The 196,911-nt window shown below is 70.9% G+C and carries 160 protein-coding genes and 3 pseudogenes; 60 read left to right on the top strand and 103 right to left on the bottom strand.

The features are described 5' to 3' along the window. The first annotated feature begins 168 nt into the window (after positions 1 to 168). A complete protein-coding gene (locus tag ACIA73_RS28795) occupies positions 169 to 1,533 on the top strand; it encodes an aminotransferase class I/II-fold pyridoxal phosphate-dependent enzyme (RefSeq protein WP_399441709.1) in 1,365 nt (454 codons plus the stop codon). Between the two features lie 69 nt (positions 1,534 to 1,602). Next, positions 1,603 to 2,661 carry an MBL fold metallo-hydrolase gene (locus ACIA73_RS28800; protein ID WP_399441710.1) on the top strand — a complete coding sequence of 353 codons (1,059 nt, stop codon included), beginning with the start codon at positions 1,603 to 1,605 and terminating at the stop codon, positions 2,659 to 2,661. A 110-nt stretch (positions 2,662 to 2,771) separates the two neighbouring features. On the opposite strand, the gene ACIA73_RS28805 is transcribed toward ACIA73_RS28800, so the two are convergent. Together ACIA73_RS28805 and ACIA73_RS28810 are read right to left on the bottom strand one after the other, a co-directional pair. Continuing rightward, positions 2,772 to 3,395 (bottom strand): DedA family protein, encoded by a 624-nt coding sequence (locus tag ACIA73_RS28805; protein WP_399441873.1) that lies wholly within the window; start codon positions 3,393 to 3,395, stop codon positions 2,772 to 2,774. Between the two features lie 62 nt (positions 3,396 to 3,457). Then, positions 3,458 to 4,276 (bottom strand): MBL fold metallo-hydrolase, encoded by an 819-nt coding sequence (locus ACIA73_RS28810; RefSeq protein ID WP_399441711.1) that lies wholly within the window; start codon positions 4,274 to 4,276, stop codon positions 3,458 to 3,460. Positions 4,277 to 4,422: 146 nt separating this feature from the next. On the opposite strand from ACIA73_RS28810, the gene ACIA73_RS28815 reads away from it, so the two are divergent. The 3 genes from ACIA73_RS28815 to ACIA73_RS28825 all read left to right on the top strand — a co-directional run bounded on the left by ACIA73_RS28815 (position 4,423) and on the right by ACIA73_RS28825 (position 8,655). Beyond that, positions 4,423 to 4,884: a hypothetical protein gene (locus ACIA73_RS28815; protein ID WP_399441712.1), complete on the top strand. Its 462-nt coding sequence runs from the start codon at positions 4,423 to 4,425 to the stop codon at positions 4,882 to 4,884. 147 nt (positions 4,885 to 5,031) lie between these two features. After that, positions 5,032 to 7,188 carry an alkaline phosphatase family protein gene (locus ACIA73_RS28820; RefSeq protein WP_399441713.1) on the top strand — a complete coding sequence of 719 codons (2,157 nt, stop codon included), beginning with the start codon at positions 5,032 to 5,034 and terminating at the stop codon, positions 7,186 to 7,188. 81 nt (positions 7,189 to 7,269) lie between these two features. Beyond that, the gene (locus ACIA73_RS28825) at positions 7,270 to 8,655 is read left to right on the top strand and encodes an amino acid permease (RefSeq protein WP_399441714.1); all 1,386 of its coding nucleotides are present in this window, start codon (positions 7,270 to 7,272) and stop codon (positions 8,653 to 8,655) included. A 55-nt stretch (positions 8,656 to 8,710) separates the two neighbouring features. Here the strand turns inward: ACIA73_RS28825 and ACIA73_RS28830 are convergent, their stop codons facing one another. The 3 genes from ACIA73_RS28830 to ACIA73_RS28840 form a co-directional block, all read right to left on the bottom strand. Then, entirely contained in the window at positions 8,711 to 9,502 is a 792-nt protein-coding gene (locus ACIA73_RS28830) for an RNA polymerase sigma factor SigF (protein ID WP_399441716.1), read from the bottom strand. Between the two features lie 317 nt (positions 9,503 to 9,819). Continuing rightward, a complete protein-coding gene (locus tag ACIA73_RS28835; RefSeq protein WP_399441717.1) occupies positions 9,820 to 10,080 on the bottom strand; it encodes a DUF4235 domain-containing protein in 261 nt (86 codons plus the stop codon). 5 nt (positions 10,081 to 10,085) lie between these two features. After that, on the bottom strand, positions 10,086 to 10,232 hold the full coding sequence (locus tag ACIA73_RS28840) for a hypothetical protein (RefSeq protein WP_399441718.1): 147 nt from the start codon (positions 10,230 to 10,232) through the stop codon (positions 10,086 to 10,088). A 431-nt stretch (positions 10,233 to 10,663) separates the two neighbouring features. On the opposite strand from ACIA73_RS28840, the gene ACIA73_RS28845 reads away from it, so the two are divergent. The 3 genes from ACIA73_RS28845 to ACIA73_RS28855 all read left to right on the top strand — a co-directional run bounded on the left by ACIA73_RS28845 (position 10,664) and on the right by ACIA73_RS28855 (position 13,304). After that, positions 10,664 to 11,047: a DUF2795 domain-containing protein gene (locus ACIA73_RS28845; protein ID WP_399441719.1), complete on the top strand. Its 384-nt coding sequence runs from the start codon at positions 10,664 to 10,666 to the stop codon at positions 11,045 to 11,047. An 82-nt stretch (positions 11,048 to 11,129) separates the two neighbouring features. Further along, positions 11,130 to 11,672 (top strand): type 1 glutamine amidotransferase domain-containing protein, encoded by a 543-nt coding sequence (locus tag ACIA73_RS28850; protein WP_399441720.1) that lies wholly within the window; start codon positions 11,130 to 11,132, stop codon positions 11,670 to 11,672. Positions 11,673 to 11,780: 108 nt separating this feature from the next. Continuing rightward, positions 11,781 to 13,304, top strand: coding sequence for a bifunctional phosphatase PAP2/diacylglycerol kinase family protein (locus ACIA73_RS28855; RefSeq protein WP_399441721.1), 1,524 nt, complete (start codon positions 11,781 to 11,783; stop codon positions 13,302 to 13,304). On the opposite strand, the gene ACIA73_RS28860 is transcribed toward ACIA73_RS28855, so the two are convergent. The 11 genes from ACIA73_RS28860 to ACIA73_RS28910 all read right to left on the bottom strand — a co-directional run bounded on the left by ACIA73_RS28860 (position 13,261) and on the right by ACIA73_RS28910 (position 20,179). After that, on the bottom strand, positions 13,261 to 14,316 hold the full coding sequence (locus ACIA73_RS28860) for a cation diffusion facilitator family transporter (RefSeq protein ID WP_399441722.1): 1,056 nt from the start codon (positions 14,314 to 14,316) through the stop codon (positions 13,261 to 13,263). The two genes, ACIA73_RS28855 and ACIA73_RS28860, sit on opposite strands and share 44 nt — an antisense overlap. A 6-nt stretch (positions 14,317 to 14,322) precedes the next feature. Further along, a complete protein-coding gene (locus tag ACIA73_RS28865; RefSeq protein ID WP_399441874.1) occupies positions 14,323 to 14,580 on the bottom strand; it encodes a gas vesicle protein K in 258 nt (85 codons plus the stop codon). 241 nt (positions 14,581 to 14,821) lie between these two features. Next, complete coding sequence (locus ACIA73_RS28870) at positions 14,822 to 15,037, bottom strand: gas vesicle protein (protein WP_399441723.1); 216 nt, start codon at positions 15,035 to 15,037, stop codon at positions 14,822 to 14,824. Next, entirely contained in the window at positions 15,034 to 15,912 is an 879-nt protein-coding gene (locus ACIA73_RS28875) for a GvpL/GvpF family gas vesicle protein (protein WP_399441724.1), read from the bottom strand. The genes ACIA73_RS28870 and ACIA73_RS28875 overlap by 4 nt, the downstream gene beginning before the upstream one ends. Further along, positions 15,909 to 16,295 (bottom strand): gas vesicle protein, encoded by a 387-nt coding sequence (locus ACIA73_RS28880; protein WP_399441725.1) that lies wholly within the window; start codon positions 16,293 to 16,295, stop codon positions 15,909 to 15,911. Before ACIA73_RS28880 ends, ACIA73_RS28875 begins: the two co-directional genes overlap by 4 nt. Further along, positions 16,292 to 17,518: an SRPBCC family protein gene (locus ACIA73_RS28885; protein ID WP_399441726.1), complete on the bottom strand. Its 1,227-nt coding sequence runs from the start codon at positions 17,516 to 17,518 to the stop codon at positions 16,292 to 16,294. The genes ACIA73_RS28880 and ACIA73_RS28885 overlap by 4 nt, the downstream gene beginning before the upstream one ends. Beyond that, on the bottom strand, positions 17,511 to 18,254 hold the full coding sequence (locus ACIA73_RS28890; protein WP_399441727.1) for a DNA primase: 744 nt from the start codon (positions 18,252 to 18,254) through the stop codon (positions 17,511 to 17,513). The genes ACIA73_RS28885 and ACIA73_RS28890 overlap by 8 nt, the downstream gene beginning before the upstream one ends. A gap of 70 nt (positions 18,255 to 18,324) precedes the next feature. Beyond that, positions 18,325 to 18,576: a gas vesicle protein GvpG gene (locus ACIA73_RS28895; RefSeq protein WP_399441728.1), complete on the bottom strand. Its 252-nt coding sequence runs from the start codon at positions 18,574 to 18,576 to the stop codon at positions 18,325 to 18,327. A gap of 6 nt (positions 18,577 to 18,582) precedes the next feature. Beyond that, the gene (locus ACIA73_RS28900; RefSeq protein ID WP_399441729.1) at positions 18,583 to 19,299 is read right to left on the bottom strand and encodes a GvpL/GvpF family gas vesicle protein; all 717 of its coding nucleotides are present in this window, start codon (positions 19,297 to 19,299) and stop codon (positions 18,583 to 18,585) included. After that, the gene (locus ACIA73_RS28905) at positions 19,296 to 19,724 is read right to left on the bottom strand and encodes a gas vesicle structural protein GvpA (RefSeq protein WP_399441730.1); all 429 of its coding nucleotides are present in this window, start codon (positions 19,722 to 19,724) and stop codon (positions 19,296 to 19,298) included. The genes ACIA73_RS28900 and ACIA73_RS28905 overlap by 4 nt, the downstream gene beginning before the upstream one ends. A gap of 89 nt (positions 19,725 to 19,813) precedes the next feature. Continuing rightward, positions 19,814 to 20,179, bottom strand: coding sequence for a gas vesicle protein (locus ACIA73_RS28910; RefSeq protein ID WP_399441731.1), 366 nt, complete (start codon positions 20,177 to 20,179; stop codon positions 19,814 to 19,816). 94 nt (positions 20,180 to 20,273) lie between these two features. On the opposite strand from ACIA73_RS28910, the gene ACIA73_RS28915 reads away from it, so the two are divergent. Continuing rightward, positions 20,274 to 21,752 (top strand): MFS transporter, encoded by a 1,479-nt coding sequence (locus ACIA73_RS28915; protein ID WP_399441732.1) that lies wholly within the window; start codon positions 20,274 to 20,276, stop codon positions 21,750 to 21,752. 54 nt (positions 21,753 to 21,806) lie between these two features. Here ACIA73_RS28915 and ligD read toward each other — a convergent pair whose 3' ends face one another. Both ligD and ACIA73_RS28925 read right to left on the bottom strand, forming a co-directional pair. After that, positions 21,807 to 22,748 (bottom strand): non-homologous end-joining DNA ligase, encoded by a 942-nt coding sequence (ligD, locus tag ACIA73_RS28920; protein WP_399441733.1) that lies wholly within the window; start codon positions 22,746 to 22,748, stop codon positions 21,807 to 21,809. After that, on the bottom strand, positions 22,745 to 24,616 hold the full coding sequence (locus ACIA73_RS28925; RefSeq protein WP_399441734.1) for a transketolase: 1,872 nt from the start codon (positions 24,614 to 24,616) through the stop codon (positions 22,745 to 22,747). Before ACIA73_RS28925 ends, ligD begins: the two co-directional genes overlap by 4 nt. Positions 24,617 to 24,836: 220 nt before the next feature. Here ACIA73_RS28925 and ACIA73_RS28930 point away from each other — a divergent pair, with 220 nt between their 5' ends. Together ACIA73_RS28930 and ACIA73_RS28935 are read left to right on the top strand one after the other, a co-directional pair. Then, a complete protein-coding gene (locus tag ACIA73_RS28930; RefSeq protein ID WP_399441735.1) occupies positions 24,837 to 25,796 on the top strand; it encodes a TIGR03557 family F420-dependent LLM class oxidoreductase in 960 nt (319 codons plus the stop codon). A gap of 134 nt (positions 25,797 to 25,930) precedes the next feature. Then, positions 25,931 to 27,073 (top strand): enolase C-terminal domain-like protein, encoded by a 1,143-nt coding sequence (locus ACIA73_RS28935; protein WP_399441737.1) that lies wholly within the window; start codon positions 25,931 to 25,933, stop codon positions 27,071 to 27,073. Between the two features lie 56 nt (positions 27,074 to 27,129). Here the strand turns inward: ACIA73_RS28935 and ACIA73_RS28940 are convergent, their stop codons facing one another. From ACIA73_RS28940 to ACIA73_RS28950, 3 genes are all read right to left on the bottom strand, one after another. Next, the gene (locus tag ACIA73_RS28940; RefSeq protein WP_399441738.1) at positions 27,130 to 27,483 is read right to left on the bottom strand and encodes a hypothetical protein; all 354 of its coding nucleotides are present in this window, start codon (positions 27,481 to 27,483) and stop codon (positions 27,130 to 27,132) included. 31 nt (positions 27,484 to 27,514) lie between these two features. After that, positions 27,515 to 28,612, bottom strand: coding sequence for a winged helix DNA-binding domain-containing protein (locus ACIA73_RS28945; protein ID WP_399441739.1), 1,098 nt, complete (start codon positions 28,610 to 28,612; stop codon positions 27,515 to 27,517). 177 nt (positions 28,613 to 28,789) lie between these two features. Then, positions 28,790 to 29,269: a phage holin family protein gene (locus tag ACIA73_RS28950; protein ID WP_399441740.1), complete on the bottom strand. Its 480-nt coding sequence runs from the start codon at positions 29,267 to 29,269 to the stop codon at positions 28,790 to 28,792. A gap of 174 nt (positions 29,270 to 29,443) precedes the next feature. Between ACIA73_RS28950 and ACIA73_RS28955 the strand changes: the two genes are divergently transcribed. Both ACIA73_RS28955 and ACIA73_RS28960 read left to right on the top strand, forming a co-directional pair. Beyond that, positions 29,444 to 30,256, top strand: coding sequence for a methyltransferase domain-containing protein (locus ACIA73_RS28955; protein ID WP_399441741.1), 813 nt, complete (start codon positions 29,444 to 29,446; stop codon positions 30,254 to 30,256). A 138-nt stretch (positions 30,257 to 30,394) separates the two neighbouring features. Next, on the top strand, positions 30,395 to 30,757 hold the full coding sequence (locus ACIA73_RS28960) for a VOC family protein (RefSeq protein ID WP_399441742.1): 363 nt from the start codon (positions 30,395 to 30,397) through the stop codon (positions 30,755 to 30,757). Between the two features lie 687 nt (positions 30,758 to 31,444). Here ACIA73_RS28960 and ACIA73_RS28965 read toward each other — a convergent pair. From ACIA73_RS28965 to ACIA73_RS29020, 12 genes are all read right to left on the bottom strand, one after another. Continuing rightward, positions 31,445 to 33,412, bottom strand: coding sequence for a DUF5107 domain-containing protein (locus ACIA73_RS28965; protein WP_399441743.1), 1,968 nt, complete (start codon positions 33,410 to 33,412; stop codon positions 31,445 to 31,447). A 169-nt stretch (positions 33,413 to 33,581) separates the two neighbouring features. Continuing rightward, entirely contained in the window at positions 33,582 to 33,992 is a 411-nt protein-coding gene (locus ACIA73_RS28970) for a RidA family protein (RefSeq protein ID WP_399441745.1), read from the bottom strand. A gap of 22 nt (positions 33,993 to 34,014) precedes the next feature. Then, positions 34,015 to 34,593, bottom strand: coding sequence for a GNAT family N-acetyltransferase (locus tag ACIA73_RS28975; RefSeq protein ID WP_399441746.1), 579 nt, complete (start codon positions 34,591 to 34,593; stop codon positions 34,015 to 34,017). Positions 34,594 to 34,709: 116 nt separating this feature from the next. After that, entirely contained in the window at positions 34,710 to 35,066 is a 357-nt protein-coding gene (locus ACIA73_RS28980; protein WP_399441747.1) for a hypothetical protein, read from the bottom strand. Between the two features lie 129 nt (positions 35,067 to 35,195). Continuing rightward, complete coding sequence (locus ACIA73_RS28985; protein WP_399441748.1) at positions 35,196 to 37,004, bottom strand: CocE/NonD family hydrolase; 1,809 nt, start codon at positions 37,002 to 37,004, stop codon at positions 35,196 to 35,198. A gap of 232 nt (positions 37,005 to 37,236) precedes the next feature. Beyond that, entirely contained in the window at positions 37,237 to 38,202 is a 966-nt protein-coding gene (locus ACIA73_RS28990) for an LD-carboxypeptidase (RefSeq protein WP_399441749.1), read from the bottom strand. Next, a complete protein-coding gene (locus ACIA73_RS28995) occupies positions 38,199 to 40,217 on the bottom strand; it encodes a prolyl oligopeptidase family serine peptidase (protein WP_399441750.1) in 2,019 nt (672 codons plus the stop codon). Before ACIA73_RS28995 ends, ACIA73_RS28990 begins: the two co-directional genes overlap by 4 nt. Before the next feature lie 85 nt (positions 40,218 to 40,302). Beyond that, positions 40,303 to 41,670 (bottom strand): M20/M25/M40 family metallo-hydrolase, encoded by a 1,368-nt coding sequence (locus ACIA73_RS29000; RefSeq protein WP_399441751.1) that lies wholly within the window; start codon positions 41,668 to 41,670, stop codon positions 40,303 to 40,305. Continuing rightward, positions 41,663 to 42,496: a M55 family metallopeptidase gene (locus ACIA73_RS29005; protein ID WP_399441753.1), complete on the bottom strand. Its 834-nt coding sequence runs from the start codon at positions 42,494 to 42,496 to the stop codon at positions 41,663 to 41,665. The genes ACIA73_RS29000 and ACIA73_RS29005 overlap by 8 nt, the downstream gene beginning before the upstream one ends. Positions 42,497 to 42,707: 211 nt before the next feature. Next, positions 42,708 to 43,439 (bottom strand): class I SAM-dependent methyltransferase, encoded by a 732-nt coding sequence (locus ACIA73_RS29010; RefSeq protein WP_399441754.1) that lies wholly within the window; start codon positions 43,437 to 43,439, stop codon positions 42,708 to 42,710. A 327-nt stretch (positions 43,440 to 43,766) separates the two neighbouring features. Beyond that, positions 43,767 to 46,226: an MFS transporter gene (locus ACIA73_RS29015; RefSeq protein ID WP_399441755.1), complete on the bottom strand. Its 2,460-nt coding sequence runs from the start codon at positions 46,224 to 46,226 to the stop codon at positions 43,767 to 43,769. Between the two features lie 219 nt (positions 46,227 to 46,445). Next, positions 46,446 to 46,889 (bottom strand): SRPBCC family protein, encoded by a 444-nt coding sequence (locus ACIA73_RS29020; protein WP_399441756.1) that lies wholly within the window; start codon positions 46,887 to 46,889, stop codon positions 46,446 to 46,448. 150 nt (positions 46,890 to 47,039) lie between these two features. Between ACIA73_RS29020 and ACIA73_RS29025 the strand changes: the two genes are divergently transcribed. Then, positions 47,040 to 47,642 (top strand): GNAT family N-acetyltransferase, encoded by a 603-nt coding sequence (locus tag ACIA73_RS29025; RefSeq protein ID WP_399441757.1) that lies wholly within the window; start codon positions 47,040 to 47,042, stop codon positions 47,640 to 47,642. Here ACIA73_RS29025 and ACIA73_RS29030 read toward each other — a convergent pair. Continuing rightward, positions 47,579 to 48,157: an adenylosuccinate lyase gene (locus ACIA73_RS29030; protein WP_399441758.1), complete on the bottom strand. Its 579-nt coding sequence runs from the start codon at positions 48,155 to 48,157 to the stop codon at positions 47,579 to 47,581. The two genes, ACIA73_RS29025 and ACIA73_RS29030, sit on opposite strands and share 64 nt — an antisense overlap. Positions 48,158 to 48,595: 438 nt before the next feature. Here ACIA73_RS29030 and ACIA73_RS29035 point away from each other — a divergent pair, with 438 nt between their 5' ends. The 9 genes from ACIA73_RS29035 (at position 48,596) to pssA (ending at position 59,957) form a co-directional block, all read left to right on the top strand. After that, positions 48,596 to 50,401: a 3-hydroxyacyl-CoA dehydrogenase family protein gene (locus ACIA73_RS29035; RefSeq protein ID WP_399441759.1), complete on the top strand. Its 1,806-nt coding sequence runs from the start codon at positions 48,596 to 48,598 to the stop codon at positions 50,399 to 50,401. Positions 50,402 to 50,886: 485 nt separating this feature from the next. Continuing rightward, on the top strand, positions 50,887 to 51,711 hold the full coding sequence (locus ACIA73_RS29040; RefSeq protein ID WP_399441760.1) for a TetR family transcriptional regulator: 825 nt from the start codon (positions 50,887 to 50,889) through the stop codon (positions 51,709 to 51,711). Positions 51,712 to 52,175: 464 nt separating this feature from the next. Beyond that, positions 52,176 to 53,513, top strand: coding sequence for a crotonyl-CoA carboxylase/reductase (gene ccrA, locus ACIA73_RS29045; RefSeq protein WP_399441761.1), 1,338 nt, complete (start codon positions 52,176 to 52,178; stop codon positions 53,511 to 53,513). 44 nt (positions 53,514 to 53,557) lie between these two features. After that, complete coding sequence (locus ACIA73_RS29050) at positions 53,558 to 55,576, top strand: protein meaA (RefSeq protein ID WP_399441762.1); 2,019 nt, start codon at positions 53,558 to 53,560, stop codon at positions 55,574 to 55,576. Further along, the gene (locus ACIA73_RS29055; protein ID WP_399441763.1) at positions 55,573 to 56,532 is read left to right on the top strand and encodes an HpcH/HpaI aldolase/citrate lyase family protein; all 960 of its coding nucleotides are present in this window, start codon (positions 55,573 to 55,575) and stop codon (positions 56,530 to 56,532) included. The genes ACIA73_RS29050 and ACIA73_RS29055 overlap by 4 nt, the downstream gene beginning before the upstream one ends. 5 nt (positions 56,533 to 56,537) lie before the next feature. Beyond that, complete coding sequence (locus tag ACIA73_RS29060) at positions 56,538 to 57,041, top strand: MaoC family dehydratase (RefSeq protein ID WP_399441764.1); 504 nt, start codon at positions 56,538 to 56,540, stop codon at positions 57,039 to 57,041. A gap of 27 nt (positions 57,042 to 57,068) precedes the next feature. Then, a complete protein-coding gene (locus ACIA73_RS29065) occupies positions 57,069 to 58,274 on the top strand; it encodes an acyl-CoA dehydrogenase family protein (protein WP_399441765.1) in 1,206 nt (401 codons plus the stop codon). 170 nt (positions 58,275 to 58,444) lie between these two features. Beyond that, entirely contained in the window at positions 58,445 to 59,116 is a 672-nt protein-coding gene (locus ACIA73_RS29070; RefSeq protein WP_399441766.1) for a phosphatidylserine decarboxylase, read from the top strand. Beyond that, entirely contained in the window at positions 59,103 to 59,957 is an 855-nt protein-coding gene (gene pssA, locus ACIA73_RS29075) for a CDP-diacylglycerol--serine O-phosphatidyltransferase (RefSeq protein WP_399441767.1), read from the top strand. The genes ACIA73_RS29070 and pssA overlap by 14 nt, the downstream gene beginning before the upstream one ends. An 823-nt stretch (positions 59,958 to 60,780) precedes the next feature. Here the strand turns inward: pssA and ACIA73_RS29080 are convergent. From ACIA73_RS29080 to ACIA73_RS29125, 10 genes are all read right to left on the bottom strand, one after another. Further along, positions 60,781 to 62,208: a PLP-dependent aminotransferase family protein gene (locus ACIA73_RS29080; RefSeq protein ID WP_399441769.1), complete on the bottom strand. Its 1,428-nt coding sequence runs from the start codon at positions 62,206 to 62,208 to the stop codon at positions 60,781 to 60,783. A 177-nt stretch (positions 62,209 to 62,385) separates the two neighbouring features. After that, on the bottom strand, positions 62,386 to 62,697 hold the full coding sequence (locus tag ACIA73_RS29085) for an SCO5918 family protein (protein WP_399441771.1): 312 nt from the start codon (positions 62,695 to 62,697) through the stop codon (positions 62,386 to 62,388). 59 nt (positions 62,698 to 62,756) lie between these two features. Continuing rightward, a complete protein-coding gene (locus ACIA73_RS29090) occupies positions 62,757 to 64,277 on the bottom strand; it encodes a DEAD/DEAH box helicase (protein ID WP_399441772.1) in 1,521 nt (506 codons plus the stop codon). A 300-nt stretch (positions 64,278 to 64,577) separates the two neighbouring features. Further along, positions 64,578 to 64,781 (bottom strand): cold-shock protein, encoded by a 204-nt coding sequence (locus ACIA73_RS29095; RefSeq protein ID WP_069572018.1) that lies wholly within the window; start codon positions 64,779 to 64,781, stop codon positions 64,578 to 64,580. A gap of 256 nt (positions 64,782 to 65,037) precedes the next feature. Beyond that, positions 65,038 to 67,356 carry an ATP-binding cassette domain-containing protein gene (locus ACIA73_RS29100; RefSeq protein ID WP_399441773.1) on the bottom strand — a complete coding sequence of 773 codons (2,319 nt, stop codon included), beginning with the start codon at positions 67,354 to 67,356 and terminating at the stop codon, positions 65,038 to 65,040. Positions 67,357 to 67,671: 315 nt separating this feature from the next. Then, a complete protein-coding gene (locus ACIA73_RS29105; RefSeq protein WP_399441774.1) occupies positions 67,672 to 68,952 on the bottom strand; it encodes an ABC transporter substrate-binding protein in 1,281 nt (426 codons plus the stop codon). Next, the gene (locus ACIA73_RS29110; RefSeq protein ID WP_399441775.1) at positions 68,949 to 70,100 is read right to left on the bottom strand and encodes a branched-chain amino acid ABC transporter permease; all 1,152 of its coding nucleotides are present in this window, start codon (positions 70,098 to 70,100) and stop codon (positions 68,949 to 68,951) included. Before ACIA73_RS29110 ends, ACIA73_RS29105 begins: the two co-directional genes overlap by 4 nt. Next, positions 70,093 to 70,983 carry a branched-chain amino acid ABC transporter permease gene (locus tag ACIA73_RS29115; protein WP_399441776.1) on the bottom strand — a complete coding sequence of 297 codons (891 nt, stop codon included), beginning with the start codon at positions 70,981 to 70,983 and terminating at the stop codon, positions 70,093 to 70,095. The genes ACIA73_RS29110 and ACIA73_RS29115 overlap by 8 nt, the downstream gene beginning before the upstream one ends. Next, positions 70,980 to 71,765 carry an ABC transporter ATP-binding protein gene (locus ACIA73_RS29120; protein ID WP_399441777.1) on the bottom strand — a complete coding sequence of 262 codons (786 nt, stop codon included), beginning with the start codon at positions 71,763 to 71,765 and terminating at the stop codon, positions 70,980 to 70,982. The genes ACIA73_RS29115 and ACIA73_RS29120 overlap by 4 nt, the downstream gene beginning before the upstream one ends. Continuing rightward, entirely contained in the window at positions 71,762 to 72,610 is an 849-nt protein-coding gene (locus ACIA73_RS29125) for an ABC transporter ATP-binding protein (protein WP_399441778.1), read from the bottom strand. The genes ACIA73_RS29120 and ACIA73_RS29125 overlap by 4 nt, the downstream gene beginning before the upstream one ends. Before the next feature lie 192 nt (positions 72,611 to 72,802). Between ACIA73_RS29125 and ACIA73_RS29130 the strand changes: the two genes are divergently transcribed. Both ACIA73_RS29130 and ACIA73_RS29135 read left to right on the top strand, forming a co-directional pair. After that, the gene (locus tag ACIA73_RS29130; protein ID WP_399441779.1) at positions 72,803 to 74,023 is read left to right on the top strand and encodes a PucR family transcriptional regulator; all 1,221 of its coding nucleotides are present in this window, start codon (positions 72,803 to 72,805) and stop codon (positions 74,021 to 74,023) included. A gap of 67 nt (positions 74,024 to 74,090) precedes the next feature. Next, the gene (locus tag ACIA73_RS29135) at positions 74,091 to 74,810 is read left to right on the top strand and encodes a nitroreductase family protein (protein WP_399441780.1); all 720 of its coding nucleotides are present in this window, start codon (positions 74,091 to 74,093) and stop codon (positions 74,808 to 74,810) included. A gap of 601 nt (positions 74,811 to 75,411) precedes the next feature. Here the strand turns inward: ACIA73_RS29135 and ACIA73_RS29140 are convergent. Next, entirely contained in the window at positions 75,412 to 76,536 is a 1,125-nt protein-coding gene (locus ACIA73_RS29140) for a glycerate kinase (protein ID WP_399441781.1), read from the bottom strand. Between the two features lie 246 nt (positions 76,537 to 76,782). On the opposite strand from ACIA73_RS29140, the gene ACIA73_RS29145 reads away from it, so the two are divergent. Further along, positions 76,783 to 78,471, top strand: a complete 1,689-nt coding sequence (locus ACIA73_RS29145; RefSeq protein ID WP_399441782.1) for a BCCT family transporter — start codon at positions 76,783 to 76,785, stop codon at positions 78,469 to 78,471. A gap of 95 nt (positions 78,472 to 78,566) precedes the next feature. Here ACIA73_RS29145 and ACIA73_RS29150 read toward each other — a convergent pair whose 3' ends face one another. Further along, a complete protein-coding gene (locus ACIA73_RS29150; RefSeq protein WP_399441783.1) occupies positions 78,567 to 80,981 on the bottom strand; it encodes an SUKH-4 family immunity protein in 2,415 nt (804 codons plus the stop codon). A 70-nt stretch (positions 80,982 to 81,051) separates the two neighbouring features. On the opposite strand from ACIA73_RS29150, the gene ACIA73_RS29155 reads away from it, so the two are divergent. After that, positions 81,052 to 81,558 carry an NUDIX domain-containing protein gene (locus ACIA73_RS29155; protein WP_399441784.1) on the top strand — a complete coding sequence of 169 codons (507 nt, stop codon included), beginning with the start codon at positions 81,052 to 81,054 and terminating at the stop codon, positions 81,556 to 81,558. 44 nt (positions 81,559 to 81,602) lie between these two features. Here the strand turns inward: ACIA73_RS29155 and ACIA73_RS29160 are convergent, their stop codons facing one another. Beyond that, complete coding sequence (locus tag ACIA73_RS29160; RefSeq protein WP_399441785.1) at positions 81,603 to 82,814, bottom strand: MFS transporter; 1,212 nt, start codon at positions 82,812 to 82,814, stop codon at positions 81,603 to 81,605. A 97-nt stretch (positions 82,815 to 82,911) separates the two neighbouring features. Between ACIA73_RS29160 and ACIA73_RS29165 the strand changes: the two genes are divergently transcribed. The 5 genes from ACIA73_RS29165 (at position 82,912) to ACIA73_RS29185 (ending at position 87,784) form a co-directional block, all read left to right on the top strand. Next, positions 82,912 to 83,898 carry an ArsR family transcriptional regulator gene (locus tag ACIA73_RS29165; RefSeq protein WP_399441786.1) on the top strand — a complete coding sequence of 329 codons (987 nt, stop codon included), beginning with the start codon at positions 82,912 to 82,914 and terminating at the stop codon, positions 83,896 to 83,898. A 60-nt stretch (positions 83,899 to 83,958) separates the two neighbouring features. After that, positions 83,959 to 84,687, top strand: a complete 729-nt coding sequence (locus ACIA73_RS29170) for an SIR2 family NAD-dependent protein deacylase (RefSeq protein WP_399441787.1) — start codon at positions 83,959 to 83,961, stop codon at positions 84,685 to 84,687. Positions 84,688 to 84,862: 175 nt separating this feature from the next. Further along, positions 84,863 to 86,332: an AlkA N-terminal domain-containing protein gene (locus tag ACIA73_RS29175; RefSeq protein WP_399441875.1), complete on the top strand. Its 1,470-nt coding sequence runs from the start codon at positions 84,863 to 84,865 to the stop codon at positions 86,330 to 86,332. 27 nt (positions 86,333 to 86,359) lie between these two features. Then, positions 86,360 to 86,863 (top strand): methylated-DNA--[protein]-cysteine S-methyltransferase, encoded by a 504-nt coding sequence (locus tag ACIA73_RS29180; protein WP_399441788.1) that lies wholly within the window; start codon positions 86,360 to 86,362, stop codon positions 86,861 to 86,863. 54 nt (positions 86,864 to 86,917) lie between these two features. Continuing rightward, complete coding sequence (locus tag ACIA73_RS29185; protein ID WP_399441790.1) at positions 86,918 to 87,784, top strand: aminoglycoside phosphotransferase family protein; 867 nt, start codon at positions 86,918 to 86,920, stop codon at positions 87,782 to 87,784. Between the two features lie 153 nt (positions 87,785 to 87,937). On the opposite strand, the gene ACIA73_RS29190 is transcribed toward ACIA73_RS29185, so the two are convergent. The 7 genes from ACIA73_RS29190 to ACIA73_RS29220 form a co-directional block, all read right to left on the bottom strand. Further along, on the bottom strand, positions 87,938 to 88,765 hold the full coding sequence (locus ACIA73_RS29190) for an inositol monophosphatase family protein (protein ID WP_399441791.1): 828 nt from the start codon (positions 88,763 to 88,765) through the stop codon (positions 87,938 to 87,940). A 173-nt stretch (positions 88,766 to 88,938) separates the two neighbouring features. Beyond that, complete coding sequence (locus ACIA73_RS29195) at positions 88,939 to 89,913, bottom strand: isochorismatase family protein (RefSeq protein ID WP_399441792.1); 975 nt, start codon at positions 89,911 to 89,913, stop codon at positions 88,939 to 88,941. A gap of 38 nt (positions 89,914 to 89,951) precedes the next feature. Further along, a complete protein-coding gene (locus ACIA73_RS29200; RefSeq protein WP_399441793.1) occupies positions 89,952 to 93,068 on the bottom strand; it encodes an AfsR/SARP family transcriptional regulator in 3,117 nt (1,038 codons plus the stop codon). Positions 93,069 to 93,443: 375 nt separating this feature from the next. Further along, entirely contained in the window at positions 93,444 to 94,145 is a 702-nt protein-coding gene (locus ACIA73_RS29205) for a glutamine amidotransferase (RefSeq protein ID WP_399441794.1), read from the bottom strand. A gap of 96 nt (positions 94,146 to 94,241) precedes the next feature. Next, on the bottom strand, positions 94,242 to 95,246 hold the full coding sequence (locus tag ACIA73_RS29210; protein WP_399441795.1) for a PDR/VanB family oxidoreductase: 1,005 nt from the start codon (positions 95,244 to 95,246) through the stop codon (positions 94,242 to 94,244). Between the two features lie 176 nt (positions 95,247 to 95,422). After that, complete coding sequence (locus tag ACIA73_RS29215) at positions 95,423 to 96,388, bottom strand: diiron oxygenase (RefSeq protein ID WP_399441876.1); 966 nt, start codon at positions 96,386 to 96,388, stop codon at positions 95,423 to 95,425. A 46-nt stretch (positions 96,389 to 96,434) separates the two neighbouring features. After that, positions 96,435 to 97,661 carry a hypothetical protein gene (locus ACIA73_RS29220; protein ID WP_399441796.1) on the bottom strand — a complete coding sequence of 409 codons (1,227 nt, stop codon included), beginning with the start codon at positions 97,659 to 97,661 and terminating at the stop codon, positions 96,435 to 96,437. Between the two features lie 237 nt (positions 97,662 to 97,898). Here ACIA73_RS29220 and ACIA73_RS29225 point away from each other — a divergent pair, with 237 nt between their 5' ends. Further along, positions 97,899 to 98,957: a lipoyl protein ligase domain-containing protein gene (locus ACIA73_RS29225; protein WP_399441797.1), complete on the top strand. Its 1,059-nt coding sequence runs from the start codon at positions 97,899 to 97,901 to the stop codon at positions 98,955 to 98,957. Between the two features lie 188 nt (positions 98,958 to 99,145). Here the strand turns inward: ACIA73_RS29225 and ACIA73_RS29230 are convergent, their stop codons facing one another. The 13 genes and pseudogenes from ACIA73_RS29230 to ACIA73_RS29290 form a co-directional block, all read right to left on the bottom strand. Beyond that, a complete protein-coding gene (locus tag ACIA73_RS29230; RefSeq protein WP_399441877.1) occupies positions 99,146 to 101,509 on the bottom strand; it encodes a LuxR C-terminal-related transcriptional regulator in 2,364 nt (787 codons plus the stop codon). Between the two features lie 3 nt (positions 101,510 to 101,512). Beyond that, a pseudogene (locus ACIA73_RS29235) lies at positions 101,513 to 102,208 on the bottom strand (AAA family ATPase); the annotation flags it as partial. Between the two features lie 7 nt (positions 102,209 to 102,215). After that, positions 102,216 to 105,395 carry a type I polyketide synthase gene (locus ACIA73_RS29240; protein WP_399441798.1) on the bottom strand — a complete coding sequence of 1,060 codons (3,180 nt, stop codon included), beginning with the start codon at positions 105,393 to 105,395 and terminating at the stop codon, positions 102,216 to 102,218. Positions 105,396 to 105,425: 30 nt separating this feature from the next. Beyond that, positions 105,426 to 121,253 carry an SDR family NAD(P)-dependent oxidoreductase gene (locus tag ACIA73_RS29245; protein ID WP_399441799.1) on the bottom strand — a complete coding sequence of 5,276 codons (15,828 nt, stop codon included), beginning with the start codon at positions 121,251 to 121,253 and terminating at the stop codon, positions 105,426 to 105,428. Next, on the bottom strand, positions 121,243 to 121,779 hold the full coding sequence (locus tag ACIA73_RS29250) for a flavin reductase family protein (protein ID WP_399441800.1): 537 nt from the start codon (positions 121,777 to 121,779) through the stop codon (positions 121,243 to 121,245). Before ACIA73_RS29250 ends, ACIA73_RS29245 begins: the two co-directional genes overlap by 11 nt. 119 nt (positions 121,780 to 121,898) lie before the next feature. Further along, entirely contained in the window at positions 121,899 to 122,702 is an 804-nt protein-coding gene (locus ACIA73_RS29255) for a thioesterase II family protein (RefSeq protein WP_399441801.1), read from the bottom strand. Next, a complete protein-coding gene (locus ACIA73_RS29260) occupies positions 122,699 to 123,850 on the bottom strand; it encodes an alpha/beta hydrolase (RefSeq protein WP_399441803.1) in 1,152 nt (383 codons plus the stop codon). The genes ACIA73_RS29255 and ACIA73_RS29260 overlap by 4 nt, the downstream gene beginning before the upstream one ends. Then, positions 123,847 to 124,689: a 2-oxo acid dehydrogenase subunit E2 gene (locus ACIA73_RS29265; RefSeq protein ID WP_399441804.1), complete on the bottom strand. Its 843-nt coding sequence runs from the start codon at positions 124,687 to 124,689 to the stop codon at positions 123,847 to 123,849. The genes ACIA73_RS29260 and ACIA73_RS29265 overlap by 4 nt, the downstream gene beginning before the upstream one ends. Then, entirely contained in the window at positions 124,686 to 124,913 is a 228-nt protein-coding gene (locus ACIA73_RS29270) for an acyl carrier protein (RefSeq protein ID WP_399441805.1), read from the bottom strand. Before ACIA73_RS29270 ends, ACIA73_RS29265 begins: the two co-directional genes overlap by 4 nt. Then, entirely contained in the window at positions 124,910 to 126,796 is a 1,887-nt protein-coding gene (locus ACIA73_RS29275; RefSeq protein ID WP_399441806.1) for an HAD-IIIC family phosphatase, read from the bottom strand. The genes ACIA73_RS29270 and ACIA73_RS29275 overlap by 4 nt, the downstream gene beginning before the upstream one ends. Before the next feature lie 3 nt (positions 126,797 to 126,799). Beyond that, positions 126,800 to 127,831 (bottom strand): 3-oxoacyl-ACP synthase III family protein, encoded by a 1,032-nt coding sequence (locus ACIA73_RS29280; RefSeq protein ID WP_399441807.1) that lies wholly within the window; start codon positions 127,829 to 127,831, stop codon positions 126,800 to 126,802. A 196-nt stretch (positions 127,832 to 128,027) separates the two neighbouring features. Continuing rightward, the gene (locus ACIA73_RS29285; RefSeq protein ID WP_399441808.1) at positions 128,028 to 129,476 is read right to left on the bottom strand and encodes a DHA2 family efflux MFS transporter permease subunit; all 1,449 of its coding nucleotides are present in this window, start codon (positions 129,474 to 129,476) and stop codon (positions 128,028 to 128,030) included. Between the two features lie 96 nt (positions 129,477 to 129,572). After that, complete coding sequence (locus ACIA73_RS29290; RefSeq protein ID WP_399441809.1) at positions 129,573 to 130,634, bottom strand: LLM class flavin-dependent oxidoreductase; 1,062 nt, start codon at positions 130,632 to 130,634, stop codon at positions 129,573 to 129,575. A gap of 107 nt (positions 130,635 to 130,741) precedes the next feature. Here ACIA73_RS29290 and ACIA73_RS29295 point away from each other — a divergent pair, with 107 nt between their 5' ends. From ACIA73_RS29295 to ACIA73_RS29360, 14 genes and pseudogenes are all read left to right on the top strand, one after another. Next, positions 130,742 to 131,503, top strand: a complete 762-nt coding sequence (locus tag ACIA73_RS29295) for a TetR/AcrR family transcriptional regulator (protein ID WP_399441810.1) — start codon at positions 130,742 to 130,744, stop codon at positions 131,501 to 131,503. Positions 131,504 to 131,599: 96 nt separating this feature from the next. Next, positions 131,600 to 132,817: a cytochrome P450 gene (locus ACIA73_RS29300; RefSeq protein WP_399441811.1), complete on the top strand. Its 1,218-nt coding sequence runs from the start codon at positions 131,600 to 131,602 to the stop codon at positions 132,815 to 132,817. Next, a complete protein-coding gene (locus ACIA73_RS29305; RefSeq protein WP_399441812.1) occupies positions 132,814 to 133,047 on the top strand; it encodes a ferredoxin in 234 nt (77 codons plus the stop codon). Before ACIA73_RS29300 ends, ACIA73_RS29305 begins: the two co-directional genes overlap by 4 nt. A 93-nt stretch (positions 133,048 to 133,140) precedes the next feature. Next, positions 133,141 to 134,136, top strand: coding sequence for an aldo/keto reductase (locus ACIA73_RS29310; protein ID WP_399441814.1), 996 nt, complete (start codon positions 133,141 to 133,143; stop codon positions 134,134 to 134,136). Continuing rightward, positions 134,133 to 135,776: an ABC transporter substrate-binding protein gene (locus ACIA73_RS29315; RefSeq protein WP_399441815.1), complete on the top strand. Its 1,644-nt coding sequence runs from the start codon at positions 134,133 to 134,135 to the stop codon at positions 135,774 to 135,776. The genes ACIA73_RS29310 and ACIA73_RS29315 overlap by 4 nt, the downstream gene beginning before the upstream one ends. Beyond that, the gene (locus ACIA73_RS29320) at positions 135,773 to 136,714 is read left to right on the top strand and encodes an ABC transporter permease (RefSeq protein WP_399441816.1); all 942 of its coding nucleotides are present in this window, start codon (positions 135,773 to 135,775) and stop codon (positions 136,712 to 136,714) included. The genes ACIA73_RS29315 and ACIA73_RS29320 overlap by 4 nt, the downstream gene beginning before the upstream one ends. Then, complete coding sequence (locus tag ACIA73_RS29325) at positions 136,711 to 137,952, top strand: amidohydrolase family protein (protein ID WP_399441817.1); 1,242 nt, start codon at positions 136,711 to 136,713, stop codon at positions 137,950 to 137,952. The genes ACIA73_RS29320 and ACIA73_RS29325 overlap by 4 nt, the downstream gene beginning before the upstream one ends. Beyond that, positions 137,949 to 138,845: an ABC transporter permease gene (locus ACIA73_RS29330; protein WP_399441818.1), complete on the top strand. Its 897-nt coding sequence runs from the start codon at positions 137,949 to 137,951 to the stop codon at positions 138,843 to 138,845. The genes ACIA73_RS29325 and ACIA73_RS29330 overlap by 4 nt, the downstream gene beginning before the upstream one ends. Further along, positions 138,832 to 140,562, top strand: coding sequence for a dipeptide ABC transporter ATP-binding protein (locus ACIA73_RS29335; protein ID WP_399441819.1), 1,731 nt, complete (start codon positions 138,832 to 138,834; stop codon positions 140,560 to 140,562). The genes ACIA73_RS29330 and ACIA73_RS29335 overlap by 14 nt, the downstream gene beginning before the upstream one ends. Next, positions 140,559 to 141,404, top strand: a complete 846-nt coding sequence (locus ACIA73_RS29340) for a metallophosphoesterase family protein (RefSeq protein ID WP_399441820.1) — start codon at positions 140,559 to 140,561, stop codon at positions 141,402 to 141,404. The genes ACIA73_RS29335 and ACIA73_RS29340 overlap by 4 nt, the downstream gene beginning before the upstream one ends. Beyond that, the gene (locus ACIA73_RS29345) at positions 141,401 to 142,135 is read left to right on the top strand and encodes a 4'-phosphopantetheinyl transferase (protein WP_399441821.1); all 735 of its coding nucleotides are present in this window, start codon (positions 141,401 to 141,403) and stop codon (positions 142,133 to 142,135) included. The genes ACIA73_RS29340 and ACIA73_RS29345 overlap by 4 nt, the downstream gene beginning before the upstream one ends. Positions 142,136 to 142,203: 68 nt before the next feature. Continuing rightward, entirely contained in the window at positions 142,204 to 142,863 is a 660-nt protein-coding gene (locus tag ACIA73_RS29350; RefSeq protein ID WP_399441822.1) for a hypothetical protein, read from the top strand. A 76-nt stretch (positions 142,864 to 142,939) separates the two neighbouring features. After that, a pseudogene (locus ACIA73_RS29355) lies at positions 142,940 to 144,046 on the top strand (acyltransferase family protein). Positions 144,047 to 144,059: 13 nt separating this feature from the next. Next, a complete protein-coding gene (locus ACIA73_RS29360; protein WP_399441824.1) occupies positions 144,060 to 145,229 on the top strand; it encodes a methylmalonyl-CoA mutase family protein in 1,170 nt (389 codons plus the stop codon). Positions 145,230 to 145,898: 669 nt separating this feature from the next. Here ACIA73_RS29360 and ACIA73_RS29365 read toward each other — a convergent pair. Then, positions 145,899 to 146,993, bottom strand: coding sequence for an LLM class flavin-dependent oxidoreductase (locus ACIA73_RS29365; protein ID WP_399441825.1), 1,095 nt, complete (start codon positions 146,991 to 146,993; stop codon positions 145,899 to 145,901). Between the two features lie 281 nt (positions 146,994 to 147,274). Between ACIA73_RS29365 and ACIA73_RS29370 the strand changes: the two genes are divergently transcribed. After that, entirely contained in the window at positions 147,275 to 148,045 is a 771-nt protein-coding gene (locus ACIA73_RS29370) for a BTAD domain-containing putative transcriptional regulator (protein ID WP_399441827.1), read from the top strand. Between the two features lie 144 nt (positions 148,046 to 148,189). Here the strand turns inward: ACIA73_RS29370 and ACIA73_RS29375 are convergent, their stop codons facing one another. Continuing rightward, on the bottom strand, positions 148,190 to 148,966 hold the full coding sequence (locus tag ACIA73_RS29375) for a nucleotidyltransferase domain-containing protein (RefSeq protein ID WP_399441878.1): 777 nt from the start codon (positions 148,964 to 148,966) through the stop codon (positions 148,190 to 148,192). Between the two features lie 169 nt (positions 148,967 to 149,135). Between ACIA73_RS29375 and ACIA73_RS29380 the strand changes: the two genes are divergently transcribed. Next, complete coding sequence (locus ACIA73_RS29380; protein ID WP_399441828.1) at positions 149,136 to 150,557, top strand: phytoene desaturase family protein; 1,422 nt, start codon at positions 149,136 to 149,138, stop codon at positions 150,555 to 150,557. 110 nt (positions 150,558 to 150,667) lie between these two features. After that, positions 150,668 to 151,162 (top strand): SRPBCC family protein, encoded by a 495-nt coding sequence (locus ACIA73_RS29385; RefSeq protein WP_399441829.1) that lies wholly within the window; start codon positions 150,668 to 150,670, stop codon positions 151,160 to 151,162. A gap of 63 nt (positions 151,163 to 151,225) precedes the next feature. Here the strand turns inward: ACIA73_RS29385 and ACIA73_RS29390 are convergent, their stop codons facing one another. Beyond that, complete coding sequence (locus ACIA73_RS29390; protein WP_399441830.1) at positions 151,226 to 151,909, bottom strand: response regulator; 684 nt, start codon at positions 151,907 to 151,909, stop codon at positions 151,226 to 151,228. After that, positions 151,906 to 153,060 (bottom strand): sensor histidine kinase, encoded by a 1,155-nt coding sequence (locus ACIA73_RS29395; RefSeq protein ID WP_399441831.1) that lies wholly within the window; start codon positions 153,058 to 153,060, stop codon positions 151,906 to 151,908. Before ACIA73_RS29395 ends, ACIA73_RS29390 begins: the two co-directional genes overlap by 4 nt. Positions 153,061 to 153,309: 249 nt before the next feature. Between ACIA73_RS29395 and ACIA73_RS29400 the strand changes: the two genes are divergently transcribed. Continuing rightward, positions 153,310 to 154,299 (top strand): carboxymuconolactone decarboxylase family protein, encoded by a 990-nt coding sequence (locus tag ACIA73_RS29400; protein ID WP_399441832.1) that lies wholly within the window; start codon positions 153,310 to 153,312, stop codon positions 154,297 to 154,299. On the opposite strand, the gene ACIA73_RS29405 is transcribed toward ACIA73_RS29400, so the two are convergent. The 8 genes from ACIA73_RS29405 to ACIA73_RS29440 all read right to left on the bottom strand — a co-directional run bounded on the left by ACIA73_RS29405 (position 154,244) and on the right by ACIA73_RS29440 (position 163,125). Then, entirely contained in the window at positions 154,244 to 155,794 is a 1,551-nt protein-coding gene (locus ACIA73_RS29405) for an NCS1 family nucleobase:cation symporter-1 (protein ID WP_399441833.1), read from the bottom strand. The genes ACIA73_RS29400 and ACIA73_RS29405 overlap by 56 nt on opposite strands. A gap of 69 nt (positions 155,795 to 155,863) precedes the next feature. Then, the gene (locus ACIA73_RS29410; RefSeq protein WP_399441879.1) at positions 155,864 to 156,868 is read right to left on the bottom strand and encodes a TIGR03842 family LLM class F420-dependent oxidoreductase; all 1,005 of its coding nucleotides are present in this window, start codon (positions 156,866 to 156,868) and stop codon (positions 155,864 to 155,866) included. Positions 156,869 to 157,783: 915 nt separating this feature from the next. After that, positions 157,784 to 158,173: a hypothetical protein gene (locus tag ACIA73_RS29415; RefSeq protein WP_399441834.1), complete on the bottom strand. Its 390-nt coding sequence runs from the start codon at positions 158,171 to 158,173 to the stop codon at positions 157,784 to 157,786. A gap of 319 nt (positions 158,174 to 158,492) precedes the next feature. Beyond that, positions 158,493 to 159,884: a dihydropyrimidinase gene (gene hydA, locus ACIA73_RS29420; RefSeq protein WP_399441835.1), complete on the bottom strand. Its 1,392-nt coding sequence runs from the start codon at positions 159,882 to 159,884 to the stop codon at positions 158,493 to 158,495. 187 nt (positions 159,885 to 160,071) lie between these two features. Further along, complete coding sequence (locus ACIA73_RS29425) at positions 160,072 to 161,355, bottom strand: aspartate aminotransferase family protein (RefSeq protein WP_399441836.1); 1,284 nt, start codon at positions 161,353 to 161,355, stop codon at positions 160,072 to 160,074. After that, complete coding sequence (locus ACIA73_RS29430) at positions 161,352 to 162,194, bottom strand: nitrilase-related carbon-nitrogen hydrolase (protein ID WP_399441837.1); 843 nt, start codon at positions 162,192 to 162,194, stop codon at positions 161,352 to 161,354. Before ACIA73_RS29430 ends, ACIA73_RS29425 begins: the two co-directional genes overlap by 4 nt. Positions 162,195 to 162,396: 202 nt before the next feature. Next, a complete protein-coding gene (locus ACIA73_RS29435) occupies positions 162,397 to 162,795 on the bottom strand; it encodes a PPOX class F420-dependent oxidoreductase (RefSeq protein ID WP_399441839.1) in 399 nt (132 codons plus the stop codon). 72 nt (positions 162,796 to 162,867) lie between these two features. Beyond that, entirely contained in the window at positions 162,868 to 163,125 is a 258-nt protein-coding gene (locus ACIA73_RS29440) for a helix-turn-helix domain-containing protein (protein WP_399441840.1), read from the bottom strand. Positions 163,126 to 163,166: 41 nt separating this feature from the next. On the opposite strand from ACIA73_RS29440, the gene map reads away from it, so the two are divergent. Then, a complete protein-coding gene (gene map / locus ACIA73_RS29445; protein ID WP_399441841.1) occupies positions 163,167 to 163,934 on the top strand; it encodes a type I methionyl aminopeptidase in 768 nt (255 codons plus the stop codon). 51 nt (positions 163,935 to 163,985) lie between these two features. On the opposite strand, the gene ggt is transcribed toward map, so the two are convergent. Then, positions 163,986 to 165,851, bottom strand: a complete 1,866-nt coding sequence (gene ggt, locus ACIA73_RS29450; protein WP_399441842.1) for a gamma-glutamyltransferase — start codon at positions 165,849 to 165,851, stop codon at positions 163,986 to 163,988. A 233-nt stretch (positions 165,852 to 166,084) separates the two neighbouring features. On the opposite strand from ggt, the gene ACIA73_RS29455 reads away from it, so the two are divergent. Then, entirely contained in the window at positions 166,085 to 166,831 is a 747-nt protein-coding gene (locus ACIA73_RS29455; protein WP_399441843.1) for a hypothetical protein, read from the top strand. A gap of 58 nt (positions 166,832 to 166,889) precedes the next feature. Here the strand turns inward: ACIA73_RS29455 and ACIA73_RS29460 are convergent, their stop codons facing one another. The 8 genes from ACIA73_RS29460 to ACIA73_RS29495 form a co-directional block, all read right to left on the bottom strand. Continuing rightward, on the bottom strand, positions 166,890 to 167,480 hold the full coding sequence (locus tag ACIA73_RS29460) for a hypothetical protein (RefSeq protein ID WP_399441844.1): 591 nt from the start codon (positions 167,478 to 167,480) through the stop codon (positions 166,890 to 166,892). A gap of 80 nt (positions 167,481 to 167,560) precedes the next feature. Next, positions 167,561 to 168,604, bottom strand: a complete 1,044-nt coding sequence (locus ACIA73_RS29465) for an ABC transporter permease (protein ID WP_399441845.1) — start codon at positions 168,602 to 168,604, stop codon at positions 167,561 to 167,563. Then, on the bottom strand, positions 168,601 to 170,271 hold the full coding sequence (locus ACIA73_RS29470) for a sugar ABC transporter ATP-binding protein (RefSeq protein WP_399441846.1): 1,671 nt from the start codon (positions 170,269 to 170,271) through the stop codon (positions 168,601 to 168,603). Before ACIA73_RS29470 ends, ACIA73_RS29465 begins: the two co-directional genes overlap by 4 nt. A gap of 43 nt (positions 170,272 to 170,314) precedes the next feature. Then, on the bottom strand, positions 170,315 to 171,292 hold the full coding sequence (locus tag ACIA73_RS29475) for a sugar ABC transporter substrate-binding protein (RefSeq protein WP_399441847.1): 978 nt from the start codon (positions 171,290 to 171,292) through the stop codon (positions 170,315 to 170,317). A 115-nt stretch (positions 171,293 to 171,407) separates the two neighbouring features. Further along, positions 171,408 to 171,797, bottom strand: a complete 390-nt coding sequence (gene rbsD, locus ACIA73_RS29480; protein ID WP_399441848.1) for a D-ribose pyranase — start codon at positions 171,795 to 171,797, stop codon at positions 171,408 to 171,410. Next, positions 171,790 to 172,854 carry a ribokinase gene (locus tag ACIA73_RS29485; protein ID WP_399441849.1) on the bottom strand — a complete coding sequence of 355 codons (1,065 nt, stop codon included), beginning with the start codon at positions 172,852 to 172,854 and terminating at the stop codon, positions 171,790 to 171,792. The genes rbsD and ACIA73_RS29485 overlap by 8 nt, the downstream gene beginning before the upstream one ends. Further along, on the bottom strand, positions 172,851 to 173,999 hold the full coding sequence (locus tag ACIA73_RS29490; RefSeq protein WP_399441850.1) for a LacI family DNA-binding transcriptional regulator: 1,149 nt from the start codon (positions 173,997 to 173,999) through the stop codon (positions 172,851 to 172,853). Before ACIA73_RS29490 ends, ACIA73_RS29485 begins: the two co-directional genes overlap by 4 nt. A 166-nt stretch (positions 174,000 to 174,165) precedes the next feature. After that, a complete protein-coding gene (locus ACIA73_RS29495) occupies positions 174,166 to 175,350 on the bottom strand; it encodes a nucleoside hydrolase (RefSeq protein ID WP_399441851.1) in 1,185 nt (394 codons plus the stop codon). Positions 175,351 to 175,692: 342 nt separating this feature from the next. Here ACIA73_RS29495 and ACIA73_RS29500 point away from each other — a divergent pair, with 342 nt between their 5' ends. The 3 genes and pseudogenes from ACIA73_RS29500 to ACIA73_RS29510 form a co-directional block, all read left to right on the top strand. After that, on the top strand, positions 175,693 to 176,889 hold the full coding sequence (locus ACIA73_RS29500; protein ID WP_399441852.1) for an Ig-like domain-containing protein: 1,197 nt from the start codon (positions 175,693 to 175,695) through the stop codon (positions 176,887 to 176,889). Between the two features lie 50 nt (positions 176,890 to 176,939). Continuing rightward, complete coding sequence (locus ACIA73_RS29505; RefSeq protein ID WP_399441853.1) at positions 176,940 to 177,317, top strand: nuclear transport factor 2 family protein; 378 nt, start codon at positions 176,940 to 176,942, stop codon at positions 177,315 to 177,317. 3 nt (positions 177,318 to 177,320) lie between these two features. Beyond that, positions 177,321 to 177,564 (top strand): annotated as a pseudogene (locus ACIA73_RS29510) (acyl esterase); the annotation flags it as partial. A gap of 43 nt (positions 177,565 to 177,607) precedes the next feature. Here ACIA73_RS29510 and ACIA73_RS29515 read toward each other — a convergent pair. From ACIA73_RS29515 to ACIA73_RS29560, 10 genes are all read right to left on the bottom strand, one after another. Continuing rightward, the gene (locus ACIA73_RS29515; RefSeq protein WP_399441854.1) at positions 177,608 to 178,480 is read right to left on the bottom strand and encodes an amino acid ABC transporter permease; all 873 of its coding nucleotides are present in this window, start codon (positions 178,478 to 178,480) and stop codon (positions 177,608 to 177,610) included. Next, on the bottom strand, positions 178,477 to 179,121 hold the full coding sequence (locus ACIA73_RS29520) for an amino acid ABC transporter permease (RefSeq protein WP_399441855.1): 645 nt from the start codon (positions 179,119 to 179,121) through the stop codon (positions 178,477 to 178,479). The genes ACIA73_RS29515 and ACIA73_RS29520 overlap by 4 nt, the downstream gene beginning before the upstream one ends. A gap of 16 nt (positions 179,122 to 179,137) precedes the next feature. After that, positions 179,138 to 180,043: a glutamate ABC transporter substrate-binding protein gene (locus ACIA73_RS29525; RefSeq protein ID WP_399441856.1), complete on the bottom strand. Its 906-nt coding sequence runs from the start codon at positions 180,041 to 180,043 to the stop codon at positions 179,138 to 179,140. 12 nt (positions 180,044 to 180,055) lie between these two features. After that, positions 180,056 to 180,799 (bottom strand): amino acid ABC transporter ATP-binding protein, encoded by a 744-nt coding sequence (locus ACIA73_RS29530; protein ID WP_399441857.1) that lies wholly within the window; start codon positions 180,797 to 180,799, stop codon positions 180,056 to 180,058. Positions 180,800 to 180,980: 181 nt separating this feature from the next. After that, complete coding sequence (locus ACIA73_RS29535; RefSeq protein ID WP_399441858.1) at positions 180,981 to 181,415, bottom strand: DUF6278 family protein; 435 nt, start codon at positions 181,413 to 181,415, stop codon at positions 180,981 to 180,983. 102 nt (positions 181,416 to 181,517) lie between these two features. Next, on the bottom strand, positions 181,518 to 182,297 hold the full coding sequence (locus ACIA73_RS29540; RefSeq protein ID WP_399441859.1) for an exodeoxyribonuclease III: 780 nt from the start codon (positions 182,295 to 182,297) through the stop codon (positions 181,518 to 181,520). A 57-nt stretch (positions 182,298 to 182,354) separates the two neighbouring features. Next, entirely contained in the window at positions 182,355 to 182,987 is a 633-nt protein-coding gene (locus ACIA73_RS29545) for an MBL fold metallo-hydrolase (protein ID WP_399441880.1), read from the bottom strand. Between the two features lie 31 nt (positions 182,988 to 183,018). Beyond that, complete coding sequence (locus ACIA73_RS29550; protein ID WP_399441860.1) at positions 183,019 to 184,308, bottom strand: alpha/beta fold hydrolase; 1,290 nt, start codon at positions 184,306 to 184,308, stop codon at positions 183,019 to 183,021. Positions 184,309 to 184,464: 156 nt separating this feature from the next. After that, complete coding sequence (locus ACIA73_RS29555) at positions 184,465 to 185,265, bottom strand: hypothetical protein (protein ID WP_399441861.1); 801 nt, start codon at positions 185,263 to 185,265, stop codon at positions 184,465 to 184,467. A gap of 172 nt (positions 185,266 to 185,437) precedes the next feature. Then, a complete protein-coding gene (locus ACIA73_RS29560) occupies positions 185,438 to 185,752 on the bottom strand; it encodes a glycosyltransferase (RefSeq protein WP_399441862.1) in 315 nt (104 codons plus the stop codon). Positions 185,753 to 185,865: 113 nt separating this feature from the next. Here ACIA73_RS29560 and ACIA73_RS29565 point away from each other — a divergent pair, with 113 nt between their 5' ends. Continuing rightward, positions 185,866 to 186,474, top strand: coding sequence for a TetR/AcrR family transcriptional regulator (locus ACIA73_RS29565; RefSeq protein WP_399441863.1), 609 nt, complete (start codon positions 185,866 to 185,868; stop codon positions 186,472 to 186,474). A gap of 78 nt (positions 186,475 to 186,552) precedes the next feature. After that, entirely contained in the window at positions 186,553 to 188,217 is a 1,665-nt protein-coding gene (locus ACIA73_RS29570) for an acyl-CoA dehydrogenase family protein (RefSeq protein WP_399441864.1), read from the top strand. A 98-nt stretch (positions 188,218 to 188,315) separates the two neighbouring features. Here the strand turns inward: ACIA73_RS29570 and ACIA73_RS29575 are convergent, their stop codons facing one another. Then, positions 188,316 to 188,555 carry a hypothetical protein gene (locus ACIA73_RS29575; protein WP_399441865.1) on the bottom strand — a complete coding sequence of 80 codons (240 nt, stop codon included), beginning with the start codon at positions 188,553 to 188,555 and terminating at the stop codon, positions 188,316 to 188,318. A 193-nt stretch (positions 188,556 to 188,748) separates the two neighbouring features. Here ACIA73_RS29575 and ACIA73_RS29580 point away from each other — a divergent pair, with 193 nt between their 5' ends. Both ACIA73_RS29580 and ACIA73_RS29585 read left to right on the top strand, forming a co-directional pair. After that, positions 188,749 to 190,188, top strand: coding sequence for a threonine/serine exporter ThrE family protein (locus tag ACIA73_RS29580; RefSeq protein WP_399441867.1), 1,440 nt, complete (start codon positions 188,749 to 188,751; stop codon positions 190,186 to 190,188). Positions 190,189 to 190,530: 342 nt separating this feature from the next. Then, entirely contained in the window at positions 190,531 to 192,207 is a 1,677-nt protein-coding gene (locus ACIA73_RS29585) for a SulP family inorganic anion transporter (RefSeq protein ID WP_399441868.1), read from the top strand. A gap of 51 nt (positions 192,208 to 192,258) precedes the next feature. Here the strand turns inward: ACIA73_RS29585 and ACIA73_RS29590 are convergent, their stop codons facing one another. From ACIA73_RS29590 to ACIA73_RS29605, 4 genes are all read right to left on the bottom strand, one after another. Then, a complete protein-coding gene (locus ACIA73_RS29590) occupies positions 192,259 to 192,717 on the bottom strand; it encodes a hypothetical protein (protein ID WP_399441869.1) in 459 nt (152 codons plus the stop codon). Positions 192,718 to 192,789: 72 nt separating this feature from the next. After that, entirely contained in the window at positions 192,790 to 193,026 is a 237-nt protein-coding gene (locus tag ACIA73_RS29595) for a hypothetical protein (RefSeq protein WP_399441870.1), read from the bottom strand. 60 nt (positions 193,027 to 193,086) lie between these two features. Then, complete coding sequence (locus ACIA73_RS29600) at positions 193,087 to 194,910, bottom strand: alkyl/aryl-sulfatase (protein WP_399441871.1); 1,824 nt, start codon at positions 194,908 to 194,910, stop codon at positions 193,087 to 193,089. Positions 194,911 to 195,031: 121 nt separating this feature from the next. Further along, positions 195,032 to 196,393, bottom strand: a complete 1,362-nt coding sequence (locus ACIA73_RS29605) for a hypothetical protein (RefSeq protein WP_399441872.1) — start codon at positions 196,391 to 196,393, stop codon at positions 195,032 to 195,034. Positions 196,394 to 196,911 lie beyond the last annotated feature (518 nt).

Here is a 196,911-nt window from a genome sequence, read left to right on the forward strand (position 1 = left end):
GGGGGCGGCCCCCGACGGAGTCGCACCCTCCCGGCCCCGGCCCACCCCGGTACCGCCGCCCCGCCCCGGACCACCGCCCCGCCCCCCATGCGCCCCCGCCCAACCACACATATAAAGGGCCAGGGGGCGCAACCCCCGGAAAAACGACCTCACCCCCGAGAGGCCCCCATGCAGCGGACCCTCCCCGAGGACCAGGGCCGGGTCCAGCACGGCCCCCCACCCCCGCCGCCCGGACTCCCCGTACTGCCCGAACTGGCCGAAGCTCTGGCCGACGCGGCAGACCTGACCCGCGTCGATCCCCCGGGCGGCGGCACGGAAATACGCGACGCCGCCGCCGCCCACTGGCACCGGCGCTCCCTCCCGGTCGAAGCGCACGAAGTGGTCGCCGCCCCCGGCGCCCCACCCCTGCTGTTCGCTCTGATGGCCGCCATCGGCGGAGATGTCCTGCTGCCGCGCCCCTGCCCGGCCTGGTGGGCCCCGCAGGTACGGCTGCTGGGCGGTGCGCGAGCCGCCTATCACGTGCCCACGCCCGCCGAGTGCGGCGGCGTCCCCGACCCGTACGCCCTGCTGGAGACGGTCCGGCGGGTACGGGCGGAGGGCGGCGCCCCACGTCTGCTGGTGCTGTCCGTGCCGGACGACCCGACGGCGACGGTCGCCCCGCCGGAAGTGGTGCACCAGGTGTGCGAGGCCGCACTCGCCGAGGGGCTGTTCGTGGTGAGCGACGAGACATGGCGGGACACCCTGCACCGGCCGACCCGCACCCCGGTGCACCGCCCCGCACCCCGCCCGTCGCACCGCCCCCCACACCACGGGACGACCGGCCGCACGGTCCTTTCCCCACGGCCAGGTCCCGGCACGCCCACCGGCCCGACCGGCCCCGGAACCCCGCCGCTCCCCGGGCCCGTCTTCCTCAGCGCAGCCGAAATGTTCCCCGACCACGTGGTCGTCCTCTCCGATCTGGCCGGGGCCCTGGTGCCGACCACCTGGCGCGTCGCCGTCGCCCGGCTCCCGGACACCGCGTACGGGTCCGCGCTCCGCGCCCGGGTCCTCGACGCCCTGGCCGCGCTCGGGGCCACCGTCCCGGCGCCCCTCGCCGCGGCCGCGACGTACGCGCTGGGTGATCCGGAGCCCGTGGTGACCCGGGCGAGGGCCGCCGCCGCACTGCACGCGCGAGTGCAGCACGCCGTGCTCCACGAGGTGCTGGCCGCGGGCGCGCTGGCCCGGCCGCCGACCGCCGGGCGGCATCTCTATGCCGATCTGGACCCGCTGCGCGACGGCCTCGCCGCGCGGGGGGTCAGCGACTCGATGGAGCTGGAGGAGTACCTCAGCGGCCGCCTGGGCACCCCTGTCCCCGGCGGCCACCGCTTCGGCGATCCGCTGTCCGCCCTGCGTGTACGGATCTCCACGGCACCGCTGCTCGGAGCAACCCCGGAAGAACGAATGGAGTCCCTGTCGGCGGAGGAACCGCTTGAACTGCCGCATCTGGAGCAGGCGTTGAACCACCTGGGCACGGCACTCGCCGAACTGGGCTGATCCGACCGAACTGGGCTGATCCGACGCCGCACCCCTCCCCTGCCGTACGCCTCCGAACGGAGCCTTTCGATGACGGAACAGACCGAACTGACCGAACCCCCGGAACACTCCGCGGGCCGGGCCTCGGATCTGGTGGAACGATCCCGTCCCGCCGAGCGTTCCTCCGGCACCCGCCCCCTCGGCGAGGTCCGCACCACCCCCTGGCCCCGGACCTTCGCCGACCGTCTCACCGCCCCGCTCCCCGGCGTGCGCGCGCTCGCCAGGCTGGCCCGTGAGGGTGCGATGAGGCCGGGCAGGGAGGGGCTGCGGGACATCGCACGGCTGCCGTTCGAGCCGGGCCCGCTGCCGGTGGTGGATGCCGCGACGGTGGCCGTCACCTGGGCGGGGCACGCCAGTTGGGTGGTGCGGATCGGCGGGCTCACGGTGCTCACCGACCCGGTCTGGTCGCGGAAGATCCTCGGTACGCCGGCCCGGATCACCCCGGTGGGGGTGCGCTGGGAGGACCTGCCACCGGTCGACGCCGTGGTCATCAGCCACAACCACTACGACCACCTGGACGCCCCCACCCTCAAGAGACTCCCGCGCGACACCGCACTCTTCGTCCCGGCGGGCCTCGCCCGCTGGTGCCGCCGCCGGGGGTTCACCCGGGTCACCGAGCTGGACTGGTGGGAGGGCGCCGAATTCGGCGGCGTACGGCTGGACTTCGTCCCCGCACACCACTGGAGCAAGCGGTCCCTCGTCGACACCTGCCGCACGCTGTGGGGCGGATGGGTTCTGAGTGATCAGCGGGGCCAGAGTGTGTACTTCGCCGGGGACACCGGATACGGCCACTGGTTCCGGGAGATCGGCGACCGCCACCCCGGCCTCGATCTGGCGCTGCTGCCCATCGGGGCGTACGAGCCGCGCTGGTGGCTGCGGGACGTCCACATGGACCCGGAGGAAGCGGTGCGGGCGTGCGCGGAGGTGGGCGCGCGGCAGATGGCACCCATGCACTGGGGCACCTTCGTGCTCTCCGCCGAACCCGTCCTGGAACCCCTCACCCGGGTCCGCGCCGCCTGGGAGCGGGCGGGCCGCGCACGCGAGGAGCTGTGGGATCTGGCGGTCGGGGCGTCCCGGGTCATGACGTGACGGTGTCCGGGCGGCGGGACGTACCCACGCGGTCGGAGCGCCCGGCGCGGTTCAAAGGCCCGAGCGGTTGGAGCGCCCGAAGCGGTTCGGGCACCCGAAGCGGTTCGCTCTCAGGCCGTCGCCCGTCGCGCCCGCCGCCACAGTGAGGGCACCGCGCTGATCAGCAGCGTGACCGCGATCGCCGCCGCCACCCCTTCCCAGGGGCGGGAGAAGAGGCTGCCGCCGAGCACTCCGATGAGCTGGTAGGCCGCCGCCCACGCCAGGCAGGCCGGTATGTCACCCCGGGCGAACCGGCCGATCGGCATCTTCGCGAGCAGGCAGGCGAGCATCACCGGGATCCGCCCGGCCGGTACCAGCCGGGACAGGGTCAGCACCTGTGAACGGTGCTCCTCCAGCTTCTGCTGGGCCTGCTGGAGGCGTTGTTCGGGCGCCCGCCTGCGCAGCGCGTCCAGCCACTTCGAGCCGTGCTCGGAGCGCACCCCGCGCACCCCCAGCCAGTACAGCGCCAGGTCCCCCACGAAGGCCGCGGCGGCCGCCACCACGAAGACGATCAGCAGCGACAGGACCGGCAGACTCTGGTGCAGGGCGACCACCGCCGCCGTACTCACCAGCGCCCCCGTGGGCACCACCGGCACCAGCGCGCCCAGTGCCACCAGCGCGAACAGCGCCGGGTAGCCGAACGCCTGCTGGGTCGCCTCCGGCGGCACGGGGACGTTCACCGCCTGCGTCTGCACCGCCTCAAGGGCGTCGGCCAGCCACTGTCCGGCATCGCCCTGCGCGGCTCTCCACTGCCCGCTCACGCAGGTCCCTCCGTCGTTACGCTCTCGCCGTGCTCCAGCCGGTGCACCGCCACCTCGGGCGCCAGCGCGGCCGCCTTCCGTACGAACTCGTGCCCCGGTGCGTGGAACTCGTGGGGTCGCACCCCGTCCAGCCCTATCGGCCAGTACGTCCCGTAGTGCACCGGTACGGCGTGTCGCGGATCCAGTATGGCAAGCGCCTGGGCCGCCCGGCCCGCGTCCAGGTGTCCGGGGCCCAGGTTGGGGCCCCAGCCGCCGACCGGCAGCAGTGCGGTGCCGATCGGGCCGACCGCCTCGGCCATCCCGTCGTAGAGGCCGGTGTCCCCGGCGAAGTAGGTGGCGGACGCGCCCTCGACGACGTAACCCAGCGCGGGACAGCGGTGCGGGCCGACGGGCAGCCGGCGGCCGTCGTGCTCGGCGTGGACCGCCCGGACGGTCAGGGCACCGACGCGCACGCGGTCGCCGGGCCCGACCTCGGCCGTGCGGAACCTGCGCAGTCCGGAGACCTGGCGCACGGCGCCGCGCGGCACGACCACCAGGGTGCCGGGGGCGAGCCGGGCGAGGGAGGGCAGATGGAGGTGGTCGGAGTGCAGGTGGGAGATGAGGACGGCGTCCGCGCGCAGCGCCTCGGCCGTGGGGAGGGCGCCCCGGCGGCGGCGCAGGTGGGCGAAGCGGCGCACGAAGAGGGGGTCAGTCAGCACCCGCACCCCAGAGTCCTCGATCGTGCAGGTGGCGTGCCCCCACCAGGTGACGGCGGTACCTGCCTGGGCGGTGCCTGGTGCACGGAGGCCCGGTTCGCGGGGGCCTTCGCTGTTCACAGCTGTCCGGGCTTCACAGTGTTCCGGGCTCCTTCCGCGCGACGCCGTCCACCCTACGGCGCACCCCGCGCCCACGGTGCACGCCTCCTCGCGCGGGGCCGGTCCGGAGTAGGGTCTGGCGGTGACAGCGGCGAAGGGGACGGGTCATGGACGACGCGCGTGCGGACACCGACGGCGCCCGGGGTGACGTTCCGGGCGATGTCCGGGGTGATCTGCGGGTGGCGGCGATCGCCGGCCTGACCCCGCTGGAGGAGCTGGACCACGACCCCTTCCTGGTGGACACCCGCAGTCAGCACGCGATGTGCGCGCGATGGGCGGCCGACAAGGGGTATGTGGTCACCCGTCGGCTGGTGCTGCACGGGCTGCGCCCCGACCACCGCGCACTGTGGGCCGATGTCGAGGCCGGTCATGTCGACATCTTCGTGGTGCCCAACAGACGTGTTCTGGACCGGGCGCTGGCCTCGGCCCACGAGTTCTCCGCGGAGTGCGAGCGGCGCGGTGTGCGGCTGGAGGAGGCGGGGCTCGACGAGCCGGTCTACAGCGCGCCGATGAAGGCGGATGTGCACCGTCGGCTGTCCATGCCGACGGCGGGTTACGACGGCTGCTGACCGCCACCACTCCCGGCTCGGGACCGCAGCTTGTCCGCCTATGTCCCCTCTCGGCGCGAAGTGTCAGTGCGCTGTGTCACCCTTGCCGGACGAGCGGAGCCCCGGACGGCCGGGGCCGGCAGGGACCGAAGAGGCAGGTAGGGCGTGGTGGCCGAAGGGCGCGGGCGCAGAGCGAGCTGGCGGCGGGCGGGCGGCACCCTGCTGCGGGTGATCACCGTCTGGGCGGTCTCCACCCTCACCATGCTGGCGCTGGCCGGGATCCTTCCCGACTTCCAGTTGCAGAGCGACGACAAGGAGTCGCTGACCAGCGTCGCCGTCACCGCCGTCTGGGGTGCGGGCGCCTTCGGTCTGCTCTCGGCGCTGGTCTGGCCGCTCGCCGTGCGGGCCCTGCTGCTGGTGCCCGCGCTGGTCCTCGGTCTGCTGGTGTTCTTCCTCAACGGCTCGCTGCTGCTGGTCGCGCTGAGCCTCATTCCGGACGGACGCGGCGAGTCGGATCCGCAGACCGCGGTGGTGGTCGCCGCCGTGATGTCGGCCGTGGCGTCGACGACGTCCACCGCGTTCGCGGTGCGTGACGACGAGGCGTACCGGCGCAGGCTCTCGCGTCTCGCGCAACGGCGTCGCGGCGGGCGGCGCGACGAGGGCCGGCACGGGATGCCCGGCACCCTCTTCCTCCAGCTCGACGGGCTCGGCCACGACACCCTGCGCCGCGCCCTCGACGACGGACTGATGCCGACGGTGGCGAATCTGGTGGAGCCGGAGGGCTCCTTCGTCCCCTCCCACCGGCTCACCCCGTGGCGCACCGACTGGTCCAGCCAGACCGGCGCCAGCCAGCTCGGCATCCTGCACGGCTCCAACCACGACGTCCCGGCCTTCCGCTGGTACGAGAAGGAGACCGGCCGGACCATGGTGTGCTCCAGCCCGGCCAGCACGGCCGAGCTCCAGCAGCGCGCCATCGAGCGGACCGGGGACGGCGGACTGCTCACCTACGACGGCGCCAGCCGGGGCAATCTCTTCTCCGGCGGCGCCGACCAGCTCGCCCTGGTGCTCTCCATCGCCGCCCGCCGGGGGCCCAACAACCGCTCCCGTGCCGGGTACTTCGCCTACTTCTCCGACCCCGCCAACGCGGTCCGCACCGCGATGTCCTTCGTCGCGGAGGTGGTTCGCGAGATCCGCTCGTCCGTCCGTTCACGGCTCCGCAAGGAGACCCCGCGCATCGGCCGCGGCGGCTTCTACCCCTTCATCCGTGCCTTCGCGACGGTCATCGAACGCGACGTGGTGGTCGCCGCGGTCATCGGCGACCTGCTGGCCGGACGTACCGCGATCTACGCGGATCTGGTCGCCTACGACGAGGTCGCCCACCACTCGGGGCCGCGCAGCCAGGACGCCGAGAAGATCCTGCGCCGCCTCGACCGCTCGCTCGCCCTGCTGGTCAAGGTCGCCGAGCACGCCCCGCGCGCGTACCGGGTGGTGCTGCTCTCCGACCACGGGCAGAGCCCCGGCGAGACCTTCCAGGGCCGCTTCGGGCTGACGTTGCGGGATTACGTCCGGGCGAGCTGCGGGCTGCCCATTCCGCGCCGCGCCGAGCACACCAAGAGCGGCTCCGAGGCCCGGGACGCGGTCCGGATCGCCCTGCACCGCCCGCCCGCCGGCACCGAGGAGGAGCAGCCCCCGTCGGCCGTCTCCGGTTCCGACCCGATCGTGCTCGCCTCCGGCAATCTGGGCCTGGTCAGCTTCCCGGACCTGCCGGGTCGCGCCTCCCGCGAGGAGATCGACCGCCGCCACCCCGCCCTGCTGCGGATGCTGGCCGGTCACCCGGGGATCGGTTTCGTACTGGTGCGGAGCGAGGCGTACGGCGCGGTGGTGCTCGGCCCCGGCGGCTCGGAGATTCCGCTGCCCGAGCTGCGGGACGGCGAGGGCCCGTTGCAGCACTTCGGCAAGGGCGCGGCCGACGCGATCCGGCGTACCGACACCTTTCCGCACACCGCCGACCTCATGATCAACTCGGTGTACGACCCGGAGACCGGGCAGGTGCACGCCTTCGAGGAGCAGATCGGTTCGCACGGAGGTCTGGGCGGCGAACAGACCCGCCCCTTCCTGCTGTGGCCGCTCGCACTGTCCGAGCCGGTGCCCGAGGGGGCGGAGCTCGTCGGTGCGCAAGCCGTTCACCAGGTACTTCGTCGCTGGTTGCGCGAATGCCAGGGGCCACAGGTGCCGTTGGGGGCCGCGCAGGATTCCTTGTCGAAGGTGCCGGACGAAGGAGGTTTTCCCGCCACGGACCGCGCCGTACAGAATGAAAAAGCTTGATTTGGTGCAGCCTTGCCCGTACCCGACCATGGCTGTCGCCCGGCGACCCTGGGCACTTCGTACGGCGAGAGGCACCACCCCATGCACGACACCGGAACCGTTCCGCAGCCGGATCCGGCAGCCCCCACAGACAGCTCGGACGGTGGCGGCAAGCACTCCCGCCGGTTCGGTCTCGGGGTCGCCACCACGTTGGTGATGGGGAACATCATCGGCGGCGGAATCTTCCTGCTGCCCGCCTCCGTCGCACCGTTCGGCACCATCAGCCTGGTCGCCTTCGGCGTGCTGACGCTCGGTGCGATCTGTCTGGCCCTGGTCTTCGGCAAGCTGGCCAATCAGCATCCGAGGACGGGCGGCCCGTACGTCTACGCCCGTGAGGCGTTCGGCGACTTCGCCGGGTTCCTGGCCGCCTGGAGCTACTGGATCACCGCCTGGGTGTCGAACGCGGCGCTCGCCGTGGCGGCCGTCGGCTATCTCGACGTACTGATCCCGCTGGGTGACTCCAAGATGGCGATGATGCTGGCGGCGCTGGTCATCCAGTGGCTGCCGGCCGCCGCCAACCTCGCGGGCACCCGCTATGTCGGAGCGGTGCAGGTCGTCGCCACCGTACTGAAGTTCGCGCCGCTGCTGCTGGTCGCGATCGGCGGTCTCTTCACCTTCGAGGCGGACAATCTGGGCCCGTTCCAGGCCAGTGGCTCCGGTCCGGTCGGGGCGATCTCCGCGTCCGCGGCGATCCTGCTCTTCAGCTATCTGGGCGTGGAGTCGGCCGCGGTCAGCGCGGGCGAGGTGCGCAACCCGCGCCGCAACGTGGGCCGGGCGACCATCTTCGGCACGCTGGGCGCCGCGTTCGTCTACCTGCTGGGCACGCTCTCGGTGTTCGGCAATGTTCCGCACGACAGGCTGGTGGACTCCGGGGCGCCCTTCTCCGACGCGGTGAACCACATGTTCGGCGGCAGCTGGGGCGGCACGGTGGTCGCCTGCGCGGCACTTATCTCGATCCTCGGTGCGCTGAACGGCTGGACCCTGCTGAGTGCCCAGACCCCGTACGCGGCGGCCAAGGACGGGCTCTTCCCGTCCGTCTTCGCGACGAAGCGCCGCGGTGTCCCGACGGTCGGTGTGATCGTGACCGTGGTACTCGCCTCGCTGCTGACCATCTACAACTACACGGCGGGCTCGGACGGTGTCTTCGAGGTGCTGGTGCTGGTCACCACGTTCACCGCGACCGTTCCCTATCTGCTGGCCACGGCCGCGCAGTTGTACTTCCTGCTGTCGGGGCAGTCGGAGCGGGTGAACCGGGGGCGGCTGGTCCGCGACGGCGTGCTGGCGGCGCTGGCCGCGGGCTTCTCGATGTGGCTGGTCGCCGGATCCGGGTACGCCGCCGTCTACCAGGGCGTGCTGTTCCTGTTCGCGGGCGTGATCGTGTACGCGTGCATGTCGGCCCGCAAGAAGCGGGCCGGGGCCGCGGCCTAGGTACGGGGGCGGGCACCCGGCCGGGGCCCCGGCACAGGCTCGTGGAAGCGGGCCCTCATGCCGCTTCCTTGAGCGCCTGGGCGCGCAGCTGGGTGCAGCACCTGTTGATCAGCCGGGAGACGTGCATCTGGGAGAGGCCGAGGTCCTCGGCGATGCTGCTCTGCGTCATGTCGCGGAAGAACCGCATGTAAAGGATCTGCCGCTCCCGCTCCGGGAGTTGGCGCAGCCCCGGCTTCACGGCCTCGCGGTCGACCACCACTTCCAAAGCCGGATCGGGTCCGCCGATGGCGTCGATGAGGGAGTAGCCGTCCCCGCTGCCGGGAAGTTCCGCGTCCAGCGACAGGGCGGTGAAGGAGTCCAGGGCTTCGAGGCCGGAGAGCGCCTCCGCCTCGCTCATGCCCGCCTGGGCGGCGATCTCGGCGACCGTCGGGGAGCGGCCCACCATCGTCTGGGCCAGCTCCTGGTGCGCGGCGCGCACCCGGTTGCGCAGGTCCTGGACGCGGCGCGGCACATGGAGGGTCCACATGTGGTCGCGGAAGTGCCGCTTGATCTCACCCGTAATGGTCGGTACGGCGAAGCTCTCGAAGGCGGACCCGTGCTCGGGGTCGTAACGGTCGACCGCCTTGACCAGGCCCAGCGCTGCCACCTGTCGCAGATCCTCCAGCGCCTCGCCGCGGTTGCGGAACCTGCCCGCGAGCCGCTCGGCCATCGGCAGCCACGCGTTGACGATCTCCTGCCGGATCACCTCGCGCTCGTACCCCTCGGGAAGCCCGGCCAGCCGGTGGAAGGCGGCGGCGGTGTCGGGGGCGTCGTCATGCGGGTGCTTGCCTGGAATCTGAGTACGCATGGTGCAACTCCCTGTGACGGAACGGTGCAGACGAATGGATGTCACCGCTGGAAGGGAGAAACCGGAGCTCGGGTGCCCGCCGTTTGGAACAGCACACGCCCGGAGCACAGAGACCGCTCCCACGGGCGTGCCTCCGGTCCGAAGCACGGGGTTCGCCTGCCCTGAGCTGCCCGGGGCAAACGGGGAGCGAGTCGATCTGTGACCGGCGGCACAGTCGGAGCCCGGTGGGTGAACTCCGGGGCCTGGCCGGGCCGTACGGGTCAGGGCGTCGGATGCGGAGCCGGTGGCTGATCCGGCCGGGGGTCGGACACCGGCGCTCAGCTGGGCCAGTACCCCGTGAAACGGCGCACGACGGTGGCGCCACTGCGCTCGACCGTCGTGCGTACGACGGCGAATATCGCGCCTTCGAGGGCGACGGCGGGCAGGATCTCGCGCCAGCGGCGGTCACGGTCCAGTCCGTCCGGGGCGTCGTCCTCGCCGGTGACCACCTTCCAGGTCTTGCGGAACGCGGCGCCGGCGAGCATGCCGCCCGCCAAGCCGAAGATCATGCCGAGCGGCTTGTAGAGCACTTTGCCCATGGGTTTCAGACCTTTCCCTTCGCGTAGCGGCCGAGACGGACCGCCGGTTCGCCGTCCTTCGCCGGTGGGGCGAGCAGGACTTCCTCGTAACGGCCGAGCGCGAGTATCGCGCCGAGCATGAACACGGGTAGCAGCACGGCCAGCAGAGCCATGGCCCCGTCCTTCCCTGGAGGTGGCACGGGCCCCGGTTTCGTCCGGGCCTGGTGTCATGCGGGTGACCGCCCTCACAGCCGGTAAACCCGCGAGGGCACGGGCCCGGCACTCCGTCCGAAAACCCCTCCCGGGCTCACCCGGAACCCACTCCGGGCGCGGACTGAGCACCGCCGTCCCTGACAGTGCGTCGTCCGCGCCCGGAGCCCATCCCTATCCCAGTGGCCGTGCGGCCGCGATCCGGGTCCCCCGCTTCGGCGAGCCCAAACCCCTTGCCCAAGAAGGAAGTTGGAACGGGATCGCGGGAGCGGGTTTCCGCACATGGCCGCACATGGCCGCGAGCCGGTTTACGGCCCATGTGCGGAAGCGGGTTTACGGCCCATGTGTCGGGTACCCGCCCAAAACCCCCGACAGATCATGGAGTGATGCATTCATGCAGCGTGGCAGCGACCGGGTCAGCCGGCGCCAGGACGACGAGATGAAGCAGGAGCTGCAGGGGCAGCTGCGGTCCGGCCACCCGACCAGGACCGAGGAGTGGCACGACCCGGAGCCGGTGGCCGACGACGACCCGGCGCTCGCCTCGGACCCGGCGCCGCGGCCCGGCCCCGCGGGCGAGTTCGAGAAGGTGCGCTTCGAGCTGGCCCGGCATCTGGGCCGCACCCAGTTCCCGGCGGACCGGGACGCGGTGGTGGCCATGCTGCGGCACGGCCACGCCCCGGAGAAGCTCTGCGAGGTGGTCTCGGCGCTCCCCGAGGGGTCGGTGTTCGACAATGTCCAGGCGGTGGCGGTGGCCGCGGTGCCGGGCGCCCCGGTCTGAACGGATCGCTCCGAACCGCTCTGAACAGACGCTCCGAACCCCTATGAACTCCGAACCCCTCTGAACAGAGAGGAAGCACAGCATGCGGATCGCATTTCTCGCCGCGCCCGAGGGCGTCGAACAGGTCGAGCTGACCGAGCCCTGGCGGGCGGTGACCGCCACCGGTGACACCCCCCGGCTGGTTTCCACCACCCCCGGCAGCATCCGGGCCTTCCACCACCTCGACAAGGGCGACAGCTTCCCCGTCGACCAGGTGGTGGCGGACGCCTCCGTGGAGGAGTACGGCGCCCTGGTGCTGCCCGGCGGGCTCGCCAACCCGGACGCGCTGCGGATGGACGCCGAGGCGGTCGCCTTCGTCAAGGGCTTCTTCGCGGCGGGCAAGCCGGTCGCGGCGATCTGCCACGCCCCGTGGACGCTGATCGAGGCGGATGTGCTGTCCGGCCGGACGCTCACCTCCTGGCCCAGTCTGCGCACCGACATCAGCAACGCGGGCGGCACCTGGGTCGACGAGCAGGTGAAGGTCTGCACCGGCGGACCCAACACCCTGATCACCAGCCGCAAGCCGGACGACCTCAAGGCGTTCTGCGAGGCGTTCACCGCGGAGTTCGCGAAGAGCGGGCACTGAAGAGCGCGCACCGACGCCACCGGACAACCCTGCGGCCCCCACCCACAGCTCCACGGGTGGGGGCCCGCGCCTTTGGTTCGGAGCGGCCCGGGCGGGTAACCGGTTGCCATGTCTGAGCCCCTTTCCCCAACACCCGCGGCCCGTCACACCACCCACCGGATCGGCGACTGGCTGACCGCCCGCGACCATGCCGTGTTCCATGCCGTCGCCGCCCGGCACTGGCCGGGCGCCGACCGGGTGCTGCCCCGGCTCAGTCAGAGCGCCAACCACGGGCTGCTGTGGTTCGGCGCGGCGGCCGGCATCGCCGCGTTCGGCGGCAGCACCCGCTCCCGGCGGGCGGCGATCCGCGGGGTCGCCTCGCTGGCGCTGGCGTCGGCGACGGTCAATACGGTCGGCAAGCGTTCGGTGCGGCGGATAAGGCCGGTCCTGGACACGGTGCCGCTGATTCGTCAGCTGAAGCGCCAGCCCGTCACCACGTCCTTCCCGTCCGGCCACTCCGCGTCCGCCGCCGCCTTCGCGACCGGGGTCGCCCTGGAGTCCAGGGGCTGGGGCGCCGCCGTCGCCCCGGTGGCGGGCGCCGTCGCACTGTCCCGGATCTACACCGGCGCACACTTTCCCAGTGATGTGCTGGTCGGTGCCGCGCTCGGCGTGGGCGCCGCCTTCGCCGTACGGGGGCTGGTGCCGACGCGTGACCAGCTGCCCTCCCCCGGCCGCCCGCACACCGACGCCCCCCGGCTGCCCGACGGCCAGGACCTGATCGTGGTGGTGAACAAGGCGTCCGGCAGCGCTGCCGCCAAGGCCGCTCTGGTACGGGAGTCGCTGCCCGCCGCCGAGGTGCGCGAGGTGGACCCCGAGGACCTCTGTGCCGAGCTGGACAAGGCGGTGCGCAGCGGACGCGCCCTGGGCGTGTGCGGCGGCGACGGTACGGTCAACAGGGCGGCGGTGGCGGCCTCGCAGGCCGGGGTTCCGCTGGCCGTCTTCCCGGGCGGGACGCTCAACCACTTCGCGTACGACCTCGGCATCGAGACCGTCCAGGACACCTGCCGGGCACTGGCCGAGGGCGACGCGGTCAAGGTCGACCTGGGCCGCTTCACCCCTGGCCCGAACGAGGACGGCTCCCCCGGCTACTTCCTCAACACTTTCAGCCTGGGCGCCTACCCGGAGCTGGTCCGCATCAGGGAGCACTGGTCGCCGCGGATCGGTGGCTGGCCGGCGGGCGTCCTGGCCGCCTATCAGGTACTGCGCGGGGAGCGGCCGTTGGAGGCCGAGGTGCGCGGCAAGAAGCGCGGGATGTGGATGCTGTTCGCCGGAAACGGCCTGTACCAGCGGATGGGGCCGACCCCGGGCCGCCGCTTCGACCTCGCGGACGGGCTGCTGGACGTCCGGGTGGTGCACGGCGGGCGGCTGCCGGGGCTGCGGCTGATGCTGGCGGCCGTGGCGGGTCCGCTGAGCAAGTCCCCGTTCCACGCGGCGGGCCGGATGCGGCGGATGCGGGTGGCGGGGATCGAGCCCGGGACGCCGCTCGCCTTCGACGGTGAAGTGGCGGCGGCGCCCGGAGCGTTCGTGGTGGACAAGGCGGACGAGGCGCTTACGGTGTACCGTCCGCTGCCGACCGCACAGAGCGCCCTGTAGGACTTGCCGGACGCTCCAACGGCGGCAGCTCCGCTTCCTCCGGGAGGAGTTCGCCGTCGGCGTGCTCGTCGGTGGGCGCCTCCGTCACATCGAGAAAGACCTGGTCGGCCTCCGGCCAGGTCTTTCTGATGTCCCGCTTGATGCGCTCGGAGACCAGCTCGACGCGCTCGCTGTCCAGGCCGGGCATCAGGTCGATGCGGGCGGCCACCAGGGTCGATTCCATGCCGAGCCGCATGGTGAGCAGCGAGACCAGCCGGTCGATCTCCGGCTGGGCGGCAAGGAACTCGCGGATGCCGTCGTCCAGTTCCACGTCGACGGCCTCACCGATGAGCTGGGCGCGGGCGTCCGAGCCGAGCCGGTAGGCGACGTACACCAGGAGCAGTCCGATGGTGAGCGAGGCCGCGGCCTCGTAGGCGACCTGGTGGGTCACCATGTGCAGGACCATGCCGGTCATGGCGACCAGCACGCCGACCACCGCGGTGCTGTCCTCGGCGACCACGGTGCGCAGGGCCGGGTCCTTGCCGAGGCCCTTGCCGGGCTGTTTGCGGACCTGCCACAGGGCGCGGACCAGGGAGGTTCCCTCGGCGAGCAGGGCCACGAAGAGGACGATGAGCCCGGCGACGTAACCGCTGGTGGACTCACCGGCCGACGGCGCGGTCAGGGCCTCGATGCCCTGGTAGAAGGAGAATCCGGCGCCGAGCACGAAGATGCCGACGGCGGCGAGGAGCGACCAGAAGTAGCGCTCCTTGCCGTAGCCGAAGGGGTGCTGGCGGTCGGCGGGACGCCGGCTGCGGCGCAGGGCGGCCAGCAGGAAGACCTCGTTGATGCTGTCCGCGACGGAGTGCGCGGCCTCGGAGAGCAGCGCGGGCGAGGACGCGATGAGGCCGCCGACAGCTTTGGCGGCGGCGATCAGGAGATTGGCTCCGAGGGCGACCAGGATGGTGACCCTGGTCTTGTGGTCGGACGAACCGCCACCCTCGGAGCCTTCACTGGATGTGGAGTTTTCGGTCACCGTGGGTCAATTCCGTGGGAGCAGGGGGCCCAGTGGGCCCAGGTCGATGTTGAGGTCCTCGGGCTCCAGGCCGAACTTGTCGCGCAGGATGCCCATCCGGTCCTCCAGGAGCATCAGCGTCATGCCGATGCGCTCCTCCTGTTCCTCGGTGAGCTCGCCGGTGTCGACACGGCGCAGCGCCTGGCGCTCCATGAGCTGGCGGAGCAGTTCGACCACGGTCAGGACGAGTTTCACCAGGTCGCGTTCGACGGTGTCCGCGTCCAGCTCGACCCGGCGTCGGGTCTCGTCGTCGGCCTTGTCCGCCGGACTCTCCTTGCGGCTGCTGCCGAGGCCGACGGCGCCGTTGCTCCGCCCGGAGACGGCTTCCGCGCCCAGGACGTTGCCGAGTGCGGTGTCGAGGTCCACGGCGCTGAGGTCGACATCGGCGGTCGGGGTGAGGCGGTCGGCGTCGAGCCGCCGCACCTCGGCGGGGGTCAGGTCTTCGGTGGTCATCGCGGCTCCTCTCTCATCGCCTGTCTTCGAACGGGGACGGCACGTTCTCGCTGACCGAGCTGATGAGCGCGTTGAGGTCGATGCGTACGAGATCGACGTCCGCGATCCGCAGGGTCAGGTCACCGGCGAGCACCACGCCGCCCGCGAGCAGCCGGTCGAGCAGGTCGACCAGGGCGATCTCGCGCTGGGCGAGTGCGTCGATGTCGTGGTCGTCGGTGTAGTGGCTCATGCCGGGTCCCCCTTCGGCCGCTCGGCTGCGTCCTCCTTACCGGACGCCCCGATGTCCGCGAAGGAGTACGGCGCCCACGGGCCGGTCAGCTCGACCTGTACGCCCTCGCCCTCGGCGTCCTCGGGGGTCAGCGCGCGTACCTTCTCGACGAAGGCCTCGCTGTCCGCACGGGGCACCAGGTAGGCGGCGTTGAGCACGTTCTGCCCGCTGCGGCCGGAGAGCCGACCGTCCTGGAGGCGGTGCAGCAGGGCGTGCTCGGCGGCCTCCGAGAGCTCGGCGTGGATCCTGCGGCAGAGTGCGTCCGCGCGGTTCGAGGCGGTCTCCCGGGTACGTCGCTGGGCGAGCCGCTGCTGGAGGTAACTGCGCCCCGCGCCGGGCGTGTCCGCACTCGGCGCCGGCGCCTGCGTCTTCGGGGCGGCGGGGGCGGGCGCCGGATTCGAGGCGTACACCTTGACCCCCCACTCGATCCGGCCGTCCAGCCGGTCCAGGGTCGTGACGAAACGGCTGTGCCCGGATTCCAGGAGCCGCCGCACCCCGCTGTCGTCCCGGCAGATGGTGGCGAGCCGGAGCGGCACCGGGCTGGTGACCGTGGTCAGTGCGGTGATGACGTTCTGGTGGGTGCGGGCGGTGTCGGCCAGCCAGTCCAGGTCTTCGAGGTGGGCCTTGAGCGGCGCCTCGTCGAAGTCGGCGGCCGGCACCGGGCTGACCACGGCGACCAGGTCGCCGTGGTGCAGCAGCCGGGGCGGTTCCCCGTCCAGTCCGCGCCCGCCCTCGTCGGGGAGGACCCCGTCGAAGGGGCGGGTCACGGCGTAGACGTAACGGAGTTCCTCCTGGGGAATCGCTCCCGTGCCGGTGGTGTCTGTCGTAGCTGTCATGCCTTTTCGGTGTTCCCGTCCCGGGCGGATTCAAGCTTCCGCTCGCTCTCGCGTTCGCCCGCTGTGACGGCTTCCGCGGAGCTCGACTCCAGGTCGGCGATGCGGCGCTTGAGCCGCTCGTTCTCCTCGGCGATCTCGCGGCGCCTGGCGCCGGAGGACAGCGAAGGATCGTCCTCCCACCAGTCGATGCCCATCTCCTTGGCCTTGTCGACCGAGGCGACGATCAGGCGCAGTTTGATCGTGAGGAGCTCGATATCCAGGAGATTGATCTTGATGTCTCCCGCGATCACGACGCCCTTGTCCAGGACCCGTTCCAGGATGTCGGCGAGGTTGGCCCCGCCTCCCGACCCGTACGGGTCGGGCATTCTGGCAGCAGTGCTCATCGGTGACCCTTGTCTCCGGAGTCCGCGTACTCACGCTGCTTGCGGGAGTCCGCGTCCTCCTCGTCGTCGTCCTCGACGAGCTCGGCGTCCTCGTACTCGGCCTCGGGGTCCTCCTCCTCGGCCTCTTCCTCGTACTCGGCCTCCGGCTCGCCCTCTTCCTCGTCGTACTCGGCATCGGGCTCACCCTCTTCCTCGTACTCGGCCTCGGGTTCCCCGTCGTCCTCCTCGTACTCGGCGTCGGGGTCGTGTTCCTCGTCCCCCTCGTCCTCGTACTCGGCCTCCTGCTCGCCGTCGTCGGGGCCGTGCTCGTCGTCGCCCTCGTGCTCCTCGGAGTCCTGGCCCTCCTCCTCGGCGCGGGCCTCTTCCTCCTCGGCGATGGCGTCCTCGTGGGTCTTGACGACCTCGCCGTCCTCGATGGTGCCGCGCCACCCGTCGTCGATTTCGCCCTTCATCGAGATGTGCCGGGCGTAGTTCTTGAGGTCGAGCCGGGCCCGGCGGCCCTGGGCGCGCCAGATGTTGCCGGTCTTCTCGAACAGGCCCTTGGGGTAGTACTCCATGACCAGGCACACCCGGGTGAGGTTGTCGCCCAGCGGGTGGAAGGTGACGACGCCCTTGGTGGTGCCCTTGGCACCCTCGGTGGTCCAGGAGAGCCGGTGGTCCGGCAGCTGCTGGGTGGTGTGGGCCTTCCAGCTCCGGTTGGACCAGAAAACCTTCAGCTTCCAGTCGGAGGTGGTGTCGTCGGCGGTGGTGGCGCTCTTGACGCCCTTGGCGAAGGTGGAGAAGTCCTCGTAGCGGGTCCACTGGTCGTAGGCGACCCGTACCGGCACGCCGACGTCGATGGTCTCCAGGATGACGATCGGCTTGCCTCCGCCGCCGCCCTTCTTGCGCTTGCCCTTGCCGCCGAACAGGCCGGACACCGCGTCCTTGGCCTTGTCCTTGAGGTGGCCGGCGCCGAGTTCCACGGCGCTGCGCACCGGGCCCTTGCCCTCGGCGAGCTTGCGGCCGCCGTCCAGGGCGAGCTTGGCGAAGCCGGGGCTGTTGCCCTCGGCGATGTCGGTGAGCTTGGAGGTGGACTCGCCGAGCTTGCGGCCCACGCCGACCAGTACGCGCTCGGCCTGGGCGGCCAGATACGCCTGGAACTCCTGCTTCAGCCGGTCGGTGATCTCACTGTCCGGCTTGAGTGCGCCGGTGAGGCTCTCGGCGGGATTCTTGGTGTCAGCCACGGCCACGGCCTCCCCTCGATGCGGTCTTCTTCGCTGCCCCGGCGGTCTTCTTGGCGGTGCCGGAGGTGGTCTTCTTCGCCGCCGTACCGGAAGCGGTTCGCGAGGCGGTCTTCTTGGCCGCGCCGGCGCCGGATGCGGTCTTCTTGGCGGTCCCGGAACCGGTCTTCCCGGCCGTACGGGAGCCGGACGCGGACCCGGACGAGCCCGAGCGGGAGGAACCGGAACGGGAGGAACCGGAGCGGGACGACCCGGATTCCGAGGAACGGGAATCGGACGGACCGGACTCGGAGGACGCCGCCCTCTTGCGGGTCTGCCGCCGGGGCTGCTCGCGCTCCTCGGTCTCCTCCTCGGGCTCCTCGTCCTGCTCCTCGTCCCGGCCCTTGTCCTGGTCCTTGAGACTGGTGATGTCCGGCACGATGCCGGCCGCCTTGTCCTGGACGTTGAGAGTGCTGCTGTGCAGCCGGTCGGCGAGCCCGCCGAGCTGGCGGTTGATGATCGCACCGGTGGCGGCCTTGCCGACGCCGCGCATGTCCTCGCGCAGCTGGTCGCCTATCTCCTTGAACTGCGGGTTGTTCTGCAACTGAGAGGAGGCGAAGTCCATCAGCGCCTTCGGGCTCAGCTGCAGCTTCTTGCCCGCGACGAAAGTGCCGACGGCGAAGGCGAACTTGAGCTTCTTCGTCCGCCCCAGCAGATAGCCCGCTCCTACAGCGAGCCCCAGGCCGAGCCTGTTGTTCATGACGAATCCTGCTTTCCGGTCGTTTTCGGGTCGAGCCCCACTGTCGGGCCCCGCTCAGGACGGGCCCCGCTCAGGGCGGGGGAGCCTGTTGCTGCCTCTGCTGGTGTTCCAGCCGGTCGAGGAGCTCGTCCTCACGGCGGTCGAACTCCGCGTCGTCGATCTCGCCGGACTCCAACTGCCCTTCCAGGCGCCGGAGTTCGGCCTGAATCGCCGCGGGGTCGTAGTACTGCTTCTCCGCCTCCGAGACCACCTGCCGCAGCACCCAGCCGGTGCCGCGGACAGGGGCCAGCGGAAGCAGCAGCAGCTCACCCAGGAGACCCATGGGTTCTCATTCCACGAAGCTGTAGGGGGGCAGCGGGCCGTTGACCTGAAGCACCAGGTGCGGGGCCTCGCGCTGGAGCGCGTCCACCGCGTCACTGAACGAGGCGGCGTCCTCGCGCCCCACCAGGAAGGACACGTTGGCCAGCCAGCCGGTGGACTCGGGCCCCGGGCTGACGTCCACCGAGGCACCCTCAAGTGCCTCGCGCACCAGCTGCGCGTCCTGCTGCTCGCGCTGCTGCACGGCGGCCACGACACGCTCGCCGAGCTGGAGCTTCTGCTCGTAACTGCCGCCACCCGCAGCCCTGTTGGCCTCGTTGAGGGTGCGCAGCTCGGCGTTCTCGGCCAGTACGTGGTGCAGTACGGCCTCTTCGTCGTGGGTGGCCTTGACGTTGTACTCGACCTTGCCCTCAAGGGCGTCGAGCCGCTCCAGATAGTGCTTCTCGCGTTCGGCGAGGACGGTGCTCACCGCCTCGTCGTCGGTCGAGACGCTGCCGAAGCGCATCGGCAGTACGGCGCCGCTCGCGCCGGCCTCGGAGAGCACGCTCTGGTGGGCGAGCAGATCGCGGCGCTTGGGCCGCAGATTCTCCGGGCTCTCGCTGACCAGGGCGGTCAGTTCGCCGGTCCTGATGAGCCGGACGGGCTGCGGCGGATCGCCGACTCCGCCCATCCGCTCCGGGAGCCCGGGGTGAGCCGCCCGGGTGATTCCGTAGACGTAGGTGCTCATTCCTGCTCCTCCTTCCGGCGGGACGTGGTGCGCCGCGCCCGCGGCTTCGACTCGCTCTGGCCGCCCTCGTCACGTGCCTGCTGGAACGCGCCGGATATGGTCTCGGCCGCTCCGGACAGGGCGCCCTTGGTCTTGCCGGACGCGCCCTTCTCCATCATGTCGCCGGTGATGTCGGTCAGACCCGAGGGCTTCTTGGCACCGGTCTCCAGGTCGAGACGGTTACAGGCCTCGGCGAACCGCAGATAGGTGTCCACGCTCGCCACCACGACACGGATGTCGATCTTCAGGATCTCGATGCCGACCAGGGAGACACGGACGAACGCGTCGATGACGAGCCCCCGGTCGAGAACGAGCTCCAGGACGTCGTAGAGGCCGCTGGTACCGCCGCCGCCTCCACCACCTTGCTGTGCCGGTACAACGGACATATGAACCGGTCCTCCTTCTCTTGCTTCTCTTGATCGGTTGCGCGGGCACCCCTGGGGTGCGCGGCACGCTCAGGTGCCGTGGGCCGGTGTTACTTCTTGTCGGCCCGGCCGCGCTCGTAACGGCCGACGCGGCGATATCCGGTGAGCTCGCCCTCCGGGTCCAGCTGGACCTCGTAACTGGCGAGCAGGCTCATGGTGTCGGGGACGCGCTCCAGTTCGAGCACCTCGACCCTCAGCACCCAGCCGCCCTCCGACTGCTCGAAGGAGGACACGGATTCGGCGGGCATTCCGGTGAGTTCCGAAATCTGCTCGCGGGCCGCCCGAAGGATCTGCATCGGGCCCGGCTTACGCGGCTTCGATTTCGGCTCTTCGGCCTGCTCGTGCCGTTCTTCGCTCTGTTCTTCGTCGGCCTTGGCTTGCGTTTTCTTCGGAGTGTTCTCTGATGTATTTGCCATGTCAGCCTCGGAGGTGCGGGTATCCCGGCAGGTCTGGCGCAAACCCCGCAACGGGTGAGCGTTGTTCGAATCACGGCGGGGTACTCGTCGCGCCATGACAACAACAGACAGCGGAGAGTTCCCGGAGGTCCGCACGCGCATTCCCGCGCGGCTGGACCGGTTGCCGTGGTCCCCCTGGCACTGGAGGATCATCATCGGCCTCGGCACGGTGTGGATCCTCGATGGCCTGGAAGTGACCATCGTCGGCAATATCGTCGTACGGCTCGCCGAAGAGGGAAGCGGTATCGCGATCACCACCACGCAGGTCACCACTACCGCCGCCGCACTCTATGTGGCGGGTGCGTGTGTGGGCGCCCTGTTCTTCGGCCGTCTCACCGACCTCTTCGGCCGCAAGAAACTCTTCATCATCACGCTCGCCGTCTATCTCGCGGCGACCGCGGCGACCGCACTGGCCGAATCGGCGTGGTTCTTCTTCGTCTGCCGGTTCTTCACCGGATTCGGTATCGGCGGTGAATACGCGGCGATCAACTCGGCCATCGACGAACTGATTCCGAGCAGGCTGCGCGGCCGTATCGACCTGATCATCAACGGTACGTTCTGGGCCGGCGCGGCTCTCGGTGCGCTGGCGTCGGTGGCGCTGCTGGACACGGACCTGTTCCCGAAGGACGTGGGCTGGCGGCTGGCGTTCGCGATCGGGGTGGTGCTGGGTCTGGTGATCCTGCTGGTACGTCGCCATGTGCCGGAAAGCCCGCGCTGGTTGATGGTGCACGGCAGGAACGAGGAGGCCGACCGCATCGTCTCCGAGGTCGAGCGGAAGGTCGCCGACGAGACCGGCGAGCGGCTGCCGGACCCGGAGGAGGAGATCACCGTCAGGCAGCGCGGCTCGATCGGCTTCCTGGAGATCATGCGGACCGTCTTCTCGCAGTACCGCAAGCGGGCGATCCTGGGCCTGTCGCTCTTCATCGGGCAGGCGTTCCTCTACAACTCGATCACCTTCGGGTACGCCGTCATCCTGGACAAGTTCTTCGGCGTGGGGACGGGGTCGGCGGCGTACTACTTCGCCGTCATCGCGGTCGGCAATCTGCTCGGACCGCTGATCCTGGGCCACTTCTTCGACTCGGTGGGCCGGGTGCCGATGATCGCCGGGACGTACATCCTGTCCGGGCTCCTCCTCTTCGGCACCGCCATGCTCTTCCAGAACGGCGCCCTGACGGCCACCACCATGACCGCCTGCTGGTGCGTCGTTCTCTTCTTCGCCTCGGCCGGGGCGAGTTCGGCCTATCTGACGGTCAGTGAGGTCTTTCCGCTGGAGACCCGCGCCATGTGCATCTCCTTCTTCTACGCGGTGGGCACGGCCCTCGGCGGCATCACAGGCCCGATCCTTTTCAACGGCCTGGTCAGCAGCGGCAAGCCCGCGGACACCACTCTGGCCTTCTGCATCGGTGCGGGCCTGATGGTCGCCGCAGGCATCGTCGAATCCTTCCTCGGCGTCAAGAGTGAACGCCGAAGCCTGGAGTCGATCGCCGCACCCCTGAGCACGGTGCCCCCGGCCCCCAGCGGCAGGACGGCGTAGAGGCAAGAGGGCGTAGCGGCGGGAGGTGGGGGCGGCTCCGGCGGGGCCGCCCCCCTACCCCACCGCCTTCAGCCTCTTTCTGGCCGGGCCCAGTGAGCGTCCCCTCGTCAGTACCCCCGCCCAGGGGTTCCGCTTCGCCTGCTCCAGGATTGCGTCCACGTCAGCGAGGGACCACGTCCGGGCAGTCACTCCCGGGTCGTCCACCTGCTCCCAGGAGATCGGCACCGCCACCGGCGCCCCCGCCAGCGCCCGCGGCGACCACGGCGCCACCCCCGTCTGCGCATACGCGTTGCGCTGCACGTCCAGATACAGCCGGTCCCCGCGCGCCCTCTTGCGCACCGCGGTGGTCAGCGTCGACGGATACCGGTCCGCCAGCACCTCCGTCACCTCCCTCGCGAAGCCCCGCGACTCCTCGAAGGTGGTGTGGCCGTTCAGCGGGACGATCACATGGAGCCCCTTGGAGCCCGTCGTCATCAGCGCCGAGGGCAGGTTCAACTGGTCCAGCAGTTCGCCCAGTCGGCGCGCCGCGTCCCGTACCGCCCCGAAGTCGTCCCGCGCCGGATCCAGGTCGAAGATCAGCCGGTCCGGCCACGGCAGCCGCTCGGTGCGCGACAGCCACCGGTGCAGGGCCAGGCACGCCTGGTCGGCGAGGAAGACCAGGGTGGCGCTGTCGTCGCAGACGACGTGGCGTACCGTCCCGCCCTCCTTGTCCAGCTTCGACCGCCGCACCCACGCCGGATAGCTCTCCGGAGTGTCCTTCTGAAGGAAGCTCGGCCCCTTCACCCCGTCCGGCCGCCGCTCCAGCATCAGCGGCCGGTCGCGCAGCTGCGGCAGCATGAACAGGGCGATCCGCCGGTAGTACGCCGCCAGGTCCGCCTTGCTGATTCCGGGGTCGGGAAAGAGCACCTTGTCGGGGCGGTGGACCGTGACGGTGTGCCGGCCGGCCCGGACGTCCAGCGTGCCGTCCGGGTCGTTGCCGTGGGCGGCACCGCTCATCGCACCACGGCCTTCTCCACCAGCAGCCGTACGGCCGTCGCCACCGACTCCGCGTCGATCCCGGCGCCGTACAACTGCTCGTCGGGGGTTGCCGATCCGGGCATGCTCGACACGGCGAGCCGGACCAGTCGCGGGGTCGGCCTGCCGTCGGCGAACGCCTCGGCGACGGCGTCGCCCAGCCCGCCCTCGGGGTGGTGGTCCTCCACGGTGACCAGGCACCCGGTCTCCTCGGCCGCCGCCCACAGGGTCCGGGCGTCCACCGGCTTGACCGAGTACAGGTCGATCACCCGTACGTCGATGCCGTCGGCGGCCAGCAGCCGCGCCGCCTCCAGCGCCTCCGGCACGGTCGTCCCGGCGGCCACCAGCGTCAGCCGGTCCTGCTCGCCCCGCCGCAGCACCTTGGACCCGCCGACCGGGAACTCCTCGTCGGGGCCGTAGATGACCTCGCTCTTGCCCCGGCCGGTGCGCAGATAGCGGATGCCCTTGAGGTCGGCCATGGTGGCGACCAGCCGCGCGGTCTGGTTGGCGTCGCACGGGCACAGCACCGTGCTGCCGTGCACGGCGCGCATCATCGCCAGGTCCTCCAGGCCCATCTGGGAGGGCCCGTCCTCACCGATCGCGACGCCCGCGTGCGAGCCGATCACATTGAGGTCGGCCCGGCTGATCGCGGCCATCCGGAGGAAGTCGTGGGCGCGGGTGAGGAAGGCGGCGAAGGTGGCGACGTACGGCACATGGCCGCGCACCTGCATCCCGACGCCCGCCGCGACCAGCAGCTGTTCGGCGATGTAGCACTCGAAGTACCGGTCGGGGTGTTCCTTGGCGAAGTACTCGGCCCGAGTGGAGTCGCCGACCTCGCCGTCCAGCACCACCACATCGCTGCGGGCCGAGCCGAGCGCGGTGAGCGCCTGGCCGAAGGCGTCGCGGGTGGCGACCTGGTCACCGTTGTCGGCGGCGGTCTCGAAGCGGGGCAGGGTCAGATGCCCGCTGGGTACGGCGTGCAGGGTGCGGGCCGCCGCCGGCTTCGCCACGTCGACATGGATCGCCCGTACGCCGCCCAGTTCGGCGATCGCCTCCGTCGCGTCCGGGAGCGGCTTGCCGTGCTTGCCCTCCTGGTCGGCGACCGCCTCCACTCCCTTGCCCTTGACGGTGCTCGCCAGGATCGCGGTCGGCTGTCGCAGCGTCGAACGGGCCTCCTCGTACGCCCGGTCCACGGCCTGCGCGTCGTGTCCGTCGACCTCGATGGTGTGCCAGCCGAACGCCTTGAGGCGCCGGGCGTACGCGTCGAGGTCGCGTCCGTGCCGGGTCGGGCCGCGCTGGCCCAGCCGGTTGACGTCCACGATCAGGGTGAGGTTGTCGAGCTGCTCGACGGCGGCGTGCTCGACGGCCTCCCACACCGACCCCTCGGCCATCTCGCTGTCCCCGCTGATCACCCACACCCGGTACGGGACCCGGTCCAGCCGCTTGCCGGACAGGGCCACCCCCACTCCCACCGGCAGGCCTTGCCCGAGCGAGCCCGTTGCCACGTCCACCCAGGGCAGTCGCGGGGTGGGGTGCCCTTCGAGGCGGCTGCCCTGGCGGCGGAAGGTGAGCAGTTCCTCGTCGGTGATCGCGCCGGCCGCCCGGTACATGGCGTACAGCAGCGGCGAGGCGTGCCCCTTGGAGAGGATCAGGTGGTCGTTGCCCGGGTGGTCGGGGCGCTCGAAGTCGTAACGCAGATGGTTCGCCAGGAGCACCGCGCCCAGTTCGGCGGCGGACATGGACGAGGTCGCGTGGCCGGACCCGGCCGCATCCGTGGCGCGAACGGAGTCCACCCTCAACTGCTGTGCGAGTTCGGCGAGTTCGGCGGCCGTCAGTCCTTCGGTGGGCATGTGTCTCCTCTGCGGTGCGGGTCTGCGATGCGTATGTGGCGGCTGTGGCGGCCTCGCGGTCGGCGCTCGGTCGGATACCTGTCGGGACTCGTCCCGCGTGCCCTCCCCGAGCCCACCCAAACTCCGTGATCGGTGTGTTTCCGGACGTCCCCGCGGGTTACTCGCCACAGTAGGAAGCTCACTCTGTTGGAAGGCACTCCCGTTGGAAGGCGCACTCCCCATGACCGAATTCGGCTACTTCCTCTCGTGCGAGGAGTTCGGACCCGTCGAGCTGGTGGAACAGGCCCGGATGGCCGAGCAGGCGGGTTTCCAGTCGCTGTGGATCTCCGACCACTTCCACCCGTGGAACGGCGAGCAGGGCCAGAGCCCGTTCGTCTGGTCGGTGATCGGCGCGCTGTCCGAGGCGGTGTCGCTGCCGGTGCAGACGGCGGTGACCTGCCCGACCGTGCGAATGCATCCGGCGATCGTGGCGCAGGCGGCGGCCACCGCGGCGGTGCAGCTGGGGGGCCGGTTCCGGCTGGGAGTGGGCAGCGGGGAGGCGCTCAACGAGCACATCATGGGCGGCCCCTGGCCGAGCGCCCGGGTGCGGCTGGACATGCTGGAGGAGGCCGTCCAACTGATCCGCAACCTCTTCGACGGCAATGAGGTCAGCCACGACGGCAGGCACTACAAGCTGGAGAACGCCCGGTTGTACACGGTGCCGGACGAGCCCGTCCCGATCGACATCTCCGCGTTCGGTCCCAAGGCGATGTCACTGGCCTCCCGGGTCGGCGACGGGCTCATCACCATGACGCCCGACGAAGGCGCGGTGACCCGGTTCCGCAAGGGCGGCGGCAGGGCGAAGCCGGTCAGCGGCGGCTACAAGGTCTGTTACGGGCCGGACCGGGCGGCGGCGGTCGACACCGCGCACCGACTGTGGGCCAATGAGCAGCTGCCCGGCGAGATGGGCCAGATCCTCTCCACCCCACGGCACTTCGAGCAGGTGTCCCAGCTGGTCACCAAGGAGATGGTGGCCGACAAGGTGGTGTGCGGCGACGACGTGGACGCCCACGTGGGGCGGCTGCGGGCGTACACCGACGCCGGGTTCGACCGGGTCTTCGTCAACCAGATCGGCCCGGACCAGCGCGGCTTCTTCGACTTCTACCGCACCAAGGTGCTGCCACAGGTTCAGGAGCCCTGAGATGCGACTGACGCAGGTCGTCCACCACCCGTCCCCCGCCTGGCGCCCGACCCCGCGCACCCGGCTCTGCTACCTGGCCGCCCGCCTCAGGTCCGTCGTACTGCGGCGGCGGAACGCCTGACGGGACCGCGACCGTGGACACCGCGAACGGCTCCCCGTCCGCCCGTGAAGGCGCCCGGCTCCCCCTCCAACAGCTCGAAGTGACCTGCTTCTCGGTGCCGACCGACGCCCCGGAGGCGGACGGCACCCTCACCTGGGAGGCCACCTGGGTGGTGGTGGTCGAGGCGCGGGCGGCGGACACCGTGTACGGCACCGGCTGGACGTACGCGCCCACCGCGGTCGCCACCCTGATCACCCAGGACTTCTGCCCGCTGCTCCTGGGCCTGGACGTCCTGGACATCCCGGCGGCGCACGAGGTGATGTGCTCCGCGGTACGTGACCTCGGCCGGCCGGGGCTCACCTCGGCGGCCATCTCGGCGGTGGACCTCGCCCTCTGGGACCTCAAGGCCCGGCTCCTCGGCCTGCCCCTCGCCCGGCTGCTCGGCGCGGCCAGGGAGGCGGTGCCGGTGTACGGCAGCGGCGGTTTCACCACGTACCACGACACCCATCTGGCCTCCCAGCTCGCGGGCTGGGTGCACGGGCAGGGCATCGACCGGGTCAAGATCCAGATCGGCGAAGCCCGGGGCAGGGCGGCCGTCCGCGACCTGGACCGGACCCGTCTCGCCCGCGAAGTGATAGGCAGCCAGGCGGAGTTGTACGTCGATGCCAGTGGGGCGTACACCCGCAAGCAGGCGGTGCGGATCGGTGCGCCGCTCGCCGAGTACGGGGTGGGCTGGTTCGAGGAACCGGTCCCGCCGGACGACCTGGCGGGGCTGCGGCTGGTCAGGGACGCGGTGGTGTCCGATGTCGCGGCGGGCGCGCACGGCGGTGGCCTGGCGCCCTTCGCCCGGATGGTGACGGCGGGCTCGGTCGACTGCCTGGTGCTGGACGCGACCCGGTGCGGGGGTGCGACGGACTTTCTGCGGGCGGCGGCGCTCGCCCAGGCGCACGGCCTGGAGATCTCCACCCACGGCGCCCCGCACGCCCACGCGCATCTCGCGGCGGCGGTGCCCAATCTGCGGCATGTGGAGTGGTTCCACGACCATGTACGGGTGGAGTCGATGTTCTTCGACGGGGCACTGGATCCGACGGGTGGCGCGCTGCGGGTCGACTCGGGTGCACCGGGGCACGGCCTGACGTTCCGTCACGAGGAGGCGGAGCCCTACCGGGTGGCGTGACCGGGTGAGAGGTCGTGACCTGGCGAGAGGTGCGGGGTCCCCACCGGAGGGGCGTCTCAGGCCATCCAGGGCACGCGGCAGGTGTGGGCGGCCATGCCTTCGGGGCAGAGGCCGCGGATCACCGCGTTGCGGACCGACCGCCAGTTCTTCAGCGAGCAGTCCAACTCCAGCCGCAGCTCCACCGATTGGCGTGCACCGCTGTCCTGCCCCGGGTTCTCGATGGCCCACTGCTCCGCGAGCAGGTCGTACCCCTCGGCCGCCGACATCCCGCTGCCGCGGAAGGTGTCGGTGACGTACAGGCGCACGATCCGGGCGCTGCGCGGCAGCACGGCCCCGCGGACGACCCCCTCGACCCAAGCGAGGCCGTCCTCGTCGGCGTACAGACCGAAACTCATCGTGCGTTTGCTCATGGCACCGACTTCCCGGGGTGGGGACGGGGGTCTAGAGATCGTCGCGCACGCGCACCGCGTCGCATTCCCGATCCGACAGGAACGATGCCATCGCGGACCCTTCGTCGGCGACCGCTTTTCGGTCCTCCCCGCTCAGCTTGCTCAGTGGTGAGACGACCACCGCTCCGGCGTCGACGGTCCAGGTCGCGCGGACCCGCCCGTCGACCAGCACCACCCGCTCCCCCTTCACCGACAGCCCCTTGTGCGCGTCGTCGATGATCCGGCTGCGGTCGTGGTAACCGAGGATCGCGTTGTCGAACGCGGGCAGGAACCGCACCGGGGCAGGCGTATCGGCATCCGGTCGCGGAGCGTCCGGCAGATCGAGCAGCACCCGCCCCCGCTCGTCCCGGAACGACACCAGCTCCTCGCGTACGGCGGCCACCGCGGCCGGCAGCCCGGCCACACCCGACCAGGCGCGCAGGTCGGCGGAGGCGGCGGGGCCGTAGGCGGCCAGGTAGCGGCGTACGAGGACCTGCCCGACGGGGTCGGACGGGTCGTCCGGCAGCGGGTCGGCCTCCCGCCCCAGCCAGGTGGCGAGCAGCAGGTTGCGCACTCCCGCCTTCTGCCGCCACAGCCCGCGCGGCGGCAGCTGCACCGTCGACAGCACGCCCGCCACCAGCAGTTCCCCGAGCGGCCTCACCCCCACGTCGGGCCAGCGCCCGCCAACCTCCTTCACCAGCTCCGTCATCGTCCGCGGCTCCCCGTCGGCCATCACCGCACGCCCCGCCTCGGCCAGCTCCGCCGGATCGACGTCCGCCAACTCGCTGCGATAGACCCCGAAGACCTTCTGCCGCAGCATGGCGTCGTGCCGCGACCGCCAGGCGAGGGCGTCCTCGCCGGTGACCAGGTGGACGGTGCGCCGCATGAGATGCGTCCGCACCACCTGCCGTCCGCTCACCAGCTCCGACAGCTCGGCCGGGTCGAAGTCGCGCAGCCGTGAGAAGAGCCCGGCGAACGGTTCCTGCGGCTCCTGCGCCTGAAGCCCGCCCAGATGCCTCACCGCGTCGAGGGCGGACAGGTCGGCCCGGTCGAGCAGCAACTGGCGGGCGAGGGTCGCGCGGTTGAGGGCCCGGGTGTCGAGAACCGTCATGGTGGTGTTCCGCTCCTGTCGTCTCCGGCGGGCAGACGCCGCCCGCCACCACAGTGGCACGCGACCCGGCCGGATCCTGTCCTACTCGTGAAGCTCCCACCCGCACCGCACCCCAGCCCGCCGCACCCGCTCACCGAGGCGGACCGCCCCCGCGCACCGTGCGGCGCCCGGCGTCACCTACTTGCGGCCCACCTCGGGCGCACTCACCGGCACCGGCGGAGCCCCCGGCACCGCGGCCGGCCCCTCTGCCGCGGCCCCCGGTTCGACACCGGGAGCCACCTTCACACGCCCCGCGCCCGAGTCCTCACCCAGACCCGCACCTGCACCCACGCCCATGCCCGCACCCACACCGGGCCGGCCGGGCCTGGCCGCCTGCCGCAGCATCACCGCCGCGATCAGCAGCGCCGCCGCCACGATCAGCGCGGACGCCCACATCGGGAGCACCAGCCCCAGGGCCAGCACCACACCCGTCACCAGCGCCGCGCCGCCGTACAGCCCCGCCGCACCCGCGCCCGCGTACAACCGGGCGGGCCGGCGCTGCTCCTTCATCCGCTCCCGGAGTTCCTCGGCGACGGCCTCGCGCACCGCCCGGGTGATCTCCTGCGAGGGGTTCAGCTTCGGTGCCGCGCCCGCACCCTTTCCCAAGTTCGTATCCATGTTCGTACCCATGCGCTCCGCATACCCGTCAGCCGTTCCACTACGCACCAGCCCTTGCCAGCCCCTTGCCCCGCAACCCTCACGTCCACATTTCAAGACGCGTATCTCACGATGTAACACGCGGGCGTACGGTGAACGCAGTCAGCGCCCACCACGCGTGAACGGGGTACCACCATGCCGAAAGAGACCGCCGTCTACACCCACGGCCACCACGAGTCCGTACTGCGCTCCCACACCTGGCGCACCGCCGAGAACTCCGCCGCGTACCTGCTCCCCCATCTGAACCCCGGCGCCCACGTCCTGGACGTCGGCTGCGGCCCCGGCACCATCACTGCCGACCTGGCCCGGCTGGTCGGCCCGGAAGGCCGGGTCACCGGCGTCGACGCCGCGCCCGGCATCCTCGACCAGGCCCGCGCCACCGCGTCAGAACACGGCCTGGACAACACCGACTTCACCACCGCCGACGTCCACGCCCTCAACTTCCCCGACGACTCCTTCGACGTGGTCCATGCCCATCAGGTGCTCCAGCACGTCGGCGACCCCGTCACCGCCCTGCGCGAAATGCGCCGCGTGTGCCGCCCCGGCGGAATCGTCGCGGCCCGTGACGCCGACTACGCGGCGATGGCCTGGTATCCCGAACTCCCGGTCCTGGGAACGTGGTTGGACCTGTACGAACGGGTCGCCCGCGCCGCCGGCGGCGAGCCGGACGCGGGCCGCCGACTGCGCTCCTGGGCCCAGCGGGCCGGCTTCACCGACGTAACCTCCTCCGCCGCGAGCTGGTGCTACGCCGCCGAGGGCGAGCGCGCCTGGTGGAGCGGCCTCTGGGCGGACCGTACGACCGCCTCCTCCTACGCCACCCTCGCCGTCGACGGCGGCCACGCAACTCCCGCACAGCTCAAGGAGATCGCCGAGTCGTGGCGCGACTGGGGCACCCGCGAGGACGCCTGGTTCATGGTCCCGCACGGCGAAATCCTCTGCCGCGCCTGAGAGCTGCCGCACCCCGGGGGCTGCCGCACCCCGGGGCTACCGCACCCCCGGGCCGCCTCGCCCGAGAGCGCGCGATCCGCAACCGGTTTCCCCCCGAATCGATCACGCCCCCAGCCCTCCCCAACTACCCTCGCCCCCATGGACATCCTGGGAACCACCCTGCGCATCTACGTCGACGACACCGACGCACTGGAACGCACTGCCGCCTTCTACGAGCGCATCACCAGCAGCCGTGCCCAGCGCTTCGAACGCGGTGGGGTGTCGGTGGCCGCCGTCGGCTGCTTCCTGGTGATGTCGGGACCGCCCGAGGAGATCGACCTGCTGCGCAAGGTGGCGGCGACCGTCGCCGTGACGGACGTGGAACAGGCCCACATCACCCTCACCGCGGCCGGCGCCCAGATCATCGCGGGCCCGGTCGCCACCCCGGTCGGCCGCAACCTGATCGCCCTGCACCCGGACGGCTCGGTCTTCGAGTACGTGGACCGGGGCGGCGCGCAGTAGACATCGTCCCGGCCGCCCTCCAGTAGCCCCGTACAACCCGTCGCTGCCATTCGACGCGGGCCGGTGCGAGTTCCTCGCATTCTGCGCTGCCTGAAGCCGTAGGTGGTCACACTGGCGTTGGCGCGGGCGTCGACCACCACCACGTCCACGCCGCGGGTGCCGACGACCTCCGCGACCTCGTCGACGAGCGCGAACAGCCTGAGTGCGTCCGCGCGGCGGAGCAGCGGAACCTCCTTGGGCAGCCGGGCCACCCGGGGACGCAGCACATACGCGACCGTCAGCACCACCGCGCCGACGAGGGGCTGCACCACGGTGCTCCAGCCGAGCACCACCAGCAGCAGCCCGCCCACCACCATGGCGAGCGTGACGGCGTGCACCGTGGTGGCGATCAGCAGTGCGAGGACGGCCTCCCGGCCACGCGGGGGCCTGGCCCGGGAGTCGACGTCGGGCAGTGGCTCCCGGAAGAGCTCCTCGCCGTACTCGTGCGCGAGCCTGCGGCGCAGTGCCTCGACCCGGCCGGGTGCGGGCTCGTCCTGCTGCCCGTCGCCGGGGTCCACGTTCCAGCCGCAGGCGGCGCACCAGTCGACGTGGAGCGGGTCCACCGGCACCCAGGCCTCGCAGGCCGGGCAGCGTCTGGAACCCACTTGCGGGTCCACCGCACCGGCGGCGGAGTTCCGGAGTCCGGCGCTACGCCTGTTGCGGCCCCCGGAAGTCGTAGGCCTCCGGCACCGGTTCGTCCGTCAGCTCCGCCCATATGTCGCTGAGTACCGTCGCTCCTTCGCGCAGGTCGGCCACTTCGAAGCCCTCGTCGAAGAGGGCGCGAGCGGCCTGCCGGTCGCCCTCGGCGACCAGCAGGGTCGCCTCGATCAGGCGGAAGCGGCCGGTGCGGCGGGTGGCGGGGCGCAGGCCTTCCCAGACGGTGCGGGCCTGGGCGGGGCGGCCCGCCGCGAGCAGGGAGGCGATGGCTTCGCGGCCGAGGGCGGCGGTGGCGGCGGTCCAGGTGTCGCCCTCGCGGCGTTCCTCGCAGAGGTCGGCGAAGGCCTCGGCGTAGAGGTCGGCGGCCCGTTCCGGGTGGCCCGCCTCGCAGTCGGCGAGGGCGAGGCAGCGGAGCAACGGCCATCGGGAGGGGGCGAGTTGGAGGCCTCGTTCCCAGCTGCGGACCGCTTGGGCGAGGTCGCCCGCGTGCCACTGGGCGACGCCGAGATGGTACTCGGTGAGGGGTTCGGCGGGGGCGGTCTCCAGCATGTCGCGCCAGTGCGGGGCGACCAGGGTGGGGCCCGGCGGGGTGACCTTGCGGGGGTAGGGGAAGGTGCCGGTGCGGAGCAACTCCAGCCAGGGCTCCTGGAGTTCGGTGAGGTTGGACTCGGGGAAGGGAGTGCCGGGGAGCTTGTGTCCGGCGCGCAGCACTTCCAGGGCGCCCCAGCCGGAGCCGGTGGCCAGGGGTTCGGACGGCTCCAGGTCGGCGTGCGCGAGCCAGGCGGTGTACGCGGCGTCGACGCCGGCGCGCGGCAGTGCGTCCTCAAGGGCGCGCTCGGTGGCGGCGCGGGCTGCCGTCCAGTCGTCCCCGTGGACCGTGTCCGGGTCGGCGGCGAGGGGTCCGTACGCCTCCAACCAGCTGAAGTCCGCGCCGGGTTCGAGGGGGACGTGCTCCAGTTGGGTCCTGGCGAGGCCGGCCTGGATCTCGGTGTATCCCGGGGTGCCCGGTTCGGTCAGCCACTCCTGCCAGCGGCGTCCGCCCTGCCCCGATCCCCAGAGGAACAGCTTGCGGCCGCGCAGCCGGTCGGTGGAGGTCTGGACGAGGCCCTGCCCGGCCGCGTCGAGGGCCGCGATCCACTTCCGGGATTCCCCGGGCACCTCGTAGAAGTAGTCGGCGGGGTGTGCGCCGTGGGCCGGGTAGCTGCGGTCGACGCCCTCGGAGCGGGGGGAGGGGACCCGGTTGAGGGTGTGCGCGTAGCCGAAGTGCCAGGCCTCGTCGGCGGGGGCAATGACGCGGGTGCGTGCGGTCTCCTCGACGGCGGTGTTGGACCACCAGTAGGTGGGCACGGTGCGCTCGTGCGGATTGCGGATCCGTACGCCGACGTACAGGAAGTCGGAGTCGGCAGGCAGCCAGAGGTCCACCTGGAAGGGCAGGTCGCGCAGCCGCTCCCACTCCCAGAGCCGGACCATCTCACCCCCGTCGGGTGCGGGGACGACGGCCGCGTGCACTGGGGCACAGGTGAGGGTGGTGTGGCCGGTGGCGCCTATGTTCCACTCGATGCCGCCGGAGAACCAGGCGCCGTTGAGCGCGAAGTCCGCGGGCTGGAACACCGGATTCCGGTAGACCAGTTCGCGGCCGGTGCTCTTGTGGTGCAGGGAGTGGATCCGGCCGCCGAGTCCGGGCAGGACGGTCACCCGCAGCCGGTCGTTCTCGATCACGATCGTGTCCAGACCGGTCTCCGTACGCTCGCGTCCGTACCCGTCCAGGGTCCGCACCGGCAGCAGTGTGCGCAGCGGCGCATGCCCCAGCTGGCGGACCATGTCCCGCGGCATCCCCTGCTTCGACCTCTCGTCCAGCACGTGCACCTGGTCCAGGGTGCGCAGCCCCGGCAGTGGGTTCTCCGGGCCCAACGGGGCGGCGGGCAGGGTCAGTACGGCACGTCGCACGGTCGTGGCCAAAACAACCTCACTGGGGTCCGGGAAGCTCCGGGCGCAGCGGACGACGCCCTTCTTCGGTATCCATCCGAACACGCCGGGTACCGGCCTGACCAGGGGTTCCACCGGTCAGAAATATGCAAAGACGCGTCACCCGGGGCCCTCCGGGCGACCGGCTTGGACACCATGGAGATCAGCCGGAAAGGGCGGCGGTGAGGTCAATCTCGATCAGCTGCCCGGCGAACCCCAGTTGAGCGACGCCCAGGAGGGTGCTCGCGGAGGTGAAGGCGGGGGCCAGCTCCGAGGCCAGGAGCCGTTGCCAGACCTCGCCGAGGGCAGTGGTGCCGTCGGCGACGACGTAGATCACGGAGCGGATGACGTCCTCGGGGCGGGCGTCGACCGCCGCGAGGGCGGTGGTCGCGTTGACGGCGATCCGGTCGGCCTGGGCGAGTACGTCGCCGGGGCCGACCAGGTCGCCGTGCACGTCGAGCGGGCACTGTCCGGCGAGATGGGCGGTGCGGCCCGCTTCGACGACGGTGATGTGGTGGTAGCCGGGAGTCGGGTGCAGGGTGGCCGGGTTGAGGCGTGTGAGGTGGGCGGTCATGGCCGCCAGCCTGGTCTGCCGGCTACCCCTCGGGCAAAGGCTTTTGGGGGCGCAGTTCCGGTGCCGTGATCGCCCAGCGTTCGTGGTCGCGCCAGGCGCCGTCGATGTGCAGGAAGTCGGGCGAGTAGCCCTCGTAACGGAAGTGGGCGCGGCGGACCAGCGCGAGGGAGGCCTCGTTGCCGGGCTGGATGTTGGCCTCCAGCCGGTGCAGGCCGAGGCGGCCGAAGGCGTGGCGCAGGACGAGGCCGAGGCCCTCGGCCATCAGGCCACGGCCTGCCGCGTGGGCGAACGCGCCGTAGCCCAGGGCGCCGCACTGGAAGGCCGCCTCGACGATGTTGTTGATGTTGATGAAGCCCGCGATGCGGTGGTCGTCGCGGGTGCAGAGCAGAAAGCCCGCGCGGGCCGGATCGTCGATGAGCCTGCGCGCGTACTCGCGGTACGCCTCGGGCTCGTCCGGCGGCGCGAGCCACGGCCGGTGCAGTTCACGGCTCTCGCGGGCCCGCGCGGCGAACTCCTCGGCGTCGTCGAGACGGAACGGCCGGATGCCCACCCGCGGCCCCTCGGTGACGTATCGGGTGGGGGTGATCGCAGATTCGGACATCCGGCCAGGTTACGTCGCAGCCGCCGGGCCCCTCGGCCAGGGGCCCCTCGTCGGATCCCTGTGTCAGGGACACTCCGTCGGCCCCCTCGGTCGGGGACACCTCGTCGGGCCCTCGGTCAGGGGCACTTCTCGCCGGTCTTGACCACGCCCAGCCTCAGCGTGCCGCCGTTCAGCTTGGTACCCGCCTTCGGGGACTGGGTGCACACCTTCCAGTTGGGCGGCCACAGCACCTTGCGGTGGTCTCCGCTCAGGTCGCGGATGTCGAGGGCGGTCTCGGCGCTGACCGTGGAGTAGACGCGGAAGAGGTTCCGTCCGACGAAGTTGGGCAGCGGGTCGGGCTGGTCCATCACCGCCGCCCGGACCGTCCCCGGGGCGGCGGCCGGCGTTACCGCCGCCGTCGCCACCCCGGCCGAGGTCACCGTCAGGGCCAGCACCGCTCCCGCCGCCGCCATCGCCGCACGCTTCCGTCTCACTTGCGCCTCCTGGTTCAGGACCGCCCCGGCGCGCCCGGCACGGTAGCTCCCAGGATGGGCAGACTCCGGGCGTGGAGGGGCGTTGGGCGGGCCCGTACGGGTGACGCGGCGTGAGGTGGGCGGCGGGTCTCAGCCCAGCGTTCCCTTCACCACGGGCAGCTCCAGGACCCCCGTGTCCTGCGGCGCCGCGGTGATCGTCACCGGTTTGACGCCCCGGTTGCCGTAGTACGCGTCGTCGCTGGCCGCGACCACGAACTCCAGCCGGTGGCCCGCCCGGTAGCGGTGCACGATGCCCGGCAGCTTCACCTCGAAGGCGCGGGTCGCGTCCGGCACCCGTACCGGCGAGACCAGCCGCTGCACCAGCGTCTTGGTGCCGTCCGGCGCGACGTCGTACAGCTTCGCGAAGAGCACGAGCTTGTCGGCGGCGTCCCCGGAGTGCTGCACCCGCTCGGCCTTGGGCGAGACCACCTTGAGGGTGACCTTGGGTGCGCCGACCACGTCCACCGGGCCGCTGAGCGGCTGCGTCGACCAGCCGAGATAGGTCCCCGCGGTGTCGCGCGGCTTGCCGTCGGGCAGTCCGATCAGCCCGGCCAGGGAGGACTCGGAGTGGCTCGTCGGGATGAGCCAGTTGCTGTACGAGCGCGATCCGCGCGCCACCTTCGACCGGTTGTCGACGAGCTTGCCGTCGCCGGAGAGGTACAGCTTCTGCGAGAGCGCGGGCGGGGCGTCGGCCGTCCCGTAGCCGCTCTCCGGTGCCCATCCCCGGTAGTAGGCGAAGGCGGGTCCGGTGTCGGTGGAGGTCTGCCGCTTCAGATAGCGGTCGAACCACGCCAGGATCCGCTTCCCGACGTAACTCGTCTCCAGGTTCCCCTCCCCCATGTTCAGCTCGCCTGACGCCGGGTCGCTCAGCCCGCCGCTGTGCCCCCAGGACTGCCAGATCATCTTGGTGGTGGTGCCCTGCGCCTTGAGCGTCTCGTACGTCTGCTGCGCCTCGTTGAGGTTGAAGAGGGTGTCCGCCTGGCCCTGGATCAGCAGCGTCGGGGTCTTGACCTGGGGGAGGTACGACGCCGGGGACACGCTCCTGGCGTACTGGAGCATCCCGGGCGTGCGGTCCGCCGGGTAGCTCCCGGAGGCGAGCAGCCGGGTGGTGCGGCATGCCTCCGCGATGAAGTGCAGACAGCCGGCGCCACCGATCCGGGAGGGGTCGATGCCCGGGTTGAGGAGGCCCTGCGCCTCGCCCATCAGCAGGAATCCGGTGGTCCACTGGTACTTGTAGGCGCCGGGTACCTGCGGGGCGCCCTGGACGTTGTTCGGGTCCAGGGAGTACGCGAGGTCGTTCCAGGTGATGAGCGGGACCAGCGCGTCCAGGCGGCGGTCGCGCGAGGCCGTCGCGAGCTGGATGGATCCGCCGTAGGAGCCGCCGATCATGCCCAGGCGCGGGTCGCCCTCGCCGTCCCGGACGACGAAGTCGGCCTTGGTCCCGTCGTCGGCGGCCCGGCTCCCGCCGAGGAAGTCGATCAGTCCCGAGGCGGCCTGGCCGTCGATGGCGGGGTCGTTGAGGGAGATGGTGCAGCCGGACTTGCCGAAGCCGAGGCCCGAGTACGACAGCGCGACGTAGCCGCGTTCGGCGAACGCCTTCGCGGCGCCCGCTGTGGAGCCGTCGGCCTTGCTGCCGCCGAACCCGTTGGTGGTGAGGACGGCGGGCGCGGGGTGCGCGGCGTCGACCCCGGCGGGCCGGTAGAGGTCCGCGTCGACGGTGCAGGTGCGGTCGCCCGCCCTGAGGGTGAACTTCAGCGCGGTGACGGTGAATTCGCCCGCCGCGCGGGGCTGCGCCTGGGCGGCGGGCCCCGTCAGCGCCAGCGGTACGGCGACGGCGGCGCCGGCCGCGAGTGCGAGGGCCCGGGTGGATCTGGGCACGGTACGACGAGGACGGGGCATGCGGGCCTCCACACTGAGGAGCACGGCCCTACCGACTGGTAGGTACGGGGCGGCGTTCATGCTGTGACACAGGCCATACCGGAGTCAACGGACACGACAGAAGTCCCCTTTGAAGACTTCGTGAAGGCCCCCACCACCACAGCTCCTGCTCGCCCGCCTCGGCGGCGGGGCCGCCCGTCCTCGCCGCATCGACCCAGCCCCCCTTGCCCGCGCCGGCCCACGCCCACCCCCGTCAGACCAACGCCGGCCCCTCCACCGTCAACGTCCCCGCCCCCGCGTCAAGCACCCCCGGCACCCCCAGCGGCACCGTCAGCGCCGTCGCGCCATGACCGAAGCCCAGCTCCTCCACCACCGGCACCCCCAGCCCGCCCAGCCGGTCCTGGAAGAGGGGGCGGATCTCCGTCTCGTACACCCCGCAGTCGACCCACGAACCGAGCGCGATGCCCGCCACCCCGTCCAGCCACCCGGACCGCAGAAGCTGGGTCAGGATCCGGTCGAGCCGGTACGCCTCCTCCCCGATGTCCTCGATGACCAGCAGCCCGCCCCGCGCCGAGGGCCGGGCCCCCGGCGTCCCCAGGTCGGCGGCGAGCAGCGAGACGCAGCCGCCGAGAGTGACCCCGTGCGCCCGGCCCGGGACCAGGGGACGGGCGGACGGCAGCCCCAGCACCCGTACCGTCTCCGGCTCGAAGAGCGTGGCCCGCAGCGACTCCTGGGTGGCCGCGTCCTTGAGGAAGGTCAGCGTGGCCGTCATCGGCCCGTGCAGGGTGGCCACCCCCATCCGTACCGCGAACGCCTCGTGCAGCGCCGTGATGTCGCTGTATCCGACAAACGCCTTGGGCCGCCCCCGGCGAGCCGTGGCCCCGCGCATCGCCCCCCAGTCGGCCAGGTCAACCATCCGCTGCACCCCGTACCCGCCCCGCGCGCACAGCACGGCGTCGGTCGACGGGTCGCACCACGCCTCGGTCAGATCGCGGGCGCGAGCCATGTCATCGCCCGCGAGGTACGGGAACCGCGGGTGTCTGTCCCGCACATGGGGCATCACCACCGGCTCAAGACCCCACCCGCGCAGAATGCCGAGCCCCTCCTCCAGCCGGTCCTCCGGCACGGGCCCGCTCGGCGCGACGATCGAGACCCGCGCTCCGGGCCGCAGCCGGGAAGGACGGGAGAGCTCCCCCAGGGGCCGTGCGGCAGACGTCACTTGTTGAGCTCCAGTCGGGGTACGTCACTCCGGCTGATGCCGAACGCCTGCGCGTACAGGGAGAGTTCTGCCTCCAGGCACCTGACCATGGTGTCCGCCCTGCGGAAGCCGTGCCCCTCGCCCTCGAAGGCGATGTACGCATGCGGTATGCCGCGTCCCGCCATCTGAGACAGGAACCGTTCGGCCTGCACCGGCGGACAGATCGGGTCGTCCAGCCCCTGGAGCAGCAGAAACGGCGCGGTGATCCGGTCCGCGTGCTCGCCGGGCGAGCGGGCCGTGTAGATCTCGGCGCAGCCGGCGAGCGGTCCGACCAGCGACTCCAGATACTGGGACTCAAAGTCGTGGGTCTCTCCTTCGGCCCACGAAAGCAGGTCCAGGACGGGGTACTTGATGGTGCCGCAGGCGTACACCTCGGTACCGGCGAGCGAGGCCGCGGTGGTGAACCCGCCCGCGCTGCCGCCCCGGATGGCGAGCCTGCGCCGGTCGGCCGTGCCCTCGTCGGCCAGCGCCAGCGCCACGGCCGCGCAGTCCTCGACGTCGACGACGCCCCACTGTCCGCGCAGCCGGTTGCGGTACTCGCGCCCGAACCCGGTGGAGCCGCCGTAGTTGACCTCGGCGACGCCGATCCCGCGCGAGGTGAAGTAGGCGATCTCCAGGTCGAGGACGAGGGGTGCGTGACTGGTGGGCCCGCCGTGCGCCCAGACGACGTACGGCGGCAACTCGGCGGCGGGCGCGATCCGTTCGGGGTGGTGCGGCGGGTAGATGTAGGCGTGGATGTCGCGGCCGTCGGGGCCGGTGAAGGTGCGGATCTGGGGTTCGGGGTAGTACGCCGGGTCGACCGGGTCGTCGTGCGGGGCGGCGATGACGCGGGCGCGGCCGGTGGCGGTGGACAGCTCGACGATCTCGGCTCCGCTGCGCGGGCTGGCCGCCACCGTCACCACCCGGTCACCGTGCACGGCGAGGGTGGCGGACCACTGGGTCCAGGGGCCCGCCGCGTCGACGAGTTCACCGGTCTCGGGGTCGAGTATGCCGAGCGCGTTGGCACCCCTGCCGTGCACCACCGCGATCAGGCCGCTGTCCAGCGGCTGGAACCAGCGCGCCCCGATCTGCCACAGCGGCCCGCCGAACTCCTCCTCGCGCCCCATGCACATGGCCCCGCTCACCCTCTTGTCCATGAAAGGGGGTGTCCCGTTGCGCCGCAGCCGGTACAGCTCCCACCAGCCGCCCCGGTCGGAGGCGAACAGCAGCGTGCCGTCCCGGTCCCACTCGACCTGGCAGACGGACTCCTCCGGCCCGCCCGCGACAGTCCTCACTCCGGTGAACCGGCCTCCCCCGTAAGGGATTTCGGCGACAAGCACCTCGGTGCCGTCCCACGGCATCCTGGGGTGGTCCCACCCGATCCAGGCCACCTGACGCCCGTCGGGGGAGATCCGGGGCCCGCTGACGAAGCGATGGAGCCCGTCGGAGAGCTCGGTGACGACGGAACGGTCCTGGGCGGCGGACCCGTCCAGCGGTACGGCGGCGATCACCCGGCGCACATCGGTGGGTGCCTCCCCGGTGAACTCCTCCAGCACACACCACACCTCGCCGCCGTGCAGCACCGGATCGACCCAGCGCAGCCCGCCGCCCACCGCCGAGACAGGGGTCAGGGGGCGCGGCTCGGCACCGGGTGCGTCGGGCTCGTACGCGTAGAGCCGCTGGTCGGCGAAGTTCACGAAGACGACGAGCGGCCCACCGGCCTCCCGCTCGGCCCCGGACCAGGGCCGGCCGCCGTACTCCATGACCCGGCTGCGCAGGTCCCACGGAGCGGGCAGCACGGACTCCTCCACGAGAGCGCCGTCGCCGTCCGCCCGCAGCCGCAACAGCGCCCGCCGGCCCGCCTCCTCGGGGCGCGGCGAGGTCCACCACACCTCGTCGCCGACCATCTGGACGAACTGCGGGGCCCCGTCGTGCGAGGCCGCCAACGAGGCGTCGATCGGCGACGGCCAGCTTCCGTACGGCCCGGTGGGCACCATGCTGCTACTCCCCCTGCCAGCTCTCGCCACTGGCTCTCGTCGGGCTGCCAATTTCAGGCCCTGCTCATTTCAGGCCCTGCTCATTTCAGGCTCTGCGAAGGCAATGGTCCAGGACGCGCACCCCGAAGTGCAGAGCTTCGACCGGGACTCGTTCGTCGACCCCGTGGAAGAGTGCCTGATAGTCGAAGCCCTCGGGGAGCTTCAGCGGCGAGAAGCCGTAGCCGGTGATGCCGAGGCGGGAGAACTGCTTGGCGTCCGTACCGCCCGACATGCAGTACGGCACCACATGCCCCTCCGGTGCGAACTGTCTTACGGAGTCAGCGAGTTGACGATACGTCGGTGAGTCCACCGGCGCCTGGAGCGCGACCTCCCGGTGGTGGAACTCCCAGTCGACGTACTCCCCCGTGAGCTTGTCCATGGTGGTCCGGAACTCGTCCTCACCGCCGGGCAGAAACCTTCCGTCGATATGCGCGGTCGCACTGCCCGGGATGACGTTGACCTTGTACCCGGCGTCCAGCATGGTCGGGTTCGCACTGTTTCGTACGGTTGCCTCGGCGAGGGCGGCGGCCGGTCCGAGCTTGTTGAGGACGGCGTCCACGTCGTAGTCGGGCGAGTTCGGGTCGGGGGTGTCCAGGTCGTGCAGGGCGGCCAGTTCGCGGAGGCAGGCGCGGACGGTGGGGGTGAGCCGTACCGGCCACTCGTGGTCGCCGATCCGGGCGACGGCGGCGGCGAGGCGGCTGACCGCGTTGCCCTTGTTGACCTTGGAGCCGTGGCCCGCGGTGCCGCGCCCGGTGAGCTTGAGCCAGCCGGTACCGCGCTCACCCGCCGCGATCGGGTAGATCTCCATGCCCGGTCCGGCGTGGAAGGTGTAAGCGCCGGACTCGCTGATGCCCTCGGTGCAGCCCTCGAAGAGGTCGGCGTGCTCGGCGGTCAGGAAGCCGGAGCCGTCGATCGCACTGGCCTCCTCGTCGGCGGTGTAGGCGATCACGATGTCCCGGCGCGGCCGCACTCCCGCGCGCGCCCAGGCCCGTACGACGGAAAGGACCATCGCGTCCATGTTCTTCATGTCGACGGCGCCGCGCCCCCACACCACCCCGTCCCTGACCTCACCCGAGAAGGGGTGCACGGACCAGTCGGCGGGCTCGGCGGGGACCACGTCGAGATGGCCGTGGACCAGCAGCGCATCGGCACCGGGGTCGGTTCCGGCGAGCCGGGCGACGACATTGGTACGTCCCTCGGTCCGCTCCAGCAGGTGCACTTCGAGACCGGTCGCGGCGAGCCGTTCGGCGACGTACTCGGCGGCGGGGCGCTCGAAGCAGTCGCCGCCGCCACGGTTGGTGGTGTCGATGCGGATCAGGTCGGAGGTGAAGGCCACCACCTCGTCCAGCGCGAGGCCGTCGATGGCATCGGACCGTGCGCCCGCGCACTCTTCTACTGCACCACTCTCAGCCATACTGCTCCTCCACAGCGGACGAGACGATCGTGGTGACCGCCTTGAAGGTACGAATGCCCTCATACATCGTGGGACTGGTGTAAGCGACCCGCCGTTCACCGGTTCGGGTCACTCCGGGCACCACGGTCGCGACGTCCGAGAGGTGCGTCGCGTCGAACTCCATCTCGACGGTGAACGCCTCCCCGCGCACCGGCTCGTGCCGCACGGCCAGCGCGGTGGCCTCCTTCGCGGCGGCCCGGATGTCGGCCGCCGTACGGGCCGGAGTGCGGCACACGGCCGCGTACCGCGAGACGTGGTCCTTGACCGCGACCTTGCGGGCGTCCGGGGCGTACCCCTGGGCGTCCGCGCAGGTCAGGTCGTCACCGGTGACCAGGACCACCGGGACTCCGTACTCGGCGACCACATGCGCGTTGAGCAGCCCCTCGCTCGCCCGCACACCGTTGAGCCAGACCCCGGTGAGGGAGTTGGCGAGATAGGTGTGGGCGAGGACGCCCTCGGTGCCCGCGCCCGTGTGGTAGCCGACGAAGGCGATGCCGTCGACGTCACCGTGCTGGACTCCCTCGACCATGCTGAGCGACTTGTGCCGTCCGGTCAGCATCTGGGCGCGCTCGTCGAGGCGCTCCAGGAAGAGGTTGCGCATGGTCCAGTGGGCCTCGTTGATGAGGACCTCGTCCGCGCCGCCGTCGAAGAAGCCGAGCACGGCCGCCTGGACGTCGGAGGTGAACATGGCCCGGCAGCGCTCCCATTGCGGGGTGCCGGGCAGGACGTCGGCGGGCCAGGTCACGCCGGTGGCGCCCTCCATGTCCGCACTGATGAGGATCTTCACGGCCCGCCACCTCTCTGCTCCCACAGGACACTCACTGCACAGATGTGGCGATCACCCTAGAGCCTGTGTCCGGATACCGGCTCCACGACGTGGTGCGGAAGCAGTTCGCTCGGAGCGGGAGCCGTCCGCTTGGTGCGCAAGCCGTCCGCGCGCGCGGGCCGGGCCGCACCCCCCGTGCCGCGGCCCGGCCCGTGAGCCGTCGCTCACCGGCTCACCGCGGCCGCCCCACCACCAGCCAGCGCGCGGGAAGTTCGATGCGGGTGCCGTCGGGCAGGTACTCGGTGGTGGTCAGCGGCAGGTCACCGGCGGCCAGGACCCTGAGGCCGGCCGCCCGGAAGAGTTCCGGTGCCTGGGTCTCGGGGAGGCCGTTGGTGGCGATGCCGTGCGCGAGGAGCGGGCGGAGTTTGCGCGGCGGGCCCTCGGGGTGCTCGGCCAGTGCGCGCAGCAGGTGCCCGGCCGCCTCCGCGGGCTCCACCACGAAGGCCCGGCCCTCCTCCCCCACCAGCTCGGCCACGGCCCGCGCGAGGGCCGCCCGGTCGGCGGGTTCGGCCTGGTGCAGTACGCCGCGCAGGTACACCTGCGCGTCCCGGCCGTCCAGGTCCTGGCGCAGCCGGTGCACGTCGAGCGGTTCGGTCGCGTCGGCGACCAGGAACCGCACCTGCCCGTCCGGGTCGCACCTGCGCGCTCTGGCGATCGCGGCGGGGGCCAGGTCCATGCCGGTCACCTGCCCGAAGCGGTCGGCGAGGTAGCGGGTCTGGGTGCCGTTGCCGCAGCCGAGGTCCACGACGGGCAGTGCGTGCTCGGTCATGTGCGGTTCGAAGAGGGCGAGATGGACGCCCGCGGTGAGAGCGGGTTCCGCGTCCCAGAGGACCGCACCCGTCCGGTCGGGCGCCTCCTGCCAGAAGGCTTCCCAGGCGTTCTTGTACCGAGTCGTCACGCTCATGCGCAGCTCCGGGGGTGTCGCGGGGCATCGGGTGGAGACACAGGTTCTGAAGATCGCTCTACCGTCCCCGCCCCGGAGGGCTCACCACAAGGTGTCGACATGCATCTTTGTCGGCTGTCCGGGCTGCGGTGGTCTGCGTGCACGCCGCGCGCGCGCCGTGCGCGCTGGGGTTGACAATTGTCGATTTCCGATCTGCGGCAACGCCCTTTTCTTCACAGCCCGTTCGAAGCGGCGGGGGCCGCCCCGGATCTCCCGGAACGGCCCCCGCTGTCGTCCGTGTGCGCCCCGCGCCGCCCCTGCGGCCGGCCGGGGTGTGGACGCAGGCCCTCAGTCCTCGTGGCCGAGCTGGAGATCGCGCTCGGTGCGTCCGCCGCCGGCCACCTGGAGGACGGTGGCCACCGGCGGGTATCCGGCGGCGATCACGGTGTACTCGCCGGAGGAGAGGTCGACGAAGCGGAAGGTGCCGTCGGAGCCGGTGGTCATGGTGTCGACCACGTTGCCCGCCGCGTCCAGCAGGGTGACCCTGGCGTCCTCGACGGGACGGCCGCCGTTGGCCCGTACCGTGCCGCGGAGCACCGCACCGCCGGCCAGCTCGATGTCCTGCCTGGCCTCGCGGGAGGACTGCACGCTCACCGGGAGGGCGGCGGGCCGGAACGCGGGGGCGCTGGCGGCGAGGGTGTACTCACCGGCGACCAGCTCCGAGATGACGTAACTCCCCTCCCGCCCGCTGCGGGTGGAGGCGACGACCTCGCCGCGCACGTCGGTGAGGGTGACGGCCGCGTCCCGCACCGGGGTGCCGTCGGCGGTCCGCACCGTCCCGGCGAGCCGTCCCGCTCCGCCGAGGACCACGTCCAGCTCGACGGGGCGTTCGCCGACGGTGACCGTGACGGCTTGCGGCTGGTGTCCGCCGGCCGCCGCGATCAGGACGTAACTGCCGGGCCCGGCCACGCTCAGCGCGTACCTGCCGTCGTCGCCACTCGCACCCCGTCCGACCTGGCGCCCGCCGATGTCGATCAGGGTGAGTGCGGCGCGCGGCACGGTGGAGCCGTCGTGGTGCTGGACGGTGCCGCAGACCGCGACGCCGCCGAGCGAGGTGCGGGCGGGTGGGACGACGGCGGTGTAGGGCTCGCCGAGGTAGACCTCTGCGGGCTCGGCTTCGACGGGCGCGTTGTGGGACACCAGCGGTTTCTCCTTGAGGAAGCAGGCGATGAGCAGGCCGAGCACGAGCACCGGCACGAGGTAGAGGAAGATCCGCGGCATCGCCACGGCGTACGCGTCGATGTAGGCGTCGCGCAGCGCCGGCGGCATCGCGTGCACCAGTTGCGGGGTGAGGGAGGAGGGGTCCGGCAGATCGACGCCCGAGGGCAGCGACTCGGCGAGGGCGTCGACCAGGCGGCCCGCGAAGAGGGTGCCGAAGATGGCGGCGCCGATGGAGCCGCCCATCTGCCGGAAGTAGTTGTTGGCGCTGGTGGCTGTGCCGAGGTCACCGGGGCGTACGGAGTTCTGCACGGCCAGCACGAGCACCGGCATGATCAGCCCGATGCCGACACCGAGCACCGCCATCCAGAGGCTGTAGTCGAGCTGCGAGGTGCCGCGTTCCAGCCGGGAGAGCAGCCACATGCCGAGTGCGGAGAGCGCACTGCCGATGACCGGATAGATCCGGTAGTGACCGGTCTTGCTGATCAGCTGTCCGGAGACGATCGAGGCGATGACGACGCCGCCCATCATCGGCAGCATCAGCAGCCCGGATTCGGTGGCGGAGGCCCCGTCGACCATCTGGAGGAAGGTGGGGAGGTAGCTGGCGGCGCCGAAGAGTGCGATGCCGACGACGGCCCCGACCAGTCCGGTGATGTTGAAGACCGAGTCGCGGAACAACCGCAGCGGGATGATCGGTTCGGCCGCGTGGTGCTCCACCACCAGGAACAGCAGGGACGTTCCGGCCGCGCCCGCGGCCAGCCCCAGGATCACCCGGGAGTCCCACTCGTACTCCGTGCCGCCCCAACTGGTCAGCAGCACCAAGCAGGTTGAGGCGGCGGCGAGCAGTACACCGCCCATGATGTCCAGCCGCGGGCGGACAGTTGGCTTGGGCAACTTCAGTACGACGGCGACGACGGCGAGCGTGATCAGCCCGAACGGCACATTGATGTAGAAGCACCAGCGCCAGGACGCGTGGTCGGTGAAGAACCCGCCGAGCAGCGGCCCCGCCACCGAGGCGAGTCCGAAGGCCGCGCCGATCAGCCCCATGAACCGGCCGCGCTGCCTGGGCGGCACGATGTCCGCGATGATCGCCTGCACACCGATCATGAGACCGCCGGCGCCCGCGCCCTGGAGCGCCCGGAAGGCGATCAGCTGGTCCATCGTCCGCGACCACCCGGCCAGCGCCGAGCCGACGATGAAGACCACGATGGCGAAGAGGAAGACGCCCTTGCGGCCGAAGAGGTCGCCGAGCTTTCCGTAGATCGGCAGGCCGATGGTGGAGGTGAGCAGATAGGCGGTGATCGCCCAGGACATCCGGTCCAGGCCCTGCAGATCACCGACGATCTTCGGCAGGGCGGTGGCGACGATCATCTGCTCCAGCGCGGCGAGCAGCAGCGCGAGCATCAGTCCGCAGAACACCAGCCGGATCCGGCGGGGGCTGAACTCCCCGGCGGGGGCGGCGGGTTCACGGTGACTGCGCGGAGGTGGCCCCCCGGCCCCCTGCGGCGTTTCGATGACGTCCGTGCCGGTGGAGGCCCGCACCGGACGCCCCGCGTCCCGCCCGTCCTTCACCAGAGTGATGCCGCCCACCTGATCGCTCCCCTCGTCGCGCCTTCTCGTCACGCCTGCGCCGCCCATTTGTCGCATTCGGCGACAAGGCGGAGCAAGCGCGACGATTGACGCGCGGGGCGTACGCGGGTGGTGTTCGGGCCGGTGGGAGCCCTTACGGCGTACAACCGGCCGACACGGAAGACCACTCGAAACGGTGAGTGAACGATCTGCCCGTAACGGCCTTGGTACCGACCTGAGTTACTTCTCGACCTCGGCGGCGAGGTTGGCGAGCACCTCGTCGTAGATCCGGCCGAGGCCCTTGGGGGCGAAGGTCCTTTCGAAGAATCCGCCGATGCCGGTCGCGCCGTCCCACACCGAGGTGACGACCGCCTTGGAGGAGCCTTCACCGGCCGGGGTGACCGTCCAGGTGGTCACCATGGACGAGTTGCGGTCCTTCTCGACGAGCCGGCCGTCGGTCGGCTCGGTGACCTCCAGCAGGCAGTCGCGTACCCGCTTGCTGGTGGCCTGGAGCTTCCAGTGGACGAGGGTGCCCTCGCCGTCGCCGCCCTCGCGCACTTCGTACTCGCTGAAGTGCTCGGGGAGGAGCTTGCCACGCGCGCCGCTGTAGTCGGCCAGCGTGTCGAACACCGTCTCCGCATCCGCCGCGATGATCCGCTCGGTCGTGGCCTCTACCTGCGCCATGCCTCTTCCTCCAGCACTCGGTGTTTCGGGTGGGGTCCCCCGGTGCGGCCGGTGGGCCATTCGGAGGGTCGCGCTCACCCAACCACCTCGCGGGCAAGCCACCAAAATTGGGGTTGCGGCACATCGGGCAGCACCTGTTGCCTGAGGACCATGAGCTCAGCATCCGGGGTCCGCGCCGCCACCACGCCCGCCGCCACTGCCACCCTCGTGCGCCCGATGACCCTGGACGACTGTGCGGCCGTCGCCGCCGTGCGGGTGCTCGGCTGGAAGTCGGCGTACGCGGGCCTGCTGCCGCAGTCGTATCTCGACGCCCTGAGCGTCGAGCAGGACACCGAGCTGCGCCGGGAGCACTTCACCGGGGCGGGCCCCGAGGTGGTGAATCTGGTCGCCGAGCGCGCGGGCGAGGTCATCGGCTGGGCGTGCTGGGGCCCGGACCGCGGGACGGCGGGGACCGTCGCGGAGCCTGCGCTCGCCGAGCTGTACACCCTGTACCTGGATCCCGGCCGGATCTCCACCGGGGCGGGCCGCGCCCTGCTGACCGCCTGTCTGGGGCAGGCGCGCGGCGCCGGATTCGGTGCGATGGCCGCCTGGGTGCTGAAGTCCAACGTCCGCGCCCTGCGGTTCTACGGGAAGGCCGGCTTCCGCGCCGAGGACGTCGAGGAACCCTTCGAGATGGCGGGTGTCACCCTCTACGACGTGCGCTGCACGACCCGGCTCAGTGAAGCGGCGGCGGCGGCCCCCAACTTCGGGTGACCCAGGGCTGCTTCCAGCACTCCGGCCGCCCGGACGTCCCTGAGCTGCCCCAGCCCCTCCACACACGCCAGTGCCACCCTCCAGTGCGGCTCGTTCGGTGCGAGCAGCCCGCGCAGGGTGGTGATCAGCGCCGGTACGGATTCGGGGGCGCGCAGTTCGGTGAGCAGCCGCACCGGGTGCAGGGCGTAGGCGGTGCGCATGGTGTTGGTGGCGAGGGCGGCGGCGGCGCGGGCGGTACGCGGATCGTTCAGCCGGGCCAGCGCGTACGCCGCCGAGACACAGCGCTCCGAGTCGCGGTGGTTGAGCAGCAGGACCAGCGCCTCGAAGGCCCGTCGGTCACCCCCGCAGCCGAGCCGGAAGGCGGCGATCTCCCTTGCCCAGAGCGGCTGTCCGGGCTCGGTGAGGACACCGGCGAGTTCGTCCATGTCCTGGCTCGCGATCAGCCGTTCGTACGTCGCCGACTCGCCGGCCTCCTCGGCCAGCCGGTCGATCAGGGACCGCAGTTCCTCGTCCATGGGCGTCAGCGTAGCCAGCGGGGGCCGGGCCGGTGGACGGGCCGGGGCGGCGTAGATCACATACCGCGGCGGCCGACGGGGGCTGGCGCGCTCGTTACTCGGCAGTTAGTCTCAAGTGAGCGGGTCGCCCCCACCACAGGGCCAACACCCACTGAAAGATCGACTCTTGGCGGCCTGGTGACGCAGCCGCCTCGGGTGTCGCATGTCGGTTCGGTGATTCTGTACGGCAGGGCCTGGGACAGGGCCCGCCGATTCTTCCCCGCGGTCCGGGCACCCTCTGTGCCCCTGCCGCAGCTCAGGTACGACACCTCACTCCCACGCGGCCTCTCGCGCGCGTCGGTGCTTCCGTCTCCGCCCGGCCGTGTCCGTGCTCCGCGCGGTCCGTCCGTACGGACAGACGCCCCTCTTCAGTCGTCACTCATTCTCTGGAGTCCCGTGATGGACACCCCTGTCTCCACCACCCCTCTCTCCTCCCTGACCACCGTCGCCGTCGTCGGCCTCGGCACCATGGGCTCGGGCATCGCCGAGGTGCTGGCACGCGCCGGCCGCACGGTGATCGGCATCGACCTGAGCATCCAGGCGGCCGACCAGGCCATCGTGTCCCTGGAGGCCTCCACCGCCCGCGCCGTGCGGCGCGAGCGGATCACCGAGGCTGAGCGCGTCCAGATCCTGGCCCGCTTCCGCACCTCCACCGAGCTGTCCGCGGCCGCCGACGCCGACCTGGTGATCGAGGTCGTCCCCGAGTCGTACGAGGCCAAGCACCAGGTCTTCCGCGAGCTGGACTCCATCGTCCGGGCGGACACCATCCTGGCCACCGGCACCAACGCCCTCTCGGTGACCCGGCTGGCCGCCGACTCGGCGCGCCCCGAACGCGTCCTGGGCATGCACTTCTTCAACCCGGCCCCGGCGATGAAGCTGGTCGAGGTCGTCTCCTCGGTCCTCACCGCGCCGACCGCCGTCGCCGCCGTCACCGATCTGGCGCACGACCTGGGCAAGGAGCCGGTCGCGGTCGGCGACCGCCCCGGTTTCGTCGCGGACGGGCTGCTCTTCGGCTACCTCAACCAGGCCGCCGCGATGTACGAGGCCAAGTACGCCTCCCGCGAGGACATCGACGCCGCGATGCGGTTGGGCTGCGGCCTCCCGATGGGCCCGCTCGCCCTGCTGGACCTGATTGGCATCGACACCGCCCGCACCGTCCTGGACGCGATGTACAGCGAGTCGCACGACCGGCTGCACGCCCCCGCCCCGATCCTCAAGCAGCTCAGCGAGGCCGGGCTGACCGGCCGCAAGACGGGACGCGGTTTCTACACGTACGACGCCCCGGGCGGCGCCACCGTCGTCCGCGACGCCCTCACCCCGCTGGAGGCGGTCCCGCTGGCCGACGGCCGCGAGATCCGCAGGGTCGGCGTGGCCGGCTCCGGAACGATGGCGTCCGGCATCGCGGAGGTCTTCGCCAAGGCGGGTTACGACGTGGTTCTCGCGGCCCGTGGCCAGGAGAAGGCGGACACCGCCAAGTCCCGTATCCACAAGTCTCTTTCGCGTTCCGTCGACAAGGGACGGATGACGGCTCAGGCACGCGAGGAGACCCTGGCCCGGATCACCCCGGCCGGGTCCCTCGACGCCTTCGCCGACGTGGACCTGGCCCTGGAGGCCGTCGCCGAGGACCTCGCGGTCAAGCAGCAGCTCTTCGCCACCTTCGACAAGGTCTGCAAGCAGGGCGCGATCCTCGCCACCACCACCTCCTCGCTGCCCGTCGTCGCCTGCGCCCGCGCCACCTCGCGCCCCCAGGACGTCATCGGGATGCACTTCTTCAACCCGGCCCCGGCGATGAAGCTGGTCGAGATCGTCCGCACGGTCCTCACCGGCGACGACGTCCACGCCACCGTCCGCGACCTCACCACGAAGATCCGCAAGCACCCGGTGGACTGCGGCGACCGGGCGGGCTTCATCGTCAACGCCCTCCTGTTCCCGTACCTGAACAACGCGATCAAGATGGTCCAGGAGCACTACGCCTCGCTCGACGACATCGACGCCGCCATGAAGCTCGGCGGCGGCTACCCGATGGGCCCCTTCGAGCTCCTCGACGTGGTCGGTCTGGATGTCTCGCTCGCCATCGAGCAGGTCCTGCACCGCGAGTTCCGCGACCCGGGCCTGGCCCCCGCACCTCTCCTGGAGCACCTGGTGGCGGCGGGCTGCCTGGGCCGCAAGACCGGCCGGGGCTTCCGCGAGTACGCGCGCCGCTGAGGAAGCCGTCCGGGGGGGGCACGCCTGCCGCCCCCGGAACCGGGTGGCGGGTCAGCTCTTCCGCGCAGCCGGTTGCGGCGGCGCGGAAGCTCGCTCCCCCGCCCCGGTTCGGCCCGCCCCGATCCGCCGGACCCAGTCGGTGCCGAACTCCATGGCCGCCCCGGACGCCAGAATTCCCCGCCCCGGAAAGGAGCTCCCCGGTGCCACCGAGCCGCACGCCCCGGAGAAGGAGCGCCTCCCGTGCCGCCGCGCCCCACGCCCCACAGCCTCAGCCGGGGCCGGCTCCGCAGCCGATGCCGGCCCACCGCCGGGCCGCCGGCGCCGAGCCAGGGTCCGCACCTCGCGGAAGCGACCGTTCCGGGGAGTCGCCCCCCGGAACCGGCCCCCGCCCCACACCCACCGACCCCTGGGGCGGCCTCCTGCGCCCCTCCGACGACCCGCCCCCGACGGCACGGCACCCGGTGCCGATGGGTTACGTTCAGGGCATGCCCCAGGCCCCCAGGACCCCTCGTAACAACTCCGTGCCCGACACCCAGGAAAGTGCCGCGGGCACCCGCGCGGCCGCGCAGCGCCTCAAGATGCGCCGCGAACTGTCGGCGGCGGCGATGGAACTCTTCGCCACCAAGGGGTACGAGGCGACCACGGTCGACGAGATCGCGGCGGCGGGCGGGGTCGCCCGCCGCACCTTCTTCCGCCACTTCCGCTCCAAGGAAGAGGCGATCTTCCCGGACCACGACGACACCCTGGTCCGGGCCGAAGCGGTGCTCAACGCGGCGCCCGCGCACGAGCACCCGCTGGACACCGTGTGCCGGGGGATCAAGGAGGTCATGCGGATGTACGCGGCGGCCCCCGCCGTCTCGGTGGCCCGCTACAAGCTGACCCGCGAGGTGCCCACCCTCCGCGAGGCCGAGATCGCCTCGGTGGCCCGCTACGAACGCCTCTTCACGCGCTATCTGCTGGGCCACTTCGACGAGCACGACCACCACCCCGGCAACGACGACCCGCTGCTCGCGGAGGTCGCCGCATCTGCGGTCGTCACCGCCCACAACCACGTCCTGCGACGCTGGCTGCGGGCCGGCGCCCAGGGCGATGTGGAGGCCCAGCTCGACCACGCCTTCGCCATCGTCCGGCGTACCTTCGGCTCGGGCATCGGCGCGGGTCGCAGCACGCCGGAGACCCTTGACGCGCCCTCCGGCGCCCAGGCCGCGACGGCGTCGGTCACCGGCGAGGTGCTGGTGACGGTGGCCCGTACGGACGCCCCGCTGGAAGACATCATGGAGACCATCGAACGGGCCCTCGCGAAGGGCTGACACGCCACCGCGGTACGAGCCGCCGACACCGCCCAGGAGCCCGCTCCTCGGCGGTGTTCCGCGTTTTCCACCCACGATGACACCGAGTGCCCACCGCGGCCCAAACCGGGCACACCACCCCTGACCTGCAATGATCGATCATCGTTCATTGATTTTTGGCACCGAGTGTCTTGCGGTTTGGCACGCGGTGCCATTACGTTGATGTTGTCCGGGTGGCCGCCGTACGGAGAACTTCTCGTACGGCGGCTGTCCCCGCACACCTCCCGGTGTGCGCCACCCGGCCGCCTGCGTCACAGGCACCTCCCGCGCACACCCCGCGCCGCCACTTCACCCGCATCACCGCCGAACCGACGGCACACCTCCACCCTCAGCACCCCGACGTAACCCTCAGCGCTCCCCAAAAGCATTCCCCGGGCTCTCGGCTTCGCTCGACCAGGGGAGACCTCATCCGCCGGAGGCACACCGTGAAGGAAATTCTGGACGCGATCCAGTCGCAGGAAGCGACTGCCGCGGACTACGCAGCCCTGCCGCTCCCCGAGTCCTACCGCGCGATCACCGTGCACAAGGACGAGGCGGAGATGTTCGCCGGGCTCACCACCCGCGAGAAGGACCCGCGCAAGTCCATCCACCTGGACGACGTGCCGGTGCCCGAACTCGGTCCGGGCGAGGCCCTGGTGGCGGTCATGGCCTCCTCGGTGAACTACAACTCCGTCTGGACCTCGATCTTCGAGCCGGTCTCGACCTTCAGCTTCCTCGAACGCTACGGTCGCCTCAGCGAGTTGACGAAGCGTCACGACCTGCCGTACCACATCATCGGCTCCGACCTGGCGGGCGTCGTGCTGCGCACCGGCCCCGGGGTGAACGCCTGGAACCCCGGCGACGAGGTCGTCGCCCACTGCCTCTCCGTCGAGCTTGAGTCCTCCGACGGCCACAACGACACGATGCTCGACCCGGAGCAGCGCATCTGGGGCTTCGAGACCAACTTCGGCGGCCTGGCAGAGATCGCACTCGTCAAGTCCAACCAGCTGATGCCCAAGCCCGACCACCTCAGCTGGGAGGAGGCGGCGTCCCCCGGCCTGGTCAACTCGACGGCGTACCGCCAGCTGGTCTCCCGCAACGGCGCCGGCATGAAGCAGGGCGACAACGTCCTGATCTGGGGCGCCAGCGGCGGACTCGGCTCCTACGCCACGCAGTTCGCGCTGGCCGGTGGCGCCAACCCGATCTGTGTGGTCTCCAGCGACCAGAAGGCCGACATCTGCCGGTCGATGGGCGCCGATGCGATCATCGACCGCAACGCCGAGGGCTACAAGTTCTGGAAGAACGAGCACGAGCAGGACCCGCGCGAGTGGAAGCGCTTCGGCAAGCGCATCCGTGAACTGACCGGCGGCGAGGACGTGGACATCGTCTTCGAGCACCCGGGCCGCGAGACCTTCGGCGCTTCGGTCTACGTCACCCGCAAGGGCGGCACGATCGTCACCTGCGCCTCGACCTCCGGCTACACCCACGAGTACGACAACCGCTACCTGTGGATGTCGCTCAAGAAGATCGTCGGCTCGCACTTCGCCAACTACCGCGAGGCGTGGGAGGCCAACCGCCTGATCGCCAAGGGCAAGATCCACCCGACGCTGTCGCGGGTGTACTCGCTGGAGGACACCGGCCAGGCCGCGTACGACGTCCACCGCAACCTCCACCAGGGCAAGGTCGGCGTCCTCGCACTCGCCCCCCGTGAGGGCCTGGGCGTCCGCAACCACGAGATGCGCGAGACCCACCTCGACGCCATCAACCGCTTCCGGGACATCTAATGACGGGCCCCCGGGAAGCCCGGCCCAAGGACCGCCCCTGGCTCATGCGGACCTACGCCGGCCACTCCACCGCCGAAGCCTCCAACGCGCTCTACCGCAACAACCTCGCCAAGGGCCAGACCGGCCTCTCGGTCGCCTTCGACCTGCCCACCCAGACCGGCTACGACCCGGACCACATCCTCGCCCGCGGCGAGGTGGGCCGGGTCGGGGTCCCGGTGTCCCATCTCGGCGACATGCGGCGGCTGTTCCAGGACATCCCGCTGGAGCAGATGAACACCTCGATGACGATCAACGCCACGGCCATGTGGCTGCTCGCCATGTACCAGGTGGTCGCCGAGGAGCAGGGCGCGGACATCACCCGGCTCCAGGGCACGACGCAGAACGACATCGTCAAGGAGTACCTGTCGCGCGGGACGCACGTCTTCCCGCCGGGTCCCAGCCTCCGCCTGACGACCGACATGATCTGCTACACGGTCAACAACATCCCCAAGTGGAACCCGATCAACATCTGCTCCTACCACCTCCAGGAGGCAGGAGCCACGCCCGTCCAGGAGATCGCCTACGCGATGTCCACCGCGATCGCCGTGCTCGACTCGGTGTTCGCCTCGGGCCAGATCCCGGACGACCGCCGGGGCGATGTGGTCGCCCGCATCTCGTTCTTCGTGAACGCGGGCGTCCGCTTCATCGAGGAGATGTGCAAGATGCGCGCCTTCGGCCGCATCTGGGACAAGATCACGCGGGAGCGGTACGGAATCGAGAACGCCAAGCAGCGCCGCTTCCGCTACGGCGTGCAGGTCAACTCCCTCGGCCTGACCGAGGCCCAGCCGGAGAACAACGTCCAGCGCATCGTCCTCGAAATGCTGGGCGTCACCCTCTCCAAGGACGCCCGCGCCCGCGCGGTCCAACTCCCCGCCTGGAACGAGGCGTTGGGTCTTCCCCGCCCCTGGGACCAGCAGTGGTCCCTGCGCATCCAGCAGGTCCTGGCCCTGGAGTCGGACCTCCTCGAATACGAGGACATCTTCGCGGGCTCGCACGTCATCGAGGCCAAGGTCGACTCGCTCGTCGAGGAGTGCCTGACCGAGATCGACCGCATCCAGGAGATGGGCGGCGCGCTCGCGGCCGTCGAGTCCGGCTACCTCAAGTCGGAGCTGGTCGCCTCGCACGCGCTGCGTCGCGCCCGGATCGAGTCCGGCGAGGAGAAGATCGTCGGGGTCAACTCCTACGAGGCGACCGAGCCCAGCCCGCTCACCTCGGACCTGGACACCGCGATCATGACGGTCGACCCGGCCGTCGAGGCCCGTGTGGTGGCCGCTCTCGGGGAGTGGCGCACCACCCGCGAGCAGGCCAACGAGCGCCAGGGCATGGGCGATCCGCTGGTCTTCCCGTCCAGCGCCCAGGCCCTGGACATGCTGCAGGACGCCGCCCGCAGCGACGAGAACCTGATGGAAGCCACCCTGGAGTGCGTGCGCGCGGGTGTCACCACCGGCGAGTGGTCGCACGCGCTGCGCGAGGTCTTCGGCGAGTTCCGCGCCCCGACGGGCGTCTCGTCGGCCCCGGTCGCGGTCACGGCCGAGCCGGGGACGCCGTTGGCCCTCGTACGGGAAAAGGTCCGTCGGACCGCGGACGAGCTGGGGTCCGGGCGGCTGCGGCTGCTGGTCGGGAAGCCCGGCCTCGACGGGCATTCCAACGGGGCCGAGCAGATCGCCGTACGCGCCCGCGACGCCGGCTTCGAGGTGGTCTACCAGGGCATCCGGCTCACCCCGGAGCAGATCGTGGACGCCGCCCTCGCGGAGGACGTGCACTGCGTGGGCCTGTCGATCCTGTCCGGCTCGCACTCGGAGCTGGTGCCGGACGTGCTGGTACGTCTGCGGGAGGCCGGCGCACCCGAGCTGCCCGTCATCGTCGGCGGGATCATCCCGAGCGCCGACGCCACCGAACTGAAGCGTGCGGGAGTCGCCGCCGTCTTCACCCCGAAGGACTTCGGGATCACGGAGATCATCGGCCGTATCGTCGACGAGATCCGTACCGCGAACAAGCTCGACCCTCTGGAGGTCCTCGCATGACCGTCAATCGCCTTCGCCCCCGCCGCTCGTGTCTCGCGGTCCCCGGGTCGAACCCGCGCTTCCTGGAGAAGGCCCAGGGCCTCCCCGCCGACCAGGTCTTCCTCGACCTGGAGGACGCCTGCGCCCCGCTCGCCAAGCCCGAGGCGCGGCACACCATCGTGAAGTTCCTCAACGAGGGCGACTGGACCGGCAAGACGCGCGTGGTCCGGGTCAACGACTGGACGACCGAGTGGACGTACCGCGACGTGGTCACCGTCGTGGAGGGCGCCGGCCCGAACCTCGACTGCATCATGCTGCCGAAGGTCCAGGACGCCCAGCAGATCGTCGCACTCGACCTGCTCCTCACCCAGATCGAGAAGACCATGGGCTTCGAGGTCGGAAAGATCGGCATCGAGGCGCAGATCGAGAACGCCCGCGGTCTCAACAACGTGAACGCCATCGCGGAGGCCTCCCCCCGCACCGAGGCGATCATCTTCGGCCCGGCCGACTTCATGGCGTCGATCAACATGAAGACCCTGGTCGTCGGCGAGCAGCCGCCCGGTTACGGCGCCGACGCCTACCACTACATCCTGATGAAGATCCTGATGGCGGCCCGCGCCAACGACCTCCAGGCGATCGACGGCCCCTACCTCCAGATCCGCAACGTGGACGGCTACCGCGAGGTCGCGAAGCGCGCCGCGGCCCTCGGCTTCGACGGCAAGTGGGTGCTGCACCCGGGCCAGGTCGAGGCGTCGAACGAGATCTTCTCGCCGTCCCAGGAAGACTTCGACCACGCCGAGCTGATTCTCGACGCGTACGACTTCTACACCTCGGAAGCGGGCGGCAAGAAGGGCTCCGCGATGCTCGGCGACGAGATGATCGACGAGGCCAGCCGCAAGATGGCGCTGGTGATCTCGGGCAAGGGCCGGGCGGCCGGCATGCGGCGCACCTCGAAGTTCGAAGCCCCGGAGGCCTGATCACCATGCAGTTCGGACGCACCTACGAGGAGTTCGAGGTCGGCGCTGTCTACAAGCACTGGCCCGGCAAGACGGTCACCGAGTACGACGACCACCTGTTCTGCCTGCTCACCATGAACCACCACCCGCTCCACATGGACGCCAACTACGCCCAGAAGACCACCGACTTCGGCAAGAACGTCGTCGTCGGCAACTACATCTACTCGCTGCTGCTGGGCATGTCGGTGCCGGACGTCTCGGGCAAGGCGATCGCCAACCTGGAGGTCGAGTCGCTGAAGCACATCGCGCCGACCTTCCACGGCGACACCCTCTATGGCGAGACCGTCGTGCTCGACAAGACGCCCTCAAGGTCCAAGAGCGACCGGGGAATCGTCTATGTGGAGACCAAGGGCTACAAGCAGGACGGCACGGTCGTCTGCGTGTTCCGCCGCAAGGTCATGGTCCCCACCGAGACGTACATCAAGGAGCGCGGCGGCGAGCAGCCGGGCCGCCCCGAACCGCTTTCCTAGCCGCGTGAAGCTCAAGGAGAAGTAGCCATGGCCCGTCTCGCCCAGACCGCCGGTCTGAACGACGTACAGCAGGAAATCCTGTCCACCGTGCGGAACTTCGTCGACAAGGAGATCATCCCGGTCGCGACGCAGCTGGAGCACCGCGACGAGTACCCGACGGAGATCGTCGAAGGGCTCAAGGAGCTGGGCCTGTTCGGCCTGATGATCCCCGAGGAGTACGGGGGCCTGGGTGAGTCCCTTCTCACATACGCGCTCTGTGTGGAAGAGATCGCACGGGGCTGGATGAGTGTGTCCGGAATCATCAACACCCACTTCATCGTGGCGTACATGCTCAAGCAGCACGGAACGCAGGAGCAGAAGGACACCTTCCTGCCCCGGATGGCGCTCGGCGAGGTGCGCGGCGCGTTCTCGATGTCGGAGCCGGCGCTCGGTTCCGACGTGTCGGCGATCTCGTCCAAGGGCGTGCGCGACGGCGACGAATACGTGCTCAACGGCCAGAAGATGTGGCTGACCAACGGCGGCACCTCCACGCTGGTGGCGGTGCTGTGCCGCAGTGACGAGGGACACCCCGAGGGCACTGCCCCGCACAAGTCGATGACGACGTTCCTGGTCGAGAAGGAAGCGGGATTCGGCGAAGTCCGCCCAGGTCTCACCATTCCCGGCAAGATCGACAAAATGGGATACAAGGGCGTTGACACCACCGAGCTGATCATGGACGGACTGCGCATTCCGGCCAATCGCGTGCTCGGCGGGACCACCGGCCGAGGGTTTTACCAAATGATGGACGGTGTCGAGGTCGGCCGGGTGAACGTCGCAGCACGTGGCTGCGGGGTAGCTCAGCGTGCCTTCGAGCTGGGGGTTTCGTACGCCCAGCAGCGCCACACCTTCGGCAAGCCGATCGCCCAGCACCAGGCGATCCAGTTCAAGCTGGCCGAGATGGCCACCAAGGTCGAAGCCGCCCATGCGATGATGGTTAACGCAGCACGCAAAAAGGACAGCGGGGAACGAAACGACCTCGAAGCAGGGATGGCCAAGTACCTGGCCTCCGAGTACTGCAAGGAGGTCGTCGAGGACGCCTTCCGCATTCACGGCGGGTACGGCTTCTCCAAGGAGTACGAAATCGAGCGCCTCTACCGCGAGGCACCCATGCTGCTGATCGGTGAAGGTACCGCCGAGATCCAGAAAATGATCATTGGAAGGCGCCTGTTGGAGGAATATCGATTCCAGGGCTGAATGTTCGCTTTGCGTAGATTTCAACGCGAAGAAGATCACACCCTGTCATCGTCTTCCGGCCTCTGACTCGCTTTCCGGCTTGCCCAGTTGCACCCCGCAACCGATACCATCGCCGGAAAGCCGCCGTCTCCCCCGTCTCCGCGCGGCATCATCCGCTACGAAGGTCTTCCATGCCCCACAGCAAAACCTCTGCACCACGCGACGGCGTCTCCTCGGGTCTCATCCCCAAGGGCCGCCTTGCTCGCGGAGCATCGCCGTGGCTCCTGCCGACCGTCGCGACCGCGGCCCTCACCGTGGTCAAGGCGCGCAAGTCCGGCCGCTGGGCCGCCGCAGCCGTCCCCACCACCGCGCTCGCGGCGGGCATGCTGTGGTTCTTCCGCGACCCCGAGCGCGAGATCACCCAGGGACGGGTCATCTCGCCGGCCGACGGTGTGGTGCAGAGCATCATGCCCTGGAAGGACGGGCGTACCCGCGTCGCGATCTTCATGAGCCCGCTGAACGTGCACGTCAACCGTGCGCCGCTGGCCGGCACGGTGACGTCCGTCGAGCACGTGCCCGGCGGCTTCGTCCCGGCGTTCAACAAGGAGAGCGAGAACAACGAGCGCGTTGTCTGGCACTTCGACACCGAACTCGGTGACATCGAGATGGTGCAGATCGCAGGCGCTGTGGCCCGCCGCATCGTGCCGTACCTCCCGCAGGGGACCAAGGTCGAGCAGGGTGAGCGGATCGGGCTGATCCGCTTCGGATCGCGGGTGGACATCTACCTTCCGGAAGGTGTCGAGGTCGCGGTCGAGGTGGGCCAAACGACTACCGCGGGGGTGACTCGAATTGACCGTGACTGATCCAGAGACACAGGCCGGCTGGGTTCCGGAGGCCGACGCCGAGGACGACGCGGAGGACATGCCGCTCAGTCTGAGGTTGTCGATAGCGGACACCCTCACCCTCGGTAACGCGACGTGCGGCTTCATGGCGGTGTACTTCACCACCACCGGAATCCTGATCCCGCACCTCCAGGGCAGCCAGGAGTCCGGCATGGCGCGCAACAGCGCCGCCACCGCCGTGATCCTCATGCTCCTCGCCGCGATCTTCGACCTGTGCGACGGCCTGGTGGCCCGCAAGCTGCGCAGCTCGCCGATGGGCGCGGAGCTGGACAACCTGTCCGACCTGATCAGCTTCGGGCTCGCCCCGGCCTACTTCGTGCTGGTGTACGGAATGGTCGCGGAGGACGCACAGCAGAAGGTGGCCGCACTGGCCGCGATCGTCGTGCTACTCGCGGTGATCATGCGGTTGGCCAGATTCTCCGTGGTCGTGATGAAGGACGGCATGTTCCAGGGCATGCCGAGCCCCTTCGGTGCGCTCACGGTCGTCTCGATCGTGCTCCTGGAGCTGCCCTTCGTCCCGACACTGCTCGCGGTGCTGGGCGTGGCGTGGCTGATGGTGAGCCGGGTCGAGTACCCCAAGCCGCGCGGCGTGCTCGCGGTCGCGATGCTGAGCTGGATCATCGGCGCGATGGGCCTGCTGGCGGCGTGGGCGTTCGACGCCCCCGGCGGTCAGCTGCTCCTGCAGACCGGCTGTGCGCTCCAGGTGGTCATGGGCGCGGTCATTCCGCTGTTCGCCACCGCGCGTCGCGTGAACACGTTCCGCGGCAACCGGCGCGAGACGCGGGCGGCACAGCTGCCGTAGCGCTCGCGTGAGCAGTACCTACGTGAAGGAGGGCCCCAGGTCGGTTAAACCGACCCGGGGCCCTCTTTCGTGTGGTCCTCAGAGGCGTCAGGTGGACGCCTGCGGGGCTCGCGGCACCCGGGGAGCCCCCCGACAGGTGGATGCCCTCCCCGTCCGGCCCCGGGCGCACCAGGACCTTGATGCGGGGCCTTCGGCAGGATCGCCTCCAGCATCCCGGCCCGGCCCGAGCACTCCGGCACCGTGAGTGCCTGCCCCGGTTCGGCGGCCTCCTCCTCCTCCCCCCCGGGCGTCGAAGGGATCCCGGTCCGCCGGGTCGACGACCGCGTGCGCACCGAAGCGGGCGGCTGTGGTCCCGGGCGGTCGTCGGCGCCCTGTGCACCTGCGGTACGGAAGAGGCGACGGCGCGGCGTGCGGTCACCCCGGCTCGCCCGGGAGGGCCGGCTGCGCACCGAGGTGTCGGGGCGGTACGCCCGGCTGACGCTCGGCCCTCAGCTGGTCACCCTGGTCACGGCGTGGACCCGACGGCTGGAGCGGGCGGTCGAGGAGACCCCGTGGCGGGGCGAGTGGCAGCAACTGCTGCTGCGGGTCCCGCCCGATTCCTGGCGCGACCGGGCTCCGGTGGAGCAGCAGTGGGGCTTCGAGGGGTTCGGACCACTGGGCAACGGACTCTGGGTGGCGGCGGACCCGGGCGGTGTGAGGACGCCCTGCGGGAACTGGACCCGGCCGGTGAGGCCGCGGTGGCCAAGGCGGGCGGGGCGGGCGGGGTGGCTGGGGTGTCGAAAGCCGGGCGGCCGGCGTCCTCTCCGCCGAGAGGGCTCAGGACTCAGGCCTCAGGTCCCGGCCCCAAGGCCCTGCACAGAGCGTCCACGGCCGCCCTGTAGGCATGGTCCGGCGGCGTCGCGTACCCCACGACCAGCCCGTCCGGCGCCGGAGCCACCGCGTCCGGGTGACGGAACCCCGCCAGGCTGTCGAGTGCCAGCCCCTGGTGCGCGGCGGCCCGCAGCACCTCCCCCTCGGTGCCCGGCGGCAGCCGCAGCACCGCGTGCAGCCCGGCCGCGATGCCGGTGGGGTGCACATGCGGCGCCTGCGCACCCAGCGCCGCGACCAGTTGATCCCTCCGCCCTCGGTAGCTCTGCCGCATCCGCCGCACATGCCGGTCGTAGTGCCCGGAGGTGAGGAAGTCCGCGAGCGTGAGCTGATCGAGCACGCTCGCCCACGCCTCCCGCTGCCCCTTCACCTCCAGGACCTGCCCCACCAGATGCTCCGGCAGCACCATCCACCCCAGCCGCACCGCCGGCGACAGACTCTTGCTCACCGACCCCAGGTAGATCACCCGCTCGGGATCCAGCCCCTGCACCGCCCCCAGCGGCTCGCGGTCGTACCGGAACTCCCCGTCGTAGTCGTCCTCCAGCACCAGCGCCTGCTGCGACCGCGCCCAGTCCACCACCGCAGCCCGCCGCTCCGAGTGCAGCGGCCCACCGGTCGGAAACTGGTGCGCCGGGGTGAGCAGCGCCGCCCTCACCCCCTTGAGCGCCACCAACTCCCCCGTGCGCGCGCCTTGTTCGTCAATGGACAGCGGTACGGTCCGTACGCCTGCCGCACTCAACAGCCCCCTGTGGAAAGGCAGCCCGTACTCCTCCACCGCCAGCGGACCGCGCAGCACACCGCCGAACAGCAGCCGCAGCGCATGGGCGAAGCCCGAGCAGATGACGATGCGGTCGGCGGTGGTCCGCACACCCCGGGCCCGGGCCAGGTACTCGGTGAGGGCCCGCCGCAGCTCGATGCGGCCCTGCGGGTCACCGGGGCCGAACGCCTCGTGCGGCGCGGCGGTCAGCGCCCGCCGGGACGCGGCGAGCCAGGCGGTCCGGGGGAAGGAGGCGGCGTCCGGCTGCCCCTGGCGCAGATCGTGGGCGGGGCGGGGCGGGGCCGGTGGGTTCTTCTTCGCGGTGCGTACGGGCCTGGGCGGGGCGGCCCGCTCGGCGACCCGGGTGCCGGAGCCCTGGCGGGCGGCGAGCCAGCCCTCCGCGACCAGTTCCGCGTAGGAGGAGGCGACCGTGTTGCGTGCGATGCCGAGGTCGGCGGCGAGCGAACGGTAGGGCGGCAGCCGGGTGCCGGGCGCGAGCCTGCCCTCCCGGATCGCCTCGCGCAGCGCGCGACTGAGGACGGCCTGTCGGCTGCCCCGGTCGGCGGAGAGGTTCAAGTGGAGGTCCGCACCGATGCGTTCGGCGGAATTGACCCATGATTCCGGCATGGAACCAGACCCTATCGAGGGCCAGTTCCACCGCATGGGCGGGGCCCCGGATGTGACGGTGGGGCCCCGGTGGACGACGGCGAGGGTTGCGGCATTACGGCAGTGGGGGCGGCCCGCGCCCCAGCGCAAGCCGCCCCCACCCACGGTCCGTTCCTACGGTCCGGTCCGACCGTCCACTCAGACGTGCGCCGCCGACCCCAGCAGGTTCGACGCCGTCTCCAGCGGGGTGAGCGCCGGAGCGGGCGCCGCAGCCTGGGTGTCGCGGCAGGTGAAGCCCAGGCGGTTCAGTGCGCGCACCACCTCACCGGCGGTGAAGTCCCGGCGGTCCTGGCGGGTGATGACCTCACCGACCTGCTTGACGGGGTAGGTGCGGCGGTTGATCGTGACGGACTCACCCGTGGTGACGGGTTCGGGCTTGACGCCCTTCATCGCGTCCTGCACTTCACTCTTGACCAGCTCGAAGGGGAAGCGGGCGATGACTACACGCATGGTGCCTCAACAAGGTGGGAGGGATGGAGCGTTGACTGGGCGGTCGGTACGGAGGAACGTCAGGCGGCGTTGCGGGCCGAGGCCTGCTGCGGGGCTCCGCCGGAGCGCCGCGCCTGCGAGGGACGACGGCGCCCACGGGCACCGGAGCCGCCCCGCTTGGGCCGCTCGGAGACCGGTGAGGAGATGACGACCGGCACCCCGGAAGGCGCCTTGGCCCCGGTGATCCGGCTCAGCTCCGCCTCACCGGCGCGCACTTGGGTGGTCTGCGGGGTGATGCCGGCGGCGTGCATCAGCCGGGTCATGTCGCGGCGCTGGTTGGGTGTCACCAGGGTGACGACGCTGCCGGACTCCCCCGCCCTGGCGGTACGGCCGCCGCGGTGCAGGTAGTCCTTGTGATCGCTCGGCGGGTCCACGTTGACGACCAGGTCGAGGTTGTCGACGTGGATGCCGCGAGCCGCGACATTGGTCGCCACCAGCACGGTGACATGGCCGGTCTTGAACTGCTCCAGGGTGCGGGTGCGCTGCGGCTGCGACTTGCCGCCGTGCAGCGCCGCCGCGCGGACCCCGCTGTTGAGCAGGTGGTCGGTGAGCTTGTCGACCGCGTGCTTGGTGTCCAGGAACATGATCACCCGGCCGTCGCGGGCCGCGATCTCGGTGGTGGTCGCGTGCTTGTCGGTGCCGTGCACATGCAGCACGTGGTGCTCCATGGTGGTGACCGCGCCGGCCGACGGGTCGACCGAGTGGACCACCGGGTCGTTCAGGTAGCGGCGCACCAGCAGGTCGACATTGCGGTCGAGGGTGGCGGAGAACAGCATCCGCTGACCGTCGGCGCGCACCATGTCGAGGAGCTCGGTGACCTGCGGCATGAAGCCCATGTCCGCCATCTGGTCGGCCTCGTCGAGGACGGTGATCTCCACCTGGTCCAGGGCACAGTCGCGGCGTTCGATGAGGTCCTTCAGCCGGCCCGGCGTGGCGACGACGACCTCGGCGCCGCCGCGCAGCTGGTGCGCCTGGCGGCCGATGGACATGCCGCCGACGACGGTGGTCAGCCGCAGCCGCAAGGAGCGGGCGTACGGGGCGAGCGCGTCGGTGACCTGCTGGGCCAGCTCGCGGGTCGGCACCAGGATCAGGGCCAGCGGCTGGCGCGGCTCGGCGCGCCGGCCGGCGGTGCGGGCGAGCAGCGCCAGGCCGAAGGCGAGGGTCTTGCCGGAGCCGGTCCGGCCGCGGCCGAGTACGTCGCGCCCGGCGAGGGAGTTGGGGAGGGTGGCGCCCTGGATCGGGAACGGCACGCTCACCCCCTGGACGGCCAGCGCGGCGAGCAGCTGCTCGGGCATCTCCAGATCGGCGAAGGCCTCGACGGCGGGCAGCGGCGGGGTCACGGTCACCGGCAGGGCGAACTCGCCCTGCACCGCCGCGGGACGCCGTCCGTAACCGCCGCCGGAGCGGGAGCGGTTGGCGGGGGCGGAGCGGTAGCCGCCGCGGCCGGAGCCCGCGGAGCCGGTGGAACCACCGGAGGAACCGGTGCGGGAGTAGCGGTCGTTGCTACGGGGAGTACGGGCGGAACGGATGGTGCGGTCCATGCGGAACCTTTCCTCGATACGGCTCGTATCGAGGAATTCCGGGCGGCGGAAAGCAGGTGAATGCCGCATGGAATCGCAGGAACGGGCCGGAAATACGAAAATGAATTCTGGCCGTTCGAATATCAAGCCGTTCGACCAAACGGTCGAAAATTGCGGCGAATTCAAAAAGTCAGTGGAGCGCCCCGGGGGTAAACACCGGGGGGACCGGGAGGCGAGACACAGCCTGGCCCGGAAACGCAACGAGCTGGGGCCCGCACCCCAAGGTGCGGGCCCCAGCTGCGTGATGCTTGCCTGTGATGCTTAGGCGGGGGTGATGTTCTCGGCCTGCGGGCCCTTCTGGCCCTGCGTGACGTCGAAGTTCACCTTCTGGCCTTCCTGGAGCTCGCGGAAGCCCTGGGCGGCGATGTTCGAGTAGTGGGCGAAGACGTCAGCGCCGCCGCCGTCCTGCTCGATGAAGCCGAAGCCCTTTTCCGCGTTGAACCACTTCACGGTGCCAGTAGCCATGTCAAATCTCCTTGGGGCAGTACCCGGATGCCACACTGCGTGGAACCCGTGTCGCCGTGATGATTGCCCCGCCCGGCGTAAGCCGGAAATAAAAGCTTTGGGAACCACAACTGCAACTGAGATCGACAGTAGCACGGAAATACAGCGCGAGCACCCGAGACCATTTCCCACCGCTTTCTTCTCGGCCATCGGAGGGACATCTCGGCGCTCGGAAGAGTTTTTCTGTCACGGCCACGACAGGTATTTCCCGGTGGGATCAGACGCGCTCCGCCTCGACGTACTCCCGCAGGTGCTGGGCGGTCAGGGTGTCCCCCTTGGTGACGAGCTCTTCCGGGGTCCCGGTGAAGACCACCTGGCCGCCGGCGTGGCCGCCGCCGGGGCCCAGGTCGATCAGCCAGTCAGCGTGGGCCATGACCGCCTGGTGGTGCTCGATGACGATGACCGTGTTGCCGTCGTCGACCAGGCGGTCCAGGAGGGCGAGGAGCTTGTCGACGTCGGCCATGTGCAGGCCGGTGGTCGGCTCGTCCAGGACGTAGGTGGCGGCCTTCTCGGCCATGTGGATGGCGAGCTTGATCCGCTGGCGTTCACCGCCGGAGAGGGTGTTCAGGGGCTGGCCGAGGCGGAGGTAGCCGAGGCCGACGTCCATGAGGCGGGAGAGCAGGGTGCGGGACTGGCCGGTGGTGAAGAAGTCGTGGGCCTCGGTCACCGACATGCCCAGGACCTCGCTGATGTTCTTGCCGTTCAGCGTGTACGCGAGGACTTCGGCGGTGAAGCGCTTGCCGCCGCAGACCTCGCAGACGGAGGCCACGCCGGCCATCATCGCGAGGTCCGTGTAGACCAGCCCCAGGCCGTTGCAGTGCGGGCAGGCGCCTTCGGAGTTGGCGCTGAAGAGGGCGGCCTTGACCCCGTTGGCCTTGGCGAAGGCGTTGCGGATGGGGGTCAACAGACCTGTGTAGGTGGCCGGGTTGGAGCGGCGGGAGCCCCGGATCGGGGACTGGTCGGCGACCACGATGCCTTCGCGGCCGGGCAGGTTCCCGTGAATGAGGGAGCTCTTGCCGGAGCCCGCGACGCCGGTGACCACGGTGAGCACACCGGTGGGAATGTCCACGCTGACGTCGCGGAGGTTGTGCTGGGTGGCGTTCCTGATGGAGAGCCGGCCGGTCGGGCGGCGTACCTCCGTGCGCAGTTCGGTGCGGTGGGCGAGGTGGTCGCCGGTCAGGGTTCCCGACGTACGCAGGCCTGCCACGTCGCCGCTGTAGCAGAGCTCGCCGCCCGCCTCGCCCGCGCCGGGGCCGAGGTCGACGATGTGGTCGGCGATGCGGATGACCTCGGGCTTGTGCTCGACGACCAGGACGGTGTTGCCCTTGTCGCGCAGGCGCAGCAGCAGGTCGTTCATGCGCTGGATGTCGTGCGGGTGCAGACCGGTGGTGGGTTCGTCGAAGATGTACGTCACGTCGGTGAGCGAGGAGCCGAGGTGGCGGACCATCTTGACGCGCTGGGCCTCGCCGCCGGACAAGGTGCCGGCCGGGCGGTCCAGGCTGAGGTAGCCGAGACCGATCTCGACGAGCGAGTCGAGGAGGTCGCGGAGGCTGGCCAGGAGCGGGGCGACACCGGGGTCGACGATGCCCCGGACGAACTGGGCCAGGTCGCTGATCTGCATCGACGAGCATTCCGCGATGTTCACCCCGGCGATCTTCGAGGAGAGCGCCGCCTGCGTCAGCCTCGTACCGCCGCAGTCGGGACAGTCCGCGAAGACCACCGCACGGTCGACGAAGGCCTTGGTGGGGGCCTGCATCGAGTCGCGGTCCTTGACCAGGATCGTGCGCTGGACGCGGACGATCAGGCCCTCGTAGGTGAAGTTGTTCTTGCCGACGCGGACCTTCACCTGCGGCTTGTGGAGGAAGTCGGCCCACTCCTGCTCGGTGAAGTCGGCGAGCTTCTTGTCCGGGTCGTAGAAGCCGGAGTTGACCATGATCTGCCAGGGCCAGGAGTCCACGGCGAAGCCGGGGACGGTGATGGCGCCCTCGTTGAGGGACTTCTCCCGGTCGACGAGCTGGTCGACGGCGATGTCGGAGACCTGGCCGATGCCTTCGCAGCGCGGGCACATGCCTTCGGGGACGTTGAAGCTGAAGGCGCCCGCGCCGCCGATCTGCGGGCTGCCGATCCGGCTGAAGACGATGCGCAGCATGGCGTACGCGTCGGTGGCGGTGCCCACCGTGGAACGGGAGTTGGCGCCCATCCGCTCCTGGTCGACGACGATCGCGGCGCTGAGGTTGAGCAGCCCGTCGACGTCGGGGCGGCCGAGGCTCGGCATGAAGGACTGGAGGAACGCCGTGTAGGTCTCGTTGATCAGCCGCTGCGACTCGGCGGCGACGGTGCCGAAGACCAGCGAGGACTTACCGGATCCGGAGACTCCGGTGAACACGGTGAGGCGGCGCTTGGGCAGGTCGACGGAGACGTTGCGCAGGTTGTTCTCGCGGGCGCCGCGGACCTGAATGAGGCCGTGGCTGTCAGCGGGGTGGGCGGTGGCCGTCTGGGGCTGCGGGGCGGGCGTGTTGGCGGTGTCCGAAGGCATGGGGTGACCCTAGACGCCGGCACTGACAGCGGCAGGAATTCGCGGGGGGCGGTGGGCTGCTGCGGTGGGGCGGGAGGAACTGGCCCGGCGCAGCGGGTCTCCTCGCGGGCGAGTGAACCGGGGTCGGGGTGGGTCGGGGCGGGTGGGACTCCGTGGGGGGGGCCGCCCCCTCGCCCGCCCGTTCCGCCCCCGGGGGGCGGCCCCGCCGCCCAAGCGGGCGGGGGGGGTAACGCCGTGAGGGGGTGGTCCCGCCGCCCGGGGCAAAGCATGGCAGGGAGAGGGTGCCCCGGGGCGGGCGGGTGGTCGGCTCGGGGGTCAGGAGCCGGCTTTGAACTCCTCTGCCGTCTTGGAGGTGGTCGCGGGCTGTACCACCTTGAGACCGCCCGGGACCTTCGCGTCCGGCTTCATGATCACGGACTGGCGGGTGGAGGGGCCCAGCGGGTTGGAGAAGTCGTGGGTGATTCCGAAGCCGTTGTCGAAGGACTTCATCGTCAGCAGCGCCTTCCCGATGCCCGCCCGGGTGAGGTTCTTCTCCGCGCAGGCCTTGGTGAGGGCCTCGCCGTAGACCTTGCCCGCCGAGTAACCGGCGACGACGCCGTTGTCGAGGCCGTCCTTGGGGTAGGCCGCCGCATAGGACTTGGCGAGGGCGGCGGGGGCGGACTCCGGGGAGCCGATCGGGAGGGTGGAGGCGGCCACGTAGTAGTCCTTCATCAGGGCGGGGCCGGCCGGGGTGGCGAGGAGTTGGGGTGCGAAGGCGGAGTTGTTGCCGACGACCGGGACATTGAACTTTCCGGCCGCCGCGACGCCGACCAGGGAGGCCGCCTGTCGCGGGCCCGCGCTGACCACGATGGCCTTGACGCCGGCCTTCTTGAGGGCGGTGACCTGGCCCGACATGTCGTTGTCGGTCGGTTTGATCTTCTGCTCGACGACCGTCAACCCGGCTTTCTCCGCGGCGAACTTGGAGCCTTCCAGGGCGTTCTCGCCGTAGTCGCCCTCGAAGTAGACATGGCCGATCTTGTCGCCCTTGGCGATGCGCTTCTGGGTGAGGAGGTAGTCGATCACATTGATGGTCTCGACGTCGTAGGTGGCGCCGATGACGCGGACGTACGGACTGCCGAGCAGCGACGCGGACCAGGCCTGCGGGAGAACCAGGCCCTTGTCCTGGGTGTCGACGCGCTTCATCACGGCGGCGACGAAGGGCGAGCCGATGAACTGGGGGAAGCCGATCACCTGGCTCTCCAGCTCGGTGTAGGCCGAGATCGCCTTCTGCGGGTCGTACCCGTGGTCGCGCACCACGAGTTCGATCTTCCGGCCGCAGATGCCGCCGGCCGCGTTGACCTCCTTGGCCCAGAGCTGCTGGGCCTGCGTGATGCTCTTGCCGAGGGAGGCGTAGACGCCGGTCAGGTCGGTGAGCAGGCCGAGCGGGATGGTCTTGTCGGTGACGCCGTCACCGGTCTTGATCCCCTTGGCATCCTCCTTGCCCGTGCTGCCGGTGCCCGCCTTGCTGCTGCATCCGGTGACGGCGAGCGTGAGGGCCAGGGCGGTGGTCAGGACGGTGACGCGGGTGCGGGACTTGCGTACGGTACGTACCTTCATTTCGAGCCCTTTCGCGGCTTGCCGAAACGCAGCGGGGACAGCCGGAGGCGGGAGAGTCCGCCCGGCAGGAACAGGACCACGGCGACGACCGCGGCGCCGTACAGATAGCGGGCCGCCTCACCGGGTGCGATACCGCCCACGCCGGTGCCGGGGGCGGTGACCAGGGGCAGGGAATCGCTGTAGCGGGTGAGGAGCTGGGGCAGCAGGGAGACGAAGGCCGCGCCGATCACCGCGCCGCGCACCGACCCCAGTCCCCCGATGACGATCATTGCCAGGAACTCCAGGGAGAGGACCATCCCGAAGTACTCGGGGACGGTCCGCTGGAAGACCAGGGCGAGCAGCACCCCGGCGAGGCCGGCGTACATCGAGGACAGGACGAAGACGGACGCCCGGTAGCGGGCCACCGGTACGCCCATCACTCCGGCGGCGATGCGGTGGTCGCGGATGGCGTTCATCGCGCGCCCCGGCCGTCCGCGCAGGATGCCGCGGGCGAAGAGGGCGCAGAGCAGGAGGGCGGCCAGGGCGACGTACCAGAGCTTCTCCGTCGACTCGAAGGGGACGTTCATGACGACGGTCTGCGAGTCGTCGAAGTCGACGCCGAAGAGGGAGAGCGGCGGCACGGTGCGGCCGTTGAAGCCGCCGGTGAGGTCGCGGGCGTTGAACAGGACGTGCTGCCCGATGAAGATCAGGGCGAGGGTGGCGATGCCGAGGTAGGCGCCGCGCAGCCGTCCCGCGATGGGGCTGAAGAGGCCGCCCGCGATGCCGGAGATGCCGACCGCGAGGAGGACGGCGAGCCATCCGGGCAGGCCGAAGCCGGTGAGTGAGCGCTCACTTCCGATGCCTTCGCTGTCGGCGGCCAGAATGCAGTAGCTGTAGGCACCGACCGCGAGGAAGAAGGCGTGGCCCATGGAGAGCTGGCCGGTGGCGCCGGTGAGGAGGTTGAGTCCGATCGCGGCGATGGCGGCGGCCATGGCGAACAGTCCGGCCTGGAGCCAGGAGCGGTCCAGATAGAAGGGCAGCGCGAGCAGGAGGACGGCGAAGGCGGTCCAGAGGTACGGCTTGGGGGTCCGCCAGCGGCCCGCAGGGGCGGGCGCGGGGGCGGCCACCGGCTCGACGCGCGGTGCGGTGGCGGATTCGGTGTCAGACACGGGCCGGCTCCTTCGTGCCGAAGAGGCCCGCCGGGCGGATCAGCAGGACCGCCACCATCACCAGGTACGGGGCGAGATCGCCGATGCCCCGGCCGAGGAAGGAGAGGTCGCTCTGGTAGCCGGTGGCCAGCGATTCGACCACGCCGACGATCAGTCCGCCCGCGAGCGCGCCCGTGGTGGAGTCGAGTCCGCCGAGGATGGCGGCCGGGAAGGCCTTCATCGCGGCGAGCGAGGTGGCGCGTTCGAGTCCCGGGGTCGGGAAGACGGTCAGGAACAGTGCGGCGACGGCGGCGAGTGCGCCCGCGACCGCCCAGGCGGAGAGGGAGACCCTGCCCAGACGTATCCCCATCAGGGCCGCCGTCTGCGGGTTCTCGGCGGCGGCGCGCATCGCCACGCCCCAGGAGGTGTAGCGGAAGGCGAGCAGGAAGGCGGCGATCAGCAGGCCCGCCGCGATCAGGGCCGCGATGCGGGTCTGGGCCATGGAGATCGAGCCGACCGTGACGACCTTGTCGCCCCAGGGGTCGCCGGGTGACAGCACCCGGGTCCCGATCCGGCGGGTCAGTTCGGTGACCAGGAGGATGTCGACCCCGATGGTGACGATGGCCAGGACGCTGTGGTCGCTGCCCCGGTAGCGGCGCATCACCAGGAATTCCACCGCGGCGCCGACGGCCGCCGCGCCCGCGATGCCGACGGCGAGGGCGAACCAGAAGCCGAGGTCGTCGTGGAGCACGGCGGTGAGGTAGCCGCCCGCCAGCAGTAGTGAGGCGTGCGCGAAGTTGACGACCTCGGTGGCCTTGAAGATGACCACGAAGCCGAGGGCGATGAGGGCGTAGACGGCTCCCATGGAGAGGCCGCCGAAGAGGAGTTCGACGAAGGTCGTCATGGTGTGGGAGCTCCCAGATAGGCCTCGATGACGGCCGGATCGTTCTGTACGTCGGCGGGAGTGCCGCCCGCGATGCGTTTGCCGAAGTCGAGTACGGTCACCGCGTCCGCGAGCCGCATCACCACCCCCATGTCGTGTTCCACCAGGACGATCGAGATGCCGAGGCTGTCCCGGACGCCCGCGACGACGGCGGCGGTGGCGCGCCTTTCGTCGGCGGTCATGCCCGCGACGGGCTCGTCCAGGAGGAGCAGTCGCGGTTCCATGCACAGGGCGCGGGCGAGCTCGACGAGTTTCTGCTTTCCGTACGGGAGGACTCCGGCGGGCCGGTCGAGGTCGTCGGCGAGCCCGACGAAGTCGGCGATCTCCCGCACCCGGTCGAGGTGTTGACGTGCCTCGCGGGCGGCGGAGGGAAGTCGCAGTCCGGTGGCCAGGAACCCGGCGCGGGTGAGGCGGTGGCGGCCGAGCATCAGGCTGTCGGTGACGGTGGCCATCGGGGGGAGCGCCAGGTTCTGGAAGGTGCGGGCGACGCCGAGGGCGGCGACCCGGTGCGGGGGCAGGCCGGTCAGTTCGGCCCCGCCGAAGCGGACGGATCCCGACGCGGGCCGGCAGACGCCGGACAGGACGTTGAAGCAGGTGGACTTCCCCGCCCCGTTGGGGCCGATGACGGCGTGCACACTGCCGGGTTCGACGGTGAAGGAGACCTGGTCGAGGGCGGTGAGTCCGGCGAACCTGACGGTGACGTCGGTGACCTGGAGGGCCGCGTCACTACGGGTCTCGGTCATGCGGTCCACCTGCTCAGCGTCGGGGCCACGGTCTGCGCCCGGCCCGCGTCCTCGGCCGCCGCCTCGTCGACGACGCCCAGATAGCGGCGGCGCACCTCGTCGGAGGCGGCGAGTTCGGCAGCCGGCCCGTGCAGGGCGACCTCGCCGACGTCCAGGACGTACGCCGTGGTGGCGAGCCGCAGCGCGAGGGCCGCGTTCTGCTCGACCAGGAGGACCGAGGTGCCGGTGGAGTTGATGTGCTGGATGGTCTCGGCGATCCGGGCGGCCATCAGCGGGGCCAGGCCGAGGGAGGGTTCGTCGAGCAGCAGGAGGCGGGGTGCGGACATCAGCGCCCTTCCCATGGCGAGCATTTGCTGTTCCCCGCCGGAGAGCAGGCCCGCGTGCTGGCGGGCGCGGTCGGCGAGTACGGGGAAGAGTTCATGGACCCGGGCGAGGGCTTCACGCGTGGCCTGGCGTCCGCCGGAGGCGCCCAGCGCCCCCGCCCGGAGGTTGTCGGCGACCGTCATCCGGGAGAACACCTGCCGGCCTTCCGGGACCTGGACGATCCCGGCGGCGACCACCCGGGCGGCACTGGTACCGCCCAGATCGCGCCCCCCGTAGCCGATGCTGCCGGTGGTGACCGCGCCCCGGTGGTATCCGAGGGTGCGCGAAATCGCCCGCAGCAGAGTGGACTTGCCCGCTCCGTTGCCGCCGAGCACGGCGACCACCGCACCGGCGGGCACATCGAGCGAGACCCCGCTCAGGGCGCGCACCGGGCCGTACCCGACGGACAGGCCCCTCACCTCCAGCGCGGACGCCGACGCGGCGGCAGTCCCTGCGCCGCCGGTATCCGTGGGAGAACCCATGGACCAACCTCCTCCCAGCCGGGCCCTGGTGACCCTTGCTGACCCGATGGCCCACAGATCAACAGTTGACACGTGTAACCGTCCAGCGGGTATGCCGGAATCGCTGCCGATGACCAGCGGCGGGCGGCGAGCGTTGTGCTCGGGCACAAAGGGTCTGTCCACCAGGCCCGGACGGTGGCATCCTCACCGGTCATGAGTGGCCGCAGAGCACGCACGGATCGCGAGTGGTCGGTGCTGGCGAGCGCGTCGGAGGTGCTCATCGAGAAGACCGGGCACCTCACTGACCTGCTCATCGGCAAGCTGCGCTCGCACTCCCCGCAATACGACATCGCCGTACCGGCAGACGAACACTGGGAGCAGATCAACGAGGCGCTGAAGTACGGGATCGAGGGCATCGCCGCCCCCAGATCCGCTCCACGCCGCGACCTGGAGTACGCCGAACAGCTCGGCAGACGGCGGGCCGAACAGGGCCTCTCGCTGGACCTGTTGCTGCACGCCTACCGCAAGGCGGGCTACCTCGTGTGGGAGGAGCTGCTGGAGACCGTACGGGAGACGGACCCGGAGTCGCTGCCGGTCCTGGTGCACACGGCGGCCCAGGTGTGGGCGGCGATGGACCGGCAGGCGGCGACGGTCGCCGACGCGTACCGGAGCACGGAGGAGGACATGCACCGACGTACCGACGAGCGGGTCCAGGCCCTGCTCGACGCCCTCCTGGAGGGGCAGGCGCCGGCTGCCGCGCTCATCGCGCAGGCGGCGGCCGGGCTCGATCTGCCCGAGCAGGGGCGGTACGCGGTGGTGGCACTGCGGGTCGAACGCTCCGGTGGGCGCGAGCAGTTCCACCGGATGACGGCGGCGGCCGGGATGCGGTTCTTCTGGCGGATGCGGACGGAGTACGAGGTGGCCGTGGTGGCCCTCGGCCCCGACACGGGCCTCGCGGAGCTGGCCGCCGAACTGGAGCGGCGGCGGGCGGGGCCGGGCGGGATGAGTCCGGTGGTGGCCGGTCTCGGTGAGTTGGGGCTCGCGCTCCGGCTGGCCGAGACGGCGCTGCGGACCTGGGCGTGCAGCTCGCCGGATCTCGCCGACGCGCCCCGGATCGTCCGGCTGGACGAGCGGCTGCCGACGGCGCTGGTGGTCGGCCAGCCGGAGCTGGCGGCGCGGCTGGTGGCGGAGGTGTTCGGTCCGCTGCTCGAACTCGATCCGGGCGACCGGGCGGTGCTGCTGGAGACGCTGGACGCGTGGCTGGTGGCGGAGGGGTCGGCGGGGCGGGCGGCGACGCGGCTGTACTGCCACCGGAACACGGTGTTCAACCGGCTGCGGCGGTTGGAGCAGTTGACGTCGCGGTCGTTGTCACGGCCGCGGGACCTCACGGAGATGACGCTGGCGCTGGACGCGTTCCGGCTGCCGCCGGCGTGAGGGGGGAGATGGTCGGGACGGGAGGTGGTGGAGGCGGGTCGCGGTGGGCGCCGTACACTCCGCGATCATGACAACTGATGCGCAGGCCAGTGGGGTTGACCCGGCCCTCTTCGAAACCATGTCCACCATGCGCGCGATGCGCCGGCTGAAGCCCGATCCGGTGCCGGACGAGCTGCTCGACCGGCTGATACAGGCCGCCGTGTGGGGGCCGAGCGGCGGGAACATGCAGCGCTTCGAGTACGTCGTGGTGACGGACCCCGCGGTGATGGCGAAGCTGGCGCCGCTGTGGGAGCGGTGCGTGGACGCGTATCTGGCGACCACCGGGAAGTTCGCCCCGGAGGGGATGGACGAGGCGGCGTACGGGCGGATGGTCGACGCGATCCGCTACCAGCGGGACCACTTCGCACAGACTCCGGCGCTGGTGATTCCGTGCTACCAGTTCCCCGCGCCGAGGATCGACGAGGAGGGCCTGGCGGCCTCGGCGGCGGCGCTGGGGGCGGAGGGGTTGCAGCACATGGGGGCGACCCAGGTGCGGTTCCAGTCGTTGGCGGAGGGGTCGTGCGTGTACCCCGGGGTGCAGAACCTGCTGTTGGCGGCGCGGGGGTTGGGGCTGGCGGCGAACATCACCATCTGGCATTTGATGCTGGAACCGGAGTGGAAGGCGGCGCTGGGGATTCCGGAGGACATGGGGACCTTCGCGGTGATCCCGGTGGGGTGGCCCAAGGGGAACTTCGGGGCGGTACGGAGGAGGCCGATCGCGGAGGTTGTTCACCGGGATCGGTGGTAGGGGGTCCGGGGCGGGGCCGGAGCTCGCGGGCTGGGGCGGTGGAGCGAGCCTCGGGCCGGTGAAGCCCGGCGGACCTGGCCGGCGGCACCAGCCCCAGGCCGGTGAGGCCCCGCACCCACGCCGATGGAGCACGGCGGGCCTGGTCGTCGGCGGGCCTCGCCGGTGGCGGGCCTCGCCGGTGGCGGGCCTGGCCGGTGGGGTCCGGCGCAGGCCCGTGGAGTGCAGGGGGCAAGGCCGTGAGCCCTGTGGCCCAGCCCGGTCGAGCCCAGGGGCCCCGGCCGGTGGGGTCCGGCGCAGGGCGGTGATGCGTGCCCCAGGCCGGTGGGGCCCGGCTCGGCCTGCCTGCGGCGCAGTTGCCCGACCCGCCCCTTCCCGAAACCGGGGGCGGGCCCCCGGGCCCCCGGTGGGTGCGTGCGGGTTCGTTGGGGCTGGTCGCGCAGTTCCCCGCGGCCCTGAGGTCCGCCGCTGAGTCATCGAACCCCTGAGGTCCCAGCGCCCCCGAGGTCCGCCTCTGGGTCGCCGCAGCCCAGAGGCCTCGCACCCCTCAGGGCCTCGCGCTCCTGAGGTCCCCGCCCCCCCCCGGGGGAGCCCGCGTCGGTGGCTACTTGAGGAAGTCGTGGCCGATTTGTTCTGCGACCTGTTCCAGGAGGGGGCCCGCGTTGGCCATGCTCTTTTCGGGGTTGGGTTCGATGGCGGTCAGGGAGTAGGCGCGGCGGATGCCCGCGCGGCCCAGTTCCTCGGCGGGGAGGGCCAGGCGGCCGCAGACCGCGACGACCTCGATGCCCTGGGCGCGGGCCGCCGAGGCCACGCCGGCGGGGGCCTTGCCGTGCAGGGTCTGGGCGTCCAGGGAGCCCTCGCCGGTGATGACGAGGGTGGCCCTGGCCAGGGCGGGGGCAAAGCCGAGGACGTCGAGCATGACCTCGATGCCGGGGCGGAAGCGGGCCCCGAGCGCGGTGAGCGCCCCGTAGCCGATGCCGCCCGCGGCGCCCGCGCCCGGGGAGTCGGCCACATCGGGGCCGCCCGCCGCCGGTCCGAGCACCGACGCGAAGTGCCCGAGGGCGGCGTCCAGCGTGGCCACATCGGCCTCGGAGGCGCCCTTCTGGGGGCCGTAGACCGCCGCGGCGCCCTTGGGCCCGGTCAGCGGGTTGTCCACGTCGCTGGCGAGGACCAGATCGACCCCGGCGCCGAAGCGTGTGTCGAGTCCGGAGAGGTCGACGGTCGCCACCGAGGCGAGCGGTCCGCCCCCGGGCCCGACCGGCTCGCCCCCCGCGTCCAGGAACCGCGCTCCCAGCGCGGCCAGCATGCCGGCACCGCCGTCCGTCGTCGCACTGCCGCCGACGCCGAAGACGATCGTCTTCGCGCCCGCGTCCAGCGCCGCCCGCAGCAGCTCGCCCGAGCCGTACGTCGTCGCCGTCAGCGCCGCGAACACACCCGGCGGGAGGTGCTGGAGGCCGGAGGCCTCCGCCATCTCCACCACCGCCGTGCCGTCCGCCTCACGGAAGGCGTACGCCGCCGTCAGGCCCTCGCCGCGCGGTCCGGTGACCCGTACCTCCCGGCGCTCGAAGCCCGCGGCCACCGCCGCCGCCACCGTTCCGTCGCCGCCGTCGGCGACCGGGAGGGACTCCACGACCACACCGGGCACCGCCCTGCGCAGCCCCGCGGTGACCCGCTCGGCGACCTGTACCGCCGTCAGCGAGCCCTTGAACTTGTCGGCGGCGACGAGCACATGTGCCCCGCCACCCCCGGGGCCCGTTGCCGGTCCCGCGAGCGGGCCCGTCTCCGTACCCTCAACTGCTTTGTTTACTGCTCCGTCCGCCACCATGCATCCCTTGCTTTCGAACAGGCAGTCGCGCCGCCCCGACCATATCCGGCACACCCACCCCCTGCCCATGGCCATCTGGCCCGCACTCACCCCTTCCGAGGGCGCGCCAACCCCCCATATCACGACATGACGCACCATAAGGTGTGCGGCATGAGTACGGAATCCCTCGATCCACCCCAGCTGGACACCGCGCCCGACGGCCCACTCCAGGACGACAGTCCGGACATCACGGTCATTGTCGTCGGCGTGCTCACCGTGGCGGCCGTCGTCGTCTGGGCCTTCCTCGGCAAGGACTCGTTCGAGAGCGCGTCGTCCAGCGCCCTCGCCTGGGTCCTCGACAACTTCGCCTGGCTCTTCGTCATCGCGGCCGACGTCTTCCTGCTGATGTGCCTGTTCATCGCCCTGAGCAGGTTCGGCAGGATCCGGCTCGGCAAGGACGACTCGGAGCCGGAGTTCACGAATCTGGCCTGGATCGCGATGATGTTCAGCGCGGGCATGGGCATCGGGTTGATGTTCTACGGCGTGGGCGAGCCGCTCCAGCACTACCTCACCCCGCCCCCCGGCTCCGGCGCGGCGGCCGGCACCGGTGAAGCCGCCCGCTCCGCCCTGGAGTACTCCTTCTTCCACTGGACGCTCACCCCGTGGGCCATCTACGGCATCGCCGGGCTCGCCCTGGCGTACGCGACCTTCCGCAAGGGCCGGGGCAACAGGCTGAGCTCGGCCTTCGTGCCGCTGCTCGGCGAACGGCGCGCGGTGGGCTGGCAGGGCAAACTGATCGACCTGCTCGCGGTGTTCGCGACCGTCTTCGGTACGGCGACCAGCCTGGGCCTGGGCGCTCTCCAGGTCGCCAAGGGCCTCAACATCGTCACGGGCCTCAAGGACACCACCGGCGTCGAACTGATCATCATCGGTTCGCTCTCGGCGGCCTTCGTGCTCTCCGCCTTCTCCGGCCTGCACAAGGGCGTGAAGTGGCTCAGCACGATCAACCTCGTGCTGGCCGCCTGTCTGATGCTGTTCGTCTTCGTGCTCGGCCCGACCGTCTACATCCTGGACGCCGTCCCGGCGGCCGTGGGCGGCTATCTCGACCAGCTGCTCCCGATGGCGACCAGGACGGGCGCCTTCGTCGACAGGGACTGGCTGGGCGCGTGGACGATCTTCTACTGGGCGTGGTGGCTTTCCTGGGCGCCGTTCGTGGGCACCTTCATCGCGCGCATCTCCCGGGGCCGTACGATCCGCGAGTTCCTGATCGGTGTGCTGCTGGTGCCGAGCGGGGCGACCGTCGTCTGGTTCTGCGTGATGGGCGGTTCGGCGATCCGGCTCGACCAGACGAACGTCGCCGATCTGGCGAGTTCGGTCGAGGACGGGGCGGAGGCCTCGCTGTTCGCGATGCTGGACGCGCTGCCGATCGGGACCGTCACCTCGTGCATCGCGATGCTGCTGGTGATGACGTACTTCGTCACCAGTGCCGACTCGGCGTCCCTGGTGATGGGTTCGCTGACCAGCAAGGGGGCACTGCACCCGCCGACCTGGCTGGTGGTCCTGTGGGGCGTGCTGATGGCGGCGGTCGCGGCCGGGCTGCTCGTCGCGGGCGGCCTCAACTCCCTCCAGACGGCAACGATTCTGGTCGCCCTGCCCTTCGTCCTGGTGATGCTGGGACTCTGCTGGGCCCTGCTCAAGGAACTCCGCGAGGACCCGGGCGCGGGCCCGGCCCGCCACCAGGCACTGCACGGCCTGCGGGACGCGGTGCGAGCGATGGTCGGCGACGCCATGACCGAACAGAGCACCGAGAAACGGCATCCGCGACTGCGCCGGGCGGCGAAGTCGCGTACGGACGACTGACGGGCGGCTGACTGACGTTACGCCGGTGAAGGAGGGCCAGGGAGTCGAGACGCGAGCTCTCCCTTCTCCAGTGGAGGGCGCGAGCAGCCGGGACGTCATCCAGTGGGTGAGCCCGTACGGCCCGTCAGGGGCGTGATCTGGTCCTCCCCCAGGTAGTTCGGCCAGAACGGATAGCTGTCCCCGCTCTGCGCGCACGCCTGCGGGTCCACCGTCGCGAGGGTGTCGAGCGCGGCCTCCAGCAGGGCCCGGTAGGGGCCTTCGAGGTGCCCTTCCTGGTGGAGTTCGCCGATCCTGGAGGTCATCCAGTGGCAGAAGTTGTACGCCGAGAGGTCGGCGTTCATGGGCCCTTCCAGACCGGAGTCCATGTCTCGCACGTACAGCCTGCCGGTGGCCGCCTCCATCAGCATGGCGCGGTCCTCGGCGAGGTAGGCGAGACGCAGCAGCTTTTCGGCGTCGGGCGGGCGGGGGTAGTACTCGGCGTCGTAGCCGTGGTCCACCTCGAACGCGGACTCCGGGTCCCCGTAGTCGGTGTCGTACAGCTCCGCCACCGTGGGCAGCCGGCCGGTGTCGGGCTCGATGAACGCCGTGCCGTGGTGTGCGAGGCCGGTCTCCTGGAGGTAGCGGCGGGTGGGCGCGTGCGTGAGTACGCCGGGCAGGTCGTCCTGCGTATAGGCGGCGACGAACGCGTTCGGGTGGGAGAGCTGCGCCCCCAGCTCCTGTGCCCGCAGATCGAAGGCCAGCCCGTCGGGCCCCGGCCCGGCGATCCAGAGCAGTGGCCTGATCAGCGTCATGTGCCGCCAGAACGCCGAGACCCCGTCGTCCACCTGGAGCAGCCGGGGATCGCACTCCCGGATCACCTCCCGCATCGCCTGCTGGAGCCCCGCCACCACCTCGGGCCCGCAGACCACCCGGTCACGGGCGTACGGCCCGGTGTCGGGCCGCATCCGGGTCAGGGCCTCGGTGAGGTACGCGAGGGTGGACAGGTCGGAGGCGAACAGCTCACGATGGTGGAGGTCGAACTGATCCTGGCGGGAAGGCAGTTGGCCGATCCAGACGCGCCCGGTGCCGCCCTCCAGGACGACGACGTACGGGGAGTGCTGCCGGTACGGGAGGTGGCCCAGCCGGAAGAGGCCGGGGAGGATCTCCGCCAGGTCCGGGCCGAAGCGCAGCAGCGGAGCCTCGCGGGGCAGGCCCACCTCGGTGAGGAAGGTGCGGCTGGGGCCGTGGCCGATCCCGGCGGGGAGGTCGTCCGCCCGGATCAGGTCCTCGGGGTCGTACGTCGCCTCGGCGCGCTGCCGGTCGTACCCGACGCGCAGGGGCGCCTCGTCGGTCGTCCAGGGCGCGTTCATCGCCTGGAGCACCTCGTCGTCGGCGAACTGCGACCAGACGCCCCAGCGCTCGTCGTCCTCCTCGTTTGCCTCGTCGGCCCCCTCCCCCACCCGCTCGGCGGGCCCGTCGACCGCGAACGGATCGACCGACGCGAGGAGTGCGTCGAAGGTCGCGGCGGCCATTTCGTGGTGCCGTTCGGCGAACTGGTGCAGTGCGTCGAGCCTGCGGATCTGCGGGAAGACCCAGGAGGTGAAGGCGAGAGCGGAGACATCGCTGTTGACCTGCCGGAGCACCGAGTCGCTGTGCCAGCCGTGGAGGCGGCCGGTGTCGCCCTCGATCAGGAGGTCGGTGTCCTCGATGATGTGGCCGAAGTCGACCATGCGGCCGGCGCGGGGCGGGGAGTCGAGTCCCCGGCCCTCGTCGGCCCACGGCACGGGGTCCTGCCTCGGCACGAGGGGCCCGGCGTCCCGGACGATGCCGTGGGTGCGCAGGAAGCGGCGGGTGGGTTCGTGGGTGAGGAGTGCGGGCAGCGCTTCGTCCTCGTACCGCTGGATCTCCTGCGGCCCGAACTCGTCCTCCAGGAAGCCGCTGGACAGGTCGAAGGCGAGTCCGTCCTCGCCGGGTCCGGCGATCCAGGCGAGCGCGCGGACGGTCATCGCGGTGCGCCAGTACGGGTGGATGTCCTCGGCGGTGTCGAGGAGGGCGGGGTCGGTGTCACCGACGAGTTCCAGCATGGAGCGCTGGATTCCGGCGACCGTGCCGGGGCCGCACGGGGTGCGGTGGCGGGCGTAGCGGCCCTCGTTGGGGTCGAGCAGGGCGACCAGTTCACAGAGGTGGACCAGGGAGGAGAGGTCGGAGGCGAGCAGGCTGCGGGTGCCGGCGTCGTCGACGTACACCTGTCCCGTCATCGGCCGCACCACGATGTGCATGCCGCCGGGGAAGAACGTGAAGTGACCGATCTCCAGTGCGCCGTCGCGCCGGCGCAGCTCGCCGTCCAGGTCGAAGCGCATCAGCGGGGCCTCGCACGGCAGGCCGACCTCGGTGAGGAAGCGGCGGGTGCCGTGGTGCCACAGCCCGCTCACCGCCTCCAGGGAGGCCTCGTCGGTGCGGGTGACACCGGCCTCGGCGAGCACCCCGCCCAGTTCTTCCCGCCCGAAGTCCACCAGCATGTGCGCTCCCATGTCCCACTCCCCCGAGGTGATCGCGGACGATCGCGAGCGAGCGTACACACGGTGCGCCTACGCTGGCCGGGTGACCCAGGAGATCCAGGACTACGCCACCTACATCGCCTCGCTCCCCCGCGTGCTGGCCGGAGCGGCCGCCCTGTTCCGTGACACGGAGGGCCGGGTTCTGCTGGTGGAGCCCAACTACCGCAAGGGCTGGGCGCTGCCCGGCGGCACCATCGAGTCCGACACCGGGGAGACGCCCCGGCAGGCGGCGGGGCGCGAGACGCGCGAAGAGATCGGCCTGGACGTCGAGTTGGGTCAGCTGCTCGTCGTCGACTGGGTGCGGAGCCCGCACCGGCCGCCGATCGCCGCCTATCTGTACGACGGCGGGGTGCTGGACGCGGAGCGGCTGGCGGCGATCAGCCTTCAGGAGGAGGAGTTGCTGTCCTGGAAGCTGGTGCCGGTGGACGAGGTGCGGACGTATGCGCTGGGTTCGCTGGGCGATCGGATCCTGGCGGGTCTCGCGGCGCTGGCGGACGGGGCGGGCGCGGTGGAACTGGTGGACGGGCGACGGGTGGGCGAGATCGGTTGAGTCGCGGGTGGGGAGCCGGTGCCGGACGCAGGCTGTGGCGGGGGTCAGGTGGTGGCCCTGGGGGCGCCTGCGTGGTCCCGGGTCTGCTCTGCGGTCGTACGCCCCTGTCGCAGCCCCCGTTCCAGTGCCAGGGTGACCGTCACCGAGGCCGCCGCCATCACGGTCATCGCGGTGGCCGGTGAGGTGAACTGGGCGAGGCCGCCGGCCAGCGCCGCACCCACTCCCTGCATGGTGAGCATGCCGGAGAGTTGCAGTCCCAGGGCGTGCCCGCCGAGTTCGTCGGGGGTGAGGGCCACCAGCTGTTCCTGGAGCAGCAGGGTGGCCGCGAAGCCGATGGAGGCGACGAGTACGGCGGCAAGGGCGAGCGGCAGCGCCGGGTTCAGGAAGAAGATCAGATACGGGACCGCGAGCAGCAGCCGCAGCAGGGAACCGCCCTTGGCGCGCCAGGCCGGTGGGACGAAGCGCCCGACGACGGTGTCGCCGATCAGCATCCCGGCCGCCGCGAAAGCGAACAGGAGGCCCGCCTGCTGCGGCTCGTACGGTACGTAGAGGGATTCGCAGCCGACGATCAGCCCGTTGGGCACGCACAGCGCGAGGTAGACGTAGCGGCGCGGCTTCGAGGACCAGAGCAGCGCGTTGGTGCGCCAGGTCTCGGCGACCGAGGGGCGGCCGGTGGCACGCGGGGGGCGGGGGGCCAGCCCGAAGCGGGCGACCAGCGCGGAGACGAGCCAGAGGCCGGCGCCGGTCAGGAGGGCGCCGCGTGCCGAGAGCGCCTGGACGAGGACGCCGCCGAGGGCGAATCCGCAGATCTGCATGACGCCGTTGGACATGTTCATCACGGAGCGGCCGATCAGGAAGCCCCTGCGTTCGAGGATCTCGTTGAGCAGCCCGTAGGTGACGCCGCCACCGAGCGAGGCGAGGACTCCGAGCGCCAGGAGCACCGCGAAGGCGGCCCCGACCGGGAGTCCGGGGATCGCCTGGACGGCCGTGGCGACGGCGAAGGTCAGGCCCAGTCCGGCGATGGTGGCACGCGGTGGCAGCCGGTCGGCGGCGGACAACAGAGTGGTGGCACCCACCAGTTGGGCGAGCGAGGGCCCGAACATGGCCAGCGACGAGAGCAGGGGTGACCCGGTCCGGTCGTAGACGAGGATGCCGAGGGCGAGACCGGAGACGGTCTGCGCCGCCGACTTCATGGAGACGGTGAGGAACAGCGGCGTGAACTCGGGTTGCCGGAACAGCTCGCGGTAGGTGCGCATGGCGTGGAGTGTGGGCGCGGGGGCGGGGGCGCCGTTAATGTTTCGCGTGGGGGCGAAAGGCCGGAGCGGCGGGCCAGGGCTGAAGGTGGGGCGGCGGATGGGCTGGTGGCAGGTCAACGCGGACACTCTCGCGCGCGGGAAGTTCCTCGTCTCACCCCTCGCGGAGGCCATTTCGAGCCTTCAGGTGCTGCATCATCCGGGGCTGCCCCTCTCCCACCCGGGCGAGCGCGCCTGGCGCGACACCCATCTCCCCGGCTTCCGCGCGCGGCTCGCCGACGACCCGGTCACGGCCCTCCTCCTGGGCGCCGCCCTCCGCCCCACCTGGAACGCCGACTTCATCACCCCGACCCCGCTCGCCGACGGCAACAGCCAGACCTTCGAGCAGGAGCTGGACCGGGTGCGGGCCGCCCCCGCTGATGCCGTCCTCGACGATCTGGCGGTCGCGCTCGGCGGACCGCCGCCCGCCGTCCTGCACCGCACCGACCTGGGCGAGCGTGCCGCCGGGATGCTGGAGTGGGTGTGGCAGGAGACGGTGCTGCCACAGTGGCCGCGCCGGCGCCGGGTGCTGGAGGCGGACATCGTCGCCAGGACCACCCAGCTGAGCCGGGGCGGCTGGGCGGCGGCCCTGGACGACATGCGGCCGGGCATGCGCTGGCTGGGCGGCGACCGCCTCCAGATCAACACCCACGACCACCCGCCCCGCGAGATCTCCGGCGCACGCCTGCTGTTCGTCCCGGTCAGCTTCCCCGCGTGCTGGGTCTCCTGGGAGGGCCGGCACCGGTACGCGGTGACGTACCCCTGCACGGGCGCCCTGACCGAACCGAGCGGCCCCCCGGCCCCGCACGCCCTGGCCGCCCTGCTCGGCCCCGCCCGCTCTCAGATCCTCGTACTCCTCGACTCCCCCAAGAGCACCACCCAGCTGGTGGCCCTGACCGGCCTCGCCCTGGGTTCCGTGGGCCGCCACCTGAAAGTGCTGTTCGACGCCCGTCTGGTGCACCGCCGGAGAGCGGGCCGGTCGGTGCTCTACTACCGCACGGAGACGGGTGACGCGCTGGTCGACTCACAGCTGGAGATGCCGGCGTGAGCGGCAGGACGCCCCGAATCCAGTCGCCCCGCCCACGCTCCCCGGCCTAACCTCTGCCGCATGACACTCGTGGCATTCCTCAGCGGCGCCGGTATCTCCACCGACTCCGGCATCCCGGACTACCGGGGGCCGAACGGTGTGTGGGTACGCGACCCCGAGGCCGAGAAGCTGTCCACCTACGGCCCTTACATGAACGATCCGGAGATCCGGCGCCGCGCCTGGCAGGTCCGGCGGGACCGCACCCTTCTCGATGCCTCCCCGAATGCGGCCCACCGTGCGATCGCGGAGCTGGACCAGCGGCACGGCATCGCCGTGCGGGTGATCACCCAGAACGTGGACGGGCTGCACCAGGCGGCCGGGCTCCCGGCCCGCAAGGTGGTCGAGCTGCACGGCAGCGCACGTTCGGTGACCTGCACGGGTTGCGGGGTGCGCACGCCGATGACGGAAGCGGTGGCCCGGGTCGAGGCGGGGGAGAGTGACCCGGCGTGCGCGAAGTGCGGGGGGATTCTGAAGTCGTCGACGGTGCTGTTCGGTGAGCATCTGGACGACCGGGTGGTGGCGGAGGCCGTCGCGATCACCAAGGGGTGCGAGGTGTTCATCGCGGTGGGTACGTCCTTGCAGGTGTACCCCGCCGCGACCCTGCCGGGGCTGGCCGCCGACAACGGGGCCCGGCTGATCATCGTCAACGCCGAGCCGACCCCGTTCGACGACCGCGCCGATTCCGTGCTCCGCGAGCCCATCGGCACCGCACTCCCCGAACTGCTGAGGACACTGGGGACGCCGGTATGACGCACCTGCAACTCACGCTGGTCAGGGCGACATCACCTCCCCGCACGTCGATGTCGTGGTGAACAAGGGTCTGCCGACCGGTGCTGGGTCGTTGCCTGGCCACAGCACGTCGATGTCGGATTTCCGCCAGCGACAGCTGTCTCGGGTGCCGCATTCTTAGGTCATGCCTTCCACGATGCACACCGACACCGAGCGCTGCGTACAGGCCGTGCAGTCCAAGGACGCACGGTTCGACGGCTGGGTGTTCACGGCCGTCCTGACCACTCGGATCTACTGCCGGCCCAGCTGCCCAGTGGTGCCTCCCAAGCCGCAGAACATGACGTTCTACCCGAGCGCGGCCGCCTGTCAGCAGGCCGGGTTCCGGGCCTGCAAGCGGTGCCGGCCGGACACCAGCCCGGGGTCGCCGGAGTGGAACGCGCGGGCGGATGTCGTGGCGCGGGCGATGCGGCTGGTCCGGGACGGGGTGGTGGACCGGGAAGGAGTGCCCGGGCTGGCCAGGCGGCTGGGGTACTCGACCCGGCAGATCGAGCGGCAGCTGCTCGCCGAGCTGGGGGCCGGGCCGCTGGCTCTGGCGCGGGCCCAACGGGCTCAGACCGCACGGCTGTTGGTCGAGACGACCGGGCTGTCGATGGCGGACATCGCGTTCGCCGCTGGGTTCTCCTCGATCCGTACCTTCAACGACACGGTCCGCGAGGTCTTCGCCCTCTCCCCCAGCGAGCTGCGGGCGCGCGGGCGGCAGAATCTGCCGCAGACACCGGGAGCGATCGCACTGCGGCTGCCGTTCCGGGCGCCGCTGGAGCCGTCGAACCTCTTCGGGCACCTGGCGGCGACCGGGGTGCCGGGGGTGGAGGAGTGGCGCGACGGCTCGTACCGGCGCACCCTGCGCCTCCCGTACGGCCACGGCATCGCGACCCTCACCCCGCAGCCCGACCACATCGCCTGCCTGCTCTCCCTCACCGACCTCCGCGACCTCACCCAGGCGATCAGCCGGTGCCGCTGGCTGCTCGACCTGGACGCCGACCCGGTGGCGGTGGACGAGCGGCTGTGCGCGGATCCGCTGCTGGCACCGCTGGTGGACAAGGCACCGGGGCGCCGGGTGCCGCGTACGACGGACGCCGCCGAGTTCGCCGTACGGGCGGTCCTCGGCCAGCAGGTGTCGACGGCGGCGGCGCGCACCCACGCGGCACGGCTGGTGACCGCGCACGGGGAATCGGTCGAGGACCCGGCGGGCGGCGGCCTGACCCATCTCTTCCCGACCCCCCAGGCGCTGGCCGCCCTGGACCCGGAGTCGCTCGCCCTGCCCCGCAGCCGCCGCACCACTCTCACCACGCTGGTCGGCGCACTCGCGGACGGCTCCCTGGAGCTCGACCTGGACAGCGACTGGGACGAGGCCCGTGCGCGGCTGCTGGAGCTGCCCGGTTTCGGGCCGTGGACGACGGAGTTGATCGCGATGCGGGCGCTCGGTGACCCGGATGCCTTTCTGCCCTCCGACCTCGGAATCCGGCGCGCGGCCCAGGAGTTGGGGCTGCCGCACACTCCGGCGGCGCTCACCGCGCGGGCCGCGCAGTGGCGGCCGTGGCGGGCGTATGCCGTGCAGTATCTGTGGGCGACCGACACCCACCCCATCAATCTCCTTCCCTCGTAAACCCTTCCCTCGTAAAGGAGTTGGCGCATGTCACCGCTCAAGCAGCACACCGTCATCGACAGCCCGTACGATCCGCTGACCCTGGTCGCCACCGATGGCGTCCTCTCCGCGCTCTATATGGTCGACCAGCGCCACCGGCCCGCGCCGGAGACCTTCGGCGACCGGGACGACGAACCGTTCCCCGAGGTCATCGAGCAGCTGAATGCCTTCTTCCAGGGCGAGTTGACGGAGTTCACCCTCCCGCTCCACCTCGAAGGCACCCCCTTCCAGCGCTCCGTCTGGGAGCAGCTGCTGACCATCCCGTACGGCGAGACCCGCTCGTACGGTCAGCTCGCCGACCAGCTCGGCAAGGCGGGTGCCTCCCGGGCGGTCGGCCTCGCCAACGGCAAGAACCCGATCGGCATCGTGGTCCCCTGCCACCGGGTGATCGGCTCGGGCGGCAGCCTGACGGGGTACGGCGGCGGCCTGGACCGCAAGCGGCGGCTGCTGGCGTTCGAGGGCGGGGCGCGGGAGGAAAACCTGTTGTTCTGAGGGGGGTTGGGGTCGCTACGGTGATCCCCCGCCACTCCCGCCCGGAAGGCCGCCATGACGTCCGACGACTCGCAGGCAGCTCTGGTACGTGAGCTGCTGCGTGACCAGTTCCCGCAGTGGGCCGCGCTGCCCGTCGCGGCCGCCGGGGCCCAGAGCACGGCGAACACGATGTTCCGGCTGGGTGCGGATCTGGTGGTACGTCTTCCCCGGGACGCCGGGGCGGCCGAGGACATCGTCAAGGACCGCCACTGGCTGCCGAGGTTCGCCCCGGACCTTCCCGTGGCCATCCCCTCGCCCCTGGCCATGGGCGAGCCGTCCTCCTCCTTCCCCCTCCCGTGGGGTGTCTACAGCTGGCTGGAGGGGGTGAATCCGGACGTCGTGAGCGGGGGCGAGTCCCTGGCCAAGGACCTGGCGGCGTTCACCACCGCGATGCACGCCCTCGGCACGGCCGGTGCTCCGGCGTCGTTCCGCAGCGAGACACTCGCTGACCGTGATGCCTCCACGCGCGACGCGATCGCGGCCCTGGCCTCAACGATCGACCCGGCGGCGGCTCTGCGCGTCTGGGACCGGGCGCGCCGCGCCCCGGGCCGGGCCGGCTCCCCGGTCTGGCTCCACGCCGACCTCCAGCCCGGCAACGTCCTGGTCGCAGACGGCCGTCTGACCGCCGTCATCGACTTCGGCTGCATGGGCCTCGGCGACCCCGCGGTCGACCTCATCGCCGCCTGGTACCTGCTGACCCCGGCCGCCCGCGACGCCTTCCGCACGGAGTCGGGCGCGGACGAGGCCGAGTGGGAGCGCGGCAGGGGCTGGGCCCTCTCCATCGCCCTGAACGAGCTCCGCGCGTACCGTACGGTGAACGCCACCATGGGCGAAAAGGCGCGGCACGTACTGGCGGGGCTGCTGCTGGACGGGACCCCATAGGCAGGCATGCCCGCGCAGGCGCCACCACTCGCCGGGCGAGCCCCGGACCGGCCCATGCACCCCGGCCCGTGCAGACAGACCCCGGCCCACGCCAGCGCCCACCCCAACGCCCGCGCCCACCCCAGCGCCCGCGCCCTGTAGGACGACCGCCCCCTACGCCCTCCCCCCGTCAGCCGCCAGCAGCCCCCGCACCCTCTGTGCCGTCCGCGCGTCCCGCGCCGCGGTGAACGGCAGTGCGTTGCCCCCGACGATTCGGTACCGCTCCCCCGTCAGCGTCAGATCCGTGCCCCCCGCCTCCTCCACCAGCAGCAGCCCCGCCGCGTGGTCCCATGCCAGCTCCCAGCTGAAGGCGACGGCCTCCAACTCCCCACTGGCCACCGCCAGATACTCCAGCCCCGCCGACCCGCACGGCCGCGCCGCGACCCCCGCCGCCCGCAGCCCCAGCAGCGCCCGCTTCTGCTCCGGCGTCGTGTAGTCGGGATGCGACATGGCGACCCGCAGCGGGGCCCCCGGCTCCGGTGAGCCCGCCCGCAACCGCGCCCCGTCCAGGCGGGCGCCCTCGCCCCGTACCGCCACCGCCATCCGGTCCCTGGCCGCCGCGTAGGTCCAGGACGCCTGAACGATCCCGCCCCGTACCAGCGCCACCAGCGTGCAGAAGCCGTCGTCGCCCCGCACGAACTCCCGCGTCCCGTCGACCGGGTCGACGATCCAGACGGGAGCGTCACCCCGGATCGCGTCGTACCGGGACGGGTCCGCGTGGACCGCTTCCTCGCCGACGACCACGGACCCGGGCAGCAGGGCCGTGAGCGCGGCGGTGAGGTGCTCCTCGGCGGCCCGGTCGGCGACCGTGACCAGGTCGTGCGGACCGTTCTTCTCCAGCACCTCGTGCGCGGCGAGCTGCCGGAAGCGCGGCATGATCTCGTCGGCGGCGGCCTTGCGCACAGCCGCTTCGACCTGGTGGACAAGCACATTCTCGATCATGCGTCCAGCAAAGCACGCCCCTCCGACAGCTGGCCAACGCCCGGTCACTCCCCGGTGGAACACAGGACCAGGTCTAGGCCGGGTCCCCGGTAATGGGCGGTGTTCGCTCCGGCGGACGCGGGCGGGATCAGGGGGGCGGGATCAGGGGGGGCGGGATCAGGGGGCGGGGCGCCTCAGCGATAGGAGAGGGCGCCGAACGGCCAGGACCTGTCCAGCCAGTCGCCCACCACCTCGACCACCCGGCCGTCCAGCGCGGCCCGCTCCGCGGTCACCCACGACGAGACGTCGGCCGTCCTCGGGTCCTCCCGGTCCGGGTAGACGTACACACACCCGATCACCGTGCTGGTCAAAGCGTCGAGGACGGTGAAGGTGAACCCTCTGCGGTCCTCGAAGTCGCGGGCGTGCCGGTGCAGGTCGCGAAGGTTGTCCGTCAGGGAAATCCCCTCCGCGGGCGGCCAACTACCGTCGAAGCCGGGGGTGTTGCGGATGTGTTCGACGCTGTCGCCCCAAGCGGCGCGGTCCTGCTCGTTGTGTTCGGGACCGAGCGGTTCGAGCCGGAACTCTCCGGCGTCCAGAGTGCGCGGTATGACGAAGTCGGCGGGGACGAAGGGCAGCGGGCGGTACGCGGCCGCGTTCCGCACCGTACCGAGCCGGGGGAAGATCCGTTCCACGGTGAAGTCCTGCTCGTCGGCGGCGAACGCGGACATGGCGTCGGCGACGAACTCCACCTCGTACCCCAGGTCGAGCGCGGCCCGCGCGGTGGACTCCACGCCCATGGTCGTCACCAGTCCGGCGACCACCACCCTGCGCACGCCCCGCTTCACCAACTCCTCGTGCAGACCGGTGTCCTGGAACGCGCCCAGGGTCTGCTTGACCACCACCACGTCGGAGGGTTCGACCAGTTCCTCGGCGAACCCGCTGCCCGGCGGCTGTTCGTCGACGCCCGGCCGGTCCACCCTGATCTGCACCACGGGCAGCCCCTGGGACCGGAAGTCGGCGGCCAGCGCGCGGCACCGCCGCAACACCAGCTCACCCGCGTAGGGGGCGAGGGACAGCGCGAGGATGCGGGGCATCAGGTCGACCAGCAGCAGCGCGGAGTCGGATGCGGGAACGGATGCGGGGGCAGCCTCGGGCTCAGTCGCAGTCATCGGGCCATAATGCTTCACCGTTCGATCACTTGGCGAGGTCAGCCGCATCCCTCCAGGGCGGACGCGACGATTTCCTCCGGAGCGAGCCGGGCGCCCCGGAGTGCGGCCGCCTCGAAGGCGTCGGAACCGAGGGCTTCCCGCGCACGCCGCTCCCCCTCGTTGTGCGGCGCCCGCCAGTACACCGAGCCGAACCAGGGAACTCCGATGGTGTTCCACTCCTCTTCGGCCGCCCCGAGCAGCACGGCCGCCCGTCGGCCCCGGCCGTCCGCGGCGGCGATCCAGCCCAGCAGGTCGACGATCATCGCCATCCCCAGCCGGTCCCGGAAGTCGCGCTTCATGCGCAGGCACTGCTTCGCGTGCTGGGCTGCCGCGGCCCGGTCGCCACCGGCCCACTCGGCGAAGGACTGAACGTAGAGGGCGTAGGCGAGGGTCCACTGCTCGTCGTGCGCACGGCAGATGCTGCGCGCCTTCCGGCAGAGTTCGACCGCCCGGCCCGAATCCCCCAGGAAGACGTGGGCCAGGGCGAGTTGGGACTGGGCCATGATCACCATGCTGTTGGTGTCGCCGAGCGCGGCGTACTGGCCGACGGCCTCCTCCAGCAGGAGCTGCGCGTGTCGGGGTTCGTCGCGGAGCAGGGCGGCGGTGCCCGCCATGTGGGTGCCGTGGGCCATGGCCACGTCGTCGCCGAGCCGTCGGGCGAGTTCGCGGCACTCCGCGGACCTGGCGACGCTCTCGGCGATGTCCCCGCGCAGATAGGCGATGCGGCTCATCACCCAGAGGGCTTTGGCGCGCTCGGGTGTCGGGGCGACGCAGAGGCGCAGTGCGCGGTCGAGCCAGCGCTGCGCCTCCTCCACATAGCCGCAGGCGACCCAGAAGGAGTACAGCGCGGCGGCCAGCCGGGTTCCGGTCAGGGCTTCACCCGGTGTGGTGAGGGAGAAGCCGAGCGCCTCCCGGAAGTTGGCGTGCTCGGAGCGCAGCCGGCCGGCCCATTCCTCCTGGCCGGATCCGAACCACTGCGACTCACCCCGCTCGGCAAGTGCCAGGTAGTGGTCGCGGTGGCGGCGCCGGAGCGCGGTCCGCAGCCCGGCGTCACCGATCTGGGTCCGCCCGTACTCACGGAGCGTCTCCAGGAGCCGGAATCGGATGTCCCCTTCCGATTCCTCGCGGATCAGCACCGACTTGTCGACGAGCCCTTCGACCAGGTCGAGGATCTCCGTGGTCGGGAGATCCGCACCGGCGCAGACGGACTCCGCCGCCTCCAGGTCGAAGGTGTCGGTGAAGGTCGACAGCCGTGCCCAGAGCAGCCGCTCGTCATCCGTGCACAGGTGAAAGCTCCAGCACACCGTCGCCTGCAGCGTCTGGTGACGGGGCAGCGCGGTGGGCCGGGCCGTCGTCAGGACCCGGAAGCGGTCGTCGAGGCGGGCCAGCAGCTGTTCGGGAGACAGCGTCCGCAGGCGTCCCGCCGCCAGCTCGATTGCCAGTGGGATGCCGTCGAGCCGTCGGCAGATGCGGGTCACGGTCTCCGTGGTCTCCGGCGACATCGGGAACCCGCAGGGAACCGTGGCGCGTGCCCGGTGCGCGAACAGGGTGAGGGCGGCGGTGTCCTCGTCGTCGGGCGCGCAGTACGCGCCGGACGCGGGCCCCGGCGGTACTTCGCGCGCATGCGTGGCGTCCGGTGGTACCCGTAACGGCGCGACCGGGAAGAGGTGTTCACCGTCGATGGCCAGCGGCTGCCGGCTGGTGACGACGACCCGTAGGCGGGTGGCCGCCCGGAGCAGGGTGTCGACCAGCACGGCACAGGCGTGCAGGAGGTGTTCGCAGTCGTCGAGCACCAACAGGACCTCCCGGTCCCTGAGATGTCTGATCAGGGAGACCAGTGGTGCACGGCCCGTCTGGTAGTGGATGTCGAGTGCCGTGGCCACGGCGTGCGCGACGAGTCCCGGGTCGGAGAGCCCGGACAGCTCGACCAGCCATACGCCGTCGCGGAAGGCCGGCTGGAGGTTCAGCGCGGCGCGCAGCCCGAGACGGGTCTTGCCCACGCCGCCGACGCCGGTGAGTGTCACGAGCCGGTGCGTCGCCAACAGGGCGTGCAGCCGGTCGAGTTCATGCTGACGTCCCACGAAGCTGGTGAGCTCCGTGGGGAGGTTGCCGGGGGGCTGGTGGGCGGGGGGCTCCCTGGCGGGCGCCTGCTCGGCGGACGTCTGCCGTGCGCGGGCATTGTTGCCGTGCGTCTGACTGCCGGGCCGGTGTTGGCCAGGCCCTTGGTTGCCGGGCCTCCGACTGCCTGGCACCCGCTTCTCGGGCCGCCGCGGCTCCACGCCGTAGGGGTGGCGGCCGTCCTCGGGGGACGGGTCGGCGGTGGTGGGCGGGTCCAGGGCGGCGTCGGCGGCCAGGATCTGTTCGTGGACGCGGCGCAGTTCGGCGCCCGGCTCGATACCGAGCTCATCGGCGAGCAGTCGGCGTGCCTCCTGGTACGCCTTCAGGGCCTCGGCCTGCCGGCCGGCCCGGTGCAGGGCCCGCATGAGCAGTCCGTGCAGCCGCTCGCGCAGCGGATGCGCGGCGATCAGCCTGCGGAGTTCGCCGACGAGGTCCGCATCGGCGCCGAGGGCAAGATCGAGTTCGACGCGCTCCTCCAGCACCCCCAGCCGGTGCTCCTCCAACCGGTCCCGCTCGGCGTCGAGCAGCGGGCTGGCCAGCCCTTCGCAGAGCCTGCCCCGCCACAGCTTCAACGCGGCGTGCAGTTCTTCGGCGGCCGCGGGGAGGTCTCCGGCGGCCCTGGCGGACCGCCCCCGTTCCATCTGCTCGGTGAGTACGTCCAAGTCCACCCCGCCGGCCGGCACCGTCAGCACGTACCCGGCCTCGGTCCACTTCAGCAGCCGTGACGGCGCCCGGGCCTGCCGCCCGGGTTCCAGCACCCTGCGCAGCCCGGCGGCGTGCCGTTGCAGCAGGTTCACCGCCCGCCCCGGCGCCGCGGTACCCCATACCGCTTCGATCAACTTCCCCCGGGAAACCGGCCGGTTGGCGTGCAGCAGCAGTACGGCGAGCATCACCCGCTGCTGCACCGGCCCCGCGTCCAGTTCCTCCCCGTCGCGCCACACCCGCAACGGTCCGAGCAGATCGAACCACAGCGTTCCGGACCTCAGTTGCTCGTCCATCGACGCCACCCCCGTGACAGTCGTCCTCAACCCAACCGGCACCACCTCCGCCGGAAACCTGGGGCGGCCCCCGCACCGGCCGTTGCCGGTGCCGCGGCCCGCCCCGCACCCATGACTCGTCCGAGGCGCAGCAGGAGAGGGTCGTGCCACCCCGGTCGACCGCCACGGCTCTTCGGACGTGGACAGATCCGGCGGCTCTCGTACCGGAGGCCTTCCGCGTCACTCCTCAGGAAAGACGTCTGCGCCGTGTCTGGCGATCCCCGGGGATGGCAAAATCCCGGTCATGAGGCGGCGCTTCCGCCTCATGAGGGGGTGTACGTGGCGGTCCGTATCTGCTCTCACCCCAGGGGCGCGGGGCCGAGAAGGTGCCAGCCACTACTTCAGTGCACCGTCGAGCCAGCGGTTGAGGAAGCGTTGGCTCCGGTGCGCCAGCCGGTTCGCGTACCGGTGCGTGTCCGCCCTGAGCTGCTGGACGGACACTCCTGGGGCCTGCGAGATCTCATGAGCATGGCCGATGAGCCAGGACTCGATGTCGTTGCCGGGAGCCTCCGCATGGAACTGCAGCCCCAGGGTGGAGCTTCCGACCGCGAAGGCCTGGTTCGCGCACACCGGCGTGGAGGCGAGATGGGTCGCCCCCGCCGGCAGGTCGAAGGTGTCGCCGTGCCAGTGCAGCACCGGTGAGTCCAGCTCGGCGAGCGGCGATCCGGCCCCCGCTTCGGACAGTTCGACCGGGCCCCAGCCGATCTCCTTCGCCTCCGCCGGACAGACCTTGGAACCGAGCGCGGCAGCGATCAGCTGTGCGCCCAGACAGATGCCGAGTACGGGTTCCTCGCGGGCCAGTCGGGCCCGTATCAGCGCCAGCTCCTCCTCCAGGAAGGGATACGCGTCGGTCTCGCCCGCCCCCATCGGACCGCCCAGGACGATGAGAAACTGCGGGGAGCGCCATGCGACCTGTTCCAGGAGCCACCCCCGTCCGGCCTCCACGTACGTCACGTCGATGTCCCGCTCCCTCAGTACCTGCTCGAAGGAGCCCAGGTCCTCGAAGGCGACGTGCCGGATCGCCACAGCTTCAGTCATCTCGATCATCCTCGGGATTCGCTGGTTCACCGGACCACTGCGGCCGGTGGTGGTTCTGTGAACTGGGGCCCGTGGGGGCCGTTCGGGCACAGGCCCTCAGAGGTCCAGCACGAGCCGGGGACCGCCGGCCCGGGAGACGCAGATCATCATGCTCTCGCCCGATGCCCGCTGCCGATCGCTGAGGATGGAGTCCCGGTGGTCGGGAGCACCCTCGATGACGCTGGTCTCACAGGTCCCGCAGATCCCCTCGCGGCAGGCCGCGAACGTCCGTACGCCCGCCCGGTCGGCCACATCCAGGATCGACTCGTGCGGTGCGACGGACAGGGTCAGGTCCGAGCGCCGGCAGACCACCTCGAAGGCGGTGGCCCTGCTCTGCTCCTCGGGCTGCACCGGCCGGGCCCCGAACCTTTCCGTCCGCAGGCTGCCGGCCGGCCATCCGGCGCAGTGGGTCTCCACGGCGCCGACCAGTGGCTCGGGGCCGCAGCAGTACACCTGGCAGTTCCGGCGTGGCGCGTTCAATGCCTTCGCCAGCGGGAGCAGCCCGGCCTCGTCCTGCGGATGGGTGCGTACCCGGCCGCCGTACTCGCTCAGCTCGTCGAGGAAGGCCATGGATGCCCGGGAGCGCCCGCCGTAGAGCAGCTCCCAGTCCCTGCCGTCCGCTTCGGCCGAGGCGATCATCGGCAGGATCGGGGTGATGCCGATGCCTCCCGCGATGAAGAGGTAGCGGGGGGACGGCTCCAGCCGGAAGTGGTTCCGGGGGCCGCGGACCAGCACGGTCGCACCGATGCCGAGTTCCTGGTGCACATGGCGGGATCCGCCGCGGCCGTTCGGTTCGAGGAGTACGGCCACACGCCATGCGTGACGGTCACTCGGGCTGCCGCACAGCGAGTACTGCCGTACGAGATCGAGCTCGGGCAGGATCAGGTCGATGTGGGCTCCCGGTGTCCAGCGGGGCAATTCCCGCCCGGCCGGATCGACCAGGGTAAGGGTGACCACTCCGTCGGCCGCCCGCTCCCGGTCGCTGATGCGAAGAAAGGTGGTGTATTCCTGACAAGGTCCGGGCGCCCCGGGCCCCGGTAACTCTGCGATGTCAACTGACATTTCCTGCCTACTCCCGCACTGTTTTCATTGCTGTGGGTGCAGCATTCATTTGCATGTGTGCTGCGTCCATTGCTGATTCTGCTGTCGCCGAAGCCGATGGTGCCGCGTACGTGGAACGAACCGGCCCGGCGCACCCTTCCGCTGTGCACCGGGCCTTCTCGGCCGGACGACCCCGGTCAGGCGATCAGCCCTTGCCGCGCGAAACTGTCGCGGGCCGCGGCCGACTCCAGAAGGCCTATCTCTTGCGCCAGCGAGACGATCTGCGAGTAGTTCAGCGACGTCAGATCGGCGGCGCCCGCACTTCTGCATTCCCGGATCATCTCGTCGGCCTTCGGGAAGCCGATCTGCCGCAGCATGGAAAGCCAGACATCCAGCTCCCGGTCCGCGAACCAGACCACGGGTTCGGACAGTACGTCGGCGAAGGCGGCCCGCTGTCCTTCCGTCAACTCGTGTGAGAACAGCTGCGCCAGGGACATGAACAGCGGACTGTGCACCATTTCGTCGTGCCGGTGCGCCGCCACCGTCATGCGGTTGAACGACTGGATCTCCTGGCTTTCGCTGAGCAGATGGAGATAGTCGCTGATGAAGATCTCCGACACCACCGCCGTGGCGAACTGGATCATCCGCCCCTGCCAGGGCTCGTCCGCCCGCTGCTGGCGCTCGCGCATGTGGCTGACCAGGTTGAACTGAGGAATCACCAGGTCACCCAGCCCACGGCGGCCGCGCGTCAGCCGGCTCGCCTGCTCCACCAGGTGTACGTGGTAGACCTCGTCCACCATGGTCTCGCAGACCGCCATCTGCGCATCGTCGGAACGCAGCCCCGGCATCGTTCCCCCGAGGATGTCGAGGCAGGTCGGATTGACGATCTCCGTCTCGATCTGCACGGTCTTCGCGTTGTACATGAGCCAACCGCAGCTCAGTACCCGGGACTTCATTTCCGGCGAGCACGACTGGTACTGCGGCATGTCGCGAAACGGCAGGAGGCTTTCGAGGAAGTCCTCCTTGCCCGTTTCGAAGAACGGCTCCAGTTCCTGCTTCTTGACATAGGCCCGCCGGGGCCAGCTCACCGCGAGCCGCTCAAGCATGATTTTGGTGTGGGACAGATCGTCGGTCTCGGCACGAGGGTCCAGGCCCTCATCCATGATCACGAGTTCTACTCCTCTTCAGCTCCTTTGCGACCGCGTCCGTTCAACGGTTCCGCCCGGCGGCGAACTCCCCGTGGAACATCATCAATCCGTCGTCGCAGTCGTAGACCTTGGCGACCTTGTCCGTATTGGTGTCGATACGGATGAGGTGGTCGCTGACAAAACTGGAAATGAACACGGACTCCTCGTCCACCATCGCGGTGGCGGTGTGGGCGTTGCGGAAGTCCGAGGGCAGTTCCCGGCCGGGGCGCAGCCGCTTGAGGAAGCTCGGCTTTACGGGGTCCTGGATGTCCCAGATCGAGATGTAGCCGTCCCGCCCGTAATTGAAGGGGCTGTCGAACTGCGGGCCCCACGAGTCCTCTTCCGCCACGTACAGCTTGCCCTTGGCGACCGTCAGGTCCGAGGGCGACCGGTACATTCCGGCGCCGCCCGGCGTACGGGTGGGCCCGATGACGCATTCGGCGGTGTCCAGTTCGGTGTCGACCAGCCAGACGCTCTGCCCGACCACCGTGGCGCCCTGGGGCGTCCGCGACGTGGATCCGACCTGCATGGCCCCTATGTAGGCGTAGCGGTTGTCGATCCAGGTGGCGTAGTGCGCGAACGCGCCGTACTCGAGTTCCGTGCCCAGCGGGATCGCGTGGGTCGCCTCGACCTTGCCGGTGTGCCGGTCGGGCCGGTAGACGCGTACCTCACCGATGTCGTAGTCGTATCCGACACCGAGCCCGACGGTGCCCCTGGGGTTGAAGTTCACCCCGTGGGTCTGCCTGGTCAGCTTGCGGTCCGTGTGGAGCACGCGCTGTTCCAGGGTGCCGTCCGGCTTGATCCGGAATCCGCGCACGCGGTCGTCCGTGTAGTGCGTGATGTAGGTGAACTTCGAGCGCGGCAGGAAGGTCGGGCCGTGCGTCTGGGTGTAGAGCGGCCGGGTCCACGGCATGATCGGCTGCTTCGGCGAGGTCTGTTTGAGGTTCGGCATGTCGGACGGCGTACCGGCCACGTCCAGCGGGACGATCTGCCGTAACTCCACATCGGCGGTGCCGCCGTCCCAGTCGATGCCGTTCAGGTGCAGTACGGCGATGGACCCGTTGAAGGGCGGGATGGCGTCCGTGGCGATGTAGACCGTCTCCTCGTCCGCCGCGATCCACGAGTGCTGGAGGCTGGCGGGCTGCCACCCGTCGAGGCTCTCCAGCGGGAAGGTCACCAGCTTGTCCTCTTCCGCATGAACCAGGACGAGTTCCTTGGTCATCATGTTCACGCCGGTGAGAATGTGCATTCTTTGTTGCTCCCCGTTTGGTGTAGGTATGCGCATCGGCCGGCCGGACAACTGTTGCCCGCTCAACCAGACGCGGAACTCATGGTGCTTGCGCGGGTTGCAGCATCTGTTGCAGAACTCGTTGCAGCGGCACTGCCGACCCCTCACGACCCCGCTGTGAACAGGCTTTATATCCGGTTACTGTGGGGCGCAACGGACAACATTCCGGTTCGTCCTGATCCGTTCGGAGGATGCACGGTGCACGGTGAATACAAGGTCCCCGGCGGCAAGCTCGTCGTCGTCGACCTGGACGTCGAGGGCGGCGCACTGCGCAATGTGACGGTCGCGGGCGACTTCTTCCTCGAACCCGACGAGGCGATCGACGCCATCAACCGGGCCCTGGAGGGCGCCCCCGTCGACACCGACGCGGCCGGCCTGGCCTCCCGTATCGAAGCGGCCCTCCCCGAGGGCACCGTGATGTTCGGCCTCACCTCGGAGGGCATCGCCGTCGCGGTCCGCCGCGCCCTCGCGCACGCCACCGACTGGACCGACTACGACTGGCAGCTCATCCACGAGGCCCCGCAGCCCCCCGCCCTGCACATGGCCCTCGACGAGGTCATCACCACCGAGGTCGCGGCCGGCCGACGCCCGCCGACCCTCCGCGTCTGGGAATGGGGCGCCCCCGCGGTCGTCATCGGCAGCTTCCAGTCGCTGCGCAACGAGGTCGACCCGGCGGGCGCGGAACGTCACGGGATTCAGGTGGTACGCCGGATCAGCGGCGGCGGCGCGATGTTCATCGAGCCGGGCAACACCATCACCTACTCCCTCTCCGTCCCCACCGCCCTCGTCCAGGGCCTCTCCTTCGCCGACAGCTACTCCTACCTGGACGACTGGGTGCTCGGCGCGCTCGGCGACATGGGCGTGAAGGCCTGGTACCAGCCCCTCAACGACATCGCCACCGACGCCGGAAAGATCGCCGGCGCGGCCCAGAAGCGCATGGTCAGCGAGGCGGGCGGCGCCGTGCTGCACCACGTGACGATGGCGTACGACATCGACGCGGACAAGATGACGGAGGTGCTCCGCATCGGCAAGGAGAAGCTCTCCGACAAGGGCACCAGAAGCGCGAAGAAGCGCGTCGACCCACTGCGGCGGCAGACGGGACTGGCACGTGAGGCCGTCATCGAGCGGATGATCGGGTCGTTCCGGGGACGGTACGGGCTGGAGAACGGCAAGGTCGGCGAGCAGGAGCTGGCCCGGGCCGAGGAGCTGGCGCGGACGAAGTTCTCGACGCAGGAGTGGACGGCGCGGGTGCCGTAACGGGGTGACGGCACCCGCCCGTTGCCGTGTCCGGGCCGGTACGAGGGCCCGCACGCGGGCCAGTGTGCGCCGTTTCCCGCCGGTGTCTCGCGCAGTGCCACCACCACCGCGGGCCAGGCCTCGGCCGGTGCGTCCAGGCGGCCGGCCAACGTACCCGGGGGCGACGGCGGCCGGCCGGGGCGGCGCGGTCAGGCTGCGCGTGCCATCAGCCGGACCAGCACCGCGCGGGAAGGGACGTTCAACTTCCGGTAGACCCGGGAGAGATGGACCTCCACGGTGCGCGGGCTCACAAAGAGCTGCTCGGCGATCTCCTTGGTCCGGCATCCCCTTCCGGCGATCTGAGCGATCTCGCGCTCCCGGTCCGTCAGGCAGGACAGGTCGAGGCCGGCCGTCACGGTCTGTTCACCCCTGGCCGCCGGCTCGCCGGCTGTCGTGACATGCGTGGCCGGGGCGAGCCCGTTCTGGCGTACCGCGTCGGCGACGGCGTTCTCCTCGGCGCCGACGTCGGCCAGCAGCAGGGGCGACCCGCACCGGATGGCGAGTTCCTTGGCGGGGCGCAGCATCTCGGACGCCCGGCCCGGGCTCCCCGCGGCAGAGGCGCACTGGGCGGCGAGGGTCAGCGCGCGGGCCTGCGATCCGAGCGCGCCGTGCACGGCGAACAGGTCCGCCGCCTCCCGGTAGTGGTTGGCCGCCTCCTCGGCCCGTCCCGCGGCCCGGTGCGCGTGTCCCCGTGCGGCGAGCGCGAAGGCCCGCTGGTACGGCAGGCCGACCGTCTCGGCGGCAGCGGCGGCCCGCTCGGCGTACTCCCCGGCCCACGGGCTGCCCTGGAGGATCGCCGCCGCGCAGAGCAGCTCGAAGCACTGCGCGCGCAGGGCCAGGACGAAGTTGGGCAGGGCGCCGCCGCCGCCGGCGTCCAGTACCAGGGCCATGCAGTACTCGCTGCACTCGCCCATCTCCACGGCGGCGGCGAGGCACATCAGCGCCCCCGTGCTGTACCAGTACGTCCTGGGCGGCAGGGCCTTGATGAGGCGCTGGGCTCGGGAGACCGCCCGCTTGCTGTCGTTCCTGCGGCTCAGCCAGATCGCGCAGTTGGCCTCCAGGGCGAGCCCGAAGTCGCGTACCTGCTCGGCGCCGACTCTGCGTCCCCATTCCTTGACCTCGATGGCCGCGCGCCGGGACTCCCCGATGCGGCCCATCGTGTTGTTGACCAGGCTCAGGCCGAGCAGGAACAGCGGCAGGGCGCTGGTACCGCCGAACTCCTTGGCGAGCGCCACCCCCCTGCGCATGGTGGCCTCCGCATCGACGAGGCGCGCCGCGTTCAGCTGAGCCCAGCCCAGCAGGGCCAGGCAGTCCGGGCTGTGCGCGATTTCGGCGTCGGAGAGCTTGTCGACGCAGTCGGAGCTGGTCTTCAGAGCACTGAGCGCGGTCTCGATATCGCCGAGCGAGGTGGCCTTCAGGGCGCGCAGCGCCATCGCGGCGGCCGTGGAGGTGTGGCACTCGAACTCCTCGGCGCGGCGGGCGGCCAGGTCGACCGTCGCGGTGTCAAGGGTGCCGCCGTCGTACAGACCGATCACTCCACGCCGTACGAGCAGCTCGACCTCCTCCAGGGAGGGTTGGCCGCCCAGCATGGCGAGTGCTCCGTCGAGTGTGGCATTGGCCTCCGAGTAGCGGCCGAACAGCGTGTCGATGGCGGCGCTCTGGGACACCGCCTTGACCCAGGTCTCCACCGGCAGCGCGGCCCCCATCGCCACCGCTTCCCGCAGGTGGGGCATGGCGTCCCCGAAACGCTCGGCCACGCACAGGGCGCGGCTCAGGGCGATCAGCGCGAGGCCGCGCCGGCGACGCGGCAGCGGCATGCGCAGGGCGGCCTCCAGCCAGGTGATGGCCCGCTCCGGGCTGCCGGGCAGGGATTCCTCGGCGGCCCGCAGCAGGATGTCCAGGTCATCACTGTCCGCGCCGTCCGGCGCGGCGGCCACGTGGTGGGCGAGTTCGGACGGGGGCGCCCCGCAGCCGCGGAGGTAGCCGATGGCGCGGCGGTGCGCCTCTCGGCGCCAGCAGCCGTCGGTCTCCGCGTACACGGCGTCCCGTACCAGGGGGTGCCGCAGGACCATCACCGAGGCCGGCTCGGCGCGGCGGAAGAGGTCCCTGCCCAGCAGGACGGTGGCCGCGGTGCAGACCCTGGCCCGCTCCAGTCCGGCCACCACGGCGAGCGCGGCGACGTCGAAGCGGCCGTCGAGGACGGCGGCTGCCTCCAGCACCCGCCGCTCGTCGTGGCCCAGCAGGGCCGCCTCCGTCTGCACCAGTTGGACGAACTCGTCCTTGTCGCCCGGGTTGGCGAGCGCGAGCAGGTACTGCGGCACACCCTGGCTCTCGCGGTACAGGTCGACGGAGCGGCGGCTGCGGGCCTCGGTGGACAGCAGGTCGGCGGTCTGCCCCAGCGTCAGTTCGGACAGCTGGATGCGTTCCACGACCCCCGACACCACCCCCTGGGCCAGGGTGCTGCGCAACGACGATCCGGTCTGCCGCGGCCGGTGGGCAATGACGATCAGCATCGGTGCGTTCAACGGATATCGGACCAATTGGTCGATGAGGTCCGTGGTGTACTGATCAGCCCAATGGCAATCATCCAGGACGACAACGGTCGGAGAGTTTCCCGCCAGCCTTTCCAGCAAGCCCCGCATCGCGGAGAGCACGAAATGCCTGGGTTCCTTTCCGGTCACGTGATGGGCGTTTTCGTATTCCTCGGCAGAGGCAAATGTTTCACAAACATTGTCGGAAGATTGCGACCAGATTGCACGTATCGTTGCCGCAACATCATTCGGCAGTTCGCGGGAGGCGGCGAGCACCAGCCGGCAGTCCAGGGAAGCCGTGATCGACTGGAGCATAACCCGCTGGTCACTCTCGGTGGCCCGTCCCTGAGCCACTACGAAGCCCCTGCTCCTGGCCTCCTCCGCAAGCTGGGTGAGCAGGCGCGTCTTGCCGGTGCCCGGGTCGCCGGTCAGCTCGACGACCCGTCTCCCGTTGCGTATCGCACCTAGCGCCTCCATCAACTTACGGTGCTCCCTTAGCCGGACATTTCCGTTTCTGGAAGATGTTCCTGCGCCAGCCACTGTCGACACCAACTCCCTGCTTGCACGTGCCGTACCGAATTGATCGGATGCACATTCGACCCACAAAGAGACTATGTTCCGAACGTCAAGCAGTGGCTGCAGGGCGCATCTTTGGCCTGAAATTGACAGTGCCTGGAGCATCACTCCGTTACGCCTTGACAGCAAGCAGCTCCTCCCTCAGGAAGTCGGCGAGCACGATCGGAGTCGGGTACTCGTACATTGCCACGGGCGGTATGAGCAATCCGGTGGCATCGCATAGGCGGTTGCGCACTTCCAGCGCAGTGAAGGAGGAGAATCCCATGTCGAGGAAATTCTCCGTGTCGTGTATCGCCCCGGGGTCGCTGTGCCCCAGCACGTCGGCGGCGTGCTGACGCACAAGCTCCAGGAGGCGTTCGGTCAACTCCTCGGCAGGCAGCTCCGCCAGCGTCTCCGGCGAGGACGCGGGCTCCTTCGTCGCAGGTGCGGGCCGGGCGAGGGCCGCGTCGTGCGAGGTGTCGAGCCAGTAGCGGTCGCGCTGGAAGGCGTAGGTGGGGAGACCCGTAGCGCGGGCGTGCGGGCCGTGCACCGCGCGCCAGTCGACGGGGGTGTCCGTGGCGACGAAGATGCCGCCGAGTGCCTGGAGTACTGCTTCTTCCTCAGGCCGGTCCCTGCGGGCCGAGGGCACGCAGACCGCCTCGGCGAAGCAGTTCCGGGCGAGGCTCGTCAGGACTGCGTCGGGCCCGACCTCCACGAAGCGGGACACACCCTGCTCGCGGAGAGTGAGGAGTGCGTCGTGAAAGCGGACGGTCTCGCGAGCGTGGGTGACCCAGTATGCGGAGGACCCCAACTCGCCTTCCTCGACCAGCTTTCCGGTCAGCGCGGACACGAACGGAACCACTGGCGCGGCGAAGGACAGCCCGTCCACGATCTCCGCAAAGTCGGCCAGCATCGGCTCCATCAACGGGGAGTGGAACGCATGACTGACCGTCAACGGGCGTACGCGGACGCCCTGTTCCCTCAGCGCCTCTGCGATCTCCTCCACCGCCGAAGCGGTACCGGAGACCACCACCGACGCAGGACCATTCACCGCCGCCAGCGACACCTCACCCTCACGCCCGACCAACAGCGGAGACACGACCCCCTCACCCGCCTGCACCGCAAGCATCGCCCCGCCCACCGGCAACGCCGCCATCAACCGACCCCGCGCCACCACCAGACGTACCGCATCCTCCAAACCCAGCACACCCGCCACATGCGCAGCAGCAATCTCACCCACCGAATGCCCGGCAACCACATCAGGCCTGACACCCCACGACTCCCACAACCGGAACAGCCCCACCTCAACCGCAAACAACCCCGGCTGCGCCACACCCGTCCCATGAACCCCCTCACCATCCAAGGCATCCCTCAACGAACCACCCGTCAGCCGCCCATACACCTCCGCAACCTCATCAAACGCCGCAGCGAACACCGGGAACGACGCATACAACCCACGCCCCATCCCCACCCGCTGCGCACCCTGACCCGTAAACAAGAACGCCAACTTGCCCGATGCCAAGTGCCCATCTCCCACCACCACAGCCTCGGGCCGGCCGCCCTCAGCCCATGCGGAAAGGCCCGCGAGGAGTTCGTCCTGTGTCGTGGCGACAACGGCCGCGCGGTATTTCAGTGCGCTACGCGTCGTGGCCAGGGCGTAGCCGACGCCCTTGGGGTCGAAGCCGGGGCGGTCGTTCAGGAACTGCCGGAGCCGCGCGCTTTGGGCACGGAGGGCTTCCGGGCGATCGGCCGAGAAGGTCCAGAGGTGCGGGGGCCCGTCCCCGCCCCCACCCGCTATCGACTCCACGGGCTCCACGGGCGCGCTCGTTGCCGCCGGGGCCTGTTCGAGAATCACGTGGGCGTTGGTCCCGCTGATCCCGAAGGAGGACACGGCGGCCCGGCGCGGCCGGTCGACCTCCGGCCACTCCCGCTGCTCAGTCAGCAACGACACCGCACCCGACGCCCACTCCACGTGCGGCGAAGGCTCCCCCACATGCAACGTCTTCGGCAGCACGCCGTGCCGCAGCGCCTCAACCATCTTGATCACACCGCCCACACCCGCAGCCGCCTGCGCGTGCCCGATGTTCGACTTCAACGAACCCAGATAGAGCGGTTGTTCGGCCGTCCGTGCCCGTCCGTAGGTGGCGAGGAGCGCCTGCGCCTCGATCGGGTCGCCCAGCCGGGTCCCGGTCCCGTGCGCCTCCACCACATCCACATCCGCCGCCGACAGGCGGGCGTTCGCCAGCGCCTGACGGATCACCCGCTCCTGCGAAGGACCGTTCGGCGCGGTCAGACCATTACTCGCACCGTCCTGATTCGTCGCCGAACCCCGCAACACCGCCAACACCTGATGACCATTACGCTCCGCGTCCGACAACCGCTCCAGCAACAGCAACCCCACACCCTCCGCCCAGCCCGTACCGTCCGCATCGGCCGAGAACGCCTTGCAACGCCCGTCCACCGACAACCCCCGCTGCCGCGAGAACTCCAGCAGGAGCATCGGCGAGGCGAGGACGGCGACGCCACCCGCGAGGGCGAGCGAGCACTCGCCGTTGCGCAGGGACTGGGCCGCCAGGTGGAGGGAGACCAGGGACGACGAGCACGCCGTGTCAACCGTCACCGCCGGGCCTTCGAGCCCGAAGACGTAGGAGAGCCGGCCTGAGGCGATGCTCATCGCGTTGCCGGTCATGAAGTGGCCCTCGTAGCCGGGCGGCGCCTGCTGCGCTCGCGGGGCGTAGTCCTGCGCGACCGCTCCGACGAAGACGCCCGTACTGGTGCCGCGCAGTGAGCGCGGTGCCAGGCCAGCCCGCTCGAACGTCTCCCACCCCGTCTCCAGGAGGAGCCGCTGCTGCGGGTCCATCGTCTCGGCCTCGCGCGGCGAGAGGCCGAAGAATCCCGCGTCGAACTCGTCGGCGGTGTGCAGGAATCCGCCGTGCCGGGTGTACGTCGTCCCCTCCCGCTCCGGGTCCGCGTCGTACAGCTCCTCCAGGTTCCAGCCGCGGTTCTTGGGCAGTTCGCCGACCGCGTCGGTGCCGGTGGCGACCAGGTCCCACAGGTCCTCGGGGGACGACACACCGCCCGGGTAGCGGCAGGCGGTCGCGATGACGGCGATGGGTTCGTGCGTGCGGCTCTCCAGTTCCTCGATGCGGGTGCGGGCCTGCTTCAGGTCGGCGGTCACCCACTTGAGGTAGTCGAGCAGCTTCTCCTCCTTGCTCTGGGCGGAGGTGTTCTGAGGGCTGGTCAGGCCGGAGGTGTGCTGCGGGTTGGTCAGCCCGGAGGTGTGCTGAGGGGCGGACCCGGTGGTGTCAGTCATGCGTACCGACCTCCAAGGACGGTGGGGGAATCAGTGGTGAGAGGTCCGGCCGAATTCCTTGTCGATGAAGTCGAAGATCTCGTCGCTGGTGGCGGCGGCGAGCTGCTCCTTCGTGGCGGCCTCGGTGCCGGTCTCGGGTGCCGTGGTGGCGGTACGCCGGTTCCAGTCCGCGAGCAGGCGCTGCATCCGTGCGGCGACCGCTTCCCTGACGGCCGCGTCAACCCCGCCCGTCCCGGGTCCGGCCGCCGGGTCGGCGGGTGCGGACGAGGTGTCGGGGCCGCCGGGTGCGGTGAGCGCGCCGAGCGTCCGCTCCAGCCGGTCGAGTTCCGCGAGTACGTCCGTGACGTGTGCCTCCGTCCCGGACTCCGCTGCGGCGGGGGCGAGTTGGTCGTGCAGGTGCCGGGCGAGAGCGGCCGGGTTGGGGTGGTCGAAGACCAGGGTGGCCGTGAGCCGCAGGCCGGTGGCGCCGTTGATCCGGTTGCGGAGTTCGACGGCGGTCAGCGAGTCGAATCCGGTTTCACGGAAGGACCGGTCGGGTTCGACGGCGTCCGGCGAGGAGTAGCCGAGCACCGCGGCGACCTCGTCCCGCACGAGGGCGAGGAGTCGGCTCTCCCGCTCGGCGGCGGGCAGTCCGGCCAGCCGGTCGGCCAGCGGGACGGCCGCCTCCGTACTGTTGGCGACTCGCCGGACCTGCTTGCGGACCAGGCCCTGGAAGAGCGGGGGCAGCGGCTGGGTGTCGGCGAGAGTGCGCAGCACCGCGAGGTCCAGCGGGGCCGGTACGAGCAGCGGGCGTGCGGCGGTGCGTCCGGCGTCGTACAGGGCGAGACCCTTGGCCGGTTCGATCGGGACGAGTCCGCTGCGCCGGATCCGGGCGAGGTCCTTCTCGCCGAGGCCGCCGGTCATGCCGCTGTCCTGCTGCCACAGCCCCCATGCGAGGGAGACCGCGGGCAGGCCCTGGGCCCGTCGGTGTGCGGCGAGCGCGTCCAACGAGGCGTTCGCGGCGGCGTAGTTGGCCTGGCCGGCGCCGCCGAGGGTCGCGGACACCGAGGAGAAGAGCACGAACTCCGCGAGGTCGTCGCCGCGTTCGCGGACGAGCCGGTGCAGGTTCCACGCCGCGTCGGTCTTCGGGCGCAGCACGGTGTCGAGCCGTTCGGTGGTCAGGGCCTCCACGGTGGCGTCGTCGAGCGCACCGGCCGTGTGGACGACGGAGGTGAGAGGGTGCGCGGCGGGGATCGTGTCGAGCAGGGCGCGGGTGGCACCGGGGTCGGCGGTGTCGCAGGCGGCGACCGTGACCGTAGCACCCAGTTCCTCCAGTTCCGTACGGAGTTTCCGCGCGCCCGGCGCGCCGAGGCCGCGTCGGCTGGTGAGGAGCAGGTGCCGGGCGCCGTGTGTGGTGACCAGGTGGCGGGCGACCAGCGCGCCGAGCGAGCCGGTGCCGCCGGTGACGAGGACGGTGCCCTCGGGGTCGGGCCGGGTGGGCAGGGTCAGTGCGATCTTGCCCACCTGGCGGGCCTGGCTGAAGTACCGGAAGGCTTCCGGCGCCTGGCGTATGTCCCAGGTGGTGACGGGCAGCGGCTTGAGCACACCGCTCTCGAAGAGTTCCAGCAGATCGCGGAACATCTGCTGGATGAGTTCGGCTCCGGCATCCGCGTGCAGGTCGAAGGCCGAGTAGTCGACTCCGGCGTACTGGGCGGCGACGGCCCGCGGGTCGCGGATGTCGGTCTTGCCCATCTCCAGGAAGCGCCCGCCGCCGGGCAGCAGCCGCAGCGACGCATCCACGAACTCGTGGGCCAGGGAGTCCAGTACGACGTCCATGCCCGCGCCGTCGGTGGCCTCCAGGAAGGCCTTCTCGAAGTCGAGGGTGCGGGAGGACGCGAGGTGGGCGTCGTCGAGGCCGAGCGTGCGCAGCACGTCCCACTTGCGGGGACTGGCCGTGCCGTACACGTCCACACCCCAGTGCTGGGCGAGCTGTATGGCGGCCATGCCGACACCGCCCGCCGCCGAGTGCACCAGCAGCCGTTGGCCGGGGCGTACGTCGGCGAGGTGGCGCAGCCCGTAGTACGCGGTCAGGAAGACCACGGGGACGACAGCCGCCTGGGCGTACGTCCAGCCGCGCGGGACGGGGGCCACGAGGCGGTGGTCGGTCACCGCGACGGGGCCCGCACCGCCGGGGAACAGGCCGAGGACCCGGTCGCCGGGGGCGAGGCCCGTGACACCGCTGCCGACCTCGGTCACGACTCCGGCGGCCTCGCTGCCGAGCTGGGCGTCGCCCGGGTAGACGCCGAGGGCGATGAGGACGTCACGGAAGTTGAGGCCCGTCGCGCGGACGGAGATGCGGACCTGCCCGGCTTCCAGCGGGTCGTTCACCTCGGGGCAGGGCAGCAGGGCGAGGTTGTCCAGGGTGCCCTTGGCCGTGACGTCCAGCCGCCAGGCACCGGCACCGGCCGGCGGGACGAGCTCCTGGCCCGCGCTGCCCGGCCCGGTGCGTACGAGCCTGGGCACGTGCACGGCCCCTTCGCGCACGGCGAGTTCGGCGTCTGCCGTGGCCGTCGCGAGCGCGGCCGGCAGGGCGCGTACCGAGTCCTCGTGGTCGTCCAGGTCGACGACGGTGATCCGGCCGGGGTGCTCGGAAGCGGCCGACCGCAGCAGGCCGTGCAGGGCGGCACCGGCGAGAGAGGTGATCCGCTCGCCGGAGCGGGCGGCGACAGCTCCTCGGGTGACGATCACGAGGCGGGATCCTGCGGGGCCTCCCAGGCCGCCCAGGCCTCCAGGGCTTCCGAGGGCTCCAGGGCTTCCAGGGCCGCCGGGAGCGCCCGGCCCGGCCTGGGCCGGGAGCGAGGCGTGCGCGTCCTGCGCCGCCGCGTGCGTGCCGTGCTCGTCGGCGGCGAGCCACCGCTGTACGAGTCCGAGCCCTTCCTCCACGAGAGTGCGCACCCGGCGCGGCGCGCCGAGGGGGTCGGTGTCAACGGTGACCACTCCGGCCACCGGGCGCCCGTCCGAGGGGTCGTCGACGAGGTCGTGCCCGAGGAAGACAACCACGTGGGCCGGTGCCGGACGGGCGGTGACCGTCCGCCGCCCGTCCGCGAGGTCCGCGAAGAGCGAGTCGAGGTCAGGGTGCACGGGCGTACCGCTGTCCGCGAGACCGTACGGGTCCGCGCCCACGATCACTGTGCCGGGCCCGCCGCCCGTGAGCGCGCCCGGCGGGGTGCCGGCACCGTCACCGGAAGCGGCCGTGGGTGTGGGAGTGGCAGTCGGTGTCGGTGTCGGTGTCCAGTCGACGCCGAACAGACCTTCCGTCGCGGGAGTGCGCTGCTGACCGGTGAGCTGCTCGACCGCGATCGGGCGCAGCGCCAGGGCGGCGACGGAGGCGACCGGAGCACCGGTCGCGTCGGCGAGCCGTACGGCGATCCGGTCGGGACCGGTCGAGGCCAGGTGTACGCGCAGGACGGCGGCGCCGGTTGCGAACAGTTCCACGTCGCTCCAGGCGAACGGCAGCCGCGTCTCGCCGGCGAGGAACTCGCCGAAGCCCATGGAGTGCAGGGCCGCGTCCAGCAGCGCCGGGTGAAGCCCGAACCGGCCGGGCGCACCGGAAGCGCCCACCCGGCGGACGGCCTCGTCGGTCATCCGCACCTCGGCGAAGACGTCCCCGTCCCGCCGCCATGCCCCCGACAGGCCCTGGAAGGCGGGGCCGTACTGGTAACCGGCTTCCGCGAGCCGGGAGTAGAGCCCGCCAAGCTCGGCCGGATCCACGCTCTCGGCCCCTTCCGGCGGCCAAGCCCCGGCGAAGTCCGCCCAGACGGGAGTGGAGTCCTCCTGGTGCTCGGAGGCACCGGTCAGCACGGCTCCCGTGGCGTGCCTGGTCCACGTACGGTCCTGGAGTACGGAGTCCGGGGAGTCGCCCTCGGGCTGGGAGTGGACGGACAGCCCGCGTACGCCGGACGCGTCGGGGGCGTCGACCGTGACGCGCAGCCGAACGGCGTCGCCGACCGGCAGGTGCAGGGGCGCTTCGAGGGTGAGGTCCTGTACGCGGCCGTACTGCGCGGCGTGGAGTGCGAGTTCGACGAAGGCCGCTCCGGGCAGGATGACCGTCCCCGCGACCGCGTGGTCCGCGAGCCAGGGATGAGTGTGCAGGGAAAGCCGTCCGGTAAAAACGTCACCCTGCCCATCGGCCAGCTCCAGCGAGGCCCCCAGAAGCGGATGCCCCGCATCGGTCAACCCCAGGACCGCCGTGTCCCCACGGTCCACCGGGGCATCCAGCCAGTAACGCTCCCGCTGGAAGGGATACGTCGGCAGACCGGTCGGGCGGGCATGGGGGCCGTAGACCGCACGCCAGTCAATAGCGGTATCCGACTCGGCGAACAGCCCGCCGAGTGCCTGGAGCACGGCCTCGTCCTCGGGACGGTCCCGGATGACCGAGGCCACGCAGAGGGCCTCGTCGAACGCGTTACGGGCCAACGCGGTCAGCACCGCATCCGGACCCACCTCCACGAACCGCGACACACCCTCCTCCCGCAGAGTGAGCAGGGCGTCGTGGAACCGAACCGCCTCACGGGCATGAGACACCCAGTACCCGGACGACCCCAACTCCCCTTCCGCGACCAGTTTTCCGGTCAGCGCGGACACGAACGGGACCACCGGAGCCGCGAAGGACAGCCCGTCCACGATCTCCGCAAAGTCGGCCAGCATCGGCTCCATCAACGGGGAGTGGAACGCATGACTGACCGTCAACGGGCGTACGCGGACGCCCTGTTCCCTCAGCGCCTCTGCGATCTCCTCCACCGCCGAAGCGGTACCGGAGACCACCACCGACGCAGGACCATTCACCGCCGCCAGCGCCACCTCCCCCTCACGCCCGACCAACAGCGGAGACACCGCCTCCTCACCGGCCTGCACCGCGAGCATCGCCCCTCCCACCGGCAACGCCGCCATCAACCGACCCCGCGCCACCACCAGACGTACCGCATCCTCCAAACCCAGCACACCCGCCACATGCGCAGCAGCTATCTCACCCACCGAATGCCCGGCAACCACATCAGGCCTGACACCCCACGACTCCCACAACCGGAACAGCCCCACCTCAACCGCAAACAACCCCGGCTGAGCCACACCCGTCCCATGCACCCCCTCACCATCCAAGGCATCCCTCAACGAACCACCCGTCAGCCGCCCATACACCTCCGCGACCTCATCAAACGCCGCAGCGAACACCGGGAACGACGCATACAACCCACGCCCCATCCCCACCCGCTGCGCACCCTGCCCCGTAAACAAGAACGCCAACTTCCCGGACACCCGGCGCCCGCCACCCACGACCACGGCCGCGCCGCGCTCACCCCGAGCCAGCACCTCCAGGCCCGCCACCAACTCCGCCCGGTCCCGGCCCACCACCACACCACGGTGGTCAAAGCGGGCCCGGGAGGTGATGAGCGAGAAACCGAGGTCTTCCGGGTGCGCGGCGGGGCGCTCCGTCAGAACGGCCCGGATGCCGGCCGCCTGTTCTCGCAGTGCGTTTTCGCTCCGCGCCGACAGCACCAGCGGCACGAGGCCGGGCCGCTCGTCGCGGGGCGCTCCGTCCTCCGTGATGACGTCGGGCGTGATGGATACGGGCGCCTGCTCCAGAATCACGTGGGCGTTGGTCCCGCTCATCCCGAAGGAGGACACGGCGGCCCGGCGCGGCCGGTCGACCTCCGGCCACTCCCGCTGCTCAGTCAGCAACGACACCGCACCCGACGCCCACTCCACGTGCGGCGAAGGCTCCCCCACATGCAACGTCTTCGGCAGCACGCCGTGCCGCAGCGCCTCAACCATCTTGATCACACCGCCCACACCCGCCGCCGCCTGCGCGTGCCCGATGTTCGACTTCAACGAACCCAGATAGAGCGGTTGTTCGGCCGTCCGTGCCCGTCCGTAGGTGGCGAGCAGGGCCTGCGCCTCGATCGGGTCGCCCAGCCGGGTGCCCGTGCCATGCGCCTCCACCACGTCCACGTCCGCCGCCGACAGGCGGGCGTTCGCCAGCGCCTGACGGATCACCCGCTCCTGCGAAGGACCGTTCGGCGCGGTCAGACCATTACTCGCACCGTCCTGATTCGTCGCCGAACCACGCAACACCGCCAACACCTGATGACCATTACGCTCCGCGTCCGACAACCGCTCCAGCAACAGCAACCCCACACCCTCGGAGAATCCGGTGCCGTCGGCCTCTGCCGCGAAGGACTTGCAGCGGCCGTCGGCCGACAGGCCGCGCTGGCGCGAGAACTCGATGAAGGTGTTCGGCGTCGCCATGACCGTGACCCCGCCGGCCAGGGCGAGCGAGCACTCGCCGTTGCGCAGCGCCTGCGCCGCCAGGTGCAGGGCCACCAGGGAGGACGAGCACGCGGTGTCCACGCTGACCGCCGGGCCTTCGAGCCCGAAGGTGTAGGAGATGCGGCCCGTGGCGACGCTGCCGTAGCTGCCGTTCCTGAGGTATCCCTCCAGTTCCTCGGGGACGCTCTGGAGGCGGGAGCCGTAGTCGTTGTACATGACGCCCGCGTAGACACCGGTCCTGCTGCCCCGCAGTGAGTCGGGGGCGATGCCGGCCCGCTCGAAGGACTCCCAGGCCGTCTCCAGGAGGAGCCGCTGCTGCGGGTCGGTCGCCAGCGCCTCGCGCGGCGACAGACCGAAGAATTCGGCGTCGAAGTCGGCCGCCTCGCTCAGGAAGCCGCCGTGCCGGGTGTACGAGGTGCCCGACCGCGTGGGGTCCGCGTCGTACAGGCTCTCCAGGTCCCAGGCCCGGTCGTCGGGAAAGTCCCCGATGGCGTCCGCGCCGGACACGACCAGCTTCCACAGGTCCTCCGGGGACTGGACGCCGCCCGGGTAGCGGCAGGCCATGGACACGATCGCGATGGGTTCGCCGTCGGCGCCGGGGGTGGCGGTGCCGTTGTGCGCGGTCGCTGCCGGGCCGTGGTCCTCGGAGGCGCTGCCCGCCACCTGGGCGCGCAGGTGATCGGCGAGTGCGCCGGGGCTCGGGTGGTCGAAGACGACCGTCGCCGGGAGGCGCACGCCCGTGGCGGCGATGAGCCGGTTACGCAGTTCGACGGCGGTGAGGGAGTCAAAGCCGAGCAGCTTGAAGGCGCGGTTGACCGCGATCCCGTCGGCGTCGGCGTGCCCGAGGACCGTGGCGACCTGGTGGCGTACGAGGTCGAGGACCGCCTTGTGGCGTTCCTCGGCCGGGAGTGCGGCCATGCGGCCGGCCCAGGTGCCGGTGCCGGCCCGGGCGCCGTCCTCCGCCTGGGCGGTGCGCCGTTCGGGGGCACGTACGAGAGCGCGGAAGAGGGGCGGTACGCCGTCGGCGGCCGCTCTGGCGCGCAGGGCGGGGAGATCCAGGCGGGCGGGGACGAGCTGGGCCGCGTCGGACCGTGTGGCGGCGTCGAAGAGGGCGAGCCCTTCGGCTGCGGGCAGCGGGGAGACGCCCGCTCGCTTCATTCGGGCGAGGTCGGTGGCATCCATGTGCCCGGTCATTCCGCTGGCATCGGCCCACAGACCCCACGCCAACGACGTACCCGGCAAACCCAACCCACGCCGATACACCGCCAACGCATCCAAATACGCATTCGCCGCAGCGTAATTACCCTGCCCCGCCGTACCCAGCACACCAGCCACCGACGAGAACACCACAAACGCCGACAACCCAAGACCACGCGTCAACTCATGCAAATACCACGCCGCATCCACCTTCGGACGCAACACCCGACCCACCGCACCCACAGACAACGACTCCACCGTCGCGTCCTCCAACACACCCGCCACATGCACCACAGCAGACAACGGAAACCCATCACCCACCGAAGCCAACAACCCCTCCACCGACGCACGATCACCCACATCACACGCCACCACCCGCACCGACACCGCACCCAAACCCAAAAGCTCCTCCACCAACCCCACAGCACCCGGCGACTCCCACCCACGCCGACCCGCCAACACCACATGACGCACCCCACACACACCCACCACATGACGCGCCACCAAACCACCCAACGCCCCCAAACCACCCGACACCACAACCGTCCCCGCACCAAAAACACCAGGCACAGCAGAGACAGAGGCGGCATCGGTGGGGGAATCGGGGGCAGATCCGGTGGCTGCGTCGAGGGCCGGGAGGTCGGCACGGACGAGGCGAGGTGCGTACAAGGCGCCTGCACGCAGGGCGAGTTGGGGTTCCCGTACGGCGGTCGAGAGCAGTGCCCTACGGAGGGAGGTACGGTCCGATCCGTCTCCGTCTCCATCGACGTCGAGCAGGGCGAACCGGCCCGGGTGTTCGGTCAGCGCGGTGCGCAGCAGACCCCAGACGGCCGCACCGGCCAGGTTCGAGCCGGCCAGGTTCGCGGCAGCCGGGTTCCCGGCAGTCGACTCCGTATCGTCGGGACGGTCGGCGTCCACGTCGGCCCGGACCGCGTACCGGGACACGAACACGAGCCGCGACTCCTCGGTGCGCGGGTCGGCCAGCCAGGTCTGAACGATGCCGAGGGCGCGCTCGATCGCCGCGTGCACGTCCTCGGGCGCTTGGCCCGGCCCCGCCGCCGTGTCGTTGGCACTCACCAGTACGAAGTCGGGCAGGGGGGCGCGCTCCGGTGAGATGCCCAGCACGGCTTCGTCGGCGTCCTCACCGGTGACGTCGACGTCAGCCGAACCGGCTCCGTCAACAGAACCGGCTCCGTCAGCCGTACCGGCTCCGTCGGCCGTACCGCCAGGATCGCCTGCGGTTACGGGGTCTTCCAGCAGGCCGTCGAGGTCCGTCCTGATCTCGACGGACTCTGCCTCGCCGACCGTCTCCGTACCGGCAGCACCAGCATCATCGGCGACCAGCTGCCATTCGACCCGGTGCAGCGGCAGCCGGGGGCCGTTCGTGCCTGCCGCAGCCGCCAGTTGTTCGGTGGTGACGGTGCGCAGGGAGAGGGAGTCGACCACTGCCACGGGCTCCCCGGCGGTGTCCGCCGCCAGGATCCGGACGGAGTCCTCGCCCTGCGGTGTGAACCTCACCCGCAGCGTGCGGGCCCCGGTCGCCAGCAGCCGGACACCGTCCCAGGCGAACGGGAGCCGGGGGCCTTCACGCCCGGCATCGCCGGTCGAAGCGGGAACGGAAGCGGGAGCGGATACCGAGGGGCCTTCCCGGAGGACCACGGCATGCAGCGCCGCGTCCAAGAGCGCCGGGTGGATGCCGAAGAGATCGGCCTGGTCCCACTGCTTCTCGGCGAGTCGCACCTCGGCGAACACCTCGTCGCCACGGCGCCAGAGCGCGTTCAGGCCCTGGAAGCCGGGCCCGTACTCGTAGCCCTGGAGGGCGAGTTGTTCGTAGCGCGACGAGAGGTCGACGGCCGTGGCGTCGGCCGGCGGCCACTCCGCCAGATCCGCCGCATCCACCGGACCCGCGAGGCCGGCCGCACCGTCGGAGGCAGCATCGGCTTCCGCGTGGCCCCCGGTCGCGAGCCACCCGGTCGCGTGCCGCACCCAGCCCTCACCGTCCGAGAACAGACCGGTGCCCTCGCCGGTCGGCATCGGTCGGCCGTAGACGCGCAGCGCCCGGCGGCCCAAAGCGTCGGCAGCGTCCACCGCCAACTGGATCTGTACGTCGCCCTGTTCGGGCAACACCAGCGGCACTTCGAGCGTCAGGTCCTGGACCTCGTCGCAGTCGACCTCGTCCCCGGCCCGCAGGGCCAGCTCGACGAAGGCGGTTCCGGGCAGCAGTACGTTGCCGAAGACCGCGTGGTCGGCGAGCCAGGCATGGGTGCGCAGCGACAGCCGGCCGGTCAAGAGGATTCCGTCCCCGTCGGCGAGCGGCACCGCGGCGTTGAGCAGCGGATGGCTCGGGGCACCGAGTCCGGCGGCCGTCACGTCCCCGGTCGCGGCGGGCGCGTTCAGCCAGTAGTGCTCGCGCTGGAACGGGTACGTGGGCAGGTCGACGAACTCAACGGGCCCGGCGGGGGCGGCAGTTCCGGGTACGGCCTGCCAGTCGACGCCGACTCCCGCCGTGTGCACGGTGGCGAGGCTGGTCAGGAAGCGTGCCCAGCCGCCCTCGTCGCGACGCAGTGAGCCGACCACGACGTGTCCGCCGTCCAGCGCGGCGGGGTGGGCCCCGACGGGCTCGGAACCAAGGGATTCTTCGGAATCCGTCCCGGAAGAACCGCCCTCCTCCACCCCTGAGGGTTTACCGTCCGCCACCCCGGAGAATTCTCCGCCCGGGAATCCGTTACCGGAGAGAACGACATCGTCGAGGGTTTCCTGAATTCCCATCGTGAGCACCGGATGCGGACTCGCCTCCACAAACGTCCGATAACCATCCGCCGCCAACAACCGCACCGTCTCGTCCAACCGCACCCTCCCCCGCAAATTCCGATACCAATACTCCGCACCCAACTCCGACGTATCCACCACCGCACCCTCAACCGTCGAATAAAAGGCCACACCCGACGACCGCGGAACCACACCCCCCAACACACCCAACAACTCATCCCTAATACCCTCCACATGCGCAGAATGCGACGCATAATCCACCGCAATCAACCGCGCACGAACCCCCTCACCCACCAACCCCGCAACCCACTCCCCCAACACACCCGCATCACCCGACACCACCGTCGACGACGGACCATTCACCGCCGCCACCGACAACCCACCCACACCCGACAACCGAGACTCCACCTCAGCCACCGGCAACCCCACCGAACCCATCCCACCCACACCCGACAACCCCACCAACGCCGCACTCCGCAACGCCACCACCCGCACCGCATCACGCAAACCCAAACCACCCGCAACAAACGCCGCAGCAATCTCCCCCTGCGAATGACCCACCACCGCAGACGGCACCACACCCACCGAACGCCACACCGCAGCCAACGACACCATCACCGCAAACAACACCGGCTGCACCACATCAACCCGCTCCAACCCAGGAGCCCCCTCCACCCCCCTCAACACATCCAGCAAATCCCACTCAACAAACTCCGACAAAGCCCCCGCACACGCCTCCACACTCTCCCGGAACACCACACTCGAATCCAGCAAACCCACCGCCATACCCACCCACTGCGACCCCTGCCCAGGAAAGACAAAGACCGTCCGGCCGGGATCGCCGACGCTTCCCTCCACCACGGAAGCGGCGGATTCTCCCCGGGCGAGGGAAGCGAGTCCGGCAAGCAGTTCGTCGTTGTCGGTACCGATGACAACAGCACGGTGGTCGAAGGCCGTGCGGGTGGTGGCGAGCGCGTGCGCGATGCCGGCGGGCACCGCGGAAGGCTCCGACTCGATGCGGGACGTCAGCGCGGCGGCCTGCGCCCGCAGCCCTTCTCCGGACTTCGCCGACAGCAGGAACGGCACGACAGGAGCCACGGAGGGCTCAGGAGCAGAGGTCACCCCGGGAACAGCGGGCTCGACGGGGACGGCGGGGTCGGCGGGGACGGCGGGAGCCTCCGTCGCCGCGATCGGTGCCTGCTCCAGAATCACGTGCGCGTTGGTCCCGCTGATCCCGAACGAGGACACGGCGGCCCGGCGCGGCCGGTCGACCTCCGGCCACTCCCGCTGCTCCGTCAGCAACGACACCTCGCCTGCCGACCAGTCCACGTGCGGCGAAGGCTCACCCACATGCAGAGTCTTCGGCAGCACACCGCGGCGCAGCGCCTCAACCATCTTGATCACACCACCCACACCCGCGGCCGCCTGAGTGTGCCCGATGTTCGACTTCAACGACCCCAGCCACAGCGGCTGTTCGGCCGACCGCCCCTGGCCGTACGTGGCGAGCAGTGCACGCGCCTCGATCGGGTCGCCCAGCCGGGTCCCGGTCCCGTGCGCCTCCACCACATCCACGTCGGCAGCCGACAGACGTGCGCTCGCCAGTGCCTGGCGGATCACCCGCTCCTGCGAAGGACCGTTCGGCGCGGTCAGACCGTTGCTCGCACCGTCCTGATTCGTCGCCGAACCGCGCAGTACGGCCAGTACGCGGTGCCCGTTGCGCTCAGCGTCCGACAGCCGCTCCAGCGCGACCATGCCGACACCCTCGGCCCAGCCCGTACCGTCCGCGTCCGCCGAGAACGCCTTGCAACGCCCGTCCACCGACAGCCCCCGCTGCCGCGAGAACTCGATGAACATCCCCGGGGTCGCCATGATCGCGGCACCGCCGGCGAGCGCGATCCCGCACTCGCCCTGGCGCAGCGCCTGCGCCGCCAGGTGCATCGCGACCAGCGACGAAGAGCACGCCGTGTCCACGGTCACCGCCGGGCCCTCAAGTCCGAGCGTGTACGAGATACGGCCGGAAGCAACGCTGGCCGTGCTGCCGGTCAGCAGGTAGCCCTCGTACCCCTCGGCCGACTCGTGCAGCCGCGGTCCGTAGTCCTGCGACATGGCGCCCACGAACACGCCCGCGGAGGTGCCCCGCAGCGAGGCCGGGGTGATGCCGGAGCGCTCCAGCGCCTCCCAGGAGGTTTCGAGGAGCAGCCGCTGCTGAGGGTCCATCGCCGCGGCCTCGCGCGGGGAGATCCCGAAGAAGGCGGGGTCAAAGGCGTCCGCGTCGTGGAGGAACCCACCGTGCCTGGCATAGGTCTTGCCAGGCAGTCCGGGTACGGGGTCGTAGAGCCCGTCGAGGTCCCAGCCACGGTTCTCCGGCAGGCCGCTGATGGCGTCGCGTCCGTCGCTGACCAGCTCCCAGAGGGCTTCGGGGGTGACCACCCCGCCGGGGTACCGGCAGGCCATGCCGATGATGGCGATCGGCTCGTCCGGAGCGACCAGAGCGACGGCGGCCGGCACCTCGACGGCGGCTGCGCCGTCCAGGAACCGCGTACCGAGATGCTGGGCCAGGGCCTCCGGGCTCGGGTAGTCATAGACGAGGGACGTGGGCAGGGAAAGCCCGGCCATCGTCCCGAGCCGCTTGGCGAACTCGACGGCGCTCAGCGAGTCGAAGCCCAGCTCCTTGAACGACTTGTCGAGGTCGATCAGGTGCGGAGTGACGTGCCCGAGGACGAGCGCCATGTTCGTACGGACCACTTCCCGCAGGAGGCGGTCCCGCTCAGCACCCGACGCCTCTGCCACCCGCTGCGCGAACGTCGGCCCCGCCACGGACTCGCCGACGGAGTCGGCGCCGCTCTGCGACCGCTGCGGCAGCGGGGCGGGAACGGTGACGTTCGTGGTGTCGAGCCAGTAGCGCTCCCGCTGGAACCGGTAGGTCGGCAGGTCAGTCACGTGAGCGTCCGGCCCGTAGACCGCACGCCAGTCAATAGCAGTATCCGACTCGGCGAACAGCCCGCCGAGTGCCTGGAGCACGGCCTCGTCCTCGGGACGGTCCCGGCGGACCGAAGCCACACAGACGGCCTCGTCGAACGCGTTACGGGCCAACGCGGTCAGCACCGCATCCGGACCCACCTCCACGAAACGGGACACACCCTGCTCGCGGAGGGTGAGGAGTGCGTCGTGGAACCGAACCGCCTCACGGGCATGAGACACCCAGTACCCGGACGACCCCAACTCCCCTTCCACGACCAGCTTTCCGGTCAGCGCAGACACAAACGGGACCACCGGAGCCGCAAAGGACAGCCCATCCACGATCTCCGCGAACTCCCCCAGCATCGGCTCCATCAGCGGGGAGTGGAAGGCGTGACTGACCGTCAACGGACGCACGCGGATGCCCTGCTGCTGGAGAGTTTCACCGACCTCCTCCACCGCCGAAGCGGTCCCGGAGACCACCACCGACGCAGGACCATTCACCGCCGCCAGCGACACCTCCCACTCACGCCCGACCAGCAGCTCGGACACCGCCTCCTCACCCGCCTGCACCGCGAGCATCGCCCCGCCCACCGGCAACGCCGCCATCAACCGCCCCCGCGCCACCACCAGACGTACCGCATCCTCCAAACCCAGCACACCCGCCACATGCGCAGCAGCAATCTCACCCACCGAATGCCCGGCAACCACATCAGGCCTGACACCCCACGACTCCCACAACCGGAACAGCCCCACCTCAACCGCAAACAACCCCGGCTGCGCCACACCCGTCCCATGAACCCCCTCACCATCCAAGGCATCCCTCAACGAACCACCCGTCAGCCGCCCATACGCCCCCGCAACCTCATCAAACGCCGCAGCGAACACCGGGAACGACGCATACAACCCACGCCCCATCCCCACCCGCTGCGCACCCTGCCCCGTAAACAGAACCGCCAACTTCCCCGACACCCGGCGCCCGCCACCCACAACCACGGCCACACCGCGCTCGCCCCGGGCCAGCGAATCCAGGCCCGCCACCAACTCCGCCCGATCCCGGCCCACCACCGCACCACGGTGATCGAAAGCCGTACGGGTCGTGGCGAGGGAGTACGCGAGGTCCGCCGGCTTCGCCGAAGGGTCGTTCTCGATCAGGGAGCCCAGTTGCGCCGCCTGCGCCCGGAGCGCGTCGTCGGTCTTGGCCGACAGCAGCAGCGGCAGTACGGGCGGCGTGGACGGCAGCACGGTGGGCTCCGCGGCCTCGGGAGCCGTGGTGTCCGCAGGAGCCGCCGCTGCTTGCGGCGCCTCCTCCAGGATCACGTGCGCGTTGGTGCCTCCCATGCCGAAGGACGAGACGCCCGCGATCAGGGGCCGGTCCGGGTGCGGCCACTGGCCCGGCTCGGTCTGCACCTTGAGGCGGAGTTCATCGAGCGGGATGGCCGGGTTGGGGGTCTCGAAGTGGAGGCTGGGCGGCAGCATGCGGTGCTTGATGCTCAGCACGGCCTTGATCAGGCCCGTGATGCCCGCCGCGCCTTCGAGGTGGCCGACGTTGGTCTTCGCGGAGCCGACAACGAGCGGGGAGTCCGCTTCGTGGTCGGTGCCGACGGCGGCGCCGAGCGCGGCGGCCTCGACGGGGTCGCCGACCGGGGTGCCGGTGCCGTGCAGTTCGACGTACTGCACGTCCCGGCCCTGGACGCCCGCGCGTTGCAGGGCGCGGCGCAGCACCGCTTCCTGGGTACGACGGCCGGGGACGGTGAGGCCCTGGGTGGCACCGTCGTTGTTGATGGCGCTGCCCCGGATGACGGCGTGGATCCGGTCACCGTCGGCGAGGGCCCGGTCCAGGGGCTTGAGGAGTACGAGCCCGGCGCCCTCGCCGCGTACGTAGCCGTTGGCGCGGGCGTCGAAGGTGTGGCAGCGACCGTCCGGGGAGAGGCCGCCGAACTTGGCGGCGCCCACGGTGCTCTCGGGAATGATGTTGAGGTTGACGCCGCCGGCGAGGGCGATGTCGGACTCCCCGGTGCGCAGGCTCTGGCAGGCCAGGTGGACGGAGACGAGGGAGGACGACTGGGCGGCGTCGACGGCCATGCTGGGGCCGTTGAGGCCGAGGGTGTAGGAGACCCGGTTGGCGATGATGCTGCGGTGCAGGCCGGTGATGGTGTGGCGGCCGATGGCGTCGGTGCCGTTGCGGTGGATGAGGGTGGCGTAGTCGTCCCAGATGGCGCCGACGAAGACGCCGGTGCGGGTGCCGCGCAGGCTGTCGGGCAGGATGCGGGCTTCCTCCAACGCCTCCCAGCTCAGTTCGAGGACGAGGCGCTGCTGCGGGTCCATGGCGGCGGCTTCGCGGGGCGAGATCCCGAAGAAGGCCGGGTCGAACCGGTCGACGTGGTCGAGGTGGCCCGCCCGGCGGGAGTTGGTGCGGCCGGGGGCATCGCGGTCGGCGTCGTAGTGGGCGTCGACGTCCCAGCGGTCGGCGGGTACCTCGGTGATGGAGTCCTCGCCCGCGAGGAGGTTGCGCCAGAACGTGGCGGGGTCGGGTGCTCCGGGCAGGCGGCAGGCGAGACCGATCACCGCGATGGGGGTGCTGTCCCCGGTCGGAGCGGTAGGGGCAGTGGTCTTGAACTCACTCACCATCGCGGGTGCCGTCCTCTTTCAGGAGTCGAAATGCGCCGTACTGGCTGCGGAAGAACACGAGGGGGGCCAGGTCCTCGCCGAGGGCGAGGTGGTGGACCCGGGCGACGACGATGTCGTGGTCGCCGGCGGGGTGTTCGGCCTCGACCGAACACTCCAGCCAGCCCAGCGCGCCGTCGGGGACGGGCAGAGCGCTGGGGGTCACGGGCTGCCAGGCAACGTCGCGGAACTTGTCGCCGCCCCGGGTGGCCAGGCGGCCGCAGGTGTCGACCTGGTGCACGCCGAGGATGGCGACGCAGAGTCGTTCCGATGCCCTCAGCAGGGGCCAGGTGCTGCTGGTGCGGCCCACGCAGAAGGAGACGAGGGGCGGGTCGACGGAGACGGAGGCGAAGGAGTTCGCGGCCATTCCCGTGGGGCGTACGCCGTCCGGCTCGTATGCGGTGATCGCGACGACACCGGTGGCGAAGCGTCCGAGTGCGGTCCGGAACTCGGACGCGTTGATTCGGGTCGTCGAGGGCAGCGGTGACACGTCGGTACCTTTCGTACGGGCTCCGGTGGACCGGGGTGACCCAGCCTGGCCGAGCCCGCTAAGGAGCCCCTTTTCGCCTTCTAAAGCAGTTCTTCGGCGTGCTTGCGGGGCCCGGCGGGTCAGCCGCGCGGGGCGGAGGAGCCGGTGGGCAGGGTCCTGCGCAGCAGTGCGAGCACGGCGTCCTGGGCGTCCCTGATGAACAGGTGGCCGCCGTGCACGGTGTGGACGTCGAACTGCCCCTGTGCGTGCTGGGCCCACTCCTGGGCGTCGGGCGCGGTGACCAGCGGGTCGTCGGAGCCGACTACGGCGTGAACCGGGCAGCGCAGCCCGGCGGCCGCCGGGGTGTGCCGGTAGCCGTGACAGACCTTGAGGTCGTCGCGGATGAGGGCCAGGGCGGACTCTCGCCACTCCGGGTATTCGAGCAGCATCGGGGACATGCCGCCGATATCGACGAGGAGGTGGGTGAGTTCGCGGTCGTTCATGCCCCGGACGGCGGCGAGCGGCGGCGGCCGGTGGGGTGGTTGGTAGGCGCCGACGACGAGTGCTTCGGGGAGGGTGCGGCCCTCCTGCTGTCGCCGTTGGGCGAGTCCGTACGCGACGAGTGCGCCCATGCTGTGGCCGTAGAGGGCGTACGGGGCGTCGAGGTGCGGGCCCAGGTGGGTGTCGAGGGCATCGAGGAGCGGGGCGAGCGCGGTGATGCGCGGTTCTCGCACGCGCCTTTCGCGGCCGGGGAGTTGGACGGGTACGACGTGGATACCGGAGGGGCGCAGGGCGCGGTCCCAGCCCTTGTAGACCGAGGCGGTGCCGCCTGCGTGGTGGAAGCAGAAGAGACGTAGGCCGGCGGTGGGGTCAGGGGCGCTGGTGAGGTAGCCGGCGGGTGGGGCTCCGGGGACTTCGCGGGGTGCGGTGGTGGTGTGGTTCATGCGGTGGCCTCCGCGAGGGCGGCCGCGTCCCGGGCGGCGGGGTCGGTTGCGGCGGCGGGGTCGGTTTCGGCGGCGGTCGCGCGCACCCGGGCGCGTTCGGCGCGCAGTGCCTGGTGCAGGCGGGCGCGGGCGGGGCCGGTCTCGCCGCGCATCCGCAGCAGGGTGAGGAAGGTCCACAGGCTGGTCTCCGTCAGGTGGCGGGGGGAGCCGTGGACGTCGTCGTGGGCGATGAAGCGCAGGCTGGGCACGTGCTGTCGCAACAGGTTCCAGTCCTCGGGCGGGATAATCTCGTCGCGGAGGCTGGCGACCATGCCGACCTGTGCGCGGATCGCGCGCAGCCGGCCGTCGTCGAGCGCCCGCTCGGCGAGGTGCGCGGGCAGGTCGGCCGGTGCGGTCCGGGTGAGGTGGGCGAGGGTGTCGAGGGTGACCCGCGGCACCCGGCGCTGCCAGGCGGCGTCGGTGAAGAACCTGCGGACGGGGGCGCCCGCGCCGACGATGCCCTTGATGCGGCTGTCGTCGAGCGAGGCGCGCAGGGCCAGGTGGCCGCTGAAGCTGAGTGCGACGGCGTACGTGTCCTGGGGCGCGCCGACCGCGTCGAGGAGCTTCGGCAGCATGGTCCAGCTGTCGGCGTCGTAGGGCAGGGTGTTCTCGCCGACGCCGGGCAGTTCGGTGACGAGGCCGGCCATGCCGAGTTCGGCGATCTGGACGAGCAGCGGGGCCCACTGTTCCTTGATGCTGACGATGCCGCCGAGGAAGACGAGCAGGGGGCGTGGGGTCGGGCTGTCGAGCCCGGTGGTCCAGCAGCGGACCTCGCCCTCGGGGAGGCGGGCGGTGAAGGGGCTGATCTCGATGGGTGCGGACCGCCGCCACCGGTCGAAGGTGGTCACGCACCGGTCCAGGGCGGCGCGGCGGGCTTCGCCGTTCACGTACGGGAAGCGGGCGAGGTTGTACTGCTGGAACGCGCCCAGGAGGTTGTTCCGGGCGGCGAGCCGGTCGCCTTCGAGGGTCAGTTCGTGGACCCAGGAGCCGGGGGTGCCGTCCTCGTCGGTGCGGATGCGGTCGAGGGTGTCTTGGTAGTGGGCTGCGGGGATGTGCTGTGCGCGGGCGTGCGCGACGATGTACTGCTTGAGCTCTGCGAGATCGTTCACGGTGATTCCGGGGCGCCTGCCGGTACCTCTTCGGTGCGTGGGGCGGCGGGCGTCTCGTCCTCCTCACGGGTGGGGGTTCGGAAGTTCTCCAGGCCGGTCCTGATCTCGGCGAGGACGTCCGCGGCCTCGGCGCCGTCGATGACGCGGTGGTCGAAGGACAGGTTGAGCCGCATGACGGGGGCGACGGTGACGCTGCCCGCCCGTGCGACCGGCCGGTCGGCGACCTGTCCGATGCCGAGCGTGACGGTGGTGCCGCCCATGGAGTGGAAGCCGTCGACTGGCCGGTGGCCGAGGGAGGTCACGGCGAAGGTGCCGGTGATGAAGGGCCGGGCGGCGAGATTGCGGGCGGCGCGTCTGAAGCGCAGCAGGGCCGCGGGCCAGGGGGCCCGGTGGAGGGCCCGTACGGCGGCGAACTCCGGCATGGTGTGCGGGTCGCCGTCGCGGTAGTGGTCGATCTTCTCCTGGATGTCGTCGAGTGCGGCGGTGTCCAGGGCGGGCAGGATCGCGGCGAGGACGATGCGGTGGCCGTCCAGGGTGCGGTCGAGGGTGAGCTTGCCGACGGCCGTGGGGTAACGGGTGATCCGCGGGCGGAGTCCGCCGGTGACGGCTGCGTTGGCGTCGGGGTGGCGGGCCAGGACCCGGGCGGCGGTGTGCAGCACGTAGCTGCTGTGGGAGTACTTCCAGCCCTGTGCGGCGGCCCGGGCGCGGTGGGCGAGTACGGCGCTCATGTCGACCTCGGTGTCCAGGTGGACGGGTGCGAAGGAACGCACCTGGTCGAGGAAGTACAGGGTGTGCCGGCGCTGTGCCGCGACGCGGGCGCCGGTGCGGGCGGGGCTCATGCCTGCACCGCCACCGCGTAGAGGTGTTCCAGGCTCGGTGCCTCCAGGGCGTCGGGCAGTGAGATCCGGCGGCCGGTGGCCCGTTCCAGTGCGGTGAGCAGGGTGAGCAGGTGTACGGAGTCCCAGCCTTCGAGCTGGTCGAAGGGGCGGCCGAGGTCGGCCGCCTCCAGGGGGAGGCCCACTTCCTCGCGGAGGAGTGCGACGAAGCCTTCGTGGGAGTTCATGGGGCGAGTCCTTCGAGGGGGGTGTGGAGGCATACGTGTGCCGGGAGCGGCGGGATGTCGGCGAGGTCGTGGCGGAAGAGGCGTTCGTCGAGTCCGGGCACCGTGTCGGCGGGGGTGAATCCGTGCTTCGGGTAGAACTCGGCGACCTTGGCGTTCTTGGCCGAGGGCAGGTAGGAGCCGTAGACGGTGTCCGCTCCGGTGGCGGCGGCGTGCCGCAGCAGTGCGGAGAGGCAGGCCTGCTCGATGCCGCGGGCGAAGACGCGGCAGCTGAGGAGGAAGTTGTCGATGATCAGGGCACGGCCCTCCCGGCGGGCGAAGACGGCGCCGACGACACCGTTGTCGCCGAACCTGTCGGTGCTGCGCACGGCGAGCACCAGGGCTTCGGGATCGTCGAGGAGGGCGCGGACGTCGGCGGGCTGGCGGCGGCGGGTGGTGAGGTTGAACTGGTTGGTGCGCAGGGTGATCTGGGAGAGCCGGGGCACATCGCTGTCGCGGGCGGGGTCCAGGGCGACGGTGATGCCGAGCTCGTCCAGGTAGTCCTGGATGGAGTCGAAGGTGTGCTGGAAGTCCTTGCGGACGAGTTCGTCGCGGTAGCGCAGCGAGCGTCCCCGGTCCTCGGCGGTGAGTTCGCGGGTGTCGAACCAGCCGTCGCGCAGCAGTTTCCCGATGTGCAGGGCGGGTTCGTCGTCGAGGGGCACGACGGCGACGCCGGGCAGTTCACGGCGGACGAGCCCGCATTCGTAGGGGCTGTCGTCGACGAAGACGACGCTGTCGACGCCGAGGTTGAGGGCGTCGGTGAGGTCGGTGAGGTTGAGGTGCTTGGGCTGCCAGTTGGCGGTGACGCGGACGAAGTCGTCGGGGCGCAGTTCCATGCCGTGGCGGTGGCGCAGTGCGTCGTCGACGGGTTCGGGGTCGTTCTTGCTGACGGCGGCCAGCAGTACGCCCTGGGAGCCGATCTGGCGGACGATGCGCTGGAACGCCGCGAAGGCTTCGCCGGCCGGTCCTTCGCCGATGCTGATGCCGTCGCTGCCGTCGTCGCCGAGGATGCCGCCCCACAGGGTGCCGTCCAGGTCGAGTGCGAGGACCTTCTTGGTGCGTCCGGCGAGGTGGCGGGCGAGGTGTCCGGCCTCGCGGGCGTAGCGGGCGAGGAACTCGGGCGAGAGGTGGGCCTTGGCGTAGGCGCTCAGTCTCGGTTCCTGGGCGGGGACTTCGGCGACGAGCGGGTCGGTGTCGATGACGACGACGGCGGGGTGGCTCTCGGCGATGCGCAGGAGGCGGATGTTGGCCTCGCGCCACAGGGTGCCGGCGAGGGCCCGGGAGCGCAGGTCGACGAGTTGGCCGGTGAGAGTGCGCAGCAGGGGCAGCGTGTTGAGGACCAGGGTGCCTGCGCACTGCGCGGCGAACTGGTCGGCGGCTTTCTCGACGAGGGCGAGCCGGGTGTCGAGGGCGTGCCGCAGGTCGTCGGTGTTCCACGGGGTGGGCAGTTCGGCCAGGACGCTCGTGGGGTCCAGGACGCACAGTACGAGGTCGGGGCGGGCGGCGTAGAGCTCGCTGGTGGGGTCGGTGAGGTCGAACAGCCAGCTGTCGTAGCCGGACAGGACGGTGCGCAGCACGATGCCGTGCCGGGCGGCTTCGGCGGCGAGGGCCGGGGCGACGGGGGCGATGGTTCCGCTGCCGGTCACGGCGACGGTGAGGGTGGGTACCGAGGGGTGTGCGGCGAGCACGGCTTCGGGGTCGAGTCGGCCCAGGAGCCTTCCGGCGCGGGCGAGTTCGGCCTCGTCGGCCTCGGCGAGGAGGGCGGGCAGGCGGGGGTACTGGGCGGCGAGGGTGCCGGCCTGCTGAAGGTCGAGCAGGTGCTGGGTGAGGGATGCGGTGTCGGGCATGGGTCAGTCCCTCTCCAGCGCGAAGCCGGACTTGATCCATTTGCTGGACTCGATGGCGATGCCGAGGGCGCGTTCGCCGGGGCCGATCCGTTCCAGGGCCCGTTCGAGCTGGAAGAAGCTGAGGCCGTTGCCGTTGTTGCCGATCTCGTCGACGAGGCTGATTTCGGCGGCGCGGGGCAGGCCGAGCCCTCGGACGATGCGTTCGGTCATCCGGCCGGAGAGCTGCGGGGGCAGCAGGTGGTCGACTTGGTCGCGTTCCCAGCCGACTTCGGCGAGGAGGGTGTCGAGGACTTCGGCGGCCATGCGGGGGACGTGGGCCTCGATGGCCTTGTAGTCCTCGGCGGCGGGTGCCCGGTCGGAGTCGCGGTCGACGGGTCCGAACCACTCCAGGACGGCGCCCGGTTCGCGGCCGTGCCCGACGAGCCGGGTGTGCACGGCGCGCAGGCGTACGGCGTCGGCGGCGTCGGCGGTGGTGAGCACGGCGGCTCCGGCACCGTCGCCGAACAGGACGAAGTTGACGAGCTGGGCGGGCGGCAGGGTGGCGAGCGGGGCGTCGAGGTCGTAGAACCGGGCGACGACGTCGCCGCCGAGCACCAGTGCGGTGCGGTGCCGCCCGGTGAGCAGCATCTGCCGGGCCACGTCGAGTGCCTGGACGGCTCCGGAGCAGCCGGACTGGAGCTGGTAGCTGGGCACGTCGTCGATGCCGAGGCGGTCGGCGACGACGTTGACGGTGGCGGGCATGAGCTGGTCGGGGGTGGAGGTGCCCATGACGACGAGGTCGATGTCCGCGCCGGTCAGCCCGGCCCGTTCCAGTGCGGTGCGCCCGGCCTGCTCGGCGAGGTCGGCGAGGGAGGTGTGCACCTTGCCGGTTTCGACGTCGACGGCGAGGTGGCGGGTGCGGGTGCCGATGAAGGCGTCGACCCACTGCTCCCACAGGGCGTCCATGCCGAACCGGCGCGCGAGGGTCGCGTTGTCCACGGGAGGGCCGGGGAGTGCGGTTCCCGCGGAGAGTATTCGGGTGTCCAAGGGGGCCATGGGCCCATCCTGGGAGCCAGGTCTAAAGCGTCTCTAACCTTGCGCCTAATCGCACCGCCCGGCGGACCGGTCGCCAACTGCCCTGTGTACGGCGGGACATGAAGACACCGCCACCGGCCCGTCGGGGGAACGCGGGCCGGTGGCGGTGGGTCTGGGGCCCCGGCGGTGGTGGTGCCGGGGCAGGTACGCCGGAGGGTCAGGCGTGTCCGGGGACCGGTTCGCCGCTCTCCTTCGCCGCTTCGGGGGCGGGCTGCTGTTCGGGCCGCCCGGGAAGCAGGAAGCCGAAGAGGAACACGATGGCGGCGGCGCCGACGACCCACCAGAACGCGTGGTGGAAGCCGGTGGTGAGGCTGTTCGCGGCGAGGGTTTCACTGGCGAGCACCCAGGCGACCAGGGCGACGGTCATGGAGCCGCCGATCTGGTTGAGGATCATCAGGGCGCTGGAGGCTCCGGCCGCCGAGCTGGGCGGGACGGTCCGGTAGACGGAGGCGATGGCCGGTGCGCCGACCATGCCGAGGCCGAGTCCGGAGAGGACGGAGCAGAGGGCCAGGACGACCAGGCTGCTCTCGGCGCCCGCCTGGGTGTAGCCGACGGTGCCGACGGCGACGAGCGCCGCACCGGCCGGGACGAGGAGTCTGGCGCCGAGCTTGTCGCTGAGCCGGCCGGCCATGGGCATGCCGATCAGTGCGCCCAGCCCCTGCGGGGCGAGCAGGAGTCCGGCGGCGAGGGCACCGTTGCCACGCACCTGCTGGTAGTAGAGCGGCACGAGGAACAGCAGGGAGTACAGCATTCCGCCGACCAGGAACATCGCGGCAACACTCGCCGAGAAGCCCCAGTTGGAGAAGAGCCTGAGGTCGACGAGCGGGGCGATCTTCGAGCCGAAGGCGTGGATGACGTAGCCGACGATGAGGACCACACCGGCGATCAGGCCGATGACGACCTTGGTCTGGCCGAACCCCTCGACGCCGCCGGCCTGCGAGAAGGCGTACATCAGCGCGGCGAAGCCGGGGCAGAGCAGGAGTACGCCGCGCAGGTCGAAGGGCTGCGCCTGTCCGCCGCCCTTCTCCGCGCCGGGAAGGACCTTGAGGGCGAGCACGATGGCGATGATGCCGATCGGCACCTTGAAGAAGAACAGCCACTGCCAGTCGAGCCACTCCAGGACGACCCCGCCGATGACCGGGCCGATGACCGGGCCGAGCATGAGCGGCAGCGACATGAGGCCCATGACGCGTCCGGTCCTCGCGGGACCCGCGGCGCGGGCGAGGAGCGTCAGCATGGTCGGCTCCAGGACGCCGCCGCCGAATCCGGTGAGGATGCGGAAGGCGATCAGCGATCCGGCGTCCCAGGCGAATCCGGTGAGCAGTGAGCCGCCGAGGAAGACGGTCAGTCCGGTGATCCAGACGGCCCGGCCGCCGAAGCGGTCGATCGCCCAGCCGGAGATCGGGACCATGACAGCCACGGCCAGCAGGTAGCCGGTGGCGACCCACTGGATCGTGGAGAGCGGGGACTTGAACTCCTTGCCCAGGGAGTCGATGCCGACGTTGACCACCGTCGCGTCGAGCAGCGCCAGGATCGCCCCCAGCACCAGCACTCCGAGCAAGCGCAGGAGCGCCGGTTCGAGCCGGGTCTCTTGGGATTCACTCATGACTCTCTCCTGGGACCTTCTGAGCAGGGACGGGGAGGGGGAGCTGTGCAGATCACGGAACTGAACCTATCGTTAATCTTTGTTGTACTGGTCAGTTCAATTCAATGAGCCAGAAGGTAGCACAGCGGCATCCGCACCACTAGCCCCCTCGGCCCGCAGCCCGTCCAGGGCACCGCGGAGCAGTTCGTAGGAGCGCAGCCGGGCGGCGTGGTCGCCGATCATCGACAGGGCCATGACCTCGTCGGCGCCGGTCTCCTCGACCAGGGCCGCCAGCCGCCCGCGGACCTCCTCGGGGCCGCCGACCAGTTGCGAGTCGATCCGCTCGCGCACGAACGCCTCTTCGCTGCGGCTGAAGGAGTGCCGCGCCGCCTCCTGCGCGGTGGGCAGCAGCGTGAACCAGTCGCTCGTGCGCATCACGATCTGACCCAGCACGAAGGCGCGGGCCAGATACTCCGCGCGCACGTCGTCCTCGGCCACCACCGCGGTGACGGCGATGGCCGCGTACGGGTGCTCCAGGTGCACCGAGGGGCGGAAGGCCTCGTGGTACGCCGCGAGCGACTGCCGCCCGAGGCCCGGCCGTATCTGGTGCGCGTACACATAGGGCAGGCCGCGCGAGCCGGCGAAGGCGGCGCTCTGCGGGCTCGACCCGACCAGCCACACCGGGGGCCGCCCCTGCGGTGTCGGCACGGCGCGCACCGCCGCCCGCTCGCGGCCGGGCCCGAAGTAGCCCTCCAGCTCGGCGAGCCGCTCCGGGAAGTCGTCGCCCGCCGGGCCGTAGCCGCGCAGCCGTTCAGCCGCCGCGCCGTCCGCACCCGAGGCCCGCCCGATCCCGAGGTCGATGCGCCCGGGATGCAGCGCCTCCAGCACCCCGAACTGCTCGGCGACCACCAGCGGAGCGTGGTTCGGCAGCAGTACGGCTCCGGATCCGACCCGTATCGTCCGGGTGGCCGCCGCGATCTGCCCGGCCAGCACGGCGGGCGCGGAGGTGGCCAGGCTCGGGGTGTTGTGGTGCTCGGCGACCCAGTAGCGCTCGTACCCCAGGCGCTCCGTGTGGACCGCCAGATCGAGGGTGTTGCGCAGGGATTCGGCCGCCGAGGAACCTCGCCACACGGGCACCGTGTCGAGTACGGACAGACGCAGACGCGGGAAGTCAGCCATGGAAGGAGCTCCGATCTCTCAGCATTTCCGCGAACCCGCCATACCGATAGATACACAAGAATGAACTGGCGAGTTCAATTTGGTGGGTAGGACGGTAGCATGGCCCCATGAGCCGAGGCGAGACGCACAGCACCCCCGAACGCCCCACCGGACGCGGCAGGATCGACAAACGCCGGGCCATCCTGGACGCGGCCATCCGCGTCTTCGCCCGCGAGGGATACGCACAGGCGGGGCTCGACGCCATCGCCGCCGAGGCGGGGGTCGCCAAGCCGACGATCTACAACCACTTCGGCGGCAAGGAGACCCTCTTCCGCGAAGCCGTCATGGAGGCGACCCAGCGCTCCAGCACCAAGTCGCTCGCCGCGCTCGAAGGCTTCCCCACCTCGCAGCCCGACGACCTGCGCACCGAACTGGAGGGCGTCGCCACCCGGCTCGTCGCCTGTTTCCGCGACGAGAACTCCTGGGCGCTGCAACGGTTGTTGTACGCGGAGACCGTACGCTTTCCCACCGTGTTCGACGACTGGCGGGCCGGTGGACCCGCCAAGGTGTCCGACGCGCTCGCCGGCCGGCTGGCCCGCCTCGCCAACGCCGGCCACCTGGACATCTCCGAACCCGACCGGGCCGCGGGCCAGTTCCTGGCCCTGATCGCCGACGACATGCCGATGCTCTCCGCGCTCGGCACCCGGCCCATCGACGACGAGGCGCTGCGCCGCGCCGTGGAGTCCGGCGTCGAGACCTTCCTCAAGGCGTTCGCCGCCAAGGAGTCCGAGGACACGCAGGGTGACGGCGCCAAGTCCGCGCGCCCGGCCACCCGCCCCGGCGGCGCCTCGCGTCAAAGCGGCTCTAAAGCCGCTGCAAAGCAGCGCTAAGAACCGTTTGCCGCTTCCTCCAGCAGCCACTTAGCGTCCTCAGCGGACACGACGGACCCCGCTGTCCGCCCCCGTCGACCGCTGAGGACGCCGACCATGCCCGCTGCCCCGCACGACTCCGCCGCGCTGCTCGCCTTTCCCCAGCCGCGCGCCTGCCCGCACCAGGCGCCGCCCGGTTACGACGCACTGCGCGGCCAGGGGGAACTGTCGGAGGTGACCCTCTACGACGGCCGCGCCGTCTGGCTGGTCACGGGCTACGCACAGGCCCGCGCACTGCTCTCGGACCCCCGGCTCTCCGCCGACCGCACCCGCGCCGGATTCCCGGTGCTCGCCCCGCGCTTCCGCGCCTCGGTCGCCCGCAAACTGCCGCTGATCGCGCAGGACCCGCCCGTGCACGACGTCCACCGGCGGCTCCTCAACCCGGACTTCAGCCTCAAGCACATGCGGGCCATGCGCCCCGAGGTGCAGGAGGTCGTGGACGGCTTCATCGACCGGATGCTGGCCAAGGGACCGCCCTCCGACCTGGTCGAGGACTTCGCGATACCCGTCCCGTCGCTGGTCATCTCCCGGCTGCTGGGCGTCCCGTACGAGGACCACGCGTTCTTCCAGGACGCCACCAGCCGGCTGATGCGGGCCACCGAGGAGGGCCCCTCGCAGGCCGCCGGCGGCGAACTGGCCGCCTACCTCGACAAGTTGGTCACCCGGCTGCGCTCGGAGCGGGGCACCGGACTGCTCGGCAGGCTGGCCGCCGAGGACGTCGAGAACGGCACCCTCAGCCACGAGGAACTCGTCCAGATCGCCCTCGTCCTGCTGGTCGCCGGCCACGAGACCACCGCCTCGATGATCGCGCTGGGCACCGTGGCCCTGCTGGAGGCACCCGAGCAGCTCGCCGCACTGCGTGCCCGCCCCGACTCCCTGCCCGGCACCGTCGAGGAACTGCTGCGCGTGCTCGCGGTGACCGACCTGGCGGGCTCCCGCGTGGCCACCGAGGACATCGAGGTCGCGGGCCGGACCATCAGGGCCGGCGACGGTGTCCTCTTCTCCGCCACCGTCGCCAACCGCGACCCCCAGGTGCACGCCGACCCCGACCGGTTCGACCCGCACCGCGCCGGCCGCAGCCACCTGAGCTTCGGCTACGGCATCCACCAGTGCCTCGGCCAGAACCTGGCCCGGCTCGAACTCGAACTGGCCTTCCGCTCCCTGTTCACCCGGATCCCCACGCTCAAGCTGGCTGTGCCCGCCGCCGAACTCCCGCTGCGCGGCGTCGGCACCGGCACCATCCAGAGCGCCGACCACCTGCCGGTGACCTGGTGAGCGCGACCCCGCCGACACTGCGCGTCGTCGTCGACCGCTCGCTCTGCATGGGAGCCGGGCAGTGCGCCTTCAGCGCCCCCGACGTCTTCGACCAGGACGACGACGGCCGGGTCAAGGTCCTTGACCCGGCCCCCGGCGCCGAACACCTGACGGCCCTGCACCAGGCCGAGGACCTCTGTCCCTCCGGGGCGCTGCGCCTCGTCGAAGCGGCGCCCGACCACACCCGGTAGACCCGCTCCTCCTCCTGCTCGTCCCCCCTCGTTCTCCTTCCCCCCGCACTGATCCCCCGCCGCTCGTTCCTGCCCGCTGCCCCGGAGGCCAACGTGACCCCGATCCCCCGCAAGACACTCGGCACCCTCGCCGTCGGCGCGCAGGGCCTCGGCTGTCTGGGCATGAGCGAGTTCTACGGGCCCACCGACGAGCGCGAAGCCGTCGCCACCGTCCACCGGGCCCTGGAACTCGGCGTCACCCTGCTGGACACCGCGGACGTCTACGCGCTCGGCGCCAACGAGGAACTCCTCGGCCGCGCCCTGTCCGGCGGCAGGCGCGAGCGGGCGGTACTCGTGACCAAGGGCGGCGTCGTACGCCCCGACCAGCGGGTCGGACGCGGGGTGCGCGGTGACGCGGCACACCTGCGGGCCGCCTGCGACGCGTCGCTGACCCGGCTGGGCACCGACCGCATCGACCTCTATCTGCTGGCCCGGGTCGACCCCGAGGTCCCCGTCGAGGAGTCCGTGGGCGCCCTCGCCGAACTGGTCGCGGCGGGCAAGGTGCGGCACATCGGCCTGTCCGAAGCGGGCCCCGAGACGATCCGCCGGGCGCACGCGGTGCACCCGCTGACCGCCGTCGAGACGGAGTGGTCACTGTTCTCCCGGAGCATCGAGGACGACGTGCTGCCCGTGTGCCGGGCCGAGGGTATCGGGGTCCTCGCCTACGCGCCGCTCGGCCGGGGGCTGCTCACCGGGCGGCTCCGCTCGACCGGCGCGCTCGACGCCCGCGACTTCCGCCGGATCGCCCAGCCCCGCTTCGAGGACGCCAACCTGCCCCGCAACCTGGCGCTCGTCGACGCGCTGGCGCTCGTCGCCCGCGGCGCCGGCCTCACCCCCGCCCAGCTCGCCCTCGCCTGGCTGCACGCGCAGGGCCCCGACGTGGTCCCCATCCCGGGCACCAAGCGCCGTTCCCACCTGACGGAGAACGCGGCGGCGACCGTGCTCGACGTACCGGCCGAGACCCTGGCTGAAGCGGTACGGGCCGTGCCGCGCGACGCCGTCGCCGGTGAGCGGTACCTCGCGACCAGCATGGCGATGGTGGGACTGTGACCGGGCCCCGGAGCGGCCGCAGAACCGGCGGAGCCCTCCGCGCCGCGCTGCTCGCCCTCACGCTCGCCGCCGGCCTCACCGGTTGCGCCGACACCTCCCCAACGGCCGGGTCCCGGGCGAACGTACTTGCCTTCGGCATCGACCAGCAGCCCGACTGCCTCGATCCCCAGGTCAGCCCGCTCGACGTGACCGCCATGGTGGGCCGCAACCTCTTCGACTCGCTCATCGAGATGTCCGCGGACGGCCGCTTCGCACCCTGGCTCGCCAGAAGCTGGCGGCTCTCCCCCGACGGGCGCACCTACACCTTCGTCCTGCGCGAGGGAGTCGTCTTCCACGACGGCACCCCCTTCACCGCACAGGCAGTCGCGGCCACCCTCGACCACGCCGTGGACCCGCGCACCAAGTCGCAGTACGCGGCCTCGCTGATCAGCGCGTACACCTCGTCGCGCGTGGTCGACGACCACACGGTGGAGGTACGGCTGTCCCGGCCGGACGCCGCCTTCCTCCAGGCGCTCAGCACCACCTACCTCGGCATCCAGTCGCCCTCCTCGCTGCGACGGAACGCGGGAAAGCTGTGCAGCACCCCCGTGGGCAGCGGTCCGTTCCAGCTGACCGGCTGGACCCGCAACCGCGACCTCACCATGAAGCGCAACCCCGCCTACCGGTGGGCACCGCCGGGCGCCCGGCACTCCGGGCCCGCCCTCCTCGACGGACTGGAGATCCGGTTCATCACCGAGGGCACCGCCCGCTTCGGCGCGCTCGCCACCGACCAGGTCGACGCGATCGGCAACGTACCGCCGGCGAAGATCGGCGCGCTCAAGGCGTCGAGCCAGCTGCGGCTGCTGCGGGCCGAGGCGCCCGGGGTCGCCAACACCGCCTTCCTCAACACCCGTTCGGGCCCGCTGACCGACGAGCGGGTGCGCAAGGCCCTGCTGCGCAGCGTCGACCTCGACCAACTGGTGCGGACCGTCTACTTCGGTCACTACCGACGCTCCTGGAGCGTGCTGACGCCCACCACCCCGTACTACGCCAAGGACGTCGAGGGCAGTTGGCCGTTCGACCCGAAGGAGGCCGCGCGGCTGCTCGACGAGGCGGGCTGGACCGGCCGCGACGCCCACGGCATCCGCACCAAGGACGGCAGACCGCTCGCCCTGCGCTGGCCGTACATCCAGGAGGTGCACGGGAAGATCAGCACGCTTGCCCAGGGGATGCAGGCACAGGCCAAGCAGGTCGGCATCGACCTGCGCTGGACCAGCGTGGACGCGGGCGCCTTCATCCAGATGACCGACTCCGGGCGCGGCCTGGACATGTTCAACGCCGGTTTCGTACGCGCCGATCCGGACATCCTGCGCTACTGGTTCGGTACGTCGATGACGATCGCCAAGGGCGGCGGCAACGTCTTCCACCTGAGCGAGCCGGCCCTCGACAAGGCCCTCGCACAGGGGCTGGCCAGTCTCGACCCGGCGGCCAGGGCCCGCGCCTACGCCACCGCCCAGCAGGAGCTCGCCGACCACGCGCTGGCGCTGCCGACCTTCGTGCCCGTCTCGCTCGTCGGTACCACCGACCGGGTGCGGGGACTGCGTTTCGAACCGCACGCCTATCCGCTGTTCTACGACGTGAGCCTGGAGGGGGCCCGATGAGGAGCCGCCCGGCCGCCCTCTGGGTGGCCCGCAGACTACTGCTCGCGGTGTTCGTCGTCCTGGGCGCCGCCACCGCCGCCTTCCTCGGCATGGAGCTGACCCCGGGCGACCCGGTGCGCACCCTGCTGGGCACCGCTCCGACCACTCCCGCCCTCACCGAGCAGATCCGCGAGGAGCTGGGCTTCGATCATCCGCTGTACGCCCGTTACGGTCTCTTCCTCGGCAGGCTGCTCACCGGGGACCTGGGCTCCTCCTACCAACTGGAGGAGAGCGTCTGGTCCCTGATCACCAGTCAGCTGTGGTCGACGGTGGTGCTCGCCGTCACCGGGTTCCTGCTCGCCCTGCTGGGGGCCGTGCTGCTGGCGGGGTGCACCGCGGGTGGCCACCGGGTGCCGCGGCGGATCGCGGGCGCCTTCGAGCTGCTCACCATCTCGGCTCCCGGCTTCTGGGTCGGGGTGCTGCTGCTCACCGTGTTCTCCTTCCACCTGCGGATCTTCCCGGCGGCGGGCGGCGACGGCCTCTCGGGCCTGGTGCTGCCCGCGGTGACGCTGGCGCTCAGCATGGTCGGCACGTTCTCCCAGGTGCTGCGCGAGGCCATGGAACGGTCCCTGGAGGAACCCTTCGCACTCAGCGCCCGCGCGCGCGGCACCGGTCTGCCGGGGCTGCGGTTCCGGCACGCGCTGCGGCACGGACTGGTGCCGCTGGTCACCCTGTCGGGCTGGACCCTGGGCGCGCTGCTCGGCGGTGCCGTCGTCATCGAGACGGTGTTCTCCCGCCCCGGCCTCGGCCGGGTGCTCGCCACCGCGATCATCAGCCGGGACCTGCCGGTCGTCACCGGGATCGTGGTCGTGTCGGCCGCCTCGTTCGCACTGATCAGCCTCGTCGTCGACGGGCTGTACCGGGTCGTCGACCCCCGACTGCGGGAGATACGCGCATGACGCCGCCCCCCTCCACCGACCGCATCCTGCTGGCCGCCCTGCTGCTGCCGGGGCCGCGCGGCGAAGCGGTCCGCGATGCCGCCGTCGTCGTACGGGACGGGCTGATCGCCGACGCCGGCCCCCGTGAGGAGGTCCTGGCCAGGGCTGACGCCCGTACGCCGGTCCTCGACTTCGCCTCCCGCACCCTGCTGCCCGGCTTCGTCGACTCCCACGCCCACCTCGTCTTCGACGCGTCGGCGCAGCCGGTCGCCGCGCTGCGGGCGGCGGACGACCAAGCCGTACTGCTGGCCATGGCGGGACGTGCCCGCACCCTCCTGGACGCCGGTGTCACCACCGTGCGCGACCTCGGCGACCGCGGCTATCTGTCGCTGGCGCTGCGTGACGCCGTCGCGGACGGCACGCTGGCCGGGCCCCGCGTTCTGACGGCCGGGCCACCGCTCACCGTCACCGGGGGCCACTGCTGGTTCCTGGGCGGCGAGGCAGACGGTGCGGACGAGGTGCGGCGCGCCGCCCGCGTCCGGCTGCGGGCCGGCACCGACTGGGTCAAGGTCATGGTGACCGGCGGTACGTTCACGCCGGGCGGCCCGCCGCCGTGGCGCAGCCAGTACGGGCTGCCCGAGCTCACCGCCGCGGTCGAGGAGGCCCACCGGTTCGGCAGGCGCGCGGCGGCCCATGTGCACGGCACAGCGGGCATTGAGGACGCCGTCGCCGCGGGCTTCGACACGCTGGAGCACTGTTCGTTCAGCACCGGCGCCGGAGTGGCCACCGACCGGGACGCGGCCCGCAGGCTCGCCGACCGGCTCGCGGAGCGGGACATCGCGGTGTGTCCCACGCTCAGCGGCGGACTGCGCGACAAACTCCCCGACCTGGGTGAGGAGTTGGTGCGCCGGGTGCTCGACCAGATCGAGCTGCTGCACCGGCACGGGGTGCGGGTGATCGCCGGGACGGACGCCGGGATGCCGGGTTCGGGTTTCGGCCGCTTCGCCGAAGGGCTCGACTGGTTCGCCGAGGCGGGGCTGTCCACGGCGGAGGTGCTGGAGTGCGCGACGACCGGCGCCGCGCACGCGCTGGGCCTGGCGGAGCGCACCGGCCGGATCACCCCCGGGCTGGATGCCGACCTCGTGGTCGTCGACGGCGACCCGCGCACCTCGCTGCACACCCTGCGCAGGCCGCACGCGGTGTTCGTGCGCGGCCGGCTGCACGTCCCGCACGACTCCGCGGAAGGGAGCCTTCGATGACCACCCTGGAAGAACCCCCCGTCCGGGCCGCCGCCGCGCGCGGGCCCGTGGTGCGGGAGCACCCGCCCTTCCGCCGCCTGCCCGGTGCGGGCACCGCGCTCGCGGTGCTGGTACTGGCCGTGGTCGCCGTCGCCGCGCTGTGGCCCGGCCTGCTCGCCACGTACCCCCCGGACCGGGTGGATCCGGTCGCCGCGCTCCAGGGCCCGAGCGGCACCCACCTGCTGGGCACCGACCAGTTGGGCCGGGACGTCCTGAGCCGCATGGTGCACGGCACCCGGCTCACCCTGGTGCTGGGCCTGGGTTCGGTACTCATCTCGGTGGTGGCGGGCACCGCGCTGGGGCTGGTCGCCGCGGCCGGCGGCCGGGTGGTCGACGAGGTGGTCATGCGCCTCACCGACATCCTCATGGCCTTCCCCGGGCTGCTGCTGGCGCTGCTCGTGGTGGCGGTGCTGGGCCCCGGCACCACCAACGCGATGATCGCCATCGGCGCCGCCGCCGCGCCCGCCTTCGCCCGGCTGGTGCGGGGCCAGGCGCTCGTGGTGCGCGAGTCCGGCTACGTACAGGCCGCCCGGGTGCTGGGCACCTCCGGGTCCTCGGTGTTCCTGCGTCACGTCATGCCCAACTCGCTGCCGCCGGTTCTGGTGTTCGCCACCGTGCACACCGGTTCGGCGATCATCTCCGGGTCCTCCCTCAGCTTCCTGGGGCTCGGCCCGCAGGCGCCCGCCTCCGAATGGGGCGCGATGCTCTCCGAGGGCCGCGACTACGTGGACCTCTCCTGGGGCCTCGGAGTGTTCCCGGGCCTCGCCGTCACCGCCACGGTCGTGGCCATCAACGTCGTCGGCAGCCGCCTCCGGCGCCGTTTCGAAGGAAGGATTCCCGATGGGGAACGCTGAAGCCGGGCGGCTGCTCACCCTGTCCGGCCTGGAGGTCTCCTTCCAGGGCCGGCAGGGCCGCACCGACGCTGTCCGGGGGGTGAGCCTGACCGTTGACTCGGGCGAGTGCCTCGCGGTGGTCGGCGAGTCCGGGTCGGGCAAGAGCGTCACCGCCCGCTCCCTGATGGGGCTCGCGGGCCCCGGGGCCCGGGTGCGGGCGGACCGGATGAGTCTGCACACGCCGGACCTCGACCTGCTGTCCGTACGGGGCCGCCAGTGGCGCCGGATACGCGGCCGGCGCATCGGACTCGTCCTGCAGGACGCGCTCACCTCGCTCGACCCGCTGCGAACCGTCGGGGCGGAGGTCGCCGAGGCGCTGCGCAATCACAGGGTGGTGCCGCGCGGCGAGCTGACCGGGCGCGCCGTGTCCCTGCTGGCGGACGCCCGGATCCCGGAACCCGCCCTGCGGGCACGGCAGTTCCCGCACCAGCTGTCGGGCGGGCTGCGGCAGCGCGCGCTCATCGCGACGGCGCTGGCGGCGGCCCCGCCCCTGCTGATCGCGGACGAGCCCACGACCGCCCTGGACGTCACGGTGCAGGCGGAGATCCTCACGCTGCTGGCCGCGCGGAAGGAGGCGGGCACCGGCATCCTGCTGATCAGCCACGACCTGGCGGTGGTGGCGCGGCTGGCGGACCGCATCGCGGTGATGCACGACGGCGAGATCGTCGAGCAGGGCACCGCCTCCCAGGTCCTGTCGGCCCCCTCCCACCCGTACACCCGGCGGCTGCTGGCGGCGGCGAGCCGCACTTCGAACGGTCCGCGCGCGAGCACGGGCCGCGAGGGCGCGGACGCCGGCGGTGCCGGGGCGGCAGGGACGCCCGGGGAGCCTGGGACGTCGGGGAAGCCGGCAAAGGCCGCGCAGCCGGTCATCGAGGTCGGCGGCGTCGGGAAGTCCTTCCGGGCTCCCGACGGGCTGCACAGGCCCGCCGTCGACGGCGTGTCCTTCCGGCTGCACGCGGGCGAGGCCCTCGGGATCGTCGGCGAGTCCGGGTCGGGCAAGACGACCACCGCCCACATGGTGATGGGACTGCTGGCGCCGGACGAGGGCGAGATCCAGTTGCTGGGCCGCCCCTGGTCGGCACTGCCTGAGCGCGAGCGCAGGCCCGTACGGCGGCGCATCCAGCTCGTCCAGCAGGACCCGCTCGGCTCCTTCGACCCGCGCTACCAGGTCGGCCGGATCATCGGCGAGGCGCTGGGCGCGCACGGCAGGCGCGTTCAGCAGGCCCACCACGACCGCCTCGTGGAACTGCTGGAACTGGTCGGCCTCGGGCCGGAGATGCTGGAGAGACGGCCCCGACAACTCTCCGGCGGCCAGCGCCAGCGCGTGGCCATCGCCCGCGCCCTGGCCCCCGAACCCGAGGTCATCGTGTGCGACGAGCCCGTCTCGGCGCTCGACGTCTCGGTCCAGGAACAGATCCTCGACCTCTTCGACGACCTCAGGCAACGCCTGGGCGTGGCCCTGCTGTTCATCTCGCACGACCTGGGAGTGGTCCGGCGGATCTGCGACCGGGTGCTGGTGATGCGGGGCGGCGAGGTCGTGGAGAGCGGCACCGTCGCGGACGTGTTCCGCGCGCCCTCCCACCCGTACACCCAGGCGCTGCTGACCGCACTCCCGCGCCCGCTGGACGCGTCCGTCCCGGGCGGCACCCACCTGGCCGGCACGGGGAGCCCGTCGTGAGCGGGGCGCGGGGCGAACTGCTCGCCGTGAGCGATCTGCACGTCGCGTACGCCGAGAACCGGGACGTCGTCGACAAGCTGCGCCCCGGCTCGAACGAGGACTGGCTCATCGTCGCAGGTGACGTCGGCGAACTGTTCGCGGACGTGGAACGCACCCTGCGGCAGCTCGCCGGGGCCTTCGCCCAGGTCGTCTGGACGCCCGGCAACCACGAGCTGTGGACACACCCGCAGGACCCGGTCCAGCTCCGCGGCGAGCAGCGCTACCTGCGGCTCGTCGAGCTGTGCCGCTCGCTCGGCGTCCTGACGCCCGAAGACCCCTATCCGGTGTTCACGGGCGTCGGCGGCCCCGTGACGGTGGCGCCGCTGTTCGTGCTCTACGACTACACGTTCCGCGGCGGCGACACCGCCGTCGCCACCAGTGCGGACGAGGCGCTGGCGCTGGCCAGGGAAGCGGGCGTGGTCTGTTCCGACGAGCACTTCCTGCACCCCGACCCGTACCCGTCCCGGCAGGCGTGGTGCGAGCAGCGCGTGGCGTACACCGAACGCCGTCTCGCCGAGTGCGACCCCGCGCTGCCGACCGTGCTCGTCAACCACTTCCCGCTGACGCGGCTGCCGCTGCGGCCCCTGCACTACCCGGAGTTCTCCCTGTGGTGCGGCACCGAACGCACCGTCGACTGGCACCTCAAGTACCGGGCGGCGTCGGTGGTCTACGGACATCTGCACATCCCCAGGGTCACCGAGGAGGACGGGGTGGTGTTCACGGAGGTGTCGATCGGCTATCCGCGCGAGTGGCGCCGCCGGGGACTGCCCGCCGATCCGCTGCGAAAGGTACTGGTCCGATGATCGAGGATCTGCTGCCGCCGGGCGTGTACGCCGCCGAGACCTTCGACGACCGTGACGCGGAGACGCAACTACCACTGGCGGAAAGGGTGTTGGTGGCACATGCGACTCCCGGTCGGCGGCGTGAGTTCACCGCGGGGCGGGTGACCGCACGACGGGCCCTGGTCCGCGCGGGACTGCCCGCCGATCCCATCCCGGCCGGGGAACTCGGAGAACCGCGCTGGCCCACAGGGGTCCTCGGCAGCATCACGCACTGCACCGGCTACCGGGGTGCCGTCGTGGCGCGGACCGGGGACGTACCGGTGCTGGGCATCGACGCCGAACCGGACCTGCCGCTGCCGCCGGGCGTACTGGAGGCGATCACCCTCCCCGCCGAACTCGCCCGGCTGCGCGCCCTGGACCGCTCCGCACCGGGCCGCGCCCCGTGGGGCCGGCTGCTCTTCAGCGCCAAGGAGAGCGCCTACAAGGCGTGGTTCCCGCTCGGCAGGCGTCGGCTCGACTTCATCGAGGCGGACGCGGACATCGGCGCCGACGGCTCGTTCCGCGTCATGCTGCACGTGCGGGGGCCGTTGTTGAACGAGCGCGAGCGGGTCACCGGATTCACCGGGCGCTGGACCACCCGCGGCGGCCTGCTACTCACGGTGGTGACCGCGGCGGTGACCGCGCCGGTGGAGACCGACGAAGCCCTGTTCCAGGACCACCGGCGTCGCCGGCGAGCCCCTCAGCACACGTAGACCCACCTGGCAGTTCCCCCGAACCTCACAGCCTCACAGCCTCACAGCCTCACAGAGAGCAGAACGCCATGAACGAACGCTTCACGCTGCCCGCCCACAGCCCGGCCATCGCGGCCCTGGTCCCCGAGTTCCTCGACCTGGCAGGGGCCGCCGCGCGCGGCGGGGCGTCCGCCGAGGGACGCGACACCGCCCTGTGGGAGGACCTCACCGAGCACGTGTCGCTGGACTACCGTTTCGCCAACCCGCCCGTGCACGGGCCCGGCGACTGGGACACGTACGACAGCCGCTTCGTGGACTCCTCCGGTGTGGAGATCGGCACCCTCCAGGGCACCGGACGCATCCTGTACCAGCGTTCGTCCGACGCGCACCTGATGATGTACTACCGCGAGCAGCTGACCTTCCCCGACGGGACGGCGCGGACCGCGGGCTGGGTCGACGGGACCGCCATCCTCGGCGGTGCGTGGCAGCGCTTCCCCATCCTGGGTTCAAGCGGCAGGTACGGCTCCATGATCGGGCTGCGCTCCTTCCAGCCGACCCCGGACGCCCCGCACAGCCTCTACCGCACGCACCTGGTACTCCGGGAGATCCCCGGCGGGCACGGGCTCACCGGGCCCGAGGAGATCGACGCCGCGCTGTCGCTGCTCGGCTCCTTCGTCGGCCCCTCCGTCAACCCCGAGACCGCGAACGGCCGCCTCGAACCCCCCGTACGTGCCCAGCAGTCCGCCTGAGGGTGCGGTGGGCCGCGCACCGGCGGAACGGGCGGCCGAGGCTCGTTCCGCCACGCGGCTGCCCTCCCTCACGGGCATGCGCTTCGGTGCGGCGTTCCTGGTGTTCACCACACATGTGGCGGTTTCCCGGCCGTTCGCCGACGAGGGTGCCAACGACGAGCTGGCGCAATGGCTGGGCCGGGCCGGGTTCCTCGGAGTGGGCTTCTTCTTCACGCTGAGTGGCTTCGTACTGACCTGGTCGGCCAGGCCGGGCGAGCGGCTGCTGCCGTTCTGGCGGCGCCGCCTGATGAAGATCTACCCGAACAACGTCGTCGCCTGGCTGGCCGGACTGCTGCTCATGCTGAACGTGGGTCAGCAGGTGACGGCGGGGCAACTGCTGCCGAGCCTGTTCCTGGTGCACGGATGATTCCCGCAGATGGCGATCGTCGGCGGCACCAACGGCTCGACCTGGTCGCTCGCCTGCGAGCTGGTCTTCTACCTGCTGTTCCCCTGGCTGCTGCGGCTGGTGCGGCGCATCCCCGGACGGTGGCTGTGGGCGGCGGCGGGCCTGGTGGCCACCGCGATGTGGCTGGTGCCGCTGGCGGCCCGGCTGCTGCCCGCCGAACCGTCGTCCCCGTTCCAGCCGGTGCGCTGGTGGCACTACTGGTTCACGTACTTCTTCCCCGGCACCCGGGTGCTCGACTTCGTCCTGGGGATCGTCGCCGCCCGCATCGTGCTGAGCGGACGCTGGAAAGGGCCGCGGCTGGGCACCGCCCTGCTGCTCCTGGTTCCCGGCTACCTGCTGATGGCACTGCTGCCGGGCGCGTTCGGCCTGGTGGCGCCGACGGCCGTGCCGATCGTGCTGGTCATCGCCGCGGCCGCGTGCCGGGACGCCGCGCACAGCCCCACGCTCTTCTCCGGCCGGACCATGGGGTGGCTCGGCGAGGTGTCGTTCGCCTTCTATCTCGTGCATTTCCTGGTGGTCGCCTACGGGCCACTGCACATGGCGTCCGCCGACCCGGCGGCCAGAACGACGTGGTCGGTGCCCGGGATGCTGGCGGTGAGCCTCGGCAGCTTCCTGGTCTCCCTCGCGCTCAGCTGGGCGCTGTACTCCCTGGTCGAGAAGCCCGCGATGCGCGCATGGGGACGGAGACGGGAGCGCCCCGGTCGCCGGAGCGCCCTGCCCGTCGACCCGACACGCTGAAGGAGACCCGTCCGTGCCCCAAGCGGAATCCGCACCCAAGTGGCCCCTGGCCGAGAGTGTCCGTACGCCGACGGGGGCAGCGCTCCGCGTGCCCGGTACCGGGGGGTGCGGGGACGCAGGTGTCCTGGGGTGCGGGGACGCCGGTGCCGCCAACGTCCACTTCAAGCGGTTGCTCGCGGAGGGTGTGCGGGCCCTGTCCGTCCCGTTCGACCTGCCGACCGGGACGGGCCGGGACTCCGACACGCCGGGTGCCCGGGGGGAGATCGGGCACGGTGGCGTGGCCGTCGACTCGATCGACGACGTACGGGTGCTGCTGGGCGGTATCCCGCTGGACCGGGTGCACCTCTCGCTGGAGGCCGACGCACCGGCTGCCGTGCTCCTGCTCCTCTGCCAACTGGTGGCGGAGGAGCAGGGGTTCGGGGCGGGAGCGCTGACCGGCAGTCTGCGCCACGACGTCCTGGGCGGGCCCCTCGCGCCGTCCGGCACGGCCCTCTTCCCGCCCGCGGCCACACTGCGGCTGATGACCGACACCTTCGCCTACTGCCGGGCGGAGGTCCCACGTTGGGAGACCCTCGCGGTGCTGGGCGGGCGGCTTGCGGAGGCGGGTGCCACGCCGGTGCAGGAGGTCGCGCTCTCCCTGGCGCACGGGCTCGCCTGCGTACGGGCGGCACGTTCGGCGGGGTTGGAGGTGGCCTACGTGGCGCCCCGCCTCACGCTCTCCTACGCCGCGCACCGCACGCGGGCTGTCACGGACGTGAAGGTGCTGGCGGCGCGCCGCATCTGGGCCCGGGCGATGCGCGAGGAGTTCGGCGCGACGGACACGGAACCCCTGATGCCGCGCTTCCACCTGGCCGGCCGCTCCACACCGGAGCGACCGGCGGACAGCTTCGATGCGGCCGTACGTGAACTGGCGGCGCGGATCGAGGAGTCGAGCGCCTCGGTGGGCGCCGTCCTGCCCCCGAACGCCGCCCTGGAGTTACGCCAGGCCGAACGCCTCGCCAAACTCCGCGCGTGGCGCGACCAGCACCGGCTGGAACAGTGCTTCGCCGAAGTCGGGACGGCGGCGGCCGGGGAGGCGAACGTCCTCTACCCGATGCGGTCGGCACTCGCGGCGGGCGCGACGGTGGGCGAGGTCTGCGGTGTGCTGGGCGGGGTGTGGGGGACGGCGGGGGCGGAGTTCTGAGGAGTAGGCGTCCCTCACCGGGTGTGGCGGGGCCCTGATTCTGGCCCGGCGCCAGGTCAGCCCGCCAGGAACGCGGCGTCCCAGCCGGTCGCCGGCCCACTACGCTCCGCCACGCCGCCCGAAGCCACCCGTCCCGCGCCGCGCGCGACGGGCGTAGCCAAGGAGGGCAAGGAGCACGAGCGGGACGCAAATGCCGTGCGCGGCACCGAGGTTGAGGTCGCCTCGCGGAGAGGCCACCCGGTCACGGGGCACCACGTACCGGTCCGGCGCGCACCACCAGCCCGGCACCGTGCCGCCGCCGACCCGCACCGGACGCGTCAGGACGACGAGGACGCCCGCCCCGCCGTGAAGTCGACGTCGTCCCGCATGTTCGCCCGCATGTTCGCCGGCCCGTCCGTCACCTGCCCGCTGGTCGGCCCCTCGGCCGACGCCCCCGTTGCTGGGCCGCGGTCACGCGCGAGGCGTGCCGCGGCCCGGCAGGGGCCTGGGACTCAGCAGTGCCAGGAGGTCACCGGACAGGAGGTGCCGGTGCCGGTGAAGGACTTGGCCTCCAGGTCGAGGTCGAGGTCGAACTTGGGCTGGGCGGTCAGGGCGTTCACCATGTGCTCCTCCAGGAGGAATCGCGGTCACGTCGGCGGTGCCACCGGTTGGCGCACTTTGAACATGTCCTCAAAGCACCTCTGAAGGCGCAGCTACGGAGCCCCCCACGACGCCCTGGCGGGGCCCCTCGGCCTGGATGTCCTTGGTGTAGGGAAGGACGCGCGCGGCGAACAACTCCATTGATTCACGGGCGAGTTCGCGCGGCATTTCGCCGTACCTGAAGCCCGCGATGACCTGGGTGACACCGGCACCCGCGAGCTGTTCCAGTTGTTCGAGTACGGCGTCGGGCCCGCCTGCGAGGACCAGTTCGTCCGCCTTCTCGACGAGTACCGGGTCCACTTCGCCGACCACGGGGTGGTTGCCGCCGTACGGAATTCCGCCGCCGGCCAGCAAGGAGGAGAACTGCAACTGCCTGGCGGCCTCGCGACGGGCGGTGTCGCGACCGCGCACGTCGGTGCCGCAGTACACGTACCGCGTGGTGGAGACCCGGTGGTCACCCGGCTCGCGCCCGCACTCGCGCAGGGCGGTGGCCATCCGCCGTGACTGCGTGGCGAGTTGGTCGACGGTCTGGGCCGCCGGGGTGAGCAGATGGAAACCGTGCCGGGCGGCGTAACCGACGGACTCGGCACTCACCGCGGCCATCCAGATCGGCGGGTGCGGTGACTGCACCGGCCGCGGCAGGACGGTCACAGGCGCGGCCACCCGGTGGTGATCCCCCAAGAACGTGACGTCCTCCTCCCTGAACAGCCTCAGCACGAGTTCGACCGACTCCTCGAACCTGTGACGGCTCTCGGCCACGTCGCGGCCCCAGCCGAGGAACTCGTGCGGCTGGTAACCCCGCCCGATACCGAGGTCGAACCGGCCACCGGTGAGCACATCGAGGGTGGAGACGTCGGCCACCAGCCGCGCGGGGTCCCAGAGCGGCAGCACCAGCACCGAGGTGCCGACGCGCATGCTCGGCGCGAGCATGGCCGCTCTGGCGAGCAGCAGGAGAGGGGAGGAACTGGCGCTGTACGTGGAGAAGTGGTGCTCCGTGATCCAGATGCCGGAGAAGCCCCGGCCCTCCGCCCACTGGACCTCACTGAAGAAGTCGTCGTACGTGGAGATCAGCTCGGCCCTGCCGGATGAGGACGAAGCTCCCAAATAGGCGATACCTATGTCCATACATACCTCCTGGCGCATACCGATCGGCCGCATGTGACCGATCAAACTTTACTGATCGGTCCATCATGCAGAACTAAGTAGTTCAGTCCATCTACCAGGCAGTTCACGTCAAAGGATGTCCGGATCACCCCTCACGTACGTGACTTCGGGCGACGCCACCGCCACCCGAGTACGTGATTTCCCTGATGCGGAGCGCCCACCGGGATTGTCAAGCTCAAGCCAGAGCCGAGTGCGGACCCAACGATGTGCCCGCCGTCATTCAGTACTACTGGGGGGGACCAGTGAAGTTCGAGATTCTGGGAATTCTTCGCGTCGTCGACGGAGGCGCTCACCGCACACCCAGCGCGCAGAAGGTCCGCACGCTCCTGACGGCCCTGCTCATACGCCCCAACGAAGTCGTCTCGGCGGAGCAGTTGATGTACGAGATATGGGGCGAGGACCCGCCGCGCCGGGCCCGCGCGGCCCTCCACGTGTACGTGTCACAGCTGCGCAAGTTCCTCGCGGGCATGGAGGAACCGGAGGAACGCATCATCACGCAACCCCCCGGCTACCTCATCCGGGTCCCCTACGGCGACCTGGACGTCAACGTCTTCCGCCGCCACCTCCAGCAGGGCCGCACCCACGCGAGGGCCCAGCGCCACGAGGAAGCCACACTCACCCTGGGCGCCGCACTGAAGCTCCTGCACGGCGAGGAACTGGACCGCCTCCAGGGCGGCAGCATCACCCGGAACTTCGTGACCTGGCTGGAGGAGGTCCGCCTGGAATGCCAGGAGATGCTCATCGAGTCCAGCCTCTCCCTGGGCCGCCACCGCGAATCCGTCAGCACCCTCCAGTCCCTGACCGCCCGCTACCCCCTGCACGAGGCCTTCTACCGCCAGCTCATGATCGCCCTCTACCGCAGCGACCGCCGGGCCGAGGCCCTGCGCACCTACCAGTCGGCCCGATTCACCCTGCGCGAGGAACTGGGTCTGGACCCGTGCGACGCCCTCTACGACCTGCACCACGCCATCCTCCTGGCCGACGACCGCCTCCAACTGCGCCAAGCCGTGTGACCCAGGCCCAAAGCCGTGAGACCCGGGCCCAGAAGGAACCGCCCGTCCCGCCCGGGGCAGAGGCGGCTCCCCGGCCCCCGCTCATCGAACGGCCGGGGACGGGGTGGCCACCATGCTCGCCGGCAAGGCGCCCGCAGTCAGTCGTCAGCCCGCCAGCCGCTCCCGTACCTCCGCCACCAGCGCCGCCGCCAGGTCCACCGCCTCCGCGTCCAGTCCTCGCAGTGCAGCCGTCACTCGCTCGGTGAAGTCGGCCGGTGCGCTGGGGAGTTGAGCGGCGGCCGCCAGCGCTCCCTTCTCGTTTACGCACCACACGCCGGCATGTCCCAGCATCGCCTGGGCAAGCACCCCGAACGCCCGCGACAGACAGAGCGACACATGCAGTACGTCGCCGCCGCCCGCCGACTTGCGGGCGCCCGCCACCGAGAAGCCGGACTCCCAGGCGGCGTCCTTCAAGGCATCCCGCAGAGCGTCCGGATACTTACCGGTCTCGGCGCGCAGCGCGGTCAACTCGCCCTGGGGGTCGCCCAGTACGCGGCAGAGGGCGACCTCGCCCGGATAGGCCGGGGACCAGAAGCCGAGGGGATGTCCCGCCTGCGTGCCGACCTCGTAGCGGCCTTCGCGGCAGTCGGCCCAGACGCGGGCCACACGGTCGAGGTCGCGGAGGATCCAGTCGATCTGGACGCCGTCGACGAAGAGCCAGGCGCCGCCGTTCACCCAGGGCCCCCATCCCCCCGGCCCCGCCACCTCCACCGGCGCGCCGGTGAACTCGGCGGCCAAAGCGGCCAGTTGGGGCACGTCCACGTCGCCACGGTAGTAGAGGCCCAGGTCCCAGTCGGAGTCTGGGCGGTGGGTGCCCCGGGCGCGGCTGCCGCCGAGAGCGACGGCCCGGACGCCTCGGACGGCGGTGAGGCGTTCGGCCATGGCGGCGACGGTGGCCGACTTGTCGGCTGACTCGTGGGCGGACTCGTGGGCGGACTCTTCGGCGGATTCGGTCTCGTGGTTCACGCAGCGGGACCATACCGCCGCAGGGTTTGCCGGTGCACGGGAATACCCTGGGGGCCCTTGAGGGATGTGGCGTGAGGAGTCCAAGGTGTCGCCGATGCTGGATGTAGTGGTCGTGGGGGCGGGCCCCAACGGACTGACCGCGGCCGTCGAGCTGGCCCGCCGCGGTTTGTCGGTGGAGGTCTTCGAGGCGAAGGACACCGTGGGCGGCGGGGCGCGCACCGAGGAGCTGACGCTGCCCGGGTTCCGGCACGACCCCTGTTCGGCGGTGCATCCGCTGGGGATCGGTTCGCCCGCGTTCAACGCGATGCCGCTGGAGCGGTACGGGCTGGAGTGGCTGCACCCGGAGCTGCCGATGGCGCACCCCTGGGACGACGGGACGGCGGCGGTGCTGTCGCGGTCGGTGGCGGAGACCGCGGCGTCGTTCGGTGCACGGGACGCGGGCGCCTACCGGCGGCTCCTCGCCCCGTACCTGGGGAAGTGGGACACCCTCGCCCAGGACTTCATGTCGCTGCCGCTGACGGCGCTGCCGCGTCATCCGGTGAAGCTGGCCAGGTTCGGGGCGGCCGGGCTGCCGCCGTCGACCTGGCTGATGCGGCGTTTCCGGGACGAGAAGGCGAAGGCCCTGTTCGCGGGCCTGGTGGCGCATGTGATCGCACCGCTGAGCGGGTTCGCGACGGGTGCGATCGGGATGCTGTTCGCGCTGGCCGCGCACGAGAACGGGTGGCCGCTGCCGCGCGGCGGCTCGCAGGCGATCCCGGATGCGCTGACCGGCTATCTGCGGGACCTGGGCGGGGTGGTCCACACGGGTTACGAGGTGAAGCGCCTCGACGACCTGCCGCCTGCCCGGGCGTACATCTTCGACACCTCGCCGACGGCCCTGGCCCGCATCGCGGGCCTGGGGAACGCGTACGAGGGGTACCGCTACGGCGCCGCCGTCTTCAAGATCGACTACGCACTTGACGGGCCGGTTCCGTGGACCGCCGAGGAGGCCCGCCGGGCCGGTACGGTCCAGGTCGGCCCGACCAAGGGCGAGATCGGCAAGGCGCTGCACCAGGCAGCCAACGGGACCGCCCCCGAGGCCCCCTTCCTGATCACCGCCCAGCCGAGCCTGGTCGACCCGTCCCGCGCACCCGAGGGCAAGCAGGTCTTCTGGGCGTACGGGCATGTCCCGCACGCCTGGGACGGCGACCTCACCGACGCGATCGAGCGGCAGATCGAGCGGTTCGCCCCTGGCTTCCGGGACCGGGTGCTGGCCCGCGCAGCGGCGGGCCCGGCCGAGCTGTTCGCCCGTAACGCGAACTACATCGGCGGCGACATCGCCTGCGGCGCGTTCTCCGGCCTCCAGGTGCTGCTCCGTCCCAAACCGTCGCTCTTCCCGTACGGCACCTCGCACCCAGCGGTCTTCCTGTGCTCGTCGGCCACCCCGCCGGGACCGGGCGTGCACGGAATGTCGGGGCACAACGCGGCGAAGGCGGTCTGGCGGAAGCTGCGGGCGACGGAGCGGTAGGTCCTCCGGGGAGCCGCGCCGTCGGAGGGGATCGCCCCACGCCACAGGACGGAGCCGCTCCCCGCCCCCGCCGCCGCGCGTCCGCACGCCCGCGCCCGCAGAATGGCGGAATGGACGACCTCGACCGCACCACCGCCTTCGACTACACCACGTACATCAGGGACACCCCGGACCGTGTCTGGCAGGCGCTGACCGACCCCGCGTTCACCAGCCGCTACTGGAAGATCACCTTCGAGTCGGACTGGCAGGTGGGTTCCACGGTGACCTGGCACGGGCTGGGGCTCGGGGAGCGCGACCCCGAGCAGGTGGTGCTGGCCGTCGAGCCGGGCCGCCTGCTCTCGTACACCTGGCACACCTTCACCCCCGCCTTCGCCGAGGCCACCGGCATGGACGAGGAACTGCTGCGGACGCTGAACGCCGAGTCGCGGTCCAGGGCGACGTACGAGATCACCCCGACCGGCGCGACGACCCGGCTGCGCACCGTCCATGACGGATTCGACCCGGGCAGCACCGTCCTGTCGATGATCCGAGAGGGCTGGCCGGTGCTGCTCTCCAGCATCAAGTCGTTCCTGGAGACGGGCGAACCGCTTCCCGACCCCGAGTAGCCACCGGGTTCAGACACCGGCTCTCGGACCGCCGGGTGGCCACCGGGGCTCGCACACCGGCTCTCAGACCGCCGGTCCCGGAGTCACCAGGCCCGACTCGTAGGCGAACACGACCAGTTGGGCCCGGTCGCGGGCCCCGAGCTTCACCATCGCCCGGCTCACATGGGTCTTCGCGGTCAGTGGGCTGATGCCCATGTGGGCGGCGATCTCCTCATTGGTCAGACCGCGCGCCACCAGGGCGGCGACCTCACCCTCCCTGCGCGTCAGGCTCTCCAGGCCGGGCGCGGTGTGCCGGTCCGGCGGGCGGGAGACGAATTCGGTGATCAGCCGCCGGGTCACGGACGGCGAGAGCAGGGCGTCGCCCCGGGCCGCGATGCGGATCGCCTGGAGCAGTTCGTCCGGCTCGGTGTCCTTGAGCAGGAATCCGGCCGCCCCGGCGCGCAGCGCGTCGAAGACGTACTCGTCGAGCCCGTAGTTCGTCAGGATCACCACATGGGTGGCGGACAGCGCCGGATCCGCGGCGATCTCCCTGGTCGCCTCGATGCCCGTCATCACCGGCATCTGTACGTCGACGAGCGCGACGTCCGGCACATGGCGGCGGACCAGCTCGACCCCCGCCCGCCCGTCGGCCGCCTCCCCCACCACCTCGATGTCGTCCTCGGCGGCGAGCAGCGCACGGAATCCGGCGCGCATCAGAGCCTGGTCGTCGACGATCAGCACCCGGATGACCTGACCCCCTCGGGTCATACAGCACCTCTCCGTTCCAGCAACTCCTCCTCCACCAGAGGAAGTTCGGCATTCACCACGAACCCACCACCCTCCCGCGGCCCGGCGGTGAACAACCCGCCCAGCGCGGTCACCCGCTCCCGCATCCCGAGCAGGCCGGTCCCGGCCACCGGCGGCGCCACCACGCCTCCCTCGTTCTCTATCCGCACGGTCACCTGCTCCTCGGCGCACGCCAGCTGGACGGAGGTCCTGGCCCGCCCCGCGTGCCGCGCCACATTCGTCAGCGCCTCCTGCACGATCCGGTAGGCCGCCCTGTCGACCGCCCCCGGCAGCCCTCGCATCTCCCCGGTCACCGTCACCGTGGCGGGCAGCCCGGCCGTGCGGGCGCGCTCGATCAGGTCGTCCAGCCGGTCGAGGCCCGTCCCCTGCGGTACGACATCGGTCCGCAGCACCTCCAGGGTGGCGCGCAGCTCGCGCATCGCCTCACCACTGGCCTCCTGGATGGCGACCAGCGCGTCCGGCACTTCCTCGCCGCGCTTGCGGGCCAGATGGACGGCAACTCCCGCCTGGAGCTTGATGATCGAGATGCTGTGGGTGAGCGAGTCGTGGAGTTCGCGGGCGATCCGCAGCCGTTCCTCGCCGGCCCTGCGCAGTGCCGCCTCCTCGCGGGTGCGTTCGGCCTCGGCGGCGCGTTCCTCGGTCTGCCGCAGATACGCCTGCCAGTTCTTCTCGATCAGCCCGGTGACTCCGGCGCAGATGAACCAGCCGTGCAGCAGCACCGTCCGCTCCAACCCGGCACCTGAGGGCTCCGTGACGAAGAACCCCACCAGGAACAGCACGCCGACCCCGATCGCCCCCGCCCGGTGTCCCTGGCGGACCACCGCGTGCACCCCGGCCACCACCGGAAAGGCCGCAGAGGTGCCGGGATGGGCGTGGGCGGCGTATCCGAGCATGCACAGCGCGGTGAGCGAGAGCACCGCCACCGGCGCCCTGCGATGCGTCGCGAGCAGCAGGGACCCGACGGTGATCAGCAGCACGCTCGCCAGGTCGAGCCCCGGCCCCGCGACGGCACCGAGCAGGACGACCACGCAGACGATGGCCGCGATCAGCAGATCCCGCAGGGCAGTTGACCACCGGTAGGCAATGCCCGCGACCCGCTCCTGACGCTTCACGGACCCCACACCCCTGCCCCCCACCCTGGCTCCACGACCCCGCCCTCACCCACACACGCCCACGCACACGGCCAAGACCATCCCCCCGATCCTGCCAGAACCCTTCCGTCCCACACCCCCTCCGCACGGACGATCCCCGCACTACTCCCCGCGAAGTACACACCCCCTCAACCGAGTTGCCGGAAGCAGCCACAAGTGACTCCGCCCGTACGACGCCCCGGCACCCCCCTCGGACCGAGCATCGTCCCCATGACCGGACCCTTTCGCTTCACCTCGCCCGAGCCGCCCGAGTCCGCCACCGGGACCACTGCCGCCGTCTACCAGCAGGTGCTGACCGACTTCGGCGTCCCGCATCCGCCGACCTTCGCCGTCCTCTCCGCTTCGCCCGAACTCCTCAGCGGTTTCTGGGCGTTGATGCGCGAGGCACTGCTCTCCGGGGCCGCCCCACGCACCGACAAGGAACTCGTCGCGGCCGGCACCTCCCTCACCAACGGCTGTCACTTCTGCGTCAACGCCCACCTCTTCCTCCTGCACGCGGGCGGCGAGCCCACCCTCGCGGACCACATCGGCGAAGGCCGCCCCCTCCAGAACCCCGGACATGCCCAACTCCTGTCCTGGGGGCGGGACATCGGCACCGAGCAGCCCTTCCCCGCCGCCCACGCACAGGAGTACATCGGCACCGCTCTCGCCTTCCACTTCATGAACCGCATCGCCGACACCCTCCTCGCCCGACCGCCTCTGGACAGCGCGGACCGCCGGGCACGCCTGCTGGAGACGGCCCTCGGCCAACGCATAACCGCCACTGTCCGCCGCCAACTGACGCCCGGTGAAAGCCTGTTGCTCCTCCGCACCGAGGGAGACGCCCCGTCCTGGGCCACCCCCGGTTCCGCAGTGGCGATCGCCTACGCGGGGCTGCGCGAAGCGGCCACGATGGGTGCCGGACTGCTCTCGGACGACGACGTGCGGTACGTGCGCAAGACGGTCGACGCCTGGGACGGCCTAGGCCACCTCTCCCCGGACGACCCCCGCCTGCCGCTGCGCGAGGACCGCCCCGGCGCGCGCATCGCCCTGCTCGCCGCACTGGCCCCGCACCACCTCACCGAGGAGGACGTCCAGATGTGGAAGGTACCGCCGTACACCGACCACTGCCTGCTGCACTTGGTCGCCTACGGCGCCATGGCCGCTACGGAACGGCAGGCCGCCCGTCTGCCGGCCCCCGCGAAGCCCGAGCCCGCGTAGCCATCAGCCCGACGTACAGCACCAGCGAAGCCGCCAGTCCCACCGCCCACCCGTAGTCCGCGAGCGGCTTCAGGAAAGGAATCAGTCCGTCCTCGGGGAAGGGGCCCTTCCCCGAGGCGGAGTGGGACCCGCCGACCGCGAGCACGCCACCGACCACGAAGGCCACCACCGCCCGCCAGTTCCAGCCCCCCGTGTACCAGTACCGCCCCTGCGGCCGGTACAGATCCGCCAGCTCCAGCACCGTCCTGCGTACGATCCAGTAGTCGGCGATCAGAATCCCGGCGACCGTCCCGAGCAGCCCGCCGACCAGCCCCAGCCAGGTGAAGATGTACAGCTCGGGCGTCTCGGTCAGCTTCCACGGCATGATCAGAACGCCCACAACTCCCGTGATCAGCGCACCCCTTCGGAAGTTGATGTGCTTCGGGGCGAGGTTCGCGAGGTCGTAGGCGGGCGAGACGACATTCGCCGCCAGGTTCACCGAGATCGTGGCGACGAGCACGGTCACCAGCGCGAAGAGCAGCCCGAAGACGTTGTCGGTCCTGGCGGCCAGCGCGACCGGGTCCCAGACGGGCGCCCCGTACACCGCCTGCGAACCCGAGGTCACGAACACCGAGAGCAGCGCGAAGAGCGTCATGGTGGTCGGCAGACCGAGCGACTGCCCCCAGATCTGGGCGCGTTGTCCTGCCGCGAAGCGCGTGAAGTCGGGGATGTTGAGGCTCAGCGTGGACCAGAAGGCGATCATCCCCATCAGTGAGGGGAAGAAGACCGGCCAGAAGTCGGCGCCCCACCCCAGCTTGGACGGCTGGTCCAGCAGCGGCCCCACTCCCCCGGCCTTCATGGTGATCCACCCCAGCAGCACCAGCGCGCCGACGATCACGAACGGCGCCGCCCAGTTCTCGAATCGCCGAAGCGTCTCCATCCCCCGGTGGATGATGGCGAGTTCGACCACCCAGAACACCAGGAAGCACAGCCACAGCGTCCACGGCTGCCCACCGATCCTCGACGCCTCCGCCCACCCCCCGAACATCTTCCCCAGCAGCACGAAGATGCCCTGCCCGCCGATCCACGTCTGGATCCCGAACCAGGCACAGGCCATCGCCGCCCGGATCAGCGCGGGCAGATTCGCCCCGCGCAGCCCGAACGACGCCCGCGCGAGCACCGGAAAGGGAATCCCGTATTTCGGCCCGGCGTGCCCTGTGAGCAGCATCGGAGCCAGCACGATCACATTCGCCAGCGCGATGGTGACGACCGCCTGCAGCCAGTCCATCCCGAGCGCCACCAGCCCCGAGGCCAGCAGCCACGACGGGATGTTGTGCGCCATCCCGACCCACAGGGCGGCGAAGTTGTACGTCGTCCAGCGGCGGTGTGCCACCGGGACCGGCAGCAGGTCCTCGTTGACGAACCGCGAGTCCGGCGGGATCGCTCCCGGCGCCGGCTCGACGCGACCGTTCGGCGTGGAATCGGGGAGTTGGTTTCCTGGAGCGGTCACGGTCATCTCGGCTGAACCCTTCGTCGGCGTACGGAAGTTCAGTTCCTCGTTCAGGTAGCTCCGCTCCGGGTGTCTCTATGCAGTGGTCAGTGCCGGGATGACCGAACTTCCGTACGCGTCGATCGTCGCCTCGCGCGCGTCGTGCATGTTGTACAGGGCGAACTGGTCGACGCCCAGCGCCCGTAGCGCCCGCAGCTTCTCGATGTGCGCCTCCACCGGGCCCAGCAGGCAGAATCTGTCCACGATTTCGTCCGGCACGAAGTGGGTGTCCGGGTTCCCGGCCCGCCCGTGGTGCGCGTAGTCGTACCCCTGGCGGGCCTCGATGTACGCGGTCAGTTCGTCCGGTACGAAGTCGGAGTGCGCACCGTATTTGGAGACCAGGTCCGCGACGTGGTTGCCGACCATCCCGCCGAACCACCGGCACTGGTCCCGGGCGTGCGCGAGGTCGTCACCCACGTACGCGGGCGCCGCCACGCAGATCTTCACCGCCGCCGGATCGCGCCCGGCATCCTCCGCGGCGCCGCGCACCGCCCGGATCATCCACTCGGTCAGCACCGGATCGGCCAGTTGCAGAATGAACCCGTCCGCCTTGGCCCCCGCCATCGCGAGCGCCTTCGGCCCGTACGCCGCCATCCACACCGGCAGCTTCCCGTCCCGCACCCACGGCAGCCGCAGCGACTGCCCGTCGACCTTGGCCTCCCGCCCCTCGGCCAGGTCCCGGATGACCTCCATCGCCTCCCCCAGCCTGGCGAGCGTGTTGGGCTTGCGCCCCGCCACCCGCATGGCCGAGTCGCCCCGCCCGATCCCGCACACCGTGCGGTTGCCGTACATGTCATTGAGCGTGGCGAACGTCGAGGCCGTGACCTCCCAGGTCCTGGTCCCGGGGTTGGTCACCATCGGCCCAACGATCATCCGGTCGGTGTGCTCCAGGATCCGGCTGTAGATGACGAACGGCTCCTGCCACAGCACGGCGGAGTCGAAGGTCCAGCCGTAGCGGAACCCGTTGCGTTCGGCGCGGCGCATCAGGCCGACGACCTCGGACGCGGGCGGGTCGGTCTGCAAAACAAGTCCGAAGTCCATCGGCATGAAGGGGGTACCTCCTGGCTCGGGTACGCGCAGTGGATCGGGAGGCGACGCACACGCGCGGCGCGATGTGTTCCGGTAGCTCTTTCCACTTCGGACCGCGACGAATCTCGTATTCCGACCGCGGTGAACCACGGACGCAATGCCTCGCGGATGGCCCTCGGACGGGTCGGGAAGGGACCAATCGTGACCCCCCGCCCGTGCCTTGGCAAGGGTGCGGTCCGGCTGAGTCGACGCGCGTCCACCACACGGAAACCTCACACGGGAACGTCGGCCGGCCGGGCTGCGGGAACGTCAGCCGGCCGTCCGGGCGGCGGGAACGTCCTCGTCGGAGGTGCTGGCGGTGAAGAGCTGCGCCAGGACGGTGTACGCGGCGCCGGTGGCGTGGTCGCCGGCGCCGGTCGCGGCGCCGCGGCGACCGGCCGGTCACCGGCTTGCAGTACACCCACCCGCGCGTCGACCACTTCGGCGGCGTCCGAGGAGTCACGACGCCGGCAGCCGGGCGGGCACGGCGAAGCCGCCGGACGAGCACCTCGTCCGGCGGCTTCGCCGTGCCACGTTCTCGCGGGCGCTGATCGTCTGATCCCGCGCCTCCCGGACGAACCCGTCGGATTCCTCACTCGGGCGATGCGGCGAGAACGGCACCCACGTCCTGATTCAGGTCGGGCCAAACAGTGCGCATCGCTCGTGAGACCAGCGCGCTGCGCACGCGTATCCAGAAGTCCTCGGCGGCCGGCTCCGTGACTTCGGCTTCGTCGAACTCGGCCGCGTACCGGTGAGATCGGGCGGGAAGAGCCCGCCGAGGCCTTGCCCCGCTGCCCCGCGACTGTCGTCGAGCTCGGCTTTGAGCTGTAGCGCCCGGCTACCGCAACGGGCGCTTCAGGGGCACGGTCATCCCAGAAGGCCGCGCGGTCAGCGCCGGCCGCCGCCGATGCGGCGGTCGTCGGCCAGTCCGGTGAGCGGGCCGAACTCGCGGGCAAGCTGGTTCCACGTCAGAACCTCGCCACAGCGGGCCGGGAACTCCTTCGGGTCGAACTCGGGCATGGTCCAGGTGCCAGTGCCACGGTCCCGCAGCCACAGGTCCCCGTCACCGTCGACCACGGTCGGCGGGACCGGAACGGGCTCGGCCTGATCGGTGGGCTCCCAGGTGACCCGTCCCGGGTGGGAAACGCGGCGCAGCTCGGTGGTGGCCAGCCGCGCGGCCAAGTCACGGGTGGACTCTTCGGCGTCCTTGACCGACGCGAGTCGGAATGCGTCGTCAATGACGGGCAGGGCTGGGTTCTTGCTGCGCTTTGAGCTCATACGCTGATTACCTCCGGTGGGGGGCGTCACATCCGTTATGGCACCCCGTAGGGGAACACGGTAGCCGAGGCGGGAGCCGGGCCGGCCACGGCCACTGTCCAGGTGGAGGCGTCGGCGCACCGGGCGGCGGGGCCAGATGGTGAGCTGGTCCTGGACGTGCCGCAACCCGTGGTGGCCGGCCGAGCTCGGCCGGGCGAGTGATGGCCTTCCGGGCAACGAAGACCTCATCGCTTCATCAGGTGCCACATAAAACGGCCCACCGCAAGGCCGCTCCGGCCCATGCGCCCCAACACCTCCCCGAAGTGAGGCACTCCCCTCCTCAACCCAGGTACTGAGTAGCGGCGCGGGCGACGTACGTCCCGTGTCCGGCCCGCCCCTTGAACTCGCCTTGCTCGACCACCACTTCACCCCGCGAGAGCACGGTCTCCACCCGGCCCGTCACGCGCTTGCCCTCGTACGCCGAGTAGTCGACCGCCATGTGATGCGTGGCTGCCGACATGACCTGCTCGGCGGTCGGATCGTAGATGACGACGTCGGCGTCCGCGCCCGGCGCGATCGTGCCCTTCCTCCCGTACAGCCCGAACATCCGGGCCGGGGTCGCGCACGCGATCTCGATCCAGCGGCGGCGGGTGATGTGCCCGTCGACGACGGCCTGGTGGAGGAGGTCCATGCGGTTCTCGACGCCGGGCAGACCGTTGGGGATCTTGGAGAAGTCGCCGCGGCCCAGTTCCTTCTGGCCGGTGAAGCAGAACGGGCAGTGGTCGGTGGAGACGACCTGGAGGTCGTTGGTGCGCAGGCCTCGCCAGAGGGCGGCCTGATGCTCCTTGGGGCGCAAGGGGGTTGAGCACACGTACTTCGCGCCCTCGAAGTCGGGCTCGGCGAGGTTGTCGGTGGAGAGAAAGAGGTACTGCGGGCAGGTCTCGCCGAAAACGGGGAGGCCCTTGTGGCGGGCCGTCGCGATCTCACCAAGGGCTTCCTCGGCCGATACGTGGACGACGTAGACGGGAGCTCCGGCGACCTGTGCGAGCTTGATGACGCGGTGGGTGGCCTCCGCCTCCAGGAGGGCCTTGCGGACCTCGCCGTGGTAGCGGGGGTCGGTCTCGCCACGGGCCAAGGCCTGTTCGACGAGGACGTCGATGGCGAGGCCGTTCTCGGCGTGCATCATGATCAGGCCGCCGTTGGAGGCGGCTTTCTGCATCGCGCGAAGGATCTGACCGTCGTCGCTGTAGAACACGCCGGGGTACGCGGTGAACAGTTTGAACGAGGAAATCCCTTCGGAGACAAGGCCGTCCATCTCCTTGAGGGAGGATTCGTTCACGTCCGACATGATCATGTGGAAGCCGTAGTCGATCGCGCACTTGCCGTCGGCCTTCGCGTGCCAGGCGTCCAGGCCGGCGCGCAGGCTCTGCCCCTGGGACTGGACGGCGAAGTCGATGATCGTGGTGGTGCCGCCCCACGCCGCGGCCCGCGTGCCCGACTCGAAGTCGTCGGAGGCGAAGGTACCGCCGAACGGCATCTCCATGTGGGTGTGCGCGTCGACGCCGCCCGGGATGACGTACTTGCCCGTCGCGTCGATCGTGCGGTCCGCCGTCCAGGTCTGGGTGCCGGGGGCGGCCAGCGCGACCACCCGGCTGTCCTCGATCAGGACGTCCGCGTGCATCTCCTCGGCTGCGGTGATGACCAGTCCGCCGGTGATCTGTGTACGTGTCATACCTGTGCTCCTTCTGCCTGCGACTGTTCGGGGCCGTCGACGCTGGGATCACAGCGGCCGGGGGCGAGCCACGGCGTCGTACGGCGCCGGTACGGGCCCGCCGAACCGGCGTCGTACACGCCGCTCCTCCGGCTCAGCGGCCCGATCCAGCAGAACGACTCACGACTCGCGGATACGTGTGCGGCGACTACACGGCGTGGAAGGCGCGTTCGAGGATGGACGCGCCCTCCTCGGCCTCCGCGACGGTGAGGGTGAGCGGGGGTGCGATGCGCAGGACGCTGGTGTTGTGGCCGCCGCCCTTGCCGAGCAGGAGGCCGCCCTCGCGGGCTGCTTCCACGACGGCGCCGGCTGCCTCGGGCCAGGCCTGGTCGGTGCCGGGACGGACGATTTCGATTCCGGCCATCAGGCCCCGGCCGCGTACCTCGCGGACGCAGGGAACGCCGGCGCCGATGGCGCGGAGGCGTTCCAGGAGGAGGCCGCCGACGCGGCGGGCGTTGCCCTGGAGGTCGTGTTCGAGGAGGTAGGTGAGGTTGGCGAGGCCGGCGGCCATGGTGACCGGGGAGCCGCCGAAGGTGGAGATGGAGCCGGAGTCGACGCAGTTCATGACTTCGGAGCGGGCGACGACGCCGCCGATGGACATGCCGTTGCCGATGCCCTTGGCGAAGGTGAGGATGTCCGGCGGGCCGTTCTCGGCGTGGGCCTGCCAGCCCCAGAAATGGTCGCCGGTGCGGCCCCAGCCCGTCTGGACCTCGTCGGCGATCCAGAGGATGCCGTGGCGGTCGAGGACCTCGCGGAAGGCGGCGTAGAGGCCGTCGGGCGGTGAGGTGAAACCGCCGACGCCCTGGACGGGTTCGGCGATGAGGGCAGCGACCTGGCCCCGGGTCTGGCCGAGCAGATCTTCGAGGTCGGCGACGCAGGACTCGATGAACTGGGCGTCGGAGAGGTGCGCGTAGGGGCCCCGGTGGCGGACGCCGCCGTGGACGTAGAGGGTCTGGAGGGGGGAGAGGCTGGTGGGCGACCAGTTGCGGTTGCCGGTGAGGGAGACGGTGGCGAAGGAACGGCCGTGGTAGCTGTTGCGCATCGCCAGGACCTGGTTGGAGCGGCGGTACGAGGTGGCCAGCATCAGGGCGGTGTCGTTGGCCTCGGTGCCCGAGGTGGTGAAGAAGACGCGGGCGTCCGGGATGCCGGAGAGGTGGGCGATGCGCTCGGCGAGGTCCACCATGGGGCGGTTGAGATAGAGGGTGGAGGAGTGGATCAGGCGGCCGGCCTGTTCGGAGACCGCCTTGGTGACCTCGGGGAGGGCGTGGGCGGTCATGGTGGTGAGGATGCCGCCGAAGAAGTCGAGGTACTTGCGGCCCTCTGAGTCGAAGACGTGGCGGCCTTCGCCGTGGGTCAGTTCGAGGGGGTTCTGGTAGTAGAGCATCAGCCACTCGGGCATGACGGCCTGGTGACGGGAGTGGAGGTCGGTCACGGCTGTACCAGTCCTTCGTAGGCGTCGGGGCGGCGGTCGCGGTAGAACGCCCACTGGTGGCGGACCTCTTCGATGAGGTCGAGGTCGAGGTCACGGATGACGAGTTCCTCGGCCTTGTCGCTCGCCGTCTCGCCGACGAACTGGCCGCGCGGGTCGACGAAGTAGCTGGTGCCGTAGAAGTCGTTGTCGCCGTACTCCTCCTGGCCGACGCGGTTGATCGCGGCGATGAAGTACTCGTTGGCGACGGCCGCGGCGGGCTGCTCCAGCTGCCAGAGGTGTGCGGAGAGACCGCGGGAGGTGGCGGAGGGGTTGTAGACGATCTGGGCGCCGCCCAGGCCCAACTGCCGCCAGCCTTCCGGGAAGTGGCGGTCGTAGCAGATGTAGACACCGACCTTGCCGACCGCCGTGTCGAAGACCGGCCAGCCGGCGTTGCCCGGTTTGAAGTAGTACTTCTCCCAGAAGCCCTTGACCTGGGGGATGTGGTGCTTGCGGTACTTGCCGAGGTAGCTGCCGTCGGAGTCGATGACGGCGGCGGTGTTGTAGTAGAAGCCGGAGGCCTCGCGCTCGAAGACCGGGACCACGATCACCATGCCGGTCTCGCGGGCGAGTTCCCGCATGCGCTGTGTGGTCGGGCCCTCGGGGACGGCTTCGGCCCAGCGGTAGTGCTCGGGCTCCTGCACCTGGCAGAAGTACGGGGCGTTGAAAACCTCCTGGAAGCCGATAATCCGCGCTCCCTGGCGGGCGGCCTCCCGGGCGTGTTCCTCATGCTTGGCGATCATGGATTCGGTGTCGCCGGTCCAGGTGGCCTGGACCAGGGCGGCGCGTACGACGTTGGCCATGACTCGTCTCCGTTCAGCCGGACGACGGCCCCCCGGGCAATTCCGACGGGACGTCAGAGACCTTCTACGCCCGTAGAGTTGGGGCGTGGATGCTTGAACGTAAGCCGCCGCGCGGAGTGGGGCAAGACCATCACCGTGAACCCGCGGAGTAGATCTTGTTTCACACCCGCAGGGGTGAATGGTCCGCTCCACACCTCGATCGTCAGGCCGAGATTTCGATCTTGATCGCAACATGCGGGCGCTTGCCGCGCCGAGCGAGAGTGGCGGGCAGGTCGGTGAGCCAGTACTGCCAGGTGTACTTGCGGGCGAGCAGCTTGCGCACCTTCCGCAGCCCGTCCTCGTCGAGCAGGGTGGCCCTGGCCTCGAAGGTGGGCGCGCCCGGCTTGATTCCGCCGCGGAAGTCGCAGGGGGCGATGGTCACGTTGCCGTCGCGACGGATCCGCTTGACCTTCCAGGACTCGGAGTTGGTCCACACGTAGAGCGCACTGTCGTCACCGGCGGCCCAGACGGGCGTGGCGACGGGCGTGCCGTCCTTACGGAAGGTGGTCAGGCTGACGTAGCGGGTACGGGCGAAGGCGGCATGTGCGGCACGGGTGTCCATGCCGCCGAGCCTACGCGCGCAGGCGCCGCGCGGGTCGGACGGGCGCACCCAGGGCGATATCAGGCGCGGCGATCAGACAGGGACCAGCTCGCACCGCACGATCAGCTCGTCGAGGGAGAGGCCGAGGGTGCCCGCGAGCGCTGCGACGGTGAAGAAGGCGGGCGTCGGGGCGCGACCCGTCTCGATCTTCCGCAGGGTCTCGGCGGATAGACCGGCGCAGGCGGCCACGTCGGCCATGGTGCGGCCGGCGAACGTACGCGTTTCACGGAGCAGCGAGCCGAGTCGTTCGCCGCGCTCGTGCTCTTCGGGGGTGAGAGGGGTGCGGACCATGCCGTTATTCTAATACCTACTCGACCGGTATAGTAATTGGCATGGTTGAGATCAAGACGGATGCGTCCGTGGACGCGATGCGCGAGGCCGGACGAGTGGTTGCCCAGGCTCTGACGGCGGTGAAGAAGGCGGCGGCGATCGGCGTCACACTGAAGGAACTGGACGAGGTGGCGAGGGAGGTGCTGCGGGAGGCCGGCGCCGGTTCCCCCTTCCTCGGGTACCGCCCGGACTGGGCTCCGGTGCCGTTCCCGGGGGTTATTTGCGCGTCGGTCAACGAGGCGATCGTGCACGGGGTCCCGACGGAGTACCGGCTGCGGGACGGCGACCTGGTGAGCATCGACTGCGGTGCGAAGCTGGACGGCTGGGTCGGGGATTCGGCGATCAGTTTCACGGTGGGGCGGGCGCGCGAGGCCGACGTACGGCTGATCGATACGGCGAGGGCGGCGCTCGACGCGGGGATCGCGGCGGCGGTCGTCGGGAACCGGATCGGCGACATCGCGCATGCGGTGGGCACCGTGTGCCGGGCCGCGGGGTACGGGATTCCGCAGGACTTCGCCGGGCACGGCGTGGGGCGCTCGATGCACGAGGGACCGGACGTACCGAATGAGGGGCGGCCGGGCAGGGGAATGAAGCTGCGGCACGGGATGGTGCTGGCGATCGAGCCGATGGTGATGGCTGGCGGTGCGGATGACTACGGGCATGCGCCGGACGGCTGGACGCTGGTGACGCTGGACGGCAGCCGGGCGGCGCACGCGGAGCACACGGTGGCGATCACGGAGGCGGGGCCCCGGGTGCTGACGGCCTTGTGAGCTGAGGGAGGTACGGGGGCGCCGTTTAACGGCACCCCCGCCCCCATCGGCCTACGGACGTACCACCATCGCCGACCCACCACCCCTGCGGACCTTCTCCGCCGCCGCGAGCCATCGCCCGTCGGGCAGCCGCTGCACACCCGTGGCCGCACCGATCTCCGGGTTCTGCTTGAAGACGTGGCCGAGGGCTTCCAGCTCGCCCCGCACGGGGCTGTTCCAGAGGCCGGGTTCCAGTTCCGTGGTGGCCGCGTTGCGCTGGCTGGCGCGCGGGGCGGCGATGGAGTCGACCAGCGGCAGACCCCGGTCGACGTGGCCGATCAGGCTCTGCAGGACGGTGGTGATGATGGTGGCTCCGCCCGGGGAGCCCAGTGCCAGCACCGGCTTGTCGTGGCGGTCCAGGACGATCGTCGGCGAGATCGAGGAGCGCGGGCGCTTACCGGGGCCGGGCAGGTTCGGGTCGTGGACCGCCGGGTTGGCGGGGGCGAACGAGAAGTCCGTCAGCTCGTTGTTGAGCAGGAAGCCCCGGCCGGGGACCGTGATGCCGCTGCCGCCGGTGGACTCGATGGTCAGGGTGTAGGCGACGACGTTGCCCCACTTGTCGGCCGCCGTGAGGTGCGTGGTGTTCTCGCCCTCGTACGTCGTCGGCGCGGCCGTGCCCGAGCTCTTGCAGTCCCGTGACGGGTGTCGCGGGTCGGCCGGCGGCAGCGGGCTGACCAGTACCGCGTCGTCCTTGATCAGGCACTCGCGGGAGTCGGCGAACCGCTGCGAGAGGAGTTCCCTGGTGGGTACGGACTCGAAGGCCGGGTCGCCGAGCCAGCGGCCCCGGTCCGCGAAGGCGATCCGGCTGGCCTCGATGTAGCGGTGCAGGAACTGCTTCTGGGAGGCCTTGGAAAGGTTGGTGCGCTCCAGGATGTTGAGGGCCTCGCCGACGCTGGTGCCACCGGAGGAGGAGGGGCCCATTCCGTACACGCCGAGACCCCGGTAGTCGACCTTGGTGGGGGCCGGGCGCTCGATCTCGTACCGGCGCAGGTCCCTCTCCGTCAGGTCGCCGCCGCGCACCTTGCGGGTGGCCTTGGGGTCTACGGGCGGCTTGTTGACCGTACGGACGATGTCACGGGCCAGGTCGCCGCGGTAGAGGGCGTCGACGCCGTGACGGCCGAGCTTCTCGTAGGTCTTCGCCAGGTCGGGGTTCTTGAACTTGGCGCCCACGACCGGGAGTTGGCCGCCGGGCAGGAAGAGCTGGGACGAGGCCGGGAAGTCGCGGAAGCGGGCCTCGTTGCCCTGGGTCTGTGAGCGGAAGGTGGCGTCGACGGTGAAGCCGTCGCGGGCGAGGCGCTCGGCGGGCTTGAGGAGGGTGCGCAGGGGCTTGCTGCCCCAGGCGTCCAGGGCCGCCTCCCAGGTGGCGGGGGTGCCGGGGGTGCCGACGCTGCGGCCGCTGGTCATGGCCTCGTCGGTGGGGATCGGCTTGCCGTTCTCCAGGAAAAGGGTCTTGTCGGCGCTGCGCGGGGCGGTCTCGCGGCCGTCGATGGTGCGGACCTTGCGGGATCTGGCGTCGTAGTGGACGAAGTAGCCGCCGCCTCCGATGCCCGCGGAGTACGGCTCGGTAACGCCGAGGGCGGCGGCGGTGGCCACGGCCGCGTCGACCGCGTTGCCACCGTTGCGCAGGACCTCGATGCCGGCCGCCGAGGCGTCGGCGTCCACGCTGGCGACCGCGCCGCCGTGGCCGACGGCGACCGGGACCTTCGGGGGCGTGGTGCTCGCGCCGGCCGGGCCCGTAGCCGTGGCTGCGGCAGCCGTGGCGGCAGTGGCAGAAGGGGAGTCCGTGCCCGGCGGTGCGGCTGCTCCCACGGTGACGACCGCCGCGGTGACGGCCAGCAGAGACAGGGCCCGTACGGCGGGCCGGGTGGGTCGACGCATGCGTACCTCCAGGCGAACGGCGTCCGCGCACTGTAGCTCCGGCCGCAGGCCCCCGCCAGACGGTCAGGGGCACATCTCGCCCAGTGGCCCAACAGGTAATCCGCACGACACACAACAGCCGTACAACCCCTCACTTCCGTACGAACGACACACCGCACGCATCACCGTCATCACCGACCCGAGGGCGCCCCGCCCATCCCACCGGCCTGTCATGCCCGCTACCATGCGCGCCCATGAATGACGACCTCCGCACAATCGTCCTGGGCGTGGTGGCCGCCGGTGTCGGCGCCGGGCTCGGCTGGTTCGTCCGCAGCTGGTTCCAGCGGCGCCGGCTCCGGCGCAAGCAGGAGTTCTTCGGGCTGCCGAAGAACTCCGAGTCCCTGCTGGTCGTCAACCGCGACGCGGGCACCGACGGCGCCCTGCACCGTTCCGACGTCTTCGCGCTGATGGAACTCTCCGCGCTCATCAAGGACTGCGGCGCGCACTCGCAGGTCCTCTCCCACGACGTCGCCCAGCAGGGTTTCGGCGAGCGCACGGAGTTCTGCGTCGGCGGCCCCTCGTCGAATCGCCGTATCGTCGCCCACCTGGCGAGCCTGCTGCCCGGCATCCGCATCAATGTGGACGCCGAACCCACCCCGGACCGCGGGGCGTTCCAGATAGGCGCCGACCGCTACCGCCTCGAACACGGTATCTCCGAGTACGTCCTGCTGGCCCGGCTGAGTGTCGGCGACGGCGCACGCCCGGTCTTCCTCTTCTGCGGACAGCGCGCGATCACCCATCAGGCGGCCACCCGCTACCTGGCCCGCAACTTCGAGAAGCTGGCCCGCAAGCACGGCGACAGGTCGTTCTGTCTGCTGCTGAAGGTGGTCAACTCGCAGGCGTACGGCCCCGATGTGGTGGAGCTGGTGGCCGATGTGACGCGGGCCGCGCAGACCCCGCTGGCCGCACCGCCGCGCAATGCACACCGTGCGGCGAGCTGAGCGACGTATCAGATGTGTCAGACGTATCAGATGTATCAACCGCGTCGCGGACACCGGCTCAACGCCGCTGGTCCTCCACCTGGAGCGTCGGCGGCGCGTACGACCTGACCAGACCGAGCACGTCCTCCGGCACCAGCTCGAAGACCTGCCGTTCGAAGCACAGCCCCGCCTTGGCCCGCATGGCGTTGCCGGTCATCAGTGAGAGCCTGCGGTACGCCGCCCGGGGCCGGCAGACGTACGGCAGCGAGACCTCCGACTCGCGGGCCTCCACCACCACGAACTGGGCGCCGCGCACTCCCACCGCGCGCACGGACAGCAAGTCGTCCCAGGGCAGGGTGCGTTCGGGGAAGAGCGGCAGCCGCACCGAGAGACCACCGGGCCCCGCCGCGATGCTCAGCGGCCGGACGGCGTACCCCACGTACGTCACAGTGACGAAGAGGAGCAGCAGCCCGAGTGCGGACATCAGGGCGGCGGAGAGGGTGGAGTTGGGGCCGCCGATCACGGCCGCGATGGTGTACCCCCACATCACGGTCACCACGGCGGCCGCGACCGGAAGCGCCATGACCAGCCGTCTCAGCGGCAGCTCGATGCGGGTGTCCGCCGTCCGCACCACGTCCTGCGGACCCTGCGGGTCGTCTTCATACGTCATGTCAAGAGCTTGGGTCCTGGACGGCCCGAGCACCAGTACCGGACGGTAATCGGCCGCGTCCGGTACCGGAGGCCCGCACCTCAGCCCGCCACCGCCTTCTCCGGCATCCGGGCCGCCAGCTTGCCCCGGTAGTGGTCGACCACTACCGCGATCATGATGACCGCACCGGTGATCATCTGCCGCTGGAAGTCCGAAACCCCCATAAGGAGAAGGCCGTTGGTAAGGACGCCCAGCAGACAGGCGCCGAGCAGGGTGCCGATCATGGAGCCCTTGCCGCCGGAGAGCGAGGCTCCGCCGATGACGACGGCCGCGATCGCGGACAGTTCGTAGCCGCTGCCGAGGATCGGGCTGGCGATGTTCAGCCGGGCCATGTACGTCACGGCGGCGATGCCCACCGCGAAACCGGCGATGACGTACACCGCGACCTTGACCACGCTCGTGCGGTGTCCGGAGAGCCGGACCGCCTCCTCGTTGGAGCCGATCGCGAAGACCAGACGGCCGAAGACGGTACGGGTGAGCACGAAGTGGCCGACGACCACCATGACCAGGGCTATCCAGAAGAGCGAGGGGATGCCCAGGAGGGTGGAGGTGCCGAAGTGGCTGAAGCCGGGCGGGAAGTTGTAGAGGGTCTGGGCGTTGGTGTACTCCAGGGCCGCTCCGCGCGCCACGTTCAGCATGCCGAGGGTGACGATGAAGGCCGGCACCCGCCACTTCTCCGACACGAAGCCGTTGACGAAACCGCAGGCCATGCCGACCAGGGCGGCGACCACCACCGCGAGCAGCACCGCGACGGGGGTGGAGAGGCTGGTGGAGGTGAGTATCTCGCCGGAGACCACCGCCGAGAGCGCCATCACCGAGCCGACCGAAAGGTCGATGCCACCGACCAGGATGACGAAGGTCATGCCCACCGCGAGCATGGTGTTGAGGGTGATCTCGGTGGCGATGTGGGTGAGGTTGTCGGAGGTCGCGAACTTGGGCGCGGCCAGCGTGAAGATCAGCACCAGGGCCAGCAGGGCGATCCCGATGCCCGCCTCGCCCATCACCTGCCGGGTGAGGGAGCGGGCCGTACGGCGCGGGGCGGAGGCCTCGGCGGCGGGGCTCTTGAGGGGAGTGGGCGTGGTCATGATTCGGTCTCACCGTTCTTCGTGAGGGGTACGTCGGTGGCGGGCGAACGCGGGGATGCGGCCTCGGGGCGTACGTCGTCGGGACCGCCCGGCGCGGGACTGTCCGACGCGGGGCCGCCCGCCCGCCCCGGGCCGCCCTCGCTGACGTAACCCGCGTAGGCCAGCGCCAGAATGTGCGAGCTGTCGAAGTCCTCGCGGCGGACCTCCCCCGCGATCCGGCCGCGCGAGAAGACCAGGATGCGGTCGCAGATGCCCATGAGTTCGGGCAGGTCGGAGGAGACGACCAGAAGACCCTTGCCCTCACCCGCGAGGTCGGTCAGCTGCTGGTGGATCTCGTAGCGGGCGCCCACGTCGATGCCCCGGGTGGGCTCGTCGACGACCAGGACATCGGTCCCGGCGAGCAGCCAGCGGCCGAGCACGACCTTCTGCTGGTTGCCGCCGGACAGGGTGCGAACCGCGGTACGGATACCGGGAGTTCGCACCCCGAGCCCCTTGACCGCCTCCTGCGCGTACCGGTCCTCCTCGGCACGCCTGAGCAGTCCGCCGCGCGAGATCTTGTGGGTGGCGGCCAGCGTGATGTTGGCGGCCAGCGGCATGTCGAGGACGAGCCCCTGACCCTTGCGGTCCTCGGTCAGCAGGCTGATGCCGCGGCGCACCGCGTCCCTGGGGGTGCGGATGCGGACCGGCTCGCCCTTGACGTACACCTGCCCGCCGTCGTGGTGGTCCGCGCCGAACAGCGCGCGCACGGTCTCGGTGCGCCCCGATCCGACCAGCCCCGCGACGCCGACCACCTCGCCCCCGTGCAGCGCGAAGGAGACAGGACTGCCGCCGCGCGGATGGAGGCCTTGTGCCCGGATCAGTTCGGGTCCGATGGGCCGCACGACGTGCGGCGGGTACTCCTGGGAGAGGTCCCGGCCGACCATCAGGCGGATCACCTCGGCGGTGTCCGTGTCGGCGAGGTCCTTGGTGACCACATGGCCGCCGTTGCGGAAGACCGTCATCCGGTCGCCGATCTCGAACACCTCCTGGAGGTGGTGCGAGATGTAGAGGATGGCGGTGCCGCGCGCGGTGAGCCGCCGCATCACCTGGAAGAGCCGCTCGGTCTCCCGGGCGGTGAGGGTCGCGGTCGGCTCGTCCATCACCAGGACCTTGCAGTCCTGCCACAACGTCCGGGCGATTTCCAGGAGTTGCATCTGTGCGATGCCGAGCCGCTCGACCCTCGTGCCCGGCGGGACGTCCAGTCCGACCGCGTCGAGGAGTTCGGCCGCCCGCCGGTTGAGGGTGCGGCGGTCGACCAGGCCGAAGCGGCGCGGCAGGTGCTGGAAGAAGAGGTTCTCGGCGACGGTCAGATTGGGCAGCAGGTTGAGTTCCTGGTGGACGACCTGGACACCGGCGCGCATCGCGGTGGCCGTGTCCCTGGGTGCGTACGGCCGCCCTTCGAGCCTCATCTCCCCCGCGTCGGGCGGCTGGATGCCGGCCAGGATGCGTACGAGAGTGGACTTGCCGGCGCCGTTCTCGCCGAGCAGTGCGTGCACCTCGCCCGCCCGCAACTGGAGCTGGACGGCGTCCAGTGCCTTGACGCCCGGGAATGCCTTGCTGATCCCGGCGGCCTCCAGGACGTACGCGCCGCCAGGGGGGTGTGTGGTGTTCAGGTCGTCCATCGTCATCAGCCCATTCCGCCGAAACCGCCGCATCCGTCCATCGGCCCGGTCAGCCCGCGTCCGTGGCGGTGACGACCTTGACGTCGGTCTTCACCCACGCCTCGGACTTGCCGCCCTTGACCGCCTTCAGCGCCTCGTCGATCCCGTCGGCGGCCTGCTTCGCGGCGAACTGGTCGACCGTTGCGATGACTTGACCGTCCTTCAGATACGGCTTGACCGCGTCGATGTTGTCGAAGGACGCGACCGGGATCTTCCCCTTCTTCTTCGCCGCGCCGATCGCCTTGACCGCGCCCAGCGTCATCGAGTCGTTGGACGACATCACGCCCTGGATGTCGGGGTGCGCGGTGAGCATGTTGGACAGGACGGTGTACGCCTCGTCGGTCTCCCAGTGCGCGGTCTTGGACTCCAGGACCTTCAGCCCGCCCGCCGTGGCGGCCTTCTCGAAGCCCTCCTTGCGCTGAGTGGCGTTGGCCGCGCCCGGGTTGCCCTCCAGGATGACGACCTTGCCGCCCTTGCCGAGCTTCTTGGCGAGCACCTCGCCGGAGAGCCGGGCGCCCTCGGCGTTGTCCGGGCCGACGAACGGCACATCGAGACCTGCCGACTTGAGGGCCCCGTCGTCCAGCTTCACATCGATGTTGACCAGCTTGATGCCCGCCTTGGCGGCCCGGCCGAGCGGGGCGACCAGTGCCCGCGAGTCGGCGGGCGCGACCACCAGGGCGTCCGCCTGCTCGGTGATGCAACGGTTGATCGCGGCGACCTGACCGTCGATGTCGGTCTCGTTCTGGATGCCGCTGGACTTCAGTTCCAGGGTGCCGAGCTTCTTGGCGTGCTCCTCGGCGCCCTTCTGCATGGTCTGGAAGAACTCGTTGCCGAGCGACTTCATCACCAGGCAGACGGTCGGCCTGCCGCCCTCGGGCTTGGCGGAGTCCTTGGTCCCGGAGTCGCCTTCCTGGCCGCAGCCGGTGAGGGCGGTGGCCAGGAGAAGGGAGGCGGTGGTCGCGGTGGCGAGGGAAAGCTTGCGGTTCATCGTCGAACTGCCTTCCGTGAAAGGTGGGTTGGGGACGTGCGCGGGAGGCGGGCGGACGGGCCCGGCGATCGAAGGGGTACAGGTCCCAGAAGTACGGGACTCAGAAGTACGGAACTCAGAAGGGGACGCCGGCGCGGAGCACGACATTGGCGTACGGGGTGGTCTCGCCGGTCCGCACCACGGCACGGGCCCGCCGGGTCAGCTTCTTCAGCCGTGCGTGCGGCACCCTCTCCAGGGTGGTGCCGGCGAGCTGCTGGTCGAAGGTCATCAGAAGGCCGGGGTCGGCGGCCTCGTGGGCCACCGTGGCGTGCTCCACCACCAGCTCGTCGAGCACCGTTTCCAGTACGGGAAGGAACGCGGGTTCACCACGCCGCCAGACCAGATCGACGACCTCGACCCCGGGCGGCACCGGCAGCCCCGGGTCCGCCACGACCAGCAGATCGCCGTGCCCGAGGGACGTGATGATCTCCAGCAGCCGGGGATGCCAGAGGCCGTCGCTACGCATGGTGCACCTCGTTCGTCTCGTGCGGGGGTACGTCGGTGTCGTGGGGCGCGTCGGGTAGGCCGATGCCGTCGGCCGTGTCGGGTACGTCGGTGTCATGAGCCGCGCCGGGTACGTGAGCCGCGTCGGTCACGCCGTCCAGCAGCGCGTCCACCTCCGCCGCCGAGGGCAGCGAGCTCTGCGCCCCCGGCCGGGTGGTGGCCAGCGCCCCGGCCGCGCACGCGCGGCGTACCGCCTCGGGCAGCGGCGTACCACCACCCAGGGACAGCGCGAGCTGTGCGCAGAAGGCGTCCCCCGCGCCGACCGCGTCCACGGCCCGCACGCTGAACCCGCTTTCCGCACAAGCCCCCTGGGGCCCTGCGGCCACCGCGCCCTCCGCGCCGAGCGTGATCACCACGGTGTCCGGACCCAGCCCCCGCAGCGCCCTCGCCTGCTCGGCCCACTCGGCGTGCGCGGCGGGCAGCAGCCCGGCCGCCTCCGTCTCGTTGACCACCAGCACATCGACCGCGCCCAGGAGTTCGGCCAGCACCTCACGCGGTGACTGGGGCAGCGGAGCCGCGTTGAGCACCGTCAGCGCCCCCGCTCCGCGGGCCGCGCGGGCGGCGGCGAGCACGGTCGGCAGCGGCACTTCGAGCTGGAGGAGCAGGGTGTCGGCGGGGCTGGCCACGGTTCCGCCGGTGAGGTTGTCGAGGGCGGGAACGTCGAGATGGTGATTGGCGCCCGGCGAGAGGGTGATGGTGTTCTCGCCGTCCTGCTGGACCACGATCAGCGCCAACCCACTCGCGACGCCCGGCAGTTGGGCCACTCCCCCGGAGTCCACGCCCTCCAGCGCGAGCCGTTCGCGCAGCTCGCCGCCCAGTGCGTCGTCGCCGAGCAGGCCGATCATCCGTACCTCGGCGCCCAGCCGGGCGGCGGCGACGGCCTGGTTGGCGCCCTTGCCGCCCGCGCCGCGTACGACGTCGGCCCCGGAGACGGTCTCGCCGGGCTGCGGCAGTCTGGGCACGGTGACCGACAGGTCCATGTTCAGGCTGCCGACCACGACCAGTCGCTCACTGCTCACTGGGTATCACCGTTCTCTTTGCGAAGTGGTCCTGCTGAGGGGGGAGTTGTGCTTGCGGCGACGGCCGCCGCCAGGAGGTCCGGGTCCTCGCCACCCGCCGGGTCCGGGCAGCCGCAGGAGCCACGGGCCAGGAGGGTCACCGGGAGGACGTCCCGAGTGGGGAGCAGATCAGGTTCCTTCATCCGGTCGAGCAGCCGGCGTACGGCCGTGCCTCCCAACTCGTCGTAGGGCTGGCGCATGGTGGACAGGGCCGGACACGTGTAGGCCCCGGCCGCGATCCCGTCGAAGGACACCAGGGCAAGGTCGTCCGGCACCCGGATGCCCAGCTCGGTCGCCGCCCGCAGCACCCCGGCCGCCTGCTCGTCCGACGTGACGAACAGGGCGTCCACAGACCGGTCCCTGGACAGCAGCGCGAGCCCCGACCGGTAGCCGTCGAGCCGTCCGAAGGAGCCGTGCAGCAGGGGCGCGGCGTCCGGACAGGCCTCCCAGCCGGTACGCCCGCCCGAGCCGCTGCCCGCGCGAAGTCCCGCCTGTTCCAGGGCGGTTCGCCAGCCGACGACGCGGTCGACGGTGGGGTGGATACCGAGCGGGCCGGCGATGCAGCCGACCCTGCGGCGGCCGTGGGCGAGGAGGTGTTCGGTGGCGGTGCGGGCGCCGCGTGCGTTGTCGACCAGGACGTAACTGGTGGCGACCCCGTCCAGCTCTCGGTCGAAGACCAGGCTCGGCACTCCGGAGCGGGCCAGTTCGGCGCGCCAGGGCAGGTCGCCCCGGGAGGGGATCAGGACCAGGCCGTCGACCTGGCGGTCCACGAAGGTGCGGATGTAGCCGGACTCGCGGTCGGGGTCGTCGACGCTGTTGCCGACCAGCAGGGTGTAGCCGGCGGCCCAGGCGTGGTCCTCCAGCGACCGGGCCAGTTCGGCGAAGAAGGGGTTGGCGGCATCGGGCACCACCAGCCCCAGGGTCATCGTCTGGCTCATCCGCAGCGAGCGGGCGACCGCGTTGGGCCGGTAGCCGAGCTGCTGCACGGCGGCCAGGACGCGCTCGCGGGTGGCCGGGGCGACGGAGCGCGGGCCGTTGTTGAGCACGTAACTGACGACCGAGGGCGAGGTGCCCGCGAGCTGCGCCACGTCCTGCCGTGTTGCCATGCCGACCCCCCGAGCCACGAATCCGATTGCGCAGTACGGAAGGCCCGTCTGCCGCAACACGAGTTGGCAACTCGTGTTGCGGCAGGATTATGAGAAGCAACCCGCGCAACCGCAAGGGGTGCGGACCTGCTTGTTGTGGAGTTGTCCGGCCGGTGGAACCGCAGGTCTACTCGCTGCGCAGCAGCCCCGTGTAGAGGTCCCAGAACTTCTTGGCGTCCACGTCCAGGACGATCTGGGCCTTGCGGGTGCCCTTCGGATTGTTCGGCGCGTCGAACTCGGCGAGGTTGTAGCCGAGTGAACGCCCATAGTTCTCACCGAAGTTGGCGTCCACGTCGACGTACCGCTGCTCGGTGCGCTTCGAGACGGACGGATCGAGGAAGACGGCGGCGGTGATCGCGTCCCACAGGAAGTGGGTGGCCTTGGGGTCCTTCTCGAACTCGGGGCCCTGAAGGTCCTTGAAGATCTTCTTGATCGGGGTCTGCTTCCCGGCGACGATCCGGTCGTACTCCTTCTTGCCGTAGATCACGTGCTGCGCGGCGTCGTCGGGCACGATCGTCTGCTTGGGGAAGGGGGTGCGGACGGAGATCCGGGCGGACTCGGGGTCGAACCACCAGTTGAACTCGGCGGCCGGGGTGATGTTCCCCGGCTTGTCGAAGGCGCCGCCCATGTAGATCACTTCCTTGATCAGCGGCACGATCTCGGGGTGGGTGCGCACGGCGAGCGCGAGGTTGGTGGCGGGGCCGTCGGCGAAGACGGTGACCTGGTTCGGGTAGCGCTTGACCTGCTCGACGATGAAGTCGGCCGCCACCGTGTTCTTCTTCGGCTTGGTCTTCGGGTAGCCGCCGTACGGGGGCTTGGCGAGCTTGTCGTACGACGGCGGGCGCTGCGAGTCGAAGGCGCCGGCCCACGGCACCTTCCCGTACAGCGTGTTCTCCGCGGAGAGCCGCTCCTGGCGGCCCGGCATCAGCGGCTCTCCCGCGCCCGCGATCACCGGGATGTCGGTACGGCCGATCAGCTCCAGCTGGCGCAGCGAGTAGGCGGTGCCCTCCTCGACCCAGGTGTTTCCGCTGACGACGGTGACGCCGAGGAAGTCGACGTTCCTGGCCTTGGCCAGCATGAACATGGTGACGGCGTCGTCGTTCAGCTCACCCATGTCGGCGTCCAGGATGACCTTGCGGCCGCTCTTGTCCTGAGGGGCTCTGGCTTGTGGAGCTTCGTCCTGAGGAGCTCTGTCCTCGGAGACGGCGGGGGCGGCCTTGCCGGCAGTCGGTACGGCGGCGGGCGCCGAGGCCGCGACCGAGGGGACGAGCAGGGCGGCGGCGATCAGCGGGCCGAAGGCTCTTCTGCGCACGGGGTCCTCCGATGGGGACGTAACGGGCGGGGAAATCGACCGCGCGATTATCAGAAGCAACCCGGTCAACGGCAAGCACCCCGGCCACCGGAGGACATGCCCGCCCCGCTGCCCGCAAGGGGCCCTTCGGGCCGTCGTCGAGGGACTTTGGTCCTCACCTGCTGCGGCGCTTGTCACAAAGGCCGTTACACGTTTGCCGCAACCCGGGCTTTCTGGATTTCCTCCTAAGGGAGAGGACAGACAGGGACAGGTACCGCATCCCGCTCGTCACGCACGATCCCGCTCGCCACGCACGACCACGCGCGCCGCGCACGACCACGCATCGCCACGGAGGTTTTCCAGTTGACCCGTATACGCCGCCCGCGCATCCGGCTTCGCTCCGCCGCCCTGACCGGCACGGCGGTGCTCGCCGCGGCCACCCTGAGCGCCTGTGGCGGCGGCTCGGGGGTGGGCTCCGGTTCCATGACGGCCGGGGAGGCCAAGCAGACCAAGGTCTCGGTGAGTACCTCGGGCGAGCAGGCCAAGGCGGGTGAGCCGGTCAAGGTCACCCTGACCGAGGGCGACAAGCTGGACAGTGTCACGGTCAAGGACACCAAGGGCGGCATCCTGACCGGCGAGATATCCGCCGACGGAAAGTCCTGGACCTCCACCCGCACCACCTCCCCCGGCACCAAGTACACGGTCGACGCGAAGGCAGCCAACGCCACCGCCGCCCAGTCCTCCTTCACGACCGCGAAGGCTGACAAGGTCAACAAACTGGCCATGGCGCCGGGCAAGGACACCACGATCGGCATCGCCCACCCGCTGTCGATCGTCTTCGACAACCCGGTGAAGAACCGCGCGGAGGTCGAGAAGAAGCTCAAGGTCTCCACCTCGAACAACACCGAGGGCTCCTGGGGCTGGATGATGGACTACTCCGGCAAGGACCGCGTCGACTGGCGTCCCAGGGAGTACTGGAAGCCCGGCACCAAGGTCACCCTGGAAGCGGACCTCAACGGAGTCGACTCCGGCACGGGTGGCGGCTGGTTCGTCCGCGACTACAAGACCAACTTCACCATCGGGAAGAACCAGGTCGTCAAGGTCGACCTCGACAACCACCGCCTCAAGCTGATCCGCGACGGCCAGGAGATCAAGGACGTGCCGATGTCGGCGGGCACCCCCGGCGGCAAGAAGGCGTCCTGGCGCGGCAAGACGGTCCTGATGTCGAAGGAGGGCACCATCAACATGCGCTCCGAGACCGTCGGCCTGGGCGACGCCTACGACAAGATGGTCGACTACTCGATGCGGATGACCTGGTCGGGCATGTACGCGCACGCCGCCCCGTGGAACAAGGGCTACTTCGGCTCCGCCAACAAGAGCTCCGGCTGTGTCGGGATGAGCGACGCCGACGCCAAGTGGATCTACGACCAGGTCCAGGTCGGCGACCCCTTCGAGGTCACCGGCGACGACGCCAAGGGCACCCAGGCCCTCAACAACGGCTACGGCAACTGGAACGTCTCCTGGACGGAATGGCAGAGCAAGAGCGCCCTCAAGAGCTGAGACACCGGCTCCGGGGCCGGGATGTCAGTGGCCCGTGCGAAGGTGCCCCCATGGACTCTTCAGGAGTGGTCGAGGCACTGTGGGACCGGATCCAGGCGCGTGATTGGGCAGCTGTCGCCGACTTGGTCGCGGAGGACGTCGTGGTCGAGTGGCCGATCAGCGCGGAGCGCATCGTCGGCAACAAGAACTTCGTCGCGGTGAACAGCCAATACCCGGGGGGCTGGTCGATTCGGGTACTGCGAATCGTCTCTGAGGGCGACGAGGTGGTCTCCGAGGTCGAGGTGCCGCACGACGAGTTCGGCACGTTCCGCGCGGCCTCGTTCTGGACCGTGCGGCAGGGGCGGATCGTGCGTGGCCGGGAGTACTGGACGAGTGTGGGTGCTGATCCGCGCCCGGAGTGGCGGGCGGGTCTGGTGGAACCCATGTGACCGCACACCCGGGTCGCCGGCACCAAGGAGAGCGGCACCCTCGTCGCGTACCTCTACGACGTGGGGCCGCTCGGCCTCGGCAAGCTGGTCAGCAGTGCGCCGTACACCTTCCACGGACAGCAGCCCGGGCAGTCATTCCCCGTCGACCCGCTCCGCTTCGAGCACAACCCGTCCGGCGCGCAGCTGACCTTCTCGTCCCACGCGGGCCGACCCGTCGTAGCTGTCGGTACCGCTTGGTGGCAAGTGATCCCCGGCTGCCGCCGGATGGGTCCGTGCTCTCTTCTGTTGGGCTACCGCCTGTTCGGCAGCAGCGTCCCCGCCTCGGCCGGACCGATGTCCACGGCCTCCGTCTTGGGATTGCGCCGCTGGCGCCTGGCCATCCGGTTGGCGAACCAGGAGAGCAGCATGCACATCCCGATGTAGATCGGCGAGATCACCAGCACTACGGGGATGAAGGGCAAATCGTAGTCGAGATTGGACGCGATGAGCTTTCCGGCATGGAGAAACTCCTCATAGGTGATCAGATATCCGAGGGAGGTGTCCTTCAGCGCGACCACCAGCTGGCTGATGATGGTCGGCAGCATCGCCCGGACCGCCTGCGGCACCAGTACATGCGTCATGACCTGCGTCTTGCGCATGCCGAGCGCGTACGCCGCCTCCCGCTGGCCGCGGTCCACGGAGTTCACTCCGGTACGGAAGATCTCCGCGAGCACCGAGCCGTTGTAGAGCGTCAGTCCGGCCACCAGCGCGGGCAGCGGCTGGACCTTCAGCGCCACGAAGATGAAGAAGATCATCACCAGTACGGGCATGGCGCGGAAGAACTCCACGCACAGCCCGGACACCCAGCGCAGCGGGCGGTGCTCGGACAGCCGGCCCACCGCGAGCAGCGCGCCGAGTGCGAGCGAGAGGACCGCCGCGTAGGCGAACGCCTTGAGGGTGTTGGCAAGTCCGTGGAGCAGGAGTTCCTGGATGCCCTTGTACTGGAAGGGGGTCCATTTGGCCGCCGTGAACTGGTCGGTGTCGAACAGGAGATACACGACCCAGCCGACCAGCGCGAGCAGCAGGATCGTCGAGGCGATCCCGTACAGCAGGTGGCGTTGCTGGGTCTTGGGGCCCGGAATGTCGTAGAGGGCCGAGGACTCGGTGGACAGCGCGCGGCTCATCGGGCGACTCCCCAGCGCTTCTCCAGCATGTGGAAGAGCGCGCTGATGGTGAGGGTGATGATCAGGTAGCCCAGCGCGATCCAGACGAACGACCAGATCACGCTGTAGCCCAGCTCGTTGAGGGTCTTGTAGGTGCCGAGGAGCTCGGTCACGGAGAAGGCGCCGGCGATCGCGGAGTTCTTGGCGAGCGCGATCAGGGTGGAGCCGACCGGCGGGATGACCGAGCGGAACGCCTGCGGCAGTACGACCGTCGAGAGGGTCTGGCCGAAGGTCATACCGAGGCTGCGGGCCGCCTCGCCCTGGCCCAGCGGCACGGTGTTGATGCCCGAGCGCAGCGCCTCGCAGATGAACGCGGAGGTGTAGCAGCCGAGCGCGAGCACCGCGAAGACCTGGAAGGGCAGCACGAGTCCGAAGCGCGGCAGTCCGAGCAGCACCGCGAAGAACAGCAGGGTGAGCGGGGTGTTGCGAAGCACCGTCACCCAGGCCGTGCCGAGCGCCCGGAAGGAGCCGACCGGCGAGACCCGGAAGGACGCCATGAGGAATCCGAGGACCAGGGCCAGCAGGGAGGCGTAGACGGTGAGTTCGACGGTGCCGAGGAAGCCCTTGCCGTAGAGCGAGAAGTTCTCTGTGAGTACGTTCATGTGGTCGGGATCCTCCTCAGCTCGCCGGGTAGCGGTCGATGGGCGGCGCGGGGGTGGCCTTGCGGCCGGAAAGCCCGAGCGTGACGTCGTACGCCTTCTGCCAGTCGCCGTTCTTCTCCCGGGCGGCGAGTGCGTCGTCGATGGCGAAGCGCAGGGCGGTGTCGGTGCGCGGGACGCCGATGCCGTACGGCTCCTTGGAGAACGGGGCGCCGACGACCTTCATCTCCTCGGGGACCTTGGCGGCGTACCCCATCAGGATGGTGTCGTCGGTGGTGACGGCGTCGACCTGGTAGGTGAGCAGGTTGTCGACACAGACCGAGTAGGTGTCGTACGCGACGAGGTCGGCCTGGGGATAGTCCTGCTGCATGCGCTGGTACGGGGTGGATCCGGCGGCCGAGCAGACACGCTTGCCGTCCAGGTCCTGCGGACCGTTGATGTCCTTCTCGTCGGTGCGCACCAGGAGGGACTGTCCGGCCATGTAGTAGGGGCCGCCGAAGCCGACGAGCTTCTTGCGCTTGTCGTTGATGGTGTAGGTGCCGACGTAGTAGTCGATCTGCCCGTTCTGCAGGGCGGTTTCGCGGTTCGCCGAGGCGATGGTGCGGAACTGGATGCCGGCCGGGTCGAAGCCGAGCGAGGCCGCGACCATCTTGGCGATCTCGATGTCGAAGCCGGAGTAGCGGCCGCTCGCCGGATCCTTCTCGCCCATGTACGGCTGGTCCTCCTTGGCACCCACCACCAGGCGTCCGCGCCGCTTGGCCTTCTCCCAGGTGGCGGAGTTGGGCAGCGCGAACGCTGACTCCACCTTGTAGTCGGGGAGTTGGTCGGGGCTGGGCCCCTTGACCGGCGGACTACCTTCCTTGCCGCAGGCGACGGCGAGGACCGCGAGGGCAGCGGCGATCAGAGCTTTCTTGGTACGCAACATGACTCCGCCCCCTCAGTGCTTGAGGATCTTGGAGAGGAAGTCCTTGGCGCGGTCGCTCTCCGGGTGGGTGAAGAAGTCCTCCGGGGTGCGGTCCTCGACGATGCGGCCGTCCGCCATGAACACCACGCGGTTGGCGGCGGAGCGGGCGAAGCCCATCTCGTGGGTGACCACGACCATCGTCATTCCCTCGGCGGCCAGTTGCTGCATGACCTCCAGGACCTCGTTGATCATCTCCGGGTCGAGGGCCGAGGTCGGCTCGTCGAAGAGGAGCGCCTTGGGGTCCATGGCCAGGGCGCGGGCGATGGCCACGCGCTGCTGCTGTCCGCCGGACATCTGGGCGGGGAATTTGTCGGCGTGTGCGGCGAGTCCGACGCGCTCCAGGAGCTCCCGGGAGCGCTTGTCGGCTTCGTCCTTCTTCCGGCCGCGGACCTTGGTCTGGGCGAGCGAGACGTTCGCCAGCACGGTCTTGTGCGCGAAGAGGTTGAAGGACTGGAACACCATCCCGACCTCGGCGCGCAGTTTCGCCAGCGCCTTCCCCTCCTCGGGGAGGGGGCTTCCGTCGATGCGGATGCTGCCCGACTCGATTGTCTCCAGCCGGTTCATCGTCCGGCAGAGCGTTGACTTGCCCGAGCCGGACGGGCCGATGACCACCACCACCTCCCCGCGGCCGACGGTGAGGTCGATGTCCTGGAGAACGTGCAACTTTCCGTAGTACTTGTTGACGCCCACCAGCTCGATCAACGGATCGACGGCCATACGCTGCCCTACCCACTCTCAGCTGTGTCGAAGTCAGCGCAAACTATCCATCCCGGAAAGGGACTTCACGCTCGACACGCACAACAGGAGTAAGCCAGGCATAAGCCGTATTTACGCGGTTGACGCATGGGGTTGACGCTCAGTGGTGACGCCGACCGCGCCACCCGGTCGGCGGGGGCGGCTACATCTCCGAGGCCTCCGCGTACACCTGGCACAGCTCGGGGGCTCCGGCCGTCGCCCAGTCCAGGCCCGCGCCGACCACCTCGATCTCGCGGCCGGAGGCCAGGATCACCACGGGGGTTCCGCTGGGCCACAGGTGCCAGTGCGCGCCGGGCACGGTGCGGACGATGACGGTGCCGAGGTAGAGGCCGGCGTCATTGCCCAGCCAGGGCATCTCCTCCGGGTCGTCGCGCCAGCGCGGCGAGAGCTGGTCGAGCGCCTCCAACGAGGCGGGGGTGTCGTCCAGTTCGAGGCCCTGCTGGGCGGCTCGGACGCGCAGCAGCTCGCACTCGGAGAGAAGCTCGGCGATGCCTTCCTGCTCGGCTTCGTCGGTCGTGTCCACCGTCGTGCCGTGCGCCGGGCCGAGGCGCTTGCGCCAGGTGTCCAAGAAATTCATACCGCTCAGGTTCGCACCCACATGGCTGTGCCGACCACAGGCGCGCGGGTGTTGACGGCCCCCCGGGGCCCAGGAGCGGGGCCCCGGGGACCTGGGGTGACGTCAGAGGTTGAGGTCGACCACCACGGGGGCGTGGTCCGAGGCGCCCTTGCCCTTGCGCTCCTCGCGGTCCACGTAGGAATCGCTGACGGCCTCGGTGAACGCCTTGTTTCCGTAGACGAGGTCGATGCGCATGCCCTTGTTCTTGGGGAATCCGAGTTCGCGGTAGTCCCAGAAGGTGAAGGGGTGGTCGTACTTCAGGGGGCGGGGGAACACGTCGCTCAAGCCCGTCGCGCGCAATGCGGCGAGGGCGTCGCGCTCGGCGGGGGTGACGTGCGTGGCGCCTTCGAAGAGCGCCGGGTCCCAGATGTCCGCGTCGGTCGGGGCGACATTGAAATCACCCAGAACGGCGAACGGCCGTGCCCCCGCCGCATCCTCCGCGACGGCCGCCTTCAGCGCCTCGTACCAGGCCAGCTTGTACGTGTAGTGGTCGTGGTCCACCTCGCGCCCGTTGGGCACGTAGACCGACCAGAGCCGCAGCGGTCCGCAGGTGGCGGAGACGGCGCGCGGCTCCTGCACCCCGCCGTACTCCGGGCCCCCGGGCAGACCGATGACCGGGTCCGTCAGGCCGGCCTTGGAGATCAGCGCCACGCCGTTCCACCGGCCGTCGGCGTTGACCGCGGACTCGTAGCCGAGCTCGCGCAGCTGGGCGGTGGGGAACTGCTCGGCCGTGGACTTGGTCTCCTGGATGCACAGCACGTCCGTGCCGGTGCTCTCCAGCCAGGCCAGCAGCCGTGGCAGACGGGCGGTGATCGAGTTCACGTTCCAGGTGGCGATACGCATGGCTTCAACCTACCCGTCGGGTCTGACAGTCGGCGTGCGGGTCGGCATCCGTGCAGGTCAGAGCCGCGCACGGGCGCCCGGGGCGAGGTGCTGGTGGGCAGTTTTGCCGAGGTTGCCGATGTGCTGGCCGTACAGCGGCAGGGCGAGGTCGGTGAGGAGGGCGTCGTGGATGTCGTACGCGTGGGCCGGCTTCACCTCGCGGACGTAGTCGACCACCTCGGAGATCTTGCTCCAGGGTGCCATCACCGGCACCAGCAGCGTCTCCACCGGCTGGTCGGGGACGGTGAGCGCGTCACCGGGGTGGAAGACGGACCCGTCGAGCAGAAACCCGATGTTGGTGACGCGCGGCAGGTCCGGGTGGATGACGGCGTGCAGTTCGCCGTGCACCTGGATGTCGAACCCGGCGGCGCTGAAGGTGTCGCCGTGCCCGACGGTGTGCACCCGCCCGGGGAACGCCGCCGAGATCTTCTCCGCCACACTGCGCAGCGTCCAGATCTCGGCCGCTCCGTTGGCCTCCAGTGCGGCCCGCAGGTGCGGCTCGCTGAAGTGGTCCGCGTGCTCGTGCGTCACCAGGATCGCGTCCGCGCCGAGCGCCGCGTCGGCCTCGGTGAAGGCCCCGGGGTCCAGGACGAGGGTGCGTCCGTCCTTCTCCAGGCGGACGCAGGCGTGGGTCTTCTTGGTCAGTTCGATGTGAGTGCTGCTGCTCATGGCTTCCATCCTGCTACGGCTGGGGGGTGGTCTCCTGTCGGATGACTTCCTTCGCCACTTCGAAAGCCGCGTGGGCCGCCGGGACGCCGCAGTAGACGGCGGTCTGGAGCAGGACCTCGCGGATTTCGACGGGGGTGAGCCCGTTGCGCAGGGCGGCCCTCAGATGCGTGGCGAGGGATTCGGGGCGGCCCTGGGCGACCAGCGCGGTGAGGCTGATCACGCTGCGGGTGCGCCGGTCGAGACCGTCGCGGGTCCAGATCTCACCCCAGGCATAGCGGGTGAGGAGCTCCTGGAAGTCCCCGGTCAGCTCGTCGGCGCCGCTCAGCGCCTCGTCGACGTACGCCTCGCCGAGGACCTCGCGGCGGACCTTCAGTCCCTGGTCGTACGGGTCGGGCCGGCCGGCCGGGAGCTGTTCGGGGGTGGCCTCGGGCTGCGGTGCGGCAGCGACCGGAGCGACTGCTTCCGGGGCGGGGGCGGGGGTCTGGAGCGCGGGAATGGGCGCCAGCAGGGTGGTGCTGGAGTCCTGCCAGGCGGAGGTGAAGTGGCGCACCAGGAGGTCGGTGACGGCGGCGGGCTGCTCGACGGGGGCCAGGTGGGAGGCGCCGGGGACCAGCGCGAGGCGGGCGTCGGGAATGCCCGCGACCAGGGTGCGGGCGTCGGCGGGCCCGGTGACCTGGTCCTCCGCGCCGACCACCACGAGGGTCTCGGCGGCGATCCGGCCAAGTTCGGGGCGTACGTCGAAGGCGGCGAGCGCCTCACAGGCGGCTATGTAGCAGCCGGGGTCGGTGGTGCGGACCATCTGCACGGCCCACTCCACTATGGCGGGCTGGGCGGCGGCGAACCCCTGCGTGAACCAGCGTCCTGGCGCGGCGGCCGCCATCGGCTCCATGCCGTTGGTACGGACGATGACCCCGCGCTGCCGGAACTCGTCGGCGGTGCCGAACCGGGGCGAGGCCGCCACCAGCGCCAGCGCGGCCACCCGGTGCGGGTGGCGCAGCGCCAGTTCGGCGCCCATCGCACCACCGATCGAGCAGCCCGCGTAACCGAACCGCTGCACCCCCAGCTCGTCGAGAACCGCGAGCAGCCGCGCCGTCAGCTCCCCGACCGAGGAGACGGGCTCGGCGGGGCCGCCCCCGTGCCCGGGCAGGTCGAAGCGGAAGACCCGCCAGGTGCGGGACAGCTCGGGTATCTGGCGGTCCCACATGTGCCAGGTGGTACCGAGGGAGGGGCCCAGGACGAGAACAGGGGCGTCTTCCGGCCCGTCAAAGCGGTATTGGAGGGTGTTCATCGGCGTCTCACTCACCTGCCCGACCCTCTCATCTGTCACAGCGGCTGCTAAGAGCGGGGTGCGGGCGGTAGCTGTTTGACGAGGTGGAAGACCTCCCGTGTCCTCGGGCGGCGTTCACACGGCCGCGGCCCGGCTGGTACCCACCGGCCGGGCCGCCTCACCGCCCTGCGGTCAGGCCTTACGGCGGTTGCCCTCGGCGTCGCAAGGCAGGTCGGCCGGTCGGCGGTGGATGAGGAAGTCGCGGGTGGCCTGGCGTTCGGCCTCGGAGATGGCGGTGGGCGATACCTCGATGATGCCGCCGAACGGACGGTCTACGTCGCGGATGATGCACAGGGTGGTGGTGAGGAGTGCGGTGATGACGGTGAGGGTGAGGATCTGCCCGCGGTTGTTGCGGCGGGGGATGCACGTTCCGAGGGCGATGACGGTGATGACCAGGGTCGCCAGGAGGAACCAGAGGATGGCGCCGGGGATGCTCGCGGTGGCCTGGGTCAGGCGTTCCTCGCGCTCCTCCGAGCGCTTGTTGTCGGCCGCCACCAGCATCCCGAAGACCGGTTTGCCCTCGACTTGGCGGAAGACCCGGCGGAGCTCGGTGGACCAGACACTGGGAGCCGCCGAGCCCTTGCCGTCGGCCATCGCCGGCCACTCCTGCTCACGTACGGCGCGGGCGTAGCAGACGGCGTCGGCCTGGATTGCCGCCTTCGGCTCGTCGGGCGCGTACTCGGCGGCCTCGACCAGCTGGTCGACGGCCTTGGCCTCGCCCCGCGAGGCGACCTCGGCCTTGCCGTAGGAGCCGTTGGCGGTGACGAGGACGAACGCGAGCAGCAGCACGGTCAGCGTCAGCAGCGGCCCGACCAGATCCTTGACCGCCATGCCCGAGTCGTCGTCCTCACTGAGGAGGCGGGGACGCACCCAGCGGTTGGCGGCGAGGCCGGCGAGCAGGGCCAGTACGGCGACGACGATAACGACGAGCATGGACGGACACCTTCGGGGGGGTGGCAGGGGGACCCCGGCGGACAGGGCCGTCTCCCACCAGTTCCGGGTGGCGCACCGCCCGGAACTGCGGAATCGTCTCGTCACCTCCGGACGAGTGCCCCCCTTGGGCCGTTCAGCCTTCTGTACGTCACGTCCTGACGGAGTCTGTACGTCACGTCCTGACGGAGTGGCCCCCGGCCCGGGAGTGGTGATCGGAGCGAGGCTGTTGATCGTTCCGTGGGCCAGGGGGCAGAGCGGGAGCAGCAGGCAGGCGTACGGTCGGCCACAGCGACAGGTGCCAGGGGCGGAAGACCGTGTGGGTACGGGGTGCGAGGACCTCGCCCTGTCCTCGTGCCCAGCGGGTGCGCTGCGCCCAGATGCCGCGGAGGGTCTGCGGGAGCTCCGTTTCGACCGGGGCGTGGGGCTCGAACCCGGTGAGGTGCCCGGTTCCCAGGAGCCGCCAGGTGAGTTCGATGTCCTCGGTCACCGGCCGAGGCCCCGCCTCCCGCAGGACGGTCGCGCCACGGCGGGCCGGGGCGGGTGGCGAGAGGGGGGCCGCCGACCGTGGCGGGAAGTTCTGAATGATGGTTCACTGCTTGCATGGCCTACCGCAAAACCCCTGCCGAAGTCCATCGCCTGGCAGCCGCCCGCGAGCACCTGATCGCCTGCGCCACCTCGGTCGTCGCCGAAGTGGGCTGGTCACAGGCATCCGTGACGGCGGTCGCCGACTCGGCCCGGATCGCGGCCGGCTCGGTCTACCAGCACTTCCCGTCCAAGGCGGCGCTCGCCGTCGAGGTGTTCCGGCGGGCCGCCGGACGCGAGGTGGACGTGCTCGGCGAAGTACTGCACGGCCCGGGTGATCCGTTGGAGCGCCTCGCCCGCGGCGTCGAGGTCTTCGCCCGCCGCGCCCTGGAGAACCGGGGGCTGGCGTACGCCCTGCTCGCCGCCCCGGCGGAACCGGCGGTCGGCGCGGAGCGCCTCGACTTCCGCCGCCGCTACCGCGCGCTCTTCGCCGCAGTGGTGGAGGAGGGCATGGCGGCGGGCCTGCTGCCCGCGCAGAACAGCGAGATCACCGCGGCCGCCCTCACCGGAGCCATCGGCGAGGTCCTCGTCGACCCGCTCGGCACCCCGGACGCGAGCGGCACCGACGCGCTCCTCGGCGAACTCACCACCACGGCGCTGCGCTGCGCGGGCGCCCCCCGCGACTGAGTACCGGTGTCCGCGCCCCGGCCGGGATCCGGGGATTCAGGCACCGGCTCCGACCGCCCGACCACCCGGAGGAGACCCATGTCCACGAGCACCGCCCCGTCGCCGCGCAGCCATCCGGCCGCCGCGACCCATGAAGTGACCAACCAGGCACCGCCGTTGACCGGTCACGATGCCGCCGACGACCCGGTTCTCATCGCGGGTGTGCGACGGGAGGGCGCCGAGTGGCACCTCGACGAACTGCACCGCGTCGGGCGGCTCGTCGGCAGCGAGGAGGCGCGCACCTGGGCGGAGCAGGCCAACCGCCACGAGCCCGAGCTGCGTACCCACGACCGCTACGGCAACCGGATCGACGAGGTCGAGTTCCACCCCGCGTACCACTCATTGATGAACGCCACCGTCGGCGCGGGCGCCGCCGGTGCCGCCTGGGCGGACGAGCGCGCCGGGGCGCATGTGGCGCGCGCCGCGACCTTCATGGTGGCGACCATGCTGGAGCAGGGCCACATGTGCCCGGTCTCCATGACGTACGCCGTCGTCCCCGCACTGCGGCACGCCCCCGACCTCGCCGAGGTGTACGAGCCGCTGCTCACCAGCAAGGTCTACGACCCTGGCCTGCGCACCCCGGCCGGCAAGCGCGGGCTGCTGGCCGGGATGGGCATGACGGAGAAGCAGGGTGGCACCGATGTGCGCGCCAACACCACGTCCGCCGCCGAACAGGCCGACGGGACCTGGCGGTTGCGGGGGCACAAGTGGTTCACCAGCGCGCCGATGAACGACGTGTTCCTCGTCCTCGCGCAGGCGCCCGCGGGCCTGTCCTGCTTCCTGGTGCCCCGGGTGCTGCCCGACGGCAGCCGCAACACGTTCCGCATCCAGCGCCTCAAGGACAAGCTGGGCAATCGCTCCAACGCCTCCAGCGAGCCCGAGTTCGACGACACCGTGGCGTGGCTGGTCGGCGACGAGGGCAAGGGCGTGCGGACCATCATCGACATGGTGACGATGACGCGACTGGACTGCGTGCTGGGCTCCGCCGGGCACATCCGCGAGGCTCTCGCGCAGGCCGCTCACCACACCCGGCACCGCTCCGTGTTCGGCGCCAAGCTCATCGACCAGCCACTGATGCGCAATGTGCTCGGCGACCTCGGCCTGGAGTCGGAAGCCGCCACCACCCTCGGTCTGCGCCTGGCCGGGGCCGCCGACCGGGCCCAGCGCGGTGACTCCCAGGAGCGGGCGTTCCTGCGCCTGGCCACCGCCGTCTCCAAGTACTGGGTGTGCAAGCGGCAGCCCGCCGTCGTCACCGAAGCGCTCGAATGCCTCGGTGGCAATGGATATGACGAAGCGTCAGGTATGCCGCGCCTGTACCGCGAGGCCCCGCTCAACGGCATCTGGGAGGGCTCGGGCAACGTCAACGCCCTGGACATGCTGAGGGCGTTGGCGCGCGAGCCCGAGTCCCTCGAAGCCTTCCGCATGGAGATCGGGGCGGCGTCCGGCGCCGACCGACGGCTGGACGCGGCCTGGCGGGGCCTCCAGGACGAGCTCGTCCTCACCGAGGACGCCCCGCTGCGCGCTCGCCGGGTCATCGAGCGGGCGGCCCTGGTGCTACAGGGTTCACTTCTCGTACGGCACGCGCCGGCCGCCGTCGCGGACGCGTTCTGCGCGTCGCGACTGGCCGGGGACCAGGGGCTCGCCTTCGGGACGCTGCCGCCCGGCACCGACTTCGCCGGGCTGCTGGAGCGGCTGCCGGCCTGAGGGCCTGTTTCCGCACCGGTACACGCCGTACCCGTGCCGCCCCGGACCACTTCGGTCCTCACCGGGGCGGCACGGCTCTGTCACGTCCGGTGGCAGGCTCAGGGGCGGGGCGGGTCGTCGTAGTAACGCTGTTCGTACACGTGCTGCGCGTCGGCGCCGCGGTCCTGGCGGCGGCGACGCGTGAAAGTCATGAGCATGCCGATCGCCAGCCCGATGGCTCCGCCGACCATGAAGATCGTGCCGAGGACATCGAGATTGACCCATCTGGGTTGCCAGGTAATGGCGAACTTGAGGATGGCGCCGATGATGATCAGGGCCAGTCCACCCGCTGCGGTCACGATCCCTCCCGAGGATTCTGGTCTGCGCCGGTTGGGACCAGCGTGCGGCCCCGCCGCACTCATGTCCTGGTGGGAGCTCCGGAGCTGGGCCGGACGTGTACCGCTGGGCCCGGCCGGGGCGGTGGCCGGAGTGAGGGAGCGTCCCGCACCCCGGCTGCACGGTGCTTGTCGACCCGAAGGGATACCGAGCTGAGTGCGCGAACCGAGAATGCGGCGGCCTGCGGGCGAGAGGGCGGGCCCCTCCGCCGGCCGGCCCGGCGCGACGGCCTTGCTGCGGCGCTTCGCCGGTCGCGCGAGCAGCCGCGTCGGCAGACGGGTGGGCCGCCTGGGTCACCTGTGGGACGCCCCGCTCCCGCCCGAGCCGGACGTGCCTCCGCCGCCGCAGGAGTTGGTGCGGTTCCTGCGGGACTGCGGTGCGGCCCTGTGCCGGGCCGGGGAGACCACCGACCGGGTGCAGCAGGTCATCGTCGATCTGGCGGGGCGATACGGGATGCGGCCGGTGCACGCCTTCGTCCTGCCCACCGGCGTGTTCGTCCGGGTCGGGGACGGGGCGGGCGCGGTCGTCGACTTCGCCTCCGTCAGCGGGGAGGAATTCCGGCTCAACCAGATCGAAGCGCTCTACCGCTTCCTGGACGAGGTGCACGAGCGGGCCATGCCACCACGGGAGGGAACCGAGCGACTGCGCCATATCGAAGCACTGCCCGTCGGCTACCCGCCGGTGCTGCGCGTCCTGGGGTACATGACGCTCACCATCGGGCTCGGGCTGCTCACCTACCCGAGCCCGATGGCAGTCCTCGGCTACGCCGTGCTGGGCCTGGCCGTCGGGACACTGCGGGAGCTCTTCAGCGGCCCTCTGAAGGTGCTGGTGCTGGCCCTGCCGGTGGTCGCCGCGGTGCTGGTGACCGTGCTGGCGTACCGCTACAGCGGGCCGGTGCTCGGCGAGAGCCCCACCTCGCTGGTCATTCCGCCCCTGATGGCGTTCCTGCCGGGCGCGACGCTGACCCTGGGCATGATGGAGCTGTCCACCGGGTCGGTCGTCTCCGGCACCAGTCGGCTGGTGTACGGCACGAGTTCGCTGGTCCTGCTGACCTTCGGGATCACCGTCGGCGCACAGCTGATGCGGGCCCACGAGGTCACGGAGCAGAGCGGCACGCAGTCCCTCGGGGCGTGGGCCCCGTGGGCGGGTGCCGCGCTGCTCGGTGTCGGGCTCATGCTGAGTTCCTCGGCTCCGCTGCGGACGCTGCCCTGGCTCCTGCTGGTGCTGTGCCTGGTGGAGACGGTCCAGCTGTTCGGACAGTTCGTCGCGGACGCGCTGGTGGGGGCCTTCCTCGGCGGAGTCGCGCTGCCGCTGCTCGCGCGGCTGGTGGAACACCGACGGAGCGCGCCGCCCTCCCAGGTCACGTTCCTGCCGGCCTTCTGGCTCCTGGTGCCCGGGTCCATGAGTCTGACCGGGGTGGGTGAACTCATCACGGGCCACAACTCCGACGGGCTGCTCACCACCATCAACGCCCTGCTCACGGTGGTCGCGGTGGGCCTCGGCGTCATGGTCGGCTCCAGCACGCTGCCCGCGCGCAGAGCCGTGCCGACGGCGGCGGACGGGACCACGGCGGACGACGAGGCGAGGACTCCCTGACGATCCTCCGGCCAGAGTGCGCACGGACCGGCCTTTCGCACCTGTGGAGTCACCCGGTCGGCAGCCAGCGATCGCCCCGGCCTGTGCTCCGGCACAGGCTGGGCATCACCCGACCGAGAGAGGGCGGACCGGCATGAGCCACTCCACCGCACCCGGAACCCGCCACCCGAGCGGCCACTCGCCACGTCCCGGCACGCCGGAACGAGGAAATCGGTGGGCCGTCGGCGGCTCCCCGTTCGCCGGTGTTCCGGTGCTCGCGAACGGAGTACCGGGTGTACTGCATGGCACCGCGGCTCTCGCCACGGTCCGTTCCGATCGCACCGCGTTCTGACGGGGCACGGCGTGCAGCGATGGGGCAGAACACTCAGGAAGCTCGGCCGCCCGCGTCCCGCCGACGTCAGCTCCGGTGCGGTCACCGGACTCTTCTCCATCCCCGAGGGCATGGCGTACGCGGCGATCGCCGGGTTCAACCCGGTGGCGGGGCTGTACGCGGGGGTCGTTCCGGCGATCGTCGGTTCCTTCACGGCCCGCACCGTCCTGATGGTCACCACGCTCACCAGCGCCATCGCGCTGACCTCACAGAGCGTGCTCTCGGGCGCGGGGCTCGACCCGAAGGACGCGGGGAACGTCGCGACGCTGACACTGATGGTGGGCGTCGTCATGCTGCTCATGGGGGTGCTGCGCCTGGGCGTGGTGCTCAGTTTCGTCTCGAACGCCGTGATGACCGGGTTCTCCGCCGGGATCGCCCTGCAGATCATCACCGGCGTCCTGAAGGACGCCACCGGATACAAGCCGCAGGGGCACAACAAGCTGTACCAGGTGGGTGATTGGCTTGCCCACATCGGCGAGTGGGAGACGGCGGCGACCGTCGTCGCGCTCGTCACCGTCGCCGTCTGGGCGGCTTCGCGCACGGTGCGGAAACTGGAGCCCGTAGCGCTTCTCATCGCCATGGTCGTGGCCGGCGTGGGAGTCGCCGTCCTGTCCACCGATGTGGAACTCGTGCGCGACATCGCCCACATTCCCGGTGCCCTGCCCGGCTTCTCCGCGCCCGACCTGTCCGCCGTACCCGCCTTGATCGGCGGGGCGTTCTCGGTCGCGCTCGTCGCCCTCGCACAGGCCGCCGGCATCCCGCCGTCCATGCCCAACCCGGACGGCAGCCGCTCCGACATCAACGGCGACTTCCGCGCCCAGGGGTACGCCAACGCGCTCGGCGGGCTCTTCCAGGCCCTGCCCAGCGGCGGTTCCCTGTCGCGGACCGGTGTCGCCGTCAGCGCCGGGGCGCAGACCCGGTGGGCGGGAATCATCTCCGGTGTCTTCCTGGCCCTGGTGGTGCTGGTGCTCGGGGCGCTCGCCGAGCGCATCCCGATGCCGGTCATCGGCGGGCTGATCCTGGTGGTCGGCGGCGAACTGCTCTGGGGCAAGCGGCACGACATCCTCCTGGTGTTCCGTACGTCGTGGATGTCGGCCGGCGCGATGGTCCTCACCTTCCTCGCCACCACCCAACTCCCACTCCAGCAGGCCATCGTGATCGGGGCGGTGCTGTCGCTGCTGCTGTACTGCGCGCAGGTCGCACGGCAGGCGAAGATCCTCGCCCTGAAGCCGTCGGGCGACGGGCGGTGGAGGACCGCACCGCCGCCGGCCCGGCTCGCGCCCGGCGAGATCACCGTCCTCGACTACGCGGGATCCGCGTTCTTCGCCGAACTGCCGGGCATCGAGAGCCAGTTGCCCGAAACCCGGGGTGCGCGGGGCAGCGTACTCATCCTGGTGGTGCGGGCACTGCCGGACGTCCCGTCCTCAGCCGTCCTCAAACTCCTCAACCGGTACGCCGTCTCCCTCGCCGACCAGGGCGGACGGCTGATCCTCGCCGGGGTCCAGCCGGCACTGGTCCGGCTCCTGGAGACGTCGGGGCTCGCGGAGCGGCTCGGCGAAGACGGCATCGTCCCCGCGGAGCCGGACCTCTTCGCCCCGCTGGACCGGGCCCTCGCCACCGCGCGGGCATGGAAGGCGGATCACAAGTGATCCGGGCGACGCCCTCAGCGTGCTCACCACGTGACACGGCAGAGCCCGCTGTCAGTGGCGAATGCCGGAATCCGCCGACGGCCGGGGGTCCGTGCGTCCCGTGCAGAGCGCCCAGATGACGAACACGCCGATGCCGATCGAGAGCGACGCCCATACCGGCACGTACGGCAGCCAGAGGAAGTTGAGGATGATGCTGATCGCGGCCAGCATCATGCCTGTCGCCCTGGCCCACAGGGCGTTCTTCAACACGCCCCAGCCGACGACGACGAGCACGATGCCCAGCACCAGGTGGATCCATCCCCACGTGGTGACGTTGAACTTGAAGACGTAGTCGCCCAGCCGTGCGTACACATCGTCCTCGGCGAGGCCGACAATGCCCTTGCAGATGTCCAGGACGCCGTCCACCAGCATCAGCACACCGGCGAACAGCACTCCCCCGGTGGCCCAGGGGTTACCGTCGCCGCGGCCCGGGGAGGAGGGGGAGGTGGCGGAGGCCGTTGACTGTGCCATGAGAATCTCCTTCATCGGGTGGTACGCCGGAGTCGGCGTACCACCACCGTCTGTAGTTCGACCCGAGCCGGTTCAGTCGCAGTCGAGGCTGCGCGAGGCTTCAGTGATGGCGGTGTTGAGCTTCTGAAGCTGCGGCTGGACCGCCGTCAGGGCGTCCTTGCCGTTGGTGTCGCCCGGAAGGTCCTCATAGGCCTTCTTCAGACCGTCAGCGGCGGACCGAAGACCGTCCTTCTTCGCCGCGTCGAGGTCTCCCAGCGACTCGGCGACGTCCGACCAGTCGTCCTGGACAGCGTCGTAGGCATCCTTCACCTGGTCCTTCGTGGCCGATCCCGGATCGAGCGCAGCGACGAAGCGGAACTTCGCATGCGCTCAGGGAGTGACGATGGGGAACGACTTGTCGGGCTCGGTGACGTAGGAGAACAGCCGTTGGACCAGCCCCGCGTCGCCCTCGACCTCAACGCCGTCCAGCCCGGCTCCGGCGAGCAGGCCCAGCAGCTGCGGCTTGGTCAGAGTGAGGGCCACGCCGGCCGCCTCAGCAGGAGCTGCCTCCAACGGGGTGCTGCGGTGGGTCAGGGCACCGTTGCTCAGACGCAGCCGGTGACGGGCCTGTTCATCGGTGAGCTTGAGGTCGACGACGAGGTCGTCGTCCCAGGCGCGGGGCCCGTCGATGCGGACCGCGATCGAGTCGAGGAGCATGTCGGTGGTCAGGGCCATCGCCATTTCCGGGTTGGTCATGTCGAGGACGATGGTTCCGGGGCCCTCGCGCAGTTCGACCGCTGCCATGAGGTAGAAGTTGCGCCACGTACCGTTCTCCGCCCCCTGGCCGAGCCGCACGTACACACCGGCGAGGGCCTCCTTGGCCGCCGCGTTGTCCGGCTCGGCGAACACCAGGTGGTTCAGGAGTGTGGCGGCGAACCGCAGGTCCCCCGAGTCCTCGTAGCCGCGCGCCTTGTCCAGCGCGCTCTGCGGCCCGCCGGCCAGGTCCACGTACCGCTTCGCCTGCTCGACGGGAGGGTGCTCCCACAGATGAGCCGGGTTGCCGTCGAACCAACCCAGGTAGCGCTGGTAGACGGCCTTGACGTTGTGGGAGAGCGAGCCGTAATAGCCCCGCGCGTGCCAGGAGTTCTCCAGCGCCGGCGGCAGCTCCATCTCTTCGGCGATCTCCGGACCGGTAAGTCCCAGGTTGATCATGCGCAGCGACTGGTCGTGCAAGTACGCGTACAGGTCGCGCTGTTCGCCCAGGAACTTGACCACCTTGTCGTGTCCCCAGGTGGGCCAGTGGTGCGAGGCGAACGCGACGTCGTACTGGCCGTCGAAGAAGGCGATCGCCTCGTCCAGGTAGCGGGCCCAGATCCGTGAATCGCGCACCACCGCGCCGCGCAGAGTCAGGATGTTGTGCATGTTGTGAGTGGCGTTCTCCGCCAGACACAGCGCCCGCAGATCCGGGAAGAGGAAGTTCATCTCGGCCGGAGCTTCGGTGCCGGGAGTCAGCTGGAAGACGATCCGCACTCCGTCCACCGTCTCCTCCTGACCGGTGGAGGTGATGTCCACGGTCGGCCGGATGAGGGTCACGGTGCCCGTCGAGGTGGTCATGCCGAGACCGGCGCTGACCTGACCCTCGGGGTTCTTGGGCAGCCTGTCGCCGTACATGAACATCGCCCGCCGCGTCATCGCGTTGCCCGCGTACACGTTCTCGCTGACCGCGTGCTCCAGAAAGCCCTCCGGTGCCAGCACGGGGACACCCTCTTCCGAGCCCTTGGGCAGAACACCGCGCGCGCCGCCGAAGTGGTCGCCGTGCGAGTGGGTGTAGATCAGTCCGGTCACCGGCCGGTCGCCCCGGTGCTCGCGGTAGAGAGCGAGAGCGGCGGCTGCCGTCTCGGCGGAGATCAGCGGGTCGATCACGAGGACGCCGCTGTCACCCTCGACGAGGGTCATGTTCGACAGGTCGAGCCCGCGTACCTGGTACACGCCCTCGGTGACCTCGTACAGGCCCTGCTTGGACGAGAGCTGCGCCTGCCGCCACAGGCTGGGGTTGACCGTCGTCGGGCAGTCCGCCTCCAGATACCCGTATGCGTCGTTGTCCCAGACCACCCGCCCGTCCTCGGCCTTCACCACCGCCGGCACCAGCGCCCCGAGGAAGCCCCGGTCCGCGTTCTCGAAATCCGTACGGTCCTCAAAGGGCAGGGCAGTCATCACAGCTCCGTTCCGCAGGCCTGATCGGCAGTGCGTTTCCACACCTGAGCCATCACAGCACGCACGGCCGAAGTGCGCATTCGCACGCAAACCGGTCCGCCCGTGCGGGCAAGGACAACGGTCAGGAGTGGATCAGTTCGCGGGGTCGGGGCGGCGGGTCGGCGGGGCGTGTTTCCTGGGAGTGATCGGCTTCTGCGGGGGCGGTGGCGGTGTGGCGGCCGAGCAGCCACAGCACCGCGCCGAGAGTGGCGGCGATGGCCGACCAGTACACGTACCGGAAGTCCGTCGCGGGCATGATCGGCAGGTAGCCGAGGATGTAGAGGACGGCGCTGACGCCGAGCAGCCGTACCGGCCGGCGGAACGGGCCGTGGCCCGGCCGCAGGGCGAGCAGGGTTCCGGTGAGCAGCCAGAACCAGCCCTGGAAGAGCATGGGCACGGTCCGGGCCACCCCTTCCACATAGGTGTTCACCATGGCGCCCATGCGGGGGTGGGCGATCACGATGCCGACCTCGTCGCGGTCCCGACCGGTCACCGTGTGGTTCCTGGCCCTGAAAAGCAGGGTCGAGAAGAGTTGCGCGCGGTACTGGAGGTAGCCGACCGGGCGCTCGCGCAGGACGCCGTTGATCCAGAGGTTCTGGAGTTCCCGGTGGGCCGAGGCCATGCTCGGGCCGTCGCCCCAGCAGTTCCACACGGTGTCCGAGAGCTGCTTCCTGCTCTCGCACAGGGCGGAGGACTTCACCAGCCGGTCCCGCAGCGCCGGGGACACGGCGGCCTCCCGCAGGGCGGTGCGCGGCATCACCAGCAGTACGTCGTCGAGCATGATCTGGGCGCTCTGGTGGGTGGCCAGGGGCTTGGCGAACAGGGTGATGGCCGTGCTGGGCACGACGATGGCGGCGACCAGCGCGGCCGAGGCCAGCACCCAGGTGATGCGCCGGGGGCGCGGCCACAGCGCGAACACCAGCATGACGAGCACGGGAGGCACGGCGAAGAAGGCGTTCTTGCGGACCAGCACCGCGTACGCGAGCAGCAGCGCACCGCAGGCGAGCAGGGCCCACCGTGTCACCGGCCGCCGAGGGGGCGACTGCATCGCGGCGAGGGCGAGGGCGGTCGCACAGAGCAGGGCGGTCGCCATCTGTACGTCCTTCCACATCACCCCGCTGAAGGTGAGCACCTGGGGGGTGAATCCCACGGCGAAGACCGCCGCACCGCCCTGCCAGCGTCCGGTGAGGCCCCACACGGCCCATGCGCTGAGGCCCAGGGCGGCCCAGATGGCGAAGAGCTGAACGGCGAGCAGTGCTCCCGGGCTGCCGGTGAGCGCGATGAGTGCCTGCCACAGCAGGGACATCACCGGCGGATGCCAGTCGGCCAACGGCTTGACGCCGGTGGCCTGTTCGAGCTGCGAGACGCTGTCGGACGTCAGATGGCCGGGGAAGAAGGCCGTGAGAGCGAGAAGCCAGCACACCGTGGCGGCGAGGGCCGACACCAGTGCTCGCCGATGTGAGTGCAACCAGGGACCGGTGTGCTTGAAAGGCACGGACTCTCTCCAGAGGGGGAGGAAATGCAATGCATTCAGGTCGTGACGAATATCGGAGGGCCGGCGGATTTCGAGTGGCTTTCGGGAAAGAAGAACTGCACCCCTCGCGAGAAGAATCCCTACCATATCGACGCAGCAGAATGCGGATATATCCCGGAATGTGCGCCCGTGCTGCGTGTCGCGAGATCACGCCACACGGAGTGGCTGCACGTCAGGGGAGGATCACTGAGGAATGGATGGTGTACGGAATAGGGCCGGAGTGCGACGGGACATCGACACGGAAGTGGCGAACGGCCTCCGTTCCGTAACGCGCCCGGGACTTGTGCAATTCTTCGGTCATCCCCCACCGCACCTGGCCCCGAGGAGAACTCTGTGAGTCCCACGATCGCCTGCGTTGTGCCCTGTCACAACGAGGAAGCGGCCATCGGCAAGGTGGTCCGCGATCTGCGCGAAGCACTTCCCGAGGC

This window comes from Streptomyces sp. NPDC051561, from assembly GCF_044454195.1.
GTDB lineage: Bacteria > Actinomycetota > Actinomycetes > Streptomycetales > Streptomycetaceae > Streptomyces.

Excerpts from the sequence above, each read along its gene's own strand:
- ACIA73_RS28795 (WP_399441709.1), top strand. The coding sequence starts at position 169 with ATGCAGCGGACCCTCCCCGAGGACCAGGGCCGGGTCCAGCACGGCCCC.
- ACIA73_RS28800 (WP_399441710.1), top strand. The coding sequence starts at position 1,603 with ATGACGGAACAGACCGAACTGACCGAACCCCCGGAACACTCCGCGGGC.
- ACIA73_RS28815 (WP_399441712.1), top strand. The coding sequence starts at position 4,423 with ATGGACGACGCGCGTGCGGACACCGACGGCGCCCGGGGTGACGTTCCG.
- ACIA73_RS28825 (WP_399441714.1), top strand. The coding sequence starts at position 7,270 with ATGCACGACACCGGAACCGTTCCGCAGCCGGATCCGGCAGCCCCCACA.
- ACIA73_RS28830 (WP_399441716.1), bottom strand. The coding sequence starts at position 9,502 with ATGCGTACTCAGATTCCAGGCAAGCACCCGCATGACGACGCCCCCGAC.
- ACIA73_RS28835 (WP_399441717.1), bottom strand. The coding sequence starts at position 10,080 with ATGGGCAAAGTGCTCTACAAGCCGCTCGGCATGATCTTCGGCTTGGCG.
- ACIA73_RS28840 (WP_399441718.1), bottom strand. The coding sequence starts at position 10,232 with ATGGCTCTGCTGGCCGTGCTGCTACCCGTGTTCATGCTCGGCGCGATA.
- ACIA73_RS28845 (WP_399441719.1), top strand. The coding sequence starts at position 10,664 with ATGCAGCGTGGCAGCGACCGGGTCAGCCGGCGCCAGGACGACGAGATG.
- ACIA73_RS28850 (WP_399441720.1), top strand. The coding sequence starts at position 11,130 with ATGCGGATCGCATTTCTCGCCGCGCCCGAGGGCGTCGAACAGGTCGAG.
- ACIA73_RS28855 (WP_399441721.1), top strand. The coding sequence starts at position 11,781 with ATGTCTGAGCCCCTTTCCCCAACACCCGCGGCCCGTCACACCACCCAC.
- ACIA73_RS28870 (WP_399441723.1), bottom strand. The coding sequence starts at position 15,037 with ATGAGCCACTACACCGACGACCACGACATCGACGCACTCGCCCAGCGC.
- ACIA73_RS28875 (WP_399441724.1), bottom strand. The coding sequence starts at position 15,912 with ATGACAGCTACGACAGACACCACCGGCACGGGAGCGATTCCCCAGGAG.
- ACIA73_RS28880 (WP_399441725.1), bottom strand. The coding sequence starts at position 16,295 with ATGAGCACTGCTGCCAGAATGCCCGACCCGTACGGGTCGGGAGGCGGG.
- ACIA73_RS28890 (WP_399441727.1), bottom strand. The coding sequence starts at position 18,254 with ATGAACAACAGGCTCGGCCTGGGGCTCGCTGTAGGAGCGGGCTATCTG.
- ACIA73_RS28895 (WP_399441728.1), bottom strand. The coding sequence starts at position 18,576 with ATGGGTCTCCTGGGTGAGCTGCTGCTGCTTCCGCTGGCCCCTGTCCGC.
- ACIA73_RS28900 (WP_399441729.1), bottom strand. The coding sequence starts at position 19,299 with ATGAGCACCTACGTCTACGGAATCACCCGGGCGGCTCACCCCGGGCTC.
- ACIA73_RS28905 (WP_399441730.1), bottom strand. The coding sequence starts at position 19,724 with ATGTCCGTTGTACCGGCACAGCAAGGTGGTGGAGGCGGCGGCGGTACC.
- ACIA73_RS28910 (WP_399441731.1), bottom strand. The coding sequence starts at position 20,179 with ATGGCAAATACATCAGAGAACACTCCGAAGAAAACGCAAGCCAAGGCC.
- ACIA73_RS28915 (WP_399441732.1), top strand. The coding sequence starts at position 20,274 with ATGACAACAACAGACAGCGGAGAGTTCCCGGAGGTCCGCACGCGCATT.
- ligD (WP_399441733.1), bottom strand. The coding sequence starts at position 22,748 with ATGAGCGGTGCCGCCCACGGCAACGACCCGGACGGCACGCTGGACGTC.
- ACIA73_RS28925 (WP_399441734.1), bottom strand. The coding sequence starts at position 24,616 with ATGCCCACCGAAGGACTGACGGCCGCCGAACTCGCCGAACTCGCACAG.
- ACIA73_RS28930 (WP_399441735.1), top strand. The coding sequence starts at position 24,837 with ATGACCGAATTCGGCTACTTCCTCTCGTGCGAGGAGTTCGGACCCGTC.
- ACIA73_RS28940 (WP_399441738.1), bottom strand. The coding sequence starts at position 27,483 with ATGAGCAAACGCACGATGAGTTTCGGTCTGTACGCCGACGAGGACGGC.
- ACIA73_RS28945 (WP_399441739.1), bottom strand. The coding sequence starts at position 28,612 with ATGACGGTTCTCGACACCCGGGCCCTCAACCGCGCGACCCTCGCCCGC.
- ACIA73_RS28950 (WP_399441740.1), bottom strand. The coding sequence starts at position 29,269 with ATGGATACGAACTTGGGAAAGGGTGCGGGCGCGGCACCGAAGCTGAAC.
- ACIA73_RS28955 (WP_399441741.1), top strand. The coding sequence starts at position 29,444 with ATGCCGAAAGAGACCGCCGTCTACACCCACGGCCACCACGAGTCCGTA.
- ACIA73_RS28960 (WP_399441742.1), top strand. The coding sequence starts at position 30,395 with ATGGACATCCTGGGAACCACCCTGCGCATCTACGTCGACGACACCGAC.
- ACIA73_RS28970 (WP_399441745.1), bottom strand. The coding sequence starts at position 33,992 with ATGACCGCCCACCTCACACGCCTCAACCCGGCCACCCTGCACCCGACT.
- ACIA73_RS28975 (WP_399441746.1), bottom strand. The coding sequence starts at position 34,593 with ATGTCCGAATCTGCGATCACCCCCACCCGATACGTCACCGAGGGGCCG.
- ACIA73_RS28985 (WP_399441748.1), bottom strand. The coding sequence starts at position 37,004 with ATGCCCCGTCCTCGTCGTACCGTGCCCAGATCCACCCGGGCCCTCGCA.
- ACIA73_RS28995 (WP_399441750.1), bottom strand. The coding sequence starts at position 40,217 with ATGGTGCCCACCGGGCCGTACGGAAGCTGGCCGTCGCCGATCGACGCC.
- ACIA73_RS29000 (WP_399441751.1), bottom strand. The coding sequence starts at position 41,670 with ATGGCTGAGAGTGGTGCAGTAGAAGAGTGCGCGGGCGCACGGTCCGAT.
- ACIA73_RS29010 (WP_399441754.1), bottom strand. The coding sequence starts at position 43,439 with ATGAGCGTGACGACTCGGTACAAGAACGCCTGGGAAGCCTTCTGGCAG.
- ACIA73_RS29020 (WP_399441756.1), bottom strand. The coding sequence starts at position 46,889 with ATGGCGCAGGTAGAGGCCACGACCGAGCGGATCATCGCGGCGGATGCG.
- ACIA73_RS29025 (WP_399441757.1), top strand. The coding sequence starts at position 47,040 with ATGAGCTCAGCATCCGGGGTCCGCGCCGCCACCACGCCCGCCGCCACT.
- ACIA73_RS29030 (WP_399441758.1), bottom strand. The coding sequence starts at position 48,157 with ATGGACGAGGAACTGCGGTCCCTGATCGACCGGCTGGCCGAGGAGGCC.
- ACIA73_RS29035 (WP_399441759.1), top strand. The coding sequence starts at position 48,596 with ATGGACACCCCTGTCTCCACCACCCCTCTCTCCTCCCTGACCACCGTC.
- ACIA73_RS29040 (WP_399441760.1), top strand. The coding sequence starts at position 50,887 with ATGCCCCAGGCCCCCAGGACCCCTCGTAACAACTCCGTGCCCGACACC.
- ACIA73_RS29050 (WP_399441762.1), top strand. The coding sequence starts at position 53,558 with ATGCGGACCTACGCCGGCCACTCCACCGCCGAAGCCTCCAACGCGCTC.
- ACIA73_RS29055 (WP_399441763.1), top strand. The coding sequence starts at position 55,573 with ATGACCGTCAATCGCCTTCGCCCCCGCCGCTCGTGTCTCGCGGTCCCC.
- ACIA73_RS29060 (WP_399441764.1), top strand. The coding sequence starts at position 56,538 with ATGCAGTTCGGACGCACCTACGAGGAGTTCGAGGTCGGCGCTGTCTAC.
- ACIA73_RS29065 (WP_399441765.1), top strand. The coding sequence starts at position 57,069 with ATGGCCCGTCTCGCCCAGACCGCCGGTCTGAACGACGTACAGCAGGAA.
- ACIA73_RS29070 (WP_399441766.1), top strand. The coding sequence starts at position 58,445 with ATGCCCCACAGCAAAACCTCTGCACCACGCGACGGCGTCTCCTCGGGT.
- ACIA73_RS29080 (WP_399441769.1), bottom strand. The coding sequence starts at position 62,208 with ATGCCGGAATCATGGGTCAATTCCGCCGAACGCATCGGTGCGGACCTC.
- ACIA73_RS29085 (WP_399441771.1), bottom strand. The coding sequence starts at position 62,697 with ATGCGTGTAGTCATCGCCCGCTTCCCCTTCGAGCTGGTCAAGAGTGAA.
- ACIA73_RS29090 (WP_399441772.1), bottom strand. The coding sequence starts at position 64,277 with ATGGACCGCACCATCCGTTCCGCCCGTACTCCCCGTAGCAACGACCGC.
- ACIA73_RS29095 (WP_069572018.1), bottom strand. The coding sequence starts at position 64,781 with ATGGCTACTGGCACCGTGAAGTGGTTCAACGCGGAAAAGGGCTTCGGC.
- ACIA73_RS29100 (WP_399441773.1), bottom strand. The coding sequence starts at position 67,356 with ATGCCTTCGGACACCGCCAACACGCCCGCCCCGCAGCCCCAGACGGCC.
- ACIA73_RS29105 (WP_399441774.1), bottom strand. The coding sequence starts at position 68,952 with ATGAAGGTACGTACCGTACGCAAGTCCCGCACCCGCGTCACCGTCCTG.
- ACIA73_RS29115 (WP_399441776.1), bottom strand. The coding sequence starts at position 70,983 with ATGACGACCTTCGTCGAACTCCTCTTCGGCGGCCTCTCCATGGGAGCC.
- ACIA73_RS29120 (WP_399441777.1), bottom strand. The coding sequence starts at position 71,765 with ATGACCGAGACCCGTAGTGACGCGGCCCTCCAGGTCACCGACGTCACC.
- ACIA73_RS29125 (WP_399441778.1), bottom strand. The coding sequence starts at position 72,610 with ATGGGTTCTCCCACGGATACCGGCGGCGCAGGGACTGCCGCCGCGTCG.
- ACIA73_RS29130 (WP_399441779.1), top strand. The coding sequence starts at position 72,803 with ATGAGTGGCCGCAGAGCACGCACGGATCGCGAGTGGTCGGTGCTGGCG.
- ACIA73_RS29135 (WP_399441780.1), top strand. The coding sequence starts at position 74,091 with ATGACAACTGATGCGCAGGCCAGTGGGGTTGACCCGGCCCTCTTCGAA.
- ACIA73_RS29145 (WP_399441782.1), top strand. The coding sequence starts at position 76,783 with ATGAGTACGGAATCCCTCGATCCACCCCAGCTGGACACCGCGCCCGAC.
- ACIA73_RS29150 (WP_399441783.1), bottom strand. The coding sequence starts at position 80,981 with ATGGGAGCGCACATGCTGGTGGACTTCGGGCGGGAAGAACTGGGCGGG.
- ACIA73_RS29160 (WP_399441785.1), bottom strand. The coding sequence starts at position 82,814 with ATGCGCACCTACCGCGAGCTGTTCCGGCAACCCGAGTTCACGCCGCTG.
- ACIA73_RS29165 (WP_399441786.1), top strand. The coding sequence starts at position 82,912 with ATGGGCTGGTGGCAGGTCAACGCGGACACTCTCGCGCGCGGGAAGTTC.
- ACIA73_RS29170 (WP_399441787.1), top strand. The coding sequence starts at position 83,959 with ATGACACTCGTGGCATTCCTCAGCGGCGCCGGTATCTCCACCGACTCC.
- ACIA73_RS29175 (WP_399441875.1), top strand. The coding sequence starts at position 84,863 with ATGCACACCGACACCGAGCGCTGCGTACAGGCCGTGCAGTCCAAGGAC.
- ACIA73_RS29180 (WP_399441788.1), top strand. The coding sequence starts at position 86,360 with ATGTCACCGCTCAAGCAGCACACCGTCATCGACAGCCCGTACGATCCG.
- ACIA73_RS29185 (WP_399441790.1), top strand. The coding sequence starts at position 86,918 with ATGACGTCCGACGACTCGCAGGCAGCTCTGGTACGTGAGCTGCTGCGT.
- ACIA73_RS29190 (WP_399441791.1), bottom strand. The coding sequence starts at position 88,765 with ATGATCGAGAATGTGCTTGTCCACCAGGTCGAAGCGGCTGTGCGCAAG.
- ACIA73_RS29195 (WP_399441792.1), bottom strand. The coding sequence starts at position 89,913 with ATGACTGCGACTGAGCCCGAGGCTGCCCCCGCATCCGTTCCCGCATCC.
- ACIA73_RS29200 (WP_399441793.1), bottom strand. The coding sequence starts at position 93,068 with ATGGACGAGCAACTGAGGTCCGGAACGCTGTGGTTCGATCTGCTCGGA.
- ACIA73_RS29205 (WP_399441794.1), bottom strand. The coding sequence starts at position 94,145 with ATGACTGAAGCTGTGGCGATCCGGCACGTCGCCTTCGAGGACCTGGGC.
- ACIA73_RS29210 (WP_399441795.1), bottom strand. The coding sequence starts at position 95,246 with ATGTCAGTTGACATCGCAGAGTTACCGGGGCCCGGGGCGCCCGGACCT.
- ACIA73_RS29215 (WP_399441876.1), bottom strand. The coding sequence starts at position 96,388 with ATGGATGAGGGCCTGGACCCTCGTGCCGAGACCGACGATCTGTCCCAC.
- ACIA73_RS29220 (WP_399441796.1), bottom strand. The coding sequence starts at position 97,661 with ATGCACATTCTCACCGGCGTGAACATGATGACCAAGGAACTCGTCCTG.
- ACIA73_RS29230 (WP_399441877.1), bottom strand. The coding sequence starts at position 101,509 with ATGCTGATCGTCATTGCCCACCGGCCGCGGCAGACCGGATCGTCGTTG.
- ACIA73_RS29240 (WP_399441798.1), bottom strand. The coding sequence starts at position 105,395 with ATGACTGACACCACCGGGTCCGCCCCTCAGCACACCTCCGGGCTGACC.
- ACIA73_RS29245 (WP_399441799.1), bottom strand. The coding sequence starts at position 121,253 with ATGGTGAGTGAGTTCAAGACCACTGCCCCTACCGCTCCGACCGGGGAC.
- ACIA73_RS29255 (WP_399441801.1), bottom strand. The coding sequence starts at position 122,702 with ATGAACCACACCACCACCGCACCCCGCGAAGTCCCCGGAGCCCCACCC.
- ACIA73_RS29265 (WP_399441804.1), bottom strand. The coding sequence starts at position 124,689 with ATGAGCCCCGCCCGCACCGGCGCCCGCGTCGCGGCACAGCGCCGGCAC.
- ACIA73_RS29270 (WP_399441805.1), bottom strand. The coding sequence starts at position 124,913 with ATGAACTCCCACGAAGGCTTCGTCGCACTCCTCCGCGAGGAAGTGGGC.
- ACIA73_RS29275 (WP_399441806.1), bottom strand. The coding sequence starts at position 126,796 with ATGCCCGACACCGCATCCCTCACCCAGCACCTGCTCGACCTTCAGCAG.
- ACIA73_RS29280 (WP_399441807.1), bottom strand. The coding sequence starts at position 127,831 with ATGGCCCCCTTGGACACCCGAATACTCTCCGCGGGAACCGCACTCCCC.
- ACIA73_RS29285 (WP_399441808.1), bottom strand. The coding sequence starts at position 129,476 with ATGAGTGAATCCCAAGAGACCCGGCTCGAACCGGCGCTCCTGCGCTTG.
- ACIA73_RS29290 (WP_399441809.1), bottom strand. The coding sequence starts at position 130,634 with ATGGCTGACTTCCCGCGTCTGCGTCTGTCCGTACTCGACACGGTGCCC.
- ACIA73_RS29295 (WP_399441810.1), top strand. The coding sequence starts at position 130,742 with ATGAGCCGAGGCGAGACGCACAGCACCCCCGAACGCCCCACCGGACGC.
- ACIA73_RS29300 (WP_399441811.1), top strand. The coding sequence starts at position 131,600 with ATGCCCGCTGCCCCGCACGACTCCGCCGCGCTGCTCGCCTTTCCCCAG.
- ACIA73_RS29320 (WP_399441816.1), top strand. The coding sequence starts at position 135,773 with ATGAGGAGCCGCCCGGCCGCCCTCTGGGTGGCCCGCAGACTACTGCTC.
- ACIA73_RS29325 (WP_399441817.1), top strand. The coding sequence starts at position 136,711 with ATGACGCCGCCCCCCTCCACCGACCGCATCCTGCTGGCCGCCCTGCTG.
- ACIA73_RS29330 (WP_399441818.1), top strand. The coding sequence starts at position 137,949 with ATGACCACCCTGGAAGAACCCCCCGTCCGGGCCGCCGCCGCGCGCGGG.
- ACIA73_RS29335 (WP_399441819.1), top strand. The coding sequence starts at position 138,832 with ATGGGGAACGCTGAAGCCGGGCGGCTGCTCACCCTGTCCGGCCTGGAG.
- ACIA73_RS29345 (WP_399441821.1), top strand. The coding sequence starts at position 141,401 with ATGATCGAGGATCTGCTGCCGCCGGGCGTGTACGCCGCCGAGACCTTC.
- ACIA73_RS29350 (WP_399441822.1), top strand. The coding sequence starts at position 142,204 with ATGAACGAACGCTTCACGCTGCCCGCCCACAGCCCGGCCATCGCGGCC.
- ACIA73_RS29365 (WP_399441825.1), bottom strand. The coding sequence starts at position 146,993 with ATGGACATAGGTATCGCCTATTTGGGAGCTTCGTCCTCATCCGGCAGG.
- ACIA73_RS29375 (WP_399441878.1), bottom strand. The coding sequence starts at position 148,966 with ATGGCCGAACGCCTCACCGCCGTCCGAGGCGTCCGGGCCGTCGCTCTC.
- ACIA73_RS29385 (WP_399441829.1), top strand. The coding sequence starts at position 150,668 with ATGGACGACCTCGACCGCACCACCGCCTTCGACTACACCACGTACATC.
- ACIA73_RS29390 (WP_399441830.1), bottom strand. The coding sequence starts at position 151,909 with ATGACCCGAGGGGGTCAGGTCATCCGGGTGCTGATCGTCGACGACCAG.
- ACIA73_RS29400 (WP_399441832.1), top strand. The coding sequence starts at position 153,310 with ATGACCGGACCCTTTCGCTTCACCTCGCCCGAGCCGCCCGAGTCCGCC.
- ACIA73_RS29405 (WP_399441833.1), bottom strand. The coding sequence starts at position 155,794 with ATGACCGTGACCGCTCCAGGAAACCAACTCCCCGATTCCACGCCGAAC.
- ACIA73_RS29410 (WP_399441879.1), bottom strand. The coding sequence starts at position 156,868 with ATGGACTTCGGACTTGTTTTGCAGACCGACCCGCCCGCGTCCGAGGTC.
- ACIA73_RS29415 (WP_399441834.1), bottom strand. The coding sequence starts at position 158,173 with ATGAGCTCAAAGCGCAGCAAGAACCCAGCCCTGCCCGTCATTGACGAC.
- hydA (WP_399441835.1), bottom strand. The coding sequence starts at position 159,884 with ATGACACGTACACAGATCACCGGCGGACTGGTCATCACCGCAGCCGAG.
- ACIA73_RS29430 (WP_399441837.1), bottom strand. The coding sequence starts at position 162,194 with ATGGCCAACGTCGTACGCGCCGCCCTGGTCCAGGCCACCTGGACCGGC.
- ACIA73_RS29435 (WP_399441839.1), bottom strand. The coding sequence starts at position 162,795 with ATGGACACCCGTGCCGCACATGCCGCCTTCGCCCGTACCCGCTACGTC.
- ACIA73_RS29440 (WP_399441840.1), bottom strand. The coding sequence starts at position 163,125 with ATGGTCCGCACCCCTCTCACCCCCGAAGAGCACGAGCGCGGCGAACGA.
- map (WP_399441841.1), top strand. The coding sequence starts at position 163,167 with ATGGTTGAGATCAAGACGGATGCGTCCGTGGACGCGATGCGCGAGGCC.
- ggt (WP_399441842.1), bottom strand. The coding sequence starts at position 165,851 with ATGCGTCGACCCACCCGGCCCGCCGTACGGGCCCTGTCTCTGCTGGCC.
- ACIA73_RS29455 (WP_399441843.1), top strand. The coding sequence starts at position 166,085 with ATGAATGACGACCTCCGCACAATCGTCCTGGGCGTGGTGGCCGCCGGT.
- ACIA73_RS29460 (WP_399441844.1), bottom strand. The coding sequence starts at position 167,480 with ATGACGTATGAAGACGACCCGCAGGGTCCGCAGGACGTGGTGCGGACG.
- ACIA73_RS29465 (WP_399441845.1), bottom strand. The coding sequence starts at position 168,604 with ATGACCACGCCCACTCCCCTCAAGAGCCCCGCCGCCGAGGCCTCCGCC.
- ACIA73_RS29470 (WP_399441846.1), bottom strand. The coding sequence starts at position 170,271 with ATGACGATGGACGACCTGAACACCACACACCCCCCTGGCGGCGCGTAC.
- ACIA73_RS29475 (WP_399441847.1), bottom strand. The coding sequence starts at position 171,292 with ATGAACCGCAAGCTTTCCCTCGCCACCGCGACCACCGCCTCCCTTCTC.
- rbsD (WP_399441848.1), bottom strand. The coding sequence starts at position 171,797 with ATGCGTAGCGACGGCCTCTGGCATCCCCGGCTGCTGGAGATCATCACG.
- ACIA73_RS29490 (WP_399441850.1), bottom strand. The coding sequence starts at position 173,999 with ATGGCAACACGGCAGGACGTGGCGCAGCTCGCGGGCACCTCGCCCTCG.
- ACIA73_RS29505 (WP_399441853.1), top strand. The coding sequence starts at position 176,940 with ATGGACTCTTCAGGAGTGGTCGAGGCACTGTGGGACCGGATCCAGGCG.
- ACIA73_RS29515 (WP_399441854.1), bottom strand. The coding sequence starts at position 178,480 with ATGAGCCGCGCGCTGTCCACCGAGTCCTCGGCCCTCTACGACATTCCG.
- ACIA73_RS29520 (WP_399441855.1), bottom strand. The coding sequence starts at position 179,121 with ATGAACGTACTCACAGAGAACTTCTCGCTCTACGGCAAGGGCTTCCTC.
- ACIA73_RS29525 (WP_399441856.1), bottom strand. The coding sequence starts at position 180,043 with ATGTTGCGTACCAAGAAAGCTCTGATCGCCGCTGCCCTCGCGGTCCTC.
- ACIA73_RS29530 (WP_399441857.1), bottom strand. The coding sequence starts at position 180,799 with ATGGCCGTCGATCCGTTGATCGAGCTGGTGGGCGTCAACAAGTACTAC.
- ACIA73_RS29535 (WP_399441858.1), bottom strand. The coding sequence starts at position 181,415 with ATGAATTTCTTGGACACCTGGCGCAAGCGCCTCGGCCCGGCGCACGGC.
- ACIA73_RS29540 (WP_399441859.1), bottom strand. The coding sequence starts at position 182,297 with ATGCGTATCGCCACCTGGAACGTGAACTCGATCACCGCCCGTCTGCCA.
- ACIA73_RS29555 (WP_399441861.1), bottom strand. The coding sequence starts at position 185,265 with ATGCTCGTCGTTATCGTCGTCGCCGTACTGGCCCTGCTCGCCGGCCTC.
- ACIA73_RS29565 (WP_399441863.1), top strand. The coding sequence starts at position 185,866 with ATGGCCTACCGCAAAACCCCTGCCGAAGTCCATCGCCTGGCAGCCGCC.
- ACIA73_RS29570 (WP_399441864.1), top strand. The coding sequence starts at position 186,553 with ATGTCCACGAGCACCGCCCCGTCGCCGCGCAGCCATCCGGCCGCCGCG.
- ACIA73_RS29590 (WP_399441869.1), bottom strand. The coding sequence starts at position 192,717 with ATGGCACAGTCAACGGCCTCCGCCACCTCCCCCTCCTCCCCGGGCCGC.
- ACIA73_RS29600 (WP_399441871.1), bottom strand. The coding sequence starts at position 194,910 with ATGACTGCCCTGCCCTTTGAGGACCGTACGGATTTCGAGAACGCGGAC.